183 protein-coding genes and 9 pseudogenes (1 of these 192 cut by a window edge) are annotated in these 230686 nt (G+C 60.0%); 80 read left to right on the top strand and 112 right to left on the bottom strand.

The window, feature by feature from the left end; all coding sequences use genetic code 11:
• Together J3P73_RS32225 and J3P73_RS32220 are read right to left on the bottom strand one after the other, a co-directional pair.
• Positions 1-587 carry the 5' portion of a questin oxidase family protein gene (locus J3P73_RS32225; RefSeq protein ID WP_018071851.1) on the bottom strand. It extends 451 nt beyond the left edge of the window, so only the first 587 of its 1038 coding nucleotides appear in the window; the start codon lies at positions 585-587; its stop codon lies off the left edge, out of view.
• Entirely contained in the window at positions 584-2035 is a 1452-nt protein-coding gene (locus J3P73_RS32220; RefSeq protein WP_130773222.1) for an NAD(P)-binding domain-containing protein, read from the bottom strand. Before J3P73_RS32220 ends, J3P73_RS32225 begins: the two co-directional genes overlap by 4 nt.
• Before the next feature lie 219 nt (positions 2036-2254).
• On the opposite strand from J3P73_RS32220, the gene J3P73_RS32215 reads away from it, so the two are divergent.
• The 3 genes from J3P73_RS32215 to J3P73_RS32205 all read left to right on the top strand — a co-directional run bounded on the left by J3P73_RS32215 (position 2255) and on the right by J3P73_RS32205 (position 5450).
• Entirely contained in the window at positions 2255-3541 is a 1287-nt protein-coding gene (locus tag J3P73_RS32215) for an ABC transporter substrate-binding protein (RefSeq protein ID WP_024322518.1), read from the top strand.
• Positions 3542-3693: 152 nt separating this feature from the next.
• Positions 3694-4635 (top strand): carbohydrate ABC transporter permease, encoded by a 942-nt coding sequence (locus J3P73_RS32210; RefSeq protein ID WP_024322519.1) that lies wholly within the window; start codon positions 3694-3696, stop codon positions 4633-4635.
• Positions 4632-5450: a carbohydrate ABC transporter permease gene (locus tag J3P73_RS32205; protein ID WP_027688863.1), complete on the top strand. Its 819-nt coding sequence runs from the start codon at positions 4632-4634 to the stop codon at positions 5448-5450. Before J3P73_RS32210 ends, J3P73_RS32205 begins: the two co-directional genes overlap by 4 nt.
• A gap of 12 nt (positions 5451-5462) precedes the next feature.
• On the opposite strand, the gene J3P73_RS32200 is transcribed toward J3P73_RS32205, so the two are convergent.
• A complete protein-coding gene (locus tag J3P73_RS32200; protein ID WP_130693512.1) occupies positions 5463-6611 on the bottom strand; it encodes an ABC transporter ATP-binding protein in 1149 nt (382 codons plus the stop codon).
• Positions 6612-6658: 47 nt separating this feature from the next.
• On the bottom strand, positions 6659-7444 hold the full coding sequence (locus tag J3P73_RS32195; protein ID WP_130698493.1) for an SDR family NAD(P)-dependent oxidoreductase: 786 nt from the start codon (positions 7442-7444) through the stop codon (positions 6659-6661).
• A gap of 165 nt (positions 7445-7609) precedes the next feature.
• Between J3P73_RS32195 and J3P73_RS32190 the strand changes: the two genes are divergently transcribed.
• From J3P73_RS32190 to rsgA, 6 genes are all read left to right on the top strand, one after another.
• Positions 7610-8461, top strand: coding sequence for a DeoR/GlpR family DNA-binding transcription regulator (locus J3P73_RS32190; RefSeq protein WP_130698494.1), 852 nt, complete (start codon positions 7610-7612; stop codon positions 8459-8461).
• Positions 8462-8531: 70 nt separating this feature from the next.
• Entirely contained in the window at positions 8532-9332 is an 801-nt protein-coding gene (locus tag J3P73_RS32185) for a BtpA/SgcQ family protein (protein ID WP_130698495.1), read from the top strand.
• A gap of 15 nt (positions 9333-9347) precedes the next feature.
• Positions 9348-10829, top strand: a complete 1482-nt coding sequence (locus J3P73_RS32180) for an FGGY-family carbohydrate kinase (protein ID WP_130698496.1) — start codon at positions 9348-9350, stop codon at positions 10827-10829.
• Positions 10830-10901: 72 nt separating this feature from the next.
• Positions 10902-12461 (top strand): gamma-glutamyltransferase family protein, encoded by a 1560-nt coding sequence (locus J3P73_RS32175; RefSeq protein ID WP_207580267.1) that lies wholly within the window; start codon positions 10902-10904, stop codon positions 12459-12461.
• Positions 12462-12902: 441 nt separating this feature from the next.
• The gene (locus J3P73_RS32170) at positions 12903-13079 is read left to right on the top strand and encodes a hypothetical protein (RefSeq protein ID WP_018071841.1); all 177 of its coding nucleotides are present in this window, start codon (positions 12903-12905) and stop codon (positions 13077-13079) included.
• Positions 13080-13114: 35 nt separating this feature from the next.
• Positions 13115-14167, top strand: coding sequence for a ribosome small subunit-dependent GTPase A (gene rsgA, locus J3P73_RS32165; protein ID WP_130691911.1), 1053 nt, complete (start codon positions 13115-13117; stop codon positions 14165-14167).
• A gap of 86 nt (positions 14168-14253) precedes the next feature.
• On the opposite strand, the gene J3P73_RS32160 is transcribed toward rsgA, so the two are convergent.
• From J3P73_RS32160 to J3P73_RS32125, 8 genes are all read right to left on the bottom strand, one after another.
• Positions 14254-14502 (bottom strand): hypothetical protein, encoded by a 249-nt coding sequence (locus J3P73_RS32160; protein ID WP_130691909.1) that lies wholly within the window; start codon positions 14500-14502, stop codon positions 14254-14256.
• 630 nt (positions 14503-15132) lie between these two features.
• Positions 15133-16530, bottom strand: a complete 1398-nt coding sequence (gene lpdA / locus J3P73_RS32155; RefSeq protein ID WP_130691905.1) for a dihydrolipoyl dehydrogenase — start codon at positions 16528-16530, stop codon at positions 15133-15135.
• A gap of 5 nt (positions 16531-16535) precedes the next feature.
• On the bottom strand, positions 16536-17789 hold the full coding sequence (locus tag J3P73_RS32150) for a dihydrolipoamide acetyltransferase family protein (RefSeq protein WP_130774432.1): 1254 nt from the start codon (positions 17787-17789) through the stop codon (positions 16536-16538).
• A gap of 3 nt (positions 17790-17792) precedes the next feature.
• Positions 17793-18806 carry an alpha-ketoacid dehydrogenase subunit beta gene (locus J3P73_RS32145; RefSeq protein WP_027667215.1) on the bottom strand — a complete coding sequence of 338 codons (1014 nt, stop codon included), beginning with the start codon at positions 18804-18806 and terminating at the stop codon, positions 17793-17795.
• Between the two features lies 1 nt (position 18807).
• The gene (locus tag J3P73_RS32140) at positions 18808-20040 is read right to left on the bottom strand and encodes a thiamine pyrophosphate-dependent enzyme (RefSeq protein WP_018071835.1); all 1233 of its coding nucleotides are present in this window, start codon (positions 20038-20040) and stop codon (positions 18808-18810) included.
• Positions 20041-20105: 65 nt separating this feature from the next.
• Entirely contained in the window at positions 20106-21233 is a 1128-nt protein-coding gene (locus tag J3P73_RS32135) for an acyl-CoA dehydrogenase family protein (RefSeq protein WP_130726279.1), read from the bottom strand.
• A 16-nt stretch (positions 21234-21249) separates the two neighbouring features.
• A complete protein-coding gene (locus J3P73_RS32130; protein WP_131715431.1) occupies positions 21250-22437 on the bottom strand; it encodes an acetyl-CoA C-acyltransferase in 1188 nt (395 codons plus the stop codon).
• Positions 22438-22460: 23 nt separating this feature from the next.
• Positions 22461-23228, bottom strand: a complete 768-nt coding sequence (locus J3P73_RS32125) for a 3-hydroxyacyl-CoA dehydrogenase (protein ID WP_130680718.1) — start codon at positions 23226-23228, stop codon at positions 22461-22463.
• An 81-nt stretch (positions 23229-23309) separates the two neighbouring features.
• Here J3P73_RS32125 and J3P73_RS32120 point away from each other — a divergent pair, with 81 nt between their 5' ends.
• Complete coding sequence (locus J3P73_RS32120; protein WP_130689040.1) at positions 23310-24395, top strand: AraC family transcriptional regulator; 1086 nt, start codon at positions 23310-23312, stop codon at positions 24393-24395.
• Here J3P73_RS32120 and J3P73_RS32115 read toward each other — a convergent pair.
• Together J3P73_RS32115 and J3P73_RS32110 are read right to left on the bottom strand one after the other, a co-directional pair.
• Positions 24369-24788 (bottom strand): hypothetical protein, encoded by a 420-nt coding sequence (locus tag J3P73_RS32115; protein WP_207580217.1) that lies wholly within the window; start codon positions 24786-24788, stop codon positions 24369-24371. The genes J3P73_RS32120 and J3P73_RS32115 overlap by 27 nt on opposite strands.
• Entirely contained in the window at positions 24778-25038 is a 261-nt protein-coding gene (locus J3P73_RS32110; RefSeq protein WP_024322537.1) for a type II toxin-antitoxin system Phd/YefM family antitoxin, read from the bottom strand. Before J3P73_RS32110 ends, J3P73_RS32115 begins: the two co-directional genes overlap by 11 nt.
• A 168-nt stretch (positions 25039-25206) precedes the next feature.
• On the opposite strand from J3P73_RS32110, the gene J3P73_RS32105 reads away from it, so the two are divergent.
• Genes J3P73_RS32105 through J3P73_RS32085 form a run of 5 tightly spaced genes read left to right on the top strand, consistent with a single transcriptional unit; the run spans position 25207 to position 31117 of the window.
• On the top strand, positions 25207-26352 hold the full coding sequence (locus J3P73_RS32105; RefSeq protein ID WP_075225131.1) for an isovaleryl-CoA dehydrogenase: 1146 nt from the start codon (positions 25207-25209) through the stop codon (positions 26350-26352).
• Positions 26349-27959 carry a carboxyl transferase domain-containing protein gene (locus J3P73_RS32100; protein ID WP_018483032.1) on the top strand — a complete coding sequence of 537 codons (1611 nt, stop codon included), beginning with the start codon at positions 26349-26351 and terminating at the stop codon, positions 27957-27959. The genes J3P73_RS32105 and J3P73_RS32100 overlap by 4 nt, the downstream gene beginning before the upstream one ends.
• 7 nt (positions 27960-27966) lie before the next feature.
• Positions 27967-29832: an acetyl/propionyl/methylcrotonyl-CoA carboxylase subunit alpha gene (locus J3P73_RS32095; RefSeq protein ID WP_163884638.1), complete on the top strand. Its 1866-nt coding sequence runs from the start codon at positions 27967-27969 to the stop codon at positions 29830-29832.
• Positions 29832-30284: a MaoC family dehydratase gene (locus tag J3P73_RS32090; RefSeq protein WP_018071825.1), complete on the top strand. Its 453-nt coding sequence runs from the start codon at positions 29832-29834 to the stop codon at positions 30282-30284. The genes J3P73_RS32095 and J3P73_RS32090 overlap by 1 nt, the downstream gene beginning before the upstream one ends.
• Complete coding sequence (locus J3P73_RS32085) at positions 30281-31117, top strand: HpcH/HpaI aldolase/citrate lyase family protein (RefSeq protein WP_130691885.1); 837 nt, start codon at positions 30281-30283, stop codon at positions 31115-31117. The genes J3P73_RS32090 and J3P73_RS32085 overlap by 4 nt, the downstream gene beginning before the upstream one ends.
• A gap of 34 nt (positions 31118-31151) precedes the next feature.
• Here the strand turns inward: J3P73_RS32085 and J3P73_RS32080 are convergent, their stop codons facing one another.
• The 3 genes from J3P73_RS32080 to J3P73_RS32070 form a co-directional block, all read right to left on the bottom strand.
• Positions 31152-32606 (bottom strand): efflux transporter outer membrane subunit, encoded by a 1455-nt coding sequence (locus J3P73_RS32080; protein WP_207580216.1) that lies wholly within the window; start codon positions 32604-32606, stop codon positions 31152-31154.
• A 102-nt stretch (positions 32607-32708) separates the two neighbouring features.
• Positions 32709-33998 carry a HAMP domain-containing sensor histidine kinase gene (locus J3P73_RS32075; protein WP_163884635.1) on the bottom strand — a complete coding sequence of 430 codons (1290 nt, stop codon included), beginning with the start codon at positions 33996-33998 and terminating at the stop codon, positions 32709-32711.
• A gap of 2 nt (positions 33999-34000) precedes the next feature.
• Positions 34001-34687, bottom strand: coding sequence for a response regulator (locus tag J3P73_RS32070; protein WP_018483039.1), 687 nt, complete (start codon positions 34685-34687; stop codon positions 34001-34003).
• 208 nt (positions 34688-34895) lie between these two features.
• Here J3P73_RS32070 and J3P73_RS32065 point away from each other — a divergent pair, with 208 nt between their 5' ends.
• The 4 genes from J3P73_RS32065 to J3P73_RS32050 all read left to right on the top strand — a co-directional run bounded on the left by J3P73_RS32065 (position 34896) and on the right by J3P73_RS32050 (position 41210).
• On the top strand, positions 34896-35996 hold the full coding sequence (locus J3P73_RS32065; RefSeq protein WP_207580215.1) for an efflux RND transporter periplasmic adaptor subunit: 1101 nt from the start codon (positions 34896-34898) through the stop codon (positions 35994-35996).
• Complete coding sequence (locus tag J3P73_RS32060) at positions 35996-39142, top strand: efflux RND transporter permease subunit (protein ID WP_207580214.1); 3147 nt, start codon at positions 35996-35998, stop codon at positions 39140-39142. The genes J3P73_RS32065 and J3P73_RS32060 overlap by 1 nt, the downstream gene beginning before the upstream one ends.
• A gap of 320 nt (positions 39143-39462) precedes the next feature.
• Positions 39463-40599 (top strand): patatin-like phospholipase family protein, encoded by a 1137-nt coding sequence (locus J3P73_RS32055; RefSeq protein WP_207580213.1) that lies wholly within the window; start codon positions 39463-39465, stop codon positions 40597-40599.
• 104 nt (positions 40600-40703) lie between these two features.
• A complete protein-coding gene (locus J3P73_RS32050) occupies positions 40704-41210 on the top strand; it encodes an efflux RND transporter permease subunit (protein WP_027688884.1) in 507 nt (168 codons plus the stop codon).
• A 93-nt stretch (positions 41211-41303) separates the two neighbouring features.
• Here the strand turns inward: J3P73_RS32050 and J3P73_RS32045 are convergent, their stop codons facing one another.
• The 10 genes from J3P73_RS32045 to J3P73_RS32000 form a co-directional block, all read right to left on the bottom strand.
• On the bottom strand, positions 41304-42725 hold the full coding sequence (locus tag J3P73_RS32045; RefSeq protein WP_207580212.1) for an enolase-like domain-containing protein: 1422 nt from the start codon (positions 42723-42725) through the stop codon (positions 41304-41306).
• Positions 42722-43738, bottom strand: coding sequence for a hydroxyacid dehydrogenase (locus J3P73_RS32040; protein WP_207580211.1), 1017 nt, complete (start codon positions 43736-43738; stop codon positions 42722-42724). The genes J3P73_RS32045 and J3P73_RS32040 overlap by 4 nt, the downstream gene beginning before the upstream one ends.
• A 3-nt stretch (positions 43739-43741) precedes the next feature.
• On the bottom strand, positions 43742-44557 hold the full coding sequence (locus tag J3P73_RS32035; protein ID WP_207580210.1) for a sugar phosphate isomerase/epimerase family protein: 816 nt from the start codon (positions 44555-44557) through the stop codon (positions 43742-43744).
• Between the two features lie 29 nt (positions 44558-44586).
• Positions 44587-46452 (bottom strand): GH39 family glycosyl hydrolase, encoded by a 1866-nt coding sequence (locus tag J3P73_RS32030; RefSeq protein WP_207580209.1) that lies wholly within the window; start codon positions 46450-46452, stop codon positions 44587-44589.
• A gap of 69 nt (positions 46453-46521) precedes the next feature.
• On the bottom strand, positions 46522-47355 hold the full coding sequence (locus J3P73_RS32025) for a 5-deoxy-glucuronate isomerase (RefSeq protein ID WP_130666085.1): 834 nt from the start codon (positions 47353-47355) through the stop codon (positions 46522-46524).
• Positions 47355-48413, bottom strand: a complete 1059-nt coding sequence (locus J3P73_RS32020; protein ID WP_207580266.1) for an ABC transporter ATP-binding protein — start codon at positions 48411-48413, stop codon at positions 47355-47357. Before J3P73_RS32020 ends, J3P73_RS32025 begins: the two co-directional genes overlap by 1 nt.
• On the bottom strand, positions 48413-49462 hold the full coding sequence (locus J3P73_RS32015; RefSeq protein ID WP_130753668.1) for an ABC transporter ATP-binding protein: 1050 nt from the start codon (positions 49460-49462) through the stop codon (positions 48413-48415). The genes J3P73_RS32020 and J3P73_RS32015 overlap by 1 nt, the downstream gene beginning before the upstream one ends.
• Positions 49452-50585: an ABC transporter permease gene (locus J3P73_RS32010; RefSeq protein WP_130657581.1), complete on the bottom strand. Its 1134-nt coding sequence runs from the start codon at positions 50583-50585 to the stop codon at positions 49452-49454. Before J3P73_RS32010 ends, J3P73_RS32015 begins: the two co-directional genes overlap by 11 nt.
• Before the next feature lie 12 nt (positions 50586-50597).
• Positions 50598-51584 (bottom strand): ABC transporter permease, encoded by a 987-nt coding sequence (locus tag J3P73_RS32005; RefSeq protein WP_018071808.1) that lies wholly within the window; start codon positions 51582-51584, stop codon positions 50598-50600.
• A 102-nt stretch (positions 51585-51686) separates the two neighbouring features.
• Complete coding sequence (locus tag J3P73_RS32000; protein WP_024322557.1) at positions 51687-53612, bottom strand: ABC transporter substrate-binding protein; 1926 nt, start codon at positions 53610-53612, stop codon at positions 51687-51689.
• A gap of 192 nt (positions 53613-53804) precedes the next feature.
• On the opposite strand from J3P73_RS32000, the gene J3P73_RS31995 reads away from it, so the two are divergent.
• Both J3P73_RS31995 and J3P73_RS31990 read left to right on the top strand, forming a co-directional pair.
• On the top strand, positions 53805-54812 hold the full coding sequence (locus J3P73_RS31995) for a LacI family DNA-binding transcriptional regulator (protein ID WP_207580208.1): 1008 nt from the start codon (positions 53805-53807) through the stop codon (positions 54810-54812).
• Between the two features lie 70 nt (positions 54813-54882).
• On the top strand, positions 54883-56241 hold the full coding sequence (locus J3P73_RS31990; protein WP_392713497.1) for an alpha-L-fucosidase: 1359 nt from the start codon (positions 54883-54885) through the stop codon (positions 56239-56241).
• Between the two features lie 105 nt (positions 56242-56346).
• Here the strand turns inward: J3P73_RS31990 and J3P73_RS31985 are convergent, their stop codons facing one another.
• A complete protein-coding gene (locus J3P73_RS31985) occupies positions 56347-57087 on the bottom strand; it encodes a cation diffusion facilitator family transporter (protein ID WP_130657577.1) in 741 nt (246 codons plus the stop codon).
• Positions 57088-57558: 471 nt separating this feature from the next.
• On the bottom strand, positions 57559-58701 hold the full coding sequence (locus J3P73_RS31980) for a M24 family metallopeptidase (RefSeq protein WP_207580206.1): 1143 nt from the start codon (positions 58699-58701) through the stop codon (positions 57559-57561).
• A gap of 121 nt (positions 58702-58822) precedes the next feature.
• Between J3P73_RS31980 and J3P73_RS31975 the strand changes: the two genes are divergently transcribed.
• Positions 58823-60121 (top strand): alpha/beta fold hydrolase, encoded by a 1299-nt coding sequence (locus J3P73_RS31975; RefSeq protein ID WP_207580205.1) that lies wholly within the window; start codon positions 58823-58825, stop codon positions 60119-60121.
• A 29-nt stretch (positions 60122-60150) separates the two neighbouring features.
• On the opposite strand, the gene J3P73_RS31970 is transcribed toward J3P73_RS31975, so the two are convergent.
• Positions 60151-60855, bottom strand: a complete 705-nt coding sequence (locus tag J3P73_RS31970) for a GntR family transcriptional regulator (protein ID WP_130714178.1) — start codon at positions 60853-60855, stop codon at positions 60151-60153.
• Between the two features lie 150 nt (positions 60856-61005).
• Between J3P73_RS31970 and J3P73_RS31965 the strand changes: the two genes are divergently transcribed.
• Positions 61006-61917 carry a dihydrodipicolinate synthase family protein gene (locus J3P73_RS31965; protein WP_018483059.1) on the top strand — a complete coding sequence of 304 codons (912 nt, stop codon included), beginning with the start codon at positions 61006-61008 and terminating at the stop codon, positions 61915-61917.
• A 50-nt stretch (positions 61918-61967) separates the two neighbouring features.
• On the opposite strand, the gene J3P73_RS31960 is transcribed toward J3P73_RS31965, so the two are convergent.
• From J3P73_RS31960 to J3P73_RS31940, 5 genes are all read right to left on the bottom strand, one after another.
• On the bottom strand, positions 61968-63068 hold the full coding sequence (locus tag J3P73_RS31960; protein WP_207580204.1) for an ABC transporter ATP-binding protein: 1101 nt from the start codon (positions 63066-63068) through the stop codon (positions 61968-61970).
• Between the two features lie 9 nt (positions 63069-63077).
• Positions 63078-65021 carry a glycoside hydrolase family 127 protein gene (locus J3P73_RS31955; RefSeq protein ID WP_207580203.1) on the bottom strand — a complete coding sequence of 648 codons (1944 nt, stop codon included), beginning with the start codon at positions 65019-65021 and terminating at the stop codon, positions 63078-63080.
• Positions 65022-65048: 27 nt separating this feature from the next.
• On the bottom strand, positions 65049-65918 hold the full coding sequence (locus J3P73_RS31950) for a carbohydrate ABC transporter permease (protein WP_018071796.1): 870 nt from the start codon (positions 65916-65918) through the stop codon (positions 65049-65051).
• Positions 65918-66841, bottom strand: a complete 924-nt coding sequence (locus J3P73_RS31945; protein WP_018483063.1) for a carbohydrate ABC transporter permease — start codon at positions 66839-66841, stop codon at positions 65918-65920. Before J3P73_RS31945 ends, J3P73_RS31950 begins: the two co-directional genes overlap by 1 nt.
• Before the next feature lie 85 nt (positions 66842-66926).
• Positions 66927-68174, bottom strand: coding sequence for an ABC transporter substrate-binding protein (locus J3P73_RS31940; RefSeq protein WP_018071794.1), 1248 nt, complete (start codon positions 68172-68174; stop codon positions 66927-66929).
• Positions 68175-68353: 179 nt separating this feature from the next.
• Between J3P73_RS31940 and J3P73_RS31935 the strand changes: the two genes are divergently transcribed.
• Positions 68354-69370, top strand: coding sequence for a LacI family DNA-binding transcriptional regulator (locus tag J3P73_RS31935; RefSeq protein WP_207580202.1), 1017 nt, complete (start codon positions 68354-68356; stop codon positions 69368-69370).
• A gap of 42 nt (positions 69371-69412) precedes the next feature.
• Here the strand turns inward: J3P73_RS31935 and J3P73_RS31930 are convergent, their stop codons facing one another.
• The gene (locus tag J3P73_RS31930) at positions 69413-70471 is read right to left on the bottom strand and encodes a LacI family DNA-binding transcriptional regulator (protein ID WP_130680735.1); all 1059 of its coding nucleotides are present in this window, start codon (positions 70469-70471) and stop codon (positions 69413-69415) included.
• Between the two features lie 140 nt (positions 70472-70611).
• Here J3P73_RS31930 and J3P73_RS31925 point away from each other — a divergent pair, with 140 nt between their 5' ends.
• The 5 genes from J3P73_RS31925 to J3P73_RS31905 all read left to right on the top strand — a co-directional run bounded on the left by J3P73_RS31925 (position 70612) and on the right by J3P73_RS31905 (position 77005).
• Positions 70612-72933 (top strand): alpha-L-rhamnosidase, encoded by a 2322-nt coding sequence (locus J3P73_RS31925; protein WP_207580201.1) that lies wholly within the window; start codon positions 70612-70614, stop codon positions 72931-72933.
• A gap of 37 nt (positions 72934-72970) precedes the next feature.
• Positions 72971-74254: an ABC transporter substrate-binding protein gene (locus J3P73_RS31920; protein WP_164593600.1), complete on the top strand. Its 1284-nt coding sequence runs from the start codon at positions 72971-72973 to the stop codon at positions 74252-74254.
• A 66-nt stretch (positions 74255-74320) separates the two neighbouring features.
• On the top strand, positions 74321-75199 hold the full coding sequence (locus J3P73_RS31915) for a carbohydrate ABC transporter permease (protein WP_207580200.1): 879 nt from the start codon (positions 74321-74323) through the stop codon (positions 75197-75199).
• Entirely contained in the window at positions 75196-76023 is an 828-nt protein-coding gene (locus tag J3P73_RS31910) for a carbohydrate ABC transporter permease (protein ID WP_130689019.1), read from the top strand. Before J3P73_RS31915 ends, J3P73_RS31910 begins: the two co-directional genes overlap by 4 nt.
• Positions 76024-76027: 4 nt before the next feature.
• Positions 76028-77005: an ABC transporter ATP-binding protein gene (locus tag J3P73_RS31905; RefSeq protein ID WP_128460145.1), complete on the top strand. Its 978-nt coding sequence runs from the start codon at positions 76028-76030 to the stop codon at positions 77003-77005.
• A 72-nt stretch (positions 77006-77077) separates the two neighbouring features.
• Here the strand turns inward: J3P73_RS31905 and J3P73_RS31900 are convergent, their stop codons facing one another.
• The 4 genes from J3P73_RS31900 to J3P73_RS31885 all read right to left on the bottom strand — a co-directional run bounded on the left by J3P73_RS31900 (position 77078) and on the right by J3P73_RS31885 (position 80577).
• Complete coding sequence (locus J3P73_RS31900) at positions 77078-77476, bottom strand: type II toxin-antitoxin system VapC family toxin (RefSeq protein ID WP_130680739.1); 399 nt, start codon at positions 77474-77476, stop codon at positions 77078-77080.
• Positions 77473-77724 carry an AbrB/MazE/SpoVT family DNA-binding domain-containing protein gene (locus J3P73_RS31895; RefSeq protein ID WP_207580199.1) on the bottom strand — a complete coding sequence of 84 codons (252 nt, stop codon included), beginning with the start codon at positions 77722-77724 and terminating at the stop codon, positions 77473-77475. Before J3P73_RS31895 ends, J3P73_RS31900 begins: the two co-directional genes overlap by 4 nt.
• Positions 77725-77883: 159 nt before the next feature.
• Entirely contained in the window at positions 77884-79176 is a 1293-nt protein-coding gene (locus J3P73_RS31890; protein WP_207580198.1) for an NAD(P)/FAD-dependent oxidoreductase, read from the bottom strand.
• 3 nt (positions 79177-79179) lie between these two features.
• Positions 79180-80577: an aminotransferase-like domain-containing protein gene (locus tag J3P73_RS31885; RefSeq protein ID WP_130680741.1), complete on the bottom strand. Its 1398-nt coding sequence runs from the start codon at positions 80575-80577 to the stop codon at positions 79180-79182.
• A gap of 239 nt (positions 80578-80816) precedes the next feature.
• Here J3P73_RS31885 and J3P73_RS31880 point away from each other — a divergent pair, with 239 nt between their 5' ends.
• The 5 genes from J3P73_RS31880 to J3P73_RS31860 all read left to right on the top strand — a co-directional run bounded on the left by J3P73_RS31880 (position 80817) and on the right by J3P73_RS31860 (position 85515).
• The gene (locus tag J3P73_RS31880; protein WP_207580197.1) at positions 80817-81899 is read left to right on the top strand and encodes an ABC transporter ATP-binding protein; all 1083 of its coding nucleotides are present in this window, start codon (positions 80817-80819) and stop codon (positions 81897-81899) included.
• A 48-nt stretch (positions 81900-81947) separates the two neighbouring features.
• Positions 81948-82997, top strand: a complete 1050-nt coding sequence (locus J3P73_RS31875; protein ID WP_024322582.1) for an ABC transporter substrate-binding protein — start codon at positions 81948-81950, stop codon at positions 82995-82997.
• A gap of 69 nt (positions 82998-83066) precedes the next feature.
• Positions 83067-84323: an ABC transporter permease gene (locus J3P73_RS31870; protein ID WP_130691849.1), complete on the top strand. Its 1257-nt coding sequence runs from the start codon at positions 83067-83069 to the stop codon at positions 84321-84323.
• A complete protein-coding gene (locus tag J3P73_RS31865) occupies positions 84323-85144 on the top strand; it encodes an ABC transporter permease (protein ID WP_207580196.1) in 822 nt (273 codons plus the stop codon). The genes J3P73_RS31870 and J3P73_RS31865 overlap by 1 nt, the downstream gene beginning before the upstream one ends.
• A gap of 14 nt (positions 85145-85158) precedes the next feature.
• Complete coding sequence (locus J3P73_RS31860) at positions 85159-85515, top strand: RidA family protein (RefSeq protein WP_130680744.1); 357 nt, start codon at positions 85159-85161, stop codon at positions 85513-85515.
• Between the two features lie 55 nt (positions 85516-85570).
• Here the strand turns inward: J3P73_RS31860 and J3P73_RS31855 are convergent, their stop codons facing one another.
• From J3P73_RS31855 to J3P73_RS31795, 13 genes are all read right to left on the bottom strand, one after another.
• The gene (locus J3P73_RS31855) at positions 85571-87019 is read right to left on the bottom strand and encodes an NAD-dependent succinate-semialdehyde dehydrogenase (RefSeq protein WP_207580195.1); all 1449 of its coding nucleotides are present in this window, start codon (positions 87017-87019) and stop codon (positions 85571-85573) included.
• A gap of 10 nt (positions 87020-87029) precedes the next feature.
• The gene (locus tag J3P73_RS31850; RefSeq protein WP_130657557.1) at positions 87030-88109 is read right to left on the bottom strand and encodes an ABC transporter ATP-binding protein; all 1080 of its coding nucleotides are present in this window, start codon (positions 88107-88109) and stop codon (positions 87030-87032) included.
• Positions 88106-88906, bottom strand: a complete 801-nt coding sequence (locus J3P73_RS31845; protein ID WP_130657556.1) for an ABC transporter permease — start codon at positions 88904-88906, stop codon at positions 88106-88108. Before J3P73_RS31845 ends, J3P73_RS31850 begins: the two co-directional genes overlap by 4 nt.
• Before the next feature lies 1 nt (position 88907).
• On the bottom strand, positions 88908-89780 hold the full coding sequence (locus J3P73_RS31840; protein WP_024323788.1) for an ABC transporter permease: 873 nt from the start codon (positions 89778-89780) through the stop codon (positions 88908-88910).
• A 112-nt stretch (positions 89781-89892) separates the two neighbouring features.
• Complete coding sequence (locus tag J3P73_RS31835; RefSeq protein WP_130657555.1) at positions 89893-90903, bottom strand: polyamine ABC transporter substrate-binding protein; 1011 nt, start codon at positions 90901-90903, stop codon at positions 89893-89895.
• A gap of 47 nt (positions 90904-90950) precedes the next feature.
• Positions 90951-91274, bottom strand: coding sequence for an NIPSNAP family protein (locus J3P73_RS31830; protein ID WP_018494037.1), 324 nt, complete (start codon positions 91272-91274; stop codon positions 90951-90953).
• Positions 91275-91279: 5 nt separating this feature from the next.
• Positions 91280-92743, bottom strand: a complete 1464-nt coding sequence (locus J3P73_RS31825; protein ID WP_207580194.1) for an aldehyde dehydrogenase — start codon at positions 92741-92743, stop codon at positions 91280-91282.
• Between the two features lie 4 nt (positions 92744-92747).
• Positions 92748-93788, bottom strand: a complete 1041-nt coding sequence (locus J3P73_RS31820) for an LLM class flavin-dependent oxidoreductase (RefSeq protein ID WP_018071759.1) — start codon at positions 93786-93788, stop codon at positions 92748-92750.
• Positions 93785-94720 (bottom strand): flavin reductase family protein, encoded by a 936-nt coding sequence (locus J3P73_RS31815; protein ID WP_207580193.1) that lies wholly within the window; start codon positions 94718-94720, stop codon positions 93785-93787. Before J3P73_RS31815 ends, J3P73_RS31820 begins: the two co-directional genes overlap by 4 nt.
• Positions 94717-95562: an alpha/beta fold hydrolase gene (locus J3P73_RS31810; protein WP_130657551.1), complete on the bottom strand. Its 846-nt coding sequence runs from the start codon at positions 95560-95562 to the stop codon at positions 94717-94719. The genes J3P73_RS31815 and J3P73_RS31810 overlap by 4 nt, the downstream gene beginning before the upstream one ends.
• Before the next feature lie 15 nt (positions 95563-95577).
• The gene (locus tag J3P73_RS31805) at positions 95578-96180 is read right to left on the bottom strand and encodes an amino acid synthesis family protein (protein ID WP_018071756.1); all 603 of its coding nucleotides are present in this window, start codon (positions 96178-96180) and stop codon (positions 95578-95580) included.
• A 415-nt stretch (positions 96181-96595) separates the two neighbouring features.
• Entirely contained in the window at positions 96596-97288 is a 693-nt protein-coding gene (locus tag J3P73_RS31800) for a GntR family transcriptional regulator (RefSeq protein ID WP_018483088.1), read from the bottom strand.
• A 197-nt stretch (positions 97289-97485) separates the two neighbouring features.
• Complete coding sequence (locus J3P73_RS31795; RefSeq protein WP_130683502.1) at positions 97486-98847, bottom strand: FAD/NAD(P)-binding protein; 1362 nt, start codon at positions 98845-98847, stop codon at positions 97486-97488.
• Positions 98848-99064: 217 nt separating this feature from the next.
• Here J3P73_RS31795 and tauA point away from each other — a divergent pair, with 217 nt between their 5' ends.
• From tauA to J3P73_RS31780, 3 genes are read left to right on the top strand one after another with little or no spacing between them, the layout of a single operon-like run.
• Entirely contained in the window at positions 99065-100078 is a 1014-nt protein-coding gene (gene tauA, locus J3P73_RS31790; RefSeq protein WP_130683500.1) for a taurine ABC transporter substrate-binding protein, read from the top strand.
• A gap of 56 nt (positions 100079-100134) precedes the next feature.
• Entirely contained in the window at positions 100135-100923 is a 789-nt protein-coding gene (locus J3P73_RS31785; protein ID WP_130683498.1) for a taurine ABC transporter ATP-binding protein, read from the top strand.
• Positions 100920-101774 (top strand): ABC transporter permease subunit, encoded by an 855-nt coding sequence (locus tag J3P73_RS31780; RefSeq protein WP_130683496.1) that lies wholly within the window; start codon positions 100920-100922, stop codon positions 101772-101774. Before J3P73_RS31785 ends, J3P73_RS31780 begins: the two co-directional genes overlap by 4 nt.
• Before the next feature lie 24 nt (positions 101775-101798).
• Here the strand turns inward: J3P73_RS31780 and J3P73_RS31775 are convergent, their stop codons facing one another.
• From J3P73_RS31775 to msuE, 7 genes are all read right to left on the bottom strand, one after another.
• Complete coding sequence (locus J3P73_RS31775) at positions 101799-102566, bottom strand: gamma-glutamylcyclotransferase (RefSeq protein ID WP_207580192.1); 768 nt, start codon at positions 102564-102566, stop codon at positions 101799-101801.
• A gap of 3 nt (positions 102567-102569) precedes the next feature.
• Positions 102570-102878, bottom strand: coding sequence for a hypothetical protein (locus tag J3P73_RS31770; protein ID WP_113542937.1), 309 nt, complete (start codon positions 102876-102878; stop codon positions 102570-102572).
• Between the two features lie 11 nt (positions 102879-102889).
• Positions 102890-103471, bottom strand: coding sequence for an RBBP9/YdeN family alpha/beta hydrolase (locus J3P73_RS31765; RefSeq protein ID WP_207580191.1), 582 nt, complete (start codon positions 103469-103471; stop codon positions 102890-102892).
• A gap of 70 nt (positions 103472-103541) precedes the next feature.
• A complete protein-coding gene (locus J3P73_RS31760; protein WP_017997703.1) occupies positions 103542-103691 on the bottom strand; it encodes a hypothetical protein in 150 nt (49 codons plus the stop codon).
• Between the two features lie 13 nt (positions 103692-103704).
• Positions 103705-103881: a hypothetical protein gene (locus tag J3P73_RS31755; RefSeq protein WP_207580190.1), complete on the bottom strand. Its 177-nt coding sequence runs from the start codon at positions 103879-103881 to the stop codon at positions 103705-103707.
• A gap of 33 nt (positions 103882-103914) precedes the next feature.
• Positions 103915-104112, bottom strand: a complete 198-nt coding sequence (locus J3P73_RS31750; protein WP_018494050.1) for a hypothetical protein — start codon at positions 104110-104112, stop codon at positions 103915-103917.
• 11 nt (positions 104113-104123) lie between these two features.
• Positions 104124-104684 (bottom strand): FMN reductase, encoded by a 561-nt coding sequence (gene msuE, locus J3P73_RS31745; protein ID WP_130657543.1) that lies wholly within the window; start codon positions 104682-104684, stop codon positions 104124-104126.
• 419 nt (positions 104685-105103) lie between these two features.
• Between msuE and J3P73_RS31740 the strand changes: the two genes are divergently transcribed.
• From J3P73_RS31740 to J3P73_RS31730, 3 genes are read left to right on the top strand one after another with little or no spacing between them, the layout of a single operon-like run.
• Positions 105104-105289: a hypothetical protein gene (locus J3P73_RS31740; RefSeq protein WP_130690388.1), complete on the top strand. Its 186-nt coding sequence runs from the start codon at positions 105104-105106 to the stop codon at positions 105287-105289.
• Positions 105279-105899, top strand: coding sequence for a helix-turn-helix domain-containing protein (locus J3P73_RS31735; protein ID WP_130666129.1), 621 nt, complete (start codon positions 105279-105281; stop codon positions 105897-105899). Before J3P73_RS31740 ends, J3P73_RS31735 begins: the two co-directional genes overlap by 11 nt.
• A gap of 54 nt (positions 105900-105953) precedes the next feature.
• Complete coding sequence (locus J3P73_RS31730) at positions 105954-106337, top strand: hypothetical protein (RefSeq protein ID WP_207580189.1); 384 nt, start codon at positions 105954-105956, stop codon at positions 106335-106337.
• 289 nt (positions 106338-106626) lie between these two features.
• Here the strand turns inward: J3P73_RS31730 and J3P73_RS31725 are convergent, their stop codons facing one another.
• The 10 genes from J3P73_RS31725 to J3P73_RS31680 form a co-directional block, all read right to left on the bottom strand.
• On the bottom strand, positions 106627-107550 hold the full coding sequence (locus tag J3P73_RS31725; protein ID WP_130666131.1) for a fatty acid desaturase: 924 nt from the start codon (positions 107548-107550) through the stop codon (positions 106627-106629).
• 127 nt (positions 107551-107677) lie between these two features.
• Positions 107678-108274: a 2-hydroxychromene-2-carboxylate isomerase gene (locus tag J3P73_RS31720; RefSeq protein ID WP_024323768.1), complete on the bottom strand. Its 597-nt coding sequence runs from the start codon at positions 108272-108274 to the stop codon at positions 107678-107680.
• A gap of 54 nt (positions 108275-108328) precedes the next feature.
• On the bottom strand, positions 108329-109366 hold the full coding sequence (locus J3P73_RS31715; RefSeq protein WP_032995823.1) for an LLM class flavin-dependent oxidoreductase: 1038 nt from the start codon (positions 109364-109366) through the stop codon (positions 108329-108331).
• Between the two features lie 7 nt (positions 109367-109373).
• Positions 109374-110309, bottom strand: coding sequence for an ABC transporter substrate-binding protein (locus J3P73_RS31710; RefSeq protein WP_130775975.1), 936 nt, complete (start codon positions 110307-110309; stop codon positions 109374-109376).
• A gap of 69 nt (positions 110310-110378) precedes the next feature.
• Positions 110379-111323 (bottom strand): ABC transporter substrate-binding protein, encoded by a 945-nt coding sequence (locus J3P73_RS31705; protein WP_207580188.1) that lies wholly within the window; start codon positions 111321-111323, stop codon positions 110379-110381.
• Between the two features lie 92 nt (positions 111324-111415).
• Positions 111416-113191, bottom strand: a complete 1776-nt coding sequence (locus J3P73_RS38105; protein ID WP_207580187.1) for an amino acid ABC transporter permease/ATP-binding protein — start codon at positions 113189-113191, stop codon at positions 111416-111418.
• A gap of 37 nt (positions 113192-113228) precedes the next feature.
• A complete protein-coding gene (locus J3P73_RS31695; protein ID WP_207580186.1) occupies positions 113229-113786 on the bottom strand; it encodes a GNAT family N-acetyltransferase in 558 nt (185 codons plus the stop codon).
• Entirely contained in the window at positions 113783-114982 is a 1200-nt protein-coding gene (locus J3P73_RS31690) for a M20 aminoacylase family protein (protein WP_207580185.1), read from the bottom strand. The genes J3P73_RS31695 and J3P73_RS31690 overlap by 4 nt, the downstream gene beginning before the upstream one ends.
• A 17-nt stretch (positions 114983-114999) precedes the next feature.
• Positions 115000-116349 carry an LLM class flavin-dependent oxidoreductase gene (locus J3P73_RS31685; RefSeq protein ID WP_207580184.1) on the bottom strand — a complete coding sequence of 450 codons (1350 nt, stop codon included), beginning with the start codon at positions 116347-116349 and terminating at the stop codon, positions 115000-115002.
• Between the two features lie 24 nt (positions 116350-116373).
• Positions 116374-117366 carry an LLM class flavin-dependent oxidoreductase gene (locus tag J3P73_RS31680; RefSeq protein ID WP_207580183.1) on the bottom strand — a complete coding sequence of 331 codons (993 nt, stop codon included), beginning with the start codon at positions 117364-117366 and terminating at the stop codon, positions 116374-116376.
• Between the two features lie 220 nt (positions 117367-117586).
• On the opposite strand from J3P73_RS31680, the gene J3P73_RS31675 reads away from it, so the two are divergent.
• Together J3P73_RS31675 and J3P73_RS31670 are read left to right on the top strand one after the other, a co-directional pair.
• Positions 117587-117868 (top strand): type II toxin-antitoxin system Phd/YefM family antitoxin, encoded by a 282-nt coding sequence (locus J3P73_RS31675; RefSeq protein WP_207580182.1) that lies wholly within the window; start codon positions 117587-117589, stop codon positions 117866-117868.
• Positions 117868-118180, top strand: a pseudogene (locus J3P73_RS31670) (type II toxin-antitoxin system RelE/ParE family toxin). The gene J3P73_RS31675 and the pseudogene J3P73_RS31670 overlap by 1 nt, the downstream one beginning before the upstream one ends.
• 104 nt (positions 118181-118284) lie before the next feature.
• Here the strand turns inward: J3P73_RS31670 and J3P73_RS31665 are convergent.
• A complete protein-coding gene (locus J3P73_RS31665) occupies positions 118285-119379 on the bottom strand; it encodes a hypothetical protein (RefSeq protein ID WP_027688940.1) in 1095 nt (364 codons plus the stop codon).
• Between the two features lie 356 nt (positions 119380-119735).
• On the opposite strand from J3P73_RS31665, the gene J3P73_RS31660 reads away from it, so the two are divergent.
• Genes J3P73_RS31660 through J3P73_RS31650 form a run of 3 tightly spaced genes read left to right on the top strand, consistent with a single transcriptional unit; the run spans position 119736 to position 121744 of the window.
• A complete protein-coding gene (locus J3P73_RS31660; protein ID WP_130657532.1) occupies positions 119736-120314 on the top strand; it encodes a hypothetical protein in 579 nt (192 codons plus the stop codon).
• 4 nt (positions 120315-120318) lie between these two features.
• Positions 120319-121038: a hypothetical protein gene (locus J3P73_RS31655; RefSeq protein ID WP_207580181.1), complete on the top strand. Its 720-nt coding sequence runs from the start codon at positions 120319-120321 to the stop codon at positions 121036-121038.
• Entirely contained in the window at positions 121028-121744 is a 717-nt protein-coding gene (locus J3P73_RS31650; RefSeq protein WP_027688943.1) for a protein phosphatase 2C domain-containing protein, read from the top strand. The genes J3P73_RS31655 and J3P73_RS31650 overlap by 11 nt, the downstream gene beginning before the upstream one ends.
• Before the next feature lie 274 nt (positions 121745-122018).
• On the opposite strand, the pseudogene J3P73_RS31645 reads toward J3P73_RS31650, so the two are convergent.
• Positions 122019-122585: pseudogene (locus J3P73_RS31645) on the bottom strand (Ti-type conjugative transfer relaxase TraA); the annotation flags it as partial.
• Between the two features lie 37 nt (positions 122586-122622).
• On the opposite strand from J3P73_RS31645, the gene traG reads away from it, so the two are divergent.
• Both traG and J3P73_RS31635 read left to right on the top strand, forming a co-directional pair.
• Entirely contained in the window at positions 122623-124272 is a 1650-nt protein-coding gene (traG, locus tag J3P73_RS31640; protein ID WP_245002773.1) for a Ti-type conjugative transfer system protein TraG, read from the top strand.
• Between the two features lie 435 nt (positions 124273-124707).
• Positions 124708-125157 carry a thermonuclease family protein gene (locus J3P73_RS31635; protein ID WP_207580265.1) on the top strand — a complete coding sequence of 150 codons (450 nt, stop codon included), beginning with the start codon at positions 124708-124710 and terminating at the stop codon, positions 125155-125157.
• 247 nt (positions 125158-125404) lie between these two features.
• Here J3P73_RS31635 and J3P73_RS31630 read toward each other — a convergent pair whose 3' ends face one another.
• Positions 125405-125728, bottom strand: a complete 324-nt coding sequence (locus tag J3P73_RS31630; RefSeq protein ID WP_207580180.1) for a hypothetical protein — start codon at positions 125726-125728, stop codon at positions 125405-125407.
• Positions 125729-126168: 440 nt separating this feature from the next.
• Here J3P73_RS31630 and J3P73_RS31625 point away from each other — a divergent pair.
• The 4 genes and pseudogenes from J3P73_RS31625 (at position 126169) to J3P73_RS31610 (ending at position 139341) form a co-directional block, all read left to right on the top strand.
• A pseudogene (locus J3P73_RS31625) lies at positions 126169-126478 on the top strand (WGR domain-containing protein).
• A gap of 2679 nt (positions 126479-129157) precedes the next feature.
• Positions 129158-135595 (top strand): hypothetical protein, encoded by a 6438-nt coding sequence (locus J3P73_RS31620; protein WP_207580264.1) that lies wholly within the window; start codon positions 129158-129160, stop codon positions 135593-135595.
• A gap of 66 nt (positions 135596-135661) precedes the next feature.
• The gene (locus tag J3P73_RS31615; RefSeq protein ID WP_245002770.1) at positions 135662-137869 is read left to right on the top strand and encodes a type I secretion system permease/ATPase; all 2208 of its coding nucleotides are present in this window, start codon (positions 135662-135664) and stop codon (positions 137867-137869) included.
• Complete coding sequence (locus tag J3P73_RS31610) at positions 137866-139341, top strand: HlyD family type I secretion periplasmic adaptor subunit (RefSeq protein WP_207580179.1); 1476 nt, start codon at positions 137866-137868, stop codon at positions 139339-139341. Before J3P73_RS31615 ends, J3P73_RS31610 begins: the two co-directional genes overlap by 4 nt.
• Positions 139342-139728: 387 nt before the next feature.
• Here the strand turns inward: J3P73_RS31610 and J3P73_RS31605 are convergent, their stop codons facing one another.
• Positions 139729-140037, bottom strand: a complete 309-nt coding sequence (locus J3P73_RS31605; protein ID WP_207580178.1) for a hypothetical protein — start codon at positions 140035-140037, stop codon at positions 139729-139731.
• Positions 140038-140521: 484 nt separating this feature from the next.
• On the opposite strand from J3P73_RS31605, the gene J3P73_RS31600 reads away from it, so the two are divergent.
• From J3P73_RS31600 to J3P73_RS31570, 7 genes are read left to right on the top strand one after another with little or no spacing between them, the layout of a single operon-like run.
• Entirely contained in the window at positions 140522-141442 is a 921-nt protein-coding gene (locus tag J3P73_RS31600; protein WP_207580177.1) for a hypothetical protein, read from the top strand.
• Between the two features lie 32 nt (positions 141443-141474).
• The gene (locus tag J3P73_RS31595) at positions 141475-141753 is read left to right on the top strand and encodes a hypothetical protein (protein ID WP_425328910.1); all 279 of its coding nucleotides are present in this window, start codon (positions 141475-141477) and stop codon (positions 141751-141753) included.
• The gene (locus J3P73_RS31590) at positions 141750-143009 is read left to right on the top strand and encodes a hypothetical protein (RefSeq protein ID WP_207580176.1); all 1260 of its coding nucleotides are present in this window, start codon (positions 141750-141752) and stop codon (positions 143007-143009) included. The genes J3P73_RS31595 and J3P73_RS31590 overlap by 4 nt, the downstream gene beginning before the upstream one ends.
• A 57-nt stretch (positions 143010-143066) precedes the next feature.
• Complete coding sequence (locus J3P73_RS31585) at positions 143067-144314, top strand: hypothetical protein (protein WP_207580175.1); 1248 nt, start codon at positions 143067-143069, stop codon at positions 144312-144314.
• Positions 144311-146164: a hypothetical protein gene (locus J3P73_RS31580; protein ID WP_207580174.1), complete on the top strand. Its 1854-nt coding sequence runs from the start codon at positions 144311-144313 to the stop codon at positions 146162-146164. Before J3P73_RS31585 ends, J3P73_RS31580 begins: the two co-directional genes overlap by 4 nt.
• Before the next feature lie 9 nt (positions 146165-146173).
• Positions 146174-147688 (top strand): trypsin-like serine peptidase, encoded by a 1515-nt coding sequence (locus J3P73_RS31575; RefSeq protein ID WP_207580173.1) that lies wholly within the window; start codon positions 146174-146176, stop codon positions 147686-147688.
• 17 nt (positions 147689-147705) lie between these two features.
• Positions 147706-149433, top strand: coding sequence for an ankyrin repeat domain-containing protein (locus J3P73_RS31570; protein ID WP_207580172.1), 1728 nt, complete (start codon positions 147706-147708; stop codon positions 149431-149433).
• A 463-nt stretch (positions 149434-149896) separates the two neighbouring features.
• Here J3P73_RS31570 and traA read toward each other — a convergent pair whose 3' ends face one another.
• Positions 149897-153184, bottom strand: coding sequence for a Ti-type conjugative transfer relaxase TraA (traA, locus tag J3P73_RS31565; protein ID WP_207580171.1), 3288 nt, complete (start codon positions 153182-153184; stop codon positions 149897-149899).
• Positions 153185-153469: 285 nt separating this feature from the next.
• Here traA and J3P73_RS31560 point away from each other — a divergent pair, with 285 nt between their 5' ends.
• The 3 genes from J3P73_RS31560 (at position 153470) to J3P73_RS31550 (ending at position 155832) form a co-directional block, all read left to right on the top strand.
• On the top strand, positions 153470-153781 hold the full coding sequence (locus J3P73_RS31560; RefSeq protein ID WP_207580170.1) for a mobilization protein: 312 nt from the start codon (positions 153470-153472) through the stop codon (positions 153779-153781).
• Entirely contained in the window at positions 153778-155463 is a 1686-nt protein-coding gene (locus tag J3P73_RS31555) for a type IV secretory system conjugative DNA transfer family protein (protein ID WP_207580169.1), read from the top strand. The genes J3P73_RS31560 and J3P73_RS31555 overlap by 4 nt, the downstream gene beginning before the upstream one ends.
• A gap of 123 nt (positions 155464-155586) precedes the next feature.
• Entirely contained in the window at positions 155587-155832 is a 246-nt protein-coding gene (locus J3P73_RS31550) for a WGR domain-containing protein (protein WP_130826787.1), read from the top strand.
• A gap of 63 nt (positions 155833-155895) precedes the next feature.
• Here J3P73_RS31550 and J3P73_RS31545 read toward each other — a convergent pair whose 3' ends face one another.
• Positions 155896-156816 (bottom strand): ArdC family protein, encoded by a 921-nt coding sequence (locus J3P73_RS31545; RefSeq protein WP_207580168.1) that lies wholly within the window; start codon positions 156814-156816, stop codon positions 155896-155898.
• 268 nt (positions 156817-157084) lie between these two features.
• Entirely contained in the window at positions 157085-157975 is an 891-nt protein-coding gene (locus J3P73_RS31540; RefSeq protein WP_207580167.1) for a LysR family transcriptional regulator, read from the bottom strand.
• 97 nt (positions 157976-158072) lie between these two features.
• Here J3P73_RS31540 and J3P73_RS31535 point away from each other — a divergent pair, with 97 nt between their 5' ends.
• The 3 genes from J3P73_RS31535 (at position 158073) to J3P73_RS31525 (ending at position 161239) form a co-directional block, all read left to right on the top strand.
• Complete coding sequence (locus J3P73_RS31535; RefSeq protein ID WP_130688988.1) at positions 158073-158408, top strand: helix-turn-helix domain-containing protein; 336 nt, start codon at positions 158073-158075, stop codon at positions 158406-158408.
• A gap of 387 nt (positions 158409-158795) precedes the next feature.
• The gene (locus J3P73_RS31530) at positions 158796-159779 is read left to right on the top strand and encodes a nucleoid-associated protein (RefSeq protein WP_207580166.1); all 984 of its coding nucleotides are present in this window, start codon (positions 158796-158798) and stop codon (positions 159777-159779) included.
• The gene (locus J3P73_RS31525; RefSeq protein WP_207580165.1) at positions 159776-161239 is read left to right on the top strand and encodes a hypothetical protein; all 1464 of its coding nucleotides are present in this window, start codon (positions 159776-159778) and stop codon (positions 161237-161239) included. Before J3P73_RS31530 ends, J3P73_RS31525 begins: the two co-directional genes overlap by 4 nt.
• 7 nt (positions 161240-161246) lie before the next feature.
• Here J3P73_RS31525 and J3P73_RS31520 read toward each other — a convergent pair whose 3' ends face one another.
• The 19 genes and pseudogenes from J3P73_RS31520 to J3P73_RS31435 all read right to left on the bottom strand — a co-directional run.
• The gene (locus J3P73_RS31520; protein ID WP_207580164.1) at positions 161247-161672 is read right to left on the bottom strand and encodes a hypothetical protein; all 426 of its coding nucleotides are present in this window, start codon (positions 161670-161672) and stop codon (positions 161247-161249) included.
• Between the two features lie 46 nt (positions 161673-161718).
• Positions 161719-163311, bottom strand: a complete 1593-nt coding sequence (gene tnpC, locus J3P73_RS31515; protein WP_207580070.1) for an IS66 family transposase — start codon at positions 163309-163311, stop codon at positions 161719-161721.
• Positions 163312-163385: 74 nt separating this feature from the next.
• On the bottom strand, positions 163386-163730 hold the full coding sequence (gene tnpB, locus J3P73_RS31510) for an IS66 family insertion sequence element accessory protein TnpB (protein WP_003592504.1): 345 nt from the start codon (positions 163728-163730) through the stop codon (positions 163386-163388).
• The gene (locus tag J3P73_RS31505) at positions 163727-164077 is read right to left on the bottom strand and encodes a transposase (protein WP_130658285.1); all 351 of its coding nucleotides are present in this window, start codon (positions 164075-164077) and stop codon (positions 163727-163729) included. Before J3P73_RS31505 ends, tnpB begins: the two co-directional genes overlap by 4 nt.
• Positions 164078-164192: 115 nt before the next feature.
• Positions 164193-166247 carry a DEAD/DEAH box helicase gene (locus tag J3P73_RS31500; RefSeq protein WP_245002769.1) on the bottom strand — a complete coding sequence of 685 codons (2055 nt, stop codon included), beginning with the start codon at positions 166245-166247 and terminating at the stop codon, positions 164193-164195.
• Between the two features lie 3 nt (positions 166248-166250).
• Positions 166251-166745, bottom strand: a pseudogene (locus J3P73_RS38360) (DEAD/DEAH box helicase family protein); the annotation flags it as partial.
• A 648-nt stretch (positions 166746-167393) separates the two neighbouring features.
• Positions 167394-168329 (bottom strand): DUF2182 domain-containing protein, encoded by a 936-nt coding sequence (locus J3P73_RS31495; RefSeq protein WP_207580162.1) that lies wholly within the window; start codon positions 168327-168329, stop codon positions 167394-167396.
• Entirely contained in the window at positions 168326-169927 is a 1602-nt protein-coding gene (locus J3P73_RS31490) for a tyrosinase family protein (protein ID WP_207580161.1), read from the bottom strand. Before J3P73_RS31490 ends, J3P73_RS31495 begins: the two co-directional genes overlap by 4 nt.
• Positions 169928-170002: 75 nt before the next feature.
• Complete coding sequence (locus tag J3P73_RS31485) at positions 170003-170395, bottom strand: hypothetical protein (RefSeq protein ID WP_207580256.1); 393 nt, start codon at positions 170393-170395, stop codon at positions 170003-170005.
• Positions 170396-171209: 814 nt separating this feature from the next.
• Positions 171210-171653: a histidine phosphatase family protein gene (locus J3P73_RS31480; RefSeq protein ID WP_207580160.1), complete on the bottom strand. Its 444-nt coding sequence runs from the start codon at positions 171651-171653 to the stop codon at positions 171210-171212.
• Between the two features lie 67 nt (positions 171654-171720).
• On the bottom strand, positions 171721-171936 hold the full coding sequence (locus J3P73_RS38355; RefSeq protein WP_207580159.1) for a M28 family peptidase: 216 nt from the start codon (positions 171934-171936) through the stop codon (positions 171721-171723).
• The gene (locus tag J3P73_RS38350) at positions 171884-172027 is read right to left on the bottom strand and encodes a hypothetical protein (RefSeq protein ID WP_425328909.1); all 144 of its coding nucleotides are present in this window, start codon (positions 172025-172027) and stop codon (positions 171884-171886) included. The genes J3P73_RS38355 and J3P73_RS38350 overlap by 53 nt, the downstream gene beginning before the upstream one ends.
• 257 nt (positions 172028-172284) lie before the next feature.
• Positions 172285-172614 carry a hypothetical protein gene (locus J3P73_RS31465; protein ID WP_207580157.1) on the bottom strand — a complete coding sequence of 110 codons (330 nt, stop codon included), beginning with the start codon at positions 172612-172614 and terminating at the stop codon, positions 172285-172287.
• A 51-nt stretch (positions 172615-172665) separates the two neighbouring features.
• Positions 172666-173751, bottom strand: coding sequence for a zinc metalloprotease (locus tag J3P73_RS31460; protein ID WP_207580156.1), 1086 nt, complete (start codon positions 173749-173751; stop codon positions 172666-172668).
• A 100-nt stretch (positions 173752-173851) separates the two neighbouring features.
• Positions 173852-174703, bottom strand: a complete 852-nt coding sequence (locus J3P73_RS31455; protein WP_207580155.1) for a class I SAM-dependent methyltransferase — start codon at positions 174701-174703, stop codon at positions 173852-173854.
• On the bottom strand, positions 174642-174905 hold the full coding sequence (locus tag J3P73_RS31450; RefSeq protein WP_207580154.1) for a hypothetical protein: 264 nt from the start codon (positions 174903-174905) through the stop codon (positions 174642-174644). Before J3P73_RS31450 ends, J3P73_RS31455 begins: the two co-directional genes overlap by 62 nt.
• Before the next feature lie 30 nt (positions 174906-174935).
• Positions 174936-176372 carry a YCF48-related protein gene (locus tag J3P73_RS31445; protein ID WP_207580153.1) on the bottom strand — a complete coding sequence of 479 codons (1437 nt, stop codon included), beginning with the start codon at positions 176370-176372 and terminating at the stop codon, positions 174936-174938.
• 16 nt (positions 176373-176388) lie between these two features.
• Complete coding sequence (locus J3P73_RS31440) at positions 176389-177729, bottom strand: hypothetical protein (RefSeq protein ID WP_207580152.1); 1341 nt, start codon at positions 177727-177729, stop codon at positions 176389-176391.
• Between the two features lie 115 nt (positions 177730-177844).
• Positions 177845-178183 (bottom strand): annotated as a pseudogene (locus tag J3P73_RS31435) (hypothetical protein); the annotation flags it as partial.
• Here J3P73_RS31435 and J3P73_RS31430 point away from each other — a divergent pair.
• Entirely contained in the window at positions 178155-178295 is a 141-nt protein-coding gene (locus J3P73_RS31430) for a hypothetical protein (RefSeq protein WP_207580151.1), read from the top strand. The pseudogene J3P73_RS31435 and the gene J3P73_RS31430 overlap by 29 nt on opposite strands.
• Positions 178296-178439: 144 nt before the next feature.
• On the opposite strand, the gene J3P73_RS31425 is transcribed toward J3P73_RS31430, so the two are convergent.
• The 3 genes and pseudogenes from J3P73_RS31425 to J3P73_RS37820 form a co-directional block, all read right to left on the bottom strand.
• Entirely contained in the window at positions 178440-181706 is a 3267-nt protein-coding gene (locus J3P73_RS31425; RefSeq protein WP_207580150.1) for an error-prone DNA polymerase, read from the bottom strand.
• Positions 181703-183219, bottom strand: a pseudogene (locus tag J3P73_RS31420) (Y-family DNA polymerase). The gene J3P73_RS31425 and the pseudogene J3P73_RS31420 overlap by 4 nt, the downstream one beginning before the upstream one ends.
• On the bottom strand, positions 183134-183892 hold the full coding sequence (locus J3P73_RS37820; protein WP_245002781.1) for an ImuA family protein: 759 nt from the start codon (positions 183890-183892) through the stop codon (positions 183134-183136). The pseudogene J3P73_RS31420 and the gene J3P73_RS37820 overlap by 86 nt, the downstream one beginning before the upstream one ends.
• A 295-nt stretch (positions 183893-184187) precedes the next feature.
• Here J3P73_RS37820 and J3P73_RS31410 point away from each other — a divergent pair, with 295 nt between their 5' ends.
• The 7 genes and pseudogenes from J3P73_RS31410 (at position 184188) to J3P73_RS31380 (ending at position 205048) form a co-directional block, all read left to right on the top strand.
• On the top strand, positions 184188-184961 hold the full coding sequence (locus J3P73_RS31410) for an SOS response-associated peptidase family protein (protein WP_207580148.1): 774 nt from the start codon (positions 184188-184190) through the stop codon (positions 184959-184961).
• 629 nt (positions 184962-185590) lie between these two features.
• Positions 185591-186421 (top strand): hypothetical protein, encoded by an 831-nt coding sequence (locus J3P73_RS31405; RefSeq protein WP_207580147.1) that lies wholly within the window; start codon positions 185591-185593, stop codon positions 186419-186421.
• A gap of 1122 nt (positions 186422-187543) precedes the next feature.
• A pseudogene (locus J3P73_RS37815) lies at positions 187544-187714 on the top strand (WGR domain-containing protein); the annotation flags it as partial.
• 405 nt (positions 187715-188119) lie between these two features.
• Complete coding sequence (locus J3P73_RS38345; protein ID WP_207580251.1) at positions 188120-188422, top strand: BPSL0067 family protein; 303 nt, start codon at positions 188120-188122, stop codon at positions 188420-188422.
• A 52-nt stretch (positions 188423-188474) separates the two neighbouring features.
• Positions 188475-197795 carry a hypothetical protein gene (locus tag J3P73_RS31390; protein ID WP_207580146.1) on the top strand — a complete coding sequence of 3107 codons (9321 nt, stop codon included), beginning with the start codon at positions 188475-188477 and terminating at the stop codon, positions 197793-197795.
• 11 nt (positions 197796-197806) lie between these two features.
• Complete coding sequence (locus tag J3P73_RS31385) at positions 197807-203149, top strand: hypothetical protein (RefSeq protein ID WP_207580145.1); 5343 nt, start codon at positions 197807-197809, stop codon at positions 203147-203149.
• Between the two features lie 1680 nt (positions 203150-204829).
• A complete protein-coding gene (locus tag J3P73_RS31380; RefSeq protein WP_207580144.1) occupies positions 204830-205048 on the top strand; it encodes a hypothetical protein in 219 nt (72 codons plus the stop codon).
• A gap of 1041 nt (positions 205049-206089) precedes the next feature.
• Here J3P73_RS31380 and J3P73_RS31375 read toward each other — a convergent pair.
• A complete protein-coding gene (locus J3P73_RS31375) occupies positions 206090-207199 on the bottom strand; it encodes a type I restriction enzyme HsdR N-terminal domain-containing protein (protein WP_207580143.1) in 1110 nt (369 codons plus the stop codon).
• Positions 207200-207567: 368 nt separating this feature from the next.
• Positions 207568-208722, bottom strand: a complete 1155-nt coding sequence (locus tag J3P73_RS31370) for a hypothetical protein (protein ID WP_207580142.1) — start codon at positions 208720-208722, stop codon at positions 207568-207570.
• 224 nt (positions 208723-208946) lie between these two features.
• On the opposite strand from J3P73_RS31370, the gene J3P73_RS31365 reads away from it, so the two are divergent.
• The 3 genes from J3P73_RS31365 to J3P73_RS31355 are packed head-to-tail and all read left to right on the top strand — an operon-like array spanning position 208947 to position 213412.
• The gene (locus J3P73_RS31365; RefSeq protein ID WP_207580141.1) at positions 208947-209576 is read left to right on the top strand and encodes a hypothetical protein; all 630 of its coding nucleotides are present in this window, start codon (positions 208947-208949) and stop codon (positions 209574-209576) included.
• Entirely contained in the window at positions 209573-211513 is a 1941-nt protein-coding gene (locus J3P73_RS31360) for a hypothetical protein (RefSeq protein ID WP_207580140.1), read from the top strand. Before J3P73_RS31365 ends, J3P73_RS31360 begins: the two co-directional genes overlap by 4 nt.
• A gap of 9 nt (positions 211514-211522) precedes the next feature.
• Positions 211523-213412, top strand: a complete 1890-nt coding sequence (locus J3P73_RS31355; RefSeq protein ID WP_207580139.1) for a hypothetical protein — start codon at positions 211523-211525, stop codon at positions 213410-213412.
• 79 nt (positions 213413-213491) lie between these two features.
• On the opposite strand, the gene J3P73_RS31350 is transcribed toward J3P73_RS31355, so the two are convergent.
• From J3P73_RS31350 to J3P73_RS31335, 4 genes are all read right to left on the bottom strand, one after another.
• Positions 213492-214805, bottom strand: a complete 1314-nt coding sequence (locus J3P73_RS31350) for a DUF4062 domain-containing protein (RefSeq protein ID WP_280526933.1) — start codon at positions 214803-214805, stop codon at positions 213492-213494.
• 102 nt (positions 214806-214907) lie between these two features.
• Positions 214908-217193, bottom strand: a complete 2286-nt coding sequence (locus J3P73_RS31345) for an nSTAND3 domain-containing NTPase (RefSeq protein WP_207580137.1) — start codon at positions 217191-217193, stop codon at positions 214908-214910.
• 18 nt (positions 217194-217211) lie between these two features.
• A complete protein-coding gene (locus J3P73_RS31340; protein ID WP_207580136.1) occupies positions 217212-219242 on the bottom strand; it encodes an AAA family ATPase in 2031 nt (676 codons plus the stop codon).
• Positions 219239-219484: a hypothetical protein gene (locus J3P73_RS31335; RefSeq protein WP_207580135.1), complete on the bottom strand. Its 246-nt coding sequence runs from the start codon at positions 219482-219484 to the stop codon at positions 219239-219241. Before J3P73_RS31335 ends, J3P73_RS31340 begins: the two co-directional genes overlap by 4 nt.
• Before the next feature lie 194 nt (positions 219485-219678).
• On the opposite strand from J3P73_RS31335, the gene istA reads away from it, so the two are divergent.
• The gene (istA, locus tag J3P73_RS31330; protein ID WP_130718813.1) at positions 219679-220968 is read left to right on the top strand and encodes an IS21 family transposase; all 1290 of its coding nucleotides are present in this window, start codon (positions 219679-219681) and stop codon (positions 220966-220968) included.
• Positions 220968-221768, top strand: coding sequence for an IS21-like element ISSme2 family helper ATPase IstB (gene istB / locus J3P73_RS31325; protein WP_130693048.1), 801 nt, complete (start codon positions 220968-220970; stop codon positions 221766-221768). The genes istA and istB overlap by 1 nt, the downstream gene beginning before the upstream one ends.
• A gap of 6 nt (positions 221769-221774) precedes the next feature.
• Here istB and J3P73_RS31320 read toward each other — a convergent pair whose 3' ends face one another.
• From J3P73_RS31320 to J3P73_RS31305, 4 genes are all read right to left on the bottom strand, one after another.
• Entirely contained in the window at positions 221775-221993 is a 219-nt protein-coding gene (locus tag J3P73_RS31320; protein WP_207580134.1) for a hypothetical protein, read from the bottom strand.
• On the bottom strand, positions 221990-223318 hold the full coding sequence (locus tag J3P73_RS31315) for an SIR2 family protein (RefSeq protein WP_207580133.1): 1329 nt from the start codon (positions 223316-223318) through the stop codon (positions 221990-221992). Before J3P73_RS31315 ends, J3P73_RS31320 begins: the two co-directional genes overlap by 4 nt.
• Before the next feature lie 208 nt (positions 223319-223526).
• Positions 223527-224456 (bottom strand): hypothetical protein, encoded by a 930-nt coding sequence (locus J3P73_RS31310; RefSeq protein WP_026238741.1) that lies wholly within the window; start codon positions 224454-224456, stop codon positions 223527-223529.
• A gap of 133 nt (positions 224457-224589) precedes the next feature.
• Positions 224590-225720 (bottom strand): RHE_PE00001 family protein, encoded by a 1131-nt coding sequence (locus tag J3P73_RS31305; protein ID WP_018495932.1) that lies wholly within the window; start codon positions 225718-225720, stop codon positions 224590-224592.
• Between the two features lie 189 nt (positions 225721-225909).
• Between J3P73_RS31305 and J3P73_RS31300 the strand changes: the two genes are divergently transcribed.
• The 3 genes and pseudogenes from J3P73_RS31300 to J3P73_RS31295 form a co-directional block, all read left to right on the top strand.
• Positions 225910-226200: a type II toxin-antitoxin system Phd/YefM family antitoxin gene (locus J3P73_RS31300; protein ID WP_018496360.1), complete on the top strand. Its 291-nt coding sequence runs from the start codon at positions 225910-225912 to the stop codon at positions 226198-226200.
• Positions 226197-226307: pseudogene (locus J3P73_RS37810) on the top strand (type II toxin-antitoxin system VapC family toxin); the annotation flags it as partial. The gene J3P73_RS31300 and the pseudogene J3P73_RS37810, both read left to right, overlap by 4 nt.
• Positions 226297-226804 (top strand): annotated as a pseudogene (locus J3P73_RS31295) (site-specific integrase); the annotation flags it as partial. The pseudogenes J3P73_RS37810 and J3P73_RS31295, both read left to right, overlap by 11 nt.
• Before the next feature lie 171 nt (positions 226805-226975).
• On the opposite strand, the gene repC reads toward J3P73_RS31295, so the two are convergent.
• From repC to repA, 3 genes are all read right to left on the bottom strand, one after another.
• Positions 226976-228283 (bottom strand): plasmid replication protein RepC, encoded by a 1308-nt coding sequence (gene repC / locus J3P73_RS31290; protein ID WP_018496359.1) that lies wholly within the window; start codon positions 228281-228283, stop codon positions 226976-226978.
• Between the two features lie 199 nt (positions 228284-228482).
• Positions 228483-229472 (bottom strand): plasmid partitioning protein RepB, encoded by a 990-nt coding sequence (gene repB / locus J3P73_RS31285; protein WP_018496358.1) that lies wholly within the window; start codon positions 229470-229472, stop codon positions 228483-228485.
• Entirely contained in the window at positions 229469-230686 is a 1218-nt protein-coding gene (gene repA, locus J3P73_RS31280) for a plasmid partitioning protein RepA (protein ID WP_018071682.1), read from the bottom strand. The genes repB and repA overlap by 4 nt, the downstream gene beginning before the upstream one ends.

The following is a 230686-nucleotide window of genomic DNA, read 5'->3' as shown; positions in this document are numbered from 1 at the left end:
TTGTGCCAGAGCAGATCGGTTTCTGGCTCATAATCTCGGATGCCTTCGATAGTGCCGACATCGGCAAGGATCTTTCCTGGATCGTCCGTATCGGGCGCGGCACCGGTCGCAGATGGCAGCGGCAGATAGCAGGCCGCCCAATAGCCGAGCGCAGTGCCGACCTCCTGGTCGTCCTTCTTGAGCACACCATAGGCAAGGCGCATCAGCGGATGCGTGGCGCTGCCGGCAAGGCCGTTCACCATGGCGGGCAGATAGGTGCGGATGACGGCATCGATGCCGAGCCGGCGGGTTTCGCCGATGAAGAAGGCACGGTAATCCGCCTCACGCGTGCGATCGCCGAGCGCCTCGGTCCAGGCTGCCCTGATGATCGGGGCAACCGGTGGCGGCATTGGGGGAAGTGCATGGCTCTCGCGATACTGCTCGTACCATTGTTCCAGCCGTTCCGGCGAGGCGCCGAGGCGATCGAGCGCGATCAGCACCATCGGAACGTGGTTGGCTAGCAGATAGGGAAATTCGACGCTATCCTCGCGGGCCCGCAAAAGGATGGTCTCCAATCCCGAAAATTGAACGGCGGCAGCCTGTCTCATGCCAAAACCTCCCTTGGTGTCATGACGTCCTCGTCTATGCCGGGATCGAAATGCAGTTCGTCATAGGCGGCCAATGCTGCAAGATACCGGTTGGAATCGTCGATGAACAGCGCTTTCACCAGCGCGCCGACGACGCGCGGCACGCCGTATTTGAGCCCAGTGACGCCATTGCTGATCGGGCCAAGGCTCGCCAGCGCGCCGGCATTGAACATATGGATGCGCGAAACCCAGCCGGCTTCGGCATATCTGGGCGTGAGTTCGAAACCGGGGCCGAGATAGGGATAGCCGGCAAGCAGGGCATTCTCCTCTCCCTGTGGCGGGTGGAAACAATCCTTCCAAAGCGCTGCGGCCTCGACGAGGCCGGCAAGCTCGGGCCTGAGTGCGAAATTAATCTCGTAACCGGTGCCGAGCAGGAGATGATCGGCATGATAAGTGCCGTTTGCGGTTGTCAGCTTGGCCTTGCCGCCGTCCATTACGAGCTCACGGACACCACAACCGAGCTGCATGGTGAAACCAGGGTGGCTACGGGCCCGGTCATATTGCTCCTGGGTCGGCGGCACCTTGAAATTGAAGTAGAGATGGGCGAAGCGCCAGCGCTCCAGATCCGGCAGGTCGGCGAAATGGCCGAGGAAGCCGGGAAAGTTTGTCCAGGCGAGAACCTCGGTGCGCGGCAGATCGGCGCTTCGCGCAAACATCGTCACCTCTCGGGCGCCGGTTTCGAGCGCCGCCACCGCCCAGTCGAAGCTCGACGTGCCGCCGCCAAGGATGGCGACATCCCTGCCCTTGAGGAAATCGATCGGTATCGGCTCATTGCTATGTGTCCAGGCGGATTTCGGCAGAGCCTTGACCATCGTGGGTATGCGCGGGCCGCCGCAGCCGTCGATGCCGGTCGCCATCACCAGCTGGCGGCAGGTGATCCTGCGGCTGGTGCCGTCAGCCTTTGACAGCGTGAGAGCAAGTCCGCCTTCCGCCTGACTGATCGAGGAAAGCGTCGTGCTGTTTTCGACGTCGATACCGACGGTCCTTCGAAACCAGACGAGATAGGCCATCCAGTCCTGGCGGCTGATCTTGTCGAGCGCTTCCCAGGCGTCGGCGCCATTCAGCGCCTCGTACCAGGAACGCAGCGTCAGGCTCGGGATGCCGAGATCCGGGCCTGAGAGATATTTCGGCGAACGCAGGGTCTGCATGCGGGCACAGGTGATCCAGGGCCCCTCGCGGCCCTCGTCGCTCTGATCGATCACATGAACGGACCTGATGCCGCGCCGCTTCAGGGCAAAGGCGATCGACAGGCCGGAGAGGCCAGCACCGCAGATCACGACGGAATGCAGGTCGTCGCGGTCCTCATCGCCGAGCTTCGGCCAGTCGGCGCAGAGGGCTTCTATGCGCACCATTTCATCATGGGCGCGACGTTCCAGCTCTCTCAGGCGCTCGTCCGGCGTGGTCTTCATGAATGTGCAGCTCGTGCGCGGTGGACAGGACAGTATAGACGCGCAGGGAAGGATCAACTCCCTGCTATTTTTTATGCAACGCGCACAAAATATGGACATTTCTGCGCGAATATGTTCTAATTTGTGATTTTTAATGTTTGTGCTTTTTTGTCAAGTGCGCTTGAGTGCGATTTTGTTTGATGTATAGTGCCTCAAGCCAATCAAAAAAGGGGAGCAAATATGAAATCGCTCAACAGTCTCACACGGAAATTGGCGATCGCGGGCCTCGTCTCGGTCGCATTTGTGGGCTCCGCCATCGGCGCCGACAAGAAATATGAGGGCATCACGCTCACGCTTGCCTCGCAGAACGACCAGTTCGCCGCCGTTCTGGCTGCCATCGCCCCTAAGTTCACCGAGGAGACGGGCGCCAACGTCAAGGTCGACATTCTCGACTATGGCTCGCTGCTGACCAAGACCACGACCGATTTCGTCGGCGGCACCGGCGGCTATGACCTGGTGACGATGGATATCGTCTGGGCGGGCCAATATGCCGAAAACAAATACACCGTCGATCTCACCGAGTGGATGAAGCGCGACGCCGCCGAACTGAAGCTCGACGACATCTATCCGACGCTTCTCAACGCGCTTGGCCACTGGGGAGACAAGCAGGTCGCCTTTCCTTTTGCCGGTTATGCCAACGTGCTTGCCTATCGCAAGGATCTCTTCGACGCCGCCGGCCTGAAGGCGCCGACGACGATGGAGGAAATGGTCGAGGCCGCCTACAAGCTGACCGACCCCAGCAAGAAGATCTACGGCTTCGTCGCCAACGGCCAGAAAGGCCCGGCGGTCGCCCAGGATTGGATGCAGTACAATACCGAGATGGGCGGTTCGATCCTCGGCTCCGACGGCAAGCCGGCGCTGAATTCCGAAGCTAATATCAAGAGCCTGACCGTCTATAAGGACCTCTTCATGAAAGCGGCACCTCCCGGCGCCGTTAATTATGACTGGGGCGGACGCGAGGAAAGCTTCCGCCAGGGCATTGCCGCGACCATGCAGACATGGTCGGTCGGCGCGCCCGGCTATTATGATCCGTCGATTTCCAAGATCGTCGACAAGGTGGCGATCACGACGGCGCCCCGCGGCGCTGGCCTTCCGAAGGTCTATGGGATCGGCGGCTGGGGCATGGCGATCAACGCCGGCATCAAGGACACGCAGAAGGAAGCCGCCTGGGCCTTCATCAAGTGGCTGGTCAGCCCGCCGGTGCACAAGGAATTCAACATGATGGGCGCCGGCAGCTTCCTGCGCAAGAGCGAGATGACCGATCCCGATCTGCTGAAGAAGTTCCCCTTCCTGCCTGTCATCGCCGAAACCTTCGAGCATGGTGACGGCGAATATCGTCCGCGCATCCCGCAATATCCAGAGATTCAGGACCTGCTCGGCACCGCCGTCAACGACGTGCTCGTTGGCAATGCCGATCCCAAGAAGGCGCTCGACGCAGCTCAGGAAGCCGCTGCAAAGCTCTTCTGAGAACAAAACGGTTCCTCCCAGGGGCCGCGGCCTATGTCGCGGCCCTGCCATTTCGAGACCATTGATCCGATGCGCCTCGGGCTTCATGATCGGGTGAGCCCCGGGCTCGATCCCCGGGACGCGCATCGAACCAGGAACCCGATGGACATGACGTGACCCTATCCCTCACTTCCGCGCTGAAGCCCTCCCCGGCCTTGAGCGTTTCCTATCTCGAGCGCAGGCGGTTGTTCTTCATCCTGATGACACTGCCGGCCGTCATCTACGTGCTCGTCATCGGCGTCTGGCCGCTGGCGCAGGGCATCTGGTTCAGCCTCTACGAATATAATCTGCTGAAGCCGGCGCGGACGCATTTCGTCGGCCTCGGCAACTATATCGACCTTCTCTCCGACCCGGTGACACGCGGGGCCTTCGTCAATACCGTCATCTTCACCGTCGGCGCTGTGACTGTCGAACTGCTGCTCGGCTTTGCCATTGCGCTGGCGCTCTGGCGCGATGACCGCTTCAACCGGATCTGCCTCGCGCTGATCCTGATACCGGTGACGATCACGCCGCTGGTGGTTGGACTGATCTTCCGGGCGCTGCTGCTCTCCGATTACGGGCTTGTCGGCTATTATCTCGCCGAGTTCGGGCTTTCCGATCCGCGTGGGCTTTTTGCCAATCCGAGTTCGGCGCTGGCGACCCTTATCTTCGTGGACATATGGGAATGGACGCCGCTGGTGGCGCTGATCCTGCTGGCTGGCCTGAAAGCGCTGCCGGGCGATATTCTCGAGGCATCGGAAGTGGATGGGGCAACGGCGCTGCAGCGGCTGAGAATCATCGTCATTCCGCTGATGCTGCCTTCGATTCTGCTGGCGCTGACGCTGCGCACCATCGATGCCTTCCGCATCTTCGACAGCGTTTACGTGACGACGGGCGGCGGGCCGGGCAACGCGACCAACACGCTGATGCTGCATGCGGTGAAGCAGGGTCTGGAATTCTTCAATATCGGCCGCGCCTCGGCGATCTCCAACCTGACACTGATCTGCATCGCCGTAATCGCGGCAGGCTTCATCCTGTTGATCCGCAAGGCGGACAGAAAGGCGAACGGGCGATGAGCACACGCACCTTGAGCCGCATCGGCGAGCGCGCCTTCATCCTTGTCATGCTCGCCTTTTTCCTGCTGCCCTTCCTGTGGCTGGCATCGACCGCCTACAAGCCGTCGCGCGACATCTTCTCGATCCCGCCAAAACTGACTTTTACACCGACCCTCGAGCAGTTCGCGACGGTCTTCCGCCTGTTCGATGTCTGGAGCCTCGTATCGTCAAGCCTGCTGATCGCCGGCGGTTCGGTGATCCTGTCGCTGCTTCTCGGCGTGCCGGCAGGCTATGCGCTGGCACGCTCGACCAGCCGCTATGCCATTGCCGTTGCCTATTTCTTCATGGCGATCCGCATGGTGCCGGCGGTGGCGGCGCTGATCCCCTTCTATCTGATGATGCGCGATATCGGGCTGCTCGGCAGCTGGATCTCCGTCGTGCTCATCAACGCGATGCTGAATTCGGCCTTCGTCACCTGGATGATGTTTTCCTATTTCCGCAGCCTGCCGAAGGAGCTGGAAGAGGCAGCGCTGACAGATGGCTGCACGCTTTTCGGCTCCTTCTGGCGCGTGGCGCTGCCAGCGGTGCGCTCAGGCGTCGTCGCCTCCACGCTGTTCTGCCTGATGTTTTCCTGGAACGACTTCCTCTACCCGATGTTTCTCACCCGGCTCGATTCCAAGCCGATCTCGGTGGCGCTGCTTTCAGCCTATGGAACGAAGGACATCACCTGGGGCACGCTCGGCGCGCTGGCGCATTTTTCGACGATCCCGATCGTACTGATCGTGCTTTTCCTCAACCGTTATTTCGTCCAGGGCCTGACGAAGGGCATTCACTAAAGAGACACAACGTCAGGCGCGAATGGCCGCCTCGGTGGCGGCATCGAAGACGTGGATGCGGGCGGGATCGGCGGCAAGTGACAGGCGCTCGCCGATCTTGACGCGGCGGGTAGCGTCGATGATGACGCGCAGGCGCGGGGCGGACAGCGTCACATCGTCCTCTTCGGCCGAAAGCGACTTCAACCGGTCGGCAGCCTCGACATCGACGTGAACGAGCAGGTTGGCGCCAAGATCCTCGACGAAGGCAACGGTTCCAGGGAGACCGCCTGCGTCGACCGGCTGGAATGCTTCCGGTCGGATGCCGAGCACAACGGCACGCCCGGCGGCGGCGGCGATGCGCGGCCGCTCGGCGAGCACCTCGCCCGAGAAAAGGATGGAGGCCTGGCCGAAGCGAGCCTCGGGGCCGTTCTCCGTCGCGAAGAGATCGGTCGCCAGTAGGTTCATCGCCGGCGAGCCCATGAAGCTTGCGACGAAGAGATTGGCCGGCTGATCATAGAGGCTGCGCGGCGTGCCGAGCTGCTGCAGGACCCCACTCTTCATGACGGCGACGCGATCACCCATGGTCATGGCTTCGACCTGGTCGTGGGTGACATAGACCGTGGTGATGCCCGACATCTTCTGCATGCGGGCGATTTCGGCACGCATCTGGCCACGCAGGCGAGCATCGAGGTTGGAGAGCGGCTCGTCCATCAGGAAAGCCTGAGGGCTGCGGGCGAGCGCCCGGCCCATGGCGACGCGCTGGCGCTGGCCGCCGGAGAGTTGGGCGGGCTTGCGGGCGAGATAGTCCTCGAGCTCCAGGAGCTTTGCCGTCTCCTGCACCTTGCGGGTGATGTCGGCCTTGTCGAGGCCGCGAACGCGAAGGCCGAAGCCGATATTCTCGGCCACCGTCAGATGCGGGTAAAGCGCGTAGGACTGGAAGACCATGGCAATATCGCGATCGCGCGGGGCAAGGTCGTTGACGATGGCGCCGTTGATCGTCAGGCGGCCATCGGTGATCTCCTCCAGGCCGGCGATCATACGCAGCGCCGTCGACTTGCCGCAGCCGGAGGGGCCGACGAGGACCAGGAATTCGCTGTCGCGGATGGTCATGTCCAGATTGCGGATCGCCGCATAGCCATCGCCATAGCTCTTGCTGATCTGGTCGAAGACGATTTCAGCCATGCTCTTTCCTTGCTGAACGGGGAGGCCTGTTGCAGGTCCTGGACGGGTCAGGTCGTGTAGACGCCGCCGGTGACGTTGACGCCCTGCCCGGTCATGAAGCGGGCCGAATTCGAGCAGAGGAAAACGACGACGTCGGCCACGTCTTCAGGCGTTTCCAGCCGGCCGAGCGGCGTCTGGGCGATATAATCCGCAACGACGCGTTCGGGCGTGACGCCGCGCAGGCTCGCTTCCCAGGCGATCTCGCGTTCCTGCATGCCGGTCTTGACGAAACCGGGGCAGACGGCGTTGACGCGAACGCCCGAAGTCGCGAGCTCGCGGGCGAGCGCCTGCGTCCAGCCGAGCACGGCGAACTTGCTGGCGGAATAATGAGCCAGCAACGGTGCGCCGATCTTTGCGGCGAGCGAGGCGGTGTTGACGATGACGCCGGTCCCGGTGCTCGTGAAACGGCGAGCAGCAATCTGGTTGGTCAGGAAGATGCCGCGAATGTTGACGTCGAAATTATAGTCCCACTCCTCGTCGGTCAGTTCCAGCGCATGCTGCATCGTGGAGACGCCGGCATTGGCGCAGAGGATCTCGTAACCGCCCGTCCTCTCGACCACCTCGGAAAAGGTCGCCTCGACGGAGGCGCGCTTGCGAACGTCGATCGCATAGGCAGTGGCGCCGTTGCCGATCTCGGCCGCCGTCTGTTCGGCGGCCGCCAGGTTGATGTCGCAGATCGCCACCTGGATCGACTGGCGGGAGAGCGAGGTCGCGATCGCACGCCCTATCCCAGTCGCCCCGCCGGTGACGATCGCACGCTTGCCGGATAGTTCTGGAAAGCTCGGAGACTGCATGTTCGCCCTCATCGACTGGAAACATCACCGATCATATAACAACAAAATCATACACAACAAGAAAAATTTATGTTTGAATTTGTTCGAGTCATTCGATACATAGGGAGCAACAATCAGACAATCGTAGCCACGATGTTGCGACGGCGGGAGGGTGAGAACGGTATCATGGACGCGGAACAGCAGATGGTCGCCGCAGCGGAAAAACCGAAGGTTCTGGCCCAGGTGCGGCATGCGCGCATCCTGGAGACACTGGCCCGCAAAGGCGCGGTCTCCGTCAGCGATGTCGCCTCCCAGCTTGCCGTTTCCGAAATGACCGTCCGCCGCGACCTGATCGAACTCGAAAAGGATGGCAGGCTGGTGCGCACCCATGGCGGCGCGGTGCGCAGCGGCAAGGCCTTCGAGCCGATCGCCAACGAGGCTGTCGACCGCGAGGAGCCGACTTTCGAATCCCGGCTGACGCGCAATGCCGCCGCGAAGCGGACCATCGCGATGGCGGCGGCAGGCGTTGCCGCCGGAGCACGCACCCTGGCACTCGACGTCGGCACCACGACCTATCTGCTGTCCGGCCTGCTGCTCAACCAGCCGCATACGAAGATCTTCACCAATGGCGTGCGCAACGCCGTGCAGCTCGGCACCGGCTTTGGCGAGGTCTACCTGCCGGGCGGGCGCATGCGTGGCGAGGAAATGGCGATCAGCAGCCAATCGGCCGTTTCGCAATTCGAGGAACTCTGGTTCGACATCGCCTTCGTTGGCGTGTCCGGGATTACGGCGCAGGGAATTTACGACTATTCCTTCGAGGACACCGACATGAAGCGGGTCTATCTGCGCCGCGCCACGCAGAAGGTGGTGCTTTGCGATTCCACCAAGTTCAAGCGTATGTCGCTGGTGCATATCGCGCCGCTGCAGCAATTCGACATGCTGATCACCGATGCCATGCCGCCGGCCGATCTTGCCGATGCGCTCGCCGCCGCTGGCGTCGATGTGCGCATCGCGCCCGAGGAGCAGCCGCTGCTTTAATTTGCCCTTTCCCGCATCCGTCCCCCGGCGGATGACTGTTCCATTCGATTTCGCTTCAGGGAGTTCCCGCATGGTCTTCGACTTTTTTGGCGTCAAGAAGAAGGCGGTCATCGCGATGGCGCATATCGGAGCCCTGCCCGGCTCGCCCGCCTATGACGCCGCCACCGGTGTGAACAAGCTCGTCGACGACGTGCTTTCCGACATCGAGAAGCTGCAGGCGGGCGGCGTCGACGCCATCATGTTCGGCAATGAGAACGACCGGCCCTACGTCTTCCAGGCCCCGCCGGAAGGGCTGGCGGCAATGACGTCGATCGTCGAGCGGGTGAAGCCGCATCTGACCGTGCCGTTCGGCGTCAACTATCTCTGGGATCCCTCGGCAAGCGTTGCGATCGGCGCGGTGACGGGCGCGAGCTTCGTTCGCGAGATCTTCACCGGCGTCTTCGCCTCCGACATGGGCATCTGGCAGCCGGATTGCGCCAAGGCGGCACGGCTGCGACATAGCCTCGGCCGCGACGAGATGAAGATGCTCTTCAACATCAACGCGGAATTTGCCCATTCGCTGGACCAGCGACCGATTGAACTCAGGGCGAAGAGCGCCGTGTTCTCGTCGCTCGCCGACGCCATCCTGGTGTCGGGACCGCTGACTGGACAGGCGGTCGATCAATCGGACCTCAGGCGTGTCTGCGAAACGGTCAAGGATGTCCCCGTCTTTGCCAATACCGGCGTCAACAAGGACAATGTGCGCGACATATTGAGCGTTGCCAGCGGCGTCATCATCGGCACGCATTTCAAGGTGGACGGCAATACCTGGAACCCGGTCGACGGCGACCGGGTAAAGCGCTTCATGGAGATCGTCGAGGCGCTGCGCTGAACGAGAGGAACCGCCATGTCCATCACGCTCGGCCTCGATATCGGCACCACCTCCACCATCGGCATCTTGATCGAACTGCCGAACCGCGTGCTCGGCCTCACCTCACGGCCGTCGACGCTTCATTCACCGCAGCACGGCTGGGCCGAGGAAGACCCGGCGCAATGGTGGTCGAATGTCTGCGAGATCATCAGGGAACTGATTGCAACGAGCGGGATCGAGGCTAGGCAAATCTCGGCCGTCGGCGTGACCGGCATGCTGCCGGCCGTCGTGCTGCTTGATGACGCCGGCTACGTGCTGAGGCCGAGCATCCAGCAGAGCGACGGGCGCTGCGGCAAGGAGGTCGAGGAACTTAGGGCCGAATGGAACGAAGCGGATTTTCTCGCCAGGGCAGGAAACGGCATCAACCAGCAGCTGGTGACGGCGAAGCTTCGCTGGATCGCCCGGCATGAGCCCGCGGTCTTCGAGCGCGTCGCCACGGTCATGGGCTCCTATGATTTCATCAACTGGAAGCTAACCGGCGAAAAGGCCATCGAGCAGAACTGGGCGCTGGAAGCGGGCTTCGTCGATATCAATACCGACAGGCTCGATGACGAACTGATCGGGCTTGCCAGAGTGCGGCGGGACGCCATTCCGAGGAAGGCCGCTTCGCATGAGGTGCTTGGCCACGTGACCGATGAGGCGGCCAAGGCGACGGGGCTCGCACCCGGAACGCCTGTTATCGGCGGGGCAGCCGACATGATCGCCTCGGCCTTCGGCGCAGGGATCAACAAGGCGGGCGACGTGCTGCTGAAATTCGGGGGTGCCGTCGATATCCTGACGGCAACGGATGTCGTGCGGCCCGATCCTCGCATGTTTCTCGATTATCATCTGGTTCCGGGGCTTTACATGCCGAACGGCTGCATGTCGACCGGCGGCTCGGGGCTCAACTGGTTCATCAGCACCTTCGCCGGACGCGAGGAGATCGCGGCAAAGGCGGAGGGAATATCCGCGCACCACTATCTCGATCGGCTGGCGGCGGCATGCGCGCCCGGCGCGGACGGGCTGACGATCCTGCCTTACTTCCTCGGCGAGAAGACGCCGATCCATGATGCCGGTGCGCGCGGCCTGATCGACGGGCTGACGCTGTCGCATCATATCGGCCATCTCTGGCGGGCGATGCTGGAAGCCTACGCCTATGCACTGCGCCATCATATCGACGTGCTGAACGACATCGGCCATCCGACAACGCGTTTCATCGTTTCCGACGGAGGATCGCAGAGCCGCATCTGGATGCAGATCGTTTCCGACGTGCTGCAGCAGCCACTGCAGGGTCTCACCGGCCATCCCGGCTCCTGCCTCGGTGTCGCCTGGGCAGCGGCGATCGGTGCGGGATTGACCGAGGATTGGTCCGGCGTGACGGCCTTTGTCGGCCAAGGTGACAGAATCCTCCCCAATCCCGACAATGCAGCGGTTTATGATCGGGGTTATCGGACCTATCGTGCGCTTTACAGGCCATAGACCGAGCGAGAGTTGAGCGTGACGACACCGGCAGAACGGGATTCCACGAGACAGGCAGCCGGGCGCGGCGGCATGGTAACAAGCCCACATGCGCTGGCGAGCGAGGCAGGCGCGGCGATCCTGCGAGCCGGCGGCAATGCGCTTGAGGCTGCGATCGCCATCGGCAGCACGATTGCCGTCGTCTATCCGCATTTCTGCGGTCTTGGCGGCGATTCCGTCTGGATCGTTGCCGATCGCAGCGGGCGGAAAACATGTTTTCTCGGCATCGGGCAAGCAGCGCGGGAACTGCCGGATTTCGGCGACAGTATTCCGCTGCGCGGACCGCTTTCGGCGCTGACCTCGGCCAGCGCCGTCGATGCCTGGCGGCACGCGCATGACTATTCCGCACGGCACTGGCGCGGAAAGATCGATTTCCCAGTCTTGCTTGCCGATGCGATCCGTCATGCCGAAGAGGGATTTCCTGTTACGCGTTCGCAGAGCTTCTGGCTTGGCTTCCGGCAGGCGGAGGCAGCCGGCTGGCCGGGTTTTGCCGCACTTTTCATGCCGGATGGCGCGGCGCCGGAAACGGGCAGCCTGTTCCGGCAGGAGAATTTGGCGCTATCGCTTTCGCTAATTGCCCGTGATGGGCCGCGTTCATTCTACGAAGGCGAACTCGGCACGAGGATTGCGGCGGGCCTGCAGGCCGTGGGCTCTGCGCTGACCAGCGACGATCTCAAGGCAACCCGAACGCGCGAAGCGCCACCCGTCAGTCTCTCGTATCGCGGCTTCGAGCTGCTTGCGCCGCCGCCGCCGACACAGGGTCTGTTGACACTGGCGATCATGGGCATTCTCGCCCATTTCGATCTTGCCAGCCAAAAGGCCGGCAGCGCCGATCATCTCCATCTCTGCGTCGAAGCCGTCAAACGCGCCTTCCTCGACCGCGGCGGCATTGCCGATCCAGATGTCGTGCCGCAGCCGGTGGAGGAATGGCTGAGCACGCAGCATCTTGCGCAGGCGGCAGCCTCCATTGATCCAGCACGAGCGCTCGAATGGCCGGCGCCGTTTCGCAGCGGCGACACCGTGTTCTTCGCCGCAACCGACGCAGAGGGCGGCAGCGTCAGCGTCTTGCAGAGCACCTATTTCGACTGGGGCAGCGGCGTGGTGGTCGGTGATACCGGTATTCTCTGGCAGAACCGCGGGGCGGCCTTTTCGTCCGATCCCAAGCACGTCAATGCCATCGCACCCGGCAAGCGGCCTTTCTATACATTGAATCCCGGCCTCGGCCTGCGCAACGGCAGGCCCGCCCTGCTTTATGGCACGCAAGGCGCCGACGGCCAGCCGCAGACGCTGGCAATGGTGCTGACCCGGCTGATCGACTTCGACGAGGAACCAGCAGCAGCGCTGGCCGGTCCACGCTTTCTTCTCGGCAAGACCTTTTCCGACAGCCGTGACAGCCTCAAGCTGGAAAGCGATGCCGGCGAAACGGTGTTTGCCGAACTGGCCGCACGAGGCCACGCACTGTCACCGATCGAGGCGCAGAGCCCGCTTGCAGGGCAGGCAGGTGTGATCGTTATCGACGAGGACGGCATGGCGACCGGCGCGCATGATCCACGTGGCGACGGACTGGCGATCGGGATCTCTTCCGGGGCATGAGTTATGGCGTTGTGCGCCGGCGAGACGCCTTCAAACGCACAGAAGCGGGAAAAAGCTAATAATTGATGAGAGGGGCCGCAAGACCCTTCCGAAGCATGGACTCCTCGCAGATCGGCGACGTTCTTCGCATTGGGTATCATTCCGCTACGGTTTCGAAAGTTGCCGAGAGTCCCAGTGGACGGCCTTGGCGCTTCAGGGTCATGATCGGCGATGGCCGGGACCTCTGCCTGGCGTCGAATTACATTTGAAAATCAGTATGAAGAGCTTTGCCTATAATGGGTCGACCTTCCGCTCCGAATTACAGGTATGTACCTGCAGGCCTTGAGCGGATCGAACCGGCGTTGGCTAATCGTGAAGTACCTGATAGGTCATAGACCGCCGAGTGTGAGGTCTTGGCACCATCTTCAGAGAGAAACCTCGGACCGGACTGGAGAGCTTTTGATGGGCTGGAAAACACCGAAGATCGAATACGTGAATGGCTATAAGATCGTTGAAGTTGAAGGGCCTAGCTTCAAAGTCTACGACGGCGACCGTCAGCTCGGGGACGATTTCCCATACCCCGGCGAAGCTGCTGCTTACGCAACCTCGTTGCCAAAACGGGATCATCCACGCAGCTAGGCGAGGAGCCGCGGAAGATCATTGAAAAACCCTTTGTGTCAGCCTTAACGAATGTGGAACAGGATTTGACCAGCTCCCAACTTTCTTCGCCGCTGGAACTGCTTGGGTGGTCTGAATTCTTCGCGGACCAAGTCCAGCCCAGCGAAGCGGACTTGATCCCCAGACGCATCGCTTCAGTTCACCGGGCACGCATCGAGGCAATCGATGTCACCGGGCCGGTCGGACTCGAATTTCCATCCAATACCAGTACAGGTGACTACGCGGTCGGCGACTGGGTTCTTGCCGATGCACTGACTGACATGCTTATCAGACGTCTCGACCGAAAAAGCGTCTTTCAACGACGCCCGGAAGGCGGGCGTGGCCAGCAACTTGTTGCCGCCAACGTCGACACCCTGTTGATCGTGACCTCGTGCAATGCCGATTTTAATCTTGCTCGGCTGGAACGTTACCTGATCATGGCCAACCAGGCCGGGAGCAATCCGGTGATTGTGCTGACGAAGGCTGACACCGCGGAAGATGCCGGCTTGTTCCAGGCGCAAGCCGAAGCTTTGCAGCGCGACCTGCCTGTCATTGCCTTGAATGGGCGCTCCGCGGACGCCGTTTCCCTGTTGAGGCCCTGGTGCGGCGTTGGCCAGACGGTTGCGTTGGTGGGATCTTCTGGTGTCGGAAAATCAACGCTGGTGAACACCATGACCGGGCCTGAATCTGACACAAAGCAAAAGACAGGCACCATCCGCGAATATGACGCGCAGGGCCGACACACAACCACGGCGCGATCCCTGCATGCAATTTCAGGCGGCGGCTGGGTCATCGATACGCCGGGAATAAGAACGCTTTACGTGAGTGATGTTGCCGACGGTATAGACACCCTCTTTGCTGAAATAACTGAACTGGCGCCGCTTTGCCGCTTTCGCGATTGCACCCATGCCCATGAACCGGGGTGCGCGGTCCAGGCAGCTGTCGCAAGCGGTGCCCTGGTCGCCGATCGCCTGGAACGCTGGCGGAACCTGCTTGCCGAAAACCGCGACCGAACACCGGTCGTGAGCGGACCCCGCGGCAACAAGATCGTTCGCAAGAAGAAATACTGAACGTGTTGAACGTTTGCGACGGTGCTCATCGGCGTCAGCCATGATCGGCCACCTGAATTGGCTAGGCTGGGGGATCGCGTCAGGACTCAATGATTGGGATTGCGGTCACGAAGAAGACCCTGCAAGCGGCCGCTCCCGCTTGCGAGGGATATGTCTTTGAACAACCGCGATATGAGGCGCGGTCGCAATCCTTGCCTCTCATCGATGAGGAGGAATGACATCCTCTTTATCTCGATCGTGATCACACCTGCATCGTCATGGCGACGATAATTCCCGGAATCCATCGCATGGAATCCATTTTCCACCGCCCAGGCGGCTATCATATCCGCGTTCATCAAGGTCCTACTTCAGGAGATGCGGACGTGCTGTCTCTAGCTGTCCCGCTCGCGCAAATCGCTTCGCAGTCCTACGGATACCGCAACTGAATCGCTCTAATCCAGCCAAATCCGTCCAAGATTACAGTTCCCGCTTAGGTGTTGCGAGAAAGACTCGAAGCAATCGTTGTCAAGCGCTCGACTCAGCCGGGGCCTCGCCTGTTTAGTGCTCTTGATGGGATAAGAACTCTTGGCCCACCCAGTATATTGAGTGGTGAAACGAGCCAATTTCTCATGATCGTTATCAAGACGCAGGTCCCTAGAAGCCTGCTTCCTGAAACCGCTATGATCTGTCACGAAGCTCGCTCCCGTGCATTCCCCGCATCTGCTATTTCAGCGGCCATGCCGACATCCCGAGGTCGATGACGCGCCGCAGCACGCGGCCGCTCGCGCCTGCCTGTGTCAGGTTCATTGCCGCCTGCAAAACGCCGAGAAAATGCCACGCCAAGCCATCGATATCCGCCGCTGATGGCAACTCGCCATTGCCACACAGACTTCCTTGCTGCGACTGGCAAGGAAGCCGGAAAGAGACGCGCTGCAATCATCCCGGAGCGCCTCACCGTTCGGATGGCCACGGTCTCAGGCTTCGGCTCAGATATGCAGAGCGCTTCCCAAAGCTTTCAGCGCCGCCTCCATGACCGCTTCGCTGCGGGTCGGATGCGCGTGGATGGTGCCGGCGATGTCTTCCAGGCGCGCACCCATCTCGATAGCCAGCGCAAAAGCCGCCGAGAGCTCGGAGACCCCGGCTCCCACCGCCTGTAGGCCGAGCACGAGATTGGTGTCGGCGCGGGCCACGACGCGCACGAAGCCTTCTTCAGACAGCATCGTCATTGCCCGTCCGTTGGCGCTGAACGGAAACTGGCCGGTGCGGATTTCATAGCCTTGCGCCCTCGCGTCCACCGCCGACAGGCCGGCGCTGACGATCTCCGGGTCGGTGAAGCAGATGGCGGGGATGCATCGCTTGTCCCAGGCGCGCTTCTTCCCGGCGATGATTTCCGCCACCATCTCGCCTTGCGCCATGGCCCGATGGGCAAGCATCGGCTCGCCGGTCACATCGCCGATCGCATAGATGCCGCGCATCGAGGTGCGGCAACGGTCGTCGATCCTCAGATAAGGCCCGGCACGATCGAGATCGAGCTCTTCGAGACCGGATCCTGCGGTTCTTGGGCGGCGGCCGACGGTGACGAGGATACGGTCGGCCGGCAGGGTCTCACGCCGGCCATCAGCCGTTTCGACGACCAACGCCTCGCCATTGTCGGCAAGGCCGATCGCCTTCGCGCCTGTCAACAGCCGGATACCGCCTTCAGTCAGCTTGCGCATGACAGGCCGCACCAGTTCGGCATCATATTGCGGCAACACCTGCGGCGTCGCCTCGACGACCGTCACATCAGACCTGATCTTGGCAAAGGCGGTCCCGAGCTCCAGCCCGATATAACCGCCGCCGATCACGACGAGTTTTTTCGGCAGCTCCGTTAGCGACAGCGCCTCTGTCGAGGACATGACGCGGCCGCCGAAAGGCAAGTTCGAAAGCTCCACCGGATCGGAACCGGTGGCGATCACCACGGTCTCGGCGCGGATGATCTGCTGGCCGGTTTCTGTCTCCACCTCCACCGTTTTGCCGTCGCGGAAATGGGCTCGGCCGTGGACGATCTTGACTCGCGCCTTCTGCAGCAGCCCTGAAACACCGCTCGTCAACCGGCCGACGATCCCGTCCTTCCAGGCAATCGTCCTGCCGAGATCGATCGACGCGCCTTCGACGCGGATGCCCATCGGGTTCTTGCCGGCAAGCATCTTTTGCGTCGCGTCGAATTCCTCGGCCGCATGGATCAGCGCCTTGGAGGGAATGCAGCCGACCGTCAGGCAGGTGCCACCCGGCTTGCCGGCCTCGACGATGACGGTATCGATGCCGAGCTGCCCGGCGCGAATGGCGCAGACATAACCTCCCGGACCGGCGCCGATGACGAGGAGCTTGCAGACGATCTCTTTCATGGATCTCAGCTTTCGATAAAAATGAGCGCAGGCGTTTCGATGAGCGTGCGGATGCGCTGCACGAAGTTTGCCGCATCCCAGCCGTCGATGATGCGGTGATCGAAGCTGGAGGAGAGGTTCATCATCTTGCGCGGCACGAACTGCGTGCCATCCCAGACCGGTCGTGTGGCGATCTTGTTGACGCCGATGATCGCCACCTCAGGATGATTGATGATGGGTGTCGAGACGATGCCGCCGAGCGCGCCGAGCGAACTGATGGTGATGGTGGAGCCGGACAGCTCATCACGTGTCGCAGTACCCGATCGCGCCGCTTCCGCCAGCCGGTTCATCTCGGCGGCGCAATCCCAGATGCCGCGGGCTTCGGCATGCCGCACCACCGGAACGGTCAGACCGGCCGGCGTCTGCGTGGCGATGCCGATATGCACGGCACTATGGCGCGTGATGATGCCGGCATCGTCGTCGAAAGTGGCGTTGACGTCAGGCTGCTCGGAGATGGCCTTGACCAGCGCCCGCATCAGGAAGGGCAGAACCGTCAGCTTCGGATGATCAGGCCTGCGATCGCCGTTCATCGTCGCGCGCAACTCCTCGAGCGCGGACATATCCACTTCCTCCACATAGGTGATGTGGGGGATGCGCGAGGCGGAAAGCACCATCTTCTCGGCAATGCGGCGGCGCAGGCCGGTCAGCTTGATCTCCTCGGTCGCCGTCTTCCTGGCAAAGCCGTTCTTTGCCGTTGCAGGCGCGGTCCCTTGGCTTAGGAATTGCTCGATATCCTCGCGCAGGATACGCCCGGCTGGTCCTGTCGCCTGCACCTGCCTGAGATCGACACCGCTTTCCCTGGCGAAGAGCCGCACCGAGGGAGCGGCAAGCGGCTTTTCGGCCGGCGGCGGCGGCGCCGCAGGCACTGGTATCGCCGCAGGAGTTGGCGCTGCCGGAGCAGGTTTTGCAATCTCGGCCTTGGGCGTCTCAGTAATCGGCGTCTGCGAAATCCCTACGGGCTGAACCTCGCCGACATTTCCCGCCGTCTCGATCCGCACCAGCGGAGCCTTGACCGCAATACGGTCTCCGACCTCGCCGGCAAGCCAGGTGACTGTGCCATTGACAGGAGACGGAATTTCCACCGTGGCCTTGTCGGTCATGACAGCGGCGATCACCATGTCCTCGCGGACGGGATCTCCGGTCTTCACATGCCATTCTACGATCTCGGCCTCGGCGACCCCCTCCCCGACATCGGGCATCTTGATGATGAATTCGCCCATGGCTCAGGCCTCCATGACTTCGGCAAGCGCCCGCCCGACCCGGCCGGGACCGGGGAAATAGTCCCACTCCTGCGCATGCGGATAGGGCGTGTCCCAGCCGGCAACGCGCACCACCGGCGCTTCGAGATGATAGAAGCAATGCTCCTGCACCAGTGCTACCACCTCGGCGCCGAAGCCGGATGTCAGGGTTGCCTCATGCACGACGACGCAGCGTCCCGTCTTCGAGACCGATTTGACGATCGTATCGAGATCGAGCGGCAGCAGGCTTCTCAAATCGATCACTTCGGCATCGATGCCGGCATCCTCGGCCGCGGCAAGCGCCACATGCACCATGGTGCCGTAGGCAACGACCGTCACCGCCGATCCCGCGCGCCGCACTTCGGCCTTGCCGATCGGGATGGTGTAGTGGCCATCGGGCACCTCTCCGAGGTCGTGTTTCGACCAGGGCGTCACCGGCCGCTCGTGATGGCCGTCGAAGGGGCCGTTATAGAGGCGCTTCGGCTCCAGGAACATGACCGGATCGGGATCCTCGATCGCCGCGATCAGCAAGCCTTTGGCGTCATAGGGATTGGAAGGCACGATCACCTTCAGCCCGCAGACATGGGTAAAAAGCGCCTCCGGGCTCTGGCTGTGCGTCTGGCCGCCGAAGATACCGCCGCCGGTCGGCATGCGCACGACGATCGGGCAGGTGAAATCGCCGTTGGAACGGTAACGGATGCGCGCCGCCTCCTGCGTCAGCTGGTCATAGGCCGGATACATGTAATCGGCGAACTGGATTTCGACACAGGGTTTCAGCCCGTAGGCCGCCATGCCGATCGCCGTGCCGACGATGCCGGATTCGCTGATCGGCGTATCGAAGCAGCGTGTTCTGCCGTATTTTGCCTGCAGGCCCTGTGTGCTGCGAAAGACGCCGCCGAAATAACCGACATCCTCGCCGAAAACGACGACGTTGTCGTCACGTGCCATCGAGACGTCCATGGCGCTGCGCACGGCCTCGATCATCGTCATTCTGGCCATGTCAGTACCCCGCCTTCTGTCGCTGGCGGCGGATATGCGGCGGCATCTCGGCATAGACGCCCTCGAAAATGTCGCGCACCGAAGGCCTGCCCCCGGCATGCAGCGTGCCATGCGCCTCCGCCTGGCGCTGCGCCTCGATCACCTCGTCCATGATTTCGGCTTCGGCCTGCACATGCCGTTCCTCCGACCATGCGCCCTTGATGATCAGATGTTTCTTCAACCGCAGCACGGGGTCGCCGAGCGGCCAGGCCTCCGATTCCGTCTTGGGCCGATAGGCGCTCGGATCGTCGGAAGTCGAATGCGCGCCGACGCGATAGGTCACATATTCGATCAGCGTCGGGCCGAGATTGCGCCGCGCGCGCTCGGCCGCCCAATGGGCGACGGCATGGACGGCGAGATAGTCGTTTCCGTCGACACGCAGCGCCGGAATACCGAAGCCAAGGCCGCGGGCGGCGAAAGTGCCGGAACCGCCGCGGGCAATGCCCTGGAAGGTGGAGATTGCCCACTGATTGTTGACGATGTTGAGAATGACCGGCGCCTTGTAGGTCGAGGCGAAAACGAGCGCCGAGTGGAAATCCGATTCCGCCGTCGATCCGTCGCCGATCCAGGCGGCGGCAATGCGGCTGTCGTTCTTGATCGCCGAGGCCATCGCCCAGCCGACAGCCTGCACATATTGGGTGGCGAGATTGCCTGAGATGGTGAAGAAGCCGTGCTCCTTGGAGGAATACATGATCGGCAGTTGCCGGCCGCGCAGAGGATCGCTCTCGTTCGAGTAGATCTGGTTCATCATCTCGACCATCGGATAGTCGTCGGCAATCAGCAGGCCTGCCTGGCGATAGGTCGGGAAATTCATGTCTCCCTTTTCGAGCGCCTTGCGGAAGGCGCAGCTGACGGCTTCTTCGCCGAGATGCTGCATGTAGAAGGAGGTCTTGCCCTGCCGCTGCGCCATCAGCATGCGGGCGTCGAAGGCACGCAGCTTCATCATGTTGCGAAGCCCGGTCAGCAACGCCTCATCGGAGAGCGAACCGGCCCAGGGACCGACCGCCTCGCCCTCGCGGTTCAAAACGCGGATGATGGAATAGGCGAGGTCACGAATATCTTCGGATGCGACATCCACCTCCGGCCGCGGCACCGAACCGGCCTTGGCAATCTTGACATTGGAAAAATCGGGCTGACCGCCCGGGCGGACGGCGGGTTCGGGGACGTGCAGGCTCAAACGAGCGGAATCCACCATGTCTTTTCTTTCCTCCCTTTGCCGGCCTTGCTCCTCTCCTCCGGAAGCAGGGTCGGATATGGTGCTTATAGATTGCGGGCAATCACCATGCGCTGCACGTCGCTCGTTCCTTCATAGATCTGGCAGATGCGCACATCGCGGTAGATGCGCTCGACCGGATAATCGGCCATGTAGCCATAACCGCCATGGATCTGGATCGCATCGGAACAGACGCGCTCGGCCATCTCGGAGGCAAAGAGCTTCGCCATCGAGGCTTCCGACAGGCAGGGCAGTCCGGCCTCCCTGAGGGAGGCGGCGTGAAAGACGAGCTGCCGCGCCGCCTCGATCCGCACCGCCATATCGGCAAGGCGGAAGGCAACGGCCTGGTGCTCAAAGATCGGCTTGCCGAAGGCCGTACGCTCCCGGGCGTAGTCGCGCGCCGCTTCGAAGGCCGCCCGCGCCATGCCGACGGCCTGTGCCGCGATGCCGATCCGCCCGCCCTCGAGATTGGCGAGCGCGATGCGGTAACCTTCGCCTTCCGCACCTAGCCTGAGTTCTGCCGGGATGCGCATGCCGTTGAAGGCGATCTGGCAGGTATCGGAGGAATGCAGCCCAAGTTTTTCCTCGACCCGGATCACCTCGTAGCCCGGTGTATCCGTCGGCACGATGAAGGCGGTGATGCCCTTCTTGCCGACATCGGGATCGGTGACGGCAAAGACGATGATGACGTCGCCGTTCTTGCCAGAGGTGATGAATTGCTTGGAGCCGTCGAGCACGTAGTGGTCACTGTTACGCCGCGCCCGGGTCTTCAGGTTGGAGGCATCGGAACCGGCCTGCGGCTCGGTCAGCGCAAAGCCGCCAATCCATTCGCCGCTGGCCAGTTTCGGCAGGAAGCGCTGCCGCTGCTCCTCGGTGCCGAATTTCAGGATCGGCACGCAGCCGACGGAGCTATGCACGCTCATGATCGTCGAACACGGTCCGTCGCCCGCGGCAATTTCCTCCAGCGCCGCCGCATAAGCAATCACACCGGTATCCGATCCGCCATAGGCTTCCGGCACCAGCATGCCGAGCAGCCCGAGTTCGCCCATTTCCTTCAGTTCCTCGCGCGGGAAGAGATGCTCCCGGTCGCGTTTGGCTGCCCCCGGGGCCAGCCGGTCGCGGGCAAAGTCGCGGGCGAGATCTGAGATCTGCTGCTGGAGGTCGGAAAGGATCATCTGTTCTCTCCCTCTCCTATTGCCGTTCGATGGCAACGGCGGTCGCCTCGCCGCCGCCGATGCAGAGCGCGGCCATGCCGCGCTTCAGGTCGTATCGCTCCAGCGCCGCAAGCAGCGTCACCAGAATCCGGGCTCCTGAAGCGCCGATCGGATGGCCGAGCGCGCAGGCGCCGCCATGCACGTTCACTTTTTCATGCGGCAGGTTGAGATCGTGCATCGCCGCCATGGCGACGACGGCGAAAGCCTCGTTGATTTCGAACAGATCGACCTCCGACAGTGGCAAGCCGGTGCGATCGGACAGTTTCTGCAGCGCGCCGATCGGTGCGGTGGCGAAAAGATTGGGCGCCTGTGAATGCGTGGCATGGCCGAGGATGGTGGCGAGCGGCTTCAGGCCGCGATGCTCCGCCTCGGAACGGCGCATCAGCACCAGGGCTGCCGCGCCATCGGAGATCGAGCTGGAATTGGCGGCAGTCACCGTGCCGCCCTCGCGGAAGGCGGGCTTCAGCGTCGGGATCTTGTCGAGCTTCGCCTTGCCGGGTTGTTCATCGCGGCTCGCCACCTGCTCGGCCTTGCTCGATTTTACCGTGACCGGCACGATCTCGCTTTCGAAACAGCCTTCGGCGATCGCCTTCTGCGCCCGCGTCAGCGAGGTGATGGCGTAGCTGTCCTGCGCCTCGCGCGTGAACTGATAGGCCTCGGCGCAATCCTCCGCGAAGCTGCCCATCAAGCGCCCCTTGTCATAAGCATCCTCCAGCCCGTCGAGGAACATATGATCCACGACACGCCCATGGCCGAGCCTGTAGCCGCCACGGGCCTTGTCAAGGAGATAGGGCGCATTGGTCATGCTTTCCATGCCACCTGCAACCGCTACAGAAGCGCTGCCGGCGGCGATCAGGTCATGCACCATCATCACGGCCTTCATGCCTGAGCCGCACATCTTGTTAACGGTGCTCGCCGCCGTGGCGAAGGGCAGACCGGCATGGATCGCCGCCTGGCGCGCCGGCGCCTGCCCCTGCCCCGCCGGCAGTACACAGCCGAAGACGACCTCCTCGATCACCGCGGCCTCGACGCGGCTCCGCTCAAGCGCCGCGCGGATCGCCGTTGCTCCCAGTTCCGGCGCTGTCGCCTCCTTCAGCTCTCCCTGAAAGCTGCCGATCGGGGTGCGCGCTGCACCGACGATGACGATGGGATCCTGCAATGTCATGTTTCCTCCTCTGGGCAACGCGCTCAGCGCGCGCCCATCCGCAATGCGCCGTCGAGGCGGATGACCTCGCCGTTCAGCATGTTGTTTTCAAAGATATGACGCACCAGCCCGGCGAATTCCGCCGGACGGCCGAGCCGCGGCGGAAAGGGCACGCTCTTGCCGAGCGCCGCCTGAACCTCTGCTGGCATGTCAGCCATCATCGGTGTCTCGAAAATGCCGGGTGCGATCGACACGACGCGAATGCCGTGACGTGCAAGCTCGCGGGCGATCGGCAAGGTCATCGCCGCCACCCCGCCCTTGGAGGCGGCATAGGCTGCCTGGCCGATCTGGCCGTCGAAGGCGGCAACCGAGGCCGTATTGACGATGACGCCGCGTTCGCCTTCCGCATCCGGCTCGGTCGTCTGGATCGCTGCGGCGGCCAGCCGGATCATGTTGAACGTGCCGATGAGATTGATGCCGACCGTGCGCGCAAAACTCTCCAGCCGGTGCGGTCCGTCGCGACCGATCACCTTTTCGGCCGGCGCCACGCCCGCGCAATTCACCAAACCGCGCAGGCTGCCGAAGGCTTTGACGGCAGCGGCAACCACCGCCGCCCCCTCCTCGCCATCGGTTACATCGGCCTTGACGAAGCGGGCATCGCTTCCGAATCCCCGGGCAATCTCTTCCCCCGCTTGCATATTGAGATCGGCAATCGTCACGCGCCCGCCGGCCTCCACAAGCGCGCGCACTGTTGCCGCACCCAAGCCGGAGCCGCCGCCGGTCACGATGAAACTTGCTCCACGGATCAGCATGAATGTCTTCCTCCCTGCCGACCGCGCCCCTCCAAGCGCAACCGACGGATACGATTCTATTCGCTCCACCTATTGCAAGCGATGACAGAACTGCTCCATAATTTCGGCCAGTTTTGCCATAGCGAGGATAGAATGGCCGAGATCGAGCGACGCATGATCGCGCCGGGCTTCGTGGAGGAGGCACTCGACAGCCTGCGGCGGCTCGGCAAGCCGACGGCGCCGGTCCTTGCCCGCGTCGGCCTGGCATCCCCGGTCGATCAGCCGGTTTCGGCGGAGACCTATGGCGCGCTCTGGCTGGCGATTGCTGCCGAGCTCGACGATGAATTCTTCGGCATGGGCGCACGACCGATGCGCAGCGGCAGCTTCACGCTGCTCTGCCACTCTGTGCTGCATGCGCCGACGCTGGGTCAAGCGCTCCGCCGGGCGCTGCGCTTCCTCGATGTCGTGCTCGACGACCCCCGGGGACGGCTCGTCATCCGCGACGGTCTGGCCGAGATCGAGCTCAGCGATGCCGGCGGCCCGCGTTCGGCCTTCGCCTACCGCACCTACTGGATCATCCTGCACGGCATCATCTGCTGGCTGGTCGGCCGGCGCATTCCGATCCGGCTCGTCGATTTCCGCTGCGCGGAACCCAAACAAGGGGCCGACTACCGGCTCTTCTTCGGCGCCCCGGTGCGTTTCTCGCAAGCCATCAGCCGGCTCGGCTTCGACAGCGCCTTGCTGGATTTGCCGATCTCACGCAGTGAACAGGCCTTGAAGCAATTCTTGCGCGGCGCACCCGCCAATATTCTGGTGCGCTACCGCTATGATGCCGGCATCGCCGCCGCCGTCCGCCGCCGCCTGAGCCAGGCCACACCGGCTGCCTGGTCGAGCTTCACCAAGCTTGCCGCCGATATGCGCATGCCGCCCTCCACGCTCCGCCACCGCCTGCACGACGAGGGACAAAGCTATGCCGCCATCAAGGACGACATCCGCCGGGATCTCGCCGTCGAACTGCTGCTGAACACGTCGATGACCATCGGTGAGATTGCCGTGCAGCTCGGCTATTCCGAGCCGAGCGCATTCTTCCGGGCCTTCCGCAAATGGGTGGGCAAGAGCCCCGAGGGCTTTCGGCGGGACGGAGCGGAAATCGAGGGCCTGTCAGTCGAATCGATTGATCCGCCCTGACTGGCCTCGCGCTTTCGCGAACATGGCGGCAATCTTCATCATGAACGACTTGCTGAAGCGGCCAAGAACCGCCTGATGAGGCTCGATGTACCAGGATCGCTCGACGATATCGTAATTATATTCGTCGACGACGATCCAACTCTGTTTGAGATCACCGAGACCGGCGCGCCGGCGTTCGATATCGGGAATTTCCAGCGCAACCCTTCCCACCTCCGGCGACTGTGTGGTGATTGCCAGAAGGACGAGATGCGTGTTTCCATCGCTCGCACTGCGGATGGCGATGACGACACAGACTGGGCGCTGTTTGCGCCCCTCGGTCTCACCACGCTGCTGTTGCCACGCCCAGAGATAGGGATAGGTAACCACCTCGCCAGGACGAAACTCATGGCTCATCGTCGTAGCCTTCACCGTGCGCCAGCCGCTCAATCGCCTCGCCGAACAATTCGGCATGCTCGTCCGGCATCTCCGAAATGTGATGGGCACGACGCGGGTCCCCGCCGCTGCGCATTCGCTGATAGTGCTCATAGCTCATCAGCACGAAACGTGGCTTGTTGTGGCGGGTAAGAATGACCGGCTCGCGGCTCGCGACATCGGTGACATCACCAATCTGTTTATTGAGATCACCTGTCGTGAACTGTCGCATGATTATCGTCTCCGGTTTAATTTCCATATATTCCATATTTCCCATATTTTCAAGAAAATGGCACTCACGCGCCCTCGCCAAGAATTCACAAGGTTCTTCGGTCGCATCATTCAAGGGCACTTTGACCCTGCCGCAACCCGCGCTACATATTTCAGCGGGAGGAGTGCCATGTTTGATTTTTCGCTCGGCGAAACCGCGGACGCGATCCGTGAAACGACGGCGCGGTTTGCCGCCGATCATATTGCTCCGCTGGCTGTGGAGATCGACGAAAGCAACACGTTTCCACGCCAGCTCTGGCCCGAGATGGGTGCGCTCGGCCTGCATGGGATCACCGTCGAGGAAGAATTCGGTGGCGCCGGTCTCGGTTATCTCGATCATGTCGTCGCCATGGAGGAAGTTTCGCGCGCCTCGGCCTCCGTCGGCTTGAGTTACGGCGCTCATTCCAACCTCTGCGTCAACCAGATCCGCCGCTGGGCCTCGCCGGAACAAAAGCGCCGCCACCTGCCGAAGCTGATCTCCGGCGAACATGTCGGTTCGCTCGCCATGTCGGAGGTCGGAGCCGGTTCCGATGTCGTCTCCATGCGGTTGCGTGCCGAGAAGAAGGGCGACCGCTATATTCTGAACGGCACCAAGTTCTGGATCACCAACGCGCCGCATGCCGATGTGCTTGTTGTCTATGCCAAGACCGATCCCGCAGCCGGCCCGAAAGGCATTTCCGCCTTCATCATCGAAAAGGGCCTGCCTGGTTTCAGCGTCTCCAAGAAGCTCTCCAAGCTCGGCATGCGCGGCAGCGACACGGCCGAACTGGTGTTCGAGGATTGCGCGGTGCCGGCCGAGACGCTGATGGGCCGGGAGGGAGAAGGCGTGAAGATCCTGATGTCCGGCCTCGATTATGAGCGTGCCGTGCTTGCCGGCGGGCCGCTCGGCATCATGCAAGCCTGCCTCGATGTCGTGCTGCCCTATGTGCGCGATCGCAAGCAATTCGGCAAAGCGATCGGCGATTTCCAGCTGATGCAGGGCAAGATCGCCGACATGTATGTGGCGCTGAATTCGGCGCGCGCCTATGTCTATTCCGTCGCCCGCGCCTGCGATGCCGGCCGCGCGACGCGCACGGATGCTGCTGCCGCGATCCTTTTCGCCAGCGAGAACGCCGTGAAAGTGTCGCTGGAGGCGATCCAGGCGCTCGGCGGCGCCGGCTATACCAAGGAATGGCCGGTCGAACGCTTTTTGCGCGACGCCAAGCTTTACGATATCGGCGCCGGCACCAATGAGATCCGCCGCTACCTGATCGGCCGGGAGCTCATCGCATCATGACGGTGATTTCGACTGCGATCGATCGCGACAGCGACAGCTTCAAGGCCAATGCCAGCAAGAATAAAGCCCTGATCGACGAACTCCTCAATCGTTCGGCGAAAGCGCGCGAGGGCGGATCGCAAACGGCGCGCGAGCGCCATACCGGCAAGGGCAAGCTCCTGCCGCGCGATCGCATCCAGCTGCTCATCGATGCCGGCAGCCCGTTCCTGGAGATCGGCACGCTGGCCGCCAACGGCATGTATGATGACGAGGCGCCCGGCGCCGGCATCATCGCCGGCATCGGCCGCGTGTCCGGCCGCGAGGTGATGATCGTCGCCAATGACGCGACGGTGAAGGGCGGCGCCTATTTCCCAATGACGGTGAAGAAACATCTGCGGGCGCAGGAGATCGCCATGCAGAACCGCCTGCCCTGCATCTATCTCGTCGACAGCGGCGGCGCCAATCTTCCGCATCAGGCTGAGGTCTTTCCCGACCGCGATCATTTCGGCGCGATCTTCTACAACCAGGCGCAGATGTCGGCCGAGGGAATCCCACAGATCGCCTGCGTGATGGGAAGCTGCACCGCCGGCGGCGCCTATGTGCCCGCCATGTCCGACGAAACGGTCATTGTGCGCAATCAGGGCACGATCTTCCTTGCCGGCCCGCCTTTGGTGAAGGCCGCGACCGGCGAGATCATTTCGGCCGAAGAGCTCGGCGGCGCCGAAACCCATGGCCGCCGCTCCGGCGTCGTCGATCATGTCGCCGAAAACGACGAACATGCGCTGCTGCTCGTGCGTGATATCGCAGCCACTCTCAACAGCGTGAAGGCCATTGATATCGACCTGCAGAAGCCACGGCCGCCGAAACTCGATCCCGAGGATCTCTGCGGCCTGATCCCGGAGGATGTGCGCTCGCCCTATGATGTGCGCGAGGTCATCGGCCGGATCGTCGATGGCTCGGAACTGCATGAGTTCAAGCCGCTCTACGGCACCACGCTGGTCTGCGGCTTCGCCCGCATCTGGGGCATGCCCGTCGCCGTCATCGCCAATAACGGCGTGCTGTTTTCCGAAAGCGCGCTGAAGGGCGCGCATTTCATCGAGCTCGCCTGCCAGCGCCGCATACCCTTGCTCTTTCTGCAGAACATCTCCGGCTTCATGGTCGGCGGCCGCTATGAGGCCGGCGGCATCGCCAAGGATGGGGCAAAGCTGGTGACGGCGGTTGCGACCGCGAGCGTGCCGAAGGTCACCGTCATCATTGGCGGCAGCTTCGGCGCCGGCAATTACGGCATGTGCGGCCGCGCCTATCGCCCGCGCTTTCTCTTCACCTGGCCGAACAGCCGCATCAGCGTGATGGGCGGCGAACAGGCGGCCTCGGTGCTCGCCACCATCCGCCGAGACTCCATGGAGGCGCGCGGTGAGAATTGGCCTATTGAAGAGGAGGAAGCCTTCAAGGCGCCGATCCGCGCCGGCTACGAGGCCGAGGGCAATCCCTATTATGCCACCGCTCGCCTCTGGGACGACGGCATCATCGACCCGCGCCAGACGCGGGATGTGCTGGGTCTTGCCTTTTCCGCCTGCCTGAATGCGCCGATCCCGAAAGGGCCGCGCTTCGGCCTGTTCAGGATGTGAAGCGCCGATGATGGAAAGTCTTCTCATTGCCAACAGGGGCGAAATCGCCCGCCGCATCATCCGCTCGGCCAAGGTGCTCGGCATCCGCACCATCGCCGTCTATTCCGGGGCCGATGCCGGCCTGCCCTTCGTGAGGGAAGCGGACGAGGCGATCGCCGTCGGCCCCTCGCCGGCCCGCGAAAGCTATCTCTCTCAGACCCGCATCCTCGAGGCCGCCCGGAAAACCGGCGCTGCGGCGATCCATCCCGGCTACGGTTTCCTTTCGGAAAATGCCGGATTTGCCGAAGCGGTGGAAAAGGCCGGCATCATCTGGGTCGGCGCACCGCCCGCCGCCATCCGGGCGATGGGGCTCAAGGACGCGGCGAAGGAATTGATGCAGGCATCAGGCGTGCCCGTGACCCCCGGCTATATGGGCGCGGACCAGAGCGAAGAAAGGCTGGCGGCCGAGGCGGACACCATCGGTTATCCCGTGCTCATCAAAGCGGTCGCTGGCGGCGGCGGCAAGGGCATGCGCCGCGTCGACCGCGCGCAAGATTTCGCCGAACTTCTCGCCTCCTGTCGCCGTGAAGCGGCCGCTTCCTTTGGCGACGACCGCGTTCTGATCGAACGCTATATCGCCAATCCGCGCCATATCGAGGTGCAGGTTTTCGCCGATACGCTCGGCAATTGCGTTCATCTCTTCGAACGTGACTGTTCGCTGCAGCGCCGTCACCAGAAGGTTATCGAGGAGGCCCCTGCCCCCGGCCTCGATGCCTCAACGCGCGCGGCAATCTGCGATGCCGCAGTGAAAGCCGCAAGAGCGGTGAATTATGTCGGCGCCGGCACCATCGAATTCATCGCCGATGCCTCGGAAGGCCTGCGCGAAGATCGCATCTGGTTCATGGAGATGAACACCCGCCTCCAGGTGGAACACCCGGTCACCGAGGCAATTACTGGCGAGGATCTGGTGCTCTGGCAGTTGAAGGTCGCTAGCGGCGAACCGCTGCCGAAATTGCAGGACGAGATCGCCATGAACGGCTGGGCGTTCGAAGCCCGCCTCTATGCCGAAAATCCCGCCGCCGGCTATCTGCCCTCGACCGGCCGGCTCGAACATCTCAGCCTGCCGCAAACCGTCCGTGTCGATAGCGGCGTCGAGCAAGGGGATGACATCACCGCCTTCTATGACCCGATGATTGCCAAGATCATTGCCCATGGGTCGAACCGCGAGGCGGCACTTTCGAAGCTCGCAGCCGCCTGCGCCGGCATCGAGGTCTGGCCGGTCAAATCCAATGCCGGCCTGCTTGCCCGCATCGCCGTCGACCCGGATTTTTGCGCAGCTCGGATCGATACCGGCTTTCTCGACCGCCATGGCGATAGCCTGGTGGCGATGGAGCCGAGCGAAATCGCAATCGACACCGCGGCCACCGTGCTCTCAAGAAATACGGATGGTGATCCCTGGTCCGCCCTTGCCGGATTCCGCATCGCCGGCGCGGATGACAAGAGGGTGCGCATCCGTATCGGCGAGCAACTCCTTTGGGGGCAGTCACGTCCGGAGCTTGAGACAAATGCCGTCACGATCGGTGAAACCACGGTGCTTTTCGACGCCGGCAACGCCTGGCCGATCAGCCTGCCCGTGGCAAGCGAAGTCGAGGCAAGTCAGGGTGCCGGCGATGGCGCGATCCTTTCTCCCATGCCCGGCCTCGTCATTTCGGTGGATGTCGCCGAAGGCGATCGTGTCGCCAAGGGGGACCGCCTGCTGACAGTCGAAGCGATGAAAATGGAACATTCTCTGCGTGCGCCCTTCGACGGCATCGTCGAAAAGCTGCAGGTTTCCTCGGGGATCAGGGTCTCGGAAAACCAGCTGGTCGTCAACATCGTGAAGGAGCAGGATTGATGGCCGGCCGTTATTTCGACGAGTGGACGGTCGGCGACCGCATCGCCCACGACATCCGCCGCACGGTCACCGAGACCGACAATCTGCTGTTCACGACGCTTTCCCACAATCCGCAGCCGCTGCATCTCGATGCCGATTATGCGGCCGGCACCGAATTCGGCCGGATCGTCGTCAACGGCACCTTCACCTTTGCGCTCACCGTCGGCCTCTCGGTCGGCGACACCACGCTCGGTACGCTCGTCGCCAATCTCGGCTATGACAAGGTGACGATGCCAAAGCCGGTCTTCATCGGCGATACGCTGCGGGTGGAAACGGAGGTGATGGAGCTGCGTCGCTCGAACTCCCGCCCCGATGCCGGCATCGCCACCTTCCGGCATATCACCCTGAACCAGCGCGGCGAGATCGTCTGCCAGTGCCTGCGCACGGCAATGCTGAAGGTGAAACCGTCATGAGGCTGCGCTCGCTACTCTTTGCGCCCGGTGACCGGCCGGAGCGTTTCGAAAAAGCGCTCACCTCAGGCGCCGATGCCGTCATTCTCGACCTGGAGGATTCGGTTGCGCCCATAAACAAGCCGAAAGCGCGTGAAAGCGTGCACGAATTCGTCTTGCATCATGCCGGCGAGACCCCTCTCCTGATCCGCATCAATCCCCTCGCCTCGCCAGAATTCGAAGGCGACCTTGCCGCTTTGAGCGGCCTTCATCCTTTCGCGATCGTGCTGCCGAAGGCCGAGGGCGCTGCTTCGGTGCTGAAGCTTGCAGGCTCTCTTGCATCTGCAATTCCCATCTTGCCGATCGCAACCGAAACGCCATCCGCGATCTTCGAGATCGGCAGCTACCGGGATGTCGCGAGCAGCCTCTGCGGCCTGACCTGGGGTGCTGAGGATCTGTCTGCCGCGATAGGGGCTACGACCGCGCGCAGGACGGATGGCCGCTACACGCCGCCCTACGAGCTTGCCCGCTCGCTCACGCTGTTTGCGGCCCATGCCGCCGCCGTTCCGGCAATCGACACCGTCTATCCCGATTTCCACGATCTCAACGGTCTCAGGGCCTATGTCGGCCGAGCCCGGCGCGACGGCTTTTCCGGGATGATGGCCATCCATCCGAGCCAGGTCGAAACGATCAATCACGCCTTCACGCCGGACGCATCCGAGATCGCCTGGGCAGAGAAAGTCGCCGCCGCCTTTGCCGCCAGGCCCGACGCGGGCGTCATCCAGCTTGACGGACGCATGCTGGACTTGCCGCATCTCAAGCTTGCCCTCCGCATCCTGGAGATATCAGGCCGATAGCCAGCGAGCCGCTCGCTTGACTGTCTACGGCCAATTAGTCTGACTTCGCCATTCGCTCGGGAGCATTCTGCCCTTGTTCTGTCAGGTAGCCGGCGCCGATGGCGACATAGAGATCCACATAGTCCTTGGCAACCTCCTGCACGGTGGCTGCAAGGCTTGCCTGGGCATCGGAGACCGAACGTTGAGCGTCCAGGACGTCAAGCAGCGACGAGGCGCCGTCTTTATAGCTCGTCGTTGAAAGCGCGAGTGATTCCTCAGCCGTCTGCACCTGCCTGCGCAGCGGCGCCAGTGTCTGCGTGTCGTGGCGAACCGCCGACAGCGCGTTTTCCACCTCTTCGACCCCGTTCAGCACCGCCTCTTTCCAGGCGAGATACTGGGTCTTGGCATCGGATTTCTCGATATCGACATTCGCCCGCAATTTGCCGCCGTCGAAGATCGGCAGGTTGAGCGTCGGCCCGAACGACCAGCTGGTCAGAGTTCCGCCACTGGCGCCCGATGATTTGACCCAGCTCGGCGAGATCGAACCGGAGAGCGAGATCGATGGATAAAGCTGGGCTTCGGCAGCACCGATATCGGCGACGGCCGCCGCCAGGTCGCGTTCTGCCTTGCGGATATCGGGACGGTTGCGGATGAGGTCGGCCGGAATGCCGGCGCGAATGTCGCCGCGGAAAACTGGCTGACCGGCGCTTTCCTGCAGTTCGCCCATCAGCGAGGCCGCCGGCATCCCGAGCAGAGTGGCAATGTGATGGGCCGATTCGGTGAAGCTCTGTTGGAGGCCAGGAATGTCGGACTTTGTCGACTGTACCAGACCCTCGGCCTGAACGACATCGAGGCGGGAGGCCGCACCTGCCTTGAGCTGCAGCTGCGTGAGTTCGTAAGTCTGTTGGCGCGAATTCAAGCTCGCCTGTGAAAGCGCAATGCGCTCCTGGTAATAGCGGGCGTCGATATAGCTCTCGACCAGGTCTTTCAGGAAGGTGAGCTTTGCATTGTCGGCCGTTGCATAGGCGGCCCCCAGCGAGGCAATCGCACTCTCCTTCGAGCGACGGTACTGGCCGAAGAAGTCGAGCAGCCAGGAAAGGCTGGCCTCGCCACCTGTCGTGTTCGTGGTGCCGATGGTCGTACGCTGCGAACCCTTCTCACCGGACACGGTGTGCGATGCGCCGACATCGAGGCTCGGCAGGCCACCGGCACCGGCAACCGTGACATCGGCGGAAGCCGAATTGATGCGCTCGAGCGCCTGCAGGACATCGAGGTTCTCGCTGAGACCATGAGCCACCAGGCCATCGAGCTGCTTGTCACGATAGGCCGTCCACCACTGCGCCGCCACGACATCGCTGTTGCTCTTGCTCCCGCCCTCTTGGAATTTCGCAGGAAGCGGCATCTGTGGGGGAACGTGATCCGGGCCGCTGACGCAGCCCGCCAGCAGAAGCGTGAATGCCGATGCGGCGTAGCGGAGGGACGATATTTTCGTGCAGAGCGACGGAGTCACTGGCGAGCTTTCTGAACCGGGATCGTAGGTTCAGGCTTAGCGGCGCCAACGTTAATGGCGGTAAAGACACTGTAAAGTTAGGTAAAATCGCAGGGAGCCGGATCAGGCTTGGTGGTCAACCGAACCATAGGGCGTCGGTTTTCTGGGAAGCTCCAGGGTGATTGCCAGACCTCCGGCATCCGGCAACGACGCATGCACACGCCCGCCATGGCGCTCGATGGCCTGCCTGGTGATTGCAAGACCCAGGCCATATCCGCCTCTCGGTACAGCCTCGTTTCCGCGTGAGAACGGCTGGAAGATCCGTTCGAGTTCGTCCCGCCTGACACCGGGCCCTTGATCGGTGACACAGATTTTGAGCCGCTCGTCGGTCGTCTCGCAAGATACTGATATGCGCGAATGCTCGGCCGTGTACTTGACGGCGTTGCGGACGACGTTTTCGAGCGCCCTGTAGATCAGTTCGCCTTCGACTTCTGCGCGGAAGACGCCCTCGACACTGGTTGTGATTGAGACCTCCCGCGCCTGGGCTTCGAATGCCGCATCGCCGAGAATTTCGTTCAGGAGTTCGATGACATCAAGAGTGTGCGTTTTCAGCGGCCGGCTGGATCCCGCAGTCAACCTGGCAAGCGTCAGAACTTCGCCGACCAGTGCATCGAGCCGTTCGACCTCCCGATCCATGCGGTCCAGCATGGCGCCGAGTTTGGCCGGGCTCTGCCGCAGGACGCCGACAGCGGCCTGCAGGCGGGACAAAGGCGAACGCAGTTCGTGGGAGACATCATGGAACAACCGCTGCTGCGCATCCTGAAGCTCCTGAAGCCGGGCGGCGCTGGAATCGAAGTCATGAGCAAGCGCGGTAACCTCGTCCTTTCGGCCGGCCATCTTGTCACCGATGCGGAAGTCGAAGCGGCCATGGGCGAGCGCGCTCAAGCCATCACGCAGATGCACGACGGGACGAATGAGGTACCGGGCGAGTGCACCTGCCGATATCGTGCTCGAAATCAGGATCGCGAGCCACGGTATGAAGGGACCAATGTTGTCGAAGGTGAACGTCGCCTGGACCGGCAGGGAAATCTGATAGCAAACCCCGTCCTTCTGCACGGATCTTGTATCGACGGTCTTTGGAACCGCACAGGCATCGGCTTTCGCAGTTTTGGAGATCGTCAGACCAGACGGTAGCGTCTCTTCGCTTGTGCGCACGAAATGCGTGGCGGCATCTTCGCCATCTCTGGCGAGCACGTTTGCGGTGAGATTCAGGGCGATCGCTCGCCGCTCTTCCTCCAGTTCGCGCGCAAAAGGAACCCCCTGGAGAAAATTGACGAGCAGGAAGATCACGCCGACTGTCGCCGCCATCGTCAGCCAGATCGTCGTGAAGAATTTCCAGAAAAGCCGGGGCATGGTCAGTCCACGAGAAGTTGATAGCCCTGGCCGCGAACGGACTGGATCCAGGATTGTCCGTCCTCTCTCAGTCCGAGCTTCTGACGAACGCTGCTGATATGAACGTCGATACGGCGATCGAACGGGGTCAGCGGCTTGCCGAAGGCCCGCTTCGAAATGTCCTGCTTCGACACGAGCTGGCCGGCGCTGCGGGCGAGGACCTCGATCAGGCTGAATTCCGTGCCGGTCAGTTCCAAGCTTTCGCCGCGCCATTCGGCGATCCTGCTGCTCGGATGTATCACGAGTTTTCCCGCCCTTATCGTGTCGGTCGAAGTACCGGCCGCCGGCTGGCCTGCCCGGCGGAGGATAGCGCGCAGTCTCGCCGCAAGTTCGCCCGGCGAGCATGGCTTCGGCACATAGTCGTCGGCGCCCAGATTGAGACCCGATATCCTGTCGACGTCATCGCCCCTTGCGGTCAGCATTAGCACCGGGACCTGGCTGAGCTTCCTGATCCTCTGCAGAACCTCGATCCCGTTCATCCGAGGCATCATGATGTCGAGCACGATAATATCGACCGTATTGCCGGCCGCCGCCGCAATGGCGGCGCGACCGTCCGTATCGGTGACGACCTCATATCCTTCTTCGACCAGATATTCCTGCAGAAGCGTCGTCAGCTCGGCATCGTCGTCGATGAGGAGAACCTTGTTCATTCACTTCGTCCGTCATTGTTCCGGGTAAGCCATACAGCACAAACACAGCCGCGCGACCGGGTTTTACCTAACTTAACACTAACTTGACCGCACTTAACGTTCACCCCGTTACTTATCCTGCCATGACATCACCGCGAGCCAGGATCGGGTTGCCTCCACATGAGCCGCAATCCTTCATCGAGTTGGCACAGCTCGGGAAAAGGCACCAATGCCTTCGACCACAAGGAATGCATCGTTGAGAAAACCGCCCAGAATATTCGCTGCCGCTCTTGTTGCGGCAGCGCTCCTGCTTCCCCTGCGCAATGCCATGGCGGATCAATCCGCCGCACCCGCCCTGACCGTCTCGCTGGTGACGCCGGCGCAACGAGACTGGCCGGAAACCGTTCCCGCAAGCGGCTGGCTGAAGCCCTGGCAGGAAGCGATCATCGCTTCCGAGACGAGTGGCCTGCGCGTAACCGAAATCCTGGCCGACGTCGGCTCCGTGGTCAAGAAGGGGCAGACCCTCGTCCGGCTGTCGCAGGACAGCGTCCAGGCCGACCTTCGCAAGCAGGAGGCGGCCGTCGTGACCGCTCAGGCAAACCTGACAAAGGCGAAGGCCAATGCGGACCGGGCTCGGCAGCTCCGCTCTTCGGGCGCCCTTTCGGATGAGAAGATTGTCGAATATTTCGCCGACGAACAGACGGCGACGGCAAGTCTTGCGTCTGAAGAGGCGGCGCTCGACAGCCAGAAGATCAAGCTCGACCAGACGACCGTCACGGCCGTCGACGACGGCCTGATAACCTCGCGATCGGCCGAACTCGGCGCGGTCGTCTCGTCGGGCACCGAATTGTTTCGCCTGGTCCGCCAGCAGCGGGTCGAATGGCAGGCCGAAGTTTCGGCCCGCTACCTCTCACGCATCTCGGAAGGATTGCGCGTCGACATCGACGGGCCGGACGGGCGTCCCATTCAGGGCAAGGTAAGGCTCGTCGGACCTTCGATCGACACCAATACAAGCCGGGCGATCGTCTATGTCGCGCTTCCCAAGGACGTTCAGCCGCGCACCGGTCTTTATGTCACCGGCACCATCGAACTGACGACCACGCCGGCGCTGACGGTTCCGGAGACAGCGATCGTTTTCCGTGACGGGATAAACTATGTCTTCACGGCCGGCGAGGACAAGCGAGTAAGACGGGTGCGGGTCGAGACCGGCCGCCGCACCGACGGCGAAGTCGAGATCGTCTCCGGCATAGATTTCTCGGCGAGAGTGGTGACGTCGGGCGGAGCGTTTCTGTCGGACAACGATCTCGTGAAGATTGCGGGAGAAGGTTGATGAACTTTTCCGCATTTTCGATCCGCAATCCGGTACCGGCGATCCTGCTCTTTGCGATGCTTGCCGTCGGCGGTTTGCTGGCCTTCAAGCATCTGTCGGTCCAGAACTTCCCCGATATGGACCTCCCGACCATCAAAATTACCGCGACGCTCGATGGCGCCGCACCGGCGCAGCTCGAGACGGAGGTCGCCCGCACGATCGAGGACAATCTTGCCTCGCTGAGCTATCTCGACCACGTCACCACGACGATAACCGACGGCACGGTGTCAATCAGCGTCTCCTTCAAACTGGAGAAGGACAGCGAAACGGCCCTGAACGAGGTCCGTAATGCCGTGGACAGCGCAACGGCCGATCTGCCGGCGCAGATGCAAACGCCAAGCGTCACCAAAGTCACCGTACAGAGTTCGGCGCTGGTCACCTATGCCATTCGGTCTGCCGTCCTCAATGAAACCGAGCTCTCCTGGTTCATCGACAACGATCTGACCAAGGCGCTCCTGTCGGTACCGGGCGTCGGACAGGTCAATCGCATCGGCGGTGTCGACCGCGAGGTTCACGTCGACCTCGATCCGACGACGATGGCCGCGTTCGGCGTGACGGCGACCACTGTGTCGGCGCAATTGAAGTCGGTTCAGGCCGATACATCAGGTGGCCTTGGGGAGATTGGCGGCACCCGTCAGACATTGCGCACGCTCGGTGCGGTGGCGTCGGTCGATGCTCTGAAGGAGCTCAGAATTCCCCTGGCCAACGGGCAGCAGGTTCGCCTCGACGATGTCGCATCCGTCACGGACAGCTTCGCCGAGCGGTCCTCGATGGCCTATCTCGACGGCAAGCCGGTGGTCGCGGTCGAGATCAAGCGCTCGAACGGTTTTTCGGACAGCAGTGTCGCGGCCGACGTCGACGAGGCGATGAAACAGTTCGCAGCCAAGCATTCCAACGTGCAGATCGAGGAGGCCTACAGCACGATCGGGCCGATCATCGACAACTACGATGGTTCGATGCACATGCTGTACGAAGGCGCGATCCTGGCGATCATCGTCGTCTGGCTCTTCCTTCGGGACTGGCGTGCGACGATCCTGTCGGCCGTGGCGCTGCCGCTGTCGGTCATACCGACCTTCCTCGTCATGTATCTGGCCGGCTTCAGCCTGAATGTCGTCACCTTGCTGGCGCTGTCGCTCGTGGTCGGCATCCTTGTCGATGATGCCATCGTCGAGGTCGAGAACATCGCTCGCCACCTGCAGATGGGCAAGCGGCCGATCGACGCCGCTCTGGAGGCGGCCAACGAGATCGGACTCGCCGTCATCGCGACCACCTTCACGCTGGTCGCGGTCTTCCTGCCAACGGCCTTCATGAGCGGCATACCGGGACTTATATTCCGCCAGTTCGGTATCACTGCCGCCGTGGCGGTCCTCGTCTCGCTCGTCGTCGCACGGCTGCTGACGCCGATGATGGCCGCCTATTTCATGAAGGCCCATCCGAGCGAGGAAAAGGACGGCCGCATCATGCGCGCCTATCTGGCAATCGTGAAAGCCGCCATGAACCGCAGGAAAACCACGGTGGCCGTGACTGCCATCGTCGTCGCACTTTCGCTTGCCACCATCCCACTCCTGAAATCCGGCTTCCTGCCCGCTTCCGACGATGCGCGAGCCCAGATCACGCTCACCATGCAGCCGGGTGCTACTATCGAGCAGACGGACGCCACGACCACGAAGGCCGCCGATATCATCAGCAAGCTCCAGGACGTGACACATGTCTTTTCCTCGGTCGGTTCCGCATCCTCGGGCGGTGGCCCCGACTCCAGCACCACGAGCAGTGTCGGATCCGCCACGATCGTCGCTGTGCTGTCGCCCATCGGCGAGCGTGACCGCAAGCAGTCGGAAATCGAAAACGACATCCGGCAGGCTCTCTCGGTCCTGCCCGGTGTGCGGATCGCGGTCGGCGGCGGCGGCAACGGTACGAAGCTGGAGATCACCCTTGCCAGTGATGATGCCAATGCGCTTGACAGCGCAAGCACGGCGCTCGAAGAGCAGCTGCGCACGCTGCAGGGCATTGGCGCGGTGACATCGACCGCAGCCAGGCAGGCGCCGGAAATCCAGATCACGCCCGACTTCGCCCGCGCAGCAGCGCTCGGAGTGACCTCGAGCGCCATTGCCGAAGCCGTGCGCGTGGCGACGGATGGGGAATACTCCGCCGATCTGCCAAAGCTCAACCTGCCGCAGCGTCAGGTTCCGATCGTCGTTCGCTTCAGCCCCGAGACACGCACGAAGCTCGACGACATCAAGAACATGCGAGTGGCAGGAACGAACGGCAATGTCGATCTCGGATCGATCGCCGATATCCGGATCGGCGGCAGCCCGTCGGAGATCGACCGCATCGACCGGATGCGCAATGTTACGCTTTCCGTCGAGCTCAACGGCCGCATCCTGGGCGACGTCAACCGCGAGGCGCAGGCGCTGCTGGCGCTTCAGCATCTGCCGTCGGGCGTCACTCTCGTCGAACAGGGCGAACTTCAGCGCAGCTCAGAGCTGTTCCAAAGCTTTGGCCTTGCAATGGCGATCGGGGTGTTTTGCATCTACGCGATCCTCGTCCTGCTCTTTCACGACTTCCTGCAGCCGTTCACGCTTCTGATGGCTCTGCCACTCTCGCTCGGCGGCGCGCTGGTGCCGCTGGTGGTGACCGGAACCAGCTTCTCGATGTCGGCCGTCATCGGGCTGCTCATGCTCATGGGCGTGGTGACGAAGAACTCCATCCTTCTCATCGAATACGCGATCATGTCGCGCCGTCAGGGCATGCCCCGGTTCGATGCCCTCGTGGATGCCTGCCACAAGCGCGCACGACCGATCATCATGACCACGATCGCCATGGCATGCGGCATGCTTCCGGTTGCACTCAGCCTGACGGGCGGCGATTCCAGCTTCCGGCAGCCGATGGCAATTGTGGTGATCGGCGGCGTGATGATGTCAACGTTGCTCAGCCTCGTCGTCATCCCTGTCATCTTCACCTTCGTCGACGACCTCAACGAAGCGCTCAAGCACCTCGTTCACCGGACCGGGCCTGACACCGCCGACGCGGAACCGCAGGCATCCAACGATCGAGCAGCGATCGCCTTCAAGCCCGAGCTTTCGAAGCGAGGGCAAGGTCAGAGATGACCTCCTCTCGGCGAGCTATCGGCCAGATGGTCGCGCGCCCAATGCGGGCGACGCCCGACGACCTTCATGGCAACCTCTTCGGTCGAATTCCCTCCCCCGGAACGAGACCGCGGGACGTGTACCCCCGCAGGCGGCCTCGCGCCGCCTGCGGGTCCTGCCACCACGACAGCGTCGAGCGTCTTTCAGACGCACAAAGGACGCTGTAACCCTTTGAATTTCTGCATAATTCCTAAAGAGAATTTCGATTTCAGGAATTATGCGCCAGGGAGGCGGTCGGATAATGGACCGTTGAAACGGGTTTGGCTTTGAAAACAGGCCCGATGCGAGTACTGATCGCCTTGCTCTCTTTCGCTTTTGTCTTGCCTGGGTGCACCGAGACCATGGACAGAGCGCTCGATGCGAAGGAGGCGGAAACGGCTTCGATTGCCGGTTATGGCGAGATTCGGACATATCTGGATGCTCGGCTCGACGAAGCGCCGAAAGATATCGATTGGGAGCCGGCGACCAAGCGGGATCGCTTCGACGTGCTGATGATTTCAGGTGGCGGCGCCGGCGGCGCCTTCAGCGTCGGCGTCCTTTCCGCGTGGAGCGCAACGAAAACCCGTCCTCGGTTCGATATCGTGACTGGTGTAAGCACGGGAGCCCTGATCGCGCCTTTTGCATTTCTCGGATCGGCCTATGACGACACTCTGGTGCACCTCTACACGAGCGGCGTCGCCGAAGAGCTTGCAAGCAGCAAGCGAGCCAGCGGATTGATTGGTCCGAGCTTGCTCAAAGCCGATCCTTTGCGGCGAATGATCGAGCAATTCATCACGCCGGCAATCCTGCGGCAGGTTGCAGCCGAGCATTGCAAGGGCCGCCGCCTCCTCGTCCTGACGACCAACCTCGACACGCAGAGAGCCGTTGTTTGGAACATGGGCGCCATCGCAGCCAGTGGTCGGCCGGATACGCTGAGGCTGTTTCAGGACATCATGGTAGCCTCGGCAAGCATACCGGGCGTTTATCCGGCGGTGATGATAAAGGCCGAATCCGGAGGACGCCGCTTCGAGGAAATGCATTCGGATGGAGGTTCGGCCTCTCAGGTGCTGATGCTCCCGCAGGCGCTCCTGACGAGCTCCCATCGCCTCGGCCCGGCAAAGCGGACGGCCGTTAATTTTTACGTAATCGTCAACAATGCACTCATGCCCGAATTTGCCAAGACGCCCGACACAACGCTATCCGTGATCGCAAGAGCGTTCTCTATTTTCGTCAAATCCCAGACGCAGAGCGCGCTGACGGCGCTCTATAACTATTCAAAATTGACGGGTGCGCATTTCCACCTCGCATCGATCGACGTGCAAGTTCCCTATTCCATGCTCGATCCGTTCAACACTCAGTACATGTGCGCCGTCTACAGTCTCGGATATGCAGAGCTCATGGCTGGAACCCTGTGGAGAGACAGCCCGGTTTTTCGCTGATCGACCGCAAGTCGCCGACGAATTGACGAGCGTCGGGCGTCACTCTCGTCGAAAAGGGCGAACTTCAGCGCAGTTCGGAGCTGTTCCAGAGCTTCGGCCTCGCCATGGCGATCGGCGTGTTCTGCATCTATGCGATCCTCGTCCTGCTCTTTCACGACTTCCTGCAGCCGTTCACGCTTCTGATGGCTCTGCCGCTCTCGCTCGCGGAACGAGACCGCGGGACGTGTTCCCTCGCAGGCAGCCTCGCGCCGCCTGCGCGTCCTACATCTTCTCTGCCAACAGCGTACCTCGCCCGCATCGCAGAAAGAACCTTTACCAAACTTTACACTTCCTTAACCGCGCTTAACGTCCACGCGGCTATTAGAGTTCGATCTCAGTTCAATCCGGAGTGTCGTGTGTCCAAGGCACATCGCAATATTCTGCGTTGCCGCTTCGCGGAGCGGAAAATCATATTTGCCGAGATTTGGCGGTGGTTGCTGAAGCTTGATTCAAAGAATTATATCTCAATTGCTGTTTTCTTAAGTCCCGGCATCCAATCAGGCCGCGCAGAAAACGTTCGAATAGAGCGTCATGCTCTACTGGACGACATTTCAATTGGAGGAACGGGGTGATCGATGCTCCGGGTGATCAGGGCGCGTTTGCCGGACAGATCGAACAGTTCAACAGGGCAGCACGCCCTATCTCATGCTGAACATTGCCGGGCGTCATGACAATGGGGGCATCGCTTCGAAATCGGGCAAGGCGCCGCTTGCGTAGCCGACCGCCCCGAGCGAAGCGATGGCTATCCGTCCGTCGCGGATCGACAGGAGCGGTCCGTCACCACCCTGCTCGTAGAGATCAGGATGGGCCGCGGCGAAGCGCGCCTTCTCGGCCTGCGGCGCACCCTGCATGCCTGCCACATAGTGATGGCCATTGCGCTCGACATGACAGAGGCCGAGCAAGGAGACCAGCGCCAGATCCTGCTGCACGGCAAGCCCCGCCTGGCAGGTCAGATCCTCGCCCGAGAGGAACAGTCCCGGCGCGGTTCCGGTTCTGATGCGGATCGCCTTCATGAGCGAGCGGTAAATGCCCTTGCAGGTTTTCGAGGAGACGCCGGTATAACCGAGCCGCCTGGCGGCGGCGAAGGCGCCGTCGCCGTCGTCGCTCTCATCGATCAGGAAGGGCAATTGCGCCGCCAGGTCCCCCAGCGGCGTTTCCATGGTGATCGCGCGAGAGAACGGCTGCTCGACAAAGGCAATGGCCGCGCGCAACCGCGCCAGCCGGGGGGTCGCCTCGATTTGCGCCAGCAAGGCGGCAAGCTGTTCGGCGGCGCCAAACTGTTCGTTGCCATCGACCGTCACCCGATAGTCGGGCAGGAGGTCCAGCACGGCGGCGATCCGCGTCAGGCGGTCGATATCGACATCGATCGCGCCCGAAAGCTTGATCTTGAACCAGCGGTTGCCATAGCGGGCAATCACCGCCTCGAGGCTTTCCGGCAGGCCGTCACCGACGGGATGGACGATATCGCCCTCGTTGATCGGATCGACAAGCCCGATCGTATGCCGGGCCGAGATCGCGCCGGCAGGGCGAAGGCTGGCGAGCATCGCCGAGGCGGCGTCCGCGTCGATGTCGCCGGGCAGCATGGGACCGCCGATGCCGACGAGATTGCGGCGCACCGCATCGAAGAAGGAAATGCCGGCCAGGCGGCAATAAGCATCGAGCGCGGCGCGAGCGATGAGCGACGGACCGAAACCGGCCGCCAATGGATTTCCAGGCAGGCGCCGAACAGTCTCCATCTCGTTCAGACGGGCGGTGGCAAACAATGTCGCCGGCGCAGACGGTTCGAGCGAAGCAGCCGCAGCGGTGCGGATCGAGGTGCGCAACTGATCGACATTCTGCGCCGGCGTCAGCACCGGGTTCTTGTCGAACCATTTCGGCACCATCATCTCGGCGGCCGCGCCAAGGGCGGTTCGTCCCTCTTCATCCTCGACGCGGACCCTGAGGAAGGCTTGCGGCGCCTTTTCGAGGGTTGCCGCACCAAAGCGGAACGGCAGGCGCAGCCTGATATCGCGCTCGAAGGCGTCGATCTCGATCACTCTGATGCGCGGCGCCGTCACGGAACCTCCAATGTTACTGTCCACGATCATGCCATCCGGTCGAGCATGGCGCGCGACACTTCGTGATGGAGCGGTTCCCGGCGAAGCAGCCGGCCGATCTCGTCCACCATGGCTTGGCCTTGGGCGAAATGCGCCTCTTCAGTGTGACCGGCGGCATGCGGCGAAATGGTGACATTGGCCATTGCGGGGTCGCGGAAGGGGCTATCTGGAGGCAGCGGCTCGTCGTCAAAGACATCCAAGGCCGCCTCGAAACGGCCGGAGCGGATTTCGGCGAGCAGTGCCGTTTCGTCGACCAGTTGTGAGCGCGCCGTGTTGATGAACAGCGTGCCGGGACGCAATAGCGCCAGTTCGCGGGCGCCGATCATACGGCGCGTTTCCGGCAAGACAGGCGCATGCAGCGAGATCACGTCGCTTTGAGCCAGCATATCGTCCAGCCCGGCACTGACAACGCCGAGTGCCGTGGCCTCGCTATCACTCAGAAACGGATCGACGACCAGCACGCGGCAACCGAATGGAACGAGCAGCCGCATGACCGCCCGCCCGACATATCCGGCGCCGACGATGCCGACCGTTCTGGCGCCAAGTAATCTCTGCGGCACGGCGGCGCGGACGTCGAGCCATTCGCCGCCGTCGCGCAACTGATGATGCAGCCGATGAATGCCGCGCATCGCCAGAAGCGCTTCGGCGACGACGAACTCGGCAACCGAGGCGGCAATTTTCGAGGCGGCATGCGTGACGCGAATGCCATCGTCGAACAGACGCGCCGGGACCAGTGTGCGGACGCTGCCTGCCGAATGGGCGACAAGGGCGAGTTGCGGATGGCGCTGACGCGCGGCGGGATCGAATGGGGGCGTGCCCCATCCGGTGAGACATGCCGTGGCGCCCTGCAGCAGCTGGTCGACATCGGCTGCGTCGATCGTGGCGGCGGTCGGCCAACGCACCTCGCCAAGGGCGTTCAACTGGGCAATCGCCGCATCGTCCAGCATCATCCGGCGGGTCTTTTCGGTCAGCAGTACGGCGATAACGGGAGCCTGTTCAATCATGTTCTACTCTCTCGCTGCGGCGACCAGGCGCCTGAGATGGGCAAGATCGGCGCGGACCTTGTCGAGCGCCTGCTCTCGGGAGACGCGGTATTGGGAATGCATCGAGAGCACGCCGGCAAAGCCAGTGGCCACCAGATGCGGGACGATTTCGTTCCAGGGCACCATGCCTTCGTCGAGCCCGTACCAGTCCGAATGCCATGCGCGTTGGCCATGAGCTCCGTAAGCGCCGGGGAACCAACCGCTGTTCTTGACGCCCATGCAGCAGAACCACGGTTCGAGAATATCGAGGGTCAGACGCCAGTCTTCGCTTCCATCGCGAATCTGATTGGCCGGATCGGGATAGGCGCCAATCCGGATCGGATCGCGCCCGGCCAGCAATTGCACGGCCAGCGCGCCCGAACTGTGCAAGGTCCCGCCATGAAGCTGGATGGTCAGCTTGATGCCGAAGCGTTCGGCCAGGCGCTCGAAGCCGTCGAGATCGTGCCGCGCCTCATCGACCTGGGCCTGCCAGCGCCGCGACGGGTCGTAGCGCCAGAAGCCAAGCCGGACCTGCCCGATGCCGGCCTCGCCGCAACAACTAAGAAGCCGGGATGTGGCATCGTCGGGCCGGGTGGAATCGATGGTCGCCATCGGGGTGCGCAAGCCGGCCACGGCAAAGAGCTTTACGGCATTGACGATCTCCTCCGGCCTGTCTGGGGAAACGGCATGGCCATCGCGAATAAGGAGATCGGCACAGTCGAATCCCAAACCGGCCGTGATCCCGGCCGCCTTCTCGAGCGGCAGGCCCTCCAGGGTCTTGGTGAAATAGGCAATATCCATGGATCAGATCCGAAAGAGGAAGGCGTCGTTCATGAGCGGGAAAGACAAAGTTCGCTGCGGCGACCGAATGCATCGCGGGCGCACACCCCATAACGCACGCCCTGTGGCGGCGACATGTGCAGGAATGCCGTCGAGATCAGCGGCGCTGAACTGACCTTTTCAAAAGCCGCGCCATCGGTGCTGACCAGGACATCGTAGAAGATGGCCGGGCTGGCATCGCCGGCGGCCCAGAACAGCATGCGCTCTTCCCGGCCGCCAAGACCAAGGTAGCGTTCGACGACAAGGCGGCTCGGTGCCGCCGGGGGCGCGCCGATATCGGGAACGACAAGCACCTGCGTCAGCGACGGCAATGGCACATCCAGATCGACGCTGATCCGGCCTTCGTCGCAGTCGACGACGCTGATCGGATGCAGCAAGGCGGGCTCCTGCGCCCGGCGCAGGTCGGCAAACTGCGCCTCGGTCGGTGCGGGCGGCGCGCCGACCGGCTCGAAGAGCCCACGCGGATTGCTTTCGTCGCGCTGGGCTTCCCAGACCTCCATCGGATTGGTGAACTCCTCGTCGATGCGCAGCAGGCAAAGCGCATGGCGGCCGGGAACCAAACCGCCAACCTCGAGACGGACGGCGGTCCGACCGGAACGGTTGATGGCATCGACGCTATGGATGAGGCTGATGGAAACACCGCCGCCCGGCAGCCGCGTCGGCAGGATCGCCAGGCCATCCTGGTCGGGAGCAAGCGGCGGTTCGGCCGTCACCTTGCAAACGGTATCGCCAAGCGTTGCCAGCAGTTCCATCGATGTGAGGCCGGGCTTCTTGATGATGTCGAAGGGCGGCGCCCTGTCGACGTCCGTGACCAGCATATCCAGATTGGTCTTGTGCTCCCATTGCGCCTTGGTGAAATTGCGCGAACCGAAATAGGCAAAGATCGTGCGCTGGCTCCAGCCGCCGATAAAGGCGTGGTCATTGCTGAGGAAGGTGAAATTCGCCGCCTTCGGGGCAATGATGCGCCGGTCGTGCTGTTCGATGATGCGGGCGATGATGCCGGCGTAATAGGCTTTGCCATGCCAGCTATGATGATCGCTCCAGCCGAGCTGCGGATCGCATTCATCGTTGATGATGGGCAGGCCCGCCAGGCGCGGGTGATGCTCCTTGAGATAGTCGACGACGAGAAGCGTGCGGTCGACGATACCGTTGGTTTTCGGAGTCAGGTCTTCCTTGCTGCCATTGACGCCCTTTTCGTGGATCGAGATGTAGTCGAGGCGCGGCGGGCCATCGCCGGTCAGGCAGCTCGTGCCGCTGTCGCAATGGGCCATGAGGGCGCGAAAGATCGGCGACAGCGTGCGGGCGGTGCCAGGCCCGCCCATCGGCAGGCTGGGATCGACGGCATCAAGCCCGGCGACGCAGGCGTCATAGTAGTTGGTGTAACCCTTGATCCCGTAGGTCCACCAGCCGGAATCGGCCTCGTTCGTCGTTTCGAAATACCATGTGCGCAATTCGTCCATGCCGTAGCGCGCGCCATAGCGATCGACGGTTGCCGTCACCAGATCCCGCCAGCGCTTGACCTGGTCCATGTCTTCATAGTCGGTGAACAGGCCGGATGGGTTGCCCATCAGCTCGAAGAACGGCTTCAGCCGGTGTTCGATCATCACGTCGAGCGCGCGATCGAGCAGGGACCAGTCATAGCCGGCCTCGCCCTTCGCGCTCAGCAGATTGTAGAGATAATGCACCCGCAGGAACCGGATGCCCTCGTTCGGCAGGCCGCCGATATAGGCAAGCATCTGCCGCATCTCGGGCTCGAGCAGCAGCTCGGCCGGCGAAAAGCCGGTGCCGCGCCAGAACCGGTTGAACGGACGTACCGCTTCACCGGCATCAACGTTTATTCGCGTACGTTCACGCATGGGTCGTCTCTCCTTGGGCGGAAGTTTGGCAGTGCGCCGCAATGCCGGCGCACGAGACCAGGAGCCGGATTATTTGAACTTGTCGCGCATCGCATCGATGCCGGGGATGGTTTTGGTCAGATGCTGATGGGCGGGATCGAAGCGCTGGATCAGCCCCCGGCGATGCTTGCCGACGAGAATGGTAAAGATATAGCCCCGGTGCCCCGGCGAGGTGACCGTCGGGTGGTAACCTCGATCGACCAGGACAGTGTCGCCGTTGCGGGTCATGAGGATCTTGACCGGACCGTCTTCGTCATAGGTGATCTGGCTGCCGAAGCCGGTCTCGGGCTGGAAGCGGTAGTGATAGAGTTCTTCGTGCCGGGTCTCGACATCGCCGTCTTCGGTATCGTGCTTGTGAGGGGGATAGCCGGACCAGCAGCCTTCGCCGGCATAGAGTTCGCTCACCAGCAGGTTGCCGCAGCGTCCGTTCTGCCGTTGGCCTAGCAGATGGACGATCCGCCGCTGGCTATGCGTGTCCGACGAACCGACATTGACCGCATCGACCTCATCCGGCGTCACCCGAAACGGGGCGTAGCGCGTGTCGCAGAGGCCGCCGGCAATGGCGACTTCCGCCGCCGCGCCACGAGCCGATATCCGGACATTGGCTCCGACGGGCGCGTAAACCGAGTCCGCATCGCCTCCCCAGATATCGGCTCGCCGGCCCACCGCTTCGAACATGATGTCATCCACTTCGATATCCACCTGACCCGAAAGCACGACGTAGAGGCTTTCGTGCGCGGGCAGCCGCCGGATGTCCTGCTCGTTGGAGGCGAGCGTGACGAGATCGAAGTAGATGAGATCGAGCGTCGTGGAGGAGGTATCCACAATAGGACGCTGCTCGGAGCGTGGAATGAATTCGGGCATCAATTGAACTCCGGAACGTTACGGTCGGCAAAGGGATTAAGCGTCAGGGATTCGGCGTAATGACAGGCCACTGCGTGGCCATCGGCGGTGACGGTACGCAAGCTCGGCACCTCCTGCTTGCAAAGCTCGGTGGCGTAGCGGCACCGCGGATGAAATGCGCAGCCGGGAGGCGGATGGGCGGGGTCGGCAACCTCACCCGCCAGCCGGATGCGCTGGCCGTGGCGGCGCATCCGCGGATCGGCGATCGGCACGGCCGAGAGCAGCGCTTCGGTGTAGGGGTGGAGCGGACGCGAGAAGATCTGCTCCGTCGGCGCCTTTTCGACGACCCGACCGACATACATGACGGCGATATTGTCCGAGATGTGCCGGACGACCGAGAGATCGTGAGCGACGAAGAGATAGGTCAGACCGAACTGTTCCTGCAGGTCCTGCAGGAGGTTGATGGTTTGTGCCTGCACGCTGACGTCGAGCGCCGAAACGGCCTCATCGGCGATCACCAGCCGCGGATTGGACGCCAGCGCCCGCGCGATGCCGATGCGCTGGCGCTCGCCGCCGGAAAACGCATGGGGATAGCGGTGCATGTATTCGGGCCGCAGGCCGACGCTCTGCATGAGTTCAGCGACCCGGTGCTCGAGTTCCCGGCCCTTGGCGATGCCGTTGACACCAAGCACCTCGCCGATGATGTCGATGACCGGAAGGCGCGGATTGAGCGAAGATTGCGGATCCTGAAACACGATGCGCAGGTCGCGATGGATTTCGTCAAGCGCAGAACCCGACAACGCCGCGAGATCGACCGTCCCGCCGCTGCGGCTGCGATAGCGGATTTCGCCGCTGGTCGGCTGATAGATGCGCAAGACCGTGCGGGCAAGCGTGGACTTGCCGCAACCGGACTCCCCGACAATGCCGAGTGTTTCGCCATCTTCGACGCGAAGCGAAACGCCGTCGACCGCCTTGACGTGTCCGACCACACGCCGGAACGCGCCCTTGCGAATGGGGAAATGCATCCTGAGATCGTTCAGTTCGAGCAAAGGGCTTGGTTGCGTCATGGGATCGACCATCATTGTCTTCCTTCGTAAAGCAGACAGCTGGCGACATGCCCGTCGCCGATGGAGACGGGCTGCGGATCCCTCTGGTCGCACAGGCCGGCCCTTGCCTCTTTGCATCGGGGATGAAAGCTGCAGCCTGGAGGCCGGTTGAAACGCGAGGGCACCATCCCATCGATGATCGCGAGCCGTTCGGTGGGTTGTCCATGCATGCGCGGCACCGATTGCAGCAGCGCCTTGGTGTAGGGATGAACAGGCGCGTGGAAGATCGTGTCGACATCGCCTGCCTCCACGACCCGGCCGACATACATGACGACGACCTCGTCGGCGATTTCGGCCACCACACCGAGATCATGGGTTACGAACAGCACCGAGAGCCCGAATTCGGCCTGCAGCGAGGCCAGGAGATCAAGGATATTGGCCTGGGTGGTCACATCGAGCGCCGTCGTCGGCTCGTCGGCGATCAGCAGTTTGGGGCGGCAGGCGAGCGCCAAGGCGATGCAGACACGCTGGCGCATGCCACCGGAAAACTGGAAGGCATAGTTTTCCATACGCTCGGCCGGCCGCGGGATGCCGACCAGAGCCAATGTCTCGATGGCATGTTCGCGCGCTTCCTTTTTTCCCATCTTCAGATGCAGGCGGATCACTTCGACCATCTGGTTGCCGATCGTATGAACGGGGGAAAGGGCCGCCATCGGCTCCTGGCTGATCAGGCCGATCTGGGCACCGCGGATTGCCCGCATGTCGCGGCCGCGCGGATCGAGCGCCGCCAGGTCGACGAAGGGTGCTACCGGATCCGGCCGGTAGCGGATTGCTCCTGAGACGATCCGCCCTCCCCGCGGAACCTGGTTGAGGATCGAGCGGCCGGTGATGCTCTTGCCCGAACCGGATTCGCCGACGACGCAGACCGTCTTGCCGCGCGGGATGGAAAAGGAGACGCCATCGACCGCCTTGATGGTGCCCGCACCACCGAAGAAATGGGTCCTGAGATCAACGACCTCGATCAGCGGGTCGCGATCCCCGTGCCGGCCGCCGGCTGCGGCAAAATTGGGATCAGTATTCATAGGGATCTGCAGCATCGCGTAATCCATCACCGAGAAAATTGAGGGCCAGAACGGTGACGATCACCGCGAGACCCGGAAGAAACAGCCAGGGTGCGCTCGAGACGGCGAGAATGTTCTGCGCCTCCTGAAGCAGCACGCCCCAACTCACCACTGGCGGGCGCAGGCCGATGCCGAGGAAGGAGAGCGCGGTTTCTGCGAGAATCATCGTCGGGATGGCGAGCGTCACCGAGGCGATGATGTGGCTCATGAAGGACGGAACCATGTGCCGCCAGATGATGCGCATCTGCGAGCAGCCGTCGAGACGGGCGGCAATGACGAAATCTTCCGTCTTGAGCGACAGGAAGCGCCCGCGCACCACCCGCGCCAGGTCGGTCCAGCCGATCAGCGACAGGATGATCGTGATCCAGAGATAGACCAGGATCGGATCGGCGCTGATCGGAACGGCAGCCGCAAGGCCCATCCACAGCGGGATGGTCGGGATCGAATTGATGAGTTCGATGGAACGCTGGATCACATCGTCCACCCAGCCGCCGTAGAGCCCCGAGATGCCGCCCAGGATGATGCCGAGGATGAGGCTGATTGCGACCCCGATCAGCCCGACGGACATCGAAACGCGCGTGCCATGGACCGTCCGGCTGAAGACGTCGCGACCGAGGCGATCGGCGCCGAACAGGTAGAATGGTTTGCCCATCTCGATCGGGCCGATCAGGTGCCGGTCGAAATTAAACAGCCCCCAGAGCCGATAGGGTTCGCCCTTGACGAAGAAGCCGAGGGGGATGACGACGGCCGGATCGGGCACGTAATTGCGGCTGAGCGCGATCGGGTCAACCTTCATCGAATAGCCGTTGACGTAGAGCGGATGAAACTGCCCGGCCGCGTCGTAGCCGGCGAACTTGATCTGCTGCGGCGGCGCATAGGTGTAGCGGGAATCGTAGGTCTGCGATGAAACCGGGGCGAGAACCTCGGCAAACAGGGCGACCAGGTAGATCAAAAAGATGACGACGCCTGCCGCCAGCGCCAGGCGATGGCGACGGAAGCGCCGCCAGATGAGCTTCCACTGCCCGGCGACCGCGTCGGAATTCTGGATCCGTTCAGGTGATAGCGCGATGGCTTGATCGGTCATTGATCTCTTCCTTCAGCCGTTGCGAATGCGTGGATCGAGCCAGGCAAGCAGCAGATCCGAAATCAGTGTGCCGATCAGCGTCAGCATGCTCATCAGCAGGATGAACGTGCCGGCCAGATACATGTCCTGGGCAAATAGCGCATTGAGCAGCAGTGGCCCGGTGATCGGCAGGCTGAGAACGATCGAGACCACCACCGAGCCGGAGACGAGGTGCGGCAGCACCCAGCCGACGGTCGAGACGAACGGGTTGAGTGCTACCCGCACCGGATATTTCAACAACAGCCGGATTTCGCTCAAGCCCCGGGCGCGGGCCATGTCGACATAGGGCTTGTTGAGCTCGTCGAGCAGGTTGGCGCGCATGATCCGGATCAGCGCTGCAGTGGCGCCGGTGCCGAGAACGACGACCGGAATCCACATATGCGACATGAGATCGCCGAGCTTGGCCCAGCTCCAGACCGCATTGATATAGGCGGGCGAAAACAGCCCGCCGGTACTTTGGCCGAAATATTGTGCCGAAACATACATCAGCACCAGCGCCAGCAGGAAGTTCGGGATGGCAAGGCCGAGAAAACCGAAGAAAGTGGCGACGTAATCCCCCACCGAATATTGCCGCACGGCCGAATAGATGCCGATTGGAAAGGCCACCGCCCAGACGAAGAGCAGCGTGGTGACCGAGACCACCATCGTCAGGCCCATGCGGGCCCAGATCAGCTCGCTGACCGGCTTGTTCCAATCGAGGGACTGGCCGAAATCGCCGCGCAGCAGGATGCCGCTGATCCATTTCCAGTATTGGACCGCCCAGGGCTGATCGAGGCCATAGCGTTCACGCAGGCCGGCGATGACGCCGGGATCGATCGTTTCGTTCTGCGAGGCAAGACGCGCGGTCATCGCGGTCAGGAAGTCGCCGGGCGGCAACTGGATGATGATGAAGGTCACGACGGAGATCGCGAACATCATCGGGATCATGTAAAGCAGACGTCTGATGATGAAGCCGGCCATGGTCAAGCTCCTTCAAACGGCGATCGCCGATCGGATGATTGGGACTGGGCTGGTGTTGATGGGGTGGCGCCCGTCGACGCCATCCCTGTCGGTCGCGTGCCGTTACTGCTGGTAGTAGAAGGTCTCCGGTTTGGCCGGTCCCGGTGTCATGTAGAACGATGTGCTCGGAATGACCTTCGGGACATTGCGCATATTGGTCTTGACGATGCCGACGCGGTCCGGCTCCAGGTTGGTGCCGATGACGTAGAATTCGTCACGGGTGATCGCCAGCAGCTCCTTCATCGCCGCCAACTGCTTTTCGAGCGTCGGCGCTTCCTGCACCTGCCGGTAGAGATCCATCTGCTTCTTGGCCGCGGGGCTCGGTTCTTCAGCGTTCGGATCTTTAGGATTCTGGTAATAGAGGCCCCAGGCCGTCGCGAAGCTCGATTCATATTCGTGCGGGAAATACCATTTGGGATCGAGCAGGCCGAGGAAGTCGTAGCCACCGCCGCCAACCCATCCAAGGCCGTCATTCTCATTGTTCTGCAGGCGGGAGAAGATCAGCGAACGTTCGGCCGGGCGGGGCTGCATGTCGATGCCGACGGCCCGCCAGTAGCGCTGGATCATCTCGAGGGCGTCCACCTGGATCGGGCTTCCGGTCAAGGCGTCGATCGCAAAGGTGATCCGCTTGCCGTCCTGACCGAGGCGGTAGCCTTCGGCGTCATGTTTGGTAAGGCCGGCCTTGTCGAGATACTGATTGGCGAGATCGACATTATATTCCAGATACTGCGTCGCCATCTTCTCGTCGTAGAGCGCGGTGCCTTCACGCGGCGCTGCCTGATAAGGCTTGGCCTGTCCGGCATAGATCAGCTGGTTGAGCTCTTCGCGGTTGATGGCGTAGCTGAGGCCGATGCGGAAATCCTTGTTGGAAAAGACAGCGCGCAAGGCCGGATTCTTGTGGGTCTGGTTGAGGGTGATCAGCAGGGCGTTCGACCACGCCGGCCGGGCGATGAACAGGCCGTAGCCGCCTTTCTCCTGGTTCTGCACGATCACCGTACGGGCGTCCGTCGTCTCGATGAAGCGGTTCTGCATGTCGATTTCGCCGCTGATCGCCTTCAGGATGATTGCCTGGGTGTCCTGCATCACATCGATGGTGATACGATCGAAGTAAGGCAGCTGGTTTCCTGCGGTATCCACCTTGGCATAGTATGGATTGCGCTCGGCGACGACCTGGGTGGTGCCGTTATAGGGCGCGGTCAACACCCAGGCATCGAGCGTTGGACGGCCGAGATCGCGCCAACGGCCGGGAAAGCCGATCTTGTTGTTGAAGAGCTGCACCCAGTCGGTTGCACCGGCTGCCTTCACCAGGGCGTCGACGCCGTCGGGATTGAAATCCTTGTGGAATTGCTTGAGGTAGTGCGCCGGTGCGGCCGCCAGAATATCGGAGCCGCGCACAGTGGCCATGTTCATCAGGAACAGACCGTTCGGCGCGGCAAACTTGAAGACGACCTTGTCGTCGGCGAGCTTTTCGACCTTGACGGTCTCCCCGCCCGCGGTCAGCCAGTCGGGTGCTGCAGGCGTGATCTTGGTGTTGCGCAGCACGTTCTCGTTCCACCACACAAGATCGTCTGCGGTAAAGGGCTCGCCGTCCGACCAGCGCGTGCCTTCCCGCAAGGTGAACGTATATTCGGTGGCATTGTCATTGACCTCGACGCTCTTGGCGAGATCGGGGATTACCTCGGTCCATTCCGGATTCCAGCGGACCAGTCTCGTATAGCCGATCGAACGCTCGATCTCGCTGTCGCCACCGCCAAAGGTGGCCGTGCGCCAGGTACCGCCATAGGTACCGACCGATTCAAGTGGTGTGAGCACCAGCGGCTCCTTGGGCAAGCGCTTTTCGACCGGCGGCAGCTTGCCGGCATCGACCAGCGCCTTTAATTCCGGCGACTCCTCAAAGCCGAATGCGGCACCGGCCCAGCCGGCACCCATGAGGATCGCCGCGGCAACGGTCGAGACAACCTGCCGTCTTAAGATTCTGACGTGTTGCATTCCTTCCTCCCAATATTCCGCTCTAGGTTATCGTTAACGTATTCTCCTCTTTCTCTAACGTTATCGTTACCGTTAAATCCTGTCAAAGAGATTCTCAACGCTTTACACTGGCCCGATCATCCTTGGCTTTCCTGGAAATTATGTTAGTTATCGTTATCGTGACTACCTGCACCTTCTAAAGAGACAATCCAGTTGAGCCGCCCCAAAGAGCCAGAATCCAAAATAACCATCGCCGATGTCGCCCGCGCCGCAGGGGTGTCACCGATGACGGTATCGCGCGTGCTCAACGATCGGGGCGGAGCCAGTGCGGAGACCAGTCAACGGATTATTTTAGCGGCGAGCGAACTCAATTACCGGCCCAATCCCTTTGCGCGCGGATTGCGGTCCGATCGATCGAAGGCCATCGGCCTTCTCGTTCCCGACATCACCAATCCGTTCTTTCCCGAAGTCATCAGGGGAGCCGAGGATGCCGCAAGTGCTGCCGGCTACAATCTGCTTCTGTCGAATGTCGTCGAAAACAGCAAGCGGGAGGAAGAACTCATCGAAACGCTGCTGCGGCATCGGGTCGACGGGATCATCGTCTGCAGCCCGCGGCTGCCCGACGCCGCCCTGCACAAGGCGCTGGCGCCCCACCGCGCCGTGGTGCTCATCAACCGCGAGGCGCCCAACGAGGTCGCCGGGACGATTGTCACCGACTACGAGACGGGAGCGTCGCGTGCCATCGACCATCTGGTCGAGCGCGGGCGCCGCAGGATAGCGATCATTGCCGGGCCGCGCAGTTCGTTTGGCGGCAAGAGCCGTCTTGTCGGCTTTCGCAAGACGCTGTCGGCCCACGGGCTCAAGGCGCAAGGCATGGTTTATTGCGATCCGACCGCCGCAGGCGGGCAAACGGCGGCCGCGCAACTGCTGGCGGAGACGCCCGGCATCGATGCCCTTGTCTGCTACAACGACCTCAATGCGATCGGCGCCATGAAGGCCTGCCGGGCCGCCGGCGTTTCGATCCCCGGGCAAATCGCCCTGATCGGTTTCGACGACATTCCGACTGCCGAACTGCTGTCTCCGGCGCTCACCACCTTGCGGGTGCAAAAACGGGAAATGGGGGAGGAAGCCGTGCGTCTGCTGCTCAGCCGCATCGCCACCAGAAACCGCCAGCACGGCATCGTCATCGTGCCCGAGCTCATCGTCCGCGAAACAACCTGAACGCCCCGGAGCATGATGCCGAAAAGTGTGAGCGGTTTTCGGGACGACATCATGCTCCAACGCTTAAAGTTTGGAACAGGAGGAATATCCGATGGATAGCAACAATCTGCAGTCACTGGCCCTGCCTGAGGAGAAGAAGGCCTGGTTCGTCCACGACCGCTTCGGCATGTTCGTGCACTGGGGGCTTTATGCGCTGCCGGCACGCCATGAATGGGTCAAGAGCCGCGAAGAACTGAACGACGCCGACTACCAGAAATATTTCGACCATTTCGATCCCGATCTCTACGACCCCAGTGAATGGGCCAGACGCGCGAAAGCTGCGGGCATGAAATATGTCGTGCTGACGACCAAGCACCATGAAGGCTTCTGCCTCTGGGACACCAAGGCGACCGACTTCAAGGTGACCAACACGCCTTATGGACGAGATCTGCTCGGTCCATTCGTCGACGCCTTCCGCGCAGAGGGACTGAGGATCGGATTCTACTATTCGCTGATCGACTGGCATCATCCCGACTTCACCGTCGATCCGCGCCACCCGCAGCGCAATCACCCCGATGCGCTGAAAATCAACGAAGGCCGGGACATGCACCGCTATGCCGCCTTCATGCGCGAGCAGGTCCGCGAACTCCTGACGGACTTCGGCCAGATCGACATCATGTGGTTCGATTTCAGCTATCCGCAATGGAAGCTCGGGGAACTGGTCGGAAAGGGCCATCAGGATTGGGAAAGCGAGAAACTCGTGCGTCTGGTGCGCGAACTCGCCCCCGACATCATCATCAACAATCGGCTCGATCTCGCCGGCCTGCAGCCTGACATCGTCACGCCGGAGCAATATATGCCGCGCGCCCGGCCGCTCCGCGATGGCAGGCGTGTCGTCTGGGAAGCGTGCCACACGCTCAGCGGTTCCTGGGGCTATCACCGCGACGAGGACACCTGGAAAAGCACGGAACAACTTGTGCAGATGCTGGTCGGCACCGTTGCCATGGGTGGTAATCTGCTGATGAATGTCGGGCCGACGGCGCGCGGCACGCTCGACCATCGCGCGATTGCAGCCCTTGCCGCTTATGAGGAGTGGATGGCGCTGCACGAGCGCAGCATCGTCGGCTGCACCCAGTCCGACTTCGCCGCTCCGGCCGATTGCCGCCTAACCCAGAATGGCGATCGTCTCTACATCCATCTCTTCAACTGGCCCTATCGCCATCTGCATTTCGATGCGTTGGCGGGGCAAGTCGAATATGCGCAATTCCTGCATGATGGCAGCGAAGTCACCTGGCTGCGCCCGTCCGCCAATACCTTGTGGGCAAACACCCAGTTCCCCGTCGGCGAGGATCAATTGACATTCGTCCTGCCGGTGCGCCGACCTCAGATCGTGGTCCCTGTCATCGAAGTTAAGCTCAAGGCAGGAAGCGCCCCGGCCATTCAGGATTAGAGGGCGGCGGATGATCGCGCAGGTGAGATAGATTGCCTGAGCGGGTGAGGCATGAGCCCGCTCAGAAGAGCGGCTCGGTCGGTCCCGCCAGATGCCGACAGTGACTTACGGATTGGCTTCGGTGGTTTCCACGAAGAGCTGGTTGAGTTGCTTCATCTCGAGTGCATGGGCGCGCTTTCTAATGACGGCTGCCTGTTTGAGCGTAGCAAGGTTGTCAGTTATGTCGATGAGATGAGCATCGGCGACGAGTATCTCCGCTTCAATCCTTCCCTGCTCTCTCAATTGCCAGACATCCCTGACGCGAAATTGAACCATTATCGTGGCGAAGAGCGCCACGAGTGCGGAGGTCGCCATTGGCAGCCATTGGGGGACAACCGGGCCATAGGCCGAAAACAACGAGGAGAGACCGCTCAAAACGATGATCCCCAATGTGAGAAAATTCCAGAGATATTGATTGAACTTGGAGGAGCGCGCATAGCCATTTCGATGCGTTCGAAGATCGCGCAAAGTCTGCATTTTGATCTCGACGGCGTCCGATGGAAGCATGCTTTCAACCGTCTCCTGCTCGATCTCCCGTCTTGCCGCCAAAATTACGTTGATGATAGCGATAATTATCCCGAAGGTAATCATGAACCAGGCGACGTAGCGCAAAGGGACGTCATCGAGAATGACGTTTGGAAAAAACTCAGGTTGAAAAAATTCAATTAAAGCGCCAAGCGATATCAAGAATACAGAAAAGACAACCACAACTATCGAAAGCATCGCCGCCATATTTCTATATCTGCCATTCAGTGTCATTTTCTGAAATCGAACCGAGTCATCCTCATCCTTTCTGAACAAGTCCATCATCCTATCCTCGAGACTATAGGTTTAACCACAGTCAACCTTGTACGACGCCAGAAAGCAAGTAACGTTTGCGACGAAATACTTGATGGATCGAATTGCAGACAACCGCGATCCGGTCGATATGTCCCATGGCGCGAAAACCAACCGTCATATCGCCCACGTTCAGGCTGGGGTAGCCTCCGCCTGTTGAATTCGGTCGCTTCAGGATAGGCTGATCGCTAGCGGTCGGTCGAGATCGCGGCGGATAGGACAGGGACCTATGGCAAGCGCTTCGTCGCCGCAATTGGGATGATGGACAGCGGCTGTTTGCTTTGCCGGGGGCCTTGACTTCGCCTTGCCATGTCTACCGGCAATTGCGGTTCTCCAGACCAGTAGAAGGCACCTGCTGCGCTGTTATGCGAGGTATTTTTGCCCAGCCTGACAGCCACTTGAAAACCGGCGCTGCCTGAGCGGACAGGAGATGGGGCCTGCTCAGGAGAATGGCTCGGTCGGTCCCGCCGCCGGATTGGTCAGCCAGCATGGTCCCTCGGCGGTCATGTACATATGGTCTTCCAGCCGGATCCCGAATTTCCCGGGGAAGACGATCATCGGTTCGTTGGAAAAACACATGCCGGCGGCAAGCGGCGTATCGTTGCCGCGAACGATGTAGGGTTCCTCATGGATCTCGAGCCCGAGGCCATGACCGGCGCGATGCGGCAAACCTGGCAGGCGATAGTTGGGGCCGAGGGAGTGTTTGGCAAGCACCTTGCGGGCCGCATCGTCGAGGCTCGAGCAGGTGGCGCCGATCCGGGCCGCGTCGAAGACGGCCTGTTGCGCCTCGCGCTCGATCCACCAGGCCCGTTCGAACGCGCTTTCGCCGCCCTCCAGCATATAGGTCCTGGTGATATCGGAATGATAACCGTCGATCCGGCAGCCGGTATCGATGAGAATGACGTCGTCACGACCAAGGACCTGATCGCCGTCGGCGCCATGCGGAAGCGAGGTCGCCGCGCCGAAGGAGACGATGCAGAATGTCGAGCCGGCATCGGCGCCGGCCTGGCGATGCTGCCGGTCGATGAAATTGACCACCTCGGACGATTTGATGCCCGGCTTCAAAAGCCCATGCGCTTGCCTGTGGACGTCAAGCGTCAGGTTCATCGCATACTGGATGAGGGCAATCTCCGCGGCCGATTTGATGCAACGCAGGTCGCGGATCAGCCGCCCGCCATCGGCAAGCCTCGCCGCGCCCATCTCCGCTGCCAATGCATGATAGAAGAAAAGCGGCAAACCATCGTCGAGGGCAAGTCTGCCGCCCTGGGCAACAAGGCGGGCGATGAGAGCGGCGCTGCTCTCCTCCTCTTTCCAGACCAGGATTTCCCCCGGCAGATGCGGCAGCGTTTCGACGCGGCTGCGCTCGAACCCCGGAACGATGTAGGAAATGGTCGCGGGCGTGACGAGCGCGCCGAGGAACCTCTCGCTCGGATGCCAGACCAGCCCCGTGAAGTAATGCAGGCTTTCGGTCGGCCCAAGAAGCACGCCAGCCAATCCTTCGGCTTCGATCATTTTGCGAAGCCTGGCGAGGCGGTTCTGCCGTTCGTCCTCGGTTATGCGGGGTACCGTATGCTGCCATGACATGTTGTATTCCTGCTTTTTCTGCGCTTTCAGATCGATGAAGGCCGCGCCTTGCAACGGGGATCTTGAATCGACACTAATGCCGCTGTAGGCAATATGTCGACATGAAAATGAGGAAATGGCGATGGCGGTCGAATACACCATACCGGGCATGCTGATACGCGATCATATGGTCGACGTTCCCCTGGATTGGTCGAAGCCGGAGGGGGAGACGATCCGGGTTTTCGCACGCGAAGTATGCGATCCCGCCCGCCGTCGCGAAACACTGCCGTTGCTGGCTTTCCTCCAAGGCGGTCCTGGCGGAAAATCGCCGCGGCCGAGCAATGGCGGGCCGCCATGGCTTGCCGAAGCTCTCAAGACGCACCGCGTTATCCTGATCGACCAGCGCGGTACCGGGCGCAGCAGCCGGATCGAAAGTGCGACGATGGAGCATTTTGCCGACGGCAGGGCCGCAGCCGACTATCTCAGCCTCTTTCGCGCCGACAGCATCGTTGCCGATTGCGAATATCTGAGGAAGGTCGTCTTCGGCGGCGGGCGCTGGCAGACGCTTGGCCAGAGCTATGGCGGCTTCCTGACGCTCACCTATCTCTCCAAGGCGCCGGAGGGACTTTCCGCCTGTTATGTCACCGGCGGCCTTGCCGGCCTTAGGGCGACGGCCGATGATGTCTATCGGCGCACCTACCCGCGCGTTGCCGAAAAGAACGCCGCCTATTACCGCCGCTACCCCGGGGATGCCGAGCGCATCGGACGGATCGCCGACTATATCGAGGCCAACGAGGTGCGGCTGCACGATGGCGATCGCCTCTCCGTTCGCCGCTTTCAGACCATCGGCATCGATTTCGGCATGGCGCCGGGTTACGAGAACATCCATTGGCTGGTCGACGAGGCCTTCTCCGGTCCCAATGAAGACCGTCTCTCCGATCGCTTCCTCGCTTCGGTGATGTCGCTGACCTCCTATGACGACAATCCGCTCTTCGCCGTTCTGCAGGAAAGCATCTATGGCCAGGCCGGGACGCCGACTGCCTGGGCGGCCGAACGCATCCGCGCCGAGCATCCGGCCTTTGCCGGCGACCGGCGGCCGCTGCTGTTGACGGGGGAGATGATGTATCCCTGGATGTTCGAGGAGATCCGCTCGCTGCGGCCCTTTAGGGCAGGTGTCGAGGCGCTAGCCGCATATGAACGCTACGAGCCGCTCTATGCTCCGGCACGTCTCGCGGCAAACGAGGTGCCGGTCGCCGCCGTTATCTATCATGACGACATGTATGTCGATGCCGGGCTTTCGCTCGAAACGGCGCGCCACGTCGCCAACCTGCAGGCATGGGTGACCAACGAATTCGAGCATGACGGCGTTCGCCAGTCGGCGGCTGTCCTGCGCAGGCTGATGACCTTGGTCAGGGAACAAGGCGGCCCCCTCGCCTCCTGAGGCCCGAACGGTTCATTGCTCTCGTCGCATCAGGACATGCTGATCGCCACCGGCCGGTCGAGGTCGCGGGCGATATATTCCTGGATCTGGCGGACGATCTGTCCGGCGTGGGCGATCGCCAATTGGTCGGCCCGCTCGACGTCGCCGGTCTCGATCGCGGCGATGATCTCCTCGTGTTCGTCGACATACTGGCGCGGCAGACGGTCGTCGAATGTCGAGTAGTAAAGGCGCAGGATGCGGCGGCCCTCGTCGAGCAGCCTGGCGAAGAAGGCCGTGTAATAGGGATTGCCGGCAAGTTCGGCGATCGCGACGTGAAATTCGCGGTTCGCTTCGATCATCGCATAGGCGTCGCGCGCGGCAACCGCGTCGGCGAAGTCCTTCTGGTGCCGGCGGACGGTCTTCATGATCTCACCGTTTCGCCGTTGTGCGGCGCCGCGGGTCGTCACCCGGTACATCAGCGTCAGCGCTTCGAAATAGGTGGGCAGGCTTGCGAAATCGATCGTCGCGACGATCGTGTTCCTGTTCGGCAGCGTCGTGACGAGCCCGTCGGCGGCGAGCCGCAACAGCGCCTCGCGAATGGGAGTCCGCGACATCCGGAAACGCTCCGACAGCCGCACCTCGTCGAGTGGACTGCCGGGTTCCAGCGCCATCGACAGGATTTCCTGCCTGAGTGTCACATAGACGCTCTGCGTGCCAGAGCCGCGCACCCGCACATTTTCCGCATCGTTCCGCATCCGTCCGCCCTCTTTCGTTAGAGCCTTGTATTTCGTTTCGGCCGATTCTCGCAATGTCGGCCGTCGAGGGCCTCAAATTTGTAAGCTCACATCATTGAATCTTGTCGACAGTTTGTATATAAGGCAACCAGTTTCAACGAGGCTCGATCAATGACCACAGGATGGAAGGGCGTATTTCCCGCCGTAACGACACAGTTCAACGATGATCTTTCCGTTGATCTGCCCTCGACCCAGCGCGTCCAGGACGCGCTTGTAAACGATGGCGTCAACGGACTGATCGTCATGGGCACATGTGGCGAGAACAATTCGCTGGACCCCGAGGAGAAGCGCACGATCCTGAAGGCCGCCGTCGAGGTCGTCAACGGCCGCGTCCCCGTCGTCACCGGCGTCTCCGAATTCGACACGCGCCGTGCCGTCGCCTATGCTCGCGACGCCGAAAAGCTCGGCGCCGACGGCCTGATGCTGCTGCCGGCCATGGTTTATGTGCCGAAGCCCGAAGAACTGATCGCACATTTCCGCACCGTCGCCGAAGCGACCTCGCTGCCGATCATGCTGTACAACAACCCGCCGGCCTACCGCGTCAATATCGGCGCCGATGTGCTGAAGGTGCTTGCCGACGTGCCGAACATCAAGGCGGTCAAGGAAAGTGCGCCGGATCCGCGCCGCTTCACCGATCTCATCAATGAATTCGGTGATCGTTTCGATATCTTCGCCGGTCTCGACGACGTCGCGCTTGAAGGCCTGATGCTCGGTGCCAAGGGCTGGGTCTCGGGCTTGACCAGCGCCTTCCCGGAGGAATCCGTGCAGCTCGTTGCCGCCGCCGAACGCGGCGACTGGGAAGAGGCCCGCAAGATCTATCGCTGGTTCATGCCGCTTCTGCACCTCGATGCCGAACACGACCTCGTCCAGTCGATCAAGCTCGCCGAGCAGATCATGGGCCGCGGCTCCGAGCGCGTTCGCCTGCCGCGCCTGCCGCTTTCGGGCGCCCGCCGCGCCGAAGTCACCGCCATGGTCGAGAAGGCCGCTGCCACGCGTCCTTCGAAGATCCGCCAGGCTGCCTGATCAACGAGGCCGGCGACCCCGCGGTTGCCGGCCTTTTGCGTGTTTGCGGTTCAGGCAAGCGCCAGCGACCGGCCGGTCTCCGGATCGAACAGATGCATCTGGTTCATGTTGAGCGAGAGCGGCATCGTCGACATCGGCCTGGGCCCGCTCTCGGGATCGATGCAGGCGCAAAGACTTGCCTCGCCGATGCCGAAATAGACCATGGTCTCCGGCCCGAGTGGTTCCACAAGATCGATCTTCGCTTCGATGTCGGCATAACCAGGACGGGCCTGGCGCTCGGTGATCGATTCCGGCCTGATGCCGAAGACGACTGATTTGCCGGTATGGCTGGCATAGTCGCCGGCGCGCGCTTCCGGCACGGCAAGCTCGCTGCCGTCAGTCAGCTTGACGACGAGATCCTTCTCTCCTGATAGCAGCGTCGCGGACAGGAAATTCATCGACGGCGAGCCGATGAAACCGGCGACGAACTGGCTGACGGGGCGATGATAGAGCGCCTGCGGCGGCCCCGCCTGTTCGATGATGCCGCCATTCATCACCACGACACGATCCGCCATGGTCATCGCCTCGACCTGGTCGTGCGTGACGTAGACGGTCGTCGTCGGCAACAGCTGATGCAGCCGCTTGATCTCCGTGCGCATCTGCACGCGAAGCTTGGCATCGAGGTTGGACAACGGCTCGTCGAAGAGAAAGACTTTCGGATTTCGCACGATCGCGCGTCCCATCGCGACACGCTGGCGCTGGCCGCCCGAAAGCTGGCCCGGGCGCCGGCCGAGCAGCTCGCTGATATGCAGGGTTTCCGCCGCCCTGATGATACGCGCGTCGATCTCGCTCTTGGCAAGCTTCTGCTGCTCCAGGCAGAACGAAATATTCTCCCGCACCGTCATGTGCGGATAGAGCGCGTAGTTCTGAAAGACCATGGCGATATCGCGTTTGCCCGGGCCGAGCCGGTTGACGACCTGGTCGCCGATGACGATCTCACCGCCGGTAATGTGTTCGAGACCCGCAATCATACGCAATGTCGTCGATTTTCCGCATCCCGACGGCCCCACGAAAACGACGAATTCATTGTCTTCGATGTCAAGGCTGATGCCGCGCACGGCCTCGTAGATGCCATAGGATTTGACGATGCTCTTCAGTTCCAGCCGTGCCATGGTTTTCTCCTAGACCTCCTGCAACCAGATCGCCATCGCTCCGGGCTCGCGATTGGCCCAGAGGTGATAGGGGATCGCCGTGAAGGGCCGCTCCTTCAGCGAGGGAGGCGCGGTGCGATAGAGTGCATTCTGCCAATCGGCTATATCGGCTTCGAGCGCGGTGCCTTCGAGGACAGTCGCTCCGCCGAGAAGCGCGGCATCGTAACGGGCAGAAATTTCCTCAGATGCCGGCAAGCGAAGCCGCTGCGGCTCGCCGCCGAGGTCCGTCTCCTCGATGCAATAGACGACAGGCCCGCGCCGCAGCGCGACGCGTCCGCTGTCTTCGGAGACGGCAGGATGCGCGTAGATGCGCTCGACCGGCATGGAGAAGCCGATGCGGACCTCGTCACCATTGCGCCATTCCCTTGATATTGCCGCATAACCCTTCGTCACGCATTGATCGAGATCGACGGCAACGCCGTTGACCGAGATCTGCGCCTGCCTGCACCATCCGGGGATACGAAGACGAAGCTGAAACCGGCTTGGCCTCTCGACGGCGAACCGCAGGCTGATGTCGCCATCCCAGGGATATTGCGTCTCCTGGATCAGGCGCACGAAGCTGTCGCCGACTGTCAGCTCGGCGGAATTGGTGCCGTAGAGATGGACGGCCAGCTCATGCTCACCCGTGGAATAGAAATATTGGCCGAGCGACGTGATGAAACGGGCAATGTTGGTCGGGCAGCAGGGGCAGTAATGCCATTTCCACCGGCGGTGCTGACCGTGGCTTTCAAGGACGTTCTCATAGAAATAATGTTCGCCGTCGCGCGAGATGCCGGACAGCGCGCCGTTGTAGAGCACCGTTTCCAGCCTGTCGGTGAACTTGCCGTCGAGATCGACCTGCGCCATGCGATGGCTCCAGAAGCCGAGCGCGACGGCTGCGCATGTCTCGGCATAGGCCGTCTCGTTCGGCAGGTCGAATTCCCGGGTGAACCCTTCATTGGATGCCGATGGGCCAAGGCCGCCGGTCACGTAGAGCTGGCGGCTGACCAGATTGTCGAAAAGCCGGTCGCAGGCCTCCTTCAATGTCGGATCGTCGTTCTCACGGGAGAGATCCGCCATCGCAGAAAACAGGTACATGGCGCGAACCGCATGTCCGACGACCTGGTGCTGGTCGCGCACCGGCATATGGGCCTGGCTATAGGCATATGTCTTGTAGACGTAATCATCGGGGCTCTCGCCGCGCTTGCGAGCCTCCTCATCGTAATATGAGGGCATCCGGCCACGTTCGTCGACGAAATAGGTCGCAAGCCTCAGATGCCGCGGATCTCGCGTCACACGGTAGAGCTTGACCAGCGCCAGCTCGATTTCCTCATGGGCATCGTAACCCCTGAGCTTTCCGGGCTCCGCACCGAAGGTGGCGATGATATGGTCGACTGCGCGGATCATCACATCGAGGAAACGGCGCTTTCCCGTCGCCTCGTAATAGGCGACGGCCCCTTCCAGCAGGTGGCCCATCGAATACATCTCGTGCAGGTCGCGCAGATTGGTCCAGCGCCTGTCCGGCTCGCGGCGAATGAACCAGCTGTTGAGGTAGCCATCCGCCATCTGCCCTTTTTCGAGCTTCTCGACGATGGCGTCGATCTTCGTTTCGAGCGCAGCATTCGGGTAAGCCTTCAGCGTATAACTTGCGGCCTCGATCCATTTGCCGAAATCGGAATCGAAGAAATGCTGCATCGACAGTCCGCTCGGCTGGATCGGGCGCACCAGCGGCGCGGCCGGCTTGTCAAAATCGAGCACCTCGAGGAAGCCCTCCTCTTCCAGCCGCTTGTGCTGCGTCGGGATGGTGACGTTGCGGACCGTCTCCGTCCAGCTCTGCCAGAAACCGCCATCGAATACGACACCGGAATGGTCGGCAGGCCTGTATCGCTGCCGTCCCGCAGCGCGTGCCGGTTGGAAACGAGGTGAGCTGGTCATGAGGACTCCTGAGCGGGACGAGCGCTGTTACTTCACGGCGCCGGCCGTCAGGCCGCGCACGTAATATCGTTGCAAGAGAAGGAAAAGCAGGATGCAGGGGACCATGGTCACGGCGATGCCGGCCTGCAGCGCGCCCCAGTCGATGATGCCATAGATGCCCGACGAAACATTGACCAGCATGATCGGCAGCGTGAACTTGTTCTGGTCGGACAGAAAGATGAGGGCGGCGAGGAATTCGTTCCAGGAATTCAGGAAGGCGAACATCGCAACGGTTGCGACACCGGGAAGCGCGATCGGCAGCATGATCCGGCGCAGGATCGTCGCCTGCGAGGCGCCATCTATCCGTGCCGCTTCGATCAGCGCCTTCGGCACCGCGTCGAAGGCGTTGCGCATCATGAAGACGGAAAAAGGAAGCTGGAAGGTCACGTAGATCAGCACCAGCCCGAAAAGGCTGTTTTGCAGGCGGAAGACTTTCAGGATCAGGAAAAGCGGCGTCAGGATCGACTGGAACGGGATCATCATCGTTGCCATGATCAGCACGAAGAGCAGCGACTGGCCGGGAAAGCGGAATTTCGAAAAACCGTATCCCGCCGGCACCGAGACGAGCACCGTCAGGACCACCGTTCCGGCGGCGATCAGTACCGAATTGCCGGCATAGACGTACCAGCCGGCGCCGACATGCTCGAGGCGGCGGTAGTTTTCAAGCGAGAAGGCTTTCGAGAAGAGCGCTGCCGGATCGGCAAGTGCTGCGGCCGCGGGCTTGAAGGAATTGGCGAAGGACCAGACGATCGGCATCACGAAGAAGATGGCAAAGACGCATGCCGTCAGGACGAAAGCGAGATAACCGAGCCGCTCGCTCGCCGGCTTCGCTGCGAGACTGTGGTTGAGCCGTTCCATCAGCCCTCCTCCGGCCGCTGGCGCAGCAGGACGAACTGGATCGCGCTGATCGCCACCAGGACGACGAGAAGGGCAAAGGAGATCGCCGAGCCATAACCGAGACGGTAGGATGAGAACGAGGCGAGATAGATCGAGAAGACCGCGGAGATCGTGCTGTTCTCAGGGCCGCCCTGGGTGATGATGAAGAACTGGTCGAAGGCCAGCATCGATGAAGTGACGTTGAGGACGAGCGCCAGCACCACCGAGTTCCTCATCAAAGGCAGCGTGATCCGGCGAAACCGGCTCCAGACGCTGGCGCCGTCGATCCTGGCGGCTTCGATGACGTCGTTCGATATGCTCTGAAGGCCGGTCAGGAGGATGATCATCGTGAAGCCCGCTGTTTTCCAGACGACCATCAGGATGACGACGCCGAGTGCTGGCCAGAAACTTTCGAGCGGCCTCGGCGCGCTGTCGATGATGCCCGCTCCGCGCAGCAGCTGCGCAAAGACGCCACTATCGGGATTGAGCAGCCACATCCACAATGTCGAAGCCGCCCCGAAGCCGATGACGACGGGCATGAAATAGATCGTGCGGAAAAAGCCGGCGATCCGCAGCGGCCGGTCGACGAGCAGCGCCAGGGGAAAGGCCACCAGGAAGATCGCAGCCGTGACCAGCACCGTGTAGAGCAGCGTGAAGCCCAGGGAATGCCAGAGCTGGGTGTCGCTGATCAGTTCGGCATAGTTCGAAAGACCGATGAACTTCGTCCGGCCGAGAAGCGGCCAGTTGTAGAAGCTCATCCAGACCGTCATGACAAGCGGCACGAGGAAGAGCACGACGATGAACAGCAAGCCCGGCAGGATGAAGGCAAGACCAAGCCAACCCTTCGGCTCGGGCTCTCCGGTTGCGACTGCGCGCCTCCGGTTGCGAAGTGTCGAGGATATCACCGCAACTCCTCCTTCCGTTTGAATGTGGAGATGTGGAGGGAACGGCAGGGCATCCGTGGATACCCTGCCGAAGCCGCCGTCGGGCTCAGTTCGGATTGGTACGTTCGAGGATGCGGGTAAAGTCGGCCTGCGTCTTGGCGATCGTTCCGTCGACATCGTCGCCGAAGATCGTGCCCTGGATCAGATTGAGGAAGGGACCGGTGCGGCTGACGAAGAGTTCATCGGACGAAAAAGTGTAGGGCGTGCGCGCCTTGGCGAGGATATCATAGGCAACGAGATTGCGCGGGTCGAATTTCGCATAGGCTTCCGCGGCGAGGTCGGTGCGCGACGGCATGCCCGATTCCTGGGTGATATAGACCTGCTGCTCGGGCTGCATGTAGAAATTGACGAAGTCGAGCGCGACCTTCTTTTTCTCGTCGCTGATGCCCTTTATCAGGGACAGCGTGTCGCCGCCGGCAAAGCTCGATGCACCACCCTTCGGCCCCGGGATCGGCGCAACGGCGAATTTCACGTCGGGATATTTGCTGGTCAGCAGATTGACGATGTAGGAGCCGGTCATCAGGATGCCGACCTTGCCCGAGGCGAAGGCCTCGACGGCATTGTTGCCGTTGCCGGAACGCGAGGTCGGATGGATCGCACCGGCCTTCCACATATCGCGATAGGCGGCGATGGTCTCACGCAGCGCCGGCGTATCGACCGTGGCGCTGCGGCCGTCATCGCTCAGCACATCGGCATTGGCGGCCCAGAGATGCGGCAGGAAATCGTAGATCAGCCAGCTTCCCGAATTCGCCACGAAATAGAAGCCGTAGGTCTCGTTGCCGAGCGCGGCGATCTTCTTGGCATCGGCGGCGATCTCCTCCATCGATGCCGGCGCCTTGTTGGGATCGAGGCCGGCCTTGGTGAAGAGATCGGTATTGTAGGCGATGATCGAGGCATCCGGCAGGGCCGGCACGCCGTAGATCTTGCCGTCATAGGTGGCAAGACGGATGTGGGACGGGCTCATCGCCGAGGAATAGGGCAGGCCCTTCACGAAGTCGGAGATATCCTCGAGACCATCCGCCGCGGCAAAGGTCGGGAGATAGATCAGGTCGAGCACGGCGCCATCAGGAGCCGCGCTGCCGGCAATTGCCGCACCCAGCTTCGGCACCATCTGCTCGGCCGTGATCTGGGTGACGTTGACCTTGTCGGAGTGCGATGCGTTGTATTTGTCGGCCAGACCCTGAAGGACGGCGCCGGAGGACGTGCGCACCCATAGGGTGATTTCTTCGGCGCTGGCGAGAGAAGAGCTTGCCAGCAGCGCAAGAGCAGTGATCGTTGTTTTCAGTCGAAGCATGCTTGTTCCCCTTTTTCTCGTTCAGGCCTCAGGCCTTCGGACGAAACGGACGTTAAATCAGAATTTTTTTGGTGTCGACAGTCTGTGTGCATAAATCTGGCGTGCGATTGATAAAACCTTTTAACAGCACGATTTTTTCTGCTAAAAGCTTTTAGCATGAACTGAAGACGAGGCGTGGCTTGAAGAATACCGGTGATCGGAGACGGACGATCTACGACGTGGCGAAGGCTGCGGGCGTCAGCATTTCGACGGCGTCGAACGCGCTGAACGGCACCGGCCGGACGAATGCGGAGACGCGCGAACGGGTCCGGCGCGTGGCAGAAGAGATCGGGTTTCGGCCCAATGCACTCGCCCGTGGGTTGCTAAGCAAGCGAAGCCATGCGATCGGCATGCTGACCAACGACACCTATGGCAGACTGACGCTACCGATGGCGGCCGGGGTGTCGGAGGTGCTGGTCGATCACGGCGTGTCCGTCTTCCTCTGCGCCACGAACAATGATCCAAGGCTCGCCCAGCTGCACCTGGAGGCGCTGCTCGACAGGCAGGTCGACGGCATTATATTCACCGCGACGCGCCTCGACCTCGAGCCGCCGGCCCAGCTGTCCCGCTTGCCGATACCCGTCGTCTACGTCTTTGCCGAGGGGCCGGCCGACAGCGTCACTTTCTTTCCCGACGACGAACAGGGCGCACGCCTCGCCGTCGACCATCTCAAGGAACTGGGCCGGTCGCGGATCCTGCACATCACCGGTCCGCGGGATTACCTGGCCGCTCGCATTCGCGCCCAATCCTATCTCGACGCCTGCGGCGACGGTGCCGAAGCGATGTTCGGCGAGTGGTCGGAGGAATGGGGTCACGAAGCCGTCCAGACGGTCTTTGCCCGGCCCGGCCCAAAGCCCGACGCCATCTTCTGCGGCAGTGACGAGATCGCCCGCGGCGTCATCGACGCGCTGCGCGACCTCAATGTGGAGATTCCCACGGATGTCGCCGTGGTCGGGTTCGACAATTGGGAGGTCGTCGCCCGGCAAACGCGCCCGCCGCTGACCACCATCGACATGGAGTTGAAGGAACTCGGCCATCGTGCCGGCCTGGCAATCCTCAGCCTCTCCAAGGGTGAACCGGTCCCTGCCGGCATCACCAGATCGCCGTGTCGCCTGGTCGTGCGGCAGTCTTGCGGCAGCCCCCTTCAATCCGACTGAAAACGACGGCAAGCAACACAGGCAAGCCGGCCGTCGTCGCTATTATCTGTCGGTTGAATTGCCGGAACGGGTCAGGCTGTTGCGGCTGACCAGCGACGGTATCTGGAAAATATGCTCGGAAGCGGTGCGGCCTTCTATTCTGGAAATGAGGGCCCGGGTGGCGATCTGGCCGAGCTCCCTGCCCGACTGATCGATGCTTGCGAGATTGACGAGGCCGAGTGCTGCGGTCGACGAATTGTCGTATCCGATGACGGCGAGGTCTTCGGGCACGCGCACCCCCATCTCCATAGCCAGGCTCAAAAGGGTGATCGCGTCGAGATCGCTCCAGCAGAACACGGCGCGCGGCCTGTCCTTCCTCGATAGGAACTTTCGCATCGCCTCTTCCCGCTTTGGCGAAGCAATGGGAATTTTGCCGATCGCTGGCGAGGAGCCAAGGCCGCCACGCTGCATCGCCCGGCGGAACCCGATCTCACGCTGGCGGACGACGGAGACCGCGTGCCCCTGGCGCTCGCCAAGGCTGAGCATTTCGATGTCGCGATAGCCGCAGGCCAGAAGCGCTTCCACGGCGATCTCGGCGCCGCGCTGATCGTCGGCATTGACGGTATCGAAGGCCGTGGCGCTGGCATCGTGGTAACCGACCGCGACGATCGGTATCTGGACGGCGAAGGTTGCGAGGATCTCCGACGGCAAACGCGGCGCAACGAGAATAAGGCCGTCCATCTTGTAGTCGATCATCGACTCGATCAACGACGTCTCCAGCTGCACGCGCGCATCGCTGACGCCGATCATCGCCTGGTAATGCGAAGGCGCCAGCACCCCGTTCACGCCGGCAATCACCTCCGGAAGGAAAGGATTGCGGATATCGATCAGGAGCACGCCGATCGTGAAGCTCCGGCCACGCAGCCCTCGTGCCGCCCGCGAGGGGCGATACGCGAGTGCCTCGATGGCATCAATCACCCTTGCGCGCAGCGCATCGCTGACGCCATAGGCATTTCGCATCACCTTGGAAACCGCTGCGACCGATACGCCTGCGTGAGTTGCCACGGTCCGGATCGTCACGCGATCGTTTCGTTGCGGCTTTTGTTTTTCTTCGATTGACATGAAATCTCTGACTTGCTGCGGGTCGTCAACATCGCCCGCAGAACCACCATGGCAGACTGGCAACGAAAATTCTATTGCGCTTCCGAATAAAATGTAGAACGTTATATGGAGAACGTTCTACAACTCGTCGGGAGGACTTGATGAACTTTCAGCCGGCAGCCATCAGCGGCAACCTCGTTTCGCGTACCTGGTCCGGGGATATGATCGCGCCACTATCGGATGGCGGTCAGGGAACGGCCGCAAGCTTCGTCTCCCAAACTTTCGAACATGATGGCGCCAGGCTTCCCGTCGAGCTCTTCATCTCCGCACTTGGCCTCTATCGCTGCTTCATCAATGGCGTTCGTGTCGGCAGCGACCTGTTGACCCCAGGTTGGACGAACTACGACGATCGCCTTGCCTATCAGCGATACGACGTCTCGAACCTGCTCAAGCAGGGCCTCAACCGGATCGAGATCTGGCTTGCCGACGGATGGTACCGGTCGCCTTTGATGTGGGGCGTCCAGGCGATTCCGAATTGCTGGGGCGACAGGATCGGCGCCATTGCGGACCTGATCGGACCGGATGGCACCGTTCTTTCCACCGACACCACATGGCGAAGCGGCCTTCTGCCGGTCCTGAAGTCGGGAATCTACTTCGGCGAAATCTATGATGCCCGCCAGGAAAACTACTTGGAGAGCCACGGCACCGAAAGATTGCCCTTCGACAGGGCGCTGCTCGTCGCGCATGAAACGGCTGCGGTGCGCGAGTTGCGGCCACTCGCCGCGGTCGACAGCTGGACCGACGATGAGGGCAGGACCGTCTATGATTTCGGCCAGAATTCCGGCGGCTATGTCAGATATACGGTCCGGGGCACTGCCGGCGCCGAAGTCCGGGTGGAGCATTCGGAAGTTCTCGGTCCCGACCGTCATTTCGACAATCGCAACTATCGCACGGCCACCGCGCACACCGTCTACACGCTGCGGGGAGAGGGCGACGAGACCTACGCACCGCATTTCACCTTCCACGGCTTCCGTTATGCCCGGGTGACGATCAAGGGCGATGCGAAGATCCTCGCAATCGCGTCCATCCCGATCTCGTCGGTGCCCGAGCCCGCCGGCGGTTTCACCTCGGGCAATGCACTGGTCAATCGCCTCGTCGAGAATACCATCTGGTCGCAGCGCGCCAATTTCGTCGAAGTACCGACCGATTGCCCGCAACGAGACGAGCGCTTGGGCTGGACGGGCGACGCCCAGGTATTTGCCGCAACCGCATGCTGGCTGAGCGACAGCCAATCCTTCCTGAGGAAGTATCTGCGGGATGTGATGGCCGATCAGCGCGAGGATGGCGCCGTCTCGCACTTTTCGCCGGATCCGACGCGTCTGCATCCGGCCAATTTCCCGGGCTATGCCGGCTCGACCGGCTGGGGCGACGCGATCGTCGTGATCCCCTGGGTACTCTACACGCATTACGGCGACCGGGCCGTCCTGTCGGAGTGCCTGGATTCCATGGTGCGCTGGGTCGATTTCGTCTGGTCGATCTCGGATGGTCCGCTCGTGCGTCCGCCCTCGCATTGGGGCGCCCGAGGCTTCACCTTCGGCGACTGGCTGCAGCCGGTCGGTGACAACCGAAAGCCTCGTCCGACGATCGCCGATGATTGCGCGGCCACGCTCTACCACTTCATCTCGACCGACCTTCTGGCAAGGATCGCAGCCACTCTCGGCGAGCATGCGCTTGAAGAGAAGATGAAACAGCGCGCAAACGAGATCCGGCGGGCATTCGCCAACGAGTTCATCACGCCTGCGGGACGGCTCGCGCATAATGACCAGACGTCCTATGCGTTGGCCTTCCTCCACGACCTGATACCGGCGGAGCACACGCAAGCTGCACAGCAGCATTTCCGGCAGGTGATCATCGATGCCGACTACAAGATCGGCACCGGCTTCATCGGCACGCCCGCCCTGCTGCCGGCGCTGACGAAACTCGGCATGGACGATCTGGCCGAAAAGGTCTTCCTGCAGGAGGATGTGCCGGGCTGGCTCTACCAGGTCTCGAAGGGAGCGACGACGATCTGGGAGCGCTGGGATTCCATGGCGCCTGACGGCACCATCTACGAACCCGACATGAACAGCTACAACCACTATGCCTATGGCGCTGTCTGCCAGTGGCTGTTCGAAAGCGTCGCCGGAATTTCGCCGAGCCCGAGCGCGCCCGGATTTACCGAGGTGATTATCGATCCGGCGCCGATTCCGGCCCTCTCGCCGGTTTCGGCCTATCATGACATCAGCCAGGGACGCATCGAGGCCGGCTGGCAGTGCGACGGCAACAAGGTCACCTATGTGCTGACGCTTCCGGAAGGCTGCATCGGCCGGTTCCGGCCCGGAAAACGGCATCAAAACCCGTCGCTCAACGGAGAGCCCGTCGTCGAGGATGCCGTTCTCGCGCCGGGAACGCACCAGCTGGTCTTTTCGCTACCCGATTCTTGAGGAGCATACACGTCACACCGTTCAGAGGAGGAACGTCATGACACATCGGATAAAACTCATTCTTGCGGGCGCGTCCGCGCTTTTGGCACTGGTCGCGGCTGGTCCGTCGCATGCAGAAACCACGCTGTCATTCCTGATCGACAACAACCCGGACACCGTCGCGGCAGCCGAGGCACTGGTTGCCGCCTATCAGGCAAAGGCACCCGACGTGACGATTGAAATCGAGCCGCGGGCCGGTGGCGGCGAAGGCGACAACATCATCAAGACGCGGCTCGCGACAGGAGAGATGTCCGATGTGTTTCTCTACAATTCCGGCTCGCTGCTACAGGCGCTGAAGCCGACACAGACGCTTGTCGATCTGAGCGATCTCTCGTCGCAGGCCAAGGTCGACGACGGTTTCAAATCGGTCGTCCGTGCCGATGGCAAGCTCTACGGCGTTCCCTTCGGCACGGCGATGGCGGGCGGTATCCTCTACAACAGGAAAATCTACCAGGAGCTTGGCCTCTCCGTCCCGAAGACATGGGCGGACTTCATGGCGAACAACGCGAAGGTCAAAGCATCAGGAAAGGTCGCCGTGGCGCAGACCTATCGCGATACCTGGACCTCGCAGCTGTTCGTTCTGGCTGACTATTACAACCTGCACGCGGCCGTGCCGAACTTCGCCGCAGACTATACCGCCAACAAGGCAAAATACGCCGAGACGTCTGCGGCCCTGAAGGGCTTCGAACGGCTGAAGGACGTTCACGACGCCGGTCTGATGAACGACGATTTCGGCGCGGCAAGCTACGACGATGGCCTGAGAATGGTGGCAACCGGCGAGGCAGCGCATTATCCGATGCTGAGCTTCGCGGTCGGCGCGCTCAAACAGAATTATCCCGAAAACCTCAACGATGTCGGCTTTTTCGCGCAGCCGAGCGACGACGCCGCAACCAACGGCTTGACGGTCTGGATGCCGCCAGCCCTTTACATTCCCTTGACCAGCCAGCACGCCGAGGAAGCGCGGAAATTCGTCGATTTCGCCGGAAGCGTCGAGGCCTGCAAGATCATGGTGGAAACCAATGCCGTTCAGGGGCCCTCCCTGATCGACGGCTGCGACCTGCCAGCCGACGTGCCGCCTGCGATAAAGGACATGCTCCCTTATTTCGAGGCCAAGGACAAGACGACCCCGGCGCTGGAATTCGTTTCGCCGATCAAGGGACCGGCTCTCGAGCAGATCACCGTCGAAGTCGGCTCCGGTATTCGCCAGCCGGCCGACGCGGCAAAGCTCTATGACGACGACGTGCGCAAGCAGGCCAAGCAACTCGGTCTGCCCAACTGGTAGCGGTCTTTCGGGTCAGTTAACCTCGCTCCTGAAGGGGCGAGGTTCCACCCGATCGAAGAGGTAGTCATGACAGAGACAAGGCCCCGCTCGCGCAAATCGCCCTACCCGCTGTGGTTTTTCATTCCGGCCGCCATCATCTACGGCGTGCTGTTTTTGTTTCCGACGATATCCTCTCTCTGGTTCAGCCTGACGCGATGGGATCTGTCGACCGCCGAATTCATCGGGCTCGAAAACTTTCAGCAGTTCTTTTCCGAACCCTTCCTGGTCAAGGGACTGGTCAACACGCTGATCTATGCCGTGACGACATCCGGCCTGAAGACGGTCTGCGGGTTGCTGCTTGCCGTGCTGCTGACCGGCAATATCTTCGCCCGCGGCTTCCTGCGCACGCTGGTCTTCTTTCCCGTCCTGGTCTCGACGATCGGCATCGGCATCACCTTCACGGTGATGATGCATCCGACCAAGGGCATCATCAATGTCACGCTCGAGACGCTCGGCATTCCGGGACCTGGATGGCTCACCAATCCTGCGCTGGCGCTTTTTTCGGTGGCTTTGGTCGATGTCTGGAAGGGTGTCGGCCTCGCCACATTGATCTTCATCGCCGGGCTTGCCGCGATCAGCCCCGATTATTATGAGGCTGCAAGGATTGACGGGGCCACGCGTCTCCAGCAATTTTTCCGGATCACCCTGCCGCTCGTGCGTCCCGCCACTGTCATCGTGGTGACATTGTCGCTGATCGGAGGGCTTCGATCCTTCGATCTGATATGGGCCATGACCCGCGGCGGGCCTGGTTTCTCCTCCGACGTGATCGCCTCGGTCATCTATAAGCAATACCAGGCTGGTTTCTACGGTCTGTCGACGGCCGGAAACGTCATCCTGTTCGCGCTGATCGCCGTAATCATCCTGCCATTCACCCTGTGGTTCAACCGGCGCGAGGTTGAGGAATGAGAAGCGTCCGCCCTTACGTGACCGGCGCGATAGCCCTTGCGGTGGCGGCCGTCATCTTCGTGATGCCTTTCGTTTTCGTCGCTCTCCAGGCGGTCAAATCGAAATCCGAAGCCTCTCGCCTCGATTTCGAATTGCCCGAGCAGTGGCTGTTTTGGGATAATCTGATCGCCGTCTTCAAGGCGCGCGACTACCAGCTCGCGCTCGCCTATTTCAACTCCACGCTGATCACCGTGGTCTCCGTCACGATCCTGATCCTGCTGTCGGCAATGGTCGGATATGTCATGCAGCGCCGCAAGACGGTCTGGAACAGGGTGGCCTTCATTGCCCTGTTCATGGGTCTGATGATGCCGCCAGCCGTCGTGCCCACCATCGGCCTCTTGCAGGAGATCGGTCTCTTCAAGACCATGACCGGGATGATCCTGATCCAGGTCGCCTATAATCTCTCGTTCTCGACCTTGCTCTACCGGTCGTTCATTTCGACCATTCCACGCGACCTCGACGAGGCGGCGCTGATCGATGGCGCCAAGCCCCGGCAGATTTTCTTCAGAGTGATCCTGCCGCTGCTGAAGCCGGTGACCGTCACCAACATCGTCGTGCAGTCGATCGCGATCTTCAACGATTTTACCAACCCGCTCTACTACCTTCCCGGCAAGGAGAACGTGACCGTGCAGCTGACGCTCTATAATTTCCAGAGCATGTATACGAGCCAGTACAATCTCCTCTTCATGAATATCCTCCTGGTGACGATCCCGCCGCTGGTCGTCTTCATCTTCTTCAACCGGCAGATCGTCGCCGGCATGACATCAGGCGCAGTAAAAGGGTAACCGAATGGCTGAGCTCACTCTCAAGCAAGTTCGCAAGAGTTTTGGCGCCCTTGAAGTCATCAAGGGGATCGATCTGGAGGTTGCCTCCGGCGAATTTGTGGTTTTCGTCGGCCCGTCCGGATGCGGAAAGTCGACGCTGCTGCGCATCATTGCCGGCCTGGAAGAAACAACCTCAGGCGCGCTGACCATCGGCGGCAAGGACGTGACCTATGCCGAACCCTCCGAGCGCGGCATTGCCATGGTGTTCCAGAGCTACGCGCTCTACCCGCATATGACCGTTGCCGAGAATATCGGCTTCGGCCTTTCGCTCGCCCGCCGCCCAAAGGCGGAAATCGCCGCCAAGGTCGCGGCGACGGCTGAAACGCTGCAGCTCACCCAGTTGCTGGAGAGAAAGCCGAAAGCACTCTCCGGCGGCCAGAGGCAGCGCGTCGCCATCGGCCGCGCGATCATCCGTGATCCCAAGGTCTTCCTGTTCGACGAGCCACTCTCCAATCTCGACGCTTCGCTCCGCGCCCAGATGCGCCTTGAGATCGCAGATCTGCACGCCCGCCTGAAATCGACGATGATCTATGTCACCCACGACCAGGTCGAAGCCATGACGATGGCGGACAAGATCGTTGTCCTGAAGGGCGGCGCGGTCGAACAGATCGGCAGTCCGATGGAGCTCTACCGCAATCCCGCGACACCCTTCGTCGCCGGCTTCATCGGCAGCCCGAAGATGAACCTCTATGGAGGAGAGATAGCGCGGCGAATGAACTGCACGACCTACGGCATTCGCCCGGAACATATCAGGCTTTCGGAAGGGGCCGGGCAATGGCAGGGCAGGATCCGGCATGTGGAGCGGCTTGGCGCCGACGCGATCCTCTACCTCGACATCCCCGAGCTCGGCGAGATGGTCGTGCGCGCCGAAGGCGAGACGCCGTTTGCGCCTGGCATGACGGTCTGGGCAAATCCGGTCGAGGGAGCGGAACATCGGTTCTGAGGCCGCCCGTCGTCTCAGCGTTGAAAAGCTTGCAGCCGCTCAGCATCGACCCGCTCATGAGCCTGCGGAATTTCAGGCGAGAAGACGCGCGGGTTGGCCTTGGCGGATTGCCAGTTCGACCGCCTGCTTGTCGAAAGATACGAAGCTCTCGCCGCCAAGCCATGCTCCTTCATGGGCAATCACGCCATCTGCGAAATCGCCACCTGCCTCCAGCATGGCCAGCCCTGCTTCGACCGCAGGACGGTTCATCGCCACATTGCCCGCGTTGAGCAGGTCGTGGATCGTCTGTGAAACATCCTCCTTTGATAGCCTGGCTCCTCGACGCAGTATCCAGACAAGTTCACATAAGCTCGGCAGGGAAACCGCGATCAGCGATGCTTCCTTGAGGAGCTTTGCCGCTGCCCTGCCCTGCTCAGCATCATCCTGCAGGACTGCTCGAGCAAGAATGTTGGTATCGACTGAGACTTTCATTCCTCGCCGGCCCAGCCCGAAGCCGCGATTTCGTTCATCTCTTCGATGGTCAACGGCTTTTTCATCTTGCCCGCATGCCGACCGATAAAGTCGTTGATTGTCCCCGCTGGACGAGCAGCCTTTACCCGCAGCTCGCCCCCGGGCAGCTTGTCGAATTCGATGCGCTCCCCCGGCTTGACCCCAAGGTGCGTCAGCAAATCCCGTCTCAGCGTGATTTGCCCTTTCATTGTGACGGCAAGGGAAGCCATGGAAAATCTCCTATCTTAACCAAGACAAAAGTAATGGAATTCTTCCTTACATTCAAGCTTCCAGTGATGGGGAATTTGCCTTCACTGGCCTTGTTCGTGCGTGGCTCGCTCCAGCCAAAGAAAGAGCGCCAACGCATGAGCGCCTTCTATGCATCCGGCTTAGAACCGGTCTGGACGCAGCGGCGTCAGATCGACAGCCGCGCGCTGTCCCGCGACCAGCTGGGAAACCAGATAGCCGGTCAGAGCCGACAGCGTCAGACCGAGATGGCCGTGTCCGAAGGCATAGGTGACGCGGGGCAAGTGCCGAGAGCTGCCGATCACCGGAAGTGAATCGGGCATGGACGGGCGAAAGCCCAGCCACTCGTCGCTGCCTTGCCCGGCCGCCGGCAGGAGCATTTTCACGCCGTCACGGATCATCGCGGTCCGCCTGGGGTTCAAGGGAGCGGCAAGCCCCCCGAGTTCGACGGTTCCAGCCGCGCGCAATCCATCTGCCATCGGCACCATGTAGAAGCCGTGTTCGGGATAGCAGACCGGGCGCGACAGCAGATGGCCCGCTTGCGGGAACAAGACGTGATAACCGCGCTCGGTGTCGAGCAGGACACGATCGCCTATCGATGCCGTAAGCTTGCGCGAATGGGCGCCGGCGGCGACGACCGCGTGGTCGGTCAGGATTTGCGTGTCGGCGATCCGCAGGCAGATGCCATTGCCGCGCGGCTCGATCGCCGAGACTTCGCCGCGGACGATCTCCCCGCCGCCGCTTATAACAGCCTGGGCGAGCGCGAACGCGAGTTGCCTGGGGCTGGAAAACACATAGGCGTCACGGAACAGCACGCCCTTGTGGTAGAGCGGCGCAAGATTAGGCTCCATACTTTGGACATCGGCGCGGTCCAGCCGGTCCATGGCGACGCCATGACGCTCACGCAGCGCGTTCTCAGCGTCAGCCGCCCGGAATTGCGCTTCGGTCTTATAGAGATACAGGCAGCCGTCATGCCGCTTCAGCGGTTCGGCGCCTGCCTGCGTCACAAGCGGTTGCCAGGCCGCATCGGCGTGAGAAAGCAGCACCGCCAGTGTGCCGGCGATCCGCTCGACCTCCGCTTTCGTGCTCGATGCCAGGAAGGCGCGCAGCCAAGGAATCAGTTGCGGCAGGTATCTCCAGACGATCGCCAGCGGACCGAGCGGATTGAGCAGCATTCCCGGCACACGCCAGATGACCCCTGACGTCGCGACGGGAACGACGCCGTGCGGCGCAAAGGTGCAGGCATTTCCGTAGGAGCAGGCCTGCCTGTAGGATGAATCGCCCAAGGGCGGCGCCGGATCGATAATCGTGACCCGGTGCCCCATTCTTTGCAGCCAAAGTGCCGTGCAGAGGCCGACCAATCCGGCACCGACCACAGCCACATGCCGGCGCTCGGCGTCGGGCAAGGGCTGAAGCTCCGGCAGCGGCGTGTTCATCGGCTAGACCAGGCCCGCTAAGGCGCGGGGACGATCGTTCAGCGTGGCGGCGATGATGCGTAGCGCCGTTGCAAGTTCATCCCGCGACGATGCGCAGCCGACATTGACGCGAACGGCATGCTCGACCGGCTGACGGTCGCAGGCAAAGGCAGTGGCGGCCATGACGGCAACGCCATGGGCGCGCAGATTGGCGGCAAAATCCTCGCATCGCCATGGCGCCGGCAGCCGGAGCCATAAAAACATGCAGCGCGGATCGGCGGAGAAGGAATGGCCCGCAAGGATCGTCGTGACGATCGCATGGCGGGCGCGCAGCTCGGCAAGCTGGGCCTTCAGGATCGCTTCGGCCGTGCCGTCTTCCAGCCAGCGCGTCGCAAGCAGCAGCGGCAGCGGAGAGGGCATCCAGGCGGTGGTGCGGACCGCCTCGGCAGACAGCAGCGCCCGGCCGGGCGGACACAAGAGATAGCCGACGCGCAGGCCCGGCGCCAGCGCCTTGGAGAGTGCTGATATATGGTAGGTTCTGGTCGGCGCAAGCGTGATCAGGGCGCTTGCCCGGGTCCCGAGCATCGGTCCATAGACATCGTCCTCGATGATGACGAGATCGTGCTTTTCCGCGACGTCGACCAGTTCCCGCCGGCGAGCCTCGCTCATGGTGACGACGGTCGGATTGTGCATCGAGGGAACCGTGAAGACGGCGCGCACGCTCTCCCGGCGGCAGATATCGTCGAGCTCCACCGCCGACATGCCCTCATCGTCACTTCCGATGCCGATGATGCGGAAGCGGAACATCTGGGCAAGCGCAATCAGGCCATAATAGGTCAACCGATCGCAGACGATGGTGTCGCCGGGCTCTATCAGGCTGCTGATCACCGCCAGCAAAGCATGCTGGGCGCCGCTGGTGACGACGATATCGTCTTCGGACGGATCGAAGCCGTTCAGCGATATCCATTTTCTCGCCGCGTGGCGCGCCCAGGCAGGACCTTCCGGCGGCTGATACTCCTGCATCTGGCGGAAGCGCCGGTCCGATGAAAGGTCTGGCAGGGATTGGGCGAGGCGCTGCTGGAAATCGTCGACGGCCGGCCGGTTGACCGTCAGATCGATGATACCGGCCGGGTTCGCTGCCCGGTCGACCCGCGGCATGGCGCCGTCGCCCATGACGATCGTGCCGCGCCGGGTGCTGCCCATCACAAGATTGAGGTTCTGCAATTCGCGGTAGGCGCGCGTGACGGTTGAGACGTTGAGCGACCGCTCCCGCGCCAGGTCGCGCTGAGGCGGGAGCTGACTGCCGGGAGGCAAGGCGCCCGAGCGGATCTTCGCCTCGAGCTCGCTTGCGAGCTCCAGATAGGCCGGTATCCGCGTTTCCCGCCCCTGATTTGTCCGGGTCACTTCCGATCTTTCAGACATACAATTCCTGTAACAGCGGCGTAAATTCCCTAAGCCGAACGCACACATCAATCCCCGAGGCGCTGCGATTCAGCTCGCTTTCGTGCGACATAGCATGCTTTCCCAATGTTTTCGAGACCCTGCCGCTACCACCACACAAAATTATTTGTGTGGCTTGACAAGCCGAAATAGACCGAGACAATATAGCCCAGCATCGAGACAAAGAGGCCGGGACCCGCCGATGCAAACAGGAGGACTTCATGAGCGAGCGCTTCATTGCTTTCGAAGGCGTGCGTAAATCCTATGACGGCGTCAGCTATGTCGTGCGCGGCCTGGACCTCGACGTCGCCAAAGGGGAATTCTTGACCCTTCTCGGCCCGTCCGGATCCGGCAAGACCACGACGCTGATGATGCTGGCCGGCTTCGAAGCGCCGACCGACGGGACGATCACGCTTGCCGACAACAGGATCGACAGCGTTCCGCCGCATCGCCGCAATATCGGCGTGGTCTTCCAGAATTACGCGCTGTTTCCGCATATGACCGTCGGCGAGAACGTCGCCTTCCCGCTGAAAATGCGCCGGCTCGGCAAGGCCGAGATCACCGAGCGGGTGCGCCGCGCGCTCGACATGGTGCGCATGGCGAGCTTCGAAACGCGGCGGCCCAACCAGCTTTCCGGCGGACAGCAGCAGCGCATCGCGCTTGCCCGGGCTCTCGTCTTCGAGCCGCAGCTCGTGCTGATGGACGAGCCGCTCGGTGCGCTCGACAAGCAGCTTCGCGAACATATGCAGCTCGAGATCAAGCACCTGCATGCCCGCCTCGGCATCAACGTCGTCTACGTCACCCACGACCAGAGCGAGGCTCTGACCATGTCGGATCGGGTCGGCGTGTTCAATGACGGCATCCTGCAGCAGATCGCACCGCCGCATGCGCTCTACGAGACGCCGGCAAACCCCTTCGTCGCAACCTTCATCGGCGAGAACAATGCGATATCGGGCGAAGTCGTCGCGATCGAAAATGCCGTCTGCCGGATTCGCGCGCCCGATGGTTCGATCATCACCGGCTATGCCGGAGAGGGGTTGAAGGAAGGCGCGCGGGCAACGCTGGTCTTGAGGCCCGAGCGGATTCAGCTGGCGCCGGCAGCCGAGATTCCGAACCGGTTCACCGCCATGCTGAAGGAAATCATCTATCACGGCGACCATGTCAGGTTGCGCGTCTCAGCCTGCGGCTGCGACGACATCTTCATCAAAGTCGCAGCCGCCCAGGATATTCCGGCTCAGTCGCTAGGCTCCACTGCCGTCATCGGCTGGGCGCCGGAGGATTGCCGCGCGCTCGCGCTCTCCTGACCGGGCGCTCATTCTTTCGCAAACGCAGCTACAAAAAGGGGAACCACCATGATGCGTTTAAACTGCATGCTTCTCAGTTCCGTCATGACTCTTGCCATCGCAGGAGCAGCTTTCGCCGGGGATACGCTGACCGTCACATCCTGGGGCGGCGCCTATACGAAGAGCCAGGAGGAGGCCTTTTTCAAGCCCTTCGCCAAGGAAACCGGCACCAAGATTCTCCAGGATGAATGGGATGGCTCGACCGCCAAACTGAAGGGCATGGTCGAAACCGGCCAGGTGACCTGGGATGTCGTCGATGTCGAACCCAGCCATGCGCTGCAAGGCTGCGACGAAGGCTGGCTCGAAACGATCGACTATTCGAAGCTCGGCGGCAAGGACGCCTTCATCGACGGCGCCGCGATGGATTGCGCGGTCGCGACGATCGTCTTCGGCACCATCTATGCCTATGATGCCGCCAAGTTCCCGAATGGCGGACCGACGACCATGGCCGATCTGTTCGATACGGCCAAGTTCCCCGGGCCGCGCGCCTTGCGCAAGTCGCCGAAGACCACACTGGAATTCGCGCTGATTGCCGATGGCGTCAAACCCGCCGAGGTCTACGACGTGCTCGGGACGCCGGAGGGCGTCGACCGTGCCTTCAAGAAGCTCGACACGATCAAGAAGGATGTGAAGGTCTGGTGGACGGCCGGCGCGCAGCCGCCGCAGCTTCTCGCCGACGGCGAAGTCGTGATGACCACGGCATGGAACGGCCGTATCTACGATGCCGTCAAGAACAGCGGCAAGAACTTCAAGATCGTCTGGGACGGCCAGGGAATGGACTTCAATCTCTGGGCCGAGCCGAAAGGCTCGAAGAACAAGGAACTGGCGGACAAATTCGTCGCCTTCACCGTCAATCCCGACGTGATGGCGCAGCAGTCCAAATATATCTCCTATGGCCCGACCCTGAAAGCGGCCATCGCCAAGGTTCCGCCGGATATTCTTGTCGATCTGCCGACCGCGCCTGAGAACACGAAGACCGCCTTTGTCGTCTCCTCCGAGTTCTGGGCCGACCATGATGAGGAGTTGACCGAACGCTTCAACAAGTGGCTCGCACAGTAACCTCTTCGGGCGGGCGAGTGTCTCCCTGGCTCCGTCCGCCCCTTTCTCTACCGCAGGAAGGCATGAGCGATGGTGATCGCGACAATGAATGATGGCGACGGCACGATGATTGCCACCCGCACGCGGGTGAAAAGCCTCGGCAGTGCGAAAAGCAAAGCGCAACTGAGAGCACTGTTGCTGGTCGCGCCTCTGTTGATCTTCCTGCTGCTCGTCTTCGTCCTGCCCATTGCCCTGTTGTTGACGCGCGCGGTCGACAACAGGGCGGCCTCCGCCGCCCTGCCCTACACGATGTCGGCTCTATCAGCCTGGGATGAACAATCCCCGCCCGACGAAGCGCTGTTTGCCGCCTTTGCCACGGACCTGAAACAATCGCCCCGCGACCAGATCGCCGAAGTGGCCAAGCGTCTCAACTATTACGAGACCGGCATGCGCTCGATGCTGTTGAAAACCGCACGCACGATCCGCAACGCGGAACCCCCCTACAAGACAGCCTTCGTTGCCATCGATCCCAAGTGGGAGACGCAGCACTACTGGACGATCATCAAGAATGCATCGCCGCCCTTCACCGACTATTACCTGCTCGCCTCGCTCGATCTCGAGCGCGACGCGTCGGGCGCCATCGGCAGGGTCTCGGCGGAGAATGCGGTGCATGTCGATGTCCTGATCCGCACATTCGTCGTCAGCGCTTCGGTGACCGTGATCTGCCTGTTCCTCGGCTATCCGCTCGCCGCCCTGATTGCCCGGTCGAAAGGGGCGGTCGCCAATACGCTGCTGATCCTTGTGCTGCTGCCGTTCTGGACCTCGCTTCTGGTGCGCACCAGCGCCTGGGTCGTCTTGCTGCAGGGACGCGGGGTGATCAACTCGGCGCTCATCTGGCTCGGCCTGATCGACCCCGCGCATCCGCTCGACCTGATCTACAATCGCATCGGCGTGCTGATCGCCATGACCCATATTCTGCTGCCCTTCATGGTGCTGCCGATCTACAGCGTCATGAAGAGCATCCCTCCGGTCTATCTGCGCGCCGCCTCGTCGCTTGGCGCGCCGCCGATGTCGGCCTTCTTTCGCATATACCTGCCAATGAGCATGCCTGGCGTCAGCGCCGGCGGGCTGCTGGTCTTCATCCTGGCGCTTGGCTACTACATCACCCCGGCTCTGGTCGGCGGACCGGGAGACCAGATGGTAAGCTATTTCATCGCCTATTACTCCAATCAGGTCACGAATTGGGGCATGGCGGCGGCTTTGAGCACAATCCTGCTGGTGGCGGTGCTGATCCTCTATGCCGTCTACAATCGCATTGTCGGCATCGACAGGCTGAGGATAGGCTGATGACGAACTTCCTCTCTTTCCCGCGGCTGTTTTCGATCCTCTTGTGGCTGGCTGGCGGCCTGGTGATCCTATTCCTGATCGCGCCGATCGTGGCGATCGTGCCGCTCTCCTTCAATGCCGAGCCGTTCTTCACCTATCCGATGCCCGGCCTGTCGCTGCGCTGGTATCGTGAATTCTTCGATTCCAACGTCTGGCAGCTGGCGCTGAAGAACAGCATCATCGTCGCCGTCTTTGCCACGCTTCTGTCGACCTTTCTCGGCACGCTTGCCGCGATCGGCCTCAGCCGGCCCTCCTGCCCGGCGCGGGCAACGCTGACCGCCATTCTGATTTCGCCGATGATCGTGCCGGTCATTGTTTCGGCAGTCGGCATCTATTATGCCTTTGCCGCCGTCGGGCTGCTCAACAGCCTGACCGGGCTGGTGCTGGCGCATACGGCGATCGGCGCCCCTTTCGTGGTGATCACCGTGACCGCCACGCTCGCAAGCTTCGATCATAATCTGATGCGGGCGGCATCCAGTCTCGGCGCAGCCCCGGTCGAAGCGACATTGCGCATCATGCTGCCGGTCATCGCGCCGGGGGTGGCGTCCGGCGCGCTCTTTGCCTTCGTGACATCATTCGACGAAGTGGTGATTGCACTCTTCATCGCCGGCTCCGAGGAGCGCACGCTGCCGCGCCAGATGTGGAGCGGCGTGCGCGAAACGCTGAGCCCGACGATCGCCGCCGTCGCCACGCTTCTCATCCTGTTTTCGACGCTGTTCCTCGTCACGATCCAATGGCTGCAGCGCCGCGCCGAACGCCAGAAGATTGCGCATAGGGATTAATTCAGGGGTTGAGCATGCAGACCGAACGCTACGAAACCGGAAAGCGGATGAGCCAGGCCGTGACCTATGGCGGCTTTGTCTTCCTCGCAGGCCAGGTCGCCATCGATGCGCCCGGCGCCTCCGTCCGCGAACAGACGACCAACATCCTGGCGCGGATCACCCGGCTTCTGGAAGGCGCGGGCAGCAATCCGACGCGGATCCTCAGCGCGACGATCTGGCTTGCAGATATCTCCAGCTTCGAAGACATGAATACCGTGTGGGACGCCTGGGTGCCCGCGGGCCATGCGCCGGCGCGCGCCACGGTCGAAGCAAGGCTTGCCGGACCGGAATTCGCAGTCGAGATCGGCATCATCGCAGCGGTCGGGAACTGACGGTTCGCGCCCGTCGTCATCTCGCCAGCGCGGATAAACCCGAGCATCGACCAGTTCAGGCAATGCCGCCCAGGCATACATATTTAAGCTCGGTATATTCGTCCAATCCGTGCCGCGACCCTTCGCGACCGAGACCCGACATCTTCACACCGCCGAACGGAGCCTCGGCTGTGGAGACAAGACCGGTATTGACGCCGACCATCCCATATTCGAGCGCTTCGGCCACACGAAATACTCGCGACAGATCGCGAGCGTAAAAATACGAAGCAAGCCCGAACTCGGTGTCGTTTGCCTGTTCGATGACGTCCTCTTCGTCGCGGAAACGAAAAAGCGGTGCAAGCGGCCCGAAGGTTTCCTCGCGGGCGACCTGCATGCCGGCAGCGACATCGCGCAGGATCGTCGGCTCGAAGAAATGACCGCCAAGCGCATGGCGCTTGCCCCCTGAAACGATCCCGGCGCCCTTTGAAACGGCATCGCGGATATGGCTTTCGACCTTGGCGACGGCATTGTCGTCGATCAGCGGGCCAAGCACGACGTCACGGTCGAGACCGTTGCCGACCTTCAGGCCCGAAACCGCCGCAGCGAGCTTGGCGGCAAATGCCTCATAGACGCCGTCCTGGACATAAAGCCGATTGGCGCAGACGCAGGTCTGGCCGTTGTTGCGGAACTTGGCGATGAGCGCGCCTTCGACGGCAGCGTCGAGATCGGCGTCGTCGAACACGATGAAGGGTGCATTGCCGCCAAGTTCGAGACCGAGCTTTTTGATCGTCGGCGCGCATTGCCGGTAAAGCAGCTCGCCCGTCCGGGTGGAGCCGGTAAATGTCAGGACCCGAACGTCACGGCTTGCCGTCAGCGCCCCACCAATTGCCGCTGCGTCGCCCGTGACGATGTTGAGAAGCCCCGGCGGCAGGCCGGCACGCTCACCGAGAACGGCGATCGCAATGGCGGAGAATGGCGTCTGCAGCGCCGGCTTGAGGACGACGGCACAGCCGGCGGCAAGCGCGGGGCCAATCTTGCGGGTGATCATCGCGTTCGGAAAATTCCAGGGCGTGATCGCCGCCACCACGCCTGCCGGCTGGCGCAGGACGAGGATCCTCTTGTCGGCCTGATGTCCCGGGATGGTCTCGCCGTTGATGCGTCTTGCCTCTTCGGCGAACCATTCGATGAAGCTCGCACCATAGGTGATCTCCCCCTTGGCCTCGGCGAGCGGCTTTCCCTGCTCCAGCGTCAGGATCATCGCCAGATCGTCGCGGTTTTCGATCATCAGCCGGTGCCATGCCTTCAGAACGGCGGCGCGCTCCCCGGCGGTCTTCTTCGCCCAAAGCTTCTGGGCAATCACGGCAGCGCGGATGGCTTCCTCCGTTTCCGCCGCACCGAGGTCAGGGACCACCCCCAGCGGCTCGCCTGTCGCTGGATTGCGGACCGTCGCCGCCTTGTCCGCTTCGATCCAGCGATCGGCGATGGGGCATGCCTGGCGAAACAGCGAGGGATCATTGAGCTTCATATGACAACTTTCAACAGAATACGTGAGCAGCACCGGGATCGAAATTCAGATGGACTATATCTCCACGGCTGAGCCCCGCGATAGCCTCATGGCCGAACGGCAGGCGAACCGCCAGCGCCTCGCCTGTCGCCGTCTCGGTCGAGACGTGAATATTGTTGCCGAGGAAGGTAATGTCGCTGACCGTTGCGGCAAGACCCGCTCCCGCCGCTTGGGCGCGCGACAATCGAATGCGCTCAGGCCTCAGCATCAGGGCTGCCCTCGTCCCGGAGGTTCCTTTTCCATGCACCGGAATATGATTGAAGACGCTCCCGCCGCCAAGCGAAATGGTGGCCTGCCCATCGGAGGATGACAGCAGGTCGCATGAAATGAAGTCGCTGTCGCCGATGAATTCGGCAACGAAGCGGGTCCGCGGATTGGCGTAGAGTTCCGGCCCCGTGCCGATCTGGTCGATGACGCCCTTGGAAAAGACGGCGATGCGGTCGGAGAGCCGCAGCGCCTCCTCCTGGTCGTGGGTGACATAGAGGATCGTCACTTCGGTCTGCTGATGGATCCGGCGTATCTCATGCTGGATTTCCTCGCGCAGCTTCTTGTCGAGCGCCGACAACGGCTCGTCCATCAGAAGCACCGGCGGATCATAGGCAAGGGCTCTGGCAAGGGCGACGCGCTGCTGCTGGCCGCCGGACATTTGCGCAGGCTTGCGATCCTCGAAGCCTTCGAGCCGGACGAGGCGCAGCATCTCCTTCACCTTGCTGTCGACCTCGGCCTTGGACTTGCGCCTGACCTTCAGCGGGAATGCGATGTTTTCGCCCACCGTCAGATGCGGAAACAGGGTGTAGCGCTGGAACACCATGCCGATGTTGCGCTTGTGCGACGGCGTGTCGAGCAGGGTCTTGCCCTCCAGCGTGATGTCGCCTTTCGTCGGCGTTTCAAAACCGGCCAGGATGTAGAGGGTGGTGCTTTTTCCGGATCCGGACGGTCCGAGAAAGGTCAGGAACTCCCCACGCCGGACGTCGAGATTGACGTCGTGGACGGCGACGACAGGGCCGTATTCCTTGCGTATTCCGCGGATCTGAAGGAATGGTTCTTTCATTGTTTCAGTACCTTACGCACGACGGCAACCAGCGCCATCAAGATGATCGTCAAAAGGATGAGAAGGGTCGACGCCGCAGCGACAACCGGCGTCAGATCTTGCCGGAGCGTCGCCCATACTTTTACCGGCAGCGTCTGCAGGGTCGGGCTGGACATGAAGATCGCCACCACCACCTCATCCCAGGATGTCAGGAACGAGAAGACGGCCGCCGAAAACAGCCCATGGCTGATCGCCGGCAGGGTGACCCTGATCTTTGCTTCCAGAGGCGAGGCGCCGCACAGAACGGCCGCATCCTCGATCGACTTGTCGAAGCCCTCCAGCGCACTTGAGATGGACAGGATCGAGAAGGGCAGCGCAAGAACGAGGTGCGAAATGACGAAGCCTACCAACGTGCCGCCAAGACCAATCCTCAGAAAGAAGGCGTAGAGGGCGACCGCAAGAACCACGACGGGAAGGATCATCGGCGTCAGGAACAGCGCTTTCAGCGCATCGCGGAACAGGAACGAGCCGCGCACCAGCCCGAAGGAGGTCACGAGCCCGAGCAGCACTGACAGGATCGTCACGATGACCGCGATCTTGAAGCTCGTCCAGGCCGATTCCAGCCAGCGCGGATCGGCAAAGAGTTCGCTGTACCACTGAAACGTCCAGCTGGGCGGCGGAAAGATCAGCCATTGCGAGGAGCCGAAGGAGAGCGCCGCGATAAAGACGATCGGCAGCAGCAGAAAGGCCGCAGTCAGAAGCGTGATCGCCAGCAGGATATATTTCCACCAGCCGAGCCGATCGAAGTTGAGCAACATGTCAACGCCCTCCCGGGTTCTGGTTGCCGAGGAAGCGCAGTTGCACGGCATAAAGCAGCAGGGTCACCACAAGGAGAACCAGCGCCGCAGCACCTCCCATTCCCCAATTGACCAGCGACTGCACGAATTGCGCAATCAGCTCTGCGAGCATCATGTTCGCAGTGCCGCCGAGAAGCGATGGCGTGACGAAATAACCAAGCGACATGACGAAGACCATGAGGGCACCGGCCGCCATGCCCGGCATGGCCAAGGGCAGCAGGACACGGGTCAGGCACTGCCACCGGTTGGCACCGCAAAGTGCTGCCGCCTGCAGGGTCGACGGGTCGATCTTCTTGATCACGCCGTAGAGCGGCAGGATGATGAAGGGCAGCATGATATAGGTCATGCCGATCGTGACCCCGGTCAGGTTGTTGACCAGGGCCAAGGGCTTGTCGATCAGCCCCATTCCGATCAGCATCTTGTTGATGAGCCCCGTCCGCTGCAAAAGCACCATCCAGGCATAGGTGCGGGCAAGCAGGTTGGTCCACATCGACAGGAGCAGGATCGCAAAGATCACCGACGTCAGGCGCCCGGGCATGATTGCCAGCGCCCAGGCAACGGGAAATCCGATCAGCAGCGATATCACCGTGACGAGACCCGAGACGATGAAGGTATTGGCGAAGATCTTGAGATAGGTCGCGGACCCGATCAGCTGCGCATAGTTTCCAAAGCCCGGCACGGGTTCCAGAACGCTGCGCAACAAGAGCACCGCTACCGGCGCGATGAAAAAGATCGTCACGAAGGCGAGAGCCGGAAGGACCCCGCCGAACCCTGTTGCCCTGCGCACCTTTGGCAGGGGCACAATTGCGCCGGAGGCATCGCTATATGTCGACATGACAGTCCTTCCCACCCGTCAATTTCCGCAGGCGCTGAGGTCCAACAAACGGGCACCGACGCTGCGGGGGCACGGCGAACATTCGCCGTGCCCGTTCATCTCAAGTTTCAGGCTATTTCGCCTGCCAGGCGTACCACTTCTCGCCGATGGCATCGCGATTATCAGCCCAGTAGTTCATGTCGGCATTCACCTGGCTGGCCGTCTGCTGATCCGGCAGGGTCTTGGCCGTCTCCGGATCCATCAGCTTGGCCGAGTCAACGTTGATTGGTGCATATCCGGTGGCTTTTGCAAGGGCGGCCTGTGGTTCGGCCGCGGTCGCCATTGCAATGAACTTCATAGCGGCTTCCGCGTTCGGCGAACCCTTCGGCACGACGAGCGAATCCGCAGCGGTGATGTTCTGTTCCCATGAGGTCTCGGTCTTGATACCGCTCGCCGCAAGCGCGGTCATGCGGCCGTTCCAAATGCTGCCGAAGGGAGCCTCGGCGGATGCCAGAAGCTGCTGCGACTGTGCGCCGCCCGACCACCAGACGATATCCGATTTGATCGTATCGAGCTTCTTGAAGGCGCGGTCGAGATCAAGCGGATAGAGCTTGTCGGCAGCCACGCCGTCGGCAAGCAGCGCCGCTTCGATCACGCCGGGAGCCGACCACTTGTAGAATGTGCGCTTTCCCGGAAACTTTGTCGTGTCGAACAGGTCCGCCCATGTCTTCGGGCAGGCGCTGACGGCATCGGCATTGCAGCCGATCACGAAGGAATAATAGAAGCTGCCGACCGAATAGTCGGTCACGAAGCGCGGATCGAGCTTGGATTTGTCGATGACGGAGAAATCGAGTTTTTCCAGCTGGCCATTCTTGCCGGCCTGGGCGGCATAGTCGCCTTCGACGTCGACAACGTCCCAGGTAACCTGGCCAGCCTCGACCATCGCCTTGAGCTTGCCGTAATCCGTCGGCCCGTCCTGTACGACGGTGATGCCGGTCTTCTCCGTGAACGGGCTGGCCCATGCAGCCTTCTGCGCGTCCTGGGTCGTTCCTCCCCAGCTCGAGAAGACCATGTTGTCGGCGTGCGCCGGTGCGGACACAGCCACGAATGCGGCAACCGCCGCGACAGCAAATGTTGTTTTCATGTTCCCTTATCCTTGTTCTGGTTGTCCTACGGGTATGCCTTATGCCGTCAGTGCGCCTCGCTCCTGGGAGAAAAGTTAGCTGGCTTCATAATCTTGTTTTCCGCTACTTCGATCAAATCGCGGATCTTGGGCAGGAAGGCCTGCCACCGGGGATCGGCCAGAAGCCTCTTTCGCCTCGCTTCCCGGTCGTCCAGGCTCGTAAAGGCCCAGATGTGGACGATCTCGTTGATCGTTCCGATCTCCGAAAAGAAGTAACCGACGAGCGTGCCGAGATGGCTCTTCTGGATCTCGATCCCCTCTTCCTCGACGACCTTGAGATATTGCGGGATGGTGCCGTTCTTCAGTCGGTAGGTGCGGATTTCGTAAAACATCGGCGCTACCTCATCACGAAGGGATCGGGGATCGGATCGTCCGATGTCCTGAGCCAGATCGTCTTGGTGCGGGTATAGTCGAGCGCCGCGGCCATGCCGCCTTCCCTGCCATGGCCCGACAGGCCGAAACCGCCGAACGGCGCGATCGGCGAGACCACGCGGTAGGTGTTGACCCAGACGATCCCGGCACGGAGCCCCTTCATCAGCCGGTGCGCCCGGGTCAGGTTCTGGGTGAAGACGCCGGAAGCCAGGCCATAACGGGTATCGTTGGCAAGCCGCAGCGCTTCGGCCTCCGTCTCGAACGACACGACGGACAAGACCGGCCCGAAGAACTCCTCGATCAGCGACGGCGAGGCGACATCGTCGCAGTCGAGAATCGTCGGCGGGAAATAATAGCCGTCGCCGTCGATCTTGCGTCCTCCCGTGACGAGGCGGGCGCCACTTTCGATCGACTTGGCGACGAGAGCGCCGATATTGTCCTGCTGGCGCTTGGTGGCAAGCGGGCCGACTTCGGTCGCCATATCGAGCGGCGCACCGATCCGGATCGCCTCCGCCTTATCCCGTAGCAGGGCGACGAATTTATCCTTGACGCTGCGTTCGACGATCAGCCGTGACCCGGCAACACAGCTCTGCCCTGTCGCGGCGAAAATGCCCGCGACCTGGGCGTTGGCAGCGCTCTCGAGGTCTGCATCGGCAAAGACGATGAACGGCGACTTGCCGCCAAGTTCAAGCGAGGTGGAGGCGAGGTTTTCGGCCGAGTTGCGAACGACGTGCCGGGCGGTTTCAGGGCCGCCGGTGAAGGCGACATGCGCGACCTTCGGGTGCCGGCCGAGGGCGGCGCCGCAGGAGGCGCCGAAACCGGTGATGATGTTGACGACGCCGGCGGGAAAGCCTGCCTCGTGCACGAGCCGTGCAAATTCGAGAAGCGGCGCCGGCCCGTCTTCCGAGGCCTTGACCACCATCGTGCAGCCGGCCGCCAGCGCCGGGCCGATCTTCACCGCGGACAGGAAAAGCTGGCTGTTCCACGGCACGACCATCGCAACGACGCCGATCGGTTCGCGGCGAAGCCAGACATCCATGTCAGGCTTGTCGATCGGCAGGTAGGCGCCTTCGATCTTGTCGGCGATGCCGGCATAGTAGCGGTAGTATTCGGCGACATAAGCGATCTGCGCCGATGTCTCGCGGATGATCTTGCCGGTGTCGCGCGTCTCCAGTTCAGCCAGCACCTGCGCGTTGGCAGCAACCAGGTCGGCCAGCTTGTAAAGCAGCTTGCCGCGTTGGGTGGCCGTCATTTTCGGCCAGGCGCCTTCGTAAAGTGCCTTGTCGGCAGCGTTGACAGCCCGATCGACATCGCCCTCGCGCGCTTCGGGCATCTCAGCCCAGACCGTGCCGGAGGCTGGATCGATGCTCGGATAGCTGGCCTCGCCATCTGAAAATTCGCCATCGATGTAGTACTGGAAACGCCGCATGGTCTTACTCCTGAAATGCTGGCATGACCTCGGTGATGAAGCGCTCGAGCGACGCCTTCTTGCGCTCGAAGCTCATACCGGTGTCGATCCAGAAGGAATATTCGTCATAGCCCAGCGCTTCATACGCCTTGAGCCGGGCGATGACGGTCTCAGCGTCGCCAACGACATTGTTGGTGCGCATGACCTGGTCCGACAGCATCGCGTTTGCTCTGATCTGTTCGTCCGGGATCCGTTCGATCAGACCCTGGGCAATCGGCTTCTCATTCTTGAACCAGGCGAAGAAGTAATTGTAGTAGACGCTGAGCTCATGGGCGGCCTGGGCGACATCGTCCTCTGACGAGCCGACATAGGTATGGCGCAGCAACATGATCTTGGGCCGCTCGATCTCGGGATGCTTGGTGCAGGCGTCGTTGAAGCGCTCCATCAACGACTGAACCTCGTCGTCGCCCTGCCAGAGCGGCGTCACCTGAACGTTGCAGCCGTTGGCGACGGCAAATTCGTGCGAGTTCGGATCGCGCGCGGCCACCCAGATGGGCGGGTTCGGCTGCTGCAGCGGTTTCGGCGCCGACGTGGTCGACGGAAACTTGAAGAATTCCCCGTCATGCGCGTAGTCGCCGGCCCATATGCCCTTGACCGCCGGGATGAGCTCACGCATGCGCTGGCCGGCACCCCAGGCATCGAGACCGGGCAGCAGACGTTCATATTCGAAGGAATAGGCTCCGCGCGCGATACCGATATCGAGCCTTCCATCGCAGATGATGTCGGCCATGGCGGCCTCGCCGGCAAGCTTGATCGGATGCCAGAAGGGTGCAATCACCGTCCCCGTTCCGAGCCGTGCCCGCGATGTGCGGCGCGCCAGATCAGCAATGGTCACGAACGGATTGGGCGCGATGGTGAAATCCATGCCGTGGTGCTCGCCCGTCCAGATCGCGTGCATGCCGCCCTTGTCGGCGATCTCGCAGAGCGCGACGAATTCCTCGTAGAGACTCTTGTGGCTTTGGCTGGCGTCGAGCCGTTCCATATGGACGAAGAGGGAGAACTTCATGCTTTTGCGTCCTTGGCTGGAATTGGGTGAACAGTGCCGCCGGTCTCGTCGCCGAAATAGACGCCGAAATTGCCGATCGAGCTTTCCATCGCAAAACGGTTGACGATATCGGCTGTCGAACTGGTCTTGAACTTTGCCGCAACCAATGCGTCAGGCTTCAGGAACCTGCCGCCGGCAGGCTCGCCCTCTCCGGCAACGGCGTGATAGACGATGTGCTGCTTGCCGTCGCTCTTGCCCTCATAAACCGAATAGAGAAAGCCGATGCTGACTTTCAACCCGGTTGATGTCTCCAGGTATTTTTGCAGCGTCTCGGTCGGGTTGCCGTCATGGGCGTCGACGCTCGGCAGGGAGAGCACATCCTCGCCGAGCAGCAGAACTTCCCCGCGGCGCTCGACAACGGCTGCAAGTTCCATATTGCCTTCGCTTGCCGCCGACACCGCCTTGCTTGCGAGCGTCGGCGTGAAGTAACCGCCACGCGCATAGCCGAGACCGTTGCGGCCGCTATTGTCGAAAGCTTCGATGCGGCCCATCAAGATGACGTGGTCGCCAGCCTCGATGACCTCTTCCATGGCGCATTCGAACCAGGCTGCAACGTTCGAGAATATCGGGCAGCCTGTCGATCCCTTCGCCCATTCGACCGCCGCAAACCTGTCCTCGACCGGGCGAGCAAACGTGTTCGACACGTCTTTCTGCATTTCCGAAAGCACGTTGATCGCAAAATGCTGTGCGCCGGTCATGGTGGCGAAATTGCGCGACGTCTTGGCAAGGCAGACGAGGAGAAGCGGTGGATTGAGCGAGACCGAGGTGAAGGAGTTCGCCGTGAAGCCGATCGGATGTCCTTCCCCGTCGCAGGCGGTGACGACAGTCACCCCGGTCGGAAAAGCCCCGAATGCATCACGCAGTGCTCTTGGGTCGACAGTCTGGATTGTCATCGTTCATCCTCCCCGAACGATAGCCACTCAGCGAGCAGCGAATTGACGATATCAGGCGCGGTCAGGTTCACCATATGACGATGCCCTTCGACGATGCGGGCGTAGCCCCGCGGCGCAAGCTCTGCCATTTGCGTCGCCATCAAGGGCGTCGAGTTCGGATCATCGGACCCCGTCAGAAACAGGGCCGGACCAGCCACGTCTTTCCAGCCGTCAGCATAGGTCTCGTCTCCTCCCGCGAAGGCGGCGTAAGCGACGGCATATCCCTGGGGATCGACGAGGTTTAGCCATTTTCGCGTCAATTCACGCGCAGTGATGCTGTCCGCATCTTCGCCGAACCAGCGGGCCAGCGGACCTTCCTTGTCGACGCCCGATACCGGAATGGCCGCGGCGCGCGAAAGCACGGCGGCCTTTGCCTCAGGGTCACGCCTGTAGACACCGTTGAGGTAGGCGACACGGCTGATACGCTCGCCAAAGGTCGCGGCCGCCCCTCCTGAAACCAGTGCGCCCATCGAGTGCCCGGCAACATTTGCCGTGTCGATTGCCATCTCGTCGAGAAAACGTCCGAACCAGGCGACGAACTCCTCGAGCCGACTGCCTGCCGGCAGCTTTGCACTCTCCCCATGTCCCGGCATGTCGACAGCGATGACGCGATGGCCTGCAGACAGAAATGCGATCTGCGGAGCCCAGGCCTCGAGCCGCATGCCGACGCCGTGGATGAGAACCAGCGGCTCACCGCTGCCGGCCTCATGATAGGCCGTTCCGCTTGCCGTCTTCTTTCGGGGCAAGGCACCGGCGGCATTTGTTGCTGCAGCGGTGCGTGTGGTCGATCCGGCTGTCAGCATCTCAGAGCCGCTCCCTCAAACGCCCGCAGGATTGGCAACGTCCTGCCCCAGGTCTTTCAGATCCTGGTAGCGGTCGCCGATACGGTGATGCGGGCGCCCGCCTATCGAAGCACCGAGGGCCACGACGATCTCGTCGGCAGCGGGCGCGTCGGGGATCGACGTCTGGATGGTCAGGTAGTGCGAACGGCGGCCTTCATCGTTCTTGTCCATCAGCGGGATCATGATCGGCGCATTGGCAGGACCGCGTGTGTTGCAGAAGGCGAGATAGGACTTCGCGCCGACGGCCTGGCGATAAAAATTGCCGAAACGCAGCGTGTGGATAAGCGCGGACCCGTGTTCGATCTCGCCGTCCAGGCCGACGACAGCAGACTTTCCATAGCCCTCGACAGCCTCGCCGGACCCGACCGCCTCGATGATCATCTTCGTCAGCAACTCGCCGAGCACCGGAGCGCCTGCGTGAATTTCGGGCTTGAGGTCGTCGACGAAGCCGCGACCGGCCCAGGGATTCTTCACGACCGCGAAGGCGGTAAACAGCTTCAGCGGCACCGCCGCGGCCTTGCCGCCTTCGATCAGCGTCGTTTCGATCTGCAGTCCCGTCTTGCGAATTTGAATGGCCATCGAGCACCTCATTTCTCAATTTCGTATTATGGTATACCATAATATATGAGTGTCAAGTTGGTTCCCGCGAGGACGCAGTTCAGGCCGAGGCGGAGTTTTTCAATTAGGCCCGCGCGCACTCTCGACCCACCGGGCAGCGCTTTCTTCCCGTCAGCGCGTTGTCAGCTGACAAACGACATGGCGGCGCCCCGCCGAGGCCGGCCGAGTCCAGAAGTCATACGGTCACCCCAGTTCATGATGCCGCCTTACATATTACTTAATATGGCATACCATCACATTGGACAAAGTTGGGTGTCAAGCGCGGAGTATGGATTCCGCTAAATTGCGCGGAACATCATCGCGAATGGAGTGATATCGACAGCTGAGATGAGTGCTTTGCCAGGCCCGCGGGGAAGCGTCAGGGCTTCGCTCGTGCCTATTCGGCAGGCTTCTTGGCGGACAGCACCGCTTCGGCGATCGCGCTCGCGGCGGCGACGTGATCCATCGCGGCCCGGTATGCCCCCTCGCCGTCGCCGCGGCGGATGGCGTCGACGATCTTCGACATCTGCAGCGGCCCTTCGATGCCGCGTCTCTCCGTCTTGATCGTCATCGAGCGCAGGTGGTTTATGCGCACGGTGAGGAGATTGACGACATCCCAGGCAACGTTCCTGTCAACCATGGTGAACAGCGTGTGATAGAAGGAAGAGGTGTTCGTCAGCACAGCCGACATGTCGTTGTCACGGTAGCTGTTGCGGATCCCGGCCAGAGATTCCTCCAGCGCGGCGACGATCTCAGGGCTGCGACGCTCCGCGCACAGCCGCGCCGCCATCCCTTCCAGCGCGCCGCGGATCTCATAGATCTGTTTGGCTTGGTCGATGTCGAGCTGCGCGACGATCGGCCCCTTGTTCGGCAGATTGGCGACAAGCCCTTCCGATTCCAGATGTCTCAGGACCTCGCGCACGACTGTTCGGCTGACGCCGAGCTGGGCGCAGAGGTCACGCTCGACAAGGCGATCTCCGGGACGGAAATATCCGTTGACGATGGCTTCGCGGACCTTGTCGAGCGCCAATTCCCGCAAGGTCTTTGCAGGACGCTCGACTCGAATTGCGTCCTTCAGAGCACCGCTCATTGTCTACCTCAGTGTTGGACTTTGCACGCTCAACTTCCGCCGCCGCGGCCGAATGCAAGAATCGTATTATGGCGTACCAGATACTGTAGCTGGCGGCGGCCGGCAATTCAACAAGCGCCGCCGACCTATAGCGCCGCGCACCTTTTCAGACGCGCAAAGGACGCTGTAGCTTTATTCTGCTGCCGACACGTGGGGAGCTAGCCTCTGGAAACGATCTCCTCGACCACGGCCTTAGCCTGCACCCGGATATCCGGAACGGCCGTGATCTCCCAGAATTGTCCTGCCGTCAGGGCGCCGACCGCAAACAGTCGGGCCGGCGAGATACGGGACGGGGCTATCACCTCGGAAGCGGCATCCACCTGGATCCCGAGGCCAAGAGGATCGGGGACAATCAACTCAAAGCGGCTCATTTCCTTCAAAAGCGGTGAATGACTGATCCCGGCCCGCTCCATTCCCGTGCAGTTGACGAGCCAGTCTGCCCTGATCTCGGCGATGTCGCGCGTCGCTCTGACCCTGTAGCTGGCAACGAGCCGGCCCTCCTCGGCCCCGAGCGATTTCAGGAAGCCCGCGTGGAAACGAACGGTTCCGTCTAAGACCAGCTTCTCAAACCTGTCGAACACATCGGGCGCGACCCGGTGACGGTGGATGTTCCACCAGGGAAGCGCATGCCTGAGGAAGCGTGCCCGCTCCCTGCTCGAAAGCCGTTGCCAGAGAGCCTGCGTTGCAGGCCTCAGTCCGTCCATCACGGCTCGCCAGTCGGCAACCGTCCTGCTCTTTCCCCGCAGGGTCTTCAATATGCTGCTGATCGTATCCGGAAGCGTGTGAACGTCGATCGGCAGAGGCGCCGGCGGCTTCCACGCGTGTCCGAGCGGTGCGAGCCCCCGCCGCGAAAGCACATCGATCTTGCCGACGTGGCCATGGGCGCGAAGCGCCAGCACCTGATCGATCATCGTCAGGCCGGATCCGAGGATACACACCGCATCGGATGGTGCGACGCGCCTCAGCCACGAAAGCCGCCAGGGGTTCTCGATGATCCGCGATCGCAGTGATGACGGGACCTCGTCCGGAGCGACCGGCAGGGTTGCGTTCCCGACACCGAGGCACAGCACCACGTTTTTGCCGGCAATCTCGTCACCATTGCCGAGATGGAAGGCCAGCGTGCTGCTGTAACGTTCCACGCATCCCGCCGCCTTGGCCTTGATGAAATCGACCCGGCAACGGCCGTCCCGCTTTCGAAGCAGCCGAGCAAGCGTATCGCGGACATAAAGACCGTAATCGCTGCGCGAAGCGAAATCGCCGGCCTTCAACGGGCGTCCATGGCTTTTCAGCCAGTCGACAAAGTCGTCGGGTTGATGCGGCAAGAGGCTCATGCGGCCGGCGGGAACATTGAGGCGATGGAGATAGAGCTCCGTCCGGTAGGCCGTCCCGCGGCCGAAGCCAGGATCGTCGCCGACGACGGCGATCTTCGCCGAAGCGGGAAGCTGCTCGATGAGATTGCAGGTAACCGCGATCGCTGAAAAACCGGAACCGACCACGATAACATCATATGTCAAATGCATTCTCCCTGAAGCTCAGAACGTCATCGAGACATTTCGTCATTCAAGCCCCGTGTCGCTCGCCGGTCCCTGCTGATCGCACGAGCGGCAGAATCACGAAAACAATTATCTCTATAGTCTATAAATATAGTTTGTTATTTCTCCCGCTAGCCCCTCCCCAACCATTACGCTTTTGAGGGTGAGATCAAGGGCCATGCGGCCCTGAACAAAGGGGCTCAAAATGAATTTCAGGAATTTGGTTGCCGCAATCGCCGTCGGCGTCGGCACTCTTGCAACGGCTGTTGTCGCTGAAGCGGCGGACAAGAAGGTCGTCGTCGCCTATCAAACCGACGCCTTGCCGTCTTCCGTGGCGATCGCCAATGGCGAATTCGCCAAGGAGACGGGATACGATATCGACTTCCGCAGGTTCAATTCGGGCGCCGAAATCTTTGCGGCGATTGCCTCCGGCGACGTCCAGGTCGGCTATGTCGGCTCCAGCCCGTTTGCGGCTGCGGTATCACGCGGGCTGGAGGTCAAGGCCTTTTACCTCGCCTCCATCTCGGGCATCGACGAGGCTCTGGTCGTCCGCAACGGTTCCGGCATCGAAAGCCTGAATGATCTGAAGGGCAAGAAGCTTGCTGCTGCGCCGGTATCCACGGACCATTATCAGCTGCTGGCGCTCATCAAATCGCTGGGCCTGACCGAAAAAGACGTTCAAGTCTTCGCAATCCCTCAGCCTGAGATCGTCGCCAGCTATAACCGCGGCGACATCGATGGCGGCTTCGTCTGGGATCCGGCGCTCACCGAACTGAAGAAGAACGGAAAGGTTCTCGTCACCTCCAAGGAGGTGGCAGACAAGGGTGCGCCAACATTCTCGGCCTGGGTCGCGACCTCGAAGTTTGCCGCCGACAATCCGGACTTTCTGAAGGGTTTCGCTTCGGTGATCAACAAATACTACGCGTCCTTCGCATCGGACAAATCCGCCTGGGGTCCTGACAGCGACAACGCCAAGTCGCTTGCCAAGCTTCTCGGCGGAACAGCCGACCAGCAGGCTTCGGCCCTGAAGAACCTCACACTTCTGACACCTGAGGTTCAGGCATCGGATGCCTGGCTTGGCGGCGGCGAAAAGGCGGGGGCCGGCAAAATCCTCAAGGACACGGCATCGTTCCTGAAGGAACAAGGCAAGGTTTCCGACGTGCTGGCGAATTACGGCGCCTTCGTCACCGCAGATGGCCTCACCGGCGTCAGCAACTGATCCTCCCCAGCGCCGGCGCGGCTTGCCGCGCCGGCGTCGAACCTGCGAGCGGCAACATGCTTAAAGTCGATCACGCCAGCGTTTTCTTCGCAGCCCGCGACGGGCGGACCGTTCACGCGCTCGATCGCGTTTCCTTCGATATTCCCGAACGGGGCTTCGTCGTCGCACTCGGGGCGTCGGGATGCGGCAAATCAACCCTCCTCAACGCGATTGCCGGTTTCCTTCCGCTTTCGGATGGCCGGATCACACTCGACGGCCGCGCGGTCGAACAACCCGGCGCGGATCGTGGCGTCGTCTTTCAGAAAGACTCGCTGCTGCCCTGGAAATCCGTTCTCGACAACGTTGCGCTCGGTTTGAAATTCGCCGGGGTCAAGCGCAAGGAGCGCCAAGCGCGCGCCCTGGAGCTTCTCCGGCTCGTCGGCCTCGATGAATTCGCTGGCGCTTTTCCCTACGAGCTGTCGGGCGGCATGCGCCAGCGTGTCGGCATCGCACGGGCTCTGGCGACAAATCCCGACATCCTGCTGATGGACGAGCCGTTTGGCGCACTCGACAGCCTGACCCGCGAGCAGATGCAGGAACTGCTGGTTTCCATCTGGGATAAAACGGCAAAGAAGGTCTTCTTCATCACGCACTCGATCGAAGAGGCCTTGTTCCTGGGCACACAGGTCCTGGTCATGTCACCTCGACCGGGGCGCGTCGTGGCACGCTTCGATCTGGATTTCGTTCACCGCTTCGCCGAGACCGGCGACGCCCGATCGATCAAGGCGTCGCCGCAATTTGCCGAGCTGCGCGAGGAAATCCGCGCCATTCTCCACAGCACCGAAGACCTGAGGAGCGCCGCATGAGCGATATAGTGCAGGCACCGCCGATTGCGGCGGGTAGAGAGGACCATCAGGTCAAGCTGGTGAAAATGGCGGGCTTTGGAGCCGGCGAGAAATCGACGGTGGCCATCAGCGTTGCGACAGCGCTGGCCATAGTGTTGATGTGGTGGCTGGTATCGGCGCTCGGTGTCGTCCCACACTTGTTTCTGCCGCGCCCGGACGAGGTGCTGACACAGATCGGCGCCATCTATCGCGACGGTTACGCCGGAGCGTCGCTGTCCGAACATGTTTTTGCAAGCCTGTTCCGCATCGTGGTCGCAGCCTTCATCGCCGTCTCCGCCGGCATTCCGCTCGGATTGCTCATGGGCCTGAACCGCTGGGCAAAAGGCGTGCTCGACGCGCCGATCGAGTTCTACTGGCCGCTTCCGCCGCTCTCCTACCTGCCGCTGATGATCATCTGGCTCGGCATCGGCGAGACGTCGAAGATCACGCTGCTGGTGCTTGCGATGTTCGCACCGATCTGCCTCTCGGCCCAGGCCGGCGTTCGTTCGCTGCCGATCGAGCGGGTCAATGCCGCGCGTTCGCTGGGCGCCAGCCGACTGCAGCTCTTCCTGGACATCGTCCTGCCGTCCGCCCTGCCGGAGATCCTCACCGGCATTCGAATTGCGCTCGGTGTCGGCTGGGGTACGCTGGTTGCGGCTGAATTGATCGCGTCCACGCGCGGGATCGGCTTCATGATCATGTCGGCGTCGCAGTTCCTGGCGACCGACGTCGTCTTCGTCGGTATCGGCATCATCGCGATCTGCGCTTTCACCTTCTCGGCCGCCATTCGTTTTCTGGAGGCGTTCCTCGTGCCCTGGAAGGGCAAGCTCTGACCAGATGGCGGCAGGGAGCCCAATTCAATGGCTTCCTGCCGCCGCGTTCAGCCCGTGTATGGCGACAAGCTCGGCTGCAACCAGCTTCTGAAGCCGCCATAAATTGCGGTCCCGGATGCCGCGTTCCTCCAGATGTTTCACCGTCAGATACAGATATTCGGCGCAGGAACCCATGTGTCCGCAGGCTCTCGCAAGCACCTGCGCCACCGTCTCCAGCGGCAATTTGCGGGAAACGCGCTCGCCCTTCGGGCCAGCCCAAAAGACCAGCGCGCGCACCAGCCCATGCGGGGTCGCGACCGGAATCCAGCGAACCGTCGCAGCGTCCTCGATGGTTCCGACTTCACGGCGGATCAACCGCCGTATCTGGCCAAGGCGGTCATCATCGGCAAGCCTGAAGACGACGCCGTTGCAACGTCCACCGCGGTCAAGTGCCATCATCAGGCCCGGCTGGGCCCGCGTTCCCCGCCAGCGGGTCATCTGCAGGCAGAAGGAGCGATGCCACCCTCTTGCTGCGCCATGCTGCGATTCGACGGCGTCGAAGTCCGGCTTCCATATCAATGATCCATAGGCGAAGATCCAAAGCGGGGCGCCGGTAGACTCATCGAGAAGCCGGTTGGCGAGCATCTCCACCTCCGCTTCGGTCAGCGGTTTTCGGTGTGGCTCCGGGCCGACATCGATCGCGGGGCGAAGGCTCAACGATACGAGCTCGTCCGTTAGAGCCATTGTTGATCCGGTCAGCAAAAGTCTGCTTCCCCGGAGCGCAGACTGTTTATGCTCGCGAATATCCGTCATGCGTCAGTGCACCGTAAATCTGGCCGCATCGGCCTGGCGCCGCTGCAGGCTGCGTATCAGCATCGCGGCCTCCCTGACGATTGCCGAAAACGTCGCATCATCGGCCTCTGCGATCCTTCCCGTCATCTCGCGGATGATCGTCGTCAAATGAATGATGGAATGGCGATGCTGCGCATCTTCCGATCCCATTTCGGCATCGGCCATGGCGAGCAGCGTCTGCACCAGCCGCTCCATGGTTTGGCGGCGCCGGGTCCTCGGATCGGCATTCGGATCCTCGCTAAGGCGCAGCAGGTCGGAGACAATATCGGACATTCCACTCTGTCTCACATTGCAAAAGCCGGCGGCATCGAAAAGCTTTGCCTTCGACCGCGTGCCTGCGTCTTCAAGGCGTCCAGCATCCGGTAGCCGTTGCGCCAGCGGCCAAAGCCGCTGGCGATATTGATGTGCCCGGCAAGGCCGATATTCCTGGTCTCGGCGTTCCACAGGCGGCCGAACAGGGTCAACCGATCGACCGTCATGTAGGCATCGTTCATGCTGCCGACGACGATGCTTGGAAAAGGCAACGGCGCCGTCGGCATGGCGCCAAACGAGATATGCCCGGGATGCAGGTTTTCCGTGGCCGGCAGATCGCATGGAGCAACGAGCAATGCTCCTTTGACGCGACGCGCTGCACTTCGCCCGGCCAAATGGGCGGCAAGCAGGCATCCGAGACTATGGGCAACCAGATAGGCCTCGCCGGCCTCTTCAAGCGCGCCTTCCAGCCGCAGCAGCCAGTTGTCAAGGTTCGGATGATCCCAATCGTCCTGGGCGACGCAACGACTGCCCGGCTGATCCTGCAGCCAGTGCTGTTGCCAATGCCCTTCTCCCGAGCCGAAAAGCCCGGGAAGAATAAGTACGTCGATCATCTGACGACATCCTCTCTGAAGCTGCGCGTCGGTCTCTTTCCCGATCGGGGCAAACATCGGACATCACTCATCAGATCCACCCGATCACCAGGGCGAACAGGAATGTGAAGGAGCTAACGATCGTGCAGATTCCAGCCGCATGCCTGAAATGCGACATGACGCTGCCTTCCGCTCTTCTCGCACCGCCCCGACGCAGGTCGGTCTCAACGACAATCGCCATCACGCCGTTCTCCTCAATACCAAAGGCCGGGCATGGTGCCCCAATATTGCAGCTCGTATTCGCGCGCGGACCAGTCACGCTCGTCATCCCGCGCGAACAATCCATTCACAGGCTCCCGCGCCGCCGGCACCTTCGGGTCGAGGAGCCGGCCGATTGCGCGCTTCAGCCAGAAGTGAAAATCAAGCTTCATGCGAACCTCCTGTCAGGGACTGCTATTCTTCGGCTAGGAAATCAGCGAATGACGTTGTGCATTGGCGAGAAGAACGTGAAGCGATGCCGTTGGTCCGTAGAGCATCAGCAGGCGGTTCTCCTCGCGTTTGGCGAGACGATATCGTCGGGCGAATTCGAAGACGCTCCACAATTGCTCGCTTGCCCCCGGCCTTTCCGCATCTGTGATCGTTGCTTCCTGAGATCGAGCCATGGTGACGATCCTTACTCGGCCGCCGCCAGGGCCGGATTTGCGCCCGGAAAGAAGGCCGCCAATTCGCCGATCACTTCGTTGATGCGGCCCAATAGCGCGTCGGATGAAACCGCATAGTCGGTGAAATCGCGGTCGGACGCATAGACGGCGGTCGGCAAAGTATGGGCCATGAAAAACCCGAACAGCGGCCGCAGCTGATGCTCGACCATCAACGCATGCCGATCACCGCCGCCGGTGGCCGTGATGATGATCGGCTTGCCCCGAAGTTCGTGGGGGTCGATCAGGTCGATGAGATGCTTGAAATGGCCGGGATAAGAGCCCTTGTAGGTCGGCGAGCCGATGATCAGGGCATCGGCCTGCACGATCTCGTCGACGACATGCCTGGCCTGCGCGTCGAGATCCTTGCGCCACAAGGCGCTGCCCAGCGACGGACCGACATCATTGAGATCATAACTCTTGCTGGTAAATCCGTAGCGAATGCTTGCACGTTCGGAGACATGCCGCACGAGTGCCAAAGTCTTCGATGGACGGTTGAAGCTGCCAGCGATGCCGACGAGTTTGAAACCTGACATGGTTTTTCCTCTCTTTGCGTTGCTCCAACTATTGTCTACAAAATTGATAGATTAAAGGAACGTGCATCTCTCCTTCTTCGCCTGGTTGAAAAAAACGTTCACCGCCGCACCAGCACGCATAAGCTGCATGGCGATCGTCAAAGGGATCGCCGGTCCAGCGACCGCTTCGACCTCGCGTGCGGGAAGACGGCAGGAAGGGGAACTTGTTCGGCTTCTTTTGGAGACGCTGATGCGGGTGCCATGATGATGTCGCGAGCCCGGCGAGAGCTCTTGCAAACTGCAAGCCATAAATGGCTTTGCCGCAAGGTCGAATATAATTGGTATAAGATTTCCGGTTCAGCGGAACGATTGGATGACCAGCCCTGCCTTTTCCTCTGCGGGAAATATACACTCCTTATAGATTTTAGCGGGAGCTTTTCATGCCAGTGCAGACGGCTGATGTCATCGATTTGCAGGCCTACCGGCAATCGCGCAGCAAAGATTCGCCCGATGCGTTCAAGGCGACTGCGCCCGTATCCTTTGCGATGCAGCCCGTTCTGATGTGGGTGCCCTATTGGGGTTTCGTCCCGGTCATGGCAATGGGCATTGCCGGATATGGCGTCTGATCAAGCGCTTGTTCCCGACGGCGAAGCGAGAGACACCGCCGAGGAGATCACGGTTCAGACAGGACAGAATTTGCGGCGCATTCGCACCCGCCGCGGTTACTCCCTGGACCGGCTGGCAAAGATCGCCGGTGTCAGCCGTGCCATGCTCGGGCAAATCGAGACGGGCAAAAGCAGCCCGACGTTAAGCATTCTCTCGAAGATCGCACTTGCTCTCGGTATTCCCTGCGCCGCTCTGATCGCCGAACGCGGCGAAACCTCGATCATTGCGGTACCACGGGCAAGATCGAAGATCCTCGCCTCTTCCGAAGGGCGCTTCCGGACACGGGCTCTTTTCCCCTTCGAAGGCGAGCGGAAGGTGGAATTCTACGAGCTCAGGATCGCTCCGCACCATACCGAAAGTGCCGATCCCCATCAGCATGGAACAGTCGAAAATCTGGTCGTTGCCCAAGGAACCGTCGAAATCATTGCCGGCAAGCAGGCACCCCATATTCTGGGTGAAGGCGACGCCATCATCTTCGATGCAGACGTGCCCCATATCTACCGAAACATGACGGGAACGGAAGCAATCCTCTACCTGGTAACGACCTATCTCGAAGACGTTCGCGTCTGACGCAAAAAAGAGCCCCCGTCTCCGGAGGCTCCTGGTCGTTTCCTTGAGAGGCGGATGGCTCAGGCAGCCATCATGCAGCACATCATCATGCCGCCGCAGTTCATCATCACGGGCATGCCGCCGGACATCATCGACATCATGCGCTTGCAGCATTCCATGAACATGTCCTTGTCCATGCCTTCCATCGGCTTCATTTCGCAGACCATGCCCTCGGCAGTCATGCTGCACTTCATGGAGCCCATCATCATCATCATCGGCATGGAGGCCATCATCGGCATCATCGCGCCGTTCATCATGGGCATGCCGCCCATCGGCATCATTCCACCCATCATCGGGTTCATCATGGCAGGCATCATGTTGTTCATCATCGGCGTCATGTTCATGGCGGGGTTCATTGTCTCTCTCCGATCAATACAGCGGCGTTTCGCGTTTCAATGAACCGGGAGATAAAAGAACTAATTGCAGCAAACAATGTAAAAAAATCTTCCCATATCTTTTCCTCCAATAGAATTGAACGGTTTCGATGGGATTGCGCAATCTTGCCAAGATAACAGAATTCCGTCCGCTATCATCGCTCGAGCGGAACGACGCGCGCTTCGCCGGCCAGCGCCTGCTGCTTCGCGCGACGCACCTCAGCAAAGGCGATTGGACTCCCGCCCAGCAAAGCTGACGTGGCGATGGCATTGGCGGCTCAGCCGGTGACCCCGGATACGATGCGCCGTACCTGTTATGAATGATGAGGATGCGTCGGATCGTCGTGCGGCTTCAGAAAAAACCGGTACACGATGTCCCAATAGCCATCATAGACAAGCCCGCCATTCGAGCGGACCAGCGTTTCGCGGTTTTTGCGATAGACCGCCGGGAGGCGATACCAGGAGATGCCCGGCCGGCGGTGATGGAGAACGTGCAGATTGTTGTAGAGAAACAGCAAGCCGAAGAGACGGCTGTTTTCGACGATGGCGGTGCGTTCCTCATGCCTTTCGGCATATCTGTGCTCGGCATAGGATCTGAGCCGCGTCATCGCAGCGCCCGTATAGACGAAACCGAGATAAAGCCACAGCGGCACGCCGCAGACGACCATCGCCCAGAAAAGGACGGCGGCAACGGCGATGCCGTGCATTGCCCAAATCCGACGTCGTCCCGGTTCGTTCGCCCGTATCTGCTGCCATTCCTGTCCAAGGAAACTCAACAGCATCACCGCAGGACCGATAGTCAAACGGCCGAACAGGGTAGTGTTCCACCGCGCCAGAAACCTGCCAGTGGCGCCAAGCTGCTCCCAGGTAGCCTTGGTAAAATAGGAAGATTCCGGATCTTCGATCGGATCGGTCAGATATTCGTCGCGATGATGCTCCAGATGGCTTTCCTTATAGATCGGATAAGGCAGCCACAGTGACAGCGGTAACGACCCGATCGCGTCGTTTATCCTTTGGTTTCCCGTCGGATGGCCGTGAATGACTTCGTGCTGAAGGGATCCGTGCCAGGCAATCAACCAGCCTCCGGCGATCACGGCCACGATCAGCGGCAATGATTGCCACCACCATGTCAGCGCGAGAAATCCGCCGTGGATGACGAATGCGAGAATGACGGTCGGCCATTCTGTCGTGCGCCTGGAAGCAATTTTTCCGGCGGCTTGCGAAGTCCTGTCGAGCATGCGCGTGATTTCCCCATCAACCACACCAATCTATCGCAGGGCATCAGGAGTAGAGAATAAAGCCTATCTATTTTATAGACTTATCGGAAAAAATCCGTCCACGGGGGCTGGATTGCTTAATCCAAGCCTAAGGCTTGTCGCCGTGAAGATGACGTTCGAGGAAGGGTAAATTGTCCTGTCCCCAATAGATCTCGCCATCATAGACATAGGTGGGAAAGCCGAAGACGCCGCTGTCGCGGGCATGCACGCGGTCCGCCGACCATTTGTTCTGAACATCGTCGTCGGCTTGTCGCCTGAGGAGTGCTGCGCCATCGAAACCTGCTGATGTCACGATCACTTCGCGCACGTCGGGCTTGCCGATATCCTTCGCCTCGCTCCAGAAGGCATGTTGCAGGGCGCGGGCAACGCCGATCCAATCCTGTCCGTCGAGGTAGGCGGCAATCACGAAGAGGGACGCCGGCGTCGGATCGCTCAAATCCGGGCGATGTTCGAGCTGCAGTTCCTTGCCGCGCACGCGCGCCCAGCGTTTGAGATCCCGCGTCCAGTAGGCGCGCCTGATCTCCGGGCGGTTGCGCGAAAAGATACCGCCATTTTCCTCGACCACCGTCGTCAGATAGGGCGTGATGACGACGTCGTTCTTCGCCGCAAGTTCGGCGAAGGCGTCGAAGCCGATGTAGGACCAGGGCGAGCCGATCGAAAAGAAGTACTCTACTGATTTGGTCACTGATGCATGTTCCCTGCGAGGTGATTGTTCTGGCGTCGAATGGTCGACGGCATTTCAGGAAGCGGCCCGAACGTCAGATGGCGCTTTCCATCCGAGCTCCGGTGCGATCAGCGTCACGAAGTCGTGGAGAATCTGGCGATATTCCTCGTGCTCGAACTCGTAAGGGAGCTCCAGCCTCAACTCGCTGACCTCGGGCAGGATCGGATCGGCAAAAAGCTGCGCCAATATCTCGTCCGATGTACCGACGACATCCCGGGCGAACAAGGTGCGCCGCTCGCCCTGCGGCGAAAGCGTCCGCTGATCGCGGCCAGCGGCATATTCTCGATATCGGCGGCGTGTTGCGGCATCGGCGCTGTCGAAAGGCACGATGACGCGCCCCAGCGCGACCCGGCGCTGCGTGTCGGCGTCGCGATAGGTTTCGATCAATCGCGATTGCGCGATGAAGAAATCATCCGTCCCCTCACCCGTTATCACATTGCCGGTCAACAGGTTGAAGCCATTGCGACCGGCCCATTCGGCCGAGCGCTGCGACCCGCCGCCATACCAGATCCGGTCGATCAGGCCCCTGGCATAAGGCTGCAGGCGCGGCCGCTGCGGGCCGAAGGGCGTCTTGATCAAGGTCTGCTCGTCGCCGAGATAAGTGCCACGCAGATTGTCGGCAAAGCGCAGCACGCGATCATGCGAGAAATCGTAACCCGTCCAGTCGCCGTCGAAGACAAGCGGAGCGATCAGCTCGGCGTGCAGCGGCCGGCCAGCACTGACGCCGATGTTCAGCCGTCCGCGCGACAGAACATCGACGGTGGCGAGATCTTCGGCCAGCCGGTAAGGGCTCTCGTAACCGATCGGGATGACCGCGGTTCCAAGCTCGATCCGGCTGGTTCGCTGCGTCGCCGCCGCCAGGAAGGCGCTCGCGGAAGAGATTCCGGGCTCGAGGTGCCGCTGGCGGACCCAGGCGCTGTCGAAGCCCAGATCTTCGCCATATTGCAGTTGCTCAAGCGTCTGCTCCAATCCCGACAACGGATCTTCGTCGGGATAATTGCCGGGGGTGAGAAAGCCGATATGGCTGATGGATATGTTGCCCACTCGTGCCATCCGATGATCAGTATTTCGGCAGGCCGGGCGGGTTGGTCTCGGATGCCGGCAAGGCTTCCTCGGAAAGATGCCAGTGGTCGAGGATTTTTGCGTATGTGCCATCCGTGATCAGGCCGTTGGTGGCGACAGTCAGCGCATCGGCCAGTCCGCTTCCCTTGCGGGTGGTGATCGCGACGTCCGAGCGATCCGGCCAGCCGGCGCTCAGCGTGCCGACGCGCTTGATGTTCTTGTCGCGCGCGGCGATGAAGACGAGCTGTGCATGCGGCTGGACGATGACATCGGCCCGGCCGGACCGCAGCGCGAGAAGGCTTGCCGCCTCGTCGTCGTAATATTGCAGTTCGATCGGTTTCAGGCCCGCGGCAACGTCTTCCTCACTCCACTTCACCAGGATGCGCTCCTGGTTGGTGCCGGCCCCGACAATGATCCTCAGGCCTGCCGCATCCTTGGGCTCCTTGATCGAGGTGACAGGGCTGTCGGATTTGACAAAGAAACCATGCAGGCCCTGGCGGTAGGTGGAGAAATCGAACTTCTCCTTGCGCTGCTCGGTGACCCCGACATTGGAGATGACGGCATCATACTTGCCAGAGGCGAGGCCGAGCGGCCAGTCGATCCAGGCGACCGGCACGATCTCCAGCGTTAACCCGAGGCTGTCGGCGATGGCATAGGCATAATCGGGATCTGCCCCGACCACGGTCTTGGCGTCGGTGGCATAGGTGGCAAGCGGCGGGCCGCCCGGACTGACGGCGATGGTGAACTTGCCTGGTGTGACGAACTTGAAATCCTTCGGGATCGCGGCGATCGCCGCATCGTTCTTGGCGGCATGAAGCCGGCCCGGCTGCTCTGGGCTAAGGTCGAAATCCTCGGCTGCATGAGCTGCGCCGAAGGAAAGGGCCGACGCCATGGCGGCGATCAGCAGGGTCCGGAATGCCGGAAAGGCAATCATCGTCTTCAATCTCCAAATTGTCAGGCAGGAATGGCCGGCAGCAATGCCGCCGGCCCAAATAGGCATCGATCAGGAACCGCTCTTCGGCAGGCCGGGCGGGTTGGTCTGGGCCTTGTCGATCGCTTCGGGACCGAGGTTCCAGGTATCGAGGATCTTCCGGTAGGCACCGCTGGCGATCAGGTCGTTGACGACATCGGTCAAGGGCGCTGCCAGGCCGCTGCCCTTGCGTGTGGTAACGGCAATTTCAGCCGTGATCGGCCAACCGCCGCTGACGGTGCCGACGAGCTTGGTCTTGCCATTTATCCCGGCCGAATAGGCCTGCGTCGCGTTCACGCTGAAAACGGTGTCGGCCCTGCCGGACTGAACGGCAAGATCCTTGACCGCGTCGTCGTCATAATATTGCACCTCGATCGGCTTCAGGCCGGCGGCGACGTTCTCGCGATCCCATTCCAGCAGGATCTTTTCCTGGTTGGTGCCGGCATCGGTGATGACCTTCAAGCCGGCAATATCCTTCGGCTGCTTGATCGCCGTGATCGGGCTGTCAGCCTTGACGTAGAAGCCAAGCTCGTCCTTGCGGTAGGTCGAAAAGTCGAACTTCTCCTTGCGTTCTTCCGTGACCGTCACGTTGGAGATCACCGCGTCGAACTTTCCGGAGGTCAGCCCCAACGGCCAATCGGCCCAGGCAACGGAAACCAATTCGAGCTTCAGGCCCAGGCTGTCGGCAATGGCCTGCGCCAGATCGACGTCATAGCCGATGACGGTCTTGGAATCGGAGGCATAGTCATGCAGCGGCAGATTGCCGCTCGAGCTGATGCCGACGGTGAAGACACCGTTTTCGACGAACTTGAAGTCCTTGACTTCGGCAATGCGCTTTTCGTTCTTTTCCACCCGCAGCCGGTTCGGCTGCTCGGGGCTGAGATCGAACTTCTGCTGCGCATGAGCGGAACCGAAACCGATCGCAGTAATGGTGACCGCTCCCGCTATCAGAAGCCTTGCCCTATCTGTAAATGTCATGCCCCTTCTCCATTTCATCTTTAGGTTGTGGCTATTGTCATTCGACCGGAGCAGCCCGTCGCGGCCCGGCATTTCACCAGCACTGTTTCGCGCTAGAGAACCTTGGCGAGGAATTCCCGCGTGCGGGGATGTTCCGCTTGTGTGAAGATGCGGGCCGGCGGGCCAGCCTCCAGAATGCGGCCGCTGTCCATGAAGACGACCGTGTCGGCAACTTCGCGGGCAAAGCCGACCTCATGGGTAACGATGACGAGCGTCGTGCCGGTGCGGGCAAGCTCCTTGATGACGTCGAGCACTTCGCCGACGAGCTCCGGATCGAGCGCCGAGGTCGGCTCATCGAAGAGCAGCACCTTCGGGCGGAGCGCCAGTGCGCGGGCGATCGCCACACGCTGCTGCTGGCCGCCGGAAAGCTGGCGCGGATAGGCGTTGATCTTGTCGCTGAGGCCGATGCGTGCCAGCAGCTCCTGCGCCAGCTGCACGGCATCCTCGCGGCCGATGCCGCGAACCTGGATCGGTGCCTCGATGAGGTTTTCGAGCACGGTCAGATGCGGGAAGAGATTGAAGCTCTGGAAGACCATGCCGATATCGGCGCGACGTTTGAGGATATCCTTCTCCTTGAGCTCGTAGAGCGTGTCGCCCTTCCTGCTGTAGCCGACGAAATCGCCGTCGACCGAGATGAAACCCTCATCGACACGCTCCAGATGGTTGATGGCGCGCAACAGCGTCGACTTGCCCGAGCCGGACGGACCGAGAATGGCGGTAACGCTGCCGGCAGGAAGGCTGAGCTCGACATCATCGAGCACTTTCAGCGGGCCGAAGCTTTTGGAGATACCGTGGATGCGCACCGCGCCGCCTGCGGCCCGTAGCGTCGCCGCATCCTGGAAACCGATCTTGCGCACGGTGTCGGTTGCCGTCTCGAGGACAGGCAGCGGACGGCGGAAACGCTCGAAAAATGACTGGAAGGGCAACGGCGTCGGATTGCGCACGGCGCCTTTGGAGAAGTAGCGTTCGATATAGCGCTGAGCGATCGACAGCACCGTCATGATGATCAGATACCAGACGGTCGCGACCATCAGCAGCGGAATGACTTCGAGATTGCGGCGGTAGATCACCTGAACCGTGTAGAAGAGTTCCGGCAGCGCCAGGACGTAGACCATGGAGGTGCTCTTCGCCAGTCCGATGAGTTCGTTGAAGCCGGTCGGCAGGATCGAGCGCATGGCCTGCGGCAGCACGATGCGGAAGGCCTGGCGGCGGCGCGGCAGACCGAGTGCGGCGGCCGCCTCCAGCTGACCGTGATCCACCGAGAGAATACCGCCGCGCACGATCTCGGCGAAGAAGGCCGACTGGTTGAGCGTCAGGCCGAGGAAGGCGGCGGCAAAGGGCGTCAGCAGCTGCACTGTGGGATAGTCGAGGAAGACGGTATCGGTGAAGGGAATGCCGATCTTGATCGTCTCGTAGAGGTAGCCGAGATTGTTCAGGATCAGCAGCAGCACGATGACCGGGATCGAGCGCAGCAGCCAGATATAGCCCCAGGAAAGACCGGAGAGCAGCGGCGACTTGGAAACGCGGGCAAGCGCCAGAGCCGTTCCGAGGATGGAACCGGATATGGCGGCAAGCACGGTCAAAAGCAGCGTCCTGCCGAGACCGACGAGCACCGGTTCGGCAAAGAACCATTCAGCAAAGACGCCCCAACCCCAGCGCGGATTGGTGAAGATGGAATAGAGCACGGCGATGATGACGAGGGCGGCAAAGATCGTGCCTGCCAGGCGGCCCGGATGGCGCGCCGGCACGATGCGGTAACGGGAATAATCCTTCGATCCTGCCGTCCTGCTGCCGGGGTCGATGCCGGCGAAATCCGTCGTCAGTGCCATTATGCTTCCCTTTTATGATTGTCGGTCTTTGCCGTTTTCAGAAATTTGCGCCGGCCACCCGCAGGCGCGGTTCGGCATCTTCGTGAGCAGGCTGAGCGAGATGGGTGATGTCCTTCTCGAAGGGCAGGCTCTTGTAGATCTCGGGATCCGCTGATGTGTCGAAGAGAGCGGTGTAGCCGTAGTTCAGATAGAGGCCGACGGCTTCGGGCTGGCGAAAGCCGGTCGTCAGGTAGATGCGGGAATAGCCCTGGCGGGCGGCCTGGGCCTCCAGTTCCACCAGCACCTTGCGGGCAAGGCCCTGACGGCGCAGATCGGAGCGGGTCCAGATGCGTTTGAACTCGGCCGTGCGTTCGTCATAGTTCTTGAAGGCGCCGCCGCCGATGGTCTCGCCATTGCGGATCAACAGGAGAAAATTGCCGTCAGGCGGCGCAAAGGCTTCAGGAGGATAACGGTTGAGCTCAGCCGCGGCACCTTCGGCATTGAAATAGTTGCCGTAGCGGCTGTCGTATTCGTAGATCAATTCATCGATCAGCGGCTTGGCGCGCGGGTCGAGAGGGCTGGTATAGAGAAACGTATCGCTCATATCGTTCATCACCCGTTGTCATCAGTGAGGAAGGTTTCGGCGAGCCGCACCCAGTAGCGGGCGGCCGGCGCAATGATCGCGTCGTTGAAATTGTAGTGGGCGCTGTGGAGAGGAGCGCCGTCGCCATTCCCGACGAAGAGATAGCTGCCGGGATTTGCCTGCAGCATGAAGGCGAAATCCTCGCTCGCCGTTCTCGGCCGGAAATCCTTCTCGATCGCCGCCGGGCCGAGTGCGTCATAGGCGACGTCGCGGGCAAAGGCCGTCTCCGCCGCATGATTGATCAGCGCCGGAAAGCCGAGGCGGTAGTTCACATCCGCCTCGGCGCCGAAGCTTTCCGCCTGAGCGCGGGCAAGTGCGGGAATGCGCTCTCGCAACAGCTGGCGGACCGTCTCGCTGAAGGCCCGCATGGTGAGCTTCATTTCGACGCTTTCCGGGATGACGTTCGAGGCAGAGCCCGCATGGATCGAGCCGACGGTCACGACCGCCATGTCCTGCGGGTCGACATTGCGGGAAACGACGCTCTGCAGGGCAGTGATGAACGAGGCCGATGCCAGAACGGGGTCGACGGCCCGATGCGGCTCGGCGCCATGGCCGCCCTTGCCGATGATCTTGATCAGCGCCTGATCGACCGAGGCCATGGCCGGTCCGGTGACGAAGCCGAATTGTCCTGCGGGCACACCCGGCCAGTTATGCAGCCCGAAGACCGCATCGACAGGATACCGTTCGAACAGGCCTTCCGATATCATCTTGCGGGCGCCGGCGCCGATTTCCTCGGCGGGCTGGAAGATCAGCCGCAGCGTGCCGCTGAAATTGCCGCTTTCGGCGAGATAACGGGCAGCGGCGAGCAGGATCGACGTATGCCCGTCATGGCCGCAGGCATGCATGACGCCCGGATTGCTGCTGGCATAGGCCAGACCGGTCGCCTCCTCGATCGGCAGGGCATCCATGTCGGCGCGGATGCCGATCCGCTTTTTGCCCTCGCCGCGCCTGAGGGTGGCGACGATGCCGGTTCCGGCAATGCCTGTCGCCACCTCATAGCCCCAGGAGGAAAGGCGGGATGCCACGAGCTTGCTGGTCCTGAGCTCCTGGAACGCAAGCTCCGGATATTGGTGCAGGTCGTGGCGAAGCGCGATGATCTCGTCGAGATAGGCGGCTATGCCCTTCTCGACCGGATCGTTGCTGCGCGGGTTCTGAGCGATGATGTTCATGGCGGTTCGTCGGCGCCTCAGGCGCCGACAGCCTTTCCGCGTTCGACCTGATCTGCGCCTGCCGCATAACGGCTTTCGCGGAAGGGAAGGCCCAGATGGTCGCGCAACGTCTCGCCCTTCAGGACCGGGTCGAAATAGCCACGCTCCGTGAGGATCGGCAGAACATATCTCGAGAAATCATCGAAGCCCTCGGCGATGACAGGGAAACCGAGGATGAAGCCCTCGGCAGCACCATGGTCCACCCAGCGGATGATCTCGTCGGCGATATGCTCGGCCGTGCCGATGAAAGCCGTGCGAGGCGTTGCCGAATCGAGCGCGACCTGGCGGAGCGTCAGGCCCTTCTCCCGCGCCGTCTTCTTGATGCGGTCGGTGGTGGCGCGGAAATTGTTCCTGCCGATATCGCCGAGTTCCGGGAATGGCTCGTCGAGCGGATAGACGCTGAAATCATGATGATCGAAGAAACGGCCGAGATAGAGCAGCGCCTCCTCGATCGTGACGAGGTTACGGATTGCCTGATACTTGGCGTCCGCCTCTTCCTGCGTCGCACCGACGATCGGTCCGATACCCGGATAGATGCCGACTTCAGTGGCACTGCGGCCATGGGCAATCACGCTGTCCTTGAGCTGTCGGTAGAAGGCCTGCGCCTCCTCGAACGGCCCGCCATTGGTGAAGACCGCGTCGGCATGTTTGCCGGCGAGCCTGATGCCGGAATCCGAGGCGCCCGCCTGGAAAATGACGGGTTGGCCCTGCTTAGAACGGCCGATATTGAGCGGCCCCTCGACGCGGAAGAAACGGCCCTTGTGGTTGAGGCGATGCATCTTCGTCTTGTCGACAAAGACGCCGGTCTCGCGGTCGCGGACGAAGGCGTCGTCATCCCAGGAATCCCACAGGCCCTTGATCGCATCGATATAGTCCTCGGCAATCTCGTAGCGCAGTTCGTGCTCGGGATGTTCGCGGCTGTAATTGCGGCCGGAACCCTCGAGCGGCGAGGTCACGGCATTCCATCCTGCCCGGCCGCGGCTGATGAGATCGATCGAGGCGAACTGGCGGGCGATGGTGAAGGGATCGCTGTAGGAGGTCGAGACCGTGCCGACGAGGCCGATTTTCGAGGTCGAGGCGGCGAGCGCCGAGAGAATGGCGATCGGCTCGAACCGGTTGAGGAAATGCGGAATGGACTGCTCGTTGATGTAGAGCCCGTCGGCAACGAAGGCGAAAGCGATGCCGGCCGCCTCCGCCTTGCGCGCTGTCTTGACGAAGAACTCGAAATTGACGCTGGCATCGGCCGGTCCGCTCGGATGTTTCCAGGCATTCATGTGACCGCCGGGACCTTGCAGCATGATGCCGAACGTGACGTGTTTCTGAGCCATGGGATCAATCCTTCTTGGAAACGGTCAGGCGACGAGGGAAAGCCGCTCCTTGGCGAGCAGCTCGATGGAAGCCAGGCGCTCGGCGACCGAAAGCGCCGGCGTGTCGAGCACGAACTCCTTGACCCCGTGGCGGCGATGAAGTTCGTCCAGCTCCTTGCGGATCTGCTCCGCCGTGCCATGCAGCACGCTCGGCACCTTCTCTTCGATGCGGTAATCTGTGACGCCGGCCTGGCGGGCAAATTCGGCCGCCTGCTCCTCGCTGCCGACATTGACGGTCTGGCCGTTCGGCAGGAACACCTTGACGATGCGCAGCTTGCCGACGCGCTCGCGGGCATAGTCCTCGCTTTCGGCGGCGAAGGCTGCGAGCGCCAGGATCGGGCGCTTGCCGCCGGATGCCCGCTCATAGGCCTCGAAGGTCCTGCGCAGATTGTCGGGATCGCCGTTCAGGTGACCGGCGAACACAAGCTCCCAACCCTTCTCGGCAGCGAGCTCGGCGCTTTCGACGCTGGCGCCAAGCAGGAAACGCTCGGGCGCAGTCGGCGGGAAAGGCGTTGCCTGCGCGCCTTCGTAATTCGGGTCGGCGGCGAGATAGATGTTGAGATCGGAAAGCTGGCTTGCAAAATCAGGCTTCCTGGCCGGATCGACGGCAAGCTGCAGGGCGCGCGTCGAGAGCGGAAATCCGCCCGGTGCCTTGCCGACACCGAGATCGACGCGGCCAGGTGCAAGCGATGCCAGAAGATTGAAGGTCTCGGCAACCTTGTACGCGCTGTAGTGCTGCAGCATGACGCCGCCGGAGCCGATGCGGATCCTCGATGTCCTGGCAAGGAGATAGGCTATCAGCGCCTCCGGCGCCGAGCTCGCCAGATTGGACATGTTATGATGCTCGGCGACCCAGAAACGGTGATAACCGAGTTCCTCGGCCCGGGCGGCAATCTTGACCGTCGCCCGCAGCGCGTCCGCCGCCGTCAGACCCTGTTCGATCGGGCTTTTGTCGAGAAGACTGAGGAGGTAGGTCATGGCACCACGATCCGATCCCTGGTTGCAAAGTTTAGTCTATAAAATCAGTAGACAAACTTCATTATAAGAAATGGCATTCTCTTTCGAACGCGATGAGTGAAAAAAAGCGGCCGCACCTAAGATGGAAAATCGCCTGCCGGGACTGTGTCCCACCGGCAGCGCAAGGCTTCCTTCAATCGCCACTTGATGGTCTATATCTTGGTCGAAACGGAGTAACCGCATGAAGCTGTCAGGACAGGTCAAGCCGATCAGCTACCTCAAGGCGCATGCGCCCAAGATCGTTCGGCAGCTGAAGGACAATCCGCAGCCGGTCGTCATTACGCTTCACGGAGAAGCGAAAGCCATCCTTCAGGACATCGGCCAATACGAAGAAACACAGGAGACGCTGGCGCTCCTGAAGGTGTTGGCGCTCACCAACCGGCAGGTCGAGGAGGGCAAACTGCGTCCCGCTGCGGAATCCTTCGCGCGCATCCGCAAACGTCTGGCTGACAGCCAACCCTGATGCCATCTCGTATTCTTTTCGCCGAGGAAGAGGAACGCGACATCGAGGATCTCTATCGCTTCATCGCTAGCCGCGACGGCAGAGCGCATGCTGACGGAAATCAAGAGCGCATGCGCCGAGCTTGAAGAATTCCCCGCCGGCGGAAATATTCCGAAGGAATTGGCGGGTATTGGAATTTCCGAATATCGGGAACTGCCCCATAAGCCATGGTGCCTGATCTATCGCATTATGGGCACCGATGTCGTCGTCTATTGCGCCTTAGGCGGACGGCGCGACATGCAGAGCGTTCTCGAGCGAAGGCTCATCCGCTGACGTCCGGCATATCGTACTTCACCGCTTCGGATATAGGGCTTGTCCAAAACCATCCCACTTACCTGCGTCGATCACGACGGATCACGCTCAAGCACATTGAAACATCAATGTTTTTCTGTCGTGCGGACAGGGGGCGTCTTTGGCAAACTGGGGGCTGTTGAAAGGGGTCGCTGCGCTTTTGCGACGTTTCGTAGCGCAGCGATCGTGCGCTGCGGCGCGTCAAGGATTGCGGAAAGATGGGTGGCACGCCCAGCCGGCATGCGTCCTTCCATGGCAATCGCCTGTGCGATGGTCTGCGGAACCGAAATGCCCATCCCCAGTGGAAAATCGGGATTGGTGCTATGCCATGCATGCGGCACCACAATGTCGGTTCTGATATCGGGGCGTGAATTCAAGGCCCCGAACCAGTCCCAGGCGCCCATGACATCGATGACGTCCTTAAATAGCATCGGCATACCGACCTTGGCGCTGATCGTGACGATGCGCGTGCGGGTGGCGATCGCCTCTGCCAGATGCGGATGCTCGCTTTCGATTGCATAGAGCGCTTCCGACAGGACAAGATTGCCCTTGGAATGACCGACGAGGAGACGTGGCGCGAACCGCTGATCCTCGAGGAGGGCGATGACTGTCTCGGTGTCCTTGCTTGTGCGCGTCCAGAGATAGCCGCTCTCAAGCTCTTCGCTTTTCGAAAACAGCTTGGTGAAACTGTCGAGTGGCTCGAAGGCGTGACGGATGCTGTTCAAGGCGCCGAAGAAGAAAAACCCGCCGAGCGCCTCGGTCAGGATGTCGGCGAGCCCATATCCCGAAACGACGGCGGTGACCGACTCGCCGAGCGCATCGGCGACATTGCGCGCGAAGGCTGCGGCTCCGAGCGCAGAACTGCCGACACCTGCAATGGCGAGTGCGCCGACGGGTGCCGCTTTTTCCAGATAGTCGTTGACTGTCAGGAAGACCTCGAGTGCTCCCCGGCCGGTTGGCGGCACAAGGATGATTGCCCCCTCGCGGGCCAGCCAGAAGGCAAGTCTCGGCGTCTCCTCCGCGGTTATGGTGTTCACATCGTAGAAAACGGCGTCGAGAACGGCGTTGCGTCGCTGCAAGCCGTCGAGAGTGATCGTGCGGAAGGCATTGTCGGCGAGTTTTTCGGGCAGCGCCGCCGTGCGCTCCATCTGCACATTCGCAAGGACAGGCACTGGACGCATGGGGCACCCTCATTTTGATAGGGACACGCTGCGTTGCAGCATAGCCGTTGTTGACCGACGATGCAATTTTAAGGTGAAGGATCTTGCGCTATTTTTCCGCACCGGCATGCAGCCGGGAGCCAGCCTCAGATCTGTCCTCTGTCCTAGGACCAAGGACAGCACTTGGTCTGGGAGTCGCCTGTGTGGGGCTTGGAGTTTCGTTCTTCCATGACGGTTACGGGCCACGTTCCCGGCGGAACCGAATCTGCGATGGGAACGTCGGTGTCGACCCATCATCGTGCGATGACCGTCAGGCTTTGACATAAGCGCCCCTTTCATGTTTACTGTCCTCGGTCCTAGGACAGAGGACAGTAAACATGAAAAGCCAAGATATCGTCATCCTGTTGAAGCTGATTAGCCTGCAAGATCAGGAAATCGCCAAAGGTATGGATCAGCTAAGATCTGAATCCATCGGTGGCGACCCCTATTCCGTGCGCAATCTTGAAGCCCTGCTCGGGATCAGCAAGACTGAAATCGCCCAATCGATCAGGAGAAGCGTCGCCTCCGGAATCGCGCGCAAAGATAACATTCCGAGCGAGCCCCGGCCGCATCGGCGAAATCTGTTTGATTTTATTGCAAAAGGACTGAAATTCGTCTTCCCAGCCAAATTGGGACCGCTGCAACGGGGCTTGCCCACTGCGTTTGCAGCGCCGATGCTGAACGGGCTTCTCGTCAGCGGCGGAACCTACGATTATGTCTGGCCCCACGCTAGCGGACATCAAATGGGACAGTCGGTCGAACCCCTTTTCAGAAGCGTGCCTGAGGCTGCATTGAAAGACGAGCGGCTCTACGAATACTTGGCGCTGGTCGATGCGATCAGGCTCGGAAATCAGCGAGAGGCGGGTCTCGCCGCCGATCACCTCAAGTCGAAGATCACCTCAGGTCGTGGATCGTAAGCAGATGACAGAAGTCCGCGAACAATTGCTGGAAATGCTCAGAGCCGTCGCCACCGCTCTGGGCGACGAACTACGTTCGCGCCTGGTCGTCGTCGGCGGCTGCACAACGGCGCTCTTCATTACCGATCCAATAACGCTCGAGGACGTACGCACCACCGACGACATCGACCTCATCGTTGACCTGGCGGGATGGCCGGCATGGGCTCATCTCCAGGAGGAGCTTCGACTGCGTGGTTTCATGGAAGCCGCCGGCGAGCAGGTGATATGCCGGATGCGCCTCGGCAAACTCAAAGTTGATTTCATGCCCGATGACGCCGCGATCCTCGGCTTCACCAATCGCTGGTACGCCGAGGGGATAGAAACCGCAGCGCAACACCAACTTTCAGACCATCTGTCCATTCTGGTGCTGACCCCGCCCCTGTTTCTCGCGACGAAGCTGGAAGCGTTTATCGGGCGCGGACATGATGATCTTCTCACAAGCCGCGATGCAGAAGACATCCTGCTCATCGTCGACGGCCGAGAAACCCTCCTCGACGAAGTCTTGGCGGCAGCGGAAGACGTCCGACAGTTCATCGCCGCGCAGTTTCACGCCCTTCTGAAAAACGGCGACTTCGACGATTTCCTGGCCGGTAATATCCGCGGACCCGCCGGACGTGTCGGGATTGTACGGGACCGCTTCGTCGCCATAAGCCAGAGTGCGGACGGTGTCGCACATGAAAATTGAAGCTCTATGGTTCAGCCAACAAGGAACGCGCACGATTGACAATCGAGACCATGCCGGGATCGGCATACGGGACGGCGAGTTTTTGGCCATCGTTGCCGATGGTTCCACAGCCGGCCCGATGAACGGCGAATACGCGCAGTCAATCGTTGAGATGGTGGTGGATTGGTTCGTCGGGGCCGCCGACCCCTTCAGCAACGAACACGTCCTGAAGGCACTCAAGCAGATACATCAGACGCTTCGGGAGACGTTCCCACGCGGTTCTGCCAGCATCCTTCTTTTCCACGTCAGCGAGCGGGCTGACCTTACGGTCATCCATTCCGGTGATTGCGTCCTCGGATGGATCGACGCCGATATTGTCTGGCAAACCAGCCCACATACTCTGGCCAACGCCCTAGCTGCGATGCCGCTCAAAGACATCGCCAAATCCGCAATACGGCACCGGCTCACCCAAAGCTTTCGCGCAAGAGAATACATGTCACCGGAGATCTTCACGCAAGAGCAAGTCGCAGGCATTTTCCTGCTGGCCACCGACGGGTTCTGGGCCGAGCTGACGGAACCGGAGCAGATCGCGTTTCTTGGCGGCGACCAATCCGCCACCGCTGAAAGGGATGATCGCAGCGTTCTCGAACTGCGGATTTCGCCGAACGATTCCCTCGAGGTTTCGCTGAACAATCGATCCTCATCCAACCTTTATCGAAAATCTTGAGCCTCGATGTCGCTGTCAAAGAAGCGCCGAAGATCGCCACTGCCGGCCATCCATCAACTTGATGGAACATTGGCAGGCGCCGACGATCATCGCCGGAACGCGCTCGACGGCCTTCGATTTATATCGAAGCCTTTAAGCCTTGGCGTGGCGGCCAAGTTCTCCGGAATCTAAACCGTAGCTTGGCTTGAGAACTCGCAAACCGACCAACCATGGAGGTGGATGCTCTTTTCGCCAATCGATGTACAGATTAACGCATTCGGCATATCGACACATACTATAGGCTCAATCCCAAACTCTTTGTGCGCGAAAGCGAGCGCTCCAACTCCATCTGCTGCGTGAGTTCTGCACGATGACCGCGGTCGGCAAGGCGGACGACCTGGCGGATACGCTCGATGTCCCCAGCCTGATCGGGCCCGACGCGCTTCAGCTGCTCTGCGAGATCTGAGGGATCGGCGCGACCGAAGCGCGTTTCGATCGCAGTAACGATGTCCTTCGCCTCGGCAAGCGCGCGACGGCCCTCCGGCGTCCCCGCCAGTTGCTCGACGAACTTTGCCTTGTCGGCATAAGGGAGATCGTCGAGCTGGCGCAGCAGCGCCTCGCTCTGGCGGCTCGGCCCCAGAACCTCGACCATGTCCTGCTTTTCTCGCTTCCAGCGCTCCGAGCTGCATTCTGCCGCAAGGCGACGCTGCCAGGTCTTGGTGGATTGGCGAACATGCGACGCAAGCGCATCGATCCGACCGAGCGCGTGTTTGCGTTCGGCGTTGTCTCCGAACAGGCCGGTCCTGCCGGCGAGCGCACCGATCGTCTCGGGCGAAGCGCGGAGTTGTCCGGCGAGCGGATCGAGTGGGACGATCTCGATCGCGGCATTTCGCGAAATAATGCGCCTTTCTTCTTTCATGAAAACGGTACCCGCCGACAAGACGGTCTTGGCCTTTCTCGATCCGGCAACGTCGGTCGGAGCGAGTGCGGCGCTATTATGTGCCTGCTTCGCACTCCGCGTCGCGCTCATCGGCAATGCGGCCTTCGCAAGGGCCGAGCCGAAACGCATTCAAGGCAAGCGGGCGCTCCATGGCGAAGCGGATTGGATGAAGCTCACAGAGGCGGCAAAGTTGTTTCCCGATGCTGGTGGCATCGTCATCGGTGAGCGCTATCGGGTCGACAAAGACAATGTCGGCGCCCGAGCGTTTCGCGCCGACAGCGCTGAGACCTGGGGCGCCGGCGGCAAGTCCCCGTTGCTATGCTTCGATGGCTCTTTCGGCTCGTCGCACGGGATCGTCTTTGCCGGTTCCGGCGGTTTCAAGACGACGTCGGTGACGATCCCGACGGCACTCAAATGGGGCGGCACGCTTATCGTGCTCGATCCATCGAACGAGGTCGCACCGATGGTCTCCGCGCATCGCGGCGGAGCGGGGAGAGACGTGTTCGTCCTCGATCCGAGGAAGCCGGACATTGGCTTTAACGTCCTGGACTGGGTCGGCGGTTTTGGAGGTACGAAGGAAGAGGATATCGCCTCGGTCGCCTCATGGATCATGAGCGACAACGGCGGCGCGCGCGGTGTCCGTGACGACTTCTTTCGAGCGTCAGCTCTCCAGTTGCTGACGGCGCTCATCGCCGACGTCTGCCTGTCCGGTCACACGGACGAGAAGGAGCAGACGCTTCGGCAGGTGCGCATGAATCTCTCGGAGCCGGAGCCGACATTGCGCAAGCGGCTGCAAGACATCTACGACAATTCCGGCTCGGATTTCGTAAAGGAGAACGTCGCAGCCTTCGTCAACATGACGCCGGAAACCTTCTCTGGCGTCTATGCCAATGCGGTCAAGGAGACACATTGGCTTTCCTATTCGAACTATGCCGCCCTCGTGTCGGGAAAGAAATTCTCGACCAGCGACATCGCGGCGGGAAACACCGACGTCTTCATCAACATCGACCTCAAGACCTTGGAGACCCATTCCGGTCTTGCGCGGGTCATCATCGGTTCGTTTCTCAATGCGATCTACAATCGCGACGGACAAATAAAGGGGCGCGCGCTGTTTCTCCTCGATGAGGTCGCCCGCCTCGGCTACATGCGGATCATCGAGACCGCCCGCGACGCCGGCCGCAAATACGGCATCACGCTCACGATGATCTATCAGTCGATCGGCCAGATGCGCGAAACCTATGGCGGTCGCGACGCGGCAAGCAAGTGGTTCGAGAGTGCCAGCTGGATTTCGTTTGCCGCGATCAACGATCCCGAGACCGCCGATTACATCTCCCGACGCTGCGGCATGACCACGGTCGAGATCGACCAGGTCAGCCGCAGTTTCCAGGCAAAGGGATCATCGCGGACGCGCTCGAAGCAGCTCGCTGCCAGACCACTCATCCAGCCCCATGAAGTTCTGCGCATGCGTGCCGACGAACAGATCGTCTTCACAGCCGGCAACGCGCCGCTCCGATGCGGACGAGCCATCTGGTTCCGGCGCGACGACATGAAGGCACGCGTCGGCATGAACAGGTTTCACATGATCGGGGATGCGCCAAAGCCTGCATGATCCAAGCCGGCGCGCAGTGCAACCGAGCAAGGCTGATCCAGGAAAATGAAGAGTATCGGAGAAATCAGCATAGCGACGCCCGACGGGCGGGATTTCGGGAATTCTCGTCGTGCGAAGGCTGGGAAACAGGGCAGCCGCAGGAGCCTCAACATAGTGGCCCGAGGGGGGCGGGATCGACTGCTCCCCGCCCCTCGCGCACCATTTTGCCGGCCACACTACAGCCCGGAGCCAAGCTCCTCCGTAAACGCAGATGAAACCGGGTCCGACATAGGCTGAGGCGAAACGAGGGATCCGATAGTGGCGAAATCGAATGTGGTTCCGTTCAGAAAGCCCCCGAAGGCCGGAGGCGGCCGCGATCGGCAGCGCGCGGGTGGAGGACTGCTGAGATCTGGGCAGAACAGATGGCGTAAACGCTCGACGGTAGTTCTATGCACCGTGATCATTGCTGCTGGAGGTTGGCTTGCCTATGGCGGCGCCGACGCTCTCCCAGGTTTCGCCACTTTGGCCAAGACACCGACGACGGATTCATTGTCGGCGGCATTTTCGATCTGCGGCGACAGCCACCGGACGAACTGCGTCGTCGATGGCGACACCTTCTGGCTCGAGGGCGAGAAAATCCGCATCGCCGACATCGATACGCCTGAACTCAGCCCGCCCCGCTGCGAGGCCGAACGGCTCAAAGGTGAAGCGGCAAAATCCCGGCTGCTGGCGCTGCTCAACGCCGGAAAATTCTCTCTGGCGGCCGGGTTCCGTGACGAAGACAAGTATGGGCGCAAACTTCGGACCGTTTCTCGTGCGGGCAACTCGCTGGGCGATGTCTTGATCAAGGAAGGCCTCGCCCGGTCATGGGATGGGGCGCGACACGGATGGTGCCAGGGCCTGTGACAGCAATCATCGTTTTTCCTGCACGGGAGAGGGAATGGGTTTCGGGGAAGGGAGGAGGGAGGAGGGAACCGTCCCCTTTCCCCCATGGGAGGAAGTTTGACGGAGGGGATTGCCCTTCCTTCGCGGGGTGACGTTCGAGAGGGGCGGCAGAGCCCCTTTCATAGCCGCTCCGGCTGGTCGATCCGGCTGGAACGGGCTCACGCGAAGGCAAAGACCAGAGGCGGCGAGCCACCTCTGGTCTGAAACCTCAATGATCTTCATCAGGTTCGAAGAACGGCTCTCTGTCTTCGAGGCCGATGTGCCATTGCTTGTCGGACCACCGCGACGGGAGGTAGGTTTCATCACCGCCAAAATGCGCGATAGTGATCTTACCGGCTTCGTGGAACAGAGCGAAATCGACCTTGTTGTCGGTTGCCCAAAGCAGCGCCGCTGACAGAAACTCGCGCGAGATATCGGCGGGAAGATGCACCTCCGCGTCGAAAACTCGGCGCAAACTTTCAAGCCAATTCGACTGTTGATCCGACCGCTTCTGATTTTCGCCAACCAGGTGAGTATTTTGACGCTTTGCCATCAGAGTCTCCTTTTCGTTTCTGACGAAAGGTGTCCGCACCGTAGTCCGTGAGGGGTCAGGGACCGCGGAACGCGGCCGCCGTGCGGCGAGCGGAGGAACCGATTTTCTCTGTGCCGCTTGCGGTGCTGGGAAAATTGGAGGGGCCGCGATGTCCTTGACGCCGGAACGGCGGGTGCAAAATGGGCAGTCAGAGAGAGATAGAAACGCGTCCTGAAAGGACGCGACCGCTTGCCATCTCCGATGGCCACGAGACGTTCTGGCTGTCTCCGGACAACGATTTTTGACAGGCATGCTTCTTGCCGCGAGAGGATCGTAACCCGACTGGGCGGAGACCGCGTGCGGGCTCCGGTCGCAGCGCGACTAGAGCCGTGCGCCGTCGGCGCCTCGCCCGAGCGCCATTCTTCACGAAAATGAATCGGTCGCACTTGTAGGATTCACATATGTCGTTAGACGTGGCAACGCCGGGTGACGATCATGCCGGCATGATTTCGCAACCCTACCAGCTCTATGTCGAACGAACGGATCCAGCCAAGAACATGGCGCGGTACTATGCCATGCAGATCGAGCGGACGATGTTCGGAGAGGCTTGGCTGAAGCGACGTTGGGGGCGGATCAGCAAGCGTGGGCAGGAAGAAACAGCATGTTTTCGAACGGGAGGATGAAGCAGTTCTGTTGTTCCCCTCCCTGCTGAAACAAAAGCGTGCTCGCCGATATTTGCCAAAAACACCGCTCCGATATTCGCCAAGCTAAGCCCGGACCGTTTTCCGCGTTCCAGCTGGCAGATGAGCAAGTCCGCCGAAGCCGCCTACGGTTTCTGCAGTATGAGGCGGTGACATGCCGCCTAATATTCAAGCTGGATAGGCCCAACTTGTGCCAGATGAGGGGACGGTTGTCATTTCCTTCCCGCCGTAAGACGCCTGCACGACTGTAGCGCAAGAAGTCTTTCCCACACCGGGACCGGCCTACCCAATGGGATGTCTCCACAAGTCAATGTTGGTGTAAAAACGTCGCTTGTGTCGTGTCAGTTCCTCGGCATACTATTCCGGGCATGGACAAGAATATGTGGCTAAAACAAATAAACTTGTTTCGCTTTGTTAGCCATTGACAATTCCTGCGGAATAAAATTTATTCAGCATAAAGTTGCAAACTTTCGCGCGAGATCTTCGCTTGTTGGTTCACAAACCGCCGCAAATATCGTTAATCTCTAATGTCGTTAAACGTCTCGGATTTTACTGCGTCAGTCGGAACTCCACTCCTAACTCAGGGAGCTATGAATTTTCTCCCCAAGAAGGGCAAGTAAATCTGATCGATAGCTGCGATTGTGCCAAGTTTGGGAGGTTGTTTGGGGTGAACCCGTCAGGAAGATCAGGCGCCTTGCTTGCGAATACCTCTTAGGTTTGTTGTGACCCCATCATATCTTCCGATAATGGAATGTTACGCTGTAGTGATCAAATGCGAGTTCTTAGTCTATATGCTTTGCAAGATCTGATGCGGGGCGTTGTCACCTGCGAGAAGTTTTCAGTTCTTCAGTAACGGACCAGGTTAAAAGGGAAGAATGAGTAATGTTTCCATCTCGCAATTTTGAAAATAATTTTGCCATGAAGGCCATCAGTTGACATATTCAACCGTGATCTCACATTTTTAGGATTCGAATAAGTATTTGTTATGAATATTTTAGAAGATAGCTGTTCGCCCAAACACGCTGATCACTCCGCCATCCAAGCCGCGTCGGCCATTTTCGCAGTTACCGGTTTTGACCTATCGCGACCTCAAACGTGTTTTCTCAAAGCCAGGCACTTTTGTTGGATGGCCCTTAAAGCTTTAGCGGCAGGTCTCTGTATTGCGGTGCTTGCTAGCACGGCAGAATCAAAACCTTTGGAGTGTTCTGCATACTGGCTGAGAATCTGGAATACGCGATCCGATTCTCAAGCGTGGTCGTACGTAGACTTGTCTTACTATGCGAAATTTGGAGCGCATCCAAATATTGCTGGGTACTCTTCTATAGATATCTCAACGTACTTCGCCGCGCTGGCAATCAGGAATAAACAAGGCCTTAGTTTGTCGTCCCATAGTACATCTTTGGAATCACTGAGCAGACAAAATAGGGCCGCCTCCATGCGATACGTAATTGCCAGGTATTATGGATTGAGCTTACCAGATTGGGAAGGTCGTAACATGCCTGATCAATGTGTGTTCTCGCAGTCCAGCGCGTGTATTGAGCGTCTAACTCGCTCGTTGTTACCAAAGGCCACAAAGATGCGGCTACTTTTGGAAGATGCAGCCCGATCGGGCCAACTTGGGAAAGTTCCATGCGAAGGCGGCATCCAATACTACGGCCGCAAACAGCTACGCTGAACAAATCTACTTTTAGGAGATATTTTTATGGGAACCCGTATTGTCACGACAGGGGAAAAGCGCAGAATTAATGATATGTTTCTCGGCATGGTTGATCCTGACCGAGTTACAATTCATGACTACTTGCCACTAGGGATCGATAAAAATAAATATAGTGCATATACTCCAAATGGTAGCGATATATACTTCAACCCCGATTATTATAGAGACGACTTCTCGTTGGACAATGATATGTTTCCAACGTTTGCCCACGAATTTGCGCATATTAAACAGGCTCAAGACTGGGGAAAGACGATTTGGGGGAACACCGGCTACTGGAAGGACTTTGTAAAGAACGTACTAGAAAATTTTAGTGACTACAGGAAGTCATACGATATTGATCCCTACAGTGATTTCAAATGGCGCGATCTAAATATAGAACAGCAAGGTAGACTTACTGAAAACTACGCTCAAATGAAGATAGTCGGAAATCCATACGCGGCGGACCTCGCTCGGAAACTTCCTTTTATCTACGATATGGCGGAGATACCAACGCCAATCCCTCGGCCCTCAGACAACGGCGGCGGAGCTCCTTTGAGCCCGAGTCCTGAGGAGTCGGCACCCGTCAACCCAATCAATTTCACCCCTCTCACTCCCCCTTCACCGCTAACTTCCGTCACTCCACTTACACCTGCAGCGCTGTCGGATTTTCGAAATTTCTGGGACGCCTCAGCCGATAACCGTGGATATTCGAGTGAGTCCGGTCGCGGTGGATCCTCCGATATCTACGGCGGGTATGGCTCGTCATCCTGGGGCGGTGTCTCTTTCGGCGGCGATGATGGCTCTTTCGGCGGCAGCGGTGGCTCTCCTGGTGGCGATGGCGGCCGTGGCGGCCGTGGTGGTGGCGGTGGCGGTGGTCCGTTCGATAAATGGAAGACGCCGGATGAAGGCGACAGAGGGCGCGCTGCGCATGATCTGAGAGGGGGAGACGTCTCCAACCCATTCGATAAGTGGAAGACGCCGGATGAAGGCTACAGAGGGCACGCCGCCCATGACCTGGGGTGGGGACAAAGATCAACGAGTTGGGCGACGGATATGGGAGATTATGATCCCGACGCTTCTCCAAGTTCACCAGTTCTCCTCGATCTTTCCGGTAACGGCTTGAGCATCGACGAGCTGTCAAACTCCTCGAAATTCGTAGATCTCGACGGCGATGGCTATCAGCATCGGACCGCCTGGGCAGGTGCCGGCACCGGTGTGCTTATCATCGATGCAAATGGCGACGGCAAGATCAGCCAATCGAATGAATTCGTGTTTACTGAGTGGGACTCTTCGGCGACGAGCGACCTTGAGGCACTGAAGCACGTCTTCGACACCAATGGCAACGGCAAGCTGGACGCCGGCGATGCGCAATGGTCGAAGTTCCGCGTCGATGTCAACGGCCAGCTTGTAACGCTCGATAGCCTCGGCATTACTTCGATCGACCTGACGCCGAAGGGCAGCGGCCAGACATTCAGCGATGGCTCCGCGATCACGGGCACAACTACCTTCACCCGTGCCGATGGAACGACTGGAACTGTTGGCGATGCCACGCTGGCGAACGATAACGCCGGCTATATCATCAAGACGAGCAGCGTGGCGAAAGCCGACAGCTCGGTCGAGAAGACGATTTTTGCCTACAATAAGGACGGCAGCCTGGCCTTCCGTAACATCGTCACCACCAGCGTCGATGGAAAAAGCGTTCAGACGCAGTTCGACGACGATGGCAATGGCACCTTCGATCGCTCCCAGACCAATGTGCTCACCACCGATGCCTCAGGCGTCCAGACGAAGACCGTCTCGAACTTCAATGCCGACGGATCGCTTTCGGATCGCACCACGACGGTCACCAGCGCCGATCATCTGACCGTGACGACGACGCTCGATCAGGACGGTGATGGCATTGCCGACCAACGGCAGATTTACGCCAAAAACGCCGACGGCTCGTCCACGACGACCACGCAGCAGCTTAGCGTCAACGGCACGGTCCTGTTTGGCACAGCCGTGAACGGCTCCGCTAACGGCTTAGTGAAGACCACCAGCCTCGACCGGGATGGAAACGGGGCTTACGACGATATCGTCACTGAGACCACCACAGTCGCGGCGGACGGCAGCCGCACCAAAACGGTGATCGATCGGAGCTCGAGCGGCAAGCTCCTATCAGAGGTCGACACCTCAACCAGTGCCGATGGCCGCACCATTACCGTATCCGTCGATGCCGACGGTAACGGGCCACGCGAAACCAAAACTGTCACCACCTCTACCACGGCAGCCTCAGGCGACGTGACACTTGTCACTTCGACCTACAACACCAACGCCTCCTCTATTCTGCGCTCGAAATCGACGACGGTCACCACCGCCAACGGGTTGTCGAAGACCACCACGAGCGACGTGAACGCCGATGGCGTCGTCGATTTCACCGATACCGATGTGACGGTGATCGACGCCACCAACCGCACGCAGACCGTCCAGCATCGTACCAAGACCGGGACAACAGGTACGCTACTGTCGCAGACCGTCACGAAGACCAGCGTTGACGGCAAGTCGATCACCATCACCGAGGATACGAATGGTGACACCAATGCCGACAGCCTGACCACGATTGTGATTGGCACGGACGGAAAGACGACCAACACGGTCAGCGCCCTCAACAGCGACGGCTCGCTGGTCAGCAAGACCATCACCGAAACATTGGCCGGTGGTCTGTCGAAGACGACGTATACCGACGCGAATGGCGATACCGTCAACGATCTCGTGGTGACGGATGTCATCACCACGTGGTCGGATGGCAGCCGCGCGGAAACGGTGACATCGAAGAACGGCAACGGCGCGACCCTCGCCAAGACTCTCACCAACACATCGGCCGACAGTCTGACCCAGTACGTGCAGACCGACGTCAACGGCGACGGCGTCTACGAAGACATGACGAAAAGCGTCACCGTTCTTGACGCCACCGGAGCGCGGAAGGAAACGGTGAGAAGCACGAGCGCCGACGGAACGCTCAAGGCTCAGATCGTCACCGACGTCAGCGCCGACCGCAGGAACACAACGATTGTGACGGATGCGGATGGCGACGGCAGGACCGATACTCGCCGGGTCGAATCGGTTTCGGTCAGCGGCAATGTCAACATCTGGGAGCGGCAATACGCTGCGGATGCATCGACGATCAGCACGACAATCACCGACATCAGCGGCAATGGCCTGACCAAGACCGTGTCGGCGGATTTGAACCATGATGGCGTCGGCGACCGGATCATCAGCGACCAGACCGTGCTCAATACCGATGGAAGCAAGGCAGAGACGATCTCTCTGACGAGCAGCGATTCCACGCGTCTCAACAAGAAGACGCTCATCACCAGCGGCAACGGGATGTCGATCACGACGAGCGAATACATCAACGGCGACGAGGTGGTCGATGCCAAGACGACCGATGTCACGGCATTCGACACCTATGGGCTGCAGTTCCAGACCGTGTCGAATTACCGCGGAACGACGCTCGCAAATTCGACGAAGGTAACGACCAATCTCAACGGCCTTTCCGGATCGACCGATTACGATTTGGATGGTGACGGCACGGTCGACAGAACATCGTCGTGGAAGAAAACGCCGCTCGAATCGGCCGGATCGGTCACCACAACCGAATCTTTGAAGGCCTCCGACACCACGCTAATCTCGCAGAAGATCACCAAGGTCAGTGCCGACCAGAAAACCACTACAGTGACCACGAAGATCGACGCCGATACCGTTGACGACTTCGTGGAAACGATCACGATCGACGACGTCGGAACCCTGAAGAGTGTGATCATGCAGTACAATGCTGCCACTACGCTCGAAAGCCAGGCGGTCGTTACCATCTCGGATGACGGGCTGTCGAAGACCTCGAGTTCTGACCTCGATGCAGACGGAGATTTTGAACTCGTCACCGACGATGTCACGATGCTGAACGCGGACGGCAGCCGCACGCAGACGATTTCTAAGAATGGCATCGGCGATGCGCTGATCTCGCGCACGACGGCAAATGTCAGCGCAAGCGGTCTGAGCAAGACAGTGAGCTGGGCTGACGCCACTGATTCGATCGTTCGCTCCGCGAGCGACGTCACCGTTCTCAACGCCGATGGCGGCACGACGGAAACGCTGTCCTACTTCAAGGCGGATGGGACGCTGGAAAGCAAGACCATCGCCACGGTCGCAGCTCATGGTCTCTCGACCACGGTCACCATTGATGTCGACGGCGATAACATCGTCGACAAAAAGTCGGTCACTGCAAAGCAAACCAACGGCTCGACAATCCAAACCCTTAGTGACTTAGGCGCCAATGCCGCGGTCAAGGATACGAAGACCGTCACGACATCTGCCGACGGCCTGACGCAGACTATCGAATATGACACTGACGGCAATAACACGGTCGACAAGAAGACGACCCGCACGACTGTTCTGAAAGCGAATGGCAGCACGGCTACCACGACAAAGGATATCGTCGCCGGCGTCACCAAGAGCATTACGTTGAACGAAGTGTCCGGAGACGGCCTGACTGTTACCACCAAATGGGATACGGCGGGCACCGGTGGCGGCACCACCTTCGACAAGAGCCGGACCGTCGTCACCGTCCTCAACGCCAGTGGCTCGAAGACGCAGACGATCAGCAACTTTACCGGCACGACGCTGACCAGCCGATATCTCGTCACCACCAGCGCCAATGGCCTGTCGATCACCACCCAGATCGACCCGACCGGGGCCGGCACCTACAGCCAGACGGCCACCGATGTCACAGTCCTGAATGCCAATGGCACTAAGACGCGCACAGTGGAAAGCAAGAAGGCCGATGGTTCGCTGATCTCCAGGACCACCGCCACGACAAGCGCCAACGGCCTGATCGTTACATCGAGCCAAGAGCGGCCCGGCTTTGGCAATCAGACCGTCACCGACACGACCACGGTTCTGGCGGACGGCGCCATTCGCGAGACTGTCGAGACGAGAGATAGTGCCGGAACCACCCTGATTGGCAAGATCGTCACCCTCACCAGCGCCGATAAGTTGACGGTGACCGTTGACCGCGACGGCAACGGCGATGACAAGGTCGATCAGCACCAGGAGACCGTCACCGCCAATTCCGGCATCCAGACATCGGTCACCACCAACTTCAAGGCCGATGGCGCAACGATCAAGGACAAGTCGACAGTGGTCGTATCGGCCGACGGCCGCGTGACAACCACCTCCTGGGATCTGGATGGCAATGGTACGATCGATCGTGAGCGGGTGACCAACTTTACCGCCAACGCAGACGGAAGCAGCACGACGGTGATCTCGGACACGGATCTGCTGGGTGGCACCTTGGCCGCAAATACGACGATCCAGACGTCTGCCGATGGCAGGGTGAGGACGACGTCGAAGGATATCAACGGCGATGCAACGGTCGATCAGGTTGAAACCGTCACCATCGATTCCACCGGCGCCTCGGTCTCCGTGGTCACGAACAATGCAACAGCGCGAATGGCCTCCAACCTGACGCCGGGCGGCGTCTATTGGACACAGGCGATCGCGGCTAAGATCGAGACGACCACTTCAGCGGATGGCCGCACGAAGATCGCCAAATACGACTATGACGGCAACGGCGTTTACGAGATCGTTATGCAGTCAACCATCCAGGTCGACGGCTCCATCGTCACAGCGGTGACCGAAACCAACGCCAGTGGCGCGGTTACGGCAAAGGGCACGATCTCGACCAGTGCCGATGGACTGATCACCACGCTGTCGAAGGATGTTGGCAACAACGGTACCACCGATCACACCGAGACGGCGGCGACGCATGCCGATGGTTCCATCACCCTGACCAAGGTCGATCTCAACGCCAGCGGCGCAGTGACACAGACAAACGTCGTGCAGGTCACCGCGCTCGGCTCGCTTTCCTACAGCCTCACGACGGATTCGCTCGGCCGCAAGACCGCCGAGACCATCGTCGCGGCCGATGGAAGCTCCGTGACGACGACCTATGACGGAGCGAGCGGCCAGACGCTGAGTGTCGCCAATGCCAATAAGGCCGGCTTGCTGACAACCGTCACTTTCTACGATCCGCTTAATGCGCAGGGATCGACAAGGATCGAGCAGCAATACGACGCCGCCGGAAGGAAGACTCTCGAAACGCAGTTTAACAGCGACGGATCGCGGATCGAGATCGCTTTCGATCCATCGAATGCCGCGGCATGGTCGCAGGTGCAACAGAACTACAATGCGGCCGGGCAGTTGACCTATAAGCTTGAAACTGGCGACGACGGCACGAAGACCGCCTCTGACGTCGCGGGCAACCTGTCATGGTCGACCATCAAGCAAACCTATGACACTGCGAATAGGCTGGTCGGGGTCGATCAAACCAACGATGACAGCACGCGCTATGTCACCAGCTACGATCCTGCCAATGCCGTGAATTGGTCTCGCATCGACTATTCCTACAATGCCGCCGGCCAGCTCACAGTTCAGAACATCTATTACGACAATGGCGACACGCGTTACTATGCCTGGGACCGGGCGAACGCAAACTGGTCGTCCCGTCTTGTGATCCAGAATAGCGCCAAGCAGACGACCTACGAAGAAACGACCTTCGATATCGGTCAGACGGACAAGACGACTTATGACGTCAATAACGCTAATAATTGGAGATATTACACCGATTCATATTCAGCATCCGGCGCCCTGATGCAAACGTTCACGCAAATGGACGAGTCGAAGAAGTGGATGTACACGTACCGCGACTATCTTGGGAACCAAGGCTGGACCACAGACATCATCCGCTTTGACAGGTATGGGGTCAGAACCAGCGGAGACACGTATTTCGATGACGGTACCCGCATAGAGTACGAATACCATTCCGACCAGGGCGGCACGTTGGATTGGTGGAAACGGTATGACAAGTACGGGCATCTCATTGAAACTTATGACCCGCCGGTTCTTCTGGACCTGAATGGCGACAGCCACATCGATCTTCGCCCTCTCGAAGAACTCGGACCTTCGGTGGGCTTCGACTGGGATGGCGACGGCGTCGCGGAAGACACTGCCTGGGTTGGCCCGCAGGACGGGTTCCTGGCAATCGATCTTGGTGCCAACGGAGCGGCTGGCCCTGATGGCAAGATCGACCAAGCGCGGGAGTTGGCGTTCAGCCTCTGGAATGACCAGTCGACATCGGATCTTGATGGTCTGCGGCTTGCCTTTGATACCAACCACGACAATGTCCTTGACCTCAACGACGATCGCTGGAGTGAGTTCCGGGTCTGGCGAGACACCAACCAGAACGGCATCAGCGATGCAGGTGAACTGCAGACGATGTCGGATGCCGGGATACGGCTGATTAACCTGATGCCGAGCCGCGATGGGATGCAGTCCTTCGCTGATGGGTCGATCATCACCGGCACCAGCTCCTATCAGACGGTTGACGGCAATCAGCATCTGGTCGGCGACGCGGTTCTTGTCTCGCGACCCAGTCAGACCGCTAATGTTGCATAACAAGATCCCCTGCCTCGTGCCGGCGCCTCATGGAGCCGGCATACCCCCTCTTCCTTGATCCCCGCCATGATGGACATCCAGACAGCGTCCGACGCTGGCGTCGCGGAAGCGGAGAACAGAGATGACTCTCCGCCATCTCCAGAAGCAGCAATCGCCGACAGTGGACTGGCGGCGATCTCCGCTGTTGCCGGCTATTTCAGGATCGCATCGCGTCCGGAAACGTTAAGCCGTGAGCTTGCGCTGACCGCGCCGGCGACGCGCGACGATCTCCTGCGTGCGGCAAAGATCCTTGGCCTGAAGGCGCGCACGGTCCGCGTCGATAAGGCCAAACGGCTGACAACGCTTCCGGCGCCGGCGCTTGCGTCGTTGAGGGATGGCACTTTCGCGGTCTTTGCCGGCGTCGCCGCCGAGGGGCGGTATCGGCTGATCAATCCCATCGATTTCTCCGCTCGCAATGTCGAGGCCGACGAGCTTCTCGCCCTGACGTCAGGCGAGTTCATCCTCGTCCAGCGGCGTTTTGCCGGTCCCGGCGCCTCGCAGCAGAATTTCGGCTTCCGCTGGTTCCTACCGGCGATCTGGCGCTATCGGCGTGCTTTCGGCCATGTGCTCATTGCCTCGCTCGTCATCCAGATCTTCGCGCTGGTGACGCCGCTGTTCTTCCAGGTCGTCGTTGACAAGGTTTTGGCGCACCGCAGTTATTCGACGCTGATCGTGCTCGTCGTCGGCCTTGCCGCCGTCGGGCTCTTCGACGTCGTGCTGCAATATCTCAGAACCTATGCGCTGTCGCACACGACCAACCGCATCGATGTCGAGCTCGGCCGCCGTCTGTTCCGGCATCTCCTCAACCTGCCGCTCAGCTATTTCGAGACCCGCGCCACCGGCCAGACGGTCGCGAGAATCCGCGAGCTCGAAACCATCCGCAATTTTCTGACCGGCCAGGGCTTGTTCTCCGGTCTCGACCTGCTCTTCACCATCATCTTCATCTTCGTGCTGTTTTCCTATTCGTCGAAGCTTGCCTGGATCGTCGTCGCTTCCATTCCCTTTTACATGGCGATCGGCTTCCTGATCCGACCCTTCCTCAAGGAACGCATCGACGAGAAGTTCGAGCGCGGTGCCTTCAGCCAGCAGTTGCTCGTCGAGACCGTCGTCGGCATCCAGACGCTGAAGGCATCGGCGGTCGAGCCGGTGGTCTCATCGCAATGGGAGGAGCGGCTGGCCGCCTACGTGCGCTCGTCCTTCTTGGCGACCATGCTGGCGGCGAAAGGCCAGAACGCCATTCAGTACGTCAATAAGATCACCTCGGCTGCCCTGCTTCTTTTCGGCGCGCAGGCGGTGATCGACGGCGAATTGACCGTCGGAGCGTTGGTTGCCTTCAATATGATCGCCGGCCAGGTTTCGCAGCCGATCCTGCGTCTGTCGCAGCTTTGGCAGGATTTCCAGCAGGTGCAGGTCTCCATCGCCAGACTCTCGGATATTCTGAATGCCCCGCAGGAACCGCGTCCGAGCGTTGCCGTCAGCCTGCCGCCGCCGAAGGGAGCGATCGGCTTCAAGTCGGTGAACTTCCGCTATTCCCCCGATGGCCAGGATGTGCTCAAGGACATCAATTTTTCGATCCGGCCGGGCGAAGTCATCGGCATCGTCGGTCCCTCCGGCTCCGGCAAGTCGACGCTGACCAAGCTGGTGCAGCGCTTCTATATCCCGAACAACGGTCAAGTCTTCGTCGACGGCCAGGATATCGCCCAGGTTGATCCGGCATGGCTGCGGTCGAATATCGGCGTTGTGCTTCAGGAAAACATGCTGTTCAACCGGACGATCCACGACAATATCTGCATGGTCAATCCGGCCATGTCGCGGGCCGCCGCCATTCAAATGGCGCGACTGTCCGGCGCCGATGAGTTCATCGCGAAGCTGCCGCGCGGCTACGACACGCTGATCGAAGAGCGCGGCGCCAACCTCTCCGGCGGCCAAAGGCAGCGTCTGGCGATTGCGCGTGCGCTCGCGACCAATCCGCCGATCCTGATCCTCGACGAGGCGACCAGCGCGCTCGATTACGAGAGCGAACGCATCATCCTCGGCAACATGCGCGAGATCGTTCGCGGCCGCACCGTCATCATCATCGCCCATCGCCTGGCGACCGTGCGGCACTGCAACCGCATCATCGGCATGAAGGACGGACGCATCGTCGAAGAGGGAACACACGAAACGCTGCTTGCCCGTCCGAACGGGCTCTATGCCCATCTGTGGCAATTGCAGACGGGGCCCGTCCAATCATGAACCAGACCGTCCAGCCTCCCCGGCTGCCACCGAAGCCACAGAAGCGACTGCAGGTTGACAACGAGTTCCTGCCGGCCGCACTCGAAATCCTGGAAACGCCGGCATCGCCGATCCGCACGGCGCTGATCTGGTTCATCTGCCTGCTCACCGCCGGCGCGCTGGCATGGAGCTATATCGGCACCTTCGATATCGTGGCGACGGCCCAGGGCAAGATCCAACCGACCGGCCGCGTCAAGGTGATCCAGTCGATCGAGCTCGGCAAGACGATTGCGGTTCCGGTCTCGAACGGCGCCAAGGTGGAAGCCGGAGACATCCTCGTCGAGCTTGACCCAACCGAAGCCCGGGTCGAAGTCAACACGCTGACCACCAGCCTCGCGGCACTGCGGGCAGAAGTCGCAAGACGCGGCGCGGCATTAACGCAGGTCAACGCCTGGCAGAGTAGCGATCTTTGGAGCGGAACACGAAGGATTGAGATCGTCCCCGAATTTTCCGATTCCATCCCGGCGCAGATCCGTACGCGCGAGGAACTGCTCTACACCTCCTATCTCGAGCAGCTCGCCTCGACCCTCGCCAGTCTTGCCGCCCAACGCAATCAGCAGTTCGCCGCGCTGAAGAGATACACCGAGATGGTCGTCGCTCAACGGGCGCTGGTGGCAACGCTTGCAGATCGCGTCGCCATGCGCTCCAATCTCGTCGATCTCAGCGCCGGATCGAGATCCGGTGTCATCGATGCGGTCGAGATCAGGCAGAAGGAAGAGGCAACGCTTGCCGAGCAGATAGGCCAGCGGGCGGAAGCGGAGACAGCGATCGTCGCGGCGACAAGCGAAGGGCTGAAAGCCATCAAGACCTTCGTCGCCGACAACGCCGAGAAACAAGCGGCAGCATCGCGTGAGATCGACGAGAAGGAACAGCAACTGCTCAAGGCTGCCAAGCGGTTGGAGTCGATGACCATCAAAAGCCCGATCAACGGCATCGTCCAGACATCCGCCATCACCACCGTCGGCCAGGTGGTGACCGCGGGTGCCGAACTGATGCGGATCGTCCCGGACGACGCCTCTCTTGAGATCGAAGCCTATCTACCGAACCGCGACATCGGTTTCGTCTCGCCGGGACAACCCGCCGTCATCAAGGTCGAAGCCTTCCCGTTCACCCGCTATGGCATCCTCAACGGCACGGTCACCCGCGTCGCAACCGATGCCATTCCGGAGCCGGATGCGCAGCAGCTCGAAGGCCAGCCGGCAAAGGAACTGCAGAGCATGATTCCGATCGGCAATGCGCAACGTGTCCAGAACCTAGTCTTCCCGGTCACCATCAAGCCGGATGTCGCAAGCATCGACATCGAGGGAATGCGCGTGGCGCTTTCGCCGGGCATGTCGGTGACCGTCGAGGTCAAGACCGGCAGCCGGCGCATTCTTGAATATCTCTATTCGCCGCTCGCCGAAATCGGTTCCGAGGCAATGCAGGAGCGATGAACGAAAGCAGCACTATCGGCGGCGGCGCATCGCGTCAAAGGAGTGTTCCAGGGAAGTATCGCAAGCGCGACTTGGTTCTTCCGTCATATCGCATTGGCGGCGAAGGGTAACATGGACGTCAACATCACACAGGCTTCCCAGAGGACGTTGCAGCCTCGGCTCTTTTGGCGGCGGGCCTGCGCCTGTCTGATTGACATGACAATTTTTGGCTATGGTATATGAAGCGAGATTGAGCCGTATACTATATTTTGTCACAGGGGATCGAATGACCGACGCATACTGCTGAGTCTAAACCATTTTCTACCTCCGGGGATAAGGCCGGAACCTTCGAGGTAAACGTCGATCGTTGCTCTCGAATCCCGGGGATGTCTTGATTACTTGCGAAGGTCACCCGTTACACAATTTCAAAACCACCGCGCCGTCCTGCTCCTCCCTCAGGCCCTTATATGACGGTGCAAACACCTTATTGAGCGCATCCGCCAGCCGGATGCCCGCTTTGGCGAGTTGCTCGTCTACAATCATCTTCTCGACCTTGAGCTGCTTCTGACCCGTTCGCCCTAACTTCCAGCGAGTTCTGCTTCGTCCCCGAATAGAAGACGTGAAAACCGTTACCGCCACCGTCGTCGTCTCGCTCTGCACAATGTGGAGGCTGGCCATATCGCCGTAAAGATTAACAACGAACTTAAGCGCTATCACCGCTCAGCCGTTGTGCCGACGAAGTTGCGGGATTGGATCCAGTTCGAATTTATTCGTCGGGACGCAGAGTTTTTTCTGTTGGTCACTACGCGCAGGCACTTCGGACCCCACCAGAAGTGACGTAAAGTTGTATTAGCAAAAAAAATACTCTTGACTCCATCATGCTTAGGAGTCATTTTCTCTCCATAATATAAAAGCAAATCTCAAAAACAATTTGAAATGCACATCGTGCAAATCGCACCGTGTTCGCGTGAAAAATCGACCACGAACAATAATATTCGTTTGTAATACGGAGTAAATTTAATATTGAAACGGACACATAATTCAAAAGCCATTTGAATATGGATTCAAAATCCGTTTTGCATGAAATTTCATGACTATATTGTCTTGTAAGCGGAATAATTTTCACCAAGAAAACTACATTTCATAATAAATCTCCACTGAGTTTTCGATCGATCAGCTTACCGCTAACAGGGAGGTCAGCATGTCGGCATTGATTAGACAGGTGGCGGTCGTTTCTATTACTGACCAAGTACCTATCGCTATGGTCATGCAAATATCCGCTGCATTGCAAAAACAAGCTACAAGAGATCTTGCGCCAATTTGGAGCATATCAGCCACTGTTGACGCGTTTGAGCAGCTCAGTCAGGTGCCGGTTGGAACGTGGCCAATTATAATAGGCGGTAAAGTGCCTCCCGGCGCTGGAGGCTTTCATACCGATAGTAACGGCCAGCCGCTAGCACTGGTTCGAGCGTCCGACGATATAGACAAGCTCTGTCAAACTTGCAGCCACGAGATGATCGAAATGCTTGTCGATCCTTTCGGTAGCCGTTTTGTGCCAGGCGACTCTCCGATGGCGGACCAAGGTCGCGTAAACTTTCTCTTAGAGGCTTGCGATCCTTCCGAGGGACCGCAATTTGGCTATAGCGTCAACAACCTTCTGGTGTCCGATTTTTACACTCCGAACTACTTTGATCCAGTGCAATCGTCTGGCGTCAGATATTCGTTCACCGGAGCCATTACCGAGCCTAGGCAGGTTCTCTTGGGCGGATACCTCTCCTGGCAGGAGCCTATTTCCAAGCATTTCTTTCAGGAACGAAAAATCGACACCGTGGAACCGGATTTCGAAGATCTAGGAATTCCTACGGACAGTAATTTAACACCCCGTGAGTTCATTGACAGAGCCACCGACACTTTCACCCAGTCCGCCATGGCTTCGGGAAGAAAGGTCGCAATGATGGCTTCGACTCTCCCTCCCGACAAACACGATCGAGCAAGGGTATCGCAAGCGAAGGCGTGGGAGATTCTTGTGGGGGAGATTCTGGATGGAACTAGTGGCAGTGGCCCTGCCGAGCGAAGTGATTCGAACGCGCGTTTGCGTCGGCCTCCAAGAGCCCCAAAATGAACATGTTAAACTGGGTCTAGGAGGCCAGCCAATTGATGAGCGCCCTGTCATTTTCTGCCGACATAAAGCCGATGTTCTCAAAAGGGCAGGTACTCTGCATGAAAAATAAGGGGGTCGATCTGAGCGCCTACGAATATATGGGCGATGATACCGGCGACGAGACATTTCCCGACCACGCGAACGCTCTCCATGTCTTCGCAAAATTGCGCGGCGATGACCCCGGACAAAGAATGCCCCCGGGCGGCCCGTATTGGAGCGACGCAATGCTCGACAGCTTTGAAGCCTGGATGAACGGAGGGTTTTTGGAATGAAGATCGCTCGGCGTCTATATGGTTCGATGCTTTTATTCAGCACATTCGCCATTTTCAGCCTTAGTTCTCAGCTTCATGCTGCTGGCCTCGTTGAGCCCGGAGGCGACAACGGCGCAACCGCGCTCGCGCTGTCGAATCCGGCCGAATATGCCTGGCGCCTGTTTTTCTTTCTGAATAACCAGGCAAAATCAAGTGCGGCAGGCGTTGTCGACGAAACTAAGCCATTCGGAATCCTCGATCCGGGGGCGTCCGTCGTCTGGGAGACCTGGGCAATGGCCTCCGGCGGAGATGCGAGCGAGTCTTATCCTCAGAATGGAGCTCGACCTGTTTCTTGGGATGAGTTGAAACGGGATAAGCGAACGCTGACTCTTGACCGAAATCTAGAGCAGTTGAGCGTCCTTTCTCAGAGCAAAAGGCTCAAGCCCTTATTCTTTCCCACCGAGCCGCACGATCAAGAGGTACGTCAAAATCGCTTCACCTACGAATTCATAATTTCCAACGAGATGTATCACCGCGGCGGCTTGGAGGCTCTTCTGGCCAAGGCGCAGGTCAATTCAAGCCGATCACAGATAAATTTTCCAAACGGGGCCAAGGAAGTAAAAGCACAATGGTATCCAATTACAGAAGCGGATAAACCAAGATATCTGTGGCGAGAAGTAAAAAACGGTGACGGAAGTGCGACCGCTTATGGGCTCGTCGCTCTCCATATCATTACAAAGGATCTTCCAAATTGGTTTTGGGCAGATTTTGGTCATGTCGATTGCGAGGTTCAGAAGGGAGCTTGTGACCCAGCGTCTTTAAAGAAATTTCTAGGTGATGACTTCTTCCAGGAGGAAGCTAAGACGGTAGCAGTTGATCCGACGACAAGAGGTGCGGCCGCGCCAAAAGGCAGTAACGGAGTTAGGTCGGAAACAGTCGGCACTTTGTGGCAAAACTATATTTTGAGAGGTACGCAAACAGAATTTGCCACCGGTTTTGGTAGGGCAACCATTCTTTCTAACCCAGTGATCGAAAATGGCTTCCAGAACTCTTCGTGCATGTCTTGTCACGCACGAGCCTCGGTCGGCGCTCGCAAAGTGGGCTCGGCAGGCGTTCCGTCTTCACTATTGAACACTCTTTCGCCTGGTGATCCTACGCTCGGTGTACCGGACGCGGCCCTTTTTGGCGCGGCACCAGGACAAGATTCCATCAACTATCTGCAAACTGATTTTATTTGGTCCGCGCCTTTTCGGGCGCAACGAAAGCCTGGAACCTAAAATATGCCGCCTTATTAGCGCTTCAAAAAGCCATATACGGCGGAGGGGGAACATAGCTTGAGTGATGCTGGTAAGAGGCGAGCATTGGTACTCGGCGGCGTGGCACTCTATGCGCTTGGCATGGGTTGCCTAGGCGGTATAGTTGGCCTGCTGACAGGGATGAGCCAGACCTCGGCCGTCACCACGGTGCTTGGCGGCGTTTTCGCACTGCTTGGTGCTGCCGGTAGTTTCTATTTGCCGTGGACGCAGGCGGTGCCAGCGACATCGCGGGAGACGGCTGCAGACGCGGCTGTCGGCGATGCCATTGCAAAGTCAGCGGAGCGTAAGGCCGCATTGACCGCCGCCATTGCGGCGACCGATGCGGCGGCCTCTGCCCACAAGGAGTCAGAGCGCGCGGTCGCGGATGCACAGCGCAAAGTCGGCGCGCTGGAGAACGATGCGAACGAGGCCGAGCGCAAGGCCGCCGAGGCCATCCTCGAAGCTGCAAGGACTGCGGAAGCGGCGACGGTGCAGGCGCTGGCCACCGCCCAGCAGGCGCAAAGCGAAGCGAAAGGCGCTGCCGACGAGGTAAACGCGCTGGTGAAAGTAGCCGTGCACGAAGCCGACGCCGCCGCCACCAAGGTACGGGACGCTGCCATGGTAGGCGTCGCCAGGACCTATCTGGTGTCAGGCAGCGGGCTGCTGTTGTTCAGCCTGGGGTTTGGGTTCGCGCTGCTCTACGGCGTGCTGCTGCGGACTGGAAGCAATTGGGGGGACCTCGTGCCGCAGACGCGAGTTATCCAGCTGGCCCCCGACGCCGATGCCGAGACGCGGGTCGACGCGGCCTTGCTTGATCGGCTGCTCGCATCGCTCCGAGTCGAGCCGGACACGCGGCAGGCAATTGTGAGCCAGTTGCATACCTCGTGCACCAACGAAGCCGGACGGGAAAAGATTGCCATCAAGTCGGTATTCGACGCCATATCGGCCGCACGGAGCGGGGAGACCGGCGATACAAGCGTGTTCCAGCTACTCAATGCGTGGTTGGACCCGAGCCAGAAAAAGGATTTGTATGGCGAACGGGATACCCTGCAAACAGCGCTCCTCCAGGCGACGAAACTTGTGCAGGGGCCAGACAGCAGTACGTCGAACCCGAGCGTGGCGAGCGCGCTGAATACATTCATTGCGACTACCATCGACTTTCTGGACTGCTCCGGCTCCGACACGGTCGTGGCAAATGTCCTCGCCAACATGGCAAAGCTCGAAGGCACTTTTGCGAAAGACGCTATCTCGCGCCACCCGTCCGTAGAGGATGGGCTCGGTCGGTGAAGCACCTCATCCCCCTCTTGTTGTTGAGCGGTGGCTTGCTCGCGGGGACGCCAGCTGCGCCGTCCGGCACGCGGACAGTGCCGGCGAGCGCCGCCGCATTGGTAGCCGACGCCAATGCCGCCAGCACTCGCACAGGCACCGATGCCTCATCCAAGCTGTCGGCCGGCCTCGAGGTCTGGGCCGACCTCACCGACGTGATGGTGAGGTTCCCGGCGAGCCCGGAGGCCGCCGAGATCAGGGCGGGCATGTCAGGGCTGGGCTCGACCTATGGCGCGACGCGCAAGATGCTCGCCGAGGCGCTTGCCGCCGACATCTTCGCACCAAATTCCGACTCCAGTTCCAGCGCCAGATACGAACTGGGCTCGAACGCCGACGGCCTGCTCGGCACGCTGCTGAGACTCGGTCTCCCTGATCGCGCCCTCGCATTGATTGATGCCGCCGACTACACGCAGCAGCCCAGCCTCAGGGAAGCGGCGATTGACTATTTCGTGGCTATCGGGGACTTGCCTCGAGCGAAATCGGCCGCGGCTCGCAATGTCGACCTACTGGATCGGGTTGTCCGTCGCCTGCTCGCCACCGCTGGTCCGGCTGCGGCATTGCAGCTCCTCGAGCTGCTGACCTACGACAAGGCCACGGGGCTCAAGATTGCCTCTCTCGCCGCGATCGCGCACGGCCTCGATACCGCTGGCGCCAGCGACGCGGATCGCAGTGCAGCGGCTGACGCACTAGCTCGCGCCAAGGATATCGCTTCCGGAGAGACCAGCACCGACCCGGTGGCTATTGTCGCTTTGGCAGGCCTTGGCCTTGGGGAGATTGCGCGGCGCTTGGCAGCGACGGAAGTCGACCGCCGGCGCATTATCCCCGCCATGCTCGCCGGGGGATATTTCGCTCAGGCTATGGCGCTGGCGCTGAAGGAGGCGGACGAAGACGACACCGTCTCGGATGTCACGACGATCGCCGCCGTGCAGGCCATCAAGGGTGATCTGGGCGGGGCCGAAGCGACGATGGCGCGCCTCGATAGGACGAAGGTGACGGCGGACCAGCGCGCGATTGCCGACCTCCGCATCGGCAAGATCGATGACGCGATCGCGCTGGGCGGGAGCGTCCTCGCAAAGGCCACCTGGGGCGAAATCCTTGCGGCCGTAGCAGCGAAGGAGGGTTATGCGGCGGCAGAGACTTTGGCGGCGAAGCATTCCGTCAATCTGGACGACATCAAGGAACAGTTTGCCCTTGGAGTCGGCCTCAATGACCCATTGGCGGCTATAGCGACGGCTGGCGACGATGGAAAATTGCTGCTCACCATTGCCGATGCCCTCACAACGCGAGGCAATTACGCTGGCGCTCAACTCGTCTTGACGGCCACGCTGAGTGTGTCTGCGCCCTTTGACGAGAGTGCTTACGAATTCAAACAAACTATCCAAGGCCGGCTGTTCGATATCGAGCTGAAGCTGGGCGAAGTGGAGGCGGCGGGCGCGCGCCTTGCCAACCTTTTCGACACCGGGCGCCTGCAGCGCTTTCTTACCGCCGCTCTCAAGGCCGGCAAGTTCGACCAGGCCGCCCTGGCGGTCGGGCGCATGCCGGCGAATACCTACGACAACGAGCCGACCCAAGCCGACGGGTGGTGGCAGGTAGCCGAGGCGATGGCTGCCCAGCAGCAAGACCCGGAGGCGGCGCGAAAGCTGCTTGACGACAAACTGCATATCGAGGCGTCGGATAGCGGGAGCCGATGGATTGCCGTTCTGGCAGCCGCACATGACCGGTTCGACCTGATCGACAGTCTGAAACAGGCGACGGACGCCGACAAGGCGCTGCGCACTGTCATAGAGATCGCCATCCTCAACTTGCTCTAGGGGTTGCTCATGCGTCATTTCGCGCTTGTCGTCGCATTGATCCTGCTCTCCACCGCAGCCGATGCACAGGAGGGCTCCACTGGAGCACCGTCAGGCTTCAGTACGCCGGGGCCGAGCGTGTCGTTTGCACCGGGCTCAATAGGCTCATATTCGGCGTCGTCTGGATCCAGCTCGGCCTGGGGTTACTCGGGCAGCACTGCTCTGCCGCTCTACTCAAACGGCGCCGTTGGGACGATAGGCCGCGCTGCCGCGTCATCCCCCAGTGTTCTCAATCAGATTCCAATCCGCAGCATCGCCGATGTCGACTTGATCAACATCCCCCCCGGCACGCCCGGCTACAATCTCGATTTCAAGGACGTTCTGGGAACATCGGTCGGTATCGGTAATAGAGGCAGTAACTGGCCGGGCATCCCCATCGGCAGCACGCCCGACTTCCCCTATTTCGATCCGTCCGATGCCGTCAAGCAGATCGTTGGCCCCGAGGGGGCGAGCGGTGCCCTCCGCGGGCTCTACGACTTGGTCAAGTTTCCGGCCGAAGCGGCTCCGCCGGCCGTCCGGTTCCTACGGACGGATACCACGCAGGACGCCTATTCGCACAGCTGCCAGACGGCTGTCGACGGTCTGCTGCCATTCAGGGACGGCTACTATTGGCCCTGTCATTTCTCGGCCGACGCCAAGTACGGGCAATGCCATGCCGCGCTTCACGCCTATGTGGAGCACTGTCTGGCGTTTGCGACGGTATCGACTTCGAGCAGCTACGCACAGCCATCCGACGCTGCACCCAAACTGGCGCCGGCCGTCCTCAGCAAGATCACGGCGGTCAGCGGCATCCTCTTCCACGAGGCGAGCAACCCTGCCGACAGTCGGGTCTACTGTACTGCGGTACGCGTCGCCAAAGCGTGGCTGATGACAGCCCGCCACTGTGGCTTCCAGCAAAAGCAGGGCACCTGGGTAACGCTCGACCCCGCTGAGATCCGCTTCGTTCCGTTCGACAATCCGACTCAGCTGCTCAAAATAGGCCAGCCAAAGGATCCTCACCTCGTGCCTGGCCCACTCATCTACAACGAGAACGATACGAGCAACGACTACATGTTCTTCCACATCGACGGCGAGACTCCGGACAGGTCGGTCCCCGCCATCGCCGCTCCGAAGACGGGAGACCGCCTGGTGCTGTTCTCGTTTTCGGTCACCGCGCTCATGGATTCCAACCAGTACCCGCAGGTCACCGACGACCGGCTGGTTCGCGGCGGGACGTGGACCAATTTCATGGCCTATGACGCGTCGCGCACGTGCATCGTCGGCGCGATGCCGCCGCCTAACTGTCTGGCCTATCCGTGTCAGGCGGAATTCGCCAGCAGTGGCGGCCCGCTGTTCCGCATCTCGGGCGATGACGTCGCGCTGGTGGGGGTTCATGTGGGCCACATCGATCCGGGCAGCAGCGACAATTGCGCCAATCCGCAACTGCTGGGCCTGGTGAACCGGGGCGTCGCTCCACTCTCCACTGACCTCGCCATTCTGAATTGAACGCGAGGAGCGCGACCATGCGGACCAAGCTCACACGGATACTTTGGGTAGCGAACGTGGTTGCCCTTGGGTCAATCGTGCTCGGCAGCGCAATGGCCGACGCCGCCGATGGGAAACCGTGCAAGCCATCGGCCGCGGCCACAGGCATTGCCCTGCTTAGTGCGGCAGAACATTCCGACTTCGGCGCATTTCGCACGGCGTTGGATCAGGGCGCCGATGTCAACGCCCGTGATACGGAATGCAACACGCCACTGATTTGGGCTGCCCGAAGCAATAACCGCGCGATCGCCGGCGAGCTGCTGGCTTTGGACGTCAACTTCGCCGCCAAGAATAGCCTTGGGAAGACCGCGCTCGACTACGCTACCGACCGGGACACGGAAATGAAGACTCAGATCGACACTGCTCTGAAGGCGTTCGACACGGCGACGGGGCAGTTGATCAATACGGGCAAGCTCGACGATGTGGTGGCGATATATGACCGCCGCTCGCTCGATCCCGATTACGAGCTCGCCAATTTCGAACAACAAGCGCCGAGCAGTATGTATTACGGCCGACGCACGGCGGTCATGCTGGCGACCGTGGCAGCGCCGCCCGGAACTGACGTCGTCGCGTTCATCGGAAAAATGGGTGAACGCGGAGCTGCACTGGACGGCCGCTGGGATTCGCTGGCCGAGGTGGCCATCGACGCGCGCCGCCTCGACGTCCTGAGATTTGCCCTGGCGCACGGCGACGGCGCTACCGCGGAGCTCGCCGAAAAGGCGGCCCGGGTCGGAACGCCGGACTTTGCGCTGTCGGCGATCAAGCTCCTAATCACGGCCCGCGATCCATCGAAGCCGCTTGCACCGTGGATCGAGGCCACCGCCTTGGTGGGCGATCCGGAAAAGGGTGTCGAGGCGCTCCGAATGCTCGTCAAAGACCGCGATGTGCTCACCGATGTTGGCTCCGCTCTCATGGAAGCATCGGGTGCGGAGCTGCGGTTTTTGCTCGCCCATGGTGCAGCAATCCCAAAAGACTACCCCCTGATCGCGCGTATCGTTGGCGTCGGTGAATACGGAACAGTCCGATCGGCGCGGGTGGATCTCGATCTTCTGGAGCTGACACTCGATCGTGGCGCCAGGGCGGACGTTCAAACCAATGCGTATGGTCCTCAGCCCGACATCATCGCGGTGCTGCTCGATAACCTCTTTGCGCGAGAGAATGCAGCTGCCGCCATTGGTGCGGCGCAATTTCGCCGCGTCCTCGAAAATCTGGTTAAATCCGGTGCCTCGTTCACGACCCATGACTACAACAAGAATTGGCCGGAGCCTGTCGACCAGGTGCTGATGGCCGGCACGCATACCGATATACTGCCAGATGTCCTTGCGACCCTCAACGAAATGGGGGGTACTGCTCCACGCCTTTGCAACTATATCGGACAGCGTGACCTCGCAATCGTCGTGCGCCTGATGTCGTTCAAGTCTTCATCCGAGAGCGAGGGCGAGGCTTATGACTGCACGGCCAAGATTGGCCGTGAACAGGCGGGCACCCCCAAAGACCGCCAGGACCTCTACCAGGCGCTGGCCGATCATCACATCGCAGGACGCGAGGCGGCTCTGCAGAACGAGTTGTCCCGCGTGGATAACGGCGGTGGCGATCCAAGGTCAGTGGCCGCCCTAGTTATTCCGGGTGATCAGTCCTGCTCTTCAAACGCAAATTTGGCTAATCGGATTGCCTCCGCCCTTAACCGCCCCGAGCCCTGCCAATGAGATGACACTCGCCGAATTTTGCCAAGGTTGCCAAGCTCCGAGGTGAATGCGATGAATTCGTGTTTTCGGCGTGGAATATTCCGCGCCGGTTGACATTGCGGGACCTGAAGCAAAACGGACTGGCCCCAAAGAGCACGGACTTGCTTCTTGAATTTTTGGGCGTCATGAACGACGCGGCGCAGGCCACACCGATGAGGAACGTGTTCGCCCTTGGATAGAATGGTGCGACGGGCGAGGGTCCGCTCGCCCCGGCCATCGCCCAAGGGCGTCTCGAAATATTCGCTCCGCCCTTCGGCAGACTTTGCGTTTGAACGATGGTTTCGCAGAGGTACGCTGCCCGCAAATGACGATCGTGTCCTGATCAAGACCACCCTAGAAGAGGATCTTGGGTTCGACGACAGTGATCTCGAGCCCGAGGGAAAATTATCGGCTTGAACTCCAACGCCAGTCGTTGCGCACCAAGTCACATTCCCAGACCCAGTGTTTTGGTTCGGCTGAGCGAGCGCTCCAACTCCATCTGCTGCGTGAGTTCTGCACGATGACTACGGTCCGCAAGGCGGACGACCTGGCGGATCCGCTCGATGTCCCCAGCCTGATCGGGACCCATTCGCTTCAGCTGATCTGCGAGATCTGCGGGATCGGCGCGACCGAAGCGCGTTTCGATCGCAGTAACGATGTCCTTCGCCTCGGCAAGCGCTCGACGGCCCTCCGGTGTCCCCGCCAGTTGCTCGGCGAACTTTCCCTTGTCGGCATAGGGGAGATCGTCGAGCTGGCGCAGCAGCGCCTCGCTCCGGCGGCTCGGCCCAAGAACCTCGACCACATCCTGCTTTTCTCGCTTCCAGCGCTCCGAGCCGCATTCGGCCGCAAGGCGACGCTGCCAGGTCTTGGCGGACTGGCGAACATGCGAGGCCAGCGCATCGATCCGACCGAGCGCGTGTTTGCGTTCGGCGTTATCTCCGAACAGGCCGGTCTTGCCGGCGAGCGCACCGATCGTCTCGGGCGAAGCGCTGAGTTGTCCGGCGAGCGCGACCGGATCCCAGTTCTCGTCAAGGATGCGGCCGCGCAAGGCTCCCATTGCCGCTGGCGCGTCTTTGAACACCTGCGGTGCAAGCTGCTTTGCCGCCTCCCAATCTCGTTCGAATGCCACCATTGCCTTTGACCGCCCAACCTCTTCGACGCTCATCGCATAGGTCTTCACGGCCGCAATGAGCACGCGGCGTTCATCGTCGCGTTCACCGTCACTGCGGTCCTGGTGCACAGAGCCGCCATCGGCGATGCTGCGGGCTGCGAGCGGCTGCGGTTCTTGCATTGGCTTCGAAACCGCCGTGTCCGGGATGGGCTGTATCCCTTTGCTGATTTCGTGAGATACGACATCACTCTCGCCCTGCCCCCGGCGATCCTCCATGCCGCGCCGATTGGCAAAGTCATGCGTATAGTCGAGTGTCGTCTCCTTCACGCCTGAGCGGCTGAGTGCCTCCGTCAGGGCGCGCTCCGTCTTGAATGCATCGAGCCCGGCATAGAGCTGCACCTCTTCACGATGACGGGTCATCGCCACATAGGTCAGATGCCGGTCCATCGTCGTCGAAGCGAGGACAAAACTCCGGTCGACGGTGGCGCCTTGCGTCTTGTGGATCGTCGTGGCGTAGCCGTGATCAAAGGATTGGTAACGATTGACCGGTACGGTCACCTGGCGCTGCCCATCTTGCGTCTGCGCCTTGCCGTCAAGCCGAACCTGTATTGCGTCCGGCGCGACGGCGATCACCTCGCCCAACATGCCATTCTTGACGCCGAGGTCGCGATTGTTCTCCAGGAAGACGATGCGGTCGCCACGTGCAAAGGATCGCTTCCCATTGTTGGTCTGGTAGCTCAGTTCCTCACCTCGATCATCCGAGGTGCTGGTGCTGTTTGCGAGCTCGCCGCGCGCCTGCAACGCGGCACGAATGCCAGCATTGATGGCAGCCACATCTATCCGTCGATGGGCCATCGCAATGCGCGTGTCGTCGGGATGTGCCGATCGGTCAGCGACGTAATCGGCAATGATCGCCTTCAGCGTTTCAGCGCGGTTCGCTTTCAGCTGGATGTTTCCATGTGCCTTGTAGGCCGTGAGCCCTTCCGCGGTCCGATGCGAGGCAAAGTCGATCGACGCCTGCTTCTGCCAATCGGCTTTCTGCCGTCGGACGTCCGAAAGCTGCGCATGGCCGACCGCCTCCGCGATTGCCCGGAACGGTGCGCCCGCTCCGATCGCCTGAAGCTGTTCATGGTCGCCGACCAGCACGAGTTTGGCGCCGGCCCGTTTGACCTCGTCGACGAAGTGGGCGAGCTGACGGCTTGCGACCATTCCACCCTCGTCGATGACGAAGACATCGCGAGCATTCAGCCGACTGCGATCGGCTTGCCAGCTGTATTCCCACGACGCCAAGGTACGGCTCGATATGCCGGACGATTGCTCCAGGCCCTCGGCCGCCTTGCCGGCTAGAGCCGCGCCATGAACACGATAACCTTGCGCTTCCCAGGCCTGGCGGGCAGCTGCCAGCATCGTGCTCTTGCCGGCACCGGCAAAGCCGATCACCACGGCGATCTGACCGGGAGCCGTGACATGCTCGATCGCCTGGCGCTGTTCCGCCGACAGCCCCTGCGCCGGTGACGCACTCACCGCCTGGATCGATCTGTCCTGATCGGCGATGGCCGCATCGACATGCCGCTTGAAGACACCGTGGTTTTGGCGCGTCTTCATCGCCATGACATTGCTGGCGATCACGCCCTCGATCGCCACCATCTCGACCGTCGAATAGCGTGCCTCGCCATCACGGCCGCGAAGGCCCGTGCTTTCGGGCCTCAACTCGACCAGAGCCTTCGACGCCATGACCGCGGCAAAAGCGTTCTGGAAGGTCTGCGGATCGTCGTTGATGGTGCGATGCAGAGCCCTGGCAATGTCATAGCGGTTGAAGACGCTCTTCTCGTTGGTAATCAGCCGCAATATCTCTTCGGGCCGACGCCGAATGGTCTCGGCATTTCGGTCGGCCGATTGCGGTGAGATGCGGACGCGCGAGACTGCCCCACCCTGCCGATTGATCTCAGTCGCATGCACACCGACATGTTCGGTCGGCTCGATCGTGATCCCGGCTTCCAGATGCGAACGGTTGTCGATACGGATATCGAGGCCGGCCCTCTCAAGGTGCGTGTTGGCAAGATGCTCCCAGGCCTGTCTGAGATCCTTCAGCTGCAGTTGCGATGGCGGCAGGTGGTTGGCGAGAAGCCATCTGTTCTCCCGCTCAAGCAGCGTCTTGTCGCCAAGACCGGTTTCCCTCACCTCACGCGTCGTCATCATCAGATGCGCATGGCTGTTGCGGATATCGCTTGCCTCACCTGGCCGATGGATCGCAAAGTCGACGGCAGCGCCATAGCGGTTGGCGAGATCTTCGGCAAAGGCACGCGTCAGCACCAGGCGTTGATCCGGCGTCAGTTCGTGCGGCAGCGCGATTTCGAATTCCCGGGCAATACGGGCATCGCTGCGCTTCTCGGCACGCTCGGCGGCATTCCACAAGGCCGATCGCTTCATCGCCCAGTAAGCAGAAGAACCAGCCGGCAAGACGATCTCGGCATGCTCGACACCTGTTCTGTTGCTAAAATCATGCGTCAGCCCATCGCGCTCGTTGGTGAGGCGCTCAGCGGCGCGATAGGCGGCCGAGGCGACAGCACTGCGCCCGCCACTGCGGGCGATCGGCTTCATGCTGAAGTGATAAATCGCCATCGCTTGTCCTTGGTCAGCGGGCCGCGGCCCGCGCTTTGAGTTGCCCCGCAACTCGTAAGTGCGCCCTTGTGCCTTCGTCGCTTCGCGCCTTCGGGCACTGGTGGGAGCACGCGGCAATCTCCCGATGACCTCGTAAGCCGTTCACCCGGTCGCTTCCACGCGCAGATTTGCGGGTTTCGAAGTGCCGCTCTTCGAGACAACCTCGATCGAGGCACGCCGGCAGCGGAGACCATCCGTTCATTGCCGCGGCCAATGGCTCAATGGGAACAAGGGAGAAAGATCATCATGGCACGCAAAACCATCGGCGAACGGCTCGCCCAGCTCGAGGCGCAGCGCAAGACATTGCAGATCCGGCTCGGCAAACAGGAGCGTGCCATCGATACGCGCCGCAAGGTGCTGATCGGCGCACTGGTGCTGCATCGGTTGGAGAATGATCGCGATGTGCAGATCGGCGGAGGACTGGCAGCCTGGCTCAGATCCGAACTGCCAAAATTCCTCACACGCGATGGCGACCGGGATCTGTTCGACGATCTGCTGAAGCCGCAGGCAAATGAGCCGTCTCTCGGCAATATCGGCAACGGGAGCGCGGCATCATGATCCATGCCAACCAGATCAAGATTGCTTTCGCAAACATGATGCGCATGGCGGCCCGCGATCCGCTCTGGGCGATCGTCGCGTTCATCACCTTTCCGCTGCGATATGCCAAGTCGTTTGTCATGGGTGCGGCCGGCTACTTGTTTGTCGTGTTCACCGTCTACTTCGGGATCGACTACCTCAGACGCGTGATCCTCGGCGGCCACAGGGGTGACGTCATCTGGCATATCGGAGATTGGGTGGTGATGGCCTTTGCCATCGTGCTGCTCATTCGGCTGTTGTCGACGCCGCTGATCACGCATTTTGGCACAGCGAGCGACGCCGATACGCACGGGACGGCTCGGTTCGCAGGTACGCGAGAAATCGCGCCTCTGACAAAGGCAGAAGGCGGATTGCTGATCGGCCGTGCGAACAACTCCGGCCGACTTCTTCGCTACAGCGGACCGGCTCATCTCTTCACCATGGCACCGACGCGGAGCGGCAAGGGTGTCGGCACCATCATCCCGAACCTTCTGACCGCCGACCGCTCGATCATCTGCATCGATCCGAAGGGCGAGAATGCGCAGATCGCCGGTGATGCACGAGAGACTTTCGGGCCGGTTCATATCCTCGATCCGTTCGGCATCACCGGCAGACCAACGGCTGCCTTTAATCCGATGGACGGTTTTAATCCTGCCGGCATCGACGTTGCCGAAGACGTCTCCACCTTGGCCGACGCGCTGGTGTTCGACGAACCCGGTCTTTCAGGTGACGCCCATTGGAACGAGGAAGCCAAGGCGCTGATCGCGGGATTGCTGCTGCATGTGATCGCCAGCCAGCCAGACGACAAGCGCACGCTGACCACGCTCAGGCATTTGCTGACGATGGCGCCGGCGGCATTCCAGAATCTGCTTCATGAGATGCAGGGGAATGATGCGATCAGCGGACTGATCGCGCGGGCCGCCAACCGTCATCTTGGCAAGTCGGACCGTGAGGCCAGCGGCGTGTTATCGGCTGCCCAGCGGCACACGCATGTCCTCGACAGTCCGCGCATGACCGAGGTGTTGTCACGATCGGATTTTCGGTTCGGTGATCTGAAGGCAAACAAGGCGACCGTCTTCCTGGTCTTGCCGCCAGACAGGCTTGCGGCCTATTCGCGTTGGCTGCGATTGCTGGTGGCCCAGAGTCTGACCAAGATGGCGCGAACGGCCCCCTCGCCGCATCCATCTGCGCCACCTGTTCTCTATCTGCTCGACGAGTTCGCCGCCCTTGGTCATCTGGCGCCGATCGAACGGGCCATGGGATTGATGGCAGGTTACGGTGTGCAACTCTGGCCGATCGTCCAGGACATTCATCAGCTGCGCGCCACCTATCGCCAGCGCGCCGGTACGTTTCTGTCCAACGCCGGCGTGCTGCAGGTGTTCGGCGTCAATGATCACGACAGCGCCCGTCTGGTGTCCGATCTGCTCGGCAAGGAGACCGTGGTGTTCAACACGGCCGCACGCGCGCTCGATTCGGAAAAGAGCGGCCTCTCCTTTGCCGAGCAGCACGTCGGCCGGCCGCTGCTGACGCCCGACGAAGTCCGCAACATGCATGCCGAGACCGAGCTGCTGTTTATCGCCGGTCAGCGGCCGATTATTGCGACAAAGTTGCGCTATTATGCCGATCCGGAATTCGTCGGATTGTTTGCCAACCAGGAGAGATAAGCCAGGAGAGATAAGGCAGGAGAGATGAGCCAGGCGGTCACATCACCCTGATGAATCGATCGGGCCTCATCGATTCACAAATGTCGTTGGACGCGAGCAACTGGTCTTTGCGATCCTGCCGTCATGACAGTTCAGCCCTATCGTCTCTATATCGAACGCAGAGAGCCCGACAAAAACATGGCGCGCTTTTATGCGCTGTCGATCGAGCCGAACCTCTTCGGCGAGACATCGCTGGTGCGCAGCTGGGGACGGATCGGCAGCCGCGGGCAGCAGAAGATCCATGTCTTCGACAGCGAGGCAAAAGCCGTCGATCTCCTGCTTGCCCTTTTGCGCAAGAAGCGCGCGCGAGGCTACCTTCCGCTGCAGTGATCGGCATCCGCGTCTCTCATGCCTGAGTGAAGGAAAAGACGGATGAGTGAAGGAAGAGGCGGCTTACGCCGCCTCCTCCTCGTCGAGTTTGGGCTGCAAGGAATGCAGGTAATCGACCGCCCGCTGCGCATGTGCTGCCGCCGAGAAGATGGCGCGCTTGTCGTTACCCAGAACCTTGAGCCAGCCATCGAGATAGCTTGAGTGGTCGGGGCGTGGTTCGAGCTCTGGGACGATGCCGAGATCGGCGCAGAGAAACGCGCTGCCGAGTTCGGCAATCAGCTCCTCGCGGGCACGGTCGCTCCGGTCTTTCGCGTAGCGGCTGAGATCGCGATCCAGCCGTCGCGGTGCCCCGGTCCAATGCGTCATCTCGTGGCTGAGGATGGCGACGTGAGACGCATCGTCCCGGAAGGCATCCAGGCATGGCATCTGGATGTAATCACGCTGAGCGGCGTAATAGGCAGCCGATCCTCCATGCCGGATCAGCGCGCCGGTATTGGCAAAGAAGCGGCCGGCATCGCCGATGCGGCTCATCGGATCCTCACCAGATGCGATCTCGTCAAAGCGGCCGTCGAGACCGGCGATCTGATCGGTGTTGAACACCGTGTAGGTCTTGAGGAATGGAATATCCTGTTCGATCTCGGTGCCTGTCTCCGTCGTCTCGGTGCGGATGAACGAACTGGCAAAGACCACGGTCGTGCCGGTTTCGCCCTTGCGGACGGCGCCACCAAGTTCGATTGACTGGCGAAACGTCATCCAGCGTGATGAGGCAAAGCCGCGGGCGATGGCTTGCGACCACAGCAGCAGGACATTGATGCCGGAATAGGGTTGGCCGTTGTGGCGCAGTGGCCGGCTGACCTCACCTGTCGCATGTCCCGTCGTCCAGGGTCTGGTCCATGGCCGCACGCCCTGCTTAAGATCGGCGATGATCGTGTTGGTGATGCGGCTGTAGATATCGGATCGTTGATTGCTTTGCTGCCTGCTCATGTTGGAACCTCCGTTTCGAGGTCGCGGCCATCGCGACCTGCTACGGCGGTCCGAAAGCCGGGCGGCAAGCGCTGCCTGCACCCGCAGGGCCGCAACGCAGTGGAGGACGGCAAAGCCGTTGCCGGCGGCGCGAGCCTGGCAGGACCCAAAGCCGGGGCAGGACGCGATGGCCGCAATCTAAGGGGAGGTTCTGATGGAGGCAGACGTGGCAGATCCGCGAGGCGGCGTCACGCCGCTCGCGTCACAGATGAACCGCAGCGAAGATCGCTTACCTGCCCGGCCGTGCCAGTGAGCGGGCGATGTCGACGATGTCGTCGCGCGAGGCGGTTGGATCGTCCTTGCTCCAGGCAACCCCAAGCCCGATCCGGAAGTCGATGCCCCTGACCGCCTTCAGCTCGAAGGCCCGGTTCGGCAGTCCTTCGGTCCATTCCGGCGCAAAGCCGATGCCAAGGCCTGCCGAGACCAGCGACACCAGTGAATAGGTGTCGTCGCAACTATAAGCGATGTTGCGGGTCAGATCGTATTCCTCGAACTTCTCGTTGAAGTACCGCTCTGTGTAGGAGAGGTTCTTGCGATTGAAGGCGATGATCTTCTCCGAACGCAGGTCGTCGATGGCAATCTCCGCCTGCTCCGCCAGCCGGTTGGTCCTGGCGACCGCCAGCAGATATCGCTCATGGGCGATCGAGGCGAAGCGCAACGAGCCGATGTTTTCCACCGGTCTGATGAAGCCGAGATTGATCTGGCCGTTCTCCAGACCACGGATGATGTCGCCGGTGTTGCCGCTTGATATATGGATACGGATATCCGGATACTTGCGGGCGATCTTGGCCAGAAACGCCGGCAGCACGCCGGTGGTGGCGGGGTAGACGGTGCCGATCCTGATCTGCCGGATGGTCTTGCCGGCCACCGCCCTGGTGATCTCGGCGGACAGATCGACCTCGCTCAGGATCCCGACGCAGCGCTCATAGAAGATCTCCCCTGCCCTGGTCAGTTCCACCCGTCTGGTCGAGCGGATGAACAGCGCGCAGCCGAGCTCCCGTTCAAGCGCCTGCACATGGTTGGAGAGTGCCGGCTGAGCGATGCGCACCTTGGCAGCCGCCCTGCCGAAATGCAGTTCCTCGGCCACCGCGACGAAGTAGGAGAGCTGGCGTAATTCCATCGACACGACCTATCAAATTTGGAAACTACAAGATGTAGTTATATCACTACATAACGTTCGTGGCCAGATCGTTATCAATGGGGAACAAATCGTTCCCATGGATATTCTGTCAAAGCGGCTTCGCGAAAGAGCTGAACAGCTAGGCATTTCGAACGCTGAGGCCGCTAGGCGAGTTGGCCTCGATGAGCGCCGATATGCTCACTACGTGGCGGGCCGAAGAGAACCCGACCTAGCAACGCTGCTACGGATAACGTCGTCACTGGGAACAACACCGAATTGGCTACTAGGCGTTACAGAACCCGCTGACGCCGTTGCTGAAATGTCCGATCTTTTGGAGCGATTCGCGAATGCCGCAAACGGTATGACGCTCGAAGAACTACAGCTATGCATCATACAGGCGGAAGCGATCGTAGCAGCAAAAACACGGCGTTAATATTTCGGACGCGGAGGTGCTCTTTGTCGTCCCCGAAACCAATGCTGGTCGCCTTGAAAGGATTCGAGCCGCAAAGCCTTGCGTGAACAGCTATGTGTCTGTTAACGCTTGTATTCCTTCTTCGCCTGCCGGCTAGTTCCCTTCGATACATTATTGCGATCTTCCTAGCCCAGGACGCCGGGCGTCGGCGGGCACCGCATCACACCTCCGTTCCTGAAGACCTATCCGAGATGCCGTGTTTCCCCGGTAAAGCTTCAGGCGGAAAGCGTGGATGCAACGATAGCGTGTTCATCGCCAAACATGTATGTTCCCCTCTGCGCCATACCTATATCTCGCCTCGTGCGGTTCACGAAAACCTCTTTGAAACTCCTGATCCAGGGTCGGACAATGCCTTCGTTGACAAAAGAAGAGATTGAGAAGCTGGAAATTACCAACTTCATCTTCCATGTCGTGCATCATGGCGCGGCAGAGCCGATCTTGCTGAAGCAGGTACCAATAGGAGAGTTCGAGCGGTTCTTCCTGGACAGAATTTCGGATACCCTCGCAGGAAATCGCTATGTCTTTCTGCCAGATTCCGTCACGCGTGCGAACCTCGCGGCCGTGGCAGGTCCCCCTGACCAGTTTGTTGATGTCTCGCAACTGCTTGCCAAAAGGCTTCACAGCGAAGACGACCGTATCAAGCGCGGCGTATTCATCATGATTGCCTTGCGGACGGGAAACCGGCAGCTCTATTCGTTGATAAAGTACGACCACGAGAAGGTCGTTGCCTTTGACCTTGGAGACGCCGTCGCCACGCTGAGAGATGTCGTGAACAGTTTCACCGAATCTCCGAAAGCCCTACAGAAGTCTGCGCTGATCGAACTGACAAAGGACGGTGGCGAGCTTGCCATCATCGACCGCAATAGCCGCGTCGGGATATCGGATTTCTTCGAGAAATTTCTCGGAGTGAAACGGCGACACACCGAGACCGAGATCACCAGCGAAATCCTGGACTCGACCCTCAAGACGGTGCAGCAACATCAACTGGAATTACCGCCGGAGATTACCTCACGCGTCAAACCACGGTTGCTGGAAATCGCGGAGAAAAGAGGCTCGTTCGAGGCAGAAGAATTTCTCAGCGATTTCTTCGGGGCCCATGGGAGCGTCGAGGTAAAGGCGACTTTCTATAAGGAGCTGGAGCGGCGCGAAATCGCAGGCGAAGCATTCAACTATGATCTGGACGCATTGCCGGCGGGGGGACCTCGGAAATACGTCACCAATGAAGGGATCCGCCTGGTCATTCCACAAAGTGCGCTTTCCACTTTCAGCCAGACATCAAAGGATGGGTGGACGACTATCATCATTCGCACACGCCGGGTGACCGAACAATGACGAGCACGTTCGGTCCTCGGGCACGTTCGTTACTGGACGAACTGGCAAGAACGCCGGGTAGCGAGATTTCTGAAACGGCGAACGAATGCCGCATTGATCACACGTCCTGCAACAGCGCTCACCGCCTGGACGCGATTGTGGCCCTGGCCAGTCTCTGCATCAGCGAGTCCCTCGGTCGGGTTCGCCTCTTCGGAGAAATTCAGGATGAGATTGATCTAACCCGCGCCACGGTAGCCAGCATCGGCGAGGAGAAAGTCGCCCTCGTAATCACAAAGGACGTCGAGCCTGACTTTTCCTATTTTCTAACCGAACGGAGCTTTGTGGAGGCGCTGAAGGATCCACAATGGTTATCTGCTGCGCGCGCGGTCTGGATCGCTGTCGAATTCGCCGGTTTTCAAACAGAAGGCTTGAGCGTATCGCCATGGAACGGTCCGCGCTCGCATCAGGACGCAACCTTCCTCCCGGACAAGCCCCGAAAACTCGTGCGGGATCTGACGTCCGGTGCGGTTCCCGACCGTATCGAACCGTGGTTGCTGCGCGAGCCCGTCCCCGACGATTCCGGGGTCTTCGCCTCGTGGCGCGAGGTTGCAATCGACAGGCTTGCCCTGTCGCTGCCGTCGGAAATTCGCGACAGCGACAACAACAAAAAACAGGTGGTTCTGAAAGGGCCGCGGTCGGCCCCCATCCCAATCGCGGATCCCCGCGCCGGATGGCCCCGCGACGCTTTCCAGGTCCTCATGGACGCTGCCCGGTGGGTCTATGGCACACCGCGTGAGACCGAGACGAAATTCCAGTTTCTGAACAACCATCTGTCGCTGGACTGGCGGGAGGCGACGCAGTGGCCCGACGGTTTGCTGACGGTCCTGAAAGGAAGCCTCGCGAGCGCTCGCGAGGCGTTCAACTTCCACCTCCAGGACCAGAGCAAGGATGCGCTCAAGGCTCTAGGGGATTTGCGCAAGTCACTGCAGGAGGAAGTTGCCAAGGCCCAGGCTGCGACGCGTGATCTCCTGGGGGCGCTCTGGCGGGATTTCGCGCTTGCAGGCGTCGTGCTCGCGCTCAAGAGCCCGACCGGCTCGCAAATTTCGTCCGCCGAAGTGCTCCGCTGGGTGACTGTCGCTGCTGCGGTTGTGCTGTCGGCCAGCATTCTGATCACGACTGCCTCGAACTGGCGGTTCAACTGGCTTGCCGATCGCGGTCGGCGCGAATGGCGCACAAAGCTTTACGCCTTCCTATCGGACGACGACTGGAAACATCTTGTCGAACGTCCGATCGCAAAGGCCCGATGGGTTTATCGGCTCGCCTTGCCGATCGTGATCGTCATGTATGCTTTCGCTATCTACTACCTGCTTCTGGTCGCAGCACCCGGCTGGACCGCAGCAAACGTCGATCCGGTTCTCGTCACCGTGCATGACTGGTTGCCGACAGCCTGGAACACGATAGACGCCCGGATTGCACCCTAAAATCGCGTCAAGGACTGGCTATATACTCGAACCTGTTCAATCCACCGTACTCGATCAGGTGTGCGGCCGCTGCAACGATCTGCTTGATGTCGGCCGACACCTTTGAAATCGACGTTCCCGGCTGCACGACCTTGATGCGATAGAGATATTTCTGCATCGCATCGCCAGAGAGAAGCAGACGCATCATGTCGATGTCGCCCGCCAGAAACTTATGGTGGCCGCCCTTCTGATGGCGCCGATCGATATGAGCCCGTACCGCGGAATAGGTCAGGCGACGTCCACTCTTGATGGCTTGACCGAGCACCTCATACTGATCCTGCAGTCGCCGCCCGGGATCGTCAGAACCGGAGTATTTGGCATGCCAAAGGGTGATCTCGACATCCTGCAGCAATCCCTCCGATGCAATCTGGCGAATTGTAATCAGATCAGCCAATTCACCGCTTCCATCGTCATGAAAGTAAGCGACAAGCCGGGGCCGTTCAGGCGGTGTAGTTCCATGGCATGAGCGCGTCGATTTCACTGCTGGGCCATCCATTCGCAAGGCGCTCAAGCGTCTGGGTCAACCAAGCTTGCGGATCGACGGCATTCATCTTTGCCGTTTGCAGGAGCGTCGCGATGGTCGCCCAAGTCCGGCCGCCACCGTCGCTTCCAGCGAATAGACTATTTTTTCTCGTGATCGCTTGGGGTCTGATTGCTCGCTCGACTATGTTGGAGTCGAGTTCGATGCGGCCGTCGGTCAGGAAGCGCTCGAAGATGTCTCGACGTGAGATGGCATACCGCAGAGCCTCGGCGAGTTTGGATTTTCCAGAGACCCGCGGCAGGGTCGCCTGCCAGAGAGTGAAGAGGTCACGGACGATCGCTGCGGAGATCTCCTGGCGTGCAGCGACACGAGCTTCAGGGCTTTGGCCGCGCACACGCTCCTCGGTCTCCCATAACCCAGCCATACGCTCGATGGTGTCTGTAGCGACTTTCGAGCTCTTTGCGACATGCAACTCGTAGAACTTTCTCCGGCTGTGTGACCAACAGCCGGCCAGGATGGCGCTGTCATTGCCTCCATCTTTCCGGACGAGCTTGTTATAAGCGGCATATCCATCGACCTGCAGGATTCCACGATAGCCGCTCAGGTGTCGTGCGACACACTCGGTGGCTCGACTGTCCTCGAAGCGATAGGCTACCATCGGTGGACCGCTGCCCCCAAAAGTCCGGTCATCCCTGGCGTACGCCCATAGCCATGCCGTCTTCGCTGATCCGGAACCAGGAGCAAGTGTGGGCAAGGTCGTTTCGTCGGCAAAGATCCGTTCGGCCTTCTTGATCTCATCGAGGATGTAGTCGGCGAGGATATTGAGCTCGAACCCCAGCTTGCCCATCCATTGAGCCATCAGCTTGCGGTCGAGTTCGACCTTGTCGCGTGCGTAGATGGCTTCCTGGCGATAGAGTGGCAGCCCGTCGGCATATTTGGAAACGGCGATCTGGGCCAGAAGTGCTTCCGTCGGAATGCCACCTTCGATGATGTGTGCCGGAGCCGCCGCCTGGACGACACCATCCTCGTTCCTAAAGGCATACTTCGGCCGGCGGGTGACGATGACACGGAACTTCGCTGCCACGACATCCAGCCGCTCGGAGACGTCTTCTCCAATCAGGATTTTGGTCTTACCTGCATGTTCTGGAAGCTCTTCCGGTTCGATCACGACCTCGACGCGCTCAAGATGAGGCGCAAAGCCCTTGCGTGGCCTCGGAGTGCGTTTGCTGTCCGCGCTACCGCGGCCTTTGGTGACCTGAGCCTTGATCGTCGCAATGCCGGTCTCGATCTCTTCGAAGACAAAGGCATGCTGCTCGTCATCGACGGTGGATGAGCCGAGCTTTTCCGAGCGTCGGCCAAATCGGGCGCGATCGAAAGCCTTCAGGATCTGCGTCAGCCGCTCGATGCGCTCATCGGCGTCCGCGTTGCGGGCCTCTAGATCGTCAACCTGTTTCTCCAAAGCCTCGATGCGGGCTGCTTTTGCGGCCATGGCAAGGACCATGGCTTTGAGAGCCTCTACATCATCCGGGAGCTCAATCTCGGGCCGCGTCATGGGTATGATCAGAGCATATTTTGCCGCGCTCCGCCCATGGTTTCAGGGACCTGATTCACTTCGCCGCAGCGGTTTTACCCAACAATCTCGGGAGGCTTCACCGGCGTGGATCGAACCCGCTTCCAGTCCATTCCGTCGACTAAAGCCAGAAGCTGGGCATGATTGAGCTGGACGCGATGATGGCCGATCCGGGGCCAGCAGAACTGGGCCTTTTCCAGCCGCTTCGCATAGAGGCAAACGCCGGAGCCATCCCACCACACGATCTTGACTCGGTCTGCTCTCTTGGCCCGAAAGACATAAAGTGCACCGTTGAACGGATCACTGCCAGCATCCCGTACCAGCGAAAGCAAGCTGTCCGGCCCCTTTCGGAAGTCGATGGGATGGCTCGCAAGAAAGACCTTCACGCCGGACGGGATCATGCCGATCGCACCGCTCGGATCACCCGCTGCAGCTGTGCTTCGCCGATATCTGCGTCGGCCCGGATAACGACGTCGCCGATGACAAGCTCGATCATCGCACGTGTGCCAATCGTCCTGGTCCCTGCCTGACCAGCCCGATCTTGCGAGGAGGATCGTTGTCCGTCACGAGCATCACGACGCCAGCCAAATAGCTGCGAGGGATGTATGCCGATGCGATGCGCAATGGCCGAGACGCTTGCGCCGGGCTCCATTGCCTCAGCCACAGCCCGCGCTTTAAAATCATCGGACCAGCGGCGCCGAAATTGCCGTGGGGCGCCCTCAAGTCGTTCCGGAACAGCCTCGATCATATGGAAGTTTCTAGTTCCAGAGCTAGGCGCAGACATAGAAGCTCACAGTTTGTGAATCGTCTGTCCGAAATACAGCGGCCAACGCTACCGACGCCAGATGGGGTCAGCTTGTCGCTTACTCATGAAAGACGACATCGAAGTCTTCAGCGATGAGCTCACGCGCGATCTCGTCCTGTATGCTTTCGATTCTGCGCGGGAACTCGTCGGACAAACGTTCCTTCCTGATATCGACCGTTGCGGGCCAGATCTTCTCGACGAAGGTTTCCTCAGAAGGAACGAGCGGCAGTTCCGCCAGCGGCTCGGTCCCTTCCGCCCCCACGATGATCGCTCCATCAATGGAATAGAGGGTTGGCGGTTGCGCATTGATGAAGTCCAGGAATTTTTCATAATTGCCACCACGCCTCACCAGCAGCTGATCCGTTGGGACAAATCCTGTTCCGCTCTTTCGCTCGGTGGCGCGAAAAACCTGGCGCGCACCCGGCTGGTAGCTGACCGTGGTATAGCCGCTGGCCCAGCGGATCCGCAGACTCATCTGATCGCTCGGCTGCGGGCGTGACGCAATTTCGATTGCACAATCAAGCAGCAGCGACAGCGGAGAAGGGACCGGCGAAACCTCATCTGCCGGATCCTGCAACCTGGTCGAGGTGACCGGAACTTCGGAAACACGAACGAGCGTGAGTGGTTTCGAATAGACATCGAGAGGCCAGTCGGCCGCCACGACCCTCGCCGGAATTTCGCTGAGCGGAACGACAAAGGGCACGCCGAAATAGCCTCGCCTGCCCCTCGGATCGTTGTCGGACCGGATCGCCGCTCCGAGCCGTTCACACCATTGCGCGAATTCTTGCACCGAGACATTTTGCCCGCCCCACAGCTTTGACGATTCACTCATCCCCAATATTTCATCGTCGTCGATTTTCGCTGCGAGATGGCCGCGCACATAGCGAACCGCTTCCATTGCGCCAAATGCATCTCCCGCAGCTCGGCCTGCGGAGGAGCGATAACTCTCGGCGCCATCGCCATATTGCCTGGTGCGCAAGCCGACATTGAAGGGGGCGAGGAGCTTGGTGCCCGCAAACACGCGAGCGAGATCGCGAAACAGAACGCCTCGCAATGATTTACCTGCCAATGCGCGGATGCAGTTATCGCGCAGGGTAACATCGTCGGCGGATGCATGGAAAAAAAGCAGATCACAGCTCTTGCTGTAATACGCCAAGTGAAGATGGACGCTTTCTGTCGCGATGGCATCGCCGACCAGCCAGCTGGGCGTGCCGGGCTTCTCGGTCACCAGGATTGCCGTGTCTTCGTTTTCGAGTGCATAATGCAAGTAGAGACGGTCGAATGCGGTTTTCATCTTCGACATGTCGATCTGCACACCCCTGCAATCGAACACATCGGCTTTCTGCCGCGGTCGAAGCTGCTCCCAAAAGGCCTCGCTCAGCGGTTCTCTGGCTGCGACCCTTCCGGTCGATCGGATCCGGTCCGCATAGTCTTCATGCGCCTTTTCCCCGATGATTGCGCCATCTGCCTGGGAGGCGACAATCTCATTCCAGATCGAATCGCGCCGATAGAGCGCTCTTAGGTCATCAACCACATGGGTGACTTCCGCGACCGAAAGAAAGCTCGCCTGACCTATGTTCTTCTCAGTGGTTCGGGCGAACCGACCGATGAACTGCAAGGTGATCGGCAGGGATTTGTCAGGATCGTGCAGGGCAGCAATCTTGAGTCTCGGCTCGTCAAAACCTTCACCCAGCATTCGCACGCATATCAGACCATCAAGCTCCCCTGCTCTTAGCCTTTCGACTGCCCGGTCATTCGTCTTCTTGGCGTAGGAACTCGTGACCACCGCAATGCGCGCGCCTTCTGCTTCGTAAAGTTCCTTCAATTTTTGCGCGCGCCGCCTGGTCGACGCCTTCACCATGTATCGGTGATCGAGACCTTTCTCGCTGTCTTCCTTGAACCGGGCCAAGGTGGCGCGACAGATGGCCTGATCCGGCGTCTCGCCGCCTCCCGGAGCGACGGCATGATAGACGATTTTTCCAAAGACACCGTCTCTGTAGGCAGCCCGCGCCGAATAGGTATGAATGATCGGGCCTGGCATCCTGCGCCGATCAAGCCGGTAGGGTGTTGCGGAAAAGAGGATCTTCGGTATCGGCCCGAGATCCTCGATCAATTTGCGCCAGGTTTCCGCCGGCGCATGGTGTCCCTCGTCGATCAAAGCCAGGTCGAAAAAGCCGCTCGGCGGCGGGCAAACGCCCTTGTAGGCGGGGCTCAAGGTTTGTGGCAGCCCGACAACGACATCGGCCTCATCAAGCGCCCGCCAGCCGGCCTCGTCTGTGATGCGATTATAGACCCGCCTCACCCTCGGCGCGATCTTGCTCTTCAGCATCTCCAGCCTGCGAAACGGATCGACTTCGCTGAATTTTTCCGCGAGCTCTTCGCGAAGGCGTGCGGACGCAACGATTACGAGGACACGTCGCGCCTTGACGAGCGCCGAAACCAGAATCATAACCGCTGACTTGCCCGTGCCGGTCGGCATAGCGATCGTCGCAGCCTCTTGAGAATGAAGGGCGTGCGCGGCCCCCGCATATGCCGCCGCCAACTGCGTCTTCCTCAGACCGGCGCGGCTGACCTTCCCCGTCTCGTCGCGATGCTCAAGACGGATCGACATCGCTTCCGACATCGCTTCAAAACATGATTGCGTCATCCAGGAGCCTCAGAAGGGTTGGAACCCGTGACGCCAAACGGGTTGAGAAAGACGAGAGCCTTTCAAACCACCCCTATATGCGACGGTTTTCCCGATCGATTAGAATTACAATACTAAAACCTCAGGACGCTTAACGATATGATCAACAACCTGGATTGTCATGCATTCTTCTTGAAAATAAGCGGTTGCGCGTGATGACTGCACAGCGTCGGCGAATGCGATCAAACTCTGAGCTGGAACGAAAGGCGGGCGCGATCAATGCGCTGCTCGTCCGGCCGATCGGTGTGCTGTCGCGACCAGATCCGCCCTTTGCTCTTGAAGGGAACTGAACCGATGACCCATCATTGCTCCAGATGGTTCAAAACACAGAGCCCATAATGAAGGCGCTACACGACCATCGAAAGATCAACTTCGGACCCAAGACTGCCGCTGACGACAGCTGACATCATCAGGTGTTTGCTCTATTGGTTGATTTCAACTCCGCCGCTGGCGTCGAACAAGGGGCTGTCCGATAAAGGATCGTTCAGCGTGCACACACAGCCGCGTCAGGCATTCCTCCATTTTTTTGTTCAGCTTTGGCGGCATCGAGCAAGGGCAAGCGCCGCCTTATCTTCAGCCTCGTCGTCGAGGGTAATCTGAAGCAGTCCATTCTAAAGGTTGTCTTGCCGGCGATGTGAAAAGAGGTTGAGCCAGTAGTGGATCTCTCTCGGCATCGCCAGCGAAGCGCGGCTCACTTGTTTTGCGGTGAGATGTGTCTTCGCGGCCAATGCCAGGACTTTGCCGCCATCCCGCAGCGATCCGGACGATCAGCCTTATGGTTCTTGAAGGTACCCGGAATTGCCAGCGAGGCGCACAGACGGGCTCCAATCGCTCAATCCAGATGTAGAGGGCGACAATTGCCATAAGTGGCAGATGGTGCGACGGCGCAAGCAATGGCAACAGCATCAAGCCCCAGCAGCTTGAAATGCACCAGAGACTATAAGTCATCCCCCATGCCAGCACATTTCCATATGCAGCCGGCGGAAAGGCGGCCAGGCTGGGACGGCGATGACACCGGTTCAACGCGACTTGCTTCCAGGGTGAAATCTGCCAGATAAACGCGATTATCAGGCACGCGACCAGAGGCAGTGTGGGACTGGATGAAGTCAGGCGCAGCGTAATCGCAACGCCGAGAAGCGGGATACCCGCCAGCATCCATATGCCGAGATAACTGCCGACAAACAGCAGCTGGGCCCACGGTCGCACGCGCCAAAAGCTGCGCTCGCGCACATGCCTCAGTGGACCCGAGAGGGCGGGCAGCATCGTTGCTATCACCATGAACGCCCAGCTGATGGCCAGTTGCAACGGCGAAACATAGCTGAAGAAAAAGGCGTAGGTGTCAGCTGAAGGGGCGGACCAGACCAGAGCAGCCGAACATATTGCGGGCATCGACATGCTGTCGCCGCCGATAGCCAGGAGAACCCATGCCATGCCGGCAGCCAATGCGAGCGGCGCAAAAAGGCGGCGCCACTCGCGCACCACAAGAGAGGTGCAGCGCAGGACGCTCACTCGAACTGCCGATAGATGCTGATCCGGCCAATCTTGATACTCGCCGCATCCGGGATGTTTTCGAGCGGGACAAAACTTACTGGCAGGCGAGCGACGTCAAATTCGCCATCGAGGTGCATTTTGTCGACAATGTCTGTGATCTCCAATTTGTATGTGATGCCGTTTCCGGAATGTTTGCCTGCCGGATCGCTCGCCTGCGTCACACCAAAGAGTGCGACACTGCCCGCCAGGTATTTCTTGTTTCCGGCAGGATCGGCCCCTTCGGGCAGCCCGACATAGACCTGGAATATCACGGCGTCATGCAAGCCGGTAACATGCTCGAGATTGAGGAAAACGCGGTCGGGCGCAGTCGGCGCAGTCCTGTTGGCGCTCAGGCTATGGCTCACCCTGGCCCTCGCATCCGGCTCCACCTTGACAGAGGTGCGCATGGTGCCGTCACCGGCGAGCGAAATTCCGCTGTCGCTGGCTGCGACCAATTCCACCTTGCTCTGTGTCGGCATGCCCAAACCTCCGGTGGCGACGACGGAACTCCCCGCGATGCCCAGTCTCTCCATGCGCACGGCGACCGTGACGACGGGCTCAGCCTCTGCACCAGGTGTCAGGTCGTCATATTCATAGCCCAAACTGGCCAAGTCCTGCATTTGAACCGGAGTATAGACCCATTTTGTCTTGTCCGGCTTCGGCATTGCAAATTCGCGCTCACCGATTCTCGCCGGTCCATCCAACCATTTGGGCTCTGTCGGATTTTGCCAATCCGTCGGCGAAGCGGAAGGCTTGCCTGCGGGAAACTTGTTCCAGCTCTCCCACAGCCGGTCGATATTGCAGTGATGCAGGTAAAAGATCGGATCGAGCGCTGCTGTCAGAGGATTCGACATTAGGCCCGGCAAGGGACGCCCGGCTTGAGGTGAGCCGGGCGGGAAAACCAGGGTTGGATGACCGCCGCCGACCAGCACATGGATCATGTTGTGCGGGTCCGATTCGACTCCGCCGCTTTCATCGCCGCTCCAACTGAACCCCGTTTCAACACCACCGAAGCCGGCGCTGCCCCCGCCACCGGGTCCGGTAAATTCCGGATCCTGCATCGCATTCAGGTTGGTTTGCGAACTGACATCGAATGGTGTGCTGCCGCTGAGCCGCCCCCACCGTTGTTCGACAAACAGCGGATTGTCTCCGACGCCATCCGGCCAATCAGCCGTGCGAAATGCCGGTGGCAAGACGTTCTGATCGGTTCCAAAATAGTTCCAATAGGGAAGCGCCCAAGTAGAACTGGGCCCGCCAAGCAGTTCGATTTCACGCCGGAGCATGTTTTCCAGAGAAAGGAGATATCCGCGGTGCCAGGGCAGGAAATACCAGCTTTGGTGCTGGCACTGGTCGAGATAGGTTGAAGTGTCGGATGCATTGGGGGCCGCGTCGGCACTGTCAGTGATCTGATAGAAATCCCACAGCCCGCGCCAGATCCCATGAATCGCCGCATAGAAGTTCCAGCTTGTCGAATCTTCCAGCTTGCGGGCCTTCATCGCCTTGACGCCCCTTGCATACCAGAGGATCGGGTCGGCCCAGTCACTTTCCAACTCAAAGACATTCTCACGTTTGCGCATCGCACTATCCTCCCAGGAAACGATCGAGAATTGCCGTCCGCAGAATATCCGCGACCACTCAAGCGGCCGCTCGCATCAAACGCGCACCGCATAGAACGTGGCCGTATAGCCAGCGGGTGATTGACCATTGGAGTGAGTCACCGTTCGAATGACCGTGCCAATGATGGTATCGATCTGGTCCACTGCATTCGGCCAGCGGGGAATGGAATAGCCGAGATAGTCGTAGACCCATTCCTCGTTGTCGATAATACCTCGCCCTTGCCACTTCAGGGTCGCCGGCCTGCCATCCGTGGCAGCCCCGTCGAGGGAAAGGGACCAGCCGGTCCCGCCAAGAGAGCCGCCAATCTTGCCAGGCGCGGGCTCGGACAAGGTCAGCGTTCCCGCGCCAAAACGCAAGCTGTCGAAAGATGCAGAAAGATCAGGGTTGTTCACCAGGCTTCGATAACTCCAGATGCCGGAAAAGCTTATCGCCACGATAGTCCTCCTTCGGTGAAGCATGCTCAATTCATGTGGCCGGACAGAGCGTCCCGCCGTCGTCAGGCGATGCCGACGCTTCCACCGCTTGTGTCGCCATCGGTTCAAACGCGAAAGTCGGAAGGTCGGACTGTTCGTTGGACAACGCGGCGAACATAGGGGCCGCTCCGGCGTCCGCTACGTGCATCGAAAAAGATCTCATGCCGTTTCCGGGCCTGCGCGCCTCTGCCATGGCCTCATCTCCGCCTAGAAATGCAGGCACCTCGCCTGCGCAACATCCGCATTGCTATTTGCTCTATCAAAGCACTGGTATTGCTCACACCCCTGCGAAACGTCCACGGCATCCATCCTACTGATCTGCTCATCATTTGTTGAGCACGTTCTGTTGCTCTGGACCCCGGGGCGCCTACCCCTCCGAACCCCCAAGTGCGGCATATTGCGGCGAATAGACTTCGAAAAACAAACAAATCCTCCCCCGAAAATGATCCGGAAGGGCTGGAATGTTACGAAGACCTCTTGAAACGACAAGTATTATTAAATCATATAGACAAGCAACTTTCAAGAGCTCTTAAATATGCAATACAATTCTTTTGTGCATTCAGTGTTACTTCAAAAGGGCGGCGGCTCCGCCGTGTATGCAGCTGCGGACGCTTCAGGGGAGACCACGCTGCCGGAGCCTAGTGGTTTGCTACTCAAGTATGTAGCGCTTCTATTTACAGCCGACTGCTCGAAAGCAGCCCCTGCATTTCGTGCGAGTGCGCGTGATGACGACAATGCCACGGCGAGCGGCACGTCGCCTTTGCCCATGTCAATAGCGCAGCTGGAGTAAACTTTTGTTTCCGTTGCGCGGATCGACAAGGACAAATAGCCGGTCAAATTCTGACTCGCCGATTGGGGCAATGTTGTCCCCTCCCAGACCCTGAATGATAGGACCGACTGTGTTGCTGTGGCTAACCGCAATAGCGATCGCCGTCGCCGGCAAAGCAGCGGCGGCAGCGACGACGGCCTGAATATGACCATCGGGTCCGTCAGGCGTTGACGCTGAAAATTCGGTGACGGCAAGCTGGCTGCTAAGCAACTGCTTTAGCGGTGCGAGTGTCTCATGTGTGCGATGTGCGTCGCTGCAGTAGGCTTCGGTGACGCCGCTTCCAAAAAGCATGTGCGCCAGAAACTGGGCGCGCTTTATACCAGCCGGCGACAAGGCGTCAGCCGCCGGGTCGCGATCCGCATGGCGCAGAACAAAAATCATCATTTGGCATGCCTTTCGATGATAAGCCTCCGTTGGATTAGTCGCGAGGCTTGGGCGACAAATGCCATATTCATTCGCAATATTTCCAGCTCGGATCAAAACTGCCGCGGTCCAGCGTGTCACGAGATGTGTGGATCTTATTGGGAGAGTCAGTTTCTTCGATCGTCAACACCGCCGGAATTCCCTTGTCGAGGATGGGGACATGATCACTGTTCGCAGCATTGATTGAAATTTCAACAGCGGGGCCAGGATAACTCGACGCTGCATCGACGAGGCCGTTCAACATACTTGTGTAAAATAGCGCGACCCTCAAGCAGAACGATCAGCACGGCCGTATTCAGCGTACCGATCATGTCCATGTTGATGACCGAGTGCACCCGTGAACACTGCGACGCCAACAGCGATCTGACGAAATGCCTGCTGCCGAACAGGCCTTACTCCCCACAGCCCAAATGGATGAAGACGAGTCATGGACGTTGGCTACGTCTTTCAAAGCACGGGCGATTTCAATAACGTCTGCGCCGCCGCTGCCGCTCCCCTCCTCGTCAGCGCGGGCGCAGGAGGGGTTGCAGCATTCGCTTTTCGGCACATGGGCGTTCCCTCCATATTCCCTGCGCCCAGAATTGAGGCAACGCTACTCACTCGGAACACGTTTGATCGCCAGGCGGTCTTGCTTAAGCTCGTTGATTTCCAGCAGTTGAGGTTTCCCGGCTTCCTCAACGCGAATGCTACCGGCATTCGCATGATCAAGCTGCCATACCCCTACCTTTACAGAGGAGATGTCAGTGGCACCGACTCCGATTCGCTTGAATGTCCCGTCTTCATTGAATTGCAGACCCGCCCGCCCGCGCGAGGGGGCAAGAGGAAAGCCGGCCGGGCGATAGACCTGTTCCGTTGGCGTGTCCTCCTCACGCGCGTGAACCCAATGACCGTGCAATAGCTTGGCGTCGATAGGCTCAGCCATTGACATCCTCCCTCATCACGACCGACGGCTTGGCGCTAGATGCGACACGCTCTAGACCCACGAAACGCCGTCAAACTCTCTGGTGGGCCGCTCACCACGCTCATCGCCAAGAGTTGCCCGGGCAAAGGGGGTCGCCAAAGCAACAGCTTCAGGCGCCAGCGCCGGCGTCGTCACTGGCGTCAAACCCATCGATTGCGCCAGCTGCGATCGCGGTCCAGCCAAGGTCGCGTTCATCCGTTTCAACTGGCCGGTCGTGAACATGAACATGGTGTCGTCGTCAACGTAATCCATATAGTTCATAAACATGTCACCATTTGGCCCATTGTTGCAGGTGACATGCGGAAAATTCTCTATACGGACCTCCGAACCGTTCGGACCAGCCTGGTTGGGCGTATCGTCGACACTGTCAGATTGACCGCACCCGCCGTTGTCATCTCCCCAGATGTGCAGCAGATTCAGCCAGTGGCCGACCTCGTGAACGGCAGTTCTGCCGAGATTGTATGGCGGTCTTGCAATGCCGCTGGTGCCAAAGGCTCTGTTCAAAATGACTACTCCATCGGTCGCCAGCGGTCCTCCCGGGAATTGGGCATATCCGAGGAGACCGCCGCCAAGGCTGCAAGTCCACAGGTTCAGATAGGAATCGCGCGGCCACCCGGCTTTGCCGAAGCCCCCGAACTTAATCATATCATCCAGCTTCTTCGTTGCCTGCGGATCGGTCGAGTCATATGGAAAGACGGTTTTTGAAGTTCGCGTCCTGGTAACGCCGATAGTGGCATTGCCGTCGGGATCACGCATTGCGAGATCAAATTCGATAAGCGTGTCGGCTGCGAATGCGCGGAATGCGGCCGGAATCTGACTCTCGTCGACATTTTGCATGCGATAGTCGCGATTGAGCGCAGCGATCTGACTTTCGATCTGGCTCATCTCGATGTTTTCCTCGTCGGTATGGAAGAGGACGTGAACCACCACGGGAATCCGGATGATGGCTGTGCGCGTCGCGAGCCGAGTGGTTCTCGTGCTTGACTCTATCATCCGTCGATTGTCTCGATAAACGGCATCGGTCTCCGCCAGGAAGTAATGGTGCGGCATCACGGCGCATGTTCGGTGATGCGGTTTGTCGACGGGTGTTTTTGGCATCGTTTCTCTCCCTCGGTTCGTGGCTCGTAAAACGTTTGCGAAACATGTGTCTGCATCTTGCCATGCCCGGTGACATCGCGATCAACGTGCCGCCATGCGGTCATGTCTTCTTGCTCTGCCCATCTTTTTCAAAAGCACAGCTACGCATCTGTGTGGACTTAAACATCGGCGGGAACAAAGTTATCCTGTCTTCCGGAGCAGCATGACAGTTGAGAAGATGCTCCAGCCATAGTTGCCCGTCGGATGCCGCGACGAATAGCGTTCCACCCGGCCTCACCAAATCGACGACCCTTTGCAAAAGTCGCCGGGCCTTGAGGAAGCAACGTTCTCGAGCCGCGTGCGTCAGTTGCCAAAACAAAGCTCCAAAACTGTCGTAAATGAAATCGAATTGCTGTTTCATAGCGGCCAGAGCATGATCGACATCGCCCACATATTGCAGATCAATGTATGGATCCTGCCTCGGAACCATAGAAAATCCCGAGGCGGGGATCGCGTGCCGGCGTGTCGGCCAAAGAAATGGATTGATCGGCGACAGCGACACCGTCTCCAGTCGGCATCCCGGCAGCCTGCCCTTTATCTCCGCAGCGGACACGCCCGCACCAGGCCCCAGTTCCAGAACCCTGGGGCATTCGCGCCCAGACAGCCCCTGCAGGAATGTAAGCGCCTCCGGGCACAACGGACGCGTATTGGATGGTCTTAGATCAAGAGCAGCGCTGGACCGGGGGCTGAGATGCGAGAAAAAATCCGGCTCCCCGCCAGTAGTCGATCCTTCGACAAACTTGATCATGCCGCGCGCCGCCGCCTGCCTCATCCCCTCGTCGTAACACAGACCCTCACCGATGCCAGAACGGCGACCGTCGCCTGGCCGTAGTTCAGCTATGCCCGTCTGGTTAGCCAATCCGTTTTGCATCGGCTGCTGGATCCCTGGAGTGCCACCATTGATAGAAATCATCGACCCACTGCTGGCTCCACCGGGGCTCACCGATAGGCATCGTGCCGCTTTTGACTGAGGCATGTATCTGTGCGGCATAGTAGAGCACGCTCTGCTCGTCATGCAGATCAAGCGGCTTCGGCCAGGATCCCGAGACCTGCTTCATATGATCCACATCCATATCGGTAAAGTATCCCTTGATGATATCCCAGGTAACCGTCATGGCATCTCTCCCTTGACATGAAAAAAGCAACTATATCGTCGGCAGGCGGACCATCTGGCTTTCTCCTGCCCTGCCATCCACCGACATCCGGCAGATATAGACGCCGCCCGCAAGACGTTTGCCTTCGTCGTCGCGCCCATCCCAGATCACGCTGTGGCGGCCTTTCGCCTGCGGCCTGTTGTCGACAAGCGTGCGGATGTGAAAGGCGAAATGATTCCAGATGCCGACAAAGATCCGATTCGCATCCGATTCCAGCACATAACTGATCTCGACCGTGCCGGCTGTATCCTCGGATAGATACCCCATGGCGAAACCTGGCGCCGCAGCCACCCGCGTCGCAGCCTGCGCCGACTTGGCAACCATCTGGCTCTTGGGTCCGCCTTTATAGACCGCGTGCCCGCTGCAATAGCCCATGCGGATCGGATTGCCGAGAAAACGAAACCGGTTTATGCGGGTTCGCAGATCCGAGGCAGGCATGGATGCATCGCTGTTCTGACTGTTCCACGTGTCGCCACCATCGACTGTCACACTGTTCAACAGCCCCGTGAACTCCTTGCCCCAGCCGCCGACCCAACCGGATTTTGGCGTGATGAAGCCGACCCCCTCCAGATCCTCGTTGATCTGCGTCCCGGCGCCATCGACGATGGGCTTGCGTGTCCAGCTCTCGCCGCCATCTGTGGTGACCAGGATTGCGGCAGCGGTAAAGTTCTCCAGCGAGACGAATCCGTGCATCGCATCGAGCCACTGAATCTTCCAGCCCCATTCCCCGCAATCGAAGTTCACGCCCGCAGCCTTGTTCGTCCAGGTCGTGCCGCCATCGGTGGTCTTCAGCACGACCGGCCTTAATGGCGCGTATTGTGGCGCAGTCTCGTAACCGGGCTTGGTCGTGGGACAGCTCGGACTAATCTTGCCGCCAACCACCCAGCCGGTATTTTCGTCCGAGAAATAGACGTCTATCAGGTTGTCTGCATGTTCGGACATATCGATATATGTCCAGCTGGCGCCGCCATTGGTCGTCTTGACGACGCCAGGCCCCGCCAGGCTTGGGTCATTGGTGCCGGCGCCATAGACCACATGCTCGCTGACGGCAAACAGTCCGCAGACTCCAGCCGGAGCATCCTGCGGCATGTTGGTCAGTGCCGTCCAGGTCTCTCCGCCGTCCTCGCTCTTGTGCAGCAGGATATCCAGATATTCCTTGCCGGCTGAAAACTTGGTTACCGATCCGATCCAGCCGACCCGCTCATTCGGCCAGGCCATGCAGCGCAGATAAGGGAATCCGGCCATCGACGAATCAATGAAGCGCCTCTGACGCCATGTCAGCCCACCATCCGTCGTTTGACACACCTGCCCGTTGCTGTTTACAAGCCAGCCGTTGTTTTCGTCGAAGAACCAGATATCGTCCGTACGAGAATTCGAAACCGGCACATCGCCGGCAACGATCCAGGTCCAGTCTGTCACGTCGGTCATCTTGTCGAGCTCCGAATTATTTGCCGGCCACCCGCTGCCGGAAATAGCCATTGGTCATGATGTGACTGAGATTCATGTTCTTTGCCGGAATTGTAATGCCGTCCGCCGGCTCCTCGGTCGTTTTATGACAGGCGAAGCAATTCACATTTGGGAAAAGCTGATCGAAGGTTTCCATCGTGGTATTGGCAAGACTCACCGACCCGAGTTGCGGCACTATCACCGCTCCGGGCGAAACATTGTTCGGTTTACTCCAGACGCCGCCTACCAGCATGTAATTGGCCCAGACGCTGCCAGCGAGCACCTTGGTCTGGACGCTTTCGTTGAGCGAGCGGATATTGGCGATATTCTCCGGCGTCCCACCACCAAAGGGGAAGGCGCGGTAGATATTCACGACCGGCGACAGCAGCTGCTTGTCTGCGTCGACCAGCTTCATTGGGGAGGTCGGATTGTCGGCCGGATTGCGATTGCTGTCGCTGGCAGGCGTGTTCTTGTGATAGAATGTCCAATCGCGATCGCTGACCGGCTCCGCCGCGGTCATGCTCATGCCCGCCGGCAAATCCGGTGCGTTGTCCTTGTGTTCGAAGGTTGCCCAGATGAACTCGGGATGGTCTTTCACGACGCCGACGACATGCACGCCCACCAGCGCAACATCGACCGTCTTGGTCTTGCTCGGATCGACCACGACCGTGGTTTTGCCTGTGCTATCGGTCGTTTCAGTCAGGAGAAATATCTCCGCCTTGGTCACATAAAACGTCGAGGTATCCTCGCCCTCTTTAACGACTTTCCACGAATACTTGAATTCCATTGCACCAACGGGGAAATTGACCGTCGCCTGTGCCTTCTCATATTCATCCGGCAAGTAGTACTTGTTCGTGCGAACGAACTCATAAAAAACCGGGTCGACATTCTGGGAGTAGTAAACCGCCCGACCGCTGTCCGTTCCCGGCCCGTGAATCAGCACGCCTCGTCTTCCGGCTTGAAAGATGCTGTCCAGCCCCTGCATCTCGAATGATTTATTCACGCGCACCGTTAATTTTAGCACCTTCTCTTTCGGCAGAGCGGAAAAGCGCATGGCCGAGGCGGTGCTGGAGAATAGATCGTCCAGGGTAGCGAAAGCTTTGAAGCGGAGTGCACCCTCTTCCACAGGCTGCGTGATCCAGAGAAAGGTGTTCCACGCCCAGACATGGAAGGCACAATTTGATGACGGTGCTGTATTGTTGTCCGGAGGCGGAACAACTGCATGGGAAATCCATGTAGAAGGAGGCTCACACGTTGTTTGCGCTTCGGACGTTCGAGCATTTCCGAGGTACAGCAATGTAGAAACAGAGAGAATTATAGAAATCGTATAATATTTCATATATACCCCTCCAAGCCTAGCCCATAAGGCTTATCCTCGTAATTATTACTAAGTTAACGGAAGAATTTATTTATATGCTATTTAACACTTACCACTCCCGTTGTAAACGCATTTCTTAGCATTGCACCCATAGCGATTGTTCCTTTCCATACGGATTTAAGACCATATTCCGCGGACTGACTTTCGCGGGAAACTGATCTAGGCCCCTGACCTGTTCGAAAGCTTGGTCGATATCACTGTTGGCAGCGCGCTGAGGCCGTTCGAGGACGTGGGGCAACCATGCGAGCGACTCGACGCGTGGGGCGCGGCAGGTCAGCACCAAGCTGTAAACGATGGCGCTGGCCTTGGCTCCGTCGGCGGTATCGCTGAACTGCCGGCTTTTCCGGCCGGTGGCAAAGATTCTGATGTCACGATCGAGAAGTTCGATGTCGACCGGCATGCCGCCGTCCTCGCTGGACGATCAGGTTGTGGCAGCCGGCGCGCAGCGCTTCCTGGATGTTGCATTCATCGAAGTGCGAACCGGTTTTGACAAGTTCGTATTCGCCGTGCTCGCGAAGAATTTATGACATCTCTTAGGGCCGTAAGCGGACCTGACTGTGAACCTCCTGAAACGATGTGATCCGCCGGCCCCGTCATTGCGCAACCGAAGGTCTTGAACGGAGTCGAACCGCCGCATTCTCCATCAAGGATGAGCTATCACGCTGCATTCATTAGTGAAAATTCCTGGCCTTCACCTTCAACGCATCGATATGTAAGGCTGGAACGAAAATATCCCTCGTCTTGACCGCCGGCGCTCGATCTCGCGAATCCGGGCTGCCCGGCGAACCGTGGGCGAACTCGTCACCACGGCCCGTCGGCAGTTTGAATTCTCCATCACGATCCGCCAGTGCGGATAGGTCGCCCGAGAGATCGAAGAGCTGCTGGGCGATGAGATGCACGACGTCCCCTTCCCGCTGGATGCGGCCATTGATCGCCATCATGCTCGATCCGAGCACGCCGCGCCGACGCCGCTCGAAGAGCTTCGGCCAGACAACGACGTTTGCCGGGCCGGTCTCGTCCTCGATCGTCAGAAACATCACACCCTTGGCCGAACCCGGCATTTGACGGACGAGAACGAGACCGGCGGTCATCAACCAACGGCCATCGCGGGCGGACATGGCTTCTCCGCAGGTGACGATGCTTCGTGCGGCAAGGTCCTTGCGCAAGAACGCGATCGGGTGCTCGCGCAGGGTCAAACCAGTATGGCTGTAGTCCTGGATGACATTGTGGCCATCTGTCATCTGCCGGAGTTCGACATCGGGCTCCTGCTGCTCGGCGATCGTCTTCATCTCGCGCTCGGCCGCAGCAACAAAGAGCGGCAGCGGCTCGTCGCGCAAAGCTTTGATCGCCCACAGCGCATCGCGACGTTGAAGTTCGAGCGATGGCAGGAAAGCGTCGGCCTCCGCCAGTTCGACCAACGATGCTGCCGGAACGCTCGCGCGCCGCCACAGGTCATCGACGCTGTCGAAGGGCTGATCGGCACGGGCGGCCACGATGCGAGCCGCATCGACTGCGGCCAGTCCACGCACCAGACGCATACCCAGGCGGACGGCATGACGTCGCTCGTCACCCACTACCGGCTCGAGCGTGCAGTCCCAGCGAGAGCGGTTGATACAGACCGGCCGGATCTCCACACCGTGGTTGCGGGCGTCGCCGACGATCTGGGCGACCGCATAGAAACCCATAGGTTGGCTGTTGATCAAGGCCGCGCAGAAGGCGTCGGCGTAATGGCATTTCACATAGCTCGAGGCATAGGCAATGAGCGCAAAACTCGCAGCATGGCTTTCCGGAAAACCGTAGGATCCAAACCCCTCCAACTGCGAAAAGGTCTTTTCAGCAAACTCCGGCGAATATCCATTCTTCACCATGCCGGAGACCAGCTTGTCCTTGAATTTTGAGACGCCACCGGTGAACTTGAACGTTGCCATCGATTTGCGAAGCTGATCGGCCTCGCCGCCGGTAAAGCCGGCGCAGACCATCGCCACCTTCATGGCCGACTCCTGGAAGAGAGGCACGCCGAGTGTCTTTCCAAGCACCGCTTCCAGTTCGGGCGTCGGATAGACGACCGGTTCCTTGTCTTCGCGGCGGCGCAGATAGGGGTGCACCATGTCGCCCTGTATTGGCCCGGGCCGGACGATGGCTACCTCGATGACGAGGTCGTAGAAGGTCCGCGGCCTCAGCCGCGGCAACATCGCCATCTGAGCCCGGCTTTCGATCTGGAACGTCCCGAGAGTGTCGGCCTTTCGGATCATCGCATAGGTCGCAGAGTCTTCCTGTTCGATATTCGCCAGATCGATCGTTTCGCCCTTATACTCCTCAATCAGCTTGAATGCTTTTGCCATGCAGGTCAGCATCCCCAACGCCAGGACATCCACCTTCATGAACTTCAAAGCTTCGACATCGTCCTTGTCCCATTCGATCACCTGCCGGTCGGCCATTGATGCAGGCTCGATGGGGACGAGATCGTCGAGCCGATCATGCGTCAGCACGAATCCACCCGGATGCTGGCCGAGATGCCGGGGGGCGCCCATCAGCTGCTGTGCAAGCTTCAACGTCAATGCGAGGCGGCGGTCATCGGGATTGAGATTGAGTTCCCGCAGGTTCCGGTCGCTGACCAGCTCGGCGGACCAGGACCACATGCCCGATGACAGCGCCTTGATCACATCCTCCGGCAGACCGAGTGCCTTGCCGACATCACGGATCGCTCCTTTTGCACGATAGCGTGTCACGGTCGCGCAGAGTGCTGCCTTCTGATGTGTGTAGGTTTTGTAGATCCACTGAATGACTTCCTCGCGGCGCTCGTGCTCGAAATCGACATCGATATCCGGTGGCTCGTCGCGCTCCTGGGAAACGAAACGCTCAAACAGCAGATCGTTCGTCTCCGGATCGATGGACGTGATCCCGAGGATATAACAGACGGCGGAGTTGGCGGCGGATCCCCGCCCCTGGCAGAGAATGCCCTGGCTGCGGGCATATCGGACAATCGAAAACACCGTCAGGAAGTAGGGTGCGTATTTCATTGTCCGTATGAGGTCGAGCTCATGCCGGATGATTTTCAGAACGTTGTCCGGCAGACCTTCCGGATAGCGTGCAGGCGCGCATTCCCAGACATAATGCTCGAGAGACGCTTGCGCGTTCTTGCCTGGGACGATGGCTTCTTCGGGGTACTGATAGATGAGTTCATCTAGCGAGAACCGGCAGCGATCGGCGATCTCCGTCGTCCGGGCCAATGCTTCCGGGTAACGGGGGAAGAGCCGCTGCATCTCTTCGGGCGGTTTGAGGAATCTATCCGCATGGCGCTCCCTCTCGAAACCGACGTCATCGATCGTGGTTCTGGTGCGAATGCAGGTGACGACATCCTGCAGCTGACGGCGCGACGGTTCGTGGAAAAGGACGTCATTCGTCACAACGGTCTTCACCTTGAAGCGTGTGGCCATGTTCGACAGATCGTGCAGCCGCATCTGGTCGTTCGGCCGCCGGCGAAGGGAAAGCGCGAGATAGGCCCGGTCCCCGAACATCTCCGCCATCTTTCTGAGCTGCACGGCACAGGTCTCGTCGGGTAGATCGGGCACCAGAATACCGATCAGGCCTTCTGCATAGAGTGCGACGTCGTCGAGATGCAGGATGCAGTTGGCCTTGCCGCCCCTCGCCTTGCCGAGCGTCAGCAAACGGGTCAGTCGGGAATAGGCGGCACGATCGGTCGGATAGACCAGGATCGACATGCCGTCCTGCAGATCGAGACGACAACCGACCACGAGGCGAACGCCTGTGGCGCGGGACGCCTCGAGAGCCCGGACGATGCCGGCGAGCGAATTTCTGTCGACGACGCCGAGCGCCTCGATGCCGAGCGCCTTGGCGGTCGCAAACAGTTCATCCGCCGACGATGCCCCTCGCAGGAATGAGAAATGTGTCGTGACCTGGAGCTCGGCATATCTCATGCGAAGATCCCGTGCAGGAACCATTTATGTGAGCCGGTCGCAGCATCGATGCCATCGCCCGACCTGAATATCCAGAACCGTTCGCCGCTCTCATCTTCGATCACGAAATAGTCACGCACCGCATCGAACTCGGATCCTCTCGTCCACCACTCGCCGAAAATCCGCTCCGGGCCGTCAGCGCGTTTCACCCGCCGTCGCTTGCCGCGCCAGGTCATCGACACAGGCGGATGATCCGGCAGGAGCGCGATCACCTCGATGAGCTCCGGACGGGAGAGGAGCCGAACCGGCCGAGGCCAGTGCAAGCTCCATGATGCACCGGTCTCCCCGGCAACCCCACTCACCCGCTTGACGCTGCGCTCAGGCACGTCGCTCGCCACAGGCACTATCCGATAGACACGCTGCCCGCGATTGCCGATCACGTCGATCAGCGGCGCGATAGCGACGATCTCCTCCTCAATCAGGGAGGATGCTTTCTGCGTCTCAGTGAGCGGTTCGGCGATGACAGCCACCAGCGAGAGCTTCTCGATTCCGAAGCCCGGCTCGATCTTCTCGATCCGGTCCTTGAAGAGCTTTGTCAGCCAGGCCACGTCGCGAGCGGGTTTCGCGGTTCCAGCACGGATCGCCTGCATGGTATTGTCGACCTTGTGGACGAGAAGATCTGCGCGGCGAACACCCAGACCCTTCTGCTGGAGCGCTTTGCAGAGTTCAACGACAACCCGCGAGACGTATTTGGCGATGGTCTCGGGAGCGCCGATCGGCTCGGCGAAGGCGCGGCTGACTTCGATGACATCCATCGGACGGATCGGATCGATCGGCTCCGGCAACCGCCCATACATCTGGTCGAGACGACGGCCGATTTCGGGACCGAAGCGAAGGGCAAGCGGCGCGCGTGGTGTGGACGACAGCTCGCCGATCGTCTGAAACCCGAGGGTCCGCAGGCCAACCACGGTTTCCGCAGGCAAACGTAATGATGATATCGGTAGCCGTTCGACGAAACGCGATGTTTCATGGCGCGCAGCGATCACGGTATCGCGCTTGCTGACCCGTGCCAGCGCATGCGCCGCACCCCAGCTGTCGGCAATCGCAACCCGCGCGGTCAGCCCCTTGGCGCGGAAGCGATTGACGATGCCGGACAGCATCGATCCTCGCCGCCCTGGAGATGATCGGCGCCTTCGGTGTCCATGACGATGCCGTCGGGCGCATCCATTGCGACAATCGGCGTGTACTGCGTCAACGCCCAGAGCGTGAGGCGTTCGAGGGCCGCACCGTCCGCGACCGGAGCGGCGTCGACCATCTGCAGACCCTGGACGATGGCCTGCGCCTTCGCGGCCGGCATGCCAATGTGAAGACCCGCGGAGCGGGCTGTTTCATCAGCCGCCGCGATCCAGCGTTTGGAACCACTCTTCGCGACGACGACAAGCGGCCGCTCAGCGGACAGCATTCCCGCGCCGTCGGCCCGTCTGATCCTGTCGATCGCGAGATCCGGAAGGTAAATGGATACGACCCTTGGCATCGCACGCTCCTACGATAAACTCTGCGCACTCACCCGCCTTCACTCTCATCAGTTCCAGGAGCCATCGCGGCCGTCCAACACCCGGAACCGGTAGCTCTTCCGATGGCAGTACGCTGACGCGCCACCGGGATGTCGACGCCGTCGGCTGGCCAAAATCCGATGCCTCCGTCTGCCGCCGCCATCGTCGCACGACCAGCCCGATCGTTCCGGTCTTCTCGGCCGCAAGCTGAAGCCGGCGAGACGCGGTCATGGGAAGACGGACGAGCTCACCGACCACGGCGCCCAGGCCACCATAGCCAAGACCTTCCTCCATTGTCGCCAGGACATCCTCTTCCCTATCGGCTTCGGCAAAGACCACGCGATCGGGATGAAGACCCGCCAGCGCCAGCGCCGGGAAAAACAGGTCTGGACGCGTCATGCACCAAAGGATCTGCCCTTTGGTTCGCGCAGCGATCCCGGCAACGCAGAGGGCGGCAGCCGCACCATCGACCGTTCCGGACCCGCCACCGGCAAACTCGTGCAAGGCGCCATAAGCCAAACCGCCGCCCGGAAGCACTGCGTCTATTTCGGAAACCCCAAAAGCAAGGCAGCCGACCTTCCTCGTCGATCCGCCCTCAAGGGAGGCGATACGGTCACGTAGCTCGGTAATTACCCTGTTGCGGGCAGCAGTCATCATTCACGCGTCCCTTGAAGGCCGTGTTGGAGTTTCGACTTCATGTCGTTCAAATGCAGATGTTCACTATCTGTTCCGAAGGACTCGAAGAGTCAAGCAACCGAGAATAGGAATATTATCTCTCAACTTTAGGAAACCAAGAGATTCGCCTTGCAAATCATGGCCATGGGCCAATTGCGGCGATTTGGTCGAAGCGGAAATAAATTTCGTCGGATTCGCAACTTATCCGCCGGTTGGCATTTGGCAATTCCATCGGTTACGATGCTCGCAGTGTTCACGGGAATGGTCACTGCCCATGTGCAATCTGTACCGCATGGAAGACAAGGACTGGGTTGCCATGTGGGCTCAGGACGCCGAGAGCATGATCAACCTCATGCCGGCGTACCAAATGAACCCGGATCAGATGGGGCCGATCGTCCGCAACACCGCCGACGGAAAGAAGCAACTGGTCCATGCGCGCTGGGGATTGCCCTCGCCGCGCTTCGCACTTGAGAAGGCGGCCAAAGCCAAGGCCGAGAAACTGGCAGCCAAGGGCAAGGCTTTCGATCTCGAAGAACTGATCCGCATGGAGGCCGACCGCGGCACGACCAACGTGCGCAAGCTCAGTTTTCCGCACTGGAAGCGATGGTTCGGCGTCGAAAACAGATGCCTCGTCCCGGTCACCAGCTTCGCGGAACCGGATCCGGCCAGCCGGGAAGATGGCGGAAACGTGCCCAATGCCTGGTTCGCCCGCGACGAAAGTAAGCCGCTGATGTTCTTTGCCGGTCTCCATGTGCCGCAGTGGCAGAGTGTCCGAAAGGTCAGGGACGGCCTGACCACCGATGATCTCTACGGGTTTTTGACCACGGATCCCAACGACCCGGTGAAGCCGATCCATGAGAAGGCCATGCCGGTCTTGTTGCTGACGAAGGAAGAGACCGACACCTGGATGCGGGCGCCTTGGGACGAGGCCGAGGAACTGGCCCGTCCACTACCCAACGACGCGCTGATCATTTCCTCACGCGAACCGTACGGATCCACGATCGTCTCGAAATCCGGAGAGCCGGTGGAACAGGGCAGTCTGCTTTGACGCCTGAACTCAGAGCTTGAATGTATCGGAAAACGAAAAAGCCTGCCGCGGGAGGAGCGGTTGGGAGGAGGAGTGGGTCGCCTGAAACACGAAGCTCTGCGGGAGGAGGTGCATTGCTTCGTTGATCGGAAGATACCAGAGGCTGTCCCGTTGGTCCGCAGGTAGACACGACCCATTTGCCTTCATCGCTAAACACGACGCTCTGCACTCTAATAACCGGACCGGGTGACCATTTCGATTTCGTTCGCATGCGTGCTCATACCGGCGCCATCGCTAACGGTCTGTTAACCACACAAAGTGTGGAAGACCCCTTTTGTTGTAAGCTGGCTAACGGCGAAATACGCGCAACCGAATTTATTCGAGAGCACAGGGGAAATCAGCCTTTGCTATATGCTCAAGGGCGCGGCTTCTCAAGCATCCTTCCCGCGCCTGAAGAGCACTTTGCATAGCCAAACGACACTTCAGTACCAGAGCTAAATTTCACAATCAGTCGCGTCTATTGGGCGCTAATCAAACATTTCATCTTTTCGAGTTGCATTTTGTTAATTCGCTGCAATTACTTCTTGTCTTCTGTTGAAGTGTACTTGATACTTTACGAGAAAAATCCACTCAAGCATAGGTATCACCCGATGACAGCCGTTGTAACTCTCGACGTCTTCTCTGGAGCGCCCAATCCAACTTGGGAATTGTCTGACCACGAAATCAATCAGCTGCGTCAATTGATTGGAAGCCTTCAAGAAAAAAGTCTCCTGAAGCCGCCCGCTGTAGCCGGGAGATTAGGCTACGTTGGCTTTCGCATCGACTCAGCTCTTGAGTCCCTTTACCCGACGATTGTGATATCAGAAGGCGTGGTGGATGTGGCGCGCTTGGTCCCAAGTCGGATAGATCGCGATCGGAAGATTGAACGGTTTCTTTTGGACACAGCGCGGCGTTTGCTCAAGCCAGACATTATTGCGCATGTTGAACGGAAACTGCAGATTCCGAATAAATTCACCGCCGGACCGAATATGCACATCCTATCCCCGGTTCCATACGATCCTGGGAAATGGAATGACGATCCAACCATTCAAACGACAAACAATTGCTACAACTACGCCAATGACATCATTACCAATACCATCGCGCAACCCGGCCGCGGCACCGGGCTAATATACTCCGCCTTTGAATGCGGAAACGTGGGGATTGCGAGCACGCGCGACGGGTTGGTGGCCAGCGGAAGGCCTGCCTCGACGCCAATCGCCGGGCACTACGTTGCGCTGGTGATCTGGCCATCGTATGACTACCATTGGTACAGATTGGACGACGATTCGTTTTGGTCACACAAGAGAGGCCAGTTTCCTGCAAAAAATGTCGATGAGAGCGGCAATCCAATCAGCGACCCCGAAAACTGCGATCGTGCAGATTACTCAATATTTTGCGGCTACTACTTGAGCGATCCTTCAACAGTTACAATTGCATGACTAATTTTCGCTGAGTTACAAAACGTGCGCCTCGCCGATCGAACTTCGCCGTATCAGCCGGGAACGCTTTACCCAACGCGATTTTTAAATCGAAACAGTTGCACCTCCGTCTAGATGCTGAGTTCGACGACGATTGGCTCGGGAAGGAACGCCAACGGGCCGTCGAGTGCGGACGGTTGAAATACAGGCAGCTGTGTCAACTTTGCGCCTCCCCCGCCCGCCGCGCATGGGAGTTTGCGTGCGCCGACTCCAAACTCACCCGAACCGAAAGTCGCTTCTTCTGGTCCTCGTCCGGGATCGGCAAAGACAGGTGCCAACGCTGTAGCTTGATTGGTTGAAGGAAGCCTTCCACGGGTTCCGTTATCGTTTCGGGTGCGCAGCATTGGGTCTCGCGCGCCCTTTGCGATAGCGTCTTTCCATGCTTTGATCTGATTGTTGAACCTGTTCGCAACACTTTTGGCAGATGTCTCCGCGGCGGCCACGGCGTCCAACAATTGCTTTCCCGCGTCGCTGACAGCTCCCGTTACTTTTGCAGTTCGGTCACAAGATCCTTCATCTTTTGGACAGGTGCCGCACTGCCACTTGCGAAAGTGTCCACGCTCGAAATCGCTCGAACCAAGTCGATCACGCCCTCTCCCACTTGGCCGATTGCGTCGCGGCAAGCCCTCGCATCGTCCGTCGCGAACGCTGTAAGACCTGATTGTATACGGAGCGTAGTTAGTGAAAGGACGTCCACCGCCGCACTGAGTTTCTCTAAAACAATCGTCGCAGACTGAAGCGCGTCGCGCCTAAGGCTGATCACCAATCCCACCAGAGACAACCTGTCGTTGACCGACACACACACGTCCGCTGTCATCGGGAGTTTCTGCCGGAGTTCAAATCCTTCAAAACGCCACTGAGATTGTTTCCCGCGGCCCTGACACCACCAATCGCAGAGATTGCCCGGCCTTGGAGCGGCGACGGCAGGTTCCTGCCTCGTTCAGCGCGTTGTCCAGAGATGGTTCAATCTGGCCTACAACAACCGCCTGTATATCCGCCATCGGCTTCATTGTGTCTCGGGTATCCTATGAGCTCAACGCCAGACAAGGATGGACATGCACTCGAAGAAACATTGGAGCCCGGGGATGGATCGGAAAACGTGGCCAGGAGAAACAGTCTGTTTTCCAACGGGAAGAGGAAGCGGTTTCGTTGTTCCTCGACCTGCTAAAACGAAAGCGTGCTCGCGGCTATTTGCCAAGAACAGTACTCCGGCATATGCAGAGCTGGCCTGGACCGCCCGTGTTTTTCAGGTGAATAAAAGTAGGTCCACTGAAATGTCCACTGCCGCCACAAGAGAGTGTCAACTTTATTATGTTTTCCCGGAGTGAATTCTCATTACCCAACTACTATAAATTAAAGACATGTTACTTGACACCGATCGTATCTAGGCGGATGCTTGGTAGAGAAAAGCGCCGTAAAGGTGGGGGTTGCCGCCATTTTGCGCAACTGTATAGGGCCGCTTCTTCAATATACGGCAATGTCGTAGCAATCGCGAAATTGAGGGCCATTTGTACTGTGGAGGGATTTGCGGGCTACGTGGTGCCCGACGGGTACATTCGGGAAGTGGTTGGAGATGGGGAGTGTGTGGCATATGTAAAGGCCGCTGCCATCTGCCCGGTTACGTCGCGGTAGGCACAGGGTTAAAGAAGAGATTCGGGAATAGCTACCGGCACCGCAATAGCAACCTTTCAAAACGGAAAATATACCAACTACACTGAGGGACGCTCCAATGCGGCTATTTTCATCAGACGGGATGGTAGTGGCCTGGTTGTACATGATCAATGGGTCGGACAGGCGGCACGCGAAAGAACGATTAGGTTTCAGGGCGGCAGCCGCAAACCCGTCGATGACGGCGATGCCTTCTCAGTAATAGAGAACGCCGCTGCGCTGCGCGCCATCGCCAAATTCAGGAGAAGGCAAGCAGGAACGAAGCCGACTGTGAAGAAACGCTCTGCCCGGTAGACCTGAAGTTGATAATCGCTATCTAAGTAAAATTCCACCAGAGGGGCGTTGAATGACCTCCAAGCATGGGATGCGAGGCGACGACGGATCGGTGCCGCGGCCAGTGGGCTGGCGCGCAATCCTGAGCCCGAATATATCTCGGCGCGGATTTCTGTTGGCAAGTGCGGTGTTGCCGGTGGCTCCGGAAGCGACTTTCGCCGACAGCAATGACGATTCCGACACGAGCATCGAGTTTGATCTCTCGTCAGATGGGTCAAGACTCAACATTCGCGAATTTCCCGTAGACCCGCATAAGCGTGAAAATCGGTCACTACAGTGGAACTGGGAGACAAAGGCTGAGTCGTACGGCCCTGCCGCCTGGTTCGACATAGTCGTAGACGCGCGGGATGACGAGAAGAAATCGCTTTGGGTACGAGACGCCAGTCTGGGCGGCGCGCCGCCGATGGCGTTTGAATTCCAGTTCAGGCATATCTCGCCAGGCACCCCGGGCGGTTACTGGGCGTTTCGACTGAAGGCCCCACTGGGCGGCGCAGCCGGTGGCCCTTGGACCAGCGATCAGGTACCGTTTCGAAACTTTGCCATACTCGACGCAGGCAGCGTTCCGCTGCGAGGCTTCATCGACCAGGACCGCGCCGGCAAATGGCTGACACAGATGTTCGACGAGAGGGCGTCGGTTGCGAAAAAGACCAACGACCCCCCGCTGCTGGAATTTGATGCGAATGGCGTCTGGCACCTGTCGCGACCGGCGAGTCCAGCGGTCAGCGCCTTCTCCGGTCGTGTGACGGCGAAGCATCTCTGTATCGGATGGTTCTTCCAGGATCAGAAGGAACCATTCTTTCTAGGCACGACAAATTGCGCCGGCGCTGTCGTGGACAAGGGATCGGTTGCAATCCCGGCCAGTTTTATCCTCGGGCAAGTCAAGAAGGTCCGTATCCGAATTGTCGGTGATCCTTCGGATGGCCATGCCGAGTTGGAGGTTCGACGCATTCGCTCGCCGCTCGTTCGTGATAGCGGCGCCCTCACGACATACGCCAAGCTGACTTTCGGCAAGTCGCGCTTGACGGTCTTGGACGGCAATTCGGTGACCGCGGAATCGTTGCTCACCGAGGCGCTGTTCGTAACCGAATGGCGGATGCCAGGCACAGACAAGCGATTGCGCAACGCGCTTTGGGGACAGGTGGCTCATGCCACCCAGGAGGCTGACCAGGCCAATGGGCTGGAAAACCTGCTAACACAGGCTGGTCGATTGAAGGTCAACGGTCTCACACCCGCAAGGACGTCGGAAGCTGAGGCTGCAGTACTCGACACCGCTTCCGTGGCCGCCGCCATGGATCCGTCAGCGCTAGCGGCGATTGGCGATCGAAGTGGTGTTCTCGACGCATCGATCTGGGCAGTATTCGATCAAACGAAGACGGGCGGCGATTTCGCCGCTCGACGTATAGCTATTGATCTTGAACTGCACGCCAGCGACTTGGCACTGCCCGACGCGAGCTACAGTACACTTCGGTTCGATGTTGCAGACCCCGCCGGCTATGGGGACTTGCGCCTGGTGTACGAAGACGGCGAGGCCATGCCAGAACTGTTCGCGGGGGAATACCCGCGCCGCCGCCCGTCGAGCTTTGTCTGGCTCGGCGCCGTCGACCAGGGGCACCAGATCGCATCGTTTGATCTCACCCGTGCCACGCTTGCAGTCTGCCGCGACCGTGACCTGATTAATCTGCGGTTCCGCTTTCTCGACCTCGCCGTAGCGGTGACAAAGGGCGAGAAGCCAGTCATCTACCCTGCCCATAAAGATTGCCGCGTCATCGAAACGGAGCCCGGACGCTTTAGCGACAACCGGCCGGTGCTGGTCGCCGAATTCAACCCGCAGCACGTGTTCGAGGAGGCAATATTCGGGCAGATGACGCCGCTGCCGGACGTGGTTGCCACACCTCCTGACCCGGATCTCGATCGAAGCACCATTTTCCAGAAACTCGCTGAATACGCCGGCGACGTCAAGGCGCTGGCGGAATATAGAAAGGTCATCCAGAAGAAAAAAATCGACATTGCTCTTACAGATGCCTTTTCGAAATTCTGTTACAACTATGCATCCGATCCGGATGTAAAAAAACTTCCTGCTGACCAGCAGGTCTATATTGGACCTTTCGCCCTCGATCCTGATGCCATGGCGCTTGCCCGGCGCGTCGCATTGAAGTTGGCGGATAAGACGGTGAGCGAGTCCATAGATGCCGTATTTAACAGAGTAAGCATCGTCGCTCAGGATTCTCGCAAATCCAAACCGGATTATTGGTTGCCGATAAGCGACGCAGAAATTACGCCTCCTCTTTCGGCCAATGAATACCTGGAAAACGCCCTTCGCAACGAGAACGTTCTCGAGCAGAGCGAACCGATCTATGGGGTCTTCCGGGATTTCTACCGCGATCAAATGCTGAGGGCCTACAATTACGCGACGTCCCGGACCGGTCCGGTTCCGCCATTCCCATCGGCTCTTTGGCCAATATCGATGGACAAGGGCGAGGTCGAATTTCTTTCGAAATACAATCGGCCTGTTGCCGCAGATGACGATGACGGTTCGTTGCGCGGGAAACGTCAGATGGCGCTGGGTAAGCTTTATGTCGACAACATTGCCGGCGCCGACCCCAATGAATTCAAGGAGTTGACCGAGGGGCGTCTCTCCGGGCCGACCCGTCTTGCGTTTCGCATCAACTGCATGCCCACCGCTGGCGCAAACGCTGAGGACGCAGGGCTTCCGCATTTCTCGGGCGCGGCACCCTCGACACCGAGCGGCGGCGGATTCGATTATCCGCCGCTGGAATACACCTTTGAGGCACTGACGAACTGGTCGCGCCATGAGCCAGCAGTGACCTTGCGGGCGCGCAAATTGTTCACTGCGGCGCCCGATGGCATTGTACCGCCCATCGGCGAACGAGCAGCCAACCTTGATGATGGTGACGTGCTCACCTTCCAGGGCCTTTCACGGCACCCTGTGACGGCCGAGCAGCGACTTGGCGAAATCCGGGCCGCGCTGGCGAACAAGCCAACGACGTTCGAGACAGCAATCGAGATACCGGCGCGGCTCACCCTGTCGACCGCCCAGGACGCCATCTGGCTCAACCGGTACGAACCGCCGTGGCAGGTGGTACAGGGGAAATACGACGCTACTGGCCCCGACCCCCAACCGCCGCGGCCGGACAACCTCATCATGAAGCCGGGTGATGCAGTTGCCCGCGCGCGGGCTTCGCTATGGACCGCAAGGCTCGACATCGACGCGATCGAGCCGAATCTCAGGGTCGTGGATTCTCCCGATCTCAGGCCGAGCGCACTGACCTGGCTCAAGCCGGTGGAACCTGGAAAAACCGGGTTCGGCGATCCCCGGCAAATCGGACAGGGCGAGCCACCGCATGGGTCGCTTGCACCATGGTTCCTCGGCCCCGAGCAAATGGATGAAACGACCCTGACGGCGGGGAACGTCAACCAAAGTCTGCCTGAGGCTTCGAGAATACGGGCGGGTAACCCGCAGCAGGATGTGACGGAGGCTGATCTATGCGCACCGAAGGGTCCCTGGCGCGATCGCATCTGGAACGTCCTACGCCGCCTTTGTGACCGCAGCGACGCCCGCAACGCGCTCAACGGCTCGCAATATTTCCTCAATGCGCTTGACGCCTACGACAGGCACGAGCTTGTGCTTCTGTCTTCGGCCTATGGCCTGCCGGTCATCGGCAAGCGCGGGATGAGCGACACCAGCCAGCCCGGGGCGTTGGTCCCCGACTCCGGGCAGATCGAGCCTGGCGATGAATTTGCCGTGCTAGACGCAGACGGCGCGCAGGCCATCCAGCGACCACAGCCGCTGCGCGCGCAGCAGCTCGAGTTGAGCGCGCTCGGTGCCTTCTTTGTTCATGACACGCATTTTTCGCCCTCTGCCGGTGCCGACAACCTTTGGGGCGGCAAGGTATTCAACGGCTTCTCGATTGAGCGCTGGCGTTCCGAAATCGTCGTCGGCCGGGATATCGTGGGCGAGGTGGTCTACAAGGGCTATCTCTTCCCGCTCGGCCATCGCGCATCGCTGGTGAAACTGACCGAGCGCCTTTTCCTCAGGAACGAGACGCTAGGCGTCAAGGCGGTGCTGTTCCAGCGCATATTCTTGCGCATCGGCAGGAAGACGCAGCTCTACCCTTGTGTCGGGCAGCCCTTCGATGGCCGGCTGTGGTGCGCCAGCGATGTGACGATCCGCACGTTGCAGACGCCCGACTTGCGGGATCCTTATGTCAAAGGTCCCGCTGGCCCAACGCCGGAGACTCTGTCAGGCGGACGGATCGACATAGGTCCGAACCCGGGACTGGCATTCTGGCCTCGTGTCAACGAAACCGACGAAGGCCTCGTCAAGTTCGACCTGACGATCGACGGGGCGACGACGTCGATGCCGCTGGTCTTTGTTGACAACATCGCTGCGACCAATGCTGCTTCGCTTGGTGCATTGGCATCTGTCTACCTGAGTACCTCACAATGGCTGCCGCGTCGCACGGTGGCACTCGGCGACCAACAGATCAGATTTGCCTCCGAGACCAGGTCAGGCGATTGCTCGTTCAAGACAATGAAGCTGGTCCTGAGCGTAACCGGACAAGTTGCAAATCTGACCAGCGCGTGGGTCGGCGATCTCACAAAATTCCAGACAAACTCAATTCTCGAGGGCGCCGAGCAGCCTTCCTTCTATCCGGCGCTTGAAACGGCGACGATCCGCCTCACGCAGAAAGAGCGGCTGGCGGGTGGTCGGCCCGCCTATGTCGACACGCAATATGACGGCCGCTATGCCCGCTTCGGCTTCGCCCGGCCAGCTACACCGGATCCGGGCGGCGGGCCTGCCAAACCCACGACCAATCCACTTGAGATATACCTGAACCATCGCGTCGCCGAGAATATGACGATGGGTGACAATGGCGAGCGCGCTGCCGCCGTTGGACGTCCCGCGGGACTGATCGTTGCCATGGGGCGCAAGAACGGCCCGGTCAGCGCGAGTGGCGTCATCCAGTATGAAACCACTGCTCCCGTCAGCGAGGACAGCCACAACGGTGGCGGTGTGATGGTCGTGAACGCTGACGCGCCTGTGCTGATTCCCGATCCTGAAAAGGCCGCGACGCCGCCAACCGACTTCGGACGACTGGTTTCGCTTGCTGATTTCTTCGATCCGGAAGCCCACTATATTGGACAGGCGGCCGCCAGCTTGCCGGCCATCCGCAACCCGGCTGGTGTTCCGGCCCAGAAGGCTCGGGCGGCACGTGTTGTTGACGACCGTTTCGCAGATATCCGCAACGTCCTGAAAGTCTTCTTTAGCGAGGACGCCAAGCTGCTGGGAATAATCAGCTTCCGCAAGCTGCTGGACTTCCTGGGATTCGATATTCCAACCCTGTCTGATGCCACCCCAGTCCTGCGGGAGACGCTTCAGTTCGGCGCTGACGTCCTGTCCGGCCAGGACGCTGACAAGCTTACGCAATTCACGCATTCGCAGATCCTGGCCCCCTTGCGGGCTGTTGTGAGCACATTTCAGGACCAATGGCTGCGCGCCGATGATTTGATAAAGGGGCAGGCAGGCGGGAACATTTTCAATCTGGCGGAGGTTTTCCGCCACGCCGTCACCACCCTGGCCAGCGGTAAAGCCGGCGGGAACATGTTGAGCCTGGCGAAGGTCTTTCCGGAAATCAGCAACGGCCTGGCAGACCTCGACACCAAACTCGCTCGGGCAGAGAAGGATGACGACCCCGTCACTCTCGCTCTTGATCTCACCGAGGTCTACGAGAGCGCCAAGTCCTTTGCGTCCGCGCTGGACCGCATTGCCTCTAATCCCGTGGCGCGGCTGAAGCAGGCTGCGATAGCGGTCCTGCAACGCCAACTGACCGCCTTGGCCGATGCGCAAGGCCCATTGACGCAGGCGCTCCAGAGCCTTGAGACGGTTGTCGACACAGAACTCAGCGCCGGCGCCGCGAACCTGAATGCATGGATCAAAGCCTCTGTCCCTGACACCGGCCAGGACAGGAGCGCCGTTGAGGACGGCTTTACCTATTCCATGCCTGCGCCCCAATTGGTCGACCTTGCCGAGGCTTTCGAGGCGGGTACGGGCGCGCTGATACGGCCAATTCAGGATAAACTCGTTGACGCAATTCGCCTGGACATTCGAGATTTTGCCAGCGCTGCCGTCGGTGCTTACCTCAAAAATAATAGTATTACGTTGGGATCGTTTATTGCCGATATAAAACAGGATATCGATAAAAAAATCGAAGCGGCCGTCGACGATGCTAACAGTAATATCGATGCGCAAGTTAGAGGTGTAAAGCCGGCTCTTGCGACTTATTTGAACGTGTATCTAACGTCATTCAAAGCGCAGGAATTGAATTCATTTCAGGATCTGCCGATCCTTCTCACCAATATTTACGCTGCCTACGAAATGTTTTCCGATGCGGTGCGCCTGCTTTCGCAGTTCCGGGACTACATCAAGCGTGATGACATTGGCGACGCAGTTGACGACATCTGTCAACTCGCCGACCAGATGTTTGGCTTTGGTGATGCAGGGATCGCCAGCACGACGATTGCCGAGACGCGCGGCAAGCTGAACGATGTCTTTAAGGACGCGCAGGCGCAATTTGACATGGCTGCGTCTGCCCTGCTCCCAAGTGATACCACCGCCTTTGCCGCCGAGAAGGTAGCTTGTGCGAACTACGCAATTGCTGGAAAGCCACTGGGTGTGCTCCCAATGCCGAACCCGGCGGCCGGCAGCGGTATCATGCAGCCTGTCGACCAGATGCTGGCGTCAATGCAGGCTCTGGTCGATAAGATCAAAGGCGTGGAGCAGGCGCTCGATACCAAGGTTGCCGGCAGCGGACTGCCGCTTCGGACAGCTATCGACAATGCCGCACCTTCAGGCGGCTACACCCAGTTCATTGACAACTTTGCTGTTTTTCTACTGGGAGGCGGCAGCCCCAGTCCTTTGGGACTGACTGGCGAAATCGCGGCCATGTATTGCGATTTCGTTCGTGACCTGGCGCTTTTGCAGAAGAGTCGAGACTTGGTGGCGGCAACCACTTTTGCGACGGCAAACAAGGCGCTCGCAGATGCCCTGCTGCAGTACCAGCGGGATGCTTCCGCATTGGTAAGTAACGCCATCGGGCATATTGCCTCGATCGAATCGATGGTCAGCAGCTTCATCAAGGCAAATAGCGATATCGTGAATAATGTTGGCATCTATGTCGCGATAGGGGCGGTGACGTCAATAGTCGACGCGATGGGTGGCGATGTCGATGTTGGAGCAAAACAGGTTTTTGATACACTTCGCGCGGACATTGACTCGATCGAACGGACTCTGGCAACCTGGGGGGCGGGCGCGATAAATAGCATCGTCACTATACTCAATTCTGCATCCGCATTCTCAAAGATTCTTTACGATGCCGCCAACACATTGCAGTCCGATATCGTGGCGCCGCTTCATGGCGTAGGGCTTGATCTCGATCCGCAGCAGACCCATGCCAATGCGGCCCTGGCAGCATTAAAGGCGGCGGTTGAGAAATCCGGCGGGTTCACGCCAATCTCGAGCCCTCTGCCTACAAACTTTACGGGTTTGCTGGCCGCCCCCATCTCCAGCGTCCGGCCCACTACAGTTCAGACGCTGCTGGATGATCCCAAAGGTCAGCTTGGCGACCTTTTGACCAATCTTTGCAATACCGGAGCCATGCTCGTCGCCGAATGGCGTGCGCTGCAGGCGCGAGCCAGTGGATGGCCAGTATTTCTGCAACGAGCGGCGCTGGGGCCGGTGCAAACAGCGCTCAAGGCGATGCTCAACAGCTATGCAACCCTGCACACAATTCGCAACAGTGCAGCAGAGACCATCAATATTCCGCTGCTGTCGCTGAGGGCTCGACGTTCGGTCTTTGTGCAACCGGTGTACGGGCTCCTTTCGCCTGTGGATGTGATCAAGGCTCCCGACAACGACGCTACGCTTGCTGTTCTCGAGGCGAATGACCGTCTGGCAGAGGAAGAGCGGCTGCTGTCTGACATCGTCAGCTACCCGTCTCCACCACCTAGCCCCGATACAATCCTTGCCAATTTTGCGCGCTTCGCGAACAGCTGGCGGGCGGCCGACGTTGCCCAACGGGCGGCGCCGTTGCAGATTGCCACGCAGATCGGTGACCTCGCGGTTGAAGTCCTCAAGGGCGAAGTGCTGTCGTTGATCGACGTCTCTGCGCTTCGTGATGTCCTTCTCGATGCCATTGCCCGGCTTATCCCAACCAAGGCGCTCTTCTCCTATCAATTTGACAGCTACGTCTCTGAGGAACCTCGCGCATCAGAGATCTTTCAGGCGGCCTTGGGTACGCGTTTCGCACTTAGGACCGCTATCGAGGTGGACCTGCTCAATGGCGGCTCTCCCCAGATTTCGACGAACGGTTCACTCGGCCCCTTCGCCGTCAAGCTGGTGGGCGACTATCTGGACGCAATGACTCTGCACTTCGGTGGACTGTCGTTCACGAGCGAAGGCGGCGCCGCGCCACGCTTTGATGTGATGTACGATGCCTATAACCTGGGAGAGGATCTCGGCTTCTTCGCATCGCTGGGCCCTGTCCTCAGTCCCAATTCCGGCTCGCCCGTTCAGATCTCTCCCTTGCGACGCACGCGGGGGCTGGACGTCGGCTATGCCGTAAATCTCGGCTCCATCAGTATCGGTCCGGTTTCAATTTTCAACATCAATTTCGCTGTCTCTGCCGAACTGCCTTTCACGGACCAACAAGCGCTGTTCAAGGCCTCCCTAGGCACACATCTGACGCCGTTGACAATCTGCTTTCTGCCCTATGCGGGCTCTGGCCATTTCTCCATTTACGCTGGCCCGGGCGGAATTGTGGGCTTCGAGGCCGCATTCCTGTTCGGTGCTGGTGGATCACTGGACCTTGGCCCGCTTCACGCACAGGTACAGATACAGGTTGGTGCCTTCGTCCGTGTGATGAAAGTGGATGGCATCAACCAGACCGAGATCGGGGGCAGTTTTCTCGCAGCCGGGCAAGCAAATATCTGGATCTTCCACTTCTCGGCGACGCTTTACATTGGACTGTCGCAAAACATCAACACCGGCCAGATGCACGGTGAAGCGATCTTCACGTTTTCATTTTCATGCGGCCTCATCGACTACAATTACAGTGTGACCGGCCAGCACGACCAGCAGCAATTCGGCAAATCCGGCGGCGGTAAGCATGCAGCGGCCCCGCAGGGCCAGATGAGCAGCCTCGGTCTGATGGCCGCAGCGATAAAATCCCCTCCCGCCGACGTAGTCTCGACCGCCGTGTGCCTCTCCGAGGACTGGGGCGCATTCGCTTCTTATTTTGACTTCAGTCTCGTGTAGGACCCACAACGATGGCGATTGAACCAAAGGTTTCGCTTAATTTGCGGCTGATTGCCAATGGTGTAACCTCGGTGGGCGACGGGAAGACGGTCAGGCTGAAGGCGGTCTTGATCGTCACCCCCAAGGAGGAGGACGCTGGCGGACCTGTCAATCTGGCGAACTGGCCCTCAGAGATCGTCAAAGTGCTGAAGAAGCACTCGGTTAACTTCTACTATTGCACTGCGGGTGCGCCAACTCTGACGGCCGCAACAAAGATCGATGACGTTCGGTTTCCGGCGTTCGACGGCGCCAGCGGCATAGACGCGGTCAAGGACCTGTGGCGCGATACCATTGGCAAAAGCGGGCCGAGCGAACCCTGGAGCGAACTGATAGCTGACATCAAGGCAAGTGCGTCGGGAAACAAGATCGGTGCCGACCTCCAAGGCAGCTATGTCGGCGACACAAGCGGTGGTACCGGCCAGATGAATGAGTATGGCGCCCTTCTCGCGGAAAAGCACGATCCGGCCACCAAACTGCAAGTCTGCGACATCGTGTCGAATCAACAAAGCCACTATGCGCTTGAGACAGAAAGCGCCCGCGCCCAGCGCGTCGTGAGCAAGTTATGCATCGGACCCTACCTGCCTGGAGACCAGCTCGAACCAGGGGGCACCTTGGACCAGCTCAACCTGGATCAGATGAGTGTGCAGAGCAAGGAGAGCTTCGCGCTGTCGCTGTTGCCGGAATCTGACACCAAACGTAACGATACGAAAAAACTGAGCGCAAAACTGAGAACCGAGGTCTATCTTGCGCGATTCAAAGCAGCCATCGATGCGACACAGGATGAGCGCAAGAGCAACCTGGCAATATTCAAAGCCGTCAAGGGCGTTCTGACGGGCTCTCCGATGCCCGTACCATCGCCAAGGCGAACAGCAATGCCGGTTGCGCCGGCGTCCAGTGTCTTGGGGGGCGGCCCGCAAGACACCCAGCCTCGCGCAGGGCATGTCTACGGCAGCTGGACACAATGGTCGCTGAGCTACAACAATTTTGTTTCGGCTCTGAGGGCCGACCCTGCCGCGGTGCGTCTGGCCGAGACCAGTGATGCGACGGACCAGCTCCTTGCGATCTACTATGCCCTGCAGGGCGATCCACTTCTGGCCAGGCTTTTTGGCTTCGCCTTTGATGTCGAGTTTGCCATTGATGCCGAGTTGATCAAGGCGTCGGGCGGCGCATTATGGCTTGCGGCCACCTCTGGTGGAGATGCCGAAATCTGGACGGCAGCACTCTATGCCGAAGTTGCGGATGATGCCTGTGCCAGGTTCTGGCCCGCACCGCGTTTCGATACGCCCGGCAGCTATCCTCCGCCCGAACAGAAGCACGGCGTCTTTCATCTCGGCGATGGATACGATTTGACCTCGCTTGATGTGCGCGGCGCCGTTTCAGATGCCCTGGATGCTGTCGACAAAGGCGCCATGCAGCAATCGTTCGGATGGACATTGCTCGACGCCAATCGTGCCGCACGTGCCGCGCGCGATCTGGCCGTTTCCGATTATCAGGTGCAGCAGAGAAGGGCCCTCAGTCCGGTGTTGCTGTACGCGGAGGAACTGACGGTCGGGCGCCGCCTCGATGTCGGCGTTGGCGTCTTCGACGGATCAGGAAAGGTGACGGGGCTGAAATGGCGCAGCCTCATGACCCGCCTTGTTCGCTTCCATGGCCTGAGCTCCCGCGTCGAAACCTGGCTGACGGCAGCAACCAAGAGCTATCCTCGGCCGCGCGGGAGCGATGGACACACACTTATCGACGAGGCTTCTTTCCAACTGGTTTCACGTTCGCTGCCGATTATGGGCGATCCCGGCGCAGGCGACCGTCTCCGCAATGTCGAAGCGCTTGTAGAAGAGGGTTTCGTCTCGTGGGGCGGCTCGTCACTGGCGGCGCTGGCCTGTCGCAGCGACAACAATGCTAGCCCCGAATCCATTCTGCATTTCCAGCGGGAATATGGCCTTCCAACCGGATCGCTGGCCCCCGATCTGAGGCTGCTGCCGCTGCGCTTTGGCGTTGGCTATGTCTTTTCGCTGCGCTCCGCCTTTCTCGGTGGTGGATCTCCTACAGTGGAAGAGTCTGTTGAATGCCACGAAGCGCAGGATTTGACGTGGCTGCTGCCACCGGCGGCACCGAAGCAGGATCAGAGCGAGATAAGCCGGATCAGATTGCGTCGCTACAGGCGCCAGGAGAGCATCAACGCGCCGATCCTGTTGCTACCCAAGCATCAGGTGGAAAACAGAAACGGCGCGATGGGATTTGAATCTCCGGCGAGGGCGATAGTGCGTACCCAGACCCCTTCCAACCCTGCGCGCGCACTTGTCCAGACGCCGAAACCTGCTGGGCCGCCCTATGTCGACGTCGTGAAGCGCGCAACACCCGAAGCAACGATGCGGATTTTTGTGGCGCCGATGGCGGGGATGGAGTTTTGCTCACGACACCGGGTCTTCGATGATCCCAAGCACGCAAAGGAGATCCTGGCGGGCGGACTTCTCGATGTGGAGTTTGACGCCGAAGGGCGAAAATTTCCCAACGCCCTTATCCGGCGAAACACAGGCTTCAATGCCGATAGCCTGGTTTACCGGCGCGAGGCGAGCACAGGCAACCACCCTTCTCTCGAGGCCACGGGCGGCGCATATTTCCGACCGCTGAAAACGCCCGCCAAACGTTCGAATGGCAAGGCCTATCTGCCTGATCCTGCAGCTCAGACGATGTCGCTTCGCCTGCGTATTGTCGGCGCCGACGTCTATCTTGCCGGCGATGTGAGCGTGGACCTCTATCCGGCTGGGGTCAAATATCCTAACGCCTTGCCACTGCTGGTAAACATAGTAAGGCGCGGAGATAAACCGCGGGATCCGCCCGCGACGGCAGCGGCGGACATCCTCAAGATCGTGCCCGGCAACTGGCGCATCGATGAAAACGGACATTTCGGTACTGGTGTGCGTGTCAACCGCGTCGATGTGCAGCTTGCACTAGGCGAGCAATTTGATCTCGAAGTCACATGTCTGCCAACAAAAATCAGTCTCGCCGAATGGTTTGCCTTGCCGGAAAACATCGCGGTTCAACATTCCTGCGCCAACGGCAGCGCAGTCGTGCAGCAAGCGCTGAGCGACGCCTGCGCAGACGGAGCGGTCGGCAAGATCAAGGCAGCACTGAATGGGGCGCGTCCATCTCCCTATGTGGGCCTCGGCGGGTATCCCGTCCCCGATCAGGCGACGATCCAGACAATCGCCGAGACCCTTCTCAACGGAGCAAAAAACAACTGGCCGCTGACGGAGATAGCGGGCGTAGCCACCTTGCGCGTCGCTCACGCAGTCAATGCGCCACTGGTCCCTGCAACGTTGCGAAATCTGGAAAGCTGGCGTCCGGGTACCCCAGGTCTCGTCTTCTACGCTAAAAAGGCCGCTCCCGCGGCAGTGCCGCCTCCAAAGGATGAGGTGGGCTCAGCGAACCTGGTGCTCTCTGGCGAGATTCTCGTCGATCTCGACCAGATCGACACGATTGAGGTGGTCGCCAGTGCAGTTAGTCCTAACGGCGAGCCCATCGACGATCCGGCACGTGGGCGCGGTGTGCTGGCGAAGCGTTCCGGACGTTGGCCGCAAAAGCCCAAGGGTGGGACGGGCGCCGAATATGTGCGCAAGAGCACGATATTCGGGTTCGACGTTGACCCAGAGGGCAAGACGACTCTTCTCCCGCGAAAAGTGACGTTGCTGCGAATTGAGGGCCTGCCGGCCTCGCGCGCGGCCGAGAACACCGACAGCCAGCCGGTATTTCTTCAACCGCCGGAAGGCCGGTTGACCCGGCTCGACCTTGGCCTGCTGCATGCGGCAGCGCTCTCGGGCAACCGGGTGGAGTTTCGCGTCGCAAGTCAGGGCCATCCGGAGCTTGGCGATCCTGCGCAAGTGGGGTCCCATACGCGTCTGATCAGCGTAACCCGTCCAAGTCAAATATCGGACACGAAGGCCCGCAAACTGCAAATAGAGGTGTTAGGCATTTCGCGTTTTGCGCATAGCTTCGAGACAGCTGCGATGTTCTCAGACGATCGTGTGGAGCACGTGCTGACGCGTCGCCAGCCATTGGTGCCAGTGGATCAGCAAAAATCGTGGGAGTACACGACCGCAATCTGGAGCCGGGCTACGCAACCGCCAGCCCCGCCCGCAGCCAAAACCCCAACTCTCGTTTTCAGGACCAAGCGTTTCGCGCTGCAGGATGGAAAACATGTGACACAACATCTCGAGCGCCACTGCTCCGTGCGCTTGAGATTTGAAAGGGGCATGTTTTCTTCCGGTGAAGGCGAGCGGATTGGCATCGTACTCTGGCCGCCATTCATCCGCGACGTGTCACGGCCTGACATCGAGAACAACGTGATCGCTGTCCCCGGGCATCGCCCAATGACCCTGTCTGACTTTCAGGACGGAGACCTGGGCGATGGAGGTCAATATATCTCGCGCTGGGGCGGCGATCCCATTCGCGAAGACGCCTCCCCGCAAAAGGGCTGGTTCATGCCGCCCAGCGCCTTTGGCTGCCTTAACGACACGCAGGACGACGCGCCTTGGCCGCACGATCCTCAATACATCGGCAGCGTCATGATGCCAATTCCCACGGACACGTCCGGAACTTCGAGCCAGCCAGCGCCGCCACTTGAGGTCGCCCTTCTAACGTTCGAACCATATTTCGACATCGACGCCGAGGAATGGTTCGTGGACGTTGACATAACCCCTTCCTATGCGACGGACCCCTTCATCCGATTGGGGCTCGTTCGATACCAGCCCAACACGATCAACGACAGTATGAAGGTCTCGACGCCTGTGCGCGTCTGGACGCAGCTGCCGCCTCGCCGCCTCTTGAAGATCGCAGGCGCCGTCCAGACCGGCGACCTCACGGTCAACGCGCTCGTCAGCGGCCAGGCGAGCACCGGCGTGAAGCCGCTCCGCGATGATGCGAAGGCCTTGCTGGAGGATCCGAAGAACGGGGCGGAATTCACCGAAACCTGGCGGCGACTGCAACGTCCGCTGATGAGAATGACAATCTTCCACGAGGGCGAAGCTGAGGGTCTGGGACGAATGCAGCACGAGCTTGCGATTTGCGAAGCCTGGCCACTTGGCGACGCTGGTGTTTTGGACGGCCTGTCACAATGGAAATTGTTCGCGAAAATACCGAAAGATGAGATCGCTAATCTTGGGCCAGGCCAATTCGTCGCAATGGTTGAGGAACTGGAGGAGCGCCTCCCGGCCAGCTATCCGTCGGAGCCGATTGCACTAACTGATCTGTTGAAAAAAGAGAATTTGCGCGAATCCGGACCGCGATTCTTGGCGCGAGTACCGTTTCTGTCGACCTAAGTCGAAACCCAGGCTCCTTAAGACACTAAATAGTCTTCGGTCGATCCATTCGATCCGTGGCTGCCAAGGCTTCCCAAGTGCCGAGAATCACTGATGCACGCTATGGAAAGTGCTTAGGTCTCCAACGAAACAATTCGTTAGGACGACGGATCGTGCCGGCCTCCCTGTGGCTTCACAATACGCCTCCATTCAGGACCGAGGTCAACCTCCTTTCGATGGATCGAGGACGCAGGCCCGCAAGCCAGAGACCGACGGCTTTACGTTGAATTGCCGGAGTGTTCCACGTGACATTCACACCTCCAAGAAGGCTAAGCAATCTTTTCAGAGAAAGTCTGCAAACCCCATCATGATACAATCACAAGTTGAAGCAAGCAAGCCGTTTCTCAAAATTGACGCAATGGACGATCCCAATGACCTCGCATCGTCAGATGCAGGAGTCTCGAGGCAAAAGACCTTTGTGCTTAGTCACGCTTCGCATTGCCGTTTGGAGCTGTCGGTGGAAAGTCGCAAGCCACTTGTCTATTGCCTGTTGCGATCGCGAGTCCATGAGATGGGCAGCCTCTGTCGGCTCTTGCCGAAGGACGCCCTGGGCATTGACTTCCACTAGTACCCAACGGCCCTCATATTTGACCTACAATCGCAGGCGACTGTCAGCCCCGCAGCAGGCGAAACTGGCCGAGATCGTGGAAGCCGGCCCAGATCTTGCCGTCGAAGGTGTGGCCGCTGAGAACGCATCGACCGTCGGCGCGTCGACGGAGAACGGCTCGGGGTCGTGTATGGCGAGCGCACTATCGCGATCACCGACCTTGCTAGCAAACGCAACGCTGTGTGGCCTCCAGGGCGCCACGCAGGCCATCTCCTTGTTCAACTTATATGTTGGCGCCCGAACGCTCGTCTGAGGCAGCACCACCGCAATTAGTGCCCAGAAGCGTGGGTGAGCTTTTCCCATCGTGCCTGCTTCAGGTTAAGGGTAAGAAGGTATCGATGGCCCTGCACATGGAAGTCTAATAACACTAGCCCCGAGCATGAGATGAGAGCTGGATGGTTTTTCGCCCAACTCTTCATCGATGACAGCGACACGGCCGACGGTTATTGGAACCAAAGCCCGAACGCCGGTCGCGCTGATACCCAATTGGGAAAACTGAAGAAGCGCGGTGATTGCTGGGTCAACAATGGCGCAAAGATGTGCACGCAACACTGACGTCGCCTCTCAGCGAGAAGGCTCATTCCTCGGGGTCGGCGCCTAGTCGATGCAGGATCGGTTATCATGTAGCCCTCGTTTGCCTGCGTCCGATGGTCGGCGCTAGGCTTAACAAAGCCTCACGTTGCAGCCCGTACACAAGTTACGTCTTTAGTTGTAGATAGCCTACCCGCAATAGCCTATATCAGTACTTTCTAACTATATACTTATTGTAGCAAAGATGACAATCTATGAGGGAATATGGGAGGGGAACCTGCGGATCGTGTTGGTGAGTACTATCGCTGTATCACATGCTCTACTGGTTCGGCAGTCTACACACCTGTGATCCCGTGAAGTCACTACCGGAGTAGCGACTTAAGGTGGACGCGGCGATGCGCCATGGCACTTCCTTTACGAAAAGCGGAGTTGAACTAAACGCGTCTGCGTCTCGCTGTCCATTGCCGTGGATTTCTATCTGGCGAGTTAAAAGGAGTCAGTTGATGGCGATTGCAAAGGAAGCGTACTTCCGAAATCCAGGAAATGGTAATCAGCAGGCCGTAGTTCTCTATGCCGACGGCTCCACAGTGATTTGGGACAGGACCGGAAGTAAGCGAGCATCTGCGGGAGGCGATAGGTTCGACGAATATTGTCGGCAGATGCTGAACAATGGATATGAGGCGGACCCCAATCCGGGGTGGCAAGCACCTGAAAATCCGTAGAGTGAACAACGCATTATCAGTGCAGGGACTGCTGGGTCACTAATTCACGGTGACCACTTCAGGCGACTTAGTAATGTCACAGAGGAGGCATTTTCCTATGCGAATTATCTCTTTATGGTACATTCCAGCGGTCTTTTGTGCCGGCGCGGTCTTAGCAGACGAAGATGGGCGCAGAAGTGTTTCCATGCAGTGCGTGACAACCGATGGAGGTCATCGGCTACAGATGAACGCCCAGAACATGAATTCATCAGTTCGGACGTGTACCTCGACTTGCTTCTATAGCGCCACAAACGGAGATGAAGGGAAGCAAACTTGTGGTCCGAAAACGATCATGCCTAATTCAGATTCAGAATTCTGTAGTTCGTATAGTAGTAACTATACGTATACAGTGACCGAGGCCGGTGCTTTTGATTGCTGGCGATAGCGATTGATGGAGTAAGCACGCATCGTTAACACCAGGTCGCCCGTGAAGAACGACGATTAGACGATTGCTGGCATCGGGTTAAAAGTGAGTAGCGTGCGCACTGACGAGTAAGCCCATGCAGATTTGACGGATGCGATTAGAGTCAGCGCCGTCATTGCAAGCAGCTCTCGATATCGGCGACGCTCTTGCCCTCCAGCAAAGCGATTTCGGCGACGGTCCTGCCCCGAGAAATCCATCGAAGGCAGGTCTTTTCAATTGGCGAAAGTATCCATTCCTTCATGACAAAAATCGCACTCAGTTGCGCCGCGGTCGGCGGCAGATGTGGTGCCGGACGCCAGCATTGAAGTCTCGGTAGGAACCATGCCTTCCCGAAAAAAGTGGCTGCCGCCGAGACCTGTGCGGCGGCAGCCGAGTTGCCCCGGAAGGAGGCTGGGAGTTCGATATCTCGTCTTCAATATTTGAACGTTATGTTATAACAAATCGCATAACCTAATTTAGGGACCTGATCCACAAATCGGGTAGCATCTGCTTTTCGCAGGGGCTGCAGCCGCTAATTCTCGTGCGGGAAACGCAAACACGCTCGCCGAGAGCTGCTCGTACGATCGCGTCGCTTTGCTTTAGCCCATCAGCCTCAGGTTAGCGGTTCCGCCGAGATCGAGCTCAAGGCGTAGGCGGCCCACGCCGGGAAGCTCAATGCTATAGTCCGCCAGCGCAAGATAGTCGCCCTTGACCTGATCGCCTTCCAAAAACATGCGTGTTTTAATGTAAACGTCGACCGCGACATCCAAGTCGATCGGTACGGCGGCTCCGAACATCGGTGGAAGCTTGGTACCCTTCGCAACCATGTATTCGCTGCTAGACTCGAAGACACTCGGTGCCTCGGGATCCCGTAACAGGAACTGTTCAATCGTCGAAAAGCCCATGCGATCCATGCCGATCAGCCTCATAGACTCCTCGTTGTTTTTAGTCGCGCCCGTGAATTTGACGAATGCCTTGATGCGGCCGTCTGCGTCTCGAGCGACAGTGCCCTCCCCGACCCGCAATTCGAAATTCTGTTGTAGCATTTCAAGCTGTTGATCGAGTTGAGCAAAATTCGGCTTGAGCTGCGTGGTGAGATCCACATCGTTGATGTAGATCCTAAAATCCCAATCCGCCATTTGATACTCGCCGGATCGAATCTCGACCGATGAACCGAGCCCATCGCCCAGCTTCAGTTTAAGATCATAAGTCACCTTGCAAAGCCGTCCCAGGCTTGCCGGAGAGAGGACGTTTTCCAGCTCGTGAAAACGCTGGTCCAGTTCGTCGATTTTCAAGTGTACGATCGGTGCGCGGTGCGGGCCGCTCAAAGTCTCGAAAACAAGAGTTTCGAGCCCATTGGACAAGACGAAGTAGTTGGCGCCGATTTCAGCATGCGCCGCGTAGGAGTGAGCCTGTTCAACATCTTGCGGGGATATGGCGATATTGGCCGCTTTTGCTTCCACAACGAAGCTGCCGCGGGCACCCTTTAGACCAGCCCGGTAATCAGGAAATCCGATAGGGAGGTCCTTTTTCGGATTTTTCCGACCGATGTAATAGTAAGGATATTCAAGCTTCTCTTCGAGCTTCAGATAAACATCCTCGCCCCCCGCATAGCCTAGCTTTCGAAGCAGAGGATCGAAAATGTGAAAACGTACCTCCGCTTCATTATAGCCGCACACATCTCCGAGGATTTCCTTTGTGGCAATCATGATAGCGCTCCCCGATGCGGCTGGCACCTGACAATACAGCCCGGTTGAGTTTGCAGAGTTCTTTTTCGACAGGTGGAGAAAAGTTCCACCGATTTTCTTTGCTGCCCAGCATTTGCAACAGAGGATTGGCGGGATTTACTTCGAGAGGGCGAATGATGCCGCCTGAAACCTTTCCGAACGCGGTCGCCTAAGAATGGCCCTGAGTTCGTGGACACTGCGGGGTAGAATCTCTGTTGCCTCTCTAACTCAGCGGGCGACAGCATTTCGTTTCCGACGTGCTTGCGTGAGGGTTGCAGAACATCTCGATGTAGTCGAACACGTCTTGGCGAGGGCGCCTGGAAGAGGGGCCCATTACGTGACGAAAACGGCTATCGACCCAGGTCGAGCAGAAATGCGTCGAGCAGCGGCTCGAACCGCGCACCGGCGGCGTTGCCCTCGTCCTTCGCCCTGAGCATGGCGGCTAGGTCATCGCTGGTCACATCGAGCATGAGTTTGGCCGCGTCCCGCATCGCCCCTCTTGCAGCCTGCCGGCTGTCCGGATGAAAGCCCAGCGGCGACAGTATTATAGCGGTCGAGCGCATCGCGGTCGGAAAAAGATATTTCTCGGTGACGTGCAGCACGTTGGGCTTGAGCTTTACGCCGTAGTTCTTGAATTCGAACAGCACGTAGCGGGTGCGAAAATCCTCGATCAGGCTTCGGGAAAAGACATCATCTCCGCTTACTTTAGCCAAAGAATCGAAACGCTTGTCTTTGCCCCCGACATGATGCTGGCGCTGCCAGTTGGTGAGGTCCGTCCCGAAGAGATACTGGAAACACTCTTCGGCGACGATTTCATATAGGCGCCAGCTGACCGCAGCAGGCCGCCCCGAGCTCAATTTTTGTGGTTTGGTGCTGCGCCCAGGCGTGATTTCGAGCAGTTCCTCGGCCAGTCGATGGCCCTGGGTTTCTGGCGGCGGCGGCGGTGCAGCTCCCGAGGCGGGTTTGGTGCGAAGGGCATCGAGGCGCAGCGGCGGCGGCGCCGGCGAAATGTCGGTCCGCCGGTCAAACTCTGCGAGGCCCGAATTGAGTTCGCGGGTGATATCGACGAGTTCGTTAAGGATCGTCACGTCACGCTCGAGCGCTGCGGAAAAAAGATCATCGAGACACAGCAGGGTAATGTCTTTGAAGATCGCCTCATGCGCTTCGATGGTCTCTCGGCGCAGGCTGATGACAAGTACGGCGTGGTCGGCTTTGAGTTGATCGCGAGCATTGGCCACCATGATGGCGGCCCGTTCGAGATCCTTGAGGTTGGGGGTCCTGCTGCGAGGGGCTTTGATCTCGATTGCGCTGCTGACGTCCCTCACCTGAACCACGAGGTCCGCTCGGTACCGTGTTTGCCCGGGTGGAAACGGTACCTCGCGCTTGACGGCAAAGCCGCACGCCGAAAAGAGGCGGGCGACCACATCCTCGAAACGCTGACTTGGCGGGCGATCGCCAAAGTCGTCGAGGGGCGGTTTGAGCGGGGGATGGTTTGGGCGGGTCATGGTGCCCACCATGCCCGATCGGCATCAGAACGTCACCCCTGTCAGTTTTAGGATGGAGCAGATGCGTCCTGGACCGCGGGAACGAGGCCGCAAAGCGAACTGCTGGTTTTACGAGCCAATACTTTCCGAGCCCCGGCTTGATCTCTGCGTGAAGCCATAGGTACTTTACCAGGTTGCAATCCACAGATAACGTCCGCGCCAGTGCACGCACACGGGGAGGATGTATGGCGCGAGACTACAAGCGTGATGCCATAAGGCTACTATTCCTTCTGAATGCCGGAAAAGCTGCGAACCATGACGAAGATATGGTCGGCGCTTATCCGTATGTCTTCGGCGGCGAAAAGCGTCTGCAAGCCATGGACTTCTGGATCCGCTACCCCGACTACCTAGCGCTTGAACTAATTACCCTGCACGAAAAAAGCGGCGACATAGCCAAGCTCGACATAGCTAGGGCGATATACGATGACGGCGAGCCGTCACTCCGTACGATTCCAATGCTGCGGAAGCATTTCGGCGCCTACGAGCCCCTCGACACCGCGTTGGCAATACTCGAATGCCGAGGTCTGGTGAGGCCAGAGCGCCGAAAGACCGTCGTCGGGCATTCGCATTTCTTTTTCTTGACCAAGAAGACCGAGGAGTTCTGCAACGAGGTTGCGAAGGAATTCCCATTGCTCGACTGGTACCGCGCCCGCGCCCGGTTAGTAGTCGAGGTCGCCGGTCCCCGCCGTGGTAACGAACTCAAAACGGTCCAGCATTCGACACGACAGTATCACGACACCGCCATCATGAACTACATCCCGACTATCACGGACCTCGTGAAGTCCAAGCTCGACCAGTTCGGAAATCCCGCATGATCAACACGGACATCAATGCCTGGTACGACGCGATCGCCAAGAAAGCTGGCGTCAGCAGGGACGACGCGAAAGAGGTGCTCGACCGGAACTCCGTCAAGCCGATCATCCGGCCCGCCGTTCCGCAGCGGGTGCGGATACTGTCGCTACGGTTCACCGGGAAGAAAGCCGGAATTCTCAACGATGAGATCGACTTCGAGTGGAAAGACCTCGGACCTGGCCTCCATGCGATCGTTAGCGACAGTAATTTCAGGGGCAAAACCACGCTCCTGAGATTCATGCAGCTCGGACTCGTCGGGCGCAGCTCCCTGGCGAAAGACATGGAGCGCTGGTTCGACACGATGACGCTGCAGTTCTCGGTCGACAACGACGTTTTCGAGACCCGGATCGAGGACTTCCACGCCCAACGGGGCACTTTGGTGCAGTTGAAGAACAGCCGCGAGTTCGTGGTATCTGCATTCCAGGATGCTACGTCTTTCGAGGCCACGATGGAGACGTTCTTCTTCGACAAGCTCGGGCTGAATGCAACCAGAATTGTCATAAACCAGAAGGGTAAGGACGTCGCGCAGGATCATGGCTGGCTATGGCTCTCGTCGGTCCTCGCTATCGACCCGAACCCTGAGAACATTTTCGGCGACAGCCCTGCGGGAATCGGGGGCATGGAAACCTATCTGATGCGCATGTTTATCGGTCTACCTTGGGTGGGAACCCATACGACGATCAAGGCAGCGATCAAGGGAATTGGCATTCAAGACGAGCGCGCCGGACAGGCCGCCGCACGGAGCCAGAGCGCGGCGCGGCAGCGGCTGAGCGAACTGGAGGAAGAGCGGGAGAAGGTCGGCAAAAGACTTGCCGGACCTGATCGGGTCGAGGCGGTCGTGTCCAGGGAACGGACCGCCATCCATCGGTTGGCGGCGGTTTCCGCCGAAATCCATGCCCTGACTCGAAGGCACGCCGATCTCACGTCTGACCTGTCTGCTGCCGAGGAGGCCGTCACCCATGCCGTGCGAGAACGGCACGGCTTTGACGAGGCGCGACAGGCCGGAGCCGTGTTCCGGCTATTGCGTCCAGAATATTGCCCCAGCTGCGACGAGGTTTTCACAGAGGGCCTTCGGGAAGAACGGCAGCAACACAATGATTGCATCGTCTGCGGCCGTAAGGTACCCCAGGACGAAGAAGACTTAACGGGCGTGCGGGAAGCGCTTGTCGAGAGGGAAGACGACGCCAAGAGTCAGCTCAGCAAACTCAAGGGAACTCAGAAAAAACTAGAGGGAGACCTGAAGACTAAGAAAGCGGAACGTGAAGACCTCGAGACCGAGCTCAACAACCTGCAGAAGGAGATCACCGCCTCCGAAGCGCCTACGGTAGCTTGGCAGGAGGCGCTAAAGCTAGACGCACGGATCGAGGAAGTCCGTCGACTGACCGGCGGCGAAGCTCCGACGCAAAGCGACGATCTAAAGGTGCTCAACGCCGCCGACACCGTAACGACCTCCTTCTTTGCAGACGAGCAGAAGGCGATCCTGGCGGACGTCGCGACTGAAGCGACGAAGTTCGCCCGGTCCTTCGGGATGATCATGCTCGAGAGCATCGAATTCCAGGGCACCCGTATGAAACTCCGGAAAGCGGGCGGGCAGCAGTACTTCGGTGATTGCCAGCCAGGAGAGCGCAAACGCCTCAAGATCGCCACTGTCCTCGCGATGTTGCGCGTGAGCGAGGCCCGAGGGGTGGGCCGCCACCCTGGCCTTCTTTTCATCGATTCCCCGCGTACTGACGAGACCGTCGATGACAACGTCTCGGAGATCGTAAAGGGCCTCACCGCGCTCTCGGACGAAATGCCGTACGTCCAGGTTTTTGTCACCAGCCTCGCCGTACCGGCGGTCCTCGAGCATGTTTCTTTTGATAATGTAAGAAAGTCTCGCAAAGACGAATGGATGTGGTGAGAAAGGCAGATGTCCCTCGATAGCGCGTTAATGAGCTTCCTGGAGCGGGACGAGCCGTATGACACGGCATCCTTCGGCGGTCTCGACGAACTCCTGCTTAGGGGACGTGAAGCGGGGGCATCTAGCGCGCCCGAACTCTTCTTCGATCTTGTCGCGCAGCACCGCGACGAGCGCGCCGTCGAAGTTGACTCTTTCCTGGCTGACCTTGTCGAGGAGACTACTTCCGATGTCGCTCTCCTAGAGCTCAGTGCGCGCTTCGCACGTCAACCGGTCCTCACGCTCGAACCAGTGAAGCGGATTTTCAAGCGCTTCCTTTCGCTTTTTGAGGATCGCTCAAACAGCCGATTGACCAGGATTGCCGCCTTGAAAGGCGCCTATCTAACGGGGGCGGGTCATGAGCGTTTGTTGACCCAACTAAGCGCCGCCATCACGGCGATCGATGACGAAAGCGATTTGGCGATAGTCCCGTACGCCGCGAGAATCGCGGGGCTAGTGCTCGCGACACGCGATGAACGCGGCCTAGTCGAATTTCTGCACGCTTACGAAGCCTATCCTGAATGCGCCGACCAAGTGAAGCTAGAGCTAGGTCTTCTGTCGCTCGGCAGAGCCTTGGCGAGCACGAACGCAGATAACGCAATGTCGGCACTACTCGTCGCGCGCGATCATTTTGCCGGGTCGGCCAAACTGCGTGATAGCCGCTACGAGGCCAAGAGCTTCGCGTTGGCGATTGATCTGATGACAAGTTTCATGAAGTCTCAGGACGTAATTGGCTTCCAGGACACCGTCGCCGAGTTGGCGGAGGCGGCGTTTGCCTACGATGCCTATGTGACGCAGACCGATCCCGATCCGCTGCTTGGGCACGTGGCCGCGGAAACCTCCGCCTTCACTACACTGTCCATCCGCCTGTCGAATTTGGCTAACAATCTGACCAAGCGAACATGGCTTCACGCTGCAGCGGTGATCAACGACCAACTTCTCTTCGCCTACAACGCCAGCGCCATGGTATTTGGTTCTCGTCAAGGAGTAGGCATCGAGTTGCTGATCCGAACCAAGATTGAGACGAACCTCGTCGAGAACCACCTTTTCATAGCCGCGATTCGGGAATGGCTTGCGACCTATGCCGAAGGTATGGACGCCAATCTCGTGGCGGACATCAGAGCGTTCGCGGAGCGATCCGAGGACCCTACAGAAGCGGAAGCCGCCAGCCCCTCGGCCTCCGCCATCCTCGCTCGGGCGGCACAGAAGGACGGCTTCATTGAACTGGAGGATCTTCTCCTGTTTCGGATGGAGAGGGCGCGTGAGCGGACCACGCGATATATTATCGAGGCCATCCAGGCGATCGAAAAGGCCTTTGTCGGCCTGCCGGACTTCCAGCACTCAGAATACAAAGCCGGGTTCATGGACCTCGCTCATGGTGTTCTGTGTTTCGCCGAAGATCGCCTGAACAGCTCTTACGAGCAAAATCGCCAAGCGGGGTATCTTTTCAAACACGTGAAATCAAATCCGATCGAGAAAGACCTCCAGCAAGACTTCCACTCCTGGAGCCGCTCGCGGGGTATGGCTATCGACGACGAGGTTAAAGGAAAGGGCGGCGGGCGAGCCGACCTCCGTTACGTCCACAAATCTTGCGAGATCGTCATCGAAGTCAAACAAGAAACCCACGACGCTTCGTTCGAGGCGCTGCTTGCGGGATACGGTAGCCAGACCAGCCAATACCAGGTAACCAACGCGCGCTTGAGCGTATTACTGGTCCTGGACAAGACGCGACCGGGTGATGAACCTGAACATATCGAGTTCACCTACAGGCCCATGATCCTCACCAGAGGACCTTCAGATTACGGTATCCTAGTGGTCAAGATCGCCGCGATGCGCCCGAAACCCTCCGATGCGTCCCGGTGATGTAGACCTTGCCAGTGCGAGTGGTAGAGGGGCAGCAGCGAAGCGAAAGACGTCAATTCCCACATCCCTCCGTCGTTAACTAGGTATGGCCCGCGGCACTACGAAGAGCAGACTCATACGATTGTAGGAAGTCGTCTGCGGCCGCCACAAATTGCTTGAGGCTGAAACGCTCGCGCAGAATATCATCCATCGGATCGTGGGTTATAGAAACATACAGACCGGCCCCACTCCCGCGCTCTAACAGGACACGTCGCGCATTTTCGTCTCTGAGCGAGTGACCAATGACGACTATCGGCCGATCTCCAATGACCTCTCCAATTTTACGCCAGTAGCCGCTATCGCTGCGCGCCTTGATAGCGTCCGGCTCGGTCACGACTAAGCTCGACGGGTTACTCACCGATCCATCAAGCTGAAAGATCGTGACCTGCTCGCCTTCTCCGCGAGCCTCTCTGCCAGGAGACTGCACATTGTACGGAATGCCCCGAGCGATGCAGGCACGCTCGAAGAGGTTGTCATAATTCGTCGTGATGATATGCCGGAAACTCGCCACTGCCGACAAATGACCCGCCGTTGGAACAACGCCCTGAACCACGTCAAACGCTTGTACAACCGTTCTTTCGAGCGCTTCGCGGCCCAAGCGGCGCTCGACCGCAAACGCGACGTCCGCAAAGCGATGTCTGGCCAGAATGCTCTCCCCGCCGAGGTCGAGAGAGAGTCGCGAGCCGAAAAGTTCGACCATTACGCTTGCGGTAGGCAAACCAGCGGAGGCGGAAACGCCGGCTCCCGCAAAGAGAATAGGGTCTTCGCCCACAAAGCCTTCGGGGATCGGGAGGAGACCACCGTTCTGGGTATTACCAAGACGCGAATACCCACGATTGGCAGACCTGCGCTCCGCTGACTCTCTGAGAAGCGAGCGCTGAAACAAATCCAGGACTGCGTCACCGACTTTGTGTTCGAGCTGGTCGATCCAATCAAACTCTTGCCTAAAGCGCCCAGACTCCCAGTCGCCGACTTCGCGGCGAAAAGCGTCCCGTCCTTTCGCGTCGGCGGTGTCCCTTGGCGAGTCGTAGGTCAGACGCTTGAAGAATGGTAGGATAGGCAGCCCGATCGAGTTGGCGAAATCCGCTTCCATGTGGGTAACTGATCGTCCCTCCCCCGCTCCCGGTCCATCCTTCGGCACCCAACCATAGCTATCACCGCTAAGTAGGATGAAGAGATGCGACGTCTCGATTTCGCTGCGGATGGCGTTCCAACTTGACGTACCGTCGGGATGCATATCCTCGGCGTTTACGGGTTCGACGTTCAAGGAGCGCAGCCGGGCGGCAACGGCCCGACGAGCGTCGCCGAGATCCTTCATCGTACTGCTGATGAATACGCGTAATCTGCTCGACATTACGCCCCCTCCCGCAAACAGGATACAAACAATGCGCGAGAGCACCCTCAAGCGCGATCAAAACATGCGAAGACTATTCCATCGCAACCTGCTTATCCGAATCTACTCGCGGCGCAAGGTATCGAAAAGGTCTCGCAATTCGCTATCAGAGTCCCGTGCCTCAAACGCACGCTCGCGATAATCGTCCATCATTGCGTCGGTGCGAGCATCATCTACAGCTTCCAACTCATCGATTTGCTCTTCCAGCGCGGCCAGTTGTGATGACACATCAACGCCAAGGGTTTCAGAAAACCACTCATAGTCCTCAACAAGACCCTTGTGCTCATCGAGGGTTTGGCAGCCGCTCAGATCACTATCAAACTGCAATGTGACTGAGTGAAACGCACGGATCAGGGCATCTTTTGCATGCGGAAAAGCAGGATCATCGATATCGACTACACTAATTGTCTCGCGCAATTCATCCGTACTGCACCCGCCTGAAGCGGTCGCTATGATTGCTTTTGTGATGCGATACCGCAGATCGACCAATCCTTGGACGTGCTCCCATGAGGCTCCCTCCAGCGCACGCAGCGCGTTTATGGCATCGTGCAGGTGAACTCTTTTTGTATGCCAGGAAAGCTCCATTTCCGACGCAGCCTCCTTAGTTATCACGAGGAACTCGGCGCTCCGAAGTTTGTCTGTCAGATCAACGATCACAGCGAGTTTGTACTCGGGGGTAAGTTCAACGGCGTATTCGCCGCCCGTGTATTGAACGATCCGCCTGGCATCAGAGAGGCGCTGCTTTATTACCTGGGCGAAATTGCCGGTCATGTTTGTCAGCGTAGTAAAAATGGTCGGCGAAGTCTGTGCCAGTTGCCAAAGACGTTCGACCTGGCTCAGGTCCACGGCTGCGAACATTCCATCGACGACATTTTCTGGTATCTCGCGAGCGACCGAGTTCATCAGATCGAGTACTGACGGATTCAAGACTTCGAAGTCGTTTTGTCCAACGGGCCGAACGAAGGAGTTCTTTACCGCCGCCATGCCTTCACGAAAATCGCCGGGGCCGCGACGGAACCCGTATTTGCTGGCTCGATGCGCATGAAGGCTCTCGAAGGCTCGTTGGAGCATAGCTCCGTTCGTTTTTCCGCCCAAGGAAAAGAGCGCCAGCAGCAGCGTGCGACCAGCGTCAGTCAACTCTTGCTCGTAAGCATGCCGCCAGATTTCAGCCGGATCATGAAAGAGTCTCTGGACGAAGGATTTATATTGCTGGACCGGGACCTTACTCACTCTCTGATGGCTGGATAGCCATTCGATGAGGCGGGGATTGAATTTGTTGTGTTTGACGACCTCAAGGTAAAAATCGTCTTTCAACAGGACGTCGCGGTATTGGTCCGGCAAGTCGCCGAAATAGATATGGTTATAAAGAATTTTTGCGCGTTCGCGTACTCTGTATTCATTAAGCGGCATGACAATACGGTGTGCCTCGAGACCGGCGTTTCTCAATCGCTCAGAGACACCGATGCCTTGGCGCCAAATGTGTTCACGCGTCGTCAAGATCAGCCGAGAATTAGGACTAGATCGCACGAGGGCGATGAAATCGGTGATCGCACGATCTTCATTTTTCAGAAAGAACCCTCCTCGGTCGCCCGAGAAGGTTGCTCCGAGAAAATCGTCAAAAGCAAATACCTGCAGTTTCTCACGCTCGAACATGCGCTCGCCCTCCGCAATATCGCGGCGAATGAAGTTGCCTTCCCAGCCACTGTTCATGTGAGAATAGGCGAGCATGTCGGCGAGCGTGGTTTTTCCAACGCCGGGCGGGCCGGAAATGATAAGGACTCGTTCCTGGTTAAGGATCCCGATGCCTTTCGAATAGGACGTGCTGGGAACATAGCGCCGCACATTGGCGCTGATCTTCTCGATCTGCAGCCTATTGCGGACATGCTGTTCATTATTGAGGACCCTGTCGAGAACGGCCCTGCTGCCCAACCAGAGCTTCACGGTGGAACGGTGAATGTTGGGATGGCGTTCCAGCAAGTTGTTGATGTCCTGCTGCCCGAAGATATCGGACGGTGAAAGAAATGACGGGCCGACTGTTTGGACAATCGCATCTTTATTATAGGCAGACAGTGGAAGAGACGTCGCAAGAACATATCGGCTCGCCTTAAGAGCTCTAAACTTTGCAGTCTCTCTGCTTAGTTCGCGAAGCAGCCCGGAAAAGCCCGTTTTGATAAAACGTTTGGCCTGGATAATTGTCTGCGCTTGGCCTTGCGCATACCGCAGATCAATGCCCCGATCCTTTCCTGCTTTGAAGCTCTCGATACGTATCCCCCATTCAGCCTGAAGGAGGTCTCGTACAAGCACCTCGAAATCGTCGCTTGAAAGCTCATGAAAATCATAATCGGCCAACTACTTTTGATCCTTTAGTCACGACACCTGCGCTGATCCGCTCGTGATCCCACCCCCTCGGAATACCGTCTGCGGGAGCGGTTTAAGCGTTTCTTCCGAAATGATCGCGAACGCTCCTTCCGATGAGTTGCCGATCGTCATTCTTCTTGCGGTATTCTCGCCTGCGATCGGCAAACGTCGACACAGCATGTCAGCGAGAGCAGCATCCTCGACGGCAACGATGATCTGTCGGCCACCGCTCACCAGCTGCGCTAGGAGCTCGGCCAAATGCACCGTCCTGAAGTCGTCGACATGCTGCACGGGGTCATCAAGAAGGATTGTCCTCCATCGGCTCCAGGCTAGAGAGAGGTTGATAGAGAGCAAAAATGCCAAGCCTGTTGCTCGACGTTGACCGCTGGAGAACAGAAATTGTGGATTGAGACCATCCCCAACCCGCAAACTGAGAAAGCGCCGAACGTCTCCACGGATCGCGTATTCGATATCGCGCCAATGGTGGTGGGGTCTCAGGCGTTGATAGAGCTCGGACATCAGAGGTAGAACGCGATCAAGTCGGCGATCGAGGGTTTCGGCTCCGGCACGGCGAGCCGCATCGAATAGTGCAGCGGCCGTTGCCTCTGCTCTTCGTGATCGGCCAGCCCGCTCCTGAGCGCGTGCCAAGTTATCCTTTGCAGACTGAAGCCTGCCTAAGACCGTATCAAGCTCGCCATCTTGCCGGAGAGTGCTGAGTATCCGGATATCGCGATGCAGCCCCTCAAGCGAGTTAATGAGGTCTCGTCGACGATCCGCAGCAGCTGCCGCCGCGTCGTCAGGAGGAAGATCTAAATTTGATCGGCTTGCATCGTAAGCTGATCTTTGGTCTGCAAGCACCTTAAACCGACTTGTAATTCCCGACAGCTCTGACCTCAAACGGTCCACGGCAGACGCTGCGGTGCTCCGTTCTTCTTCCGCCTTCACTAGATCGCTGGCCTCGGCATCAATCTCGCTCGCAAGTCTGGTCATTCTTGTAGCACCGGCCGAGAAACTTTCGGCCGTGTGAATCTCGCCGCAAACTGGACATGAGGATTGAACCAGTCCCATACGCTGGCCGAGGGTTATCAGATGAACAAGTTCACGAGCCTTAGAGGAAAGCTGCGTCGATTGAGCCACTCCGAGGGGTGGCAAAGAAGCCAGGTAGGCCTCAGCCTTGACCAATTCCGATTCTAGGGCGAGCTCCCGGCCCTCAAGGCTTTCAATCTCCTCAGCGACCCCGGCCATGGTAGCCGCCTGTTGCTGAAATCGGCTTAGAGCCTCAACCTGCCCTTCCCGAGCGGCTAAAAGCTCGCGAGCCCGAGCAAGAAGAATATCCGGTGGGTCCGCCGAGTTGAGCTGCTGACCTATTCTCGAGGCCGCCTCCGAAATCGCCTGATCGCCGGCAAGAGAAAGCCGGATCTCATCCGCTCGCCGTTCAAGATTGGAAACCTGCTGGGATGCATCATTGATGTCCGATTTAGCGCTATCGAGCCGCTTCTTGGCTGCGGTAACCAATCGGTTGGCCCGCGCGATCCATTCATCTGCGTCATTTGCGCCAATCGCTTGTCGGAGCATCGCATAGCGGTCTGTCTCGGAAAGATCCAAGCTCAGCCCGGCAATATGCTCGTCGCGAATGATCGATGCCGCGCACAATTGACGCAATGCGTCTTTGGGTGCCTGATCCTGATCGACGAATGATTCCTCGATGAGCTCCAAGTCAGAGGGAGACGGTTCCTCAAGCACCGACCGGCGCAACGTGAAGATCTTTTCGTCCTGCTCGAAGGAAACTTCCGCGAAGCCATCAAGCATTGCGCTGCCATAGCCGGTCCACCACAGATAGTGACCTACCCCTTCGCCCGCGGCCTTGGCGTCTCCATACTTTGATATCCTGCCGGTTAGCACGAACTCGATCGCGTCAAAAATCGTGCTTTTGCCGACACCGTTGCGACCGTCGATTACCGTGAAACCGGAGGCGAAGTCGAAGCGCACCTCGTCCCGATAACCACGAAAACCGCGCAACTTTACCGATTTCAGCTTCATTGCTCCTCCAACAGCCGAACGAGCTGTTCTTCATCATCAAGGGCTAGAAATGCATCAACTACTTGCGTAGGAAGCTCGGTCGTTCGCTGCTTGATTTCTTCAGACATGGCGACGGGCTGAAGGACGGGAGCGGCCCGCAACGGAAGCAAAGATAGCAACGCGTTGCGAGTATCCTCATGACCCCGGATTCCCGCCCGCGCGATCTTCCTTGTCCCCGACAGATCTTCCTCGATCCCAGTCATGGCTACGGACTGAACCTCGGTAGCGGCCGCCTGGGAAAGCAAGATTACATAAGTGTTCCATGCCTTCGCGCCCGCAGATCTGAGCTGAAAGCGCCGTTCACTGGTGATCTTGCCAGAGTTGTCGGGCGAAATGAGAAATTGACCCCCTAACGAAACGAAGAACTGACCCCTCGTATCAAAACGAGGAGAGATGGATGACGAACGAGATTTCGACGCATCCTGCATTGTCGCGAACGATGCAGGACGGGGATATGCTTCAGGCTGATGAGGTGGTGGCAATGTTGCGGCTGCATGAGCTGGGTTGGGGCGCCAAGCGCTTATCGAAGGAATTCGGCTGTGCCCGTAATACGGTTCGGCGATATCTACGAGAGGGCGGCGCAACACCTTTCAAAAGGCCGGTTCGTCGAACTGCTTTCGATGGACTTGATGACTGGCTACGCGAGCGCTTTTTCCGGCACGATGGCAACTCAGATGTAATCCGTCAGGAGTTGGCGAGTGAGCACGGCATCATCATCGGCCTGCGCTCAGTGGAATTGAGAGTTCGTCATTGGCGGCGGGAATTGAAGGCGCAGAAACGTGCGACAGTTCGCTTTGAGACGGCTCCTGGCCATCAAATGCAGATCGACTTTGGCGACACGAAGGTGTGGATCGGGGGCGAGCGGGTTCGCATCCACGTGTTCGTCGGAACGCTCAGTTACTCGCGTCGTTTGCACACGCGTGTCTCGCTCAGGGAGCGCCAAACGGACTGGTTCGAAGGAATGGAAGGCGCTTTCCTGCGGTTCGGGGGAATTCCCGCGGAAGTGCTGATCGACAATGCCAAGGCTCTGGTCGAGCATCATGATGCGGTGACGCGTGAGGTGAGATTCAATGAGCGTCTGCATGCCTTCGCTCGGTACTGGGGCTTCATGCCACGGGCTTGCGCACCATATCGAGCCCGCACGAAAGGCAAGGACGAGCGCGGGGTTGGTTACGTCAAGAAGAACGCAATCGCTGGTCGCCGCTTCGAGAGCTGGGCCGCATTTGAGGCACATCTAGATCGGTGGACACGCGAGGTTGCCGATCAGCGCGAGCACGGGACCACCGGCATCAAACCGGCAGATCGGTTTGGCGATGAGGCGAAGGCGCTACGCCCCCTGGCGGGTCGGGCACCGTTTGGACAGTTGCGGGATCTCGTTCGCAAAGTTCAGTCAGATTGCGCCGTCGACCTCGACACGAACAGCTATTCGGTTCCCTGGCGCCTGATCGGCGAGAGTGTTCAGGTAGTGGTGTTGGCTGGCCGCGTCATCATACGACATGCCGGCCAGGTGGTGGCCGATCATGCGGTTTGCGCAGGACGGCGACAACGGATCGTAGACCGGGCTCATTTTGTCGGCGTGGCCGGAGCAGATGGACTGGTGCGAGCCATCGCACCCGTTGAGCTTCCGCTTCCCGCTCTTTTGCGTCCGCTTGCGGAATACGAAGCTGTCGTCGGAGGAGGATGGTGATGGCAAACGTTGACCACGACTTGCTGATCGCAACTCTCGATCGGCTGAAGTTGACGGCAATCCGCGACCAGCTCGATACGCTGCTGGATGAGGCGGCCCGTTCAAAGATGAACCTGCGTGAAGCGTTAGCGTTCCTGGTGTCGCGCGAAATCGCACGGCGAGATGAGCGGCGCATCTCCATGTCAAGCAAGCTGGCACAGTTCCCTTTCGTGCGTGAACTGGACGGCTTCGACTTCGAGGCGCAGCCATCGCTGGATCCAGGTCAGATCAGGGAACTGGCAACTTGCCGCTGGATCGCCCACGGCGATACGGTTCTGTTCCTCGGGCCGCCTGGAACGGGAAAGACCCATCTGGCCGTGAGCCTCGGCCGCGAGGCGATCCGTCAGAATTACAACGTTCAGTTCGTCACGGCAGCTACCTTGGTGGCGATGCTGGCCAAGGCCCACAGCGACGGCACGCTCGACAAACAGCTGACACTCCTGTCGCGACCGAAGCTGCTGATCATCGACGAACTGGGCTATCTTCCCTTCGAGGCCAACGCCGCCCATCTGTTCTTCCAACTTGTATCCCGGCGCTATGAGAAAGGTTCGGTCCTGATCACCTCAAACCGCTCCGTCGGCGAATGGGGGAGTGTTTTTGGAGACCCCGTCGTAGCCACCGCAATATTGGACAGACTGCTTCACCATTCGACGGTGATGACCATCCGAGGGGACAGCTACCGGCTTCGCGAAAAGCGCCGCTCCGGTCTTCTGCAGAAGACCGGAGCGGCGCTCGAAACCAACGAAACCACAAACAAATGACGGGGGTCAGTTCTTCAATTCGGCAAGGGGGTCAATTCTTCGCTTCGCTTGACAAGAGTCGCCGTACCATAGTGAAAGCAACTGCGAAGGGTTATCATACACGAAGAGGAATCCCAAAACTGTTGGCGACTCAAAAGCGATCGCATGCTCAAGGCCGGTCTCCCGGTCGATCGAAAACTGCGCATCGACGAGCACTTCAATCGCATTGTCCAAAAGGGCGGTCACTGGAAAAACTCCTGTTGTGCAGCTTCTCGCGTTATCCAGCGACTGCTTGCCCCACGAGCAATCGTCCCCGTCGGAGCTCGGGCAACGTTGGCCGGCAGACCCAGATCTTGCGCGCCTACTGCTACCACGACATCCGGCGCAGCTGCGGGCGCTGTTTCCCGCGCATACCTGGCCTCGACTTTGTGAAGCGCCTCATTCGCAGCCCGAACGATGCGAAATCGATTTCCATTGAGCATCCAATATGAACCATCAGCAACGCCGCCTAGCCGCCGAAGCTGAAGAACCGTGAGGCCGACCAACGGCTCTGCATGCGGTCGGCTTAGAACAATCGGTTTGAAAGGTTCGCACCCTAGCAAGTCGCGTCTCAGCTGCCAAAATTCTTGGTTCGTTATCTGTGGCGGCTCCAACAGACCGCCAGTTGGCGCAGCGCCATATACCTCCTGATAGAGAACGACGCCGTGCATAAGCGCCTGTCTGACAAAGCTGCGAGAGTATGCGGCGCGCAGGTGGTCCAGAAACTCTGCGCCAGACGCTTGCAAGTGGTAATTCCCGTTCGCGCATGCGTCGCCCAAGGCAGAAAGAAACGGAGCCTTTGCGACGTAGTCGGCCGACGCGACTGGATCAACAATCAAAATTCTAGCCGGGTTTACAGCACCGAGGGCCCTTTCAAGGACTGAGTTCAGGTAAGTCCAGTCTGTCGAGTACCCGATAATGAGCAGATCACGGTTGAGCAGCTGTTGTGCCAGCCACTCAGCACTATGGTCTATCCGAGACCTCACCGGCTCAACCGCGATCTGGCTCTGAGTCCAGATCGTATTTGGCCGATCAATTGTCCAGCAGCCGTGGATCTTCAACAATGGAGAAGCGGATATCGGGGCCGCAGCAGCTGCATGTCCATCAATACTGACGAACACTTGGCCGAGAAGGTGGTGACCTGCCGTCTCGATCAAAGTGTCGACGTTGGTGGTGATCCCAAGGCGGAAGGCTCCACAGAGTAGGAGGTCCGCGGTGGCGCTATGACCCGCATTCGGTATTCCTGCGAAAACATGGTTGTCGATCAGATTAGCCAGGTAAACTGTTGAGAGTTCACCGCGCTGAAAGAAGAAGTCAGCCTGCTCTTCGATATCCGGCGAGAGTGGGGCGCGGGTCGCCCCATGCTGCATATCATATTTTGCCTTTGCCTCTTCTGCCAGCTTCCAAGCACCAGGAAGGCTGCTGGGCGGCGCCATGGATAGACCAGCGCCTAATAATACAACCTGCCGATCATTCATCATGCCATCGAGGGCATATTCAACCGCAGTGGCTAAATCGATGTTTTGAAGCATGTTTGAGGTGACTCCTGTCGCTCACTATCTTGCATGGAGCGGCAGTAAAGGCCAGAGACGTCAATCCAAAATACTTCACTGGCACTACTTGGAATTGTCGCGCTAGTATGTGAAAAATGAAGAGATGCTCTTGGTTACCTTCATTCGCTCTAGCATGCTCTGACGATTGCTTTCGCGCAGAGCGCAGGGCCAGGATTTTTCCAAGATATCAAAGAAGCGCCATCACCGACTTATACGGCTCTGCCTCGAAATTAAGCGCCGCGAGTTTTGCTTTTAGGAGGCCACGTAGGTCGATCCGCTGGTCGAGCACAGCGCGCAGATCGAAGCCTTCCATCAAAAAGATAGTCTTTTCGGGATTCTGCTTCAAAAGAGGGATTACATTGTTGGACCAGCCGTTGATCGACAGGAACAGCCCCATTGTTTGACGTCCCGAGCGTGACACCTGACCTGACAGCCCGTCCAGCTGGCGGATGTCAGCTAGACGTTGACGCCAGCGACATTCAACAATGTAGTGCCAACCGTCGAACTCGAATGCAGCATCGATTTGCTCTGCGCCTTCGTTGCGACGGAACGCTCGATGGACCGGGATCGAATGAAGGTTGAATACTCGATTTAAAAGGTCCTCCAACAGATAGCCACGTTGTTGGTGGTCGTCGGACGAAGCCATGTGGTCAAACTGCGCGAGTAACAGAGCGCTCTGTTTTGCCCGTGTGTCGCGTTCCTCCCGCGCACGATTTAGCTGAGCTGCATCCAGCTCAGCCTTCGCCTCGGAACGAGCCCGATCTTCGTTTGCTTCGATGACACGGCGCAATTCTAGAGCTTTCTGAACAACTGCACGCGCCTGATATTCATTCTGGGCCAGATGAAACGCGCTCCACTCCGAGGCAATAGTGATAAGGTTTTGAATTACTTCCTCGTCCTGACTATTCCTCGCAAGTCCTTCGAGTAAGACAGCCGCCGCATCACGTTTTGATCTCTTGCTTCCCGTTGCGGGGTCACGATCGGTCAGAAATTGCTTGATCAACTGTTCAGGAACACCGCCCCTACGGAGCAGCTGGTCCGCGGCTGTCTTCTTCACATTGACCAGTGTCGCTATCACTTCGATAGCCAAGCGTTTTGCATCAGAGTCTGAGGTCATGTCTCGATCAAGCCATTAGTTCGTCAGCAACCACCAGGGATTTAATGCCGTATAGTTGCCACTCCAGTAAAAAGATATCCAGCGCAGTTTTCGAGATGATTTAAGTGAGTTCTGGTCTGATCACAGCGGCACTTTATAGCACCCCCCACGCCCGAAACCGCCCCCGGCCGGTCATCTCCCTCAGGCCGAGCTCCATAACAATCCGCCGCGCCGCCTGCGGCGTGACCTCGAGCGTTTTCGCCACCATCTTGGCCGACACGAGCGGTTTCGCCATCACCAGCTCGACCAGCTCCGGCAATTTCGAAGACGTCCGGCGCCCGTCCAGCTTTCGGTCCATCATTGTCTTCGCCAGCGTCAGTCGGCCATGCTCTTTCAAGCCAATCTCGGCGGCCGCAAGCAGGCCATGGGCGATGGCAAGCAGCCGGGTCTCGCGATCGCGATGTCGGCGCCGATCCACCGGGATGGTTCTGAGGCCGGTGTTGATCGCCGCAAGATGGGCCCCGCTGGTGACGCCGGCCTGGTGCAATATTGAGGCGGACAACAGCCGTCCGAGCCAGGGCGCGTGCTGAAGAACGGCAAGCTCGTTCCATGCATCAAGGGCGACGATTGCCTGCAGTACTGCCGGAAAATCTTGGGCATGTCGCAAGACGCTGCGCCATTCTTCCAGCCGCGCGTCTTCGTCCCAGTCGAGATCATAAACCAGCGGATCTTTTTCCGCCGCGCTGGCTAGGCTAGGCTTCTTGGCTTGCGCGATCACGGCCTCCGATCGGGCCAGAACCGCATCGATGGCGGCATAGTCGACGCCAGGAAGGTTTTCGATGTCGTCACCTTCCTCCCCCTCCCCTTGCGCATAGATCGCGGCCGCCGGCCAAATAACTTCGGCCGTCGTCGCCTCGTCCCCGCCGTCCGACCCGATCTCCGAGGTTTTCCGTAGCGAGCGGAGACCGTCGCTCGACAACGCCCAGCCGGGTGCCTGCGCGGCGATACGCCGACGGGTGCGCAGAACGTCGCGGGCGATTGTCAGCTCGCGGGTTGGCGCGCGAATATCCTTCGTGGCGTCGTGGAGGACGAGGTCTTCGAGGTGAACAAGTTCGCCGTCGATCCACAGCGAGGCGCAGGCATCGGTGAATTGGGACCGTTCGAGGAGGCCTTGCCCGACACGCGATCGGGCAACGCGTTCGTCGAGACGCGCCAATTCGATACCCGCCCGAAAAGCCGGCTCCAAAAGCGCTGTCATGCTGATTTTCGTGAGATCATAAGCCATTGATTTTATGGTAAACGAATTCCTAAAGGAACTCTATATCAATATTGTGGTTCCTCACATGGTATGAATGCGAGTTGGGGTTCTAACCATCGATAAGTACCTCTTATCGGAAGTGATGCGTACACAGCTGTAGGACGGCCGCTTTGGCGATGGTATCGTGCTTTACGCCAGAAAATCCCGGACGTCTCGATGGCCCACACGATCTATATGATCAGCGACGCGCGCAAGACTTTCGCAACGGCGCTCGAACGTGCCAACCAGGGCGAGGAAATCATCATCATGCGCGGCAATGAGATCTATGGCCGCATTGGCCCGGCCGATGACGGAAAACGCCCATACGGCCTGCTGCGCCAGCGCGGCCTGCCGGACGATCTGTTCGACGAGGTCGATCCAGAACAGGCGGCAATCGACGCCGGCGACTGGAATGACGACATCGGTGTCTGGCGGCGCAGGCCAGCCGACCGCGAGCCCAAGGCATGAAGGTTTTGCTCGACAGCCAAGCCGTCTAGTGCCGGACAATCGGCAGCGACCGGTTGTCCGGCATGGCCCGGTCGCTGATCGAGGACAAGACCAACTGCGTCCTCGTCAGGCGGCCGCCGGCGCAGCGAAGTGGCCAGTTTGCGCAGCGAGCAGTTGACGATCAAGCCGCCAGTCACGAGTGAGGCCGACATCCCCTCGCTGTCGATCCATCTCGGCCGCACCAAGAATTCCAGCACCAGCCGTGACGACGTCGTCTATCTCACAGGCGCGACCCGTGGAGGCGCTGCACGCCTCGATATCGTCAGCCAAGATTGACAGCGGCAGTGTGTTTCGTGGGATCGATCGCCGGGGCAATGTATCCCGTCGGGCGCTCGACCCAAAAGCGGTCAACGATATCGTCAAGCGGCGGGTGGCAGAGGCTGGGCTGGAGCCTGGGGAGTTTTCGGCGCACGGACTACGCTCCGGTTATCTGACCGAGGCTGCTAACCGCAGGATCCCTCTTCTTGAGGCGATGGAGCAATCCCGCCCCCGCTCAGTTCAACAGGCCTCCAGCTATTATAGCGATGCCGATCGGCGAAAGGGGCCCGCTGCACGCCTGTTCTGAAGCTTGCACCACTTTGCGGCGGTAGCTACCTGCGAAAACGAAACCTCGCAACCATACGATCCGCAAAACCAAAGACTCCTTTCGAAGGCTTTCGCGCCAGAGCTCTTCGTAGCAGCCTGCAGACTTTTGCCCGAGCTTAGCTACCGGCGCCGCCCGCCCGGAGCCCAAGGCCTATCCAACTTTCCGCCCGGCCGGCGCATTTGCCCGCAGAAGCGCCATCAGCATCGGGCCGATCGCGAATTCGCCCTTTTCGCTTCGCCGCGTCAGGCCACGAAGATAGCCCCCGGCCGAATTAATGTGGCCGCCTCGCTCCAGGATGCATGCCATCACGGTCGCTGCATTTTCCGGACCCATCACATTGGCGGCCTCTTCGTAGGCCGACGGACTGACACCCAGCATCGATCGAACGATGACGGCTGCGGCCATCAGATCGCGCCAGTTGCGGATCGCGCCATCTGGCCCATAGGCAAGGATTTCCGGGCAGGCCTGCAGAACCAGGCCGAGTGGGAAGGATTTCAGTCCGCCACCATCATTGCGGACCCCCGGCCGTCGACTTTGCTCTTCCTCCTTCTGCTCGAAGGGGTGGCCTGTCTCACCCCTTCCCTTCGCTGCCGTCACGAACCCTCGGTCGTTGTCTGGCTCAGCGATCGCGCCCTGCTTCGGTTCGAAGCTTGGTTCAAGTTCAGAAGTAGATTCGGGGTTTGAATTCTGTATGTGACGCTCGATATAAACGGCATTGCCGCGCTGTTTTGTTGATTTAACCTGAATTTCCAGCTGGTTAAGGATATTTGTCCGCAGGCCCGTCAATTCATCCAGCAACAGTTCAAGCTGTGCTGTCGTCGGCGATCGCGGCAGGCCTTCGATCAGGTCCCTAAATTCGCTGTAGAGACCTTGCCAATCCCCCGGGATGTCTTCTTCAACGGCCGCCTCGATCAGTTTTGCAATGTCACGGCGGCAAAGAGTGATGCGTTCACGCAGACGCTGGACATGCAGCCGATCAGCCATCACCGAGGCCGCGAGCTGTTCGATCTCGTCGGCACGGGCAAGGAGCGGCGCCAGCGAGAAGCCGAACGCCTCGTCGACCTCCCCTGCCCTGTCCCTGCGGACGTAACGCTTGCCGTTGGGGCTGTCCTTGCGCAGGAGAAGACCTGCGTCGACGAGCGCGGCGAGATGACGCCGCACCGTCTGTTCGGCCATGCCATGCGTTCTGAGCGAAAGCTGGATATTCGACGGGAAGACGATCAAACCGTTTCCCTGGGCCAGTTCGTTCTTCGGATAAAAGCTCAAAAGCGCGTTGAGCACGGCAAGCGCCCGATCGCCAATGCCGAGCAGCGGCTTTGCTTCGCACAGCGCGCGAAACAATTTCCACTTATCGACCGACTGATCCGGTTTGATCTCCCCGGCCATGACCTGGCTTGCGAGCATGCCAAGCGTCATCGACCGCCGCCCGAAGGGCGTCGTTACACTTCCGGTTTCCATATCTTCCACCTCAACGAGGCAAAAGAAATCCGCTCACCAAAACGGCGCCAAAAACTCTTGACAGCGATTCTCGGAAGTGCGATTCTCGGAGGTGTTCAGGACTACGAGGAAAGCTTCCGTGACGGTGACGTTCGGGGGCTTTTTTCTTTTGCGCGTTAACTCCTATCCGAATTGTCAGCTGACAACCGGTCTAATTGCCTCATTTTCCTTCATTTTCCTCTTCAAACTCGGCGGCGAGGCCTATCAACCGCTGAGCCAGGAATTCCGAAAACGCCGCCGATTTGACGGTGATGCGAAAGGTTTTGCCGGAGCGGGCCACCAAAGCAAGCGGCGCACCGCCCTGGGTCCGGAGCGTCTGCTCGGCCCGCTGAGGTGCACTCTTCTCCTCTACCGCCTTCCAGATGACATCGAAGCGGCTGTTGGTCTCCAACGTCACGAAACCAGCAGCTCTGATGGCAGCCTGCGCCTTTTTCTGCCCGCCCGTCTCTCTGAATTTCTCGGCAAACGCCAACCAGCGCGGGCGTCCGACCTTGGGGGCCGGCCCGATGGCGAGAATGATCTCGGGATCGATCGTCTGAGCCACCTGCAGGAGCCTTGACGTTTCCGGCTTGTCTGTCGCCAGCGCCTTGGCAATCATGTCACGGCTGAAGCCATGCTCGTCCATGCGGCGTGCAAACAATGCCCGCTCGATAAAACTCAAGTCGACACGGGGGCCGTTCTCCTGACCCTGTGCAAGGATCAGCTCTTCATCTGTGAGCTTTCGGACAACGGCCTTAACAGGAACCCCGATCTCTGCGGCCGCCCGCAGGCGCCTGTGGCCATAGGCGGCCTGGTAGTGCCCGGCCCTTGCCGGGTCCGGCCGCACCAGAATTGGAACCTGCTGTCCGCTTTCCTGGATGGACTGCTTCAATCGCTCGAACTCGGCATCCTTGTCGACCGGGATACGGTCGCGGATGAAGGACATTTCGACGGAAGCCGGATCGATCTCCAGCACCTTGTCGCCGGAGGCCAGCGATTCGCGTAGCGCCTTGGCGGCGGCTGCTTCCTCTCCCAGCCGTCCAAGCGACAGGTTCATCGCCTTGACAGCGCCCGATGGCCGATGCGGCTGTTGCACGCTTGGCACTTCCGGCCGTGTCGGCTCGACGGCGCCGACCATGCTCTTCAGGATGTCGCGTCCTTTTGGGCTCATGTCCTGCTCCATGCGCTGCGAATGAGTTGCTCGACCTCGGCATTGACGCTGTCGACGGATTCAACGCCGCGGTCATAGGTCTGGCGATGCATCGTCTCGCGTCCAGCCTCGTAAATTGTCTGCTTCGACAGGCCCGCATCCGAGACCGCCGTCGACTTGACCATCATCGATGTCAGCACGCGCTCGCCGAACAGACTGCGCAGGAAGGCGACGATCTGCGCCTGCGGTCCATCATTGGACTCATAACGGGTGATCAGATAGCGCATCCAATCATAATCGAGATTGCCGCCTGCCTGCTTGACCACGGCCAGAAGGTCGGAGGTCATCGTCAGGAACTGGTTCATCGACGCCACGTCGAGCATCTGCGGATGGACGGTGATGAGAACCGAGGTGGCAGCGCACAGAGCAGACAGCGTCAGAAAGCCGAGCGTCGGCGGGCAATCGATGATGACGACATCGTAGCTCTGCTCCAGCGAATGCAGCGCATTGCCGACCCGCATGAAGAACATGTCCTTGTCGTCGCGGTTGGTGTCGGCGAGCGCCTTTGGGGTATCGTGTTCGAACTCGTGCAGTTCGAGATTGCCGGGAATGAGATCGAGCCCCGGAAAATAGGTCTGGCGAACGATGTCGGCTACGTCGCGGCGCGTTTCGTCATATTTGATGGCCCCGTAAAGCGTCTCGTTTTCGCCGACGTCGAATTCGGGCTGATATCCGAGCATCGCCGACATCGATGCCTGCGGATCGAGATCGACGGCGAGCACGCGGTAGCCGCGAAGGGCCAGGAACTGCGCCAGGTGGATCGATGTCGTCGTTTTGCCCGAGCCACCTTTGAAATTGGTGACGGCGATGACCTGGAGATGGTCGCCCGGTCGGCGCATCGGCAGATAGGAGGGTTTGGTGCGCCCGAGATGGTGGCGCATTGCATGGATTTCCTCAAGCGAGAACACTCGTCGACCGGCGGCAGTCTTTTCCGGATTGATGCTTTCCACCTGGGCGGCGAGGTGGCGAACATAGCTGTCGGTGACGCCGAGCAGCTTGGCAGTCTCGGTGCTGCTGAACCGCCTTAGCGATTTGCGGGCGTCGGGCGAAAACAACCGCTCGAACAGCACCTGCAATTGACTGCTGAGCATCGTCGAGTCCTGTGCGATCGTCTCGTCGATCGAGACTCGCGTCGCTCTCTTGGCTTTCTCAACAATCGCGGCCTTAGTCGGCAT

It is taken from the genome of Rhizobium ruizarguesonis (assembly GCF_017357285.1).
In the GTDB taxonomy this organism is placed as follows: Bacteria; Pseudomonadota; Alphaproteobacteria; order Rhizobiales; family Rhizobiaceae; genus Rhizobium; species Rhizobium ruizarguesonis.
Note: the sequence above shows the minus strand (reverse complement) of the source record. Positions and strands in the feature narration are given on the sequence as shown.

Excerpts from the sequence above, each read along its gene's own strand:
- J3P73_RS31865 (WP_207580196.1), top strand. The coding sequence starts at position 84,323 with ATGACGAACTTCCTCTCTTTCCCGCGGCTGTTTTCGATCCTCTTGTGG.
- J3P73_RS31660 (WP_130657532.1), top strand. The coding sequence starts at position 119,736 with ATGAAAAGCCAAGATATCGTCATCCTGTTGAAGCTGATTAGCCTGCAA.
- J3P73_RS31925 (WP_207580201.1), top strand. The coding sequence starts at position 70,612 with ATGAACTTTCAGCCGGCAGCCATCAGCGGCAACCTCGTTTCGCGTACC.
- J3P73_RS31525 (WP_207580165.1), top strand. The coding sequence starts at position 159,776 with ATGACGAGCACGTTCGGTCCTCGGGCACGTTCGTTACTGGACGAACTG.
- J3P73_RS32075 (WP_163884635.1), bottom strand. The coding sequence starts at position 33,998 with ATGCCCCGGCTTTTCTGGAAATTCTTCACGACGATCTGGCTGACGATG.
- J3P73_RS31950 (WP_018071796.1), bottom strand. The coding sequence starts at position 65,918 with ATGGAACGGCTCAACCACAGTCTCGCAGCGAAGCCGGCGAGCGAGCGG.
- J3P73_RS32160 (WP_130691909.1), bottom strand. The coding sequence starts at position 14,502 with ATGAACGCGGATATGATAGCCGCCTGGGCGGTGGAAAATGGATTCCAT.
- J3P73_RS31600 (WP_207580177.1), top strand. The coding sequence starts at position 140,522 with ATGTCGGCATTGATTAGACAGGTGGCGGTCGTTTCTATTACTGACCAA.
- J3P73_RS31850 (WP_130657557.1), bottom strand. The coding sequence starts at position 88,109 with ATGAAAGAACCATTCCTTCAGATCCGCGGAATACGCAAGGAATACGGC.
- J3P73_RS32065 (WP_207580215.1), top strand. The coding sequence starts at position 34,896 with ATGCCTTCGACCACAAGGAATGCATCGTTGAGAAAACCGCCCAGAATA.
- J3P73_RS32050 (WP_027688884.1), top strand. The coding sequence starts at position 40,704 with ATGGCGATCGGCGTGTTCTGCATCTATGCGATCCTCGTCCTGCTCTTT.
- J3P73_RS31310 (WP_026238741.1), bottom strand. The coding sequence starts at position 224,456 with ATGACCTCAGACTCTGATGCAAAACGCTTGGCTATCGAAGTGATAGCG.
- J3P73_RS31590 (WP_207580176.1), top strand. The coding sequence starts at position 141,750 with ATGAAGATCGCTCGGCGTCTATATGGTTCGATGCTTTTATTCAGCACA.
- J3P73_RS32200 (WP_130693512.1), bottom strand. The coding sequence starts at position 6,611 with ATGGCTGAAATCGTCTTCGACCAGATCAGCAAGAGCTATGGCGATGGC.
- J3P73_RS31740 (WP_130690388.1), top strand. The coding sequence starts at position 105,104 with ATGCCAGTGCAGACGGCTGATGTCATCGATTTGCAGGCCTACCGGCAA.
- J3P73_RS32060 (WP_207580214.1), top strand. The coding sequence starts at position 35,996 with ATGAACTTTTCCGCATTTTCGATCCGCAATCCGGTACCGGCGATCCTG.
- J3P73_RS31895 (WP_207580199.1), bottom strand. The coding sequence starts at position 77,724 with ATGGCTTCCCTTGCCGTCACAATGAAAGGGCAAATCACGCTGAGACGG.
- J3P73_RS31840 (WP_024323788.1), bottom strand. The coding sequence starts at position 89,780 with ATGTCGACATATAGCGATGCCTCCGGCGCAATTGTGCCCCTGCCAAAG.
- J3P73_RS32030 (WP_207580209.1), bottom strand. The coding sequence starts at position 46,452 with ATGCGTGAACGTACGCGAATAAACGTTGATGCCGGTGAAGCGGTACGT.
- J3P73_RS32215 (WP_024322518.1), top strand. The coding sequence starts at position 2,255 with ATGAAATCGCTCAACAGTCTCACACGGAAATTGGCGATCGCGGGCCTC.
- J3P73_RS31965 (WP_018483059.1), top strand. The coding sequence starts at position 61,006 with ATGACCACAGGATGGAAGGGCGTATTTCCCGCCGTAACGACACAGTTC.
- J3P73_RS31785 (WP_130683498.1), top strand. The coding sequence starts at position 100,135 with ATGCTTAAAGTCGATCACGCCAGCGTTTTCTTCGCAGCCCGCGACGGG.
- J3P73_RS32100 (WP_018483032.1), top strand. The coding sequence starts at position 26,349 with ATGACGGTGATTTCGACTGCGATCGATCGCGACAGCGACAGCTTCAAG.
- J3P73_RS31770 (WP_113542937.1), bottom strand. The coding sequence starts at position 102,878 with ATGTCCGATATTGTCTCCGACCTGCTGCGCCTTAGCGAGGATCCGAAT.
- J3P73_RS31655 (WP_207580181.1), top strand. The coding sequence starts at position 120,319 with ATGACAGAAGTCCGCGAACAATTGCTGGAAATGCTCAGAGCCGTCGCC.
- J3P73_RS32195 (WP_130698493.1), bottom strand. The coding sequence starts at position 7,444 with ATGCAGTCTCCGAGCTTTCCAGAACTATCCGGCAAGCGTGCGATCGTC.
- J3P73_RS31490 (WP_207580161.1), bottom strand. The coding sequence starts at position 169,927 with ATGCGCAAACGTGAGAATGTCTTTGAGTTGGAAAGTGACTGGGCCGAC.
- J3P73_RS31760 (WP_017997703.1), bottom strand. The coding sequence starts at position 103,691 with ATGGCGATTGTCGTTGAGACCGACCTGCGTCGGGGCGGTGCGAGAAGA.
- J3P73_RS31350 (WP_280526933.1), bottom strand. The coding sequence starts at position 214,805 with ATGTCGAGCAGATTACGCGTATTCATCAGCAGTACGATGAAGGATCTC.
- J3P73_RS31690 (WP_207580185.1), bottom strand. The coding sequence starts at position 114,982 with ATGAACATCATCGCTCAGAACCCGCGCAGCAACGATCCGGTCGAGAAG.
- J3P73_RS31530 (WP_207580166.1), top strand. The coding sequence starts at position 158,796 with ATGCCTTCGTTGACAAAAGAAGAGATTGAGAAGCTGGAAATTACCAAC.
- J3P73_RS31610 (WP_207580179.1), top strand. The coding sequence starts at position 137,866 with ATGAACCAGACCGTCCAGCCTCCCCGGCTGCCACCGAAGCCACAGAAG.
- J3P73_RS32115 (WP_207580217.1), bottom strand. The coding sequence starts at position 24,788 with ATGAGCCATGAGTTTCGTCCTGGCGAGGTGGTTACCTATCCCTATCTC.
- J3P73_RS31300 (WP_018496360.1), top strand. The coding sequence starts at position 225,910 with ATGGCCCACACGATCTATATGATCAGCGACGCGCGCAAGACTTTCGCA.
- J3P73_RS31665 (WP_027688940.1), bottom strand. The coding sequence starts at position 119,379 with ATGCGTCCAGTGCCTGTCCTTGCGAATGTGCAGATGGAGCGCACGGCG.
- traA (WP_207580171.1), bottom strand. The coding sequence starts at position 153,184 with ATGGCGATTTATCACTTCAGCATGAAGCCGATCGCCCGCAGTGGCGGG.
- J3P73_RS31960 (WP_207580204.1), bottom strand. The coding sequence starts at position 63,068 with ATGGCACGGCTGGAACTGAAGAGCATCGTCAAATCCTATGGCATCTAC.
- J3P73_RS32040 (WP_207580211.1), bottom strand. The coding sequence starts at position 43,738 with ATGATTGAACAGGCTCCCGTTATCGCCGTACTGCTGACCGAAAAGACC.
- J3P73_RS31980 (WP_207580206.1), bottom strand. The coding sequence starts at position 58,701 with ATGTCATGGCAGCATACGGTACCCCGCATAACCGAGGACGAACGGCAG.
- J3P73_RS31825 (WP_207580194.1), bottom strand. The coding sequence starts at position 92,743 with ATGCGGCGTTTCCAGTACTACATCGATGGCGAATTTTCAGATGGCGAG.
- J3P73_RS31450 (WP_207580154.1), bottom strand. The coding sequence starts at position 174,905 with ATGACGGTTACCTGGGATATCATCAAGGGATACTTTACCGATATGGAT.
- J3P73_RS31535 (WP_130688988.1), top strand. The coding sequence starts at position 158,073 with ATGGATATTCTGTCAAAGCGGCTTCGCGAAAGAGCTGAACAGCTAGGC.
- J3P73_RS32070 (WP_018483039.1), bottom strand. The coding sequence starts at position 34,687 with ATGAACAAGGTTCTCCTCATCGACGACGATGCCGAGCTGACGACGCTT.
- J3P73_RS31550 (WP_130826787.1), top strand. The coding sequence starts at position 155,587 with ATGACAGTTCAGCCCTATCGTCTCTATATCGAACGCAGAGAGCCCGAC.
- J3P73_RS31930 (WP_130680735.1), bottom strand. The coding sequence starts at position 70,471 with ATGTCAATCGAAGAAAAACAAAAGCCGCAACGAAACGATCGCGTGACG.
- J3P73_RS32020 (WP_207580266.1), bottom strand. The coding sequence starts at position 48,413 with ATGGTCGATCCCATGACGCAACCAAGCCCTTTGCTCGAACTGAACGAT.
- J3P73_RS32170 (WP_018071841.1), top strand. The coding sequence starts at position 12,903 with ATGGGCTGGAAAACACCGAAGATCGAATACGTGAATGGCTATAAGATC.
- J3P73_RS31835 (WP_130657555.1), bottom strand. The coding sequence starts at position 90,903 with ATGAAAACAACATTTGCTGTCGCGGCGGTTGCCGCATTCGTGGCTGTG.
- J3P73_RS31970 (WP_130714178.1), bottom strand. The coding sequence starts at position 60,855 with ATGCGGAACGATGCGGAAAATGTGCGGGTGCGCGGCTCTGGCACGCAG.
- J3P73_RS31575 (WP_207580173.1), top strand. The coding sequence starts at position 146,174 with ATGCGTCATTTCGCGCTTGTCGTCGCATTGATCCTGCTCTCCACCGCA.
- J3P73_RS31380 (WP_207580144.1), top strand. The coding sequence starts at position 204,830 with ATGGCGATTGCAAAGGAAGCGTACTTCCGAAATCCAGGAAATGGTAAT.
- J3P73_RS31430 (WP_207580151.1), top strand. The coding sequence starts at position 178,155 with ATGTCGACCGGCATGCCGCCGTCCTCGCTGGACGATCAGGTTGTGGCA.
- traG (WP_245002773.1), top strand. The coding sequence starts at position 122,623 with ATGCGCCTTTCTTCTTTCATGAAAACGGTACCCGCCGACAAGACGGTC.
- J3P73_RS31370 (WP_207580142.1), bottom strand. The coding sequence starts at position 208,722 with ATGACCCGCCCAAACCATCCCCCGCTCAAACCGCCCCTCGACGACTTT.
- J3P73_RS37820 (WP_245002781.1), bottom strand. The coding sequence starts at position 183,892 with ATGACTGCTGCCCGCAACAGGGTAATTACCGAGCTACGTGACCGTATC.
- J3P73_RS32190 (WP_130698494.1), top strand. The coding sequence starts at position 7,610 with ATGGACGCGGAACAGCAGATGGTCGCCGCAGCGGAAAAACCGAAGGTT.
- J3P73_RS31780 (WP_130683496.1), top strand. The coding sequence starts at position 100,920 with ATGAGCGATATAGTGCAGGCACCGCCGATTGCGGCGGGTAGAGAGGAC.
- J3P73_RS31650 (WP_027688943.1), top strand. The coding sequence starts at position 121,028 with ATGAAAATTGAAGCTCTATGGTTCAGCCAACAAGGAACGCGCACGATT.
- tauA (WP_130683500.1), top strand. The coding sequence starts at position 99,065 with ATGAATTTCAGGAATTTGGTTGCCGCAATCGCCGTCGGCGTCGGCACT.
- J3P73_RS31905 (WP_128460145.1), top strand. The coding sequence starts at position 76,028 with ATGGCTGAGCTCACTCTCAAGCAAGTTCGCAAGAGTTTTGGCGCCCTT.
- repC (WP_018496359.1), bottom strand. The coding sequence starts at position 228,283 with ATGGAAACCGGAAGTGTAACGACGCCCTTCGGGCGGCGGTCGATGACG.
- J3P73_RS32140 (WP_018071835.1), bottom strand. The coding sequence starts at position 20,040 with ATGGTGGATTCCGCTCGTTTGAGCCTGCACGTCCCCGAACCCGCCGTC.
- J3P73_RS31505 (WP_130658285.1), bottom strand. The coding sequence starts at position 164,077 with ATGATCGAGGCTGTTCCGGAACGACTTGAGGGCGCCCCACGGCAATTT.
- J3P73_RS31915 (WP_207580200.1), top strand. The coding sequence starts at position 74,321 with ATGACAGAGACAAGGCCCCGCTCGCGCAAATCGCCCTACCCGCTGTGG.
- J3P73_RS32185 (WP_130698495.1), top strand. The coding sequence starts at position 8,532 with ATGGTCTTCGACTTTTTTGGCGTCAAGAAGAAGGCGGTCATCGCGATG.
- J3P73_RS31540 (WP_207580167.1), bottom strand. The coding sequence starts at position 157,975 with ATGGAATTACGCCAGCTCTCCTACTTCGTCGCGGTGGCCGAGGAACTG.
- J3P73_RS31335 (WP_207580135.1), bottom strand. The coding sequence starts at position 219,484 with ATGACTGGGATCGAGGAAGATCTGTCGGGGACAAGGAAGATCGCGCGG.
- repB (WP_018496358.1), bottom strand. The coding sequence starts at position 229,472 with ATGAGCCCAAAAGGACGCGACATCCTGAAGAGCATGGTCGGCGCCGTC.
- J3P73_RS31820 (WP_018071759.1), bottom strand. The coding sequence starts at position 93,788 with ATGAAGTTCTCCCTCTTCGTCCATATGGAACGGCTCGACGCCAGCCAA.
- J3P73_RS32105 (WP_075225131.1), top strand. The coding sequence starts at position 25,207 with ATGTTTGATTTTTCGCTCGGCGAAACCGCGGACGCGATCCGTGAAACG.
- J3P73_RS31955 (WP_207580203.1), bottom strand. The coding sequence starts at position 65,021 with ATGACCAGCTCACCTCGTTTCCAACCGGCACGCGCTGCGGGACGGCAG.
- J3P73_RS32000 (WP_024322557.1), bottom strand. The coding sequence starts at position 53,612 with ATGCAACACGTCAGAATCTTAAGACGGCAGGTTGTCTCGACCGTTGCC.
- J3P73_RS31460 (WP_207580156.1), bottom strand. The coding sequence starts at position 173,751 with ATGCCAAAAACACCCGTCGACAAACCGCATCACCGAACATGCGCCGTG.
- J3P73_RS31680 (WP_207580183.1), bottom strand. The coding sequence starts at position 117,366 with ATGACCTACCTCCTCAGTCTTCTCGACAAAAGCCCGATCGAACAGGGT.
- J3P73_RS31870 (WP_130691849.1), top strand. The coding sequence starts at position 83,067 with ATGGTGATCGCGACAATGAATGATGGCGACGGCACGATGATTGCCACC.
- J3P73_RS31710 (WP_130775975.1), bottom strand. The coding sequence starts at position 110,309 with ATGATTGCCTTTCCGGCATTCCGGACCCTGCTGATCGCCGCCATGGCG.
- J3P73_RS31305 (WP_018495932.1), bottom strand. The coding sequence starts at position 225,720 with ATGGCTTATGATCTCACGAAAATCAGCATGACAGCGCTTTTGGAGCCG.
- J3P73_RS31340 (WP_207580136.1), bottom strand. The coding sequence starts at position 219,242 with ATGAAGCTGAAATCGGTAAAGTTGCGCGGTTTTCGTGGTTATCGGGAC.
- J3P73_RS32005 (WP_018071808.1), bottom strand. The coding sequence starts at position 51,584 with ATGGCCGGCTTCATCATCAGACGTCTGCTTTACATGATCCCGATGATG.
- tnpC (WP_207580070.1), bottom strand. The coding sequence starts at position 163,311 with ATGACGCGGCCCGAGATTGAGCTCCCGGATGATGTAGAGGCTCTCAAA.
- J3P73_RS32015 (WP_130753668.1), bottom strand. The coding sequence starts at position 49,462 with ATGAATACTGATCCCAATTTTGCCGCAGCCGGCGGCCGGCACGGGGAT.
- J3P73_RS31675 (WP_207580182.1), top strand. The coding sequence starts at position 117,587 with ATGAAGCTGTCAGGACAGGTCAAGCCGATCAGCTACCTCAAGGCGCAT.
- J3P73_RS31390 (WP_207580146.1), top strand. The coding sequence starts at position 188,475 with ATGACCTCCAAGCATGGGATGCGAGGCGACGACGGATCGGTGCCGCGG.
- lpdA (WP_130691905.1), bottom strand. The coding sequence starts at position 16,530 with ATGAAAGAGATCGTCTGCAAGCTCCTCGTCATCGGCGCCGGTCCGGGA.
- J3P73_RS31685 (WP_207580184.1), bottom strand. The coding sequence starts at position 116,349 with ATGGCTCAGAAACACGTCACGTTCGGCATCATGCTGCAAGGTCCCGGC.
- J3P73_RS31425 (WP_207580150.1), bottom strand. The coding sequence starts at position 181,706 with ATGAGATATGCCGAGCTCCAGGTCACGACACATTTCTCATTCCTGCGA.
- J3P73_RS32130 (WP_131715431.1), bottom strand. The coding sequence starts at position 22,437 with ATGACATTGCAGGATCCCATCGTCATCGTCGGTGCAGCGCGCACCCCG.
- J3P73_RS31615 (WP_245002770.1), top strand. The coding sequence starts at position 135,662 with ATGATGGACATCCAGACAGCGTCCGACGCTGGCGTCGCGGAAGCGGAG.
- J3P73_RS31735 (WP_130666129.1), top strand. The coding sequence starts at position 105,279 with ATGGCGTCTGATCAAGCGCTTGTTCCCGACGGCGAAGCGAGAGACACC.
- J3P73_RS32205 (WP_027688863.1), top strand. The coding sequence starts at position 4,632 with ATGAGCACACGCACCTTGAGCCGCATCGGCGAGCGCGCCTTCATCCTT.
- J3P73_RS31910 (WP_130689019.1), top strand. The coding sequence starts at position 75,196 with ATGAGAAGCGTCCGCCCTTACGTGACCGGCGCGATAGCCCTTGCGGTG.
- J3P73_RS32125 (WP_130680718.1), bottom strand. The coding sequence starts at position 23,228 with ATGCTGATCCGTGGAGCAAGTTTCATCGTGACCGGCGGCGGCTCCGGC.
- J3P73_RS31940 (WP_018071794.1), bottom strand. The coding sequence starts at position 68,174 with ATGCTTCGACTGAAAACAACGATCACTGCTCTTGCGCTGCTGGCAAGC.
- J3P73_RS31355 (WP_207580139.1), top strand. The coding sequence starts at position 211,523 with ATGTCCCTCGATAGCGCGTTAATGAGCTTCCTGGAGCGGGACGAGCCG.
- J3P73_RS38355 (WP_207580159.1), bottom strand. The coding sequence starts at position 171,936 with ATGTTGAACGGCCTCGTCGATGCAGCGTCGAGTTATCCTGGCCCCGCT.
- J3P73_RS31730 (WP_207580189.1), top strand. The coding sequence starts at position 105,954 with ATGGCTCAGGCAGCCATCATGCAGCACATCATCATGCCGCCGCAGTTC.
- msuE (WP_130657543.1), bottom strand. The coding sequence starts at position 104,684 with ATGTCAGGTTTCAAACTCGTCGGCATCGCTGGCAGCTTCAACCGTCCA.
- J3P73_RS31900 (WP_130680739.1), bottom strand. The coding sequence starts at position 77,476 with ATGAAAGTCTCAGTCGATACCAACATTCTTGCTCGAGCAGTCCTGCAG.
- J3P73_RS31555 (WP_207580169.1), top strand. The coding sequence starts at position 153,778 with ATGATCCATGCCAACCAGATCAAGATTGCTTTCGCAAACATGATGCGC.
- J3P73_RS31365 (WP_207580141.1), top strand. The coding sequence starts at position 208,947 with ATGGCGCGAGACTACAAGCGTGATGCCATAAGGCTACTATTCCTTCTG.
- J3P73_RS31875 (WP_024322582.1), top strand. The coding sequence starts at position 81,948 with ATGATGCGTTTAAACTGCATGCTTCTCAGTTCCGTCATGACTCTTGCC.
- J3P73_RS31440 (WP_207580152.1), bottom strand. The coding sequence starts at position 177,729 with ATGAAATATTATACGATTTCTATAATTCTCTCTGTTTCTACATTGCTG.
- J3P73_RS31445 (WP_207580153.1), bottom strand. The coding sequence starts at position 176,372 with ATGACCGACGTGACAGACTGGACCTGGATCGTTGCCGGCGATGTGCCG.
- J3P73_RS31855 (WP_207580195.1), bottom strand. The coding sequence starts at position 87,019 with ATGAAGCTCAATGATCCCTCGCTGTTTCGCCAGGCATGCCCCATCGCC.
- J3P73_RS31705 (WP_207580188.1), bottom strand. The coding sequence starts at position 111,323 with ATGACATTTACAGATAGGGCAAGGCTTCTGATAGCGGGAGCGGTCACC.
- J3P73_RS31385 (WP_207580145.1), top strand. The coding sequence starts at position 197,807 with ATGGCGATTGAACCAAAGGTTTCGCTTAATTTGCGGCTGATTGCCAAT.
- J3P73_RS31315 (WP_207580133.1), bottom strand. The coding sequence starts at position 223,318 with ATGCTTCAAAACATCGATTTAGCCACTGCGGTTGAATATGCCCTCGAT.
- J3P73_RS31750 (WP_018494050.1), bottom strand. The coding sequence starts at position 104,112 with ATGGCTCGATCTCAGGAAGCAACGATCACAGATGCGGAAAGGCCGGGG.
- J3P73_RS31815 (WP_207580193.1), bottom strand. The coding sequence starts at position 94,720 with ATGACAATCCAGACTGTCGACCCAAGAGCACTGCGTGATGCATTCGGG.
- J3P73_RS32120 (WP_130689040.1), top strand. The coding sequence starts at position 23,310 with ATGACAGAACTGCTCCATAATTTCGGCCAGTTTTGCCATAGCGAGGAT.
- J3P73_RS32150 (WP_130774432.1), bottom strand. The coding sequence starts at position 17,789 with ATGGGCGAATTCATCATCAAGATGCCCGATGTCGGGGAGGGGGTCGCC.
- J3P73_RS31975 (WP_207580205.1), top strand. The coding sequence starts at position 58,823 with ATGGCGGTCGAATACACCATACCGGGCATGCTGATACGCGATCATATG.
- J3P73_RS32180 (WP_130698496.1), top strand. The coding sequence starts at position 9,348 with ATGTCCATCACGCTCGGCCTCGATATCGGCACCACCTCCACCATCGGC.
- repA (WP_018071682.1), bottom strand. The coding sequence starts at position 230,686 with ATGCCGACTAAGGCCGCGATTGTTGAGAAAGCCAAGAGAGCGACGCGA.
- J3P73_RS31480 (WP_207580160.1), bottom strand. The coding sequence starts at position 171,653 with ATGATGATTTTTGTTCTGCGCCATGCGGATCGCGACCCGGCGGCTGAC.
- J3P73_RS32110 (WP_024322537.1), bottom strand. The coding sequence starts at position 25,038 with ATGCGACAGTTCACGACAGGTGATCTCAATAAACAGATTGGTGATGTC.
- istA (WP_130718813.1), top strand. The coding sequence starts at position 219,679 with ATGACGAACGAGATTTCGACGCATCCTGCATTGTCGCGAACGATGCAG.
- J3P73_RS38105 (WP_207580187.1), bottom strand. The coding sequence starts at position 113,191 with ATGGCACTGACGACGGATTTCGCCGGCATCGACCCCGGCAGCAGGACG.
- J3P73_RS32145 (WP_027667215.1), bottom strand. The coding sequence starts at position 18,806 with ATGGCCAGAATGACGATGATCGAGGCCGTGCGCAGCGCCATGGACGTC.
- J3P73_RS31570 (WP_207580172.1), top strand. The coding sequence starts at position 147,706 with ATGCGGACCAAGCTCACACGGATACTTTGGGTAGCGAACGTGGTTGCC.
- J3P73_RS31775 (WP_207580192.1), bottom strand. The coding sequence starts at position 102,566 with ATGACGGATATTCGCGAGCATAAACAGTCTGCGCTCCGGGGAAGCAGA.
- J3P73_RS32045 (WP_207580212.1), bottom strand. The coding sequence starts at position 42,725 with ATGATCGTGGACAGTAACATTGGAGGTTCCGTGACGGCGCCGCGCATC.
- J3P73_RS31455 (WP_207580155.1), bottom strand. The coding sequence starts at position 174,703 with ATGATTTCTATCAATGGTGGCACTCCAGGGATCCAGCAGCCGATGCAA.
- J3P73_RS32220 (WP_130773222.1), bottom strand. The coding sequence starts at position 2,035 with ATGAAGACCACGCCGGACGAGCGCCTGAGAGAGCTGGAACGTCGCGCC.
- J3P73_RS32010 (WP_130657581.1), bottom strand. The coding sequence starts at position 50,585 with ATGACCGATCAAGCCATCGCGCTATCACCTGAACGGATCCAGAATTCC.
- J3P73_RS32085 (WP_130691885.1), top strand. The coding sequence starts at position 30,281 with ATGAGGCTGCGCTCGCTACTCTTTGCGCCCGGTGACCGGCCGGAGCGT.
- J3P73_RS32055 (WP_207580213.1), top strand. The coding sequence starts at position 39,463 with ATGCGAGTACTGATCGCCTTGCTCTCTTTCGCTTTTGTCTTGCCTGGG.
- istB (WP_130693048.1), top strand. The coding sequence starts at position 220,968 with ATGGCAAACGTTGACCACGACTTGCTGATCGCAACTCTCGATCGGCTG.
- J3P73_RS31880 (WP_207580197.1), top strand. The coding sequence starts at position 80,817 with ATGAGCGAGCGCTTCATTGCTTTCGAAGGCGTGCGTAAATCCTATGAC.
- J3P73_RS32175 (WP_207580267.1), top strand. The coding sequence starts at position 10,902 with ATGGTAACAAGCCCACATGCGCTGGCGAGCGAGGCAGGCGCGGCGATC.
- J3P73_RS31375 (WP_207580143.1), bottom strand. The coding sequence starts at position 207,199 with ATGATTGCCACAAAGGAAATCCTCGGAGATGTGTGCGGCTATAATGAA.
- J3P73_RS31725 (WP_130666131.1), bottom strand. The coding sequence starts at position 107,550 with ATGCTCGACAGGACTTCGCAAGCCGCCGGAAAAATTGCTTCCAGGCGC.
- J3P73_RS31830 (WP_018494037.1), bottom strand. The coding sequence starts at position 91,274 with ATGTTTTACGAAATCCGCACCTACCGACTGAAGAACGGCACCATCCCG.
- J3P73_RS32035 (WP_207580210.1), bottom strand. The coding sequence starts at position 44,557 with ATGGATATTGCCTATTTCACCAAGACCCTGGAGGGCCTGCCGCTCGAG.
- J3P73_RS31985 (WP_130657577.1), bottom strand. The coding sequence starts at position 57,087 with ATGGACTTGTTCAGAAAGGATGAGGATGACTCGGTTCGATTTCAGAAA.
- J3P73_RS31810 (WP_130657551.1), bottom strand. The coding sequence starts at position 95,562 with ATGCTGACAGCCGGATCGACCACACGCACCGCTGCAGCAACAAATGCC.
- J3P73_RS32025 (WP_130666085.1), bottom strand. The coding sequence starts at position 47,355 with ATGCCCGAATTCATTCCACGCTCCGAGCAGCGTCCTATTGTGGATACC.
- J3P73_RS31410 (WP_207580148.1), top strand. The coding sequence starts at position 184,188 with ATGTGCAATCTGTACCGCATGGAAGACAAGGACTGGGTTGCCATGTGG.
- J3P73_RS31630 (WP_207580180.1), bottom strand. The coding sequence starts at position 125,728 with ATGGCAAAGCGTCAAAATACTCACCTGGTTGGCGAAAATCAGAAGCGG.
- J3P73_RS31715 (WP_032995823.1), bottom strand. The coding sequence starts at position 109,366 with ATGGCACGAGTGGGCAACATATCCATCAGCCATATCGGCTTTCTCACC.
- J3P73_RS32135 (WP_130726279.1), bottom strand. The coding sequence starts at position 21,233 with ATGATCCTTTCCGACCTCCAGCAGCAGATCTCAGATCTCGCCCGCGAC.
- J3P73_RS32090 (WP_018071825.1), top strand. The coding sequence starts at position 29,832 with ATGGCCGGCCGTTATTTCGACGAGTGGACGGTCGGCGACCGCATCGCC.
- J3P73_RS31620 (WP_207580264.1), top strand. The coding sequence starts at position 129,158 with ATGGGAGATTATGATCCCGACGCTTCTCCAAGTTCACCAGTTCTCCTC.
- J3P73_RS31805 (WP_018071756.1), bottom strand. The coding sequence starts at position 96,180 with ATGGCCATTCAAATTCGCAAGACGGGACTGCAGATCGAAACGACGCTG.
- J3P73_RS31755 (WP_207580190.1), bottom strand. The coding sequence starts at position 103,881 with ATGAAGCTTGATTTTCACTTCTGGCTGAAGCGCGCAATCGGCCGGCTC.
- J3P73_RS31405 (WP_207580147.1), top strand. The coding sequence starts at position 185,591 with ATGACAGCCGTTGTAACTCTCGACGTCTTCTCTGGAGCGCCCAATCCA.
- J3P73_RS31545 (WP_207580168.1), bottom strand. The coding sequence starts at position 156,816 with ATGAGCAGGCAGCAAAGCAATCAACGATCCGATATCTACAGCCGCATC.
- J3P73_RS31860 (WP_130680744.1), top strand. The coding sequence starts at position 85,159 with ATGCAGACCGAACGCTACGAAACCGGAAAGCGGATGAGCCAGGCCGTG.
- J3P73_RS31845 (WP_130657556.1), bottom strand. The coding sequence starts at position 88,906 with ATGTTGCTCAACTTCGATCGGCTCGGCTGGTGGAAATATATCCTGCTG.
- J3P73_RS31795 (WP_130683502.1), bottom strand. The coding sequence starts at position 98,847 with ATGCATTTGACATATGATGTTATCGTGGTCGGTTCCGGTTTTTCAGCG.
- J3P73_RS31920 (WP_164593600.1), top strand. The coding sequence starts at position 72,971 with ATGACACATCGGATAAAACTCATTCTTGCGGGCGCGTCCGCGCTTTTG.
- J3P73_RS31885 (WP_130680741.1), bottom strand. The coding sequence starts at position 80,577 with ATGTCTGAAAGATCGGAAGTGACCCGGACAAATCAGGGGCGGGAAACG.
- J3P73_RS31465 (WP_207580157.1), bottom strand. The coding sequence starts at position 172,614 with ATGGCTGAGCCTATCGACGCCAAGCTATTGCACGGTCATTGGGTTCAC.
- tnpB (WP_003592504.1), bottom strand. The coding sequence starts at position 163,730 with ATGATCCCGTCCGGCGTGAAGGTCTTTCTTGCGAGCCATCCCATCGAC.
- J3P73_RS31765 (WP_207580191.1), bottom strand. The coding sequence starts at position 103,471 with ATGATCGACGTACTTATTCTTCCCGGGCTTTTCGGCTCGGGAGAAGGG.
- J3P73_RS31800 (WP_018483088.1), bottom strand. The coding sequence starts at position 97,288 with ATGAGCGGTGCTCTGAAGGACGCAATTCGAGTCGAGCGTCCTGCAAAG.
- J3P73_RS31360 (WP_207580140.1), top strand. The coding sequence starts at position 209,573 with ATGATCAACACGGACATCAATGCCTGGTACGACGCGATCGCCAAGAAA.
- J3P73_RS32095 (WP_163884638.1), top strand. The coding sequence starts at position 27,967 with ATGATGGAAAGTCTTCTCATTGCCAACAGGGGCGAAATCGCCCGCCGC.
- J3P73_RS31560 (WP_207580170.1), top strand. The coding sequence starts at position 153,470 with ATGGCACGCAAAACCATCGGCGAACGGCTCGCCCAGCTCGAGGCGCAG.
- J3P73_RS31890 (WP_207580198.1), bottom strand. The coding sequence starts at position 79,176 with ATGAACACGCCGCTGCCGGAGCTTCAGCCCTTGCCCGACGCCGAGCGC.